Below are 224,581 nucleotides of genomic sequence, written 5' to 3'. Positions count from 1 at the left end.
AGGAATGCTTGTCGTTATTTGCTGTATGGCAGGGATAGCGGCGGCGGATGAAAAGAACATCCTGGTAACCAGCGGTAGCGATCGGGCCACCCCGATTGCGGTTGTACCGTTTGGCTGGCAGGGCGGCAGCGTGCTGCCGGACGATATGGCGGAAATCATTGGTAATGACCTGCGCAACTCGGGTTACTACGCGCCAATTCCGAAACAGAACATGATCAGCCAGCCGACCCAAGGCAGCGAAGTGATCTACCGTGACTGGAAAGCCCTGGGCGCCCAGTACCTGATGGTAGGTAGCATCGTTCCAGCAGGCGGTCGCTTGCAGGTGCAATACGCTCTGTTCAACGTGGCCACCGAGCAGCAAGTGCTGACCGGTAGCGTGTCGGGCAGCGTTGACCAACTGCGGGACATGGCGCACTACATTGCCGACCAGTCGTTCGAGAAACTGGTGGGTATCAAGGGTGCGTTCTCTACCCGCATGTTGTACGTGACGGCTGAGCGTTTCTCGGTGAACAACACCCGCTACACCCTGCAACGTTCGGACTACGACGGTGCCCGGGCAGTGACCCTGTTGCAATCGCGCGAGCCGATCCTGTCGCCGCGTTTTGCGCCAGATGGCAAGCGTATTGCCTACGTGTCGTTTGAGCAGAAGCGTCCGCGCATCTTCGTCCAGCACATCGACACCGGTCGCCGTGAGCAGATCACCAACTTTGAAGGCCTGAACGGTGCCCCAGCCTGGTCGCCGGATGGCAATCGCCTGGCATTCGTACTGTCCAAGGACGGTAACCCGGATATCTACGTGATGAACCTCGGTTCGCGCCAGATCACCCGTGTCACTTCCGGCCCTGGTATCAACACCGAGCCGTTCTGGGGCAAGGATGGTTCGACCATCTACTTCACGTCAGACCGTGGCGGCAAACCGCAGATCTACAAGAGCAGCGTTGGCGGTGGTGGTGCGGAGCGTGTGACCTTTATTGGTAACTACAACGCCAATCCGAAGCTTTCGGCGGATGAAAAGACCCTGGTAATGATCCATCGCCAGGATGGTTTCACTAATTTCAAGGTGGCGGCCCAGGATTTGCAGCGCGGAAGCGTAAAAATCCTCACAGATAGCACTCTTGATGAGTCGCCTACTGTTGCGCCCAACGGCACCATGGTAATCTACGCCACCCGCCAGCAGGGCCGGGGAGTCTTGATGCTCGTGTCCATTAATGGACGCGTAAGGCTCCCGCTTCCTACCGCACAAGGCGAAGTCAGAGAACCGTCCTGGTCCCCTTACCTGAACTGACGCGGCGCTACAAAAAGAAGTACTTAACACACTGGGGTTCATTAGGAGTTTCACGATGGAAATGCTGAAGTTTGGTAAGTTTGCTGCTCTGGCTCTGGCTCTGTCCGTAGCCGTTGGTTGCTCGTCTAAAGGCGGCGACAATGCCGGTGAAGGCGCAGCTGTTGATCCAAACGCTGGTTACGGCGCCAACACTGGTGCAGTTGACGGCTCCCTGAGCGAAGAAGCTGCTCTGCGCGCGATCACCACTTTCTACTTCGAATACGACAGTTCGGACCTGAAGCCAGAAGCCATGCGCGCTCTGGACGTTCACGCGAAAGACCTGAAAGGTAACGGCGCTCGCGTTGTTCTGGAAGGCAACACCGACGAACGTGGTACTCGTGAGTACAACATGGCACTGGGCGAGCGTCGTGCGAAAGCCGTTCAGCGCTACCTGGTACTGCAAGGTGTTTCCCCAGCTCAGCTGGAACTGGTTTCCTACGGTGAAGAGCGTCCAGTTGCTACCGGCAACGACGAGCAATCCTGGGCTCAAAACCGTCGCGTCGAACTGCGTAAGTAATTCGTCATGCGAACGTGCCGTCGTGTTGTAACCGTATTGGCTCTCAGCCTTGCACCGCTTGCGGTGTGGGCTGCGGTTCCCGTGGAAGATAGCAACTCTGGCTATAACAATAGTGGGAGCAGCTATCCACCTGCAGGTTATGGCACGAACGGCGCCTATGCGGGGGGAGCGGCCACGGCCGCTCCTTCGGCACAGGGCGAACTGTTCAACCAACTGCAACGCATGCAGGATCAATTGGCGCAGCAACAAGGCACCATTGAAGTTCTGCAAAATGAAGTGCGTCAGCTCAAGCAGGAAGGCCTGGAGCGTTACCAGGATCTTGACCGACGTATAGGAGCCGGCGCTACACCAGCCGCTACTCCTGATAATTCTTCTGCCGGTGGCGCCGCAAGCGCCGCCGGTGGTGCAGCCGCAGGCGCCACTCAGGCCCCTGCCGCCAGCAGCGAACCGGCTGATCCGGCGAAGGAAAAGCTGTATTACGACGCAGCCTTCGACCTGATCAAGGCCAAGGATTTCGACAAGGCCAGCAAGGCGTTCACCGCTTTCCTGGGTCGTTATCCAAACAGCCAGTACGCGGGTAATGCCCAGTATTGGTTGGGTGAGGTCAACCTGGCCAAGGGTGATTTGCAGGGTGCAGGCCAGGCGTTTGCCAAGGTCAGCCAGCTTTACCCCAAGCACGCCAAGGTGCCTGATTCGCTTTACAAACTGGCTGATGTAGAGCGCCGCCTGGGTCATACCGACAAGGTCAAAGGCATTCTTCAGCAGGTAGTGGCCCAATATCCAGGTACCTCTGCCGCCCAGTTGGCTCAGCGTGATTTGCAACGCTTGTAAGCATTGCTGTCCCGCTTGGAAGAAACCCGCGCCTGTCGCGGGTTTTTTCGTTAGAATCCACGCCCTTTTATGAAATACGCTTTCTGGGGTTCACGCTTTGCCGGGATCCCATGAAGTGCCTGACGGAGGCGGACAGCCTGTTTAGCTGTTACGCCCGTGGCGACTATGCAAGACACATTACGCATCACCGAAGTTTTTTACTCGTTACAGGGTGAAACGCGCACTGCCGGCCTGCCCACAGTATTTGTGCGCCTCACCGGCTGCCCGTTGCGCTGCCAGTACTGTGACAGCGCCTACGCCTTCAGCGGCGGCACCATTCGTACCCTCGACGATATCCTGGAGCAGGTTGCAGGCTTCCGGCCGCGTTACGTCTGTGTGACGGGCGGCGAGCCCCTGGCCCAGCCCAATGCCATTCCTTTGCTCAGGCAGTTGTGTGACGCCGGTTACGAGGTGTCGCTGGAAACCAGTGGCGCCCTGGATATTTCCGCGGTCGATCCGCGCGTCAGCCGCGTGGTTGACTTGAAGACCCCGGACTCCAAAGAAGCGCATCGCAACCGTTATGAGAATATCGAGCTGCTGACCGCCAACGACCAGATCAAGTTTGTCATTTGCTCGCGGGACGACTATGACTGGGCCAATTCCAAGCTGATCCAGTACGGCCTGGACCGACGCGCCGGCGAGGTGCTGTTCTCTCCAAGCCACCATGACTTGAACGCTCGCGACCTCGCAGATTGGGTGGTCGCGGACAATCTGCCGGTGCGCCTGCAATTGCAGCTGCATAAATACCTTTGGAACGACGAGCCAGGACGCTGAAATGACTGAACAAACGACTGATCAAAAACGTGCCGTAATCCTGCTATCTGGCGGCCTCGACTCCGCGACCGTGGTGGCGATGGCGCGTGCCGAGGGCTATAGCTGCTACACCATGAGCTTCGACTATGGCCAGCGCTCCCATGCCGAGTTGCACGCCGCCGCCCGTGTCGCCCACGACCTCGGCGTGGTGGAGCACAAGGTGATCGGCTTGAACCTCAATGGCATTGGCGGCTCGGCCCTGACCGACAGCTCCATTGACGTGCCTGAGGCGCCCACTGAGGGCATCCCGGTCACCTACGTGCCGGCCCGTAACACCGTGTTCCTGTCGCTGGCCCTGGGCTGGGCAGAGGTGCTTAACGCCCGCGACATCTTTATCGGCGTCAACGCGGTGGATTACTCCGGCTACCCGGACTGTCGCCCAGAGTTCGTCGAGTCGTTCGAGCGCATGGCCAACCTGGCGACCAAGGCTGGCGTAGAAGGGCATGGCTTCCGTATCCAGGCGCCACTGCAAAACCTGAGCAAGGCGCAGATCGTCAAGGCGGGTGTAGGGCTTGGTGTCGACTACTCGCTGACTGTTTCCTGCTACCAGGCGGACAATGACGGTCGTGCTTGTAGGAAATGTGACAGCTGCCGCCTGCGCGCCGAAGGCTTCCAAGCGGCCGGAATTACTGACCCGACGCGTTATTTCTGATTTATTTAAAATAAGGTGTTGAATAATCCTTAGAAATCAGTATTATACGCGCCACCACACAGCGGGTCGTTAGCTCAGTTGGTAGAGCAGTTGGCTTTTAACCAATTGGTCGTAGGTTCGAATCCCACACGACCCACCATTTTTGGCGGTTTAGAAAATCCGGAAGGCCCACGCAAGTGAGGATTTCCGGGTTTTTTTTTGCCTGGGACAAAAGCGCGGGCTCGATGGCTCGCCTGAAGGGTGACACGACATTCGCATCGACTAGCAGCACCGTCTTCGACTGCGGATACAACACCCAAGCCATTATTTGTAGCTGTCGCCAGGTAAACCCAGCCGGGTCCGCTTTTTCAGAACAGTAGAGGTTATGCCAAGTAAGTAAACTGTGCAGTTGTACTTACTTGACAGGTGTGCAAGATCAGAATTGATGTCGCATTTTAATACCGCGTCACTAGACAACTAGCACGACGACGCCTTTAAAGTTCCATTACAGTTATTTATGGTTTTTACCTCCGCTGCGGGGCCATTGAAGGAGGTTATGAAATCTCCACCGTTGGCCATACGACAGCTTGCGGTAATCCAGCAAGCGCCCTCGGCGTTGAGTCGCACTACTTGAATGACGCCGGCGTTTCCCACCGGCACAGTGTCTCCCTTGCTGCAGGACTGATAGGCAGGGCTACTCTGCCAGGCATTTTTACATGTGTTGTTGTCTTCAGCATTGGCTGCTTGCATTTGAAGCAGAACTGCAAATGCTAGAAGAAATCCAATGATTGAGCTTTTCATTTTATGATTCCTCTAGATGTGCGTTTCCCCACATGAAACTATGCTCTGGGTTTTTGGGATGTGTCTACTGTCATAGTTGACAGGTTTCATGAGATGTTTGATGTTTTTTATAATTGTTATGAATAATGTTGGGTGACGTTATAAGTTCGTGGGAGGTGTTTGGGCTTGCTGATGTGAAACCCCGAGAGCCCCGCACCAGCGTTAGGCTCAAGGCTGCTCATGCCCATTCATCCACGGGCTGTAGTCCACCTGCACATACCCCATGGGCAGGCCCTTGGGGTAGTTGGCAAACCCCGGCATCTTTCGCAGGTCCAGCAGTTTGCACTGCGTGACAAGGCGTTGCTGCAACGCGCTATCTACCTTGAAGCCCTGTGAGCGGTACGGGCTCTGATTCAGGTTGACCATGCACTCATTCACTTTGCCTTGCGCATCGGCGATGAGGTGGAAGCTGGCGACGCCAATACTCTGGATGTCATGCCCGACAAACAGCTGTTCACGGAAAAAACGTATCTGCCTATACAGGTCGATTCGTGTTTTCTGCAGTTGTTGCTGTTCATCCGAAAGCCCCATCAGAGGGGTGAACACCATGGGCGCGACAATCACCTGGGTGTCCTTGGCGTTGGCGAAGACCTTGGGCGAGACCTCGGGAAAGAGGGTGGTCCAGCACAGTTCAGTCACCAGTTTGGCCAGCTTGGCCTGGCGCAGGTTGTTCTGGCCCTCGTTGGGCAGCAGGGTCCCGCGTTTGGCCGAACAGTCCACGACGTGGTTCTGCGCGTCGACGGTCATGATCATGTTCATCACCCCCGTCAGCTCGTTTTCATTGGCGGCCAGGGCGTAGCTGCGCAGTATCGTGGTGAAGGTATGGATGAATTTTTCGTCCTTTTGTTGCACCTGTGCCGCCGCCGAGGCCGCCGCCTGCTCTGGCGTTTGGCTCTGGCAACCGGCCAGTGACAGCAGGCTCGCACCGAACAAGGCCAGTAGCCAGCGGGAGGGAGAAGGCGCGTTGAATTCCATTTCTTGGGGGCTCATATACAAATAGACACGGGAAGAGGTAGACGGGAACTATTCTCACCCATCAAACGGTAAAGTGCGATTCGAAATAATTCGACTCTGGCACTGTGCCCTTTGGTTGTAACGGCTGATGTTGCACGGATTTGATCTACAGATTCTATTTGTCTATATTTGAATCTGTAGATTCATTCTGAGGTGGCAACTATGAGCCTAGCCCTGCAAGCACAGCCGTTTACCCGGGAGCAATGTGTCGCCGGACTCCGGGCGGCCGTGAGCATCCTGGAAAAATGGCAGGCCAGCAGCGACCAGGCCTGCCGCATCCTGCGTATTTCGCGCAGCACTTACACCCGCGCCCGGCAGTGCGAGGCCGCGTGGTCCGTGAGCCTGGATTCCGATCAGATGCAGCGCATCAGCTTTGTGCTGAACATCCATGCCACGCTGCGCATGGTGTTCGATAACCCCGAGAATGTGTACGGCTTCCCTGCAATGGCCAACCACAACAGCTTCTTCAACGGGCGCTCACCCCTGGAGATCATGGCCCAGGGCGACATGATCTCCCTGTACGAAACCTTCCGCCGTATCGATGTGCTGCGCGGTGCGCAATGGTGACGGTGAGCCAGTTGGGCGATTTGCCCAGCGGGCCGTTGCAGGCCTATCGCCTGGTCAATTCCAAATTCCCGCCGATTGCGTTGTTTGACGATGTGGCGGACGCCGACGAATTTGAGGCGCTTTATCAGATCCAGGCCCTGACCAACCCGCGGCTGGGCAATGAGCTCGGTCGTATCGAGCTGATACCCCGTAGGGAAATCCCCTTCGGGATTGTGGGATGCTCCTACGCGATTGCGCCGTTCACCCACGTCAATCCGGCCGGATCGCGTTTCAGCGCTGGGGATTTTGGCGTGCTGTACCTGGCGGCCACCATCGAAACGGCGCTGGCAGAGGTGCGTCATCACCAGAACCAGTATTGGTCCGGGGTCCACGGCCTTAACTATGAGCGCTTTGTCTTTCGCGGGTTGTCGTGCAGCTTTGCTGGTGACTCGATGAAGGATGCGGCGTCGGTGCCGATGAGCGATCCGATCTACGACCCTGACGACTACAGCCACGCCCAGCGCTTGGGCGGCGCGCTGAAGAAGGCCGGTTGTCCCGGCCTGCGTTACCTGTCGGTGCGCTCAGAAGGCGATCACTGCTGGGCGTTGCTGACGCCCAGGCCGGTGTCGTCGATTGTCCAGGCCGCCCATTACGAGATGGTCTGGAATGGGCAGATCACCAGTGTCAGCAAAATCAGCGAAGCCTGACGCTGGCGGGTCAGAGCTGCCCGCGCACCAGGATTGACTCATCGATCTGCGCAATCGACGTAACCCCGGTCAGGGTCATGGCCACGCGCATTTCCTTGGCAAAGATCTCCAGCAAATTCTCTACACCGCGCTGGCCATCAGCGGCCAAAGCGTAGGCAGGCGCTCGTCCCAGCAATACGCCCCGGGCGCCGAGGGCGAGCATGCGCACCACGTCCAGCCCCGAACGCACCCCGGAGTCCACCAGCACCGTAAGGTCGCTGCCCACTGCCTGGGCGATCTCGGGCAGGGCCTTGGCGGTGGACAGCACGCCATCGAGCTGGCGACCGCCGTGGTTGGACACGACGATGCCGTCGGCACCGAAGCTCACCGCATCCTTGGCGTCCTGTGGGTCGAGGATGCCCTTGATGATCATCGGGCCTTTCCAGAATTCGCGGATCCACTCCAGGTCTTTCCAACTGATGGAGGGGTCGAAGTTGGTGGCCAGCCAGCCGATGTAGTCTTCAAGGTGGGTCGGCTTGCCGAGGTATTTGGAGATGTTGCCCAGGTCGTGCGGGCGTCCCATCAGCCCCACATCAAACGCCCAGGCCGGTTTGGTCACTGCCTGCAACATGCGTCGCTGGGCGGCGTACGGGCCGGACATGCCGGAGTGGGCATCGCGGTAGCGGGCGCCGGGGGTGGGCATGTCGACGGTGAACACCAGGGTTTTCACCCCGGCGGCTTGCGCACGCTCCAGGGCGTTTTTCATGAAGCCACGGTCTTTCAACACATACAGTTGAAACCAGATCGACTGCGCAGTCTGCGACGCTACTTCCTCGATAGGGCACACAGACACGGTCGACAGGCAAAAAGGAATGCCTTTATTGGCCGCCGCATTGGCCACCTGCACTTCTCCGCGCCGGGCAAACATGCCGGTCAGGCCCACCGGGCTCATGACCACCGGCATCGCCAGCGGTTGGTCGAACAGGGTGGTTTCCAGGCTCAGGCTCTCGACGTTGCGCAGGACGCGCTGGCGCAGGCTGATGTCTGCCAGGTCCGAACTGTTGGCCTTGAGGGTGTGCTCGGCGTACGCGCCACCGTCAATGTAGTCGAACAGGAAACGCGGCAGTTTGCGACGTGCGGCTTCGCGGTAATCCGATGCAGACGAAATGATCATGAACAGTGAGGCCCCGGAATAAAGAAAACGGTGGGTGGAGGATAGTCAAAGGCTTTTCATGGTAAAAACAACTTTTCCAACTTCATTCAAGTCGCAAATGGAATAGTCATGAATCTGCGAACGCTGCGAGCCTTTGTCGAAGTGGTGCGCCAAGGCAGTTTCTCACAAGCGGCCGAGATGGTTTCGCTCACGCAATCGAGTGTCAGCAAAGCGGTCAAGACCCTGGAAGAGGAGTTAGGCACGCCTTTGTTCAGCCGCATCGGCCATAAGAACGAACTGACAGCCGCCGGTGAAATTGCCTACCGTCGCGCCCTGGTGTTGCTTGCCGAGCGCAGTGACCTGGTGGCCGAGATCAATGACCTGCTGGGGCTCAAGCGCGGCGTGCTGCGCATTGGCTTGCCGCCGGTGGGCAGTGGTGAACTGTTTGCGGCGATGTTTGCGGTGTACCGCCAGCGTTATCCGCAGATCGAGATCGAGCTGATCGAGCATGGCAGCAAGAAGCTGGCCGAGTGCCTGCAAGCGGGGGAGGTGGATGTAGCCGCGCTACTGGTGCCGGTGGAGGGCGAGTTTGAGTATCAGGACGTGCGCGTCGAGCCATTGATGGTGGTCCTGCCCAGCAGCCATCCATTGGCCGGGCGCGACAGTGTGGATTTTTCCGACTTGTCCGACTCGCCGTTCATACTGTTCGAAGCCGGATTTGCCCTGAACCGCATCATCCTTTCCGCCTGCGAGCGGCGGGGCGTATCGCCGAAGGTTTCGGTGCGCAGCGCCCAGATCGACTTTATCGTCGACCTGGTCGGCGCGGGCCTGGGAGTCGCCTTCCTGCCGCGCATGCTGGCCTACAAGCACCTGCATGCCGGCATTGCCCTGATATCCCTGGATGAGCCCCAGACCGACTGGCATATCGCCCTGACCTGGCGGCGTAATGCTCATTTGCCGCCTGCAGCGCGGGCCTGGCTGGACCTGGCGACCGAGATGGGTAACGTTCCCGCGCGCTAGCACAGCCTGCTTCAGAAGTTGTACTTGAGGCTGGTCATGAAGTTGCGCGGCGCGCCATACACCCCTTCTGAGTACACCCGGGCGTAGTACTCGCGGTCAAAGACGTTGTTGAGGTTGACCGTGGCACTGAGGTTTTTCGAGATATCGTAGCGGGCCATCAGGTTGGCGATGGCATAGCTGCCCTGGTGGTAATAGTGCAAGTCCTCGCCGGTCTTGGTCTGCCAGTTCACGCCACCGCCAACAGTGACTTTGTCGAGCATGCCTGGCAGGCGATAGGAGGTGAAGGTCTTGAGCATATGGCGCGGCAGCGCGGTGACGATGCGCTTGTCATCGGCATCGGTGGTGACGCTGTAGGCATAGCCGGCCGACGCCTGCCAGCCTTCGCCCAGCTCGCCGTTCATTTCCAGTTCGACGCCTTGGGTCTTGGCGCTTTGTTCGATGCGATAGGCCTGGGTGTCGGACTGCCACACCGCCAGGTTGTCTTGCTCAAGCCGAAATAGCGCCAGGCTGGCGTTCAGTTGCTCATCGTAGAAACTGCCCTTGATCCCGACTTCATAACCCTTGCCCTCCAGGGGTGGCAGCGCGCCGCGGTTGATGTCGCGCACGTAGGAGGCTTGCGGGTTGAAGATCTTGGTGTAGCTGGCATACAGCGACCAGTTGTGGTCCAGGTCGTAGACCACCCCGGTGTACGGAATGAACACGCCGGTTTCCCGTTCCTTGACCGAACTGGTTCCGGCGCCATACAGCAGGGTGTTGGTATCGCGCTTCCAGTCGGTCAGCCGCCCGCCGAGGATCAGGCTCAAGTCGTCGGTCAGGTGTAGGCGCGACGTGAGGTAGGCGGCGTATTGTTTCTCGCGGATGCTGCCTTTACCCACCACTGGCGTAGCGGGCTTGGGCGAGTCACCGTTCCAGGTGCGGTAGTCCGGCACCTTGAAGCCGTAGTCCCACAGCCAGTCGTTGTAGTTGGGGGTGTGTTCCTCGTAATCGGTGGCAGTGATGCCGGTGATCAGCTCATGTTCGCGACCGAACGCGGAAAACGGCCCGGTGAAGTAGGCGTCGAGGCTGTCCTGGCGCGGCGTGCCTGACCAGCGCACCGGCAACAACGAGGCGCCGGAGCCGGTGGCCTGGTCGAGACTGCCGATGGTGAACGAAAAGAACTCGTCGAACTTGTTCTCGGTGTGACCGTATTCGATCTTGCCGCTCCAGCCGTTATCGAACTGGTGTTCGATGGAAGTGAAGTAGTTGGTCTGGTCATGGTCGTTATACGACCAGTTCGGCGCACTGTTGAGGGAGCGCTTCATGTGGGTTTTCTGGCCATCGCTGAACAGCGTCTGGTAGCCGCCGCGCAGGGGCGCATCCACCTGGGTCTTCTGGTAGCTGAAGCCGGCAGTCAGCAGGGTGGCGTCGCTGAGGTCGAACTCGGTGATGCCGTAGATCAGTTGTGAATCCTGCTTGAAGCGATCGACCCAGGCCTGCTCGGTCTTGTAGTCCAGCACCAGGCGCCCGCGGATGTTGCCGGTCTCGGTCAGTGGCCCGGAGACATCGACACCGGTGCCATAGCGGTCCCAGCTACCGGCTTCGGCGGTGATGCTTGCCTGGGCTTGGGCCGTGGGGCGTTTGCGAATCAGGTTGATGGTCGCCGAGGGGTTGCCCATGCCGCTGATCAGGCCAGTGGCGCCGCGCACGATTTCCACACGGTCGTACATGGCCGTGCTCTGGGTGTAGTTGTCCATGCGGGTCGAGGTGGGGACGCCGTCGATCTCGAAGTTCTGGATCTGGAAACCACGGGACCAGTAGCTGTCATTCTCGGTCCCCAGGCCGGCGCGGGTCACGGCGATCCCGGGGCTGGCTTCAAGTACATCGGTGAGGTTGTTGAGTTTCTGATCGTCCAGGCGTTGGCGGGTGATCACCGTGACCGACTGTGGGGTTTCTTTCTGGGTCAGGTTGAGCCGCGTAGAACTGCTGGAGGAGTAGGCGGTGTAGGAGCCATTACCTTCACTGGTGGACCCCGGCGCCTTGCCGGAAATGGTGGTACTACTCAACTCCAGGGCGGAGGAGGAGGTTGGGGCCGCCTGTAACTGATAACGACCTTCGCCTACGGGCACGGCGATCAGGCCGGTGTCGGCCAGCAGCAATTGCAATGCCTGGTCGACGGAAAATGTACCGTTGATGGCCTGGCTGGTTTTGCCGTTGGTAAGGCTGGCATCTCCCGCAAGGTAAATCCCGGCCTGGGCCGAGAGCAGGTTCAGTTGGCTGGCCAGTGGCCCGGCGGCAATCTGGTAATGCTGGTCTTCGGCCCAGGCGGCAGGGCTGAGGCTGCTCAGGGTGATAGCCACCGAATAGGCCAATACGTGCAGCGGGGAATGGGGGCGTAGTGACATCTTGGGATCCTTTTGGGGGTGGCATCAAGCCATCGTCACTAGCTAAATCGAATGAGAATGAAAATCAGGAAGTGCCGGTATAAAAATATCTAGCGCGGCTTCACGGTGGTCCAGCCAGGGAACGTCTGCTCCATGCGAATCGGCAATACGCCTTCAAGCATGGCCAGGACCTGATCGGTATCGTGCAACGGGAACGTGCCCATGACTCGCAGGTGTGCGAGGCCAGGGTCGAGCCCCAGGTGCCCGCGACGGTAGTCGGCCAGCTCCTCGATAAACTGTGGCAAGGGCATGTCTTGCGCCAGCAGGATCCCTTTGCTCCATGACTCGCGCCCGGGTTGCGCAGGCTCGGGAGGCGTGGTGCCGTGGCTGTCGAATGACAGCCCTTCGCCGGCCTTGGCCACGCGGGTGTGATGGCTTGCGGCGCAACGAACCTGCACCGCCCCCTCATAGACATTGAGCTGGGTCCGCGCAGCCCGTTCGCGCACACTGAACCTGGTACCCAGGGGGGACAGGCTGCCCTGGGCGGTGTGCACGATAAACGGGCGCGGGTCGCTTCCGGTCACGATCAGGACTTCACCTTCGTACAAGCGCAGGCTGCGTTGTGAGGTGCTTAGCGCAACATCCAGCGCGGTGGCGCTGTTGAGCCAGATACGCGAGCCGTCGGCCAGGGTCCGTTCGAGGATTTCCCCGGTGCTTGTGCGATAACCTGCCTGCCAGGCCAGGAGCTGTTCGGTCAGTGCCGCGTGGCGCCAGGCAAGTCCACCCAGCAACAGCCCGCCGCTGATGACCGACAGGGTGCGCAGGACTTGGCGTCGCGAAGTGGGGGTGTGATGCAGGGCCTGCAATGTGCGGCTGGCCGTCTCTCTGTCGTCCTGCAACGGGGCGAAGCGCTGGCTGACCCGTTCCACATAGCGCCAGGCCTGGCGATGGCTGTCACTGCGGTCGAGCCATTGCTGCCAGGCGTGCTGCTGCGCCAGGTTGTGCGGCTCGCTGCTCAGACGGGCGAACCAGTCAGCGGCTTCCTGCAGGGTTTGATGGTCAGGTGTGGGGGCCGGCATCGATCAGCTCAATGCCTCGTCCAGTTCCGCTTCCAGCAACAGGCACTGGAACATGGCCTGGGACATGTAATGGGTGACGGTGCGGGCGCTGACGCCCAATTGATCGGCGATGGCCTGGTAACTCAGGCCTTGCAGTTGCGCGAGCATAAAGGCCTGGGCGACGTTGCGCGGCAGGCGCTCGAGCATTGCCTGCACCTGCTGCAGGGCCTCCAGCACCATGGCCCGGTGTTCTTCCGACGGCATGCAGTGTTCGGGGCGGCTGGCCAATACCTCCAGCCAGGCCCGCTCGACCCGCTGGCGCCGCCAGAAGTCTACGCACACATGTCGGGAAATCGCACTCAGATACGCCCGTGCGTGCCCCTCGCTATTGAAGGCTCTGGGTTTGACCAGCAGCCGCACGAACACATCGTGGGCCAACTCGGCGGCGTCGCTGGTATTGCCCAGTTTCTTGTGCAGCCAGGCGCGCACCCAGCCGTGGTGCTCTTGATAGAGCCAGCCGACATCGGAAGGATCAGGAGATTGAGGCATGCCGCGAGCGCACTCCGTCATCAGGTTAAGCGCCTGGATGAGCTAATGGTAATTATTCTCAATACTACCCTTTGTCGAGGTTTCTTCACAACTGGCGCAAGTGGGTCTTTTCCATGGCACCGCCAATCCCAGATTAGGCTTTTGAATCCAATCGATATTCTGTAGCCTTGCGCAGCTTCACTTTAACCCGTGCTTGATGAACACAATCACTTCGTCCGGCGGCGCCCGAAGGGCTCCAGAGCCGGTGGTACACTCGACTTTCGCGCAACTGCGCCTGCAGGTCTTGCGAACATGACGCAAATTTCCGAACGCCTTCTGGTCCAAGCCCACCTCGATGCCAAGCAACCCAAGGTGCTCAGTGCCGAGCAAGAGGCAAGCTTACGTTCTGCCATTGCTGCCGAGCTAAAGGCTCAAGACGCGGTGCTGGTGGCGCACTTTTACTGCGACCCGGTGATTCAGGCCCTGGCCGAAGAAACCGGCGGTTGTGTTTCCGACTCCCTGGAGATGGCCCGCTTCGGCGCCGCCCACCCGGCCAAGACCGTGCTGGTCGCCGGCGTGCGCTTCATGGGCGAGACGGCGAAAATCCTCACCCCTGAAAAACGCATCCTGATGCCCACCCTGGAAGCTACATGCTCCCTGGACCTTGGCTGCCCGGTGGAAGAGTTCTCGGCGTTCTGCGACCAGCATCCGGAGCGCACCGTGGTGGTGTATGCCAACACGTCGGCGGCGGTCAAGGCCCGGGCCGACTGGGTGGTAACGTCCAGCTGTGCCTTGGAAATCGTCGAAAGCCTGATGGATAACGGCGAGACCATTATCTGGGGCCCGGACAAGCACCTGGGCACCTATATCCAGCGCCAGACCGGTGCCGACATGCTGCTGTGGGACGGTGCCTGCATCGTCCACGAAGAGTTCAAGTCCAAGCAGTTGGAAGACATGAAGGCGCTGTACCCGGATGCCGCGATCCTGGTGCACCCGGAGTCACCGACCTCGGTCATCGAGTTGGCCGACGCCGTGGGGTCCACCAGCCAGTTGATCGCGGCGGCGCAGCGCTTGCCGAACAAGACGTTTATCGTCGCCACCGACCGTGGCATCTTCTACAAGATGCAGCAGCTGTGCCCGGACAAGGTGTTTGTCGAAGCGCCAACCGCCGGTAACGGCGCGGCGTGCCGCAGTTGCGCGCACTGCCCGTGGATGGCGATGAATACCCTGGAGCGCACGTTGCAATGCCTGCGTGAAGGCAGCAACGAGATCTTTGTCGAACCCTCGTTGATCCCCCATGCCGTGCGCCCGCTCAAGCGCATGCTGGACTTTACCCAGGCGGCACGCCTGAAGCTGGCGGGCAACGCCTGATCCACGGTTGGTGCAGTAAAAAATGTGGGAGCGGGCTTGTCGGGTCGCCGCATCGCCGCGATAGCGGTGGATCAGTCTGCACATGTAGTGACTGACACACCGTTATCGCGGGCAAGCCCGCTCCCACATTTGGATCTCATTGGCCTGGGGCTATTTCTTTTTCTTCGGGATCCGCACCAGCTGCGTGTCGGAATAGATGTCATGCCAAGCCCGCTGTTTCTTGTCCACCAGCGACCAGATAAACCCCAGCCCTGCGCATAACCACGATGCAATCGACACCACAAAACGCAACAGCGCCTGCCACAGGCTGATGCGCGAGCCGTCCGCGTTCTGCACGCGTACGCCCCACACTTGCATACCCAACGTCTGCCCGGAATGGGTCCAGAACTTGGCAAAGAAACCAAACAGTACAAAAAACAGAATCGTCGACAGCAGCGGATCACCGTCCAGCGCGCCGGATTCCGAGAGCGTGCGCATTTTTGCTTCACCCACAAAGGCGATCCACACCAGCTTATAGAGGAAGGCAGTGACGATCAGCAGGGCGGTACATAACAGGAAGTCATAGAACATCGCTGCCAGACGACGGCCCAGGCCAACGGCGGGGAATTCGCCTTGGGGGCTCAGCAGGTGTTTCGACATGGCTCGGCTCTCTGGAGGAAAAAAGCCATTTTACGGACAAACGCACATAAAAAAGCCTCTGATGTCACCACCAGAGGCTTTTTGTCGCAGTAAGGATCAGCCTTCTGCTTGTACTTCGTCAGCCTGCATGCCTTTTTGGCCCTGCACAGCGATGAAGGTCACTTTCTGGCCTTCTTTCAGGCTCTTGAAGCCGTTGCCTTGGATAGCGCGGAAATGCACGAACAGGTCCGCACCGCTTTCTGGAGTGATAAAACCAAACCCTTTCTCGTCGTTAAACCACTTGACGGTACCGCTCTGACGTTCAGCCATTTTCTTATTTCCTTGACGCTAAAAATTAATGACAGCCCCTTTCACCTGAAAGAGTACTGGGCTGGGTTGCAGGAAAGTAAGAGACGTCGAACGGGTTGTAGCGAACTTTGGCTACTGCCCAGGTCCAGGTTCCAAGCGACCCATGCAAACACAGTGAGCAAACTCTACGACAACTAAGACGGAAAAAACAAGCCCTCTGCAAGTCGCGTATTTACTCGCCTTCATGACACTTCAGCCAACTATTGTCGGGCTGTGTTATTCGATAGCGTGGATCACTTGTTATAGGTTAATCGACATAACATTGACTATCGTCAGTGCACTGTTTTATGGCGGTTGCGTTACAGATTAGTGCAAATGAACACAACCGCGTTACTTATAGGAACAGTCAATCAGCCTCGGTAGTAACGTTGTGGCACGAATGGCATTTTACTTACACGAAGTGGCACCTTTTTCCCACGCACCAGCGCTGAGACTTCGCAATCCAGCGCGGTAAAGGCCGTGTCGAGGTAGCCCATGGCGAGCGGGCCGCCGAGGCTGGGGCCAAAGCCGCCGCTGCACACGCTGCCGATTACGGTGCCGTGTTCGTCGACAATTTCTGCACCTTCACGCACCGGCGTACGTTCCTGGGGCAGCAGGCCGACGCGCTTGCGGCTGACGCCGGTCTGCTGCTGAGTGAAGATCCGGTCTGCGCCCGGGAAACCGCCGGCACGCGCGCCGTCGGCACGACGCACCTTGGAAATCGCCCACAGCAGGCTGGCCTCAATCGGCGTGGTCTCGGTGTTCATATCGTGGCCATACAGGCACAGGCCGGCTTCCAGGCGCAGGGAGTCGCGGGCGCCCAGGCCAATGGCTTCAACTTCGGCTTCGGCCAGCAGGCTGCGGGCCAGGCTCTCGGCGTTGGCCGCAGGTACCGAGATTTCAAAGCCGTCTTCGCCGGTATAGCCGGAACGGCTGACGTAGCACTCCACCCCCAGCAGGCGCAGGGGCGCAAATTGCATAAAGGTCATCTTGGTCACTTCCGGTGCCAGGCGCGCCAGCACCTTGACTGCCGCCGGGCCTTGCAGGGCCAGCAGGGCGCGTTCTTCAAACAGCGGCTCGATCTGGCATTGCTCGCCCAGATGCTGACGCAGGTGCGCCAGGTCCTGATCCTTGCAGGCGGCGTTGACCACCAGAAACAGCTCGTCGTTACCCAGATTGGCGACCATCAGGTCATCGAGGATGCCGCCCTGATCGTTGGTGAACATGGCGTAGCGCTGCATGCCCACGGGCAGATCGATGATATCCACCGGCACCAGGGTTTCCAGGGCCTTGGCGGCGTTGGCGCCGGTCAGGCGGATCTGGCCCATGTGCGACACATCGAACAGCCCGGCCTGCTCACGGGTGTGCTGGTGTTCTTTCATCACGCCAAGGGGGTATTGCACCGGCATGTCATAGCCGGCGAACGGCACCATGCGCGCGCCCAGTTCAAGATGCAGGGCGTGCAGCGGGGTTTTCAACAGGGTTTGGGTGGACATATTCAGCTCCTGAAAAACGTGCTGGCGCATTTATAAGCATCAGCACTCGATAATGTTGACTGCCAAACCGCCACGGGCGGTTTCCTTGTATTTGCTTTTCATATCGGCGCCGGTCTGGCGCATGGTGCGGATCACCTTGTCGAGGGACACGAAGTGCTGCCCGTCGCCGCGCAAGGCCATGCGCACCGCATTGATCGCCTTCACCGAGCCCATGGCGTTGCGCTCGATGCAGGGCACCTGCACCAAACCGCCAATCGGGTCGCAGGTCAGGCCGAGGTTGTGCTCCATGCCGATTTCAGCGGCGTTTTCCACCTGGGAAACCGTGCCGCCCAGCACTTCGCACAAGGCCCCGGCGGCCATGGAACAGGCCACGCCCACTTCGCCCTGGCAGCCGACCTCAGCCCCGGAGATCGAGGCGTTTTCTTTGTAGAGGATGCCGATGGCCGCGGCGGTGAGCAGGAAGCGCACCACGCCGTCTTCATTGGCACCGGGAATAAAGCGCATGTAGTAATGCAATACCGCCGGCACGATCCCGGCGGCACCGTTGGTGGGCGCCGTGACCACGCGCCCGCCGTTGGCGTTTTCTTCATTGACCGCCAGGGCATACAGGTTGACCCAATCCAGCACCGACAGCGGGTCGCGCAGCGCCGATTCCGGGTTCTTGCACAGTTGGCGATGCAGCGCGGCCGCACGGCGCTTGACCTTCAAGCCCCCGGGCAGGATCCCTTCATTGCGACAGCCGGCGGCCACGCAGTCCTGCATGACCTGCCAGATCTTCAGCAGGCCGCTGCGGGTCTCGGCTTCCGGGCGCCAGGCGCTTTCGTTGGTCAGCATCACCTGGCTGATGGACAGCCCATACGTGGTGCAATGGCCGAGCAAATCCTTGGCGTGCTTGAAGGGGAAGGTCAGGGGCGTGGCATCTTCGACGATCCGGTCGGCGCCGGCGGCGTCTTCATCCACCACAAAACCGCCGCCCACCGAGTAGTACTCGCGGCTGCGAATCTGGATGCCGGCGGCGTCAAACGCACGAAAGATCATGCCGTTGGGGTGATAGGCGAGGGGTTTGCGAATCATCGCCAGGTGTTCTTTCTCGTTGAACGCAATGCTGTGTTCACCGAGCAGGTTCAAGCGACCGTCGCTGCGCATCTGTGCCAGGCGTGCGGCCACGGTTTCAGTGTTCACGGTGTCCGGGTGTTCGCCTTCCAGGCCCAGCAACACGGCCTTGTCGCTGCCGTGGCCTTTGCCGGTGGCACCCAGAGATCCGTAGAGCTCCACCTTGATGCTGGCGGTGGCGCCCAGCAGGTTATCGCGCTTGAGGCCCTCAACGAAGCGGGCGGCGGCACGCATCGGGCCGACGGTGTGAGAGCTTGAGGGGCCGATGCCAATCTTGAACAGGTCGAACACGCTTAAAGACATGAGTTGTTCTCCGGTTTCTTATTATTGGGCGCAGATTTTCGGTTGTACCCGATCCCTGTGGGAGCCGGGCTTGTCGGGTCGCCGCATCGCCGCGATAGCGGTGGGTCAGGCAACATTTCTGTTACTGATACACCGCTATCGCGGCGATGCGGCGACCCGACAAGCCAGCTCCCACATTGACCGCGTTCTACCGCTCAGGTTACGCGTAGCTCTCGATCGAGGGGCACGCACACACCAGGTTGCGATCGCCAAACACGTTGTCGACCCGGCCCACCGGCGGCCAGTACTTGCCTTCGATCAGCGACGCTACCGGATACACCGCTTGTTCGCGGCTGTACGGATGGCTCCATTCACCGACGATTTCAGCTGCCGTGTGCGGAGCGTTTTTCAGCGGGTTGTCGTCCTTGTCCAACGTGCCGTTTTCCACTGCGCGGATCTCTTCGCGGATGGCGATCATGGCGTCGCAAAAGCGGTCCAGTTCTTCCTTGGATTCGCTTTCGGTCGGCTCGATCATCAAGGTGCCAGCCACCGGGAACGACATGGTCGGCGCATGGAACCCAAAGTCGATCAGGCGCTTGGCCACGTCATCCACGCTGATGCCACTGCTGTCCTTGAGTGGGCGCAGGTCCAGGATGCATTCGTGGGCCACCAGGCCGTTGCTGCCGGTGTACAGCACCGGGTAGTGCTCTTCCAGGCGACGGGAAATGTAGTTGGCGTTGAGGATCGCCAACTGCGAAGCGCGCTTGAGGCCCGCGCCGCCCATCATGCTGATGTACATCCAGGTGATCGGCAGGATGCTCGCGCTGCCGAACGGTGCTGCACACACCGCACCTTCCTTGCGCTGCATGGCCGCGTGGCCGGGCAGGAATGGCGTGAGGTGCGACTTGACGCCAATCGGGCCCACACCCGGGCCGCCACCGCCATGGGGGATGCAGAAGGTCTTGTGCAGGTTCAGGTGCGACACGTCGCCGCCGAACTTGCCCGGGGCACACAGGCCGACCATGGCGTTCATGTTGGCGCCGTCGATATACACCTGGCCGCCGTTGTCATGGATGATCCCGCAGATTTCGCGGATGCCTTCCTCGAACACGCCGTGGGTCGACGGGTAGGTGATCATCAGTGCGGCGAGGTGTTCGCGGTGCTCGATGGCCTTGGCGCGCAGGTCTTCGATGTCCACGTTGCCCCGGGCGTCGCAGGCGGTGACGACCACACGCATGCCGGCCATGTTGGCGGTGGCCGGGTTGGTGCCGTGGGCCGACGAAGGAATCAGGCAGATATCGCGACGTTCATCGCCACGGCTCTGGTGATAGGCACGGATGGCCAAGAGGCCTGCGTACTCGCCTTGGGAGCCGGCGTTCGGTTGCAAGGAGATCGCGTCGTAACCGGTGGCCGCGCAAAGCATGGCTTCCAGTTCGCTGGTCAGTTGCAGGTAGCCGGCGCTTTGCTCGGCCGGGGCGAACGGGTGCAGGGCGCCGAACTCGGCCCAGGTCACCGGGATCATTTCACTGGCGGCGTTGAGCTTCATGGTGCACGAGCCTAGCGGGATCATGGTGCGATCCAGCGCCAGGTCCTTGTCGGCCAGCTTGCGCAGGTAGCGCATCAGCTCGGTTTCCGAGTGATAACGGTTGAACACCGGATGGCTGAGGATCGGCGACTGGCGCAGCAGTGCGGCAGGCAGGGTGCTGTCGACGCTGGCTGCAAGGGCGGCGAAGTCCGGCAGGGCTTTGCCGCCTGCGAACACGCTCCACAGGGTTTCGATATCGGCCTGGGTGGTGGTTTCGTCCACCGACAGGCCCAGGCGTGCCGCGTCCACGACGCGCAGGTTGATGCGCTGGGCACGGGCCTGGTCGTGCAGGGCTGCAGTGTTGGTGCCGGTGACCAGGGTCAGGGTGTCGAAGAAGGTCTCTTGTTCAACCTTGAGGCCCAGCGCGGTCAAGCCATTGGCGAGGATCGCGGCCAGGTGATGAATGCGCGTGGCGATCTGCACCAGGCCTTTGGGGCCGTGGTACACCGCGTACATGCTGGCGATGTTGGCCAGCAGTACCTGGGCGGTGCAGATGTTACTGGTGGCCTTCTCGCGGCGGATATGTTGCTCGCGGGTCTGCATGGCCAGGCGCAGGGCCGGCTTGCCGAAACGGTCTACGGACACACCGACCAGACGCCCCGGCATATCGCGCTTGAATGCGTCCTTGGTGGAGAAGTAAGCGGCGTGCGGGCCACCAAAGCCCAGCGGCACGCCGAAGCGTTGCGCACTGCCGATGGCCACGTCGGCACCGAACTCACCCGGTGGGGTCAGCAGGGTCAGGGCCAGCAGGTCGGCGGCCACGGCCACCAGGGCGTTGGCGGCGTGGAAGCGTTCGGTCAGTTCGCGGTAGTCGAACACGTCACCGTTGCTGGCCGGGTATTGCAGCAGCGCGCCGAAGAACGGGCTGACGTCGGTCAGTTCACGCTCATCGCCCACCACCACGTCGATGCCCAGCGGCTCGGCACGGGTGCGCAGCACGTCGAGGGTCTGTGGGTGGCTGTGCACCGAAGCGAAGAACGCGTTGCTGCCCTTGTTCTTGCTCAGGCGCTTGCAGAAGGTCATGGCTTCGGCGGCAGCGGTGGCTTCGTCGAGCAGGGAGGCGTTGGCGATCGGCAGGCCGGTGAGGTCGCTGATCAGGGTCTGGAAGTTCAGCAGCGCTTCCAGGCGACCCTGGGAAATCTCCGGCTGGTACGGCGTGTAGGCGGTGTACCAGGCCGGGTTTTCCAGGAGGTTGCGCAGGATCGGCGACGGTGTGTGGCAGTTGTAGTAGCCCTGGCCGATGTAAGTCTTGAACAGTTGGTTCTTGGCGGCGATGGCCTTGATCGAGGCCAGGGCATCGGCTTCGCTCAGGCCATCGCTAAGGCCGAGCACGGCGGTGCCCTTGATGCTTTCCGGGATCACGCTGGCGCTCAGGGCTTCGAGGGAATCAAAGCCCAGGGTCGCGAGCATCTGCTGCTCGTCATCCTGGCGCGGGCCGATATGGCGGGCGATAAACTCGTTGGCGGTGCTCAAATTAACGGTCATGGCGCGCTCCTCAAGCTTGGGCGTTGGCTTTGATCAGGCGGTCGTATGCGTCCTGATCCAACAACTTAGCTACCGCAGTGGCATCAGCCGGTTTAAAGCGGAAGAACCAGCCTTCGCCCATCGGGTCTTCGTTGACCAACTCCGGGCTGTCGCTGAGCTTGTCGTTCACTTCCAGCACTTCGCCGGTCAGGGGCATGTACACGCCGCTGGCAGCCTTGACCGACTCCACGGTAGAGGCTTCGGCACCCTGGTCGTAGGCCTTCAGCTCAGGCAATTGCACGTACACCACATCGCCCAGGGCGTTTTGCGCGAACGCGGTAATACCCACGGTGACGCTGCCGTCGGCTTCGGCGCGCAGCCATTCGTGATCTTCAGTAAAACGCAATTCGCTCATGGAAACTCCTCAGGGCCAGAATCGTCTGGTGGACGGGATTAGAATGGGAAAGTCCTTAGCAAAAACGCGGCCAATATAATTTTATTGTTAGAAATCAGATGGTTGTGATGAATCTAAAAACATTTGCTCAACCGTCATGTAGCGAATTCGCTACAGATCGACGGCGGAAAAAAAGCCTATCTGGATCAAAGCCTTGCGTAGCGAAGGCCGATCAGTGGTGTATTGAAAACGTTCCGGTGTAGCGTTTTCGCTACGATAAGTTCCCCCGTGGCTGGACGCCAGGAGACTTATGCAGCGCACAGTGCAGTAGAGAGCGGCGTATTTTTTGCCCTTCCCGACGATCAGGACGCGCAGCATGAGCAATTCAATTGAGGCCAATCAGGGCATTTCACAACTACAGGCTTCCCGCGACTCTCTCGCGCACCTGTTCGCCCAGCGCCCGACATTGGCGCAAGTGGCCGAGTCGATGATCCAGGAATGGATCAACGACCAATTCAGTGACAGCGGTTTGCAGGCCGGCAGCACCTGGATCGGTTCAAGGCAGCCGTCCCAGGCCAGTGGCATCAGCTATGCCCAGCTCAGCACCTTGAGCGACGCCCTGATCCGGCGCTGCATGAGCCGCGACGTGCCAAGTTATGTGCCAGGTCAGCATTGCGTGCTGGTCAGCTCGATAACCCAGGGCCTTGTCCCGTTCATTGGCGCTGTTTCGGTCAATGATGTCGCGATCATGCTCAACACCCTGGCGCCCGAATTGCCCGATGGTTTTAACGCGAGGCTGTTGGCCTATTGGAACGCCCATGTTCCAGGCGATACAGCTTTGAGTCGTTGGGGGGCGGTCGCCAAGCAACTGCGCAAGTGCCTGCTCAGCGCCCGGCAGAACCCGCCGCTGACGAAGGAGCAAGGCCAAAAGCTCCTGGGCCTGGGCGACGGGCCGCAAGAACTCTGGGGGTACCAGGCGGATCGCCAGGCGCTGGGCGGGGTCCACGTGCTGCGGATTTATCAAGTGTATGCGGGGCAGGATGGGCTGCCGGGCGAATGGCTGCCGCTATTGGTCTTGCAGCGCGAGGTGGCGCAGCACCAGGTCAACCTGGTCTATGTGCCGGCGATGAGCGTGCTCAAGCTCAGTACGTTGGATGAGTTGGGCAACCTGCTGCCACGCTACATGAGCCACTACAGCCCCGGCCTGCTTGTCAGATGGGGGCTCCGGGAGCCCCAGGGCGATGTCTTCGATGCGCAGGCCCAGGCCTTGCTGGAGCGCCAGTTCAGGGCGCTGAAGCGGGTCGACTGGTCGGCATTGCCCGATGTCGACAGCTACAAGCGCCTGCTGCACAAGCTCACTGCGCCCGAGGTCTGGTTCGAGGCCGATTATGTCCAGCCGCCCCACGAAGAGCAGTTGCCAGTGTGGTTGCAGGCGGCCAGCAGCGCTGATCGGCACACTTACGGCCAATGGCTGGAGCGCCTGGCGCACCTGCACAAGCGTACGGGTGGCGCGTCGTTCCTCGATGGCCTGGACCCGATTGACGTGTTTGCGCGCAAAGCGCTGCAACGCCAGATGCGCCTGGATTACCCGCAACATGCGGCAATCAACCCGGATGATTACCTGCTGACGTTTGAACGCACCCAGGGTGCAACGGTGGGCTGGACGCAACGCAGCACCAGGACCTTGACCTCCTGGGCCCTGGAAAACCCCTTCGCCACCCCCTACGCCAGTGTGCAGATCAGCCACCAGGCCGGGCCAGGCGTTGTGCCCGCCAGGTGGATGCAGCCGGCGTACCTGAAAAAACTCATCGAAACGGTCGATGTGGGCCTGCACTACCCGGCGCTGCTCAAGCAGGCGTTGCTGGTGGACCCGCTAGAGTCGGCACGGCGCCGGCGCCTGTTTGTCGAGCAGATGGCGCTCCAGTTGCCCCTGCGGGCCCTTGAAAACAGCCTGCGTCGGCGCAACGGGTTTACCCCGGCAGGCGCAGCGGTGGTACTCGCACTGCTGCAGGACGATCCGCTGCAGCGCACAGTCGGCAACCAAGTCATCGTCGCCCGGCCCCTGGCGTTCCTGACCCATGCCGGTGGCGCCGTGCACAAGGCCCGCAACCTGTTTGTGCTCGGTGCGCGGGATAACGGTGAATTGCCCCATATCCTGTATCGGCCCGATCAGGCCGAGGCGGCCCTGCAACAGTTTGCCAGCCGCCAGGCGCTGCTCGACGAGATCGCGCGCCCCGGCAGTGATTTGCAGGCGCTAGTGCTTGAGCGTCTGCCTGACAAGAGCCGGGCGTTGTTCGGCAATGGTGGATTTCTCAGCCCTCATGTGCAGCGTTTTCTACAGGGGGACGAGTACGCCGTGCCGGCCCCCTCCAGCCCGGCGTTGCTCAGTGACGAGTGCGTGCCGGGGGTGTTCCTGGAGGCGGTTTTCGATGACAACGCCAAGAGCCTGTGGCAGGCCGCCGAACAGCGCGCAACCTCGGTCGAGGCGCTGCGCTGGACGCTGTTCAAGAACAACCTATGGCAGATATTCAATGCCCTGCTGCCAATGCTCAGAGGGTCGGTGGCGGTGGCGGGGTGGTTGGCCCAGGTGTATGGCAGTTTTCGTGCGGTGTTGGCGTTGCCGGCCGGGGCCAGCCAGGAAGAATCGGCCACTACCCTGGCCGAATTGCTCGGCAGCCTCGCAGGTTTGCTACTGAGCCCGGTCGTCAGCCTTGATCAACGCTTACGGCTGAGCGAGTTCCGGTCGGCGCCCATCCAGACCTCCACGGCCCATGTTCAGCAAACGCTGTCGGCCTCTGCCTGGCAGCGTTCGCGGGCGGATGTGACGGGTATGGATTTGTCCTGGGCCAACTCGCGGCTGCGTCTCGACGCGGCGCAGCAGGCACAACTGGCAACCTTTCGCTGGTCGCCCGGGCGCCGCGAGCAGTGGCCGGCGACCCCTGCGATCAACTCGCCGGACAGTCCCGTACGGGGCCGAGTCGCGGTGCTGCGCGCCGACGCAACCGTCAGCCATGAAGACTACATGCTGCTGGACAGCAAGCTGTATGGGGTCAGGCAGGTTGAGGGGCGCTGGCGCATCATCGACCTACGAGCCCCCCAGCGCGTCGGCCCCTGGCTGCGCAAGGATGCACACGGGGTGTGGAACGTCGACCTGGGCCTGCAATTGCTCGGCGGCCATCCAAAGCTGTCGGCGGCCGCCCGACGCGCCAATATCCAGCGCCAGAACCAGATGTTTGAGCACCATTATCAGGAGACCACGGCGCGCCTGCTTGAGGCTGAAAGTGCCGTGGCAGCCAGCGAAGAGCACTTTAAAGAGGCACACGAGGGCAGCCCGGAAAAACTCTTTGATCAGTCCCTGCAGGACCTGCGCAACCATTACCTGGGCGACCTGGAGAAACTCAGCCGGGCGCAGTTCGACAAGCTGGACGCGTTACTTGCAAAAAACGCCAACAAACCCGTGGAGCGCTTCGAACCGGAGAGGATCCTGCAACTGGAAGATCTAGTCGAAAACCTGCGGGTGCGCATGGCAGTGCTGGTCACCAACCGCGCCACCGAGGTGCTGCCTGCCGAGCGCCGTAGCCAGTTGCATGAGCAACTGGACCATGAAGATGTGGCCGTGGTTCAGGCAGCCCACCACTCGCTCGTTCAGGCTACGCAGACGATCATTGGCTACAACGAAAAGCTGATCGATTTGAGCATCCTGGAACGCAACAACTATGCCCGGCTGACCGAGGTGCCAGGGTATGAATCACGCGCTGATGCGTTGCAGCCCTCGACGCTGGGCACGCCGCTGGACTGGAAGTCCGTACAACTGAAGGCATTGGGTGGGGTGATCCTGCGCCGGCCGCCGCTGCCGGAGGAGTATGACGATTTCATCCGCATCGGGACCCTGATCGACGAGACGATCCAATCGGTGCAGTCGCAAAAAACCTTGCAAGACGCCAGCTCACTGAGTGTGCAGCAGCGCATCGACGGGTATGAGGCGATTCTGTTCGAGTACGACACCACCCAGGCCTCCCTGCGCGACTTTGGTGATATGGCTTCTGACCTGCTGTATGAGGGCAGCGTCGAACGCTTGCACAAAATGCTCAACGCCATGGAACACGAAGCCCGCGGCTCCCTGGCGACGTTGCTGCGCGAGCGCGAACAGGCCCCCGCGTCCAGGCCCAGGCCTGCGGTGGGTAGCGGCAAGCGCCTGATCCGTGACCGCAAGAGCCGGTACCTGGTGGGCCAGGTGCGTGCGCGTACGCCGGAGTTGAACGAGGACATTGTCGATGTTATCAACCCGGTTGACCAAAGCGTGGTGGCGAGCTTTCGCCAGACCCCTGGCCTGGATGAGTTTGAGTCGATCACCGAGGCCAGCGCCCCGCCTGCGCGCGCGGTGCGCTCCCTGGAGCGGCTCAAGGACGATGGGCGCAAGCTGCTGGACAGGCAGGCGACCGTGCTGGAGCAGGCCCGCAACGAGGCGCGTATTTCCAGCCTGCCCGCCAGCGTCGAGGCCCGGCTGTTGCGGCATGCCGGCAAAATCAGCGCGGTGGCCGACAAGATCCGCAAAGCCCTGGAGCAAGAGAAAACCGCTGCTGCCGCACAGCCTCTGCTCAAGGAGCTGGGGCAGGCCGCCAGCCGCCTGGTGGAGCATGGCCGGTTGATCCGGATCGAAATGGTCAAGCGCCTGGCGCCGGATGAAGAGGGGATTGCCTACCTCAAGAGTCAGAATGAGGTGCAGATCCTACCGATAGAGGGGCGCATTGCGCTCAAGCGCGAGCATGACTTTTTGCAGGAGTATGTGGTCAAGGACAAGGCGGGCAGGGTGTTGGCTTACGCCCATTTTCACTACCGCACTCCCGGGGCGGCCAATGCGGATTTCACTGCCGGCCATCTCAAGCGCCCGGAACAACGCTTTATGAGTTTTAGAGGCCTGGCCGACAAGACCGACAGCGACGTGATCGCCATCTACTATTCACGCCTGAGCGCGGCCATGGCCCAGCAGCTGTTTTTCAGCGCGACCGGGGCGGTGATCCAGCGTGGGCGCCGGGTTTTTTGGTGATCATGGCTTACCGGGGATGCCGTACTTGCGCAATCGATGGGCGATAGCGGTGTGAGACGTCTGTAGGCGGTTGGCCAACTGGCGTGTCGAGGGATAGGTGGTATAGAGCTTTTCCAGGAGGCTGCGCTCAAAGTCCTCCACTGCCTGTTCCAGGCTGTCCACTTCGCCGTCGCTCTGGCGGGCGACCGAGGTGCCGGCGATATCCAGGTCGCCAATGTCCACCAGGTTGCTTTCGCAAATGGCGGCGGCGCGGAAGATCACGTTCTGCAACTGGCGCACGTTACCCGGCCAGCGGTTGCCCAGCAGCGCCGGGTAAGTGCCCGGCGCCAGGCGGCAGACCGGGCGCTGGATCTGCGCGCAGGCCTGCTGCATGAAGTAGCGGGCCAGCAGCAGGATGTCCTGGCCGCGTTCGCGCAGGGGCGGCACTTCCACATTCAGCACATTGAGGCGGTAGAACAGGTCTTCGCGGAAGGTGCCTTCGCTGACCATTTTCTCCAGGTCGCGGTGGGTGGCGCTGAGGATGCGCACATTGACCTTGACCTCGCGGTCGCCGCCGACCCGGCGAAAGCTGCCGTCATTGAGAAAACGCAGGAGCTTGGCCTGCAAGTACGGCGACATCTCGCCAATCTCGTCGAGAAATACCGTGCCCTGGTTGGCCAGCTCCATCAGCCCCGGCTTGCCGCCGCGCTGGGCGCCGGTAAAGGCGCCGGGGGCGTAGCCGAACAGCTCGCTCTCGGCGAGGTTTTCCGGGAGTGCCGCGCAGTTCAGCGCCAGGAACGGTGAGCTGTGGCGCGCACTGATGGCATGGCAGGCGCGGGCCACCAGCTCTTTGCCGGTGCCGGTCTCGCCCTGGATCAACAGCGGGGCGTCGAGGGCCGCCACTCGTTGCGCACGGGTCTTGAGGGTGCGGATCGCCGGCGACTCGCCCAAAAGTGCGTCGAAACCTTCGGCATGGTCATGGTGCAGCGCCGAAAGTCGCTCGCCGATACGGTTGGGTTGGTACAACGTCAGCAGCGCGCCGGCATCGGTGATCGGTGTGGCGTCCAGCAGCAAGGTCTGGCCGTTGACGCTGATCTCGCGCAGGGGCAGGCGAAAGCCATGTTCGAGCAAGGCTTCCAGCAGCGCCGGATCCTCAAACAGCTCGGCGATGCTTTCGCCAGCCGGTTCGCGACCATACAGGGCGATCAGCGCCGGGTTGGCCAGCAGCACCTTGCCGGCACTGTCCAGGGCCAGGACCGGGTCGGTCATGGCCGCCAGCAGGGCGTCGAGTTGCAGGTGACGGCGCTGGCCGGGGAGGATATCCACCACCGTCACCGCCTGTACGCCCTGCACGCTGAACAGCGCATCGCGCAACTCTTCCAGCACCTCCACGCTCAGGGTCGGCGCGTCGATGTAGACGTTGGGCGGGATCATCTCCACCGCATCCAGGTTGAGATTGCGCCCACCGAGCAAGGCCAGGACTTCCTGGGTGATGCCGACGCGGTCGATGAAGCTGACGTGGATACGCATGGGGTGGATGTTGATTCTGCAATGCGGAGGGTGGCCAGTATGCCTGAGCGGGGGTGGAGATCAAAAATGTGGGAGCTGGCTTGCCTGCGATAGCATCATCGAGGGGTGACTGACACACCGAGGTGCCTGCATCGCAGGCAAGCCAGCTCCCACACAAGCCAGCTCCCACATTTGAGCTGTTTTGGTTATTCCAGGTGTTCAGGCTTGATCGGGTCGCCCGGTTTTACATCCAGTTGGTGGCGCACATCCTCGAACATCAGGTCGTACTGTTTATGCATGCCACCGTTGAGCACCGCGGTTTTCGGCATGCCGTATTTCTGCGCGATGTTCATGGCATGGCGGGCAAAGTCGTAGGCCTGGTCCTTGGGCAGGAAGAATTCTTCCTTGAGGTCCTTGCCCTGCACGGAGCCGTGCATTTTGAAGAGCATTCCCTTGCCTTCCTTCGGGTCCTGGCTGACTTCATAGTCGATGCACAGGTCGTAGCTGTGATCCTGGGCATTCAACGCGTGGCGTTCGATATGCAAGTGACCGGGTTCAAAGATGGCCATAGGCGTCTCTCCTTAACAAGGCATTGGAGAAGGGCGGCTGCAACAACCGCCCTGGTGTAGTTATAGGTAGGTGATGCCAGGTTTTGCCGTGCTGATACGGGTGCCGGCGGTGCCCTGGACGATGGCTTCGATGTCCGAGAGTGAACCGATCACTGCGGTTTTGCCAGTGTTGCGGGCGAACTCGCAGGCGGCCTGGACCTTGGGCCCCATGGAGCCGGCGGCGAAGCCAAGTTTTTCCATGTCGTCGGGGTGCGCCTGGCCGATGGCCTTTTGCGTCGGCTTGCCGAAGTCGATAAACGCCGCGTTGACGTCGGTGGCGATCACCAGCAGGTCGGCTTCCAGTTGCTGGGCCAGCAGCGAGGAGCACAGGTCTTTATCGATCACAGCTTCGATACCCTTGAGCTTGCCGTTCTCGTCATACATGGTCGGGATGCCGCCGCCACCTGCGCAGATCACGATGCTGCTTTTTTCCAGCAGCCACTTGATCGGGCGGATTTCAAAGATGCGTTTGGGCCGTGGGCTGGCCACTACCCGGCGATATTTATCGCCATCGGGGGCAATCGCCCAGCCTTTTTCGGCGGCCAGTTTTTCCGCTTCGGCCTTGGAGTAGACCGGGCCGATCGGCTTGGTCGGGTTCTGGAAAGCCGGGTCGTTGGCGTCCACTTCAACCTGGGTCAGCAGGGTGGCGAAAGGCACCTCAAAGTCCAGCAGGTTGCCCAGTTCCTGTTCGATGATGTAGCCGATCATGCCTTCGGTTTCGGCACCCAGCACGTCCAGCGGGTAGGGCGAAACCTGGGTGTAGGCGGCGGCTTGCAGCGACAGCAGGCCGACTTGTGGCCCATTGCCGTGGGCGATCACCAGCTCATTGCCCGGATGAATCTTGGCAATCTGCTCGGTGGCGATCCGGATATTGGCGCGTTGGTTGTCCGCTGTCATGGGTTCACCACGGCGGAGCAGGGCGTTACCGCCCAGTGCAACGACGATACGCATAATGCAATCCTTCTAAAGTTCGGCCTTGTGAACACCGGAGCAAGTGTGGGAGCGGGCTTTATGTGGGAGCTGGCTTGCCTGCGATGGCCTCACCTCGCTATGTCTGGCAGACCGAGGTGACTGCATCGCGGGCAAGCCCGGCTCCCACATAAAACCCGCTCCCACATTGCCCGTGCTACATCAGTGGGAGCGGTGTTGGGTTACAGGTCCGCCAGCGTCGAAACCAGGATCGCCTTGATGGTGTGCATGCGGTTTTCCGCTTGCTCGAAGGCGATGCAGGCCGGGGACTCGAACACGTCGTCGGTCACTTCGATGCCGTTGGCCAGGTGCGGATACTGTTCGGCAATCTGTTTGCCGACCTTGGTATCGCTGTTATGGAACGCCGGCAGGCAGTGCATGAACTTGGTGCGTGGGTTGCCGGTGGCTTTCATCAATTGGGCATTGACCTGGTACGGCAGCAGTTGCTCGATACGCTCGGCCCAGGCTTCCACAGGCTCGCCCATGGAGACCCAGACGTCGGTGTGGATAAAGTCCACGCCCTTGACCGCGGCTTTCGGGTCTTCGGTGAGGGTGATGCGTGCACCGCTTTCTTCTGCGTATTTTTTGCAGCGACCCACCAGGTCATCGTGGGGCCACAGGGCCTTTGGTGCGCAGATGCGTACGTCCATGCCCAGCTTGGCGCCGACCAGCAGCAGCGAGTTGCCCATGTTGTTGCGGGCGTCGCCCAGGTAGGCGTAGCTGATGTCGTGGATCGGCTTGTCAGCGTGTTCACGCATGGTCAACACGTCGGCGATCATCTGGGTTGGGTGGTACTCATCGGTCAGGCCGTTGAACACCGGGACCCCGGCGAACTTCGCCAGTTCTTCGACGATTTCCTGCTTGAAGCCACGGTATTCAATGGCGTCGTACATGCGCCCGAGTACGCGGGCGGTGTCTTTCATGCTTTCTTTGTGGCCGATCTGCGACGAGTTCGGGTCGATGTAGGTAACGTTGGCGCCCTGGTCATAGGCCGCGACTTCGAAGGCACATCGGGTGCGGGTCGAGGTTTTCTCGAAGATCAGCGCGATGTTGTTGCCCTTGAGGTGCTGCTGCTCGGTGCCGGTGTACTTGGCGCGCTTGAGGTCGCGGGACAGGTCCAGCAGGTACCGCAGTTCGCGCGGGGTGTGGTGTTCCAGGCTCAGCAGGTTACGGTTGTGGATGTTGAACGCCATGATGATTCTCCTTGGATTCGGTAATCGGCCCGTGCGGCATCGGGTGGATGCCGCCGGGGAGATGGTCGTTTAGTAGTCGATAGGGTCGCGAATGATCGGGCAGGTCATGCAGTGGCCGCCGCCACGGCCCCGGCCCAGTTCGCCGGCGCTGATGGTGATGACTTCCACACCGGCCTTGCGCAGCAGGGTGTTGGTGTAGGTGTTGCGGTCGTAACCGATCACCACGCCAGGTTCCACGGCCACCACGTTGTTGCCGTCGTCCCACTGTTCGCGTTCGGCGGCGAAGCTGTTGCCGCCGGTTTCCACCACACGCAGGGCCTTGAGGCCAAGGGCTGCGGCCACGGTGTCGAGGAAGTTGGTTTTCTCGCGGTGGATGTCGATGCCGTGGGGCTTGCTCTCGTCAGGGCGCAGGGTGAAGGCGACGATCTGGTTCACTACTTCGGGGAAGATGGTTACCAGGTCGCGGTCGCAGAAGCTGAACACGGTGTCCAGGTGCATCGCGGCGCGGGACTTGGGCAGGCCGGCAACGATGACTTTTTCCACGGCCTTGTTCTTGAACAGGTTGCGCGCCAGTTGGCCGATGGCCTGGTGGGAGGAGCGCTCGCCCATGCCGATCAACACCACGCCGTTGCCAATTGGCATTACGTCGCCGCCTTCCAGGGTGGCTGCACCGTGCTCCTGGTCAGGGTCGCCGTACCAGATCTGGAAGTCGGCGTTGGTGAACTCTGGGTGGAACTTGTAGATGGCGGTGGTCAGCAGGGTTTCCTGGCGTCGCGCCGGCCAGTACATCGGGTTGAGCGTCACGCCACCGTAGATCCAGCAGGTGGTGTCGCGGGTGAACTGGGTGTTGGGCAGCGGTGGCAGGATAAAGCTTGAGTGGCCGAGGAAGTCGCGGAACATCTCGATGGTCTTGCCACCGAAGCTGCTTGGCAGGTCATCGGCGGATACACCACCGATCAGGAACTCGGCGATCTTGCGCGGCTCCAGGCTTTTGAGCCACGAGCCGACTTCATCGACCAGGCCCAGGCCAACCGTGTTGGCGGTGATCTTGCGCTCCAGGATCCAGTCCAGCGCTTCGGGGATGGCGACAATCTCGGTCAACAGGTTGTGCATTTCCAGCACATCGATATCGCGCTCGCGCATCTTGGTAACGAAGTCGAAATGGTCGCGCTTGGCCTGGGCCACCCAGAGCACGTCATCGAAGAGCAGTTCGTCGCAATTGTTGGGGGTCAGCCGCTGATGGGCCAGACCTGGGGAACACACCATGACTTTGCGCAGTTTGCCGGCTTCGGAATGTACGCCGTACTTAACTTTTTCCGTGGTCATTACAGATCCTCCAGTGAACAAAAAGATTCAGGTGTTACAGGGTCAGGAAGCCGTCGTAGAGCCCATAGGCCGCCACCAGGGCGCCAATGACCACTGCGGCGAAAATCAGCTTCTCGACGTTGGTGAAAATCGGTTTGCCCAGTTCACGCTTGGCCTTGGCGAACAGGATCGCGCCGGGGGCGTAGAGCAGGGCGGAGAGCAGCAGGTATTTGGTGCCACCGGCATACAGCAGCCAGACCGCGTAGATCAGGGCAATGGAGCCGATGAACAGGTCTTTCTTGCGCTCGGCCAGGGCCGCCTCGTAGGTCTCGCCGCGTACCGCCAGCAACAGCGCGTAGGCTGCCGACCACAGGTAGGGCACCAGGATCATCGAGGTGGCGAGATAGATCAGCGACAGGTAGGTACTGGCGGAAAACAGCGTGATCACCAGGAAGATCTGGACCATGGCGTTGGTCAGCCACAGGGCGTTGACCGGCACATGGTTGGCGTTTTCCTTACGCAGGAACTCCGGCATGGTGTGGTCTTTGGCGGCGGCGAACATGATCTCTGCACACAGCAGCACCCACGACAGCAGCGCGCCCAGCAACGAGATGATCAAGCCGACGCTGATCAACACCGCGCCCCAATGGCCGACCACATGCTCCAGCACGGCCGCCATCGACGGGTTCTGCAGCTTGGCCAGTTCCGGTTGGGTCATGATCCCCAGGGACAGCACGTTCACCAGCATCAGGAACAGCAGCACGGTGATAAAGCCGATGACGGTGGCCTTGCCCACGTCCGAACGTTTTTCGGCACGGGACGAGAAGATGCTCGCGCCTTCGATACCGATAAATACCCAGACGGTGACCAGCATCATGTTGCGCACCTGGTTCATCACACTGCCCAGGTCGGGGTTTTTCACGCCCCAGATGTCAGCGGTGAAGATGTCCAGCTTGAACGCGAACAGGGCGATCAACACAAACAGCACCAGCGGCACGACCTTGGCGACCGTGGTCACCAGGTTGATGAATGCGGCTTCCTTGATCCCGCGCAGTACCAGAAAGTGCACGGCCCACAACAACACCGACGCGCCAATCACCGCTGCCGGGGTGTTGCCTTCGCCGAAGATGGGGAAGAAGTAACCGAGGGTGCTGAACAACAGCACGAAGTAGCCGACGTTGCCCAGCCAGGCACTGATCCAGTAGCCCCAGGCGGAGGAGAAACCCATGTAGTCACCAAAACCGGCCTTGGCGTAGGCGTACACGCCGCCGTCCAGGTCAGGTTTACGGTTGGCCAGGGTCTGGAATACAAAGGCCAGGGTCAACATACCTACGGCAGTGATAACCCAACCAATCAATACCGCACCGACATCGGCGCTGGCGGCCATGTTTTGCGGCAACGAGAAGATCCCGCCGCCAATCATTGAGCCCACAACTAGAGCAACAAGGGCGCCTAATCGAAGTTTTCCGGGGGATTCAGACATTGCGTGACTCCAATGCAGGAGAAGAGAGACCACAGAATAAAACTGTGCGCTATTCAAACAGCTGACTCAGATCACTTCATTGGCACATTCCATTGTGAATTAAAGACTTATGAATAAATGCAGCGGGCGTATAATTGCTCGGATAAGCACGTCCCAGAGCTTTTATCCGTTCGGGTTAATGCTATATGCCTAAGGCGTGGATGTTTGAAGCTAGCCCGTTTTCGCAGATGTGCAAACTTTTTCAAGAGGCTTTGTCAGATACCCCTCATGGATAAAAGACAAGTGGTATTTAAATTCTAAATTTGCCTAAACTCGACTAACTGAAATGTCATTAAGTTATGAGGCGAGCAGTTTTATTCGCTATAGCTAATAAACGTTGCATGTTTTCGATAAATTAGCCGAGTGCACAGTTGTTAGCTCGATGACGGTTTCATCTGCAGGAGTTTCTATGTCGCAACCGGCACAAAAGCTGCGCCTCAGCGCCTTGGTGGCGTTGGTAGTGGGCTCAATGATTGGCGGCGGGATCTTCTCGTTACCGCAGAACATGGCCGCGCGGGCCGAGGTGGGAGCGATCCTGATCGGTTGGGGCATCACCGCCATTGGCATGCTGACCCTGGCCTTTGTGTTCCAGACCCTGGCCAACCGCAAGCCCAACCTGGATTCGGGTGTGTATGCCTACGCCAAGGCCGGTTTTGGCGACTACATGGGGTTCTCGTCGGCCTGGGGCTATTGGATCAGTGCCTGGATGGGCAACGTCGGTTACTTCGTGCTGCTGTTCAGCACCCTGGGCTATTTTTTCCCGGTGTTTGGCCAGGGTAATACGCCGGTGGCGATCGGCTGCGCGTCGCTGCTGCTGTGGGCCGTGCATTTTCTGGTGATGCGCGGGATCAAGGAGGCCGCGTTTATCAACCAGGTCACCACCGTGGCCAAGATCGTGCCGCTGCTGATGTTTATCGTGATCGCCGCCGTGGCGTTCAAGGCGGATATTTTCACCCGGGATATCTGGGGCCTGGGCAACCCGCAATTTGGTGGGGTGATGGACCAGGTGCGCAACATGATGCTGGTCACCGTGTTTGTGTTTATCGGCATCGAAGGCGCCAGCGTGTACTCGGCGCGCGCGGAAAAACGCTCGGACGTGGGCCGCGCCACGGTGATCGGGTTTGTCGGGGTCTTGGCCCTGCTGGTGCTGGTCAACGTGCTGTCTTTGGGGATCATGAGCCAACCGGAGTTGGCCAACCTGCAGAACCCGTCCTTGGCGGGCGTGCTGGAACATATCGTCGGGCCCTGGGGCGCGATGTTGATCAGCATCGGCCTGGCGGTGTCGCTGCTCGGCGCGTTGCTGTCATGGGCCTTGCTGTGCGCCGAGATTCTCTACGCCACTGCCCATGACAAGACCATGCCGGCCTTCCTGAAAAAGGAAAACGCCAACCGGGTGCCGGTCAATGCGTTGTGGCTGACCAATGTGATGATCCAGTTGTTCCTGGTGATCACGCTGTTTTCGGCCAGCACCTACACCACGCTGATCTACCTGGCGTCGTCGATGATCCTCGTGCCGTATTTATGGTCGGCGGCCTATGCCGTGCTGCTGTGCGGGCGCGGGGAAACCTACGAGGGAGCCCATGGCCAGCGGCTCAAGGACCTGCTGGTGGGGGTGATTGCGCTGGGGTATGCGGTGTGGCTGCTGTATGCCGGCGGCTTGAAATACCTGCTGCTGTCGGCGCTGTTGTATGCCCCAGGGGTGATCCTGTTCGCCCAGGCCAAGCGCGAGCAGGGCCAGCCTTTGTTTACGTTGCTGGAAAAAGGAATTTTCAGTTGCGTGATCGCCGGGGCGAGCCTGGCGGCGTATGGGTTGTACAGCGGGGTGCTGACCTTGTGAAATTGTTGTGCCTGGTGGACCTCATCGCGGGCAAGCCCGCTCCCACATTTGACCGAGTTGTTTGAACTGCACACGATCAACTGTGGGAGCGGGCTTGTCGGGTCGCCGCATCGCCGCGATGACCCTTTCAAGGTCACCACTGTGCCCGATGCGCGCCCAATTCCCCAGCCGGCAAATCCCATTGCAGCGGAGTCCCGGTAAGACTGACCGGCGCCAGCAAACGATGGGCCGGCCCCCAGGCCGTCTGCTCTACCAGCAGTCCCTGATCACCCGGTTCTTCTTCACGCAACGCTGGCTGTTTGTCTTGTCCCGCCTCGATCAACAGCTTCGCCGTACGCGCCAGCGACAGCCGTGCCGAACCCCCATGCCCACTGCTCAAGCGCTCGGCCAAGGCCTGTATCGCACTGGCCGCCATCAGGTAGCCGGTGGCATGGTCCAGCGCCTGCACCGGCAGCGGCACCGGTTTATCTGCCTGTTTGTACAGCATGCCGGCGTGGGCGATGCCGCTGCTCATCTGCACCAGGCTGTCGAAGCCCCGGCGATTGCGCCATGGGCCGCTCCAGCCGTAGGCGTTGAGGCTGACGTCGATCAGGCCGGGGCTAATCTGCTGCAAGGCGCTCGCGTTGTAACCCAGTTGCTCCAGCGCATCTGCCCGATAACCGTGGAACAGAATGTCGGCATCCTTGAGTAAGCTTTCGAACAATTGCCGGTCGCTGGGGTGTTTAAGGTCAAGGCGCGCGCAGCGCTTGCCCAGGGTCATCTCCGGCACGACCCCGGGTTCGTTCCAGTCGGGGGCGTCGATGCGCAAGACGTTGGCGCCAAGGCCGGCGAGAAAACGACTGGCCACGGGGCCGGCCAACACGCGGGTCAGGTCCAGTACCTTGACCCCCGCCAGCGGGCGCGCCACGTTGCCGAGCCAGCGGGTTTTGCCGGCCGTGTCGAAGCGTTTTCGCGCCAGCAACGGTTCCTGATTGACCGCCAACCCCTGGGGATGGGCTTGCCACTCCTGCCAGGTGCGCATCTGTGCGGCGCAGCCGGCCTCGTCGACAATCGCCTGCTCAAGCTCGGCAGCGCTCCATGGGGCGACCTTGAGCGTCATCGCCGCCCGGTCCGCGACCTGTCCCAACACACGCTCGGCAGCCGCGCGGTGGTGAGGGGCGTTGGTGTGCAGGCGAATCCAGCCGTCGGCGCAGGCGTAGTCGCCGGCAATCGGGTCCCACAACGGCGGCACGCTCCAGCCCTGTGGGCGCAGGGAACTGGAGAACCAGAATGAGGCCAGGCGCCGGTCCACGCTGACCAGGGGCAGGCGCCCGGTCTGTTGTTCCAGCAACCGGGCTACGGCCTGGACGGCGGCACCCATGCTGGCGCAAGCCAACTCGGTGACGGCGAAGGCTGAGGGCAAGGCGCCGGCCTCGGCGGTCGCCAGCGGTGTGGGCGGCAGATCGAGTGCACGCTGGATCGAGGTGAGCAGATCAGTCATCAAAGGCCCTCCATAAGAGAAGGGCCATCATAGAAGATCTTCAGGGGTGGGCTGCAATCCCCGGTTGCAAGGGCAAGTCCAGGGTGGCGATAAAACCGCCGTCGGGATGATTGGCCAGGGTCAGGCTGCCGCCATGACGCTCGGCTGCCCGGCGGGCGATGGCCAGGCCCAGGCCATGCCCCTGGGCGGTTTGCCCGGGGGCGCGGTAAAACGGCTCGCCCAGCTTTTGCAGGTGCTCGGCATCCACGCCCGGGCCATGGTCGCGCACACTGATCACAATGCGTTCGCCTTCACGCTGGGCGCGCATTTCAATTGGCTGGCTGGGCGGGGTGAAGCGCAGGGCATTGCGCAACAGGTTGTCCAGTGCCCGCTCGATCATATGTGGCCAGCCCTTGAGTGTCAGCGCCGGGTCGGCGTGAAGCTGTACTTCCTGGTCCGGGGCGCCGAGTTGGGCGTCCTTTTGCAGGGTCCTGAGCAGGGTATTGAGGTCGATGTCTTCGGCGCTGGCGTTGTCGGCATCCACCCGCGCCAGGACCAGGATTTCGCTGATCAACGCTTCCAGGCGATCACATTCCAGGGTCAGGCGTGGCCAGAGTTTTTCCCGCGCCTCGGGGGTGGCCCGTTCGGCCAGGGCCAGGGCGATCCGCAGGCGGGCCAGTGGCGAGCGCAGTTCGTGGGACACATCGCGCAGCAATTGCCGCTGGCTGCCGATCAGGCTTTGCAGGCGTGCGCCCATGCGATTGAAGTCGGTGGCCAGCACGCCAAATTCATCGCGCCGGTCGGCCAGGCGCGCCAGGCTGTTTTGCTGGTATGTGGCCTGGCCCAGATCATGTACCGCTCCGCGCAGGCGGCTGAGGGGGCGGGTGATCGACAGGGTCACCAGCAGGCTGAACAGGGTCAGCACCACCAATGCAATCGCCAGGGCACTCAAGGGCCAGAGCAGGCTGCTGCGGTGCCAGGCATCCAGCTCCGGCAGGGCAATGCGGTAGATCAGCAGGTAGGTGTCGCCGGTTTTTTCGCTGGTGTACTCGGCTGTCAGGCGGCGCCAGGGCAGCCGGCCTTCGTGGCTCTCATGCTGTCGCGCTTCGAAGGCGGCGGCACGGCGCGGGAAGGTGCCACGCACCACCGGGTCGCCGCTCTCGTTGAGCACTTGTACATCGACGTGGTACTGGCGCTTGCGCTGTTGCAACAAGTCCTGGGCGGCGTCCTCGCCTTGGGTTTCGTAACGCTGGGTCCATTCTTCGGCCAGGTTATTGAGGCCGGGATGGCGGCTGAGAATCCAGGCGTCCTGGTTGAGCATATGCCCAAGCAGGATCGACAGCCCGGCAACCAGGGCGATGGCCAGCCAGAAACTGGCAAGGATGCGCCAGAAGAGTGAACGCACAGGAAACCCTCAAACAGGAAAAGCCCAGCGGCACGGGCCACTGGGCTGGGAGGTTGCTAACGCATTATTGCGCTTTTTGCGGTTGTTGCGCTTTCCAGGCCTGGAATTGCTGCCACTCGGCTTGGCGTTCGGCGCGTTTCTTCGCCATTTCGTCGAACTTCTTCTGCTGGTCAGGCTTGAGCAGGGCGCGGATATCCGCCTGGGTTTTCTGCTTGGCGGCGGCCATTTCGTCGTTCATGGCTTTCTGCTCAGCAGCCGGGAGTTTGTCCAGGTACTTCTTGACCAGTTGCTGGCGGCCTTCGCGTTGTTCGCCCATCAGCTTGCCGATCTGCTGGCGCTGTTCGCGGGTCAGGTCGAGCTGGCTGAAAGGGCCGCCTTTGCCGCGCATGCCGTGTTCACCGCCGTGGCCCGGGCCACCCATCATGTGGCCTGCAGGGCCGCCCATCGGGCCTTGGCCTTCTGGCATGGCCATGGCGACGGTAGGCAGGGCTGCGGCGAACATCAGAGCGATAAGGGTCTTGCGCATGGTGTTTCTCCTTGTCTCGGTTCCGGTGATTCCGGATGTGAGTAGATTACGAAGATCAAGGTCAGCGGCGGTCAGGGGAGGGTAAAGCTTGGGTAAAGACAGATTGGGCGGGCACTTACAAAACAGGTAGGAGCCGGCTTGCCGGCGATGGCGTCCGTTGGATCAGCGTATGACTCAAGGGCCTCATCGCCGGCAAGCCGGTTCCTACAGGGGATTTCAGGGGGTGTAGTAGTAGCCACGGCTGCGCAGTGCGACGATCCGCGGGCGGCCGTCGGCATGCGGGCCGATTTTCTTGCGCAGGTTGCTCACGTGCATGTCCAGGCTGCGGTCATACAGGGTCAGCTTGCGGCCCAGGGCGATCTGCGCCAGTTCCTGCTTGTCCAGGGGCTCGCCCGGCTGGCGCAGCAAGGCTTCCAGCAGGCGGCTTTCGGACAGGGTGAGGGTCAGTTCCTGACTGTCGATGATCACCACGCCACGCACCGGGCTGAAGCACAGGTCGCCCAGTTCCAGTTGGGTCGACACCGCCGTCGGGTGGCTGCGGCGCAATACGGCCCGCAGGCGGGCGGTCAGTTCGCGGGGGTCGCAGGGTTTGGCCAGGTAGTCATCGGCGCCCAGTTCCAGGCCGAGGATCCGGTCCAGGGGCTCGCCCCGGGCCGAAAGCATCAGTACCGGCAATTCAGGGTGGTCGGCGCGCAATTGCTTGAGCAACTCCAGGCCGCTGCCATCGGGCAGCATCACGTCCAGCACCACGGCCGCCGGCGCGGCGTCGGCCAGGGCTTTGCGCGCACTCACGCCGTCATGGCAAGCACGCACCTGGAAACCTTCCTGGCTCAACCAACTGGTCAGCAGCTCACAGAGCTCCTGGTCATCATCTATCAGTAACAGCTCGCTCATGACTCACTCAATTTAGCCATTGTCGACGGCGCCGATGCCCGCCACTGGCGAAGATACCGCACAGCAGGGCAACCAGCGCAACTCCTGCGCCAATCACGAACCATTGCTGCTGGTCGGTGAGCCAACGTGGCAGGGCGCCACCTTGCGCGTCCTTGAGTTGCTGGGCCAGGCGCTGATTGTCCTGGCGCAGCCGGCTCAGTTGCGCACTTTCGCGGGCGGCATCGGCAGTTTGCAATTGTTTGCTCAGTTCTTCGCGCAGGCGTTCGCTTTCTTTCAAGCGTTGCTGCAACTCGGTGATCTGGCTGCCGGCACTCAAGGACAGGGGCGTGGAACTGCCGGTGTTCGAGGTTTCTTCAGCCTGGGCCGTAGCCCCGATCGTTAACACTGCCAACAGACACAACTGACGTAAGCGCATCGGAACTCCTGATTCCACACGAATATTCAGAACGTTGTCGGCAGGTTACCGAGAATAATGAGCGATTAGACGTTTGCCGAACCCAATAGGTTCGGCGTCACCTGAATCAAGGCAGGACTTGCTTGAAGGGTTTGATCACGACATCGGCATAGGCGCCGGCTGCAACATACGGGTCGGCCTTGGCCCAGGCCTGGGCATCGGCCAGGGAGGCGAACTCGGCGATGATCAGGCTGCCGGTGAAGCCGGCATCTCCCGGATCATTGCTGTCGACGGCCGGGTGTGGGCCGGCGAGCACCAAGCGCCCTTCGGCCTGTAGCGCCTTGAGGCGTTCCACGTGGGCCGGGCGCACGGACAGGCGTTTTTCCAGGGAGTTGGCGACGTCGGTGGCAATGATGGCGTAGAGCATGTCAGTCCTCGGTTTTTGGCGTGGTAGGGGCGGTGTCATGCAGGTGGCGCGACAGGTAGATACCCTGGCCGATCAGGAACAGGACGGTCATGCCCAGGCTGCCGAACACCTTGAAGTCGACCCAATAGTTCTGGAAGGTAAAGGCCACGAACAGGTTGGCGGCGCCGCAGAACAGGAAAAATACGATCCAGGCCACGTTCAAGCGTGTCCAGACCGGCTCCGGCAGGGTCAGCGCATGGCCCATGATTCGCTTGATCAGCAGGCGATCACCGATGAAGTGGCTGCCGATAAAGACCAGGGCGAACAGCCAGTTGACCACCGGGGCTTTCCATTTAAGGAAGGTTTCGCTGTGGAAGGCCAGGGTCAGGCCGCCAAATACCAGGCAGGCGATGAGGGTCAGCCATTGGCTTTTTTCGAGTTTGCGCTGGGAGATGAAGATGGCGCCGTAGACCACCACAGAGCTGACGATCAGGACGGCAGTGGCGCTGTAGATCCCCCCGAACGACAGCTCATGACCGGCGATATCGATGACCCTGGGGTCGAGTTTGGTAACGATGAAGAACAGCAACAGCGGGATGAAGTCGATGAATTGTTTCACAGTAAGAGCCAGAAGCTGGATGTGGCGGCATAATAACAAACATCCTTGGTAGCGTAAGCGCCAGCTGACTTGAGGTTACAGACTCCCGTGAATGTTGATTTGCACTGCCACAGCACGGCCTCCGACGGCGCCCTGGCGCCCGCGGTACTGGTTGCGCGTGCGTTTGAAAAAGGCGTGCGAGTCCTGTCGTTGACCGACCACGACACCCTTGAAGGCCTGGACGAGGCGCGTATTGCCGCCACGGCGCTGGGCATGCAACTGGTCAATGGCGTCGAGCTGTCCTGCACCTGGGGCGGCGCAACCATTCATGTGTTGGGCTACGGTTTTGATGTCACGGCCCCGCCGCTGGTGGAGGCTATCGCCCGGTTGCACGATGGCCGCTGGCTGCGGTCCGAAGAAATAAGCCGCAAACTGGCGCTCAAGGGTATGCCCAATGCCCTTGAGGGCGCCCGTGCCATCCAGCAGGCGCTGGGTGACAGCGGCAACGCGCCGGCCCGCCCGCATTTTGCCGACTGGATGGTGCGCGAGGGTTACGTCAAGGATCGCGCCGAAGCGTTCCGCAAATGGCTGGGCGCCGGCAAGCTGGGGGACGTCAAGCTGCATTGGCCGACCCTCGAAGACACTGTGGCGACCCTGCGCGCCTCCGGGGCCTGGGTCAGCCTGGCGCACCCCTGGCATTACGATTTTACCCGCAGCAAGCGTCGCAAGCTGATAGGCGACTATATTCAAGCGGGTGGCCACGCCATCGAAGTGGTCAATGGGCATCAACCCGCCGAACAGGTTGGCAGCCTGGCGATTCTTGCCCGTGAATTTGGTCTGCTGGTCAGTGCCGGCAGTGATTTCCATGGCCCAGGCGGCTGGTCGGAGATCGGCGAATACCGCCCGGTCCCGGAAGACTTGCCGCTCCTGTGGGGGCGATTCAAGCATGACCCCATTACCGCCACTGTCTGAACAGGTAGAGAACGTGAGTCAATTTTTCCAGATTCATCCGGAAAATCCGCAAGCGCGGCTGATCAAACAGGCCGTGGAGATCATTCGCGCCGGTGGCGTGGTGATCTACCCCACGGACTCCTCCTACGCCATTGGTTGCCAGATCGGCGACAAGAATGCGGTGGAGCGCGTAAGACGCCTGCGCGACCTGGATAAAAACCACAACTTCGCGCTGATCTGCAGCGACCTGTCGCAGCTGGGGCTGTTCGCCAAGGTCGATACCGGCACCTTCCGCCTGCTCAAGGCCCATACGCCAGGGCCCTATACCTTTATTCTCAATGCCACCCGCGAGGTGCCGCGCCTGCTGCTGCACCCGAAGAAACGCACCATCGGCCTGCGGGTGCCGGAGCACCCCATCGCCCTGGCGCTGCTGGCCGAGCTGGGTGAGCCGCTGATGAGCGTGTCGCTGATCATGCCCGGCGAGACTGAACCGTTGGAAGACCCCTACGAAATGCGACAACTCCTGGAAAAACAGGTGGACCTGATCATCGACGGCGGCTTCGGCGGTGGCAAGGCGTCCACCGTGATCAACCTGGCCGACGGCGAGCCAGAGGTGATCCGGGTAGGCTGTGGCGACCCGGCACCGTTCATGGTCGAGGCCTGAATGTCGGCCGTGGAAACCGTCGACAGCCAGGCCGGTGCCCAGCAGGAACTGCCATTTGCCATGGTCTACGGCCAGGCCGTCATGGAAATGCCCCTGGACCTGTACATCCCGCCGGATGCCCTGGAAGTCTTCCTTGAGGCCTTCGAAGGCCCGCTTGACTTGCTGCTGTACCTGATCCGCAAACAGAACATCAATATCCTCGACATCCCGGTGGCGGAAATCACCCGCCAGTACATGGGTTATGTCGAGTTGATGCAGTCGGTGCGCCTGGAGTTGGCCGCCGAGTACCTGGTGATGGCTGCGATGCTGGCGGAGATCAAGTCGCGCATGCTGCTGCCGCGCTCCGAGACGATCGAAGCGGAAGAGGACGACCCCCGCGCCGAACTGATCCGCCGCCTGCAGGAGTACGAGCGCTTCAAGGCTGCCGCCGAAGGCATCGACGGCTTGAGCCGCGTGGGCCGTGACGTGGTGGTGCCCAAGCTCGATGCGCCGGAGGCCCGGGCGCGTAAATTGTTGCCAGATGTGAGCCTGGAAGAACTGCTGATGTCCATGGCCGAGGTGCTGCGCCGTGGCGATATGTTTGAAAGCCACCAGGTCAGCCGCGAAGCCTTGTCCACCCGCGAGCGCATGAGCGATGTGCTGGAGCGCCTGAAGGGCGGCGGGTTTGTGCCGTTTGTCGAGCTGTTTACCGCCGAAGAGGGGCGCCTGGGCGTGGTCGTGACCTTTATGGCGGTCCTCGAGCTGGTCAAGGAGTCCTTGGTCGAGCTGGTGCAGAATGAGCCTTTTGCGGCTATCCACGTGCGGGCGCGAGCCGAATAACGAGCTGAATTGATGAATCTGACTGAACCTCGCGAACTGGCACCGCTGTTGGAAGCCTTCCTCCTGGCCTCGGGCAAGCCGCAATCGCTGGAGCGCCTGTTTGAACTGTTTGAAGAAGCCGAGCGCCCGGAACCGCCGGTGTTCAAGAAGGCCCTGGAAATCCTGCGTAAATCCTGTGACGGCCGCGCTTTTGAGCTGAGGGAAGTGGCCTCGGGCTATCGCTTGCAGATCCGTGAGAAATTTTCGCCGTGGGTCGGGCGCCTGTGGGAAGAGCGCCCGCAACGTTATTCCCGGGCGATGCTGGAGACCATGGCGCTGATTGCCTATCGCCAGCCCATCACCCGTGGCGAGATCGAGGATGTGCGCGGTGTGGCGGTCAACAGCCATATCGTCAAGACGCTGCTGGAGCGCGAGTGGATCCGCATCGTCGGCTACCGCGACGTACCCGGCAAACCGGCGATGTTTGCTACCACCAAGGTGTTTCTCGACCACTTCAACCTGAAAAACCTCGACGACCTGCCGCCACTGGCCGAGCTGCGCGAGATCGAGGCCGAACCGGTGCTCGACTTCGACGATGCCCCGGTGCCGCCCGGTTTGCAGGAACTGGCCGATGCCAGCGCCGAACCGGAGGAGCCGAAGGACGAGACCAGTTTCCATACCTTGCTGCTGGAGCTGGACGATATGGAGCAGGGGATCAAGACCGACTTTTATGACTTGCTGCGTGATGGGGCGGGCGAAACGCCGATGAACGTTGAAACGGCGCCTGCGGTCGAACCTGAGCCTGAGGAAGACATCCTGGGTGTGGCGGCCGCCCGCGAAAAACTGCTGGCTGCCGTTGCCGCCCTGGAACAACCCGAATTGAGCGAAGAAGAAGCCGAAGCCCGGGCACTGGCCGAAGCCATCGAAAACGAACGCCGCGAATTCGAAGACTGACCCGGTCTGCCCCCCCACATTGATGTGTTGTGTAGCCAAACTCGTGCTGCAAACGAGATCCCCTGTAGGAGCTGGCTTGCCTGCGATGGCGGTGTGTCAGCCAGCCTATCCGGTGCTGACCCAGCGCCATCGCAGGCAAGCCAGCTCCTACAGAAAAGCCCTGTGCCGTGAGGTAGTGATGAGCTCCACCAAAGACCCCTGCATCAGCCTCTGCAAATTCAGCGACGACATCTGCGTCGGCTGCGGGCGCAGCAAGCGTGAGATCCGGGCCTGGAAGAAGCTCGACAAAGTCGACAAGCGCGCGGTGCTGGCCGAAGCCGAGCTACGGCTGATCGCCCTGGGCGCCACCGGTCGGCGGAAAAGCAAATGAGCCGGCCCATATCGACTAGTCTCTGATGCGCAATGCGCGCCATGAGCGTATGATTCGCGACCCTTTGGCGATGCGTTCGCCCAAGACCCCAGTTTCAATACCTTCAGGCCACGCCTGAATCGACACACCGGGAGGTGCTTAAGATGAAAGACCAAGACCAGAACGACAGCCAGGAAATCGGCCCAGCCGGCGAGAAACTGCAAAAAGTCCTCGCCCGTATCGGCGTTGGCTCGCGCCGCGACGTAGAAGCCTGGATCACCCAGAAGCGCATCAAGGTCAATGGCGTTGAAGCCACCCTGGGCCAGCGCGTCGATCTGCATGACGCAATCACCATTGATGGCAAGGTCATCAAGCGTGAAGAGGCCGCCGAATCGGTGCGCCGCGTGATCATGTACAACAAGCCCGACGGCGAGATCTGCACCCGTGACGACCCGGAAGGCCGTCCAACCGTGTTCGACAAGATGCCCAAGCCCAAAGAAGGCCGTTGGATCAACATCGGTCGCCTGGACATCAACACCACCGGCCTGCTGATGTTCACCACCGACGGTGAGCTGGCCAACCGTCTGATGCACCCGTCCTACGAGATGGACCGCGAATACGCGGTGCGTGTACGGGGTGAAGTCGATGACGAGATGATCGAACGCCTCAAGGCTGGCGTGGTGCTGGAAGACGGCCCGGCCAAGTTCACCGACATCAAGCAGGCGCCAGGTGGCGAAGGTTTCAACCACTGGTACCACTGCGTGGTGATGGAAGGGCGTAACCGTGAAGTACGGCGCCTGTGGGAATCCCAGGGCCTGGTGGTCAGCCGCCTGAAGCGCGTGCGTTTCGGCCCGGTGTTCCTCAATTCGGACCTGCCGATGGGGCGTTGGCGCGAAATGAGCCAGTACGAAGTCGACATCCTCAGTGCTGAAGTCGGCCTGACCCCTGTGGCCATGCCGCAGATGAACGCCAAGAGCAAAGACAAGCTGGAGCGCATGCAGCGTAAATCGTCGCGCCCTGTGGCACGTACCGAGCGCGTTGCCCGTACTTTGCGCCCGGCGCTGGATGCACCGGCCACTGGCGGTCGTATTTCCCGTCAGCCGCAGATCGAGGGCGATCGTCGTCCGTCGGCTCCGGCCCGTCAGGATGGCGAGCGTGCACCGCGTACTCCGCGTCCGGCCGGTCGTGGCGAGGCGCCAACGGGCGGTCGCAGCAACCGTGGCGATACCGGCCGTGGTGCTCCGCAGACCGATCGTCCAGCCGAAGGTGCCAAGCGCCCAGCCAAGCCCGCGCCGAAAAAGCGCCCAGGGCTCAAACTGGTAGCTGATGAGCCGTCGGGCAAGCGCCGCGGTGCGCCGGCAGGCTCCGGCCAGCGCCCGGGTTTTGGGCGTAAGAAGCCCTAAGAGCAGCAGCAAGTTTTAAGCTTCAAGCTGTAAGAAAAAGCGCCAACCTGCGGGTTGGCGTTTTTTTTTGCACGCGGTGTGGCGAGCGGGCTTGCCCTAATGCCAGTCAGTTAAGCGCAGCCCCCCTGTAGGAGCGGGCTTGCCCGCGAAAGCAGTGGGTCAGTCAACATCAATGTTTGCTGGGCCGACGTCTTCGCGAGCAAGCCCGCTCCCACACGTGATCTGTGGTGGTGCCAACATTCTCTGCCCCAGTGAGATCCCCTGTGGGAGCGGGCTTGCTCGCGAAAGCAGTGGGTCAGTCAACATCAATGTTTGCTGGGCCGATGTCTTCGCGGCGATGCGGCGATCCGACAAGCCCGCTCGCCACGTGGGAGTCGGTGGAGCGTCATAAATAGCTTCCGGTCTGTAACGATTGTTTTACGGGATGGATGGGCCTAGGCGGGGCGTGCCCTCGATGGGCTTTTTCTGTAAAGAAAATCTTACGGCTGGCCAACAATCTCCCCCACAACCCTCCCTAACGGATCGAGCGGTGTACAATGCGCCGCGTTTTACTGTGACCCCCCTTGCGTATCCACGCAAAAGGCCTTCAAGGCTAGCTGCCTTGTTAACTCCGCCTGGCCATAAGCCGGACGGGTTCGATTTCGTCACAGATAAAAACAAACAGGTGACGCATGACCGTTAGAAAGACGCTGAACTCCTGGTGCCTGCGCTGGGGTTTGATCGGCGCTGCTTGAGTCGGTTTCAAAGCAGCATCGTGTATTGAACATCATCAAACCTTGCGTGAGACCCTTTTCATGAGTGAACCCAACTCGCATTCAGGCGAACTGAAGCGCGGCCTGAAAAATCGTCATATTCAATTGATCGCCCTCGGTGGCGCGATCGGTACCGGCCTGTTCCTGGGCTCGGCGGGGGTGCTGAAGTCAGCCGGTCCGTCGATGATCCTTGGTTATGCCATCTGCGGTTTCATTGCCTTTATGATCATGCGCCAGCTGGGCGAAATGATCGTCGAAGAGCCAGTGGCCGGCTCCTTCAGCCATTTTGCCCACAAGTATTGGGGCGGTTTCGCAGGCTTTCTGTCGGGCTGGAACTGCTGGATCCTCTACATTCTGGTGGGCATGTCCGAGCTGACCGCCGTCGGCAAGTACGTGCACTACTGGTGGCCGGAGATTCCGACCTGGGTCTCGGCGGCGGCGTTTTTCGTGCTGATCAATGTGATCAACCTGGCCAACGTCAAGGTGTTTGGCGAGGCCGAGTTCTGGTTTGCGATTATCAAGGTAGTGGCGATTGTCGGCATGATCGCCCTGGGCAGCTACCTGCTGGTCAGCGGTACCGGCGGGCCCCAGGCGTCGGTGAGCAACCTGTGGGAGCACGGCGGATTCTTCCCCCATGGCGTTGGCGGCCTGGTGATGGCCATGGCGATCATCATGTTCTCGTTTGGCGGCCTGGAGATGCTCGGCTTTACCGCCGCGGAAGCGGACCAGCCACGCACCGTGATCCCCAAGGCGATCAATCAGGTGATCTACCGCATCCTGATCTTCTACATCGGCGCCCTGGTGGTGCTGTTGTCGCTGACGCCGTGGGACAGCCTGCTGGTGACCTTGAACGCTTCCGGCGATGCCTACAGCGGCAGCCCGTTCGTGCAGGTGTTCTCGATGCTGGGCAGCAATACTGCCGCGCATATCCTCAACTTTGTGGTACTGACGGCGGCGCTGTCGGTGTACAACAGCGGCACTTACTGCAACAGCCGCATGCTGCTGGGCATGGCCGAGCAGGGCGACGCCCCGGCGGCGCTGGCGAAGATCGACAAGCGCGGCGTGCCGGTGCGTTCGATCCTGGCCTCGGCGGCTGTCACCCTGGTGGCGGTGTTGATGAACTACTGGATCCCGCAGCACGCCCTGGAACTGCTGATGTCCCTGGTGGTGGCCACGTTGGTGATCAACTGGGCGATGATCAGCTTCTCGCACTTCAAGTTCCGCCAGCACATGGACCGCACCGCTCAGGTGCCTTTGTTCAAGGCGCTGTGGTACCCCTACGGTAACTATGTGTGCCTGGCGTTCGTGGTGTTTATCCTGGGAGTCATGCTGCTGATTCCGGGGATCCAGGTCTCGGTGTACGCGATTCCGGTCTGGGTGGCCTTTATGTGGGTGTGCTACGTGCTCAAGAACAAGCGCAAGGCGCTGGCCGACTTGAGTGCTGTATCCTCGCTGAACAACTAGCCCACCCTGTAGGAGCCGGCAAGCCGGCTCCTACAGGTGTCAACGGACCCGCTTTCCATGTTGGTGATCTCCAGTAACGTGCACCTGCCCGATGCCGAAATCGAGTTGACGGCCATCCGCGCCCAGGGCGCAGGCGGGCAGAACGTCAATAAGGTCTCCAGCGCCGTGCACTTGCGCTTTGATATCGGCGCGTCCTCGTTGCCGCCGTTCTACAAGGAACGCTTGCTGGCGCTGCGCGACAGCCGTATTACCAGCGACGGCGTGCTGATCCTCAAGGCCCAGCAGTACCGGACCCAGGAACAGAACCGCGCCGACGCCCTGGAACGCCTGGTGGAGTTGATCCTCAGCGCGACCAAGGTCGAAAAAAAACGCCGCCCGACCAAGCCCACCCTGGGCTCGAAAAAACGGCGCCTGGAATCCAAGACCAAGCGCGGCAGCATCAAGGCCGGGCGCGGCAAGGTAGATTTCTAGCCGGCGTTACGTTCGTCGCGGTATTTGGGGGCCTGGCGATACAGGTACAGGCTCAGCAGCAGCCCGGCGCAGGCCGCCAGCGCGGCAAACAAGAAGATCGAGGCAAAGCCGAAACCCGCCGCAATCGCCCCTGCCAGTGGCCCGGTGATCCCCAGTGACAAATCGATAAACAACGAATAGGCACCCACCGCCGCGCCACGGCTGGAGGCGGGCACCAGGTTGACTGCTTCAACTCCCAGCGCCGGAAACACCAGGGAAAACCCGAAGCCGCTCAAGGCCGCGCCCGCCAGGGCCAGCTCGGCATTCGGCGCTAGCCACAACAGCAACAGGCCAAGGGTTTCCACCGACAGGCAGGCAATCGCCACGCGAAACCCGCCGATCCGGTTGATCAAGTTACCGAACAGCAAGCGCGCGCCGATAAAACTGGCGCCGAACAGGCTCAGGCACAGCACCGCGTTATCCCAGTTCTGGGTCGCGTAATACAGGGTGATAAACGTGGCGATGGTGCCAAAGCCGATGGAGCCCAGGGCCAGCCCGCAGCCGTGGGGCAGCACGCGGCCGAGCACATGCATGAATGGCAGGCGTTCGCCCACCACGATGGGCGCCGCGACTTTGGGCCAGGCCAGCAACAGGCCCAGTACTGCCAGGGCAATGATGCTTGCGCCCATGCTCCACAGCCCGAACTGGCGGACTAGCAGCACCCCCAAAGGTGCGCCAATCGCCAGGGCGCCGTAGCTGGCGATACCGTTCCAGGAGATGACCTTGGCGGTATTCGTCGCGCCGACCCGGCCGATGCCCCAGCCAATGGAGCCCGATCCCACCAGGCTTTCGGCACTGCCCAGCACCAGCCGGCCAATCAGCAGGCTGGCCAGGCTCAGGGCCGGCAGATGGGTCAGGGCGGCGGATGCCAGCATGAACACCCCACTCAAGCCGCAGCCGGCCAGGCCGTACATCACCGCGCGCTTGCTGCCGCGGTTGTCGATGATACGCCCGGCGTAGGGCCGGCTCAGCAGGGTGGCCAGGTACTGCACACTGATCACCAGGCCCGCGATCACGGCGCCAAAGCCCAGGTCGCTATGGACATAGCCCGGCAATACGGCCAGGGGAATGCCGATGTTCAGGTAGCCGATAAAGGTGAACAGCACGATGGAAACGACTTGCAGCGTGACCGCCATGGGGCGCTGGGTATCTGGCATGGGAAGGGTCCACTGTCGCGGCAGGAAAAGATAGGCTGCTTATGATACCGATGCTTTGCGCTGTACAGGGCATAAAACCTTTGGCGGCTGCATGACTGCGATCGCCGGCAAGTGGCTCCTACAGGGGGGCGGGGTTGAGCATGCGCGTGGTGACCAGCGCGGCCAGGGCGTTTTCCTGGGTGCCGAAGCGCTTGAGCAGCAGCGCCTGCTTTTCCGGGCTGAGGCGGCTCCACACATCGACCATTTGCAGGGCGGCGCCGAGTATCGCTTCATCGGGGGAATGCTTGGGAGTGTCGGGCATGTGGCGTGTCTCTTGATTCAGGCGGTGTGGAAAGCGCGCAGTGTCACGCTTTCCACACGGTCTGGGTACTGCGGTCAGTCGTCGCTATCGCTGTCGACCGGTGTTGCCTGTGCCGGTACTGGCTTGTCGCTGCCGGCCTGTTGCGGGGTTGGCTGCTCGGTCTCGTGCAGGCTTGGGAAGGGGAGATTGGGAATCTCGTGCATCGTCGTCGCTCCTCGCAAGGTCTGTTGTGGAATTGCAGATGTGCCGCGCTTTTCACAAAGCCTGGGCAGGATACAGCACTGCAAATGACAAAAAGACTTTTATCTCGGCAAATCCACGAACCATTTGCGCCAACACGCAAGTGACAAGAGGTCACACGCTGGCCTGGCGCTCCATGGCGGCCTTGTAGATCGAAGTCTTGGGCTGGGCGAAGACCCGCGCCAGCATTGGTTCGAAAAAGCTCAGGGGCAGGGTGGCATAGGCCGGGTCGAACGCGGCCGCGTCATAGCGGGCACAGAACTCAATGGTTTGCTCGTACTGCGGGTGTTCGCCAAATTGCTCGCGCAGGTGGCGATCCATGCCCAGGTGATGAAAAAAGTAGTAGCCCTGGAAAATCCCGTGCTTTTCCACCATCCACAGGTTCTGTGGGCTGACGAACGGTTTGAGGATAGCGGCGGCAATGTCCGGGTGATTGTAGGAGCCCAGGGTATCGCCGATGTCGTGGAGCAGCGCGCAGACCACATATTCTTCGTCGCGGCCATCGACCCAGGCGCGGCTGGCGGTTTGCAGGGAATGGGTCAGGCGGTCCACCGGGAAACCACCGAAGTCACCTTCCAGCAGCCGCAGGTGCGCGAGGATGCGCCCCGGCAATTGGCGGGCGTAGGCACTGAAGTCGGCGGCGATGATCGCCCAGTCTTCCTGGGTGCCGTCCTGCATATGGGTAAAGCGGGCCTGCTGGCTCATCGGCGGGTCTCTTATTGTTTGGGTAGGTTAGAACGGCACCTTGCCCAGGATCATGTCGCGATACATCACGAAATCTCCCAGCAGGCTGTAGAACGGATGCTGGAAAGTGGCCGGGCGGTTCTTTTCAAAGAAGAAGTGCCCGACCCAGGCAAAGCTGTAGCCGGCCACCGGCAGTACCCACAGCAGCCACCAGGCGCCTTTGCCGATGGCGAGCGCGAGAATAAAAATCACCAGGCTGGTACCGATAAAATGCAGGCGCCGGCAGGTGCTGTTGCCGTGTTCGCTCAGGTAATACGGATAGAACTCGGCGAAGCTATTGAATTGTCTGACATTTTCCACGTTGGCCGGCCCTCTGGTTTTTGTTGTGCCCGACGGATGTTCGGCGGGGAGTTTATTTGAGTCTAGAGTCATCACAGGCAAGGGCCAGTGACAATAGACGCCACTTTAGTATCCTTGGGTTCCTGGCTGCGGTTTCAGCCGTCCCTTCATAGAAAGCGCGCAAGAAAACGCCATGAACGAACGAACGACTTCTGCAAGTTGGGCGATGGGGATTGTCAAGGCGCTGGAGCTCGAGGGCCTGGATTGCCGCGCCCTGTTCAAACAGCTGGGCCTGGATTACCGCGCCCTGGACGACCCCGACGCGCGGTTCCCCCAGGACTCCATGACCCGGCTCTGGCAGCGGGCGGTGGAGGTGTCGGGCAATCCGGCCATCGGCCTGAACATGGGCAAGGTGGTGCGCCCGGCGTCGTTCCATGTGGCCGGTTACGCCTTGATGTCCAGCAGCACCCTGGCTGAAGGCTTTACCCGGCTGGTGCGCTACCAGCGGATCATTGCCGAAAGCGCCGACCTGAGTTTCCGTCTGTTGCCCGAAGGCTATGCCTTGATCCTCACGGTACACGGCGACCACCTGCCGCCCACCCGGCAAAGCGCCGAGGCCTCGCTGGCCTGCGCGCTGGCGTTATGTGGCTGGCTGACCGGGCGCACGTTGCAGCCGCGCAAAGTGCTGGTGCAAGGCGCTCAGCCTGCCGACCTGGAACCCTATAGACAGGCCTTTCATGCACCGCTGGTGTTCAACGCACCGTATGACGCGCTGATCTTCGAGCGGGCGGACATGGAAGCGCCGCTGCCCACTGCCAATGAAGCGATGGCGCTGTTGCACGATCGGTTTGCCGGGGAATACCTGGCCAGGTTTTCCGAGAGCCGCGTGACCCACAAGGCCCGCCAGGTGCTATGCCGGCTGCTGCCCCAGGGCGAACCCAAGCGTGAGGTGGTGGCGCAGACCTTGCACCTGTCCCAGCGCACTTTGCAGCGGCGTTTGCAGGAGGAGGGCACCAGCTTCCAGACCCTGCTCGACGACACCCGCCGCGAGTTGGCCGAGCAGTACCTGGCGCAGCCGAGCATGACCCTGCTGGAAATCGCTTACCTGCTGGGGTTTGCCGACCCGAGTAACTTCTTCCGCGCGTTTCGCCGCTGGTTCGATGCCACGCCCGGCGAATACCGGGCGCGGCTACTGGAAACTTCAGCGAATGTCAGTGCCGCCAGAACGCTGGCATACACAGCACAAACACCGTAATGATTTCCAGCCGGCCGAGCAGCATGCCCAGGGACAGGATCCACTTGGCGGCGTCCGGCAGGGTCGCGAAGTTGCCGGCCGGGCCGATGGTCTCGCCCAGCCCCGGGCCCACGCCGGAGACGGTACTGGCGGCGCCGGTCAAGGCAGTCATCCAGTCCACGCCCAGCAGCGACAGGGCCAGGGCGATCATGCAGATGGTGATGGCAAAGAAGAACGAGAAGGTCAGGATCGACCGCACGATTTCTTCGTCCAGGCGGTGGCCGTTGTATTTCTGCTTGATCACCGCCCTTGGGTGAATCAGTTGGTTCAAGTTGGCCTTGAGCAGGATATAGGCGACCTGGAAGCGGAAAATCTTGATCCCGCCGGCGGTGGAGCCCGAGCAACCGCCGACAAAGCCCAGATAGAAGAACAGCATCAGTGAGAAATTGCCCCACAGGCTGTAGTCGCCGAGGGCAAAGCCGGTGGTGGTCACCACGGACGTGACGTTCAGCGCCACATGGCGCAGCGCATCCAGCCAGTGCAGGTCGGTGGTCCACCAGTACCAGGTGCCGAGCACGACCCAGGTCACCAGCAGCATCCCGAGCAGGCCCTGTACCTGCTGGTCCTTGATCAGCGCCTTGCGGTTGCCGCGCAAGGTGGCGACATACAAGGCAAACGGCAGGCTGCCCATGATCATCACGACGACCGCCACCCAATGCACGGCAGGTTGTTTCCAGTGCGCCAACGACTCGTCGGACGTCGAGAAACCGCCCGTGGAAATGGCTGACATCGCATGGTTGATCGCGTCGAACAGGCCCATGCCGGCCCACCAGAAGCCCAGGCTGCCGAGGATGGTGATACCGACATAGGCCGCCACGATCAGCCGCGCCACCATATGCGAGCGCGGCATGACCTTCTCGGAGCGGTCCGAGGATTCAGTCTGGAACAGGCGCATGCCACCGATGCGCAGCAGCGGCAGGATCGCCACCGCCATGCCGATAAAGCCGATGCCGCCAAGCCAGTGCAGCATCGAGCGCCACATCAGAATGCCCGGCGACATGGTGTCCAGGCCACTGAGTACGGTGGCGCCAGTGGCGGTGATGCCGGACATGCTTTCAAAGAACGAGTCGGTGTAGCTGATGTGCTGGGTCAGCAAAAACGGCAGCGCGGCAAAGATACACACCACCACCCAACTGCTGACGGTCAGCAGGTACATGTCTCGGGGGCGCAGTTGCACCTGTTCCGGGCGCCCGGGGATCACCAGCGCCAGGCCGGCGATAAAGGTGATCATGCTTGCCCAGAGAAAGGACGGCAGGTCGCTGGTGCGGTCGAAAAACACCAGGGTCGCCATGGGCACGACCATGGCGACCGCGAGGGTAATCAGGAAGATGCCGATGATGAAACCAATGATCCGCAGGGTCGGCATTGCCATGAATTGCGCTCGGGTGACGGTTGGAGGCGCCATTCTACCTGCGGTGCAGGGCTTGTAAACCGGGGGCTGCAAAGGGCGGCGGATCTGATGTAGGACTTGGCTTAACAGGGGCGCTGGCTTGTGTGGGAGCTGGCTTGCCTGCGATAGCGGTGGGTCAGTCACCGCCATCGCAGGCAAGCCAGCTCCTACAGGGAAGAGGGCGACTGCAAACGATGAATACAAAAAAGGCGACCCGAAGGCCGCCTCATTCAAACCGCGCGGATCAGAACTCGTGATCAGCGTTGTCCGGGTTCAGGTCGCCGATGCCCAGTTTGCCAGCAGCTTGCTCGATAGAGCCGGTCTGCTTGACCAGGGCCGCGATGGCGTCGCGCACGATCTGGTTGCCCGCGGTGTTGCCGGCGGCGATCAACTGGTCGTAGTGCTCACCCTTGTTGGCGTGGTCGACAATGACCTGGATCTTCGCTTCGGTAGCCGCCAGGTCAGCCTTGAGGGCTTCATCGGCAGCCGGGTCGACCTTGGCCACCAGGGATGACAGGCTGGCGCCGGTCAGCTTGGTGCCGTCGGTGCGGGTGTACTCGCCCAGGTAGACGTTGCGGATGCCCTTGGCGTCGTAGAAGTGCGAGTAGTGCGTGTTGTCGCTGAAGCAGTCGTGCTCGTCTTCCGGCGAGTTGGCTTCCAGGGACACTTTCATGCGCTCGCCCGCCAGTTCACCCAGGGACAGGCTGCCCATGCCGAACAGCATCTTGCGCAGGCCGTCGGTGCCAGGCTCTGCTTCCAGGGTGGCGCGGTAGTTGTCTTCGACGTTGGGTTTCCAGTTGCCGACCATTTCTTCAAGGTCGCTGACCAGCAGTTGAGTCACGGCGCGCAGGTAAGTGCGGCGACGCTCGTTATGCCCACCGGTGGCGCCGTCGCCTTGCAGGTAGTCCGACGCTGGACGGTTGCCGGCGCCAGGGCCGGTGCCGTTCAGGTCCTGGCCCCAGAGCAGGAATTCGATGGCGTGGTAGCCAGTGGCGACGTTGGCTTCGGAACCGCCCAGCTCATTGAGGCTGGCAAGTTTCTCCGCAGTGATTTCCTTGACGTCGATCTTGTCTTCGCCGACCTGGATCTCGGTGTTGGCGATGATGTTGGCGGTGGCGCCTGGGTTGCCGAGAGCGTGTTCGTAGGATTTGTCGACATAGTCGATCAGGCCTTCGTCCAGCGGCCAGGCGTTCACCTGGCCTTCCCAATCGTCAATGATGGTGTTGCCGAAGCGGAACACTTCGCTCTGCAGGTACGGTACGCGCGCGGCGATCCAGGCGGTACGGGCGGCCTTCAGGGTTTCGTCGTTGGGGTTGGCAAGGAAGGTGTCGATGGCGGTCTGCAGGGTTTTAGCAGTGGACTCGGAGTCGCTGTATACCGCGAATACGATGTCTGCGTAGTGCGCGACGACCGCCTTGGCGGCAGCCTCGTCAACCTGGCCGGCGGTAGCGGCAGCCGTTGGAGCGGGAGTGCTGGCAGCTGGCGTTGGCGCCTGGGGAGCGGCGGCCTTGTCTTTACCCTCGCCGCAGCCGGCGAGAGAAATGGCGATGGCCAGCAGACTGGCGGTGGCCAGGGGCATACGAATCATGGCGAACATCCTGCTTCGGTAGTTGATCGGGGCGCAGTGCGGCGCGCAAAACTGCGACATAATGCGAAAGATTTGCATTTTCTGTAAAGAGTTAACGCAGTAAAAATTTAACATTCCAGCGCCAGCCGCCCAAGGCCGTGCCTTGGGTGGCCATCATGGCTTTACAGGATGGCAGCGTTATTGCGCTCGGCCTGTTTGAGATAGGCCGCCAACTCACGGGCGGGCAGGGGCTTGCTGTAGTGATAGCCCTGACCTTCGTGGCAGCCTTCGCTGATGATGTAGGCTTCCTGCTCGGGCGTCTCCACGCCTTCGGCGATGACTTGCATGCCCAGGCTTTTGCCCAGTTGGATGATTGCCCGCACGATGGTGGCATCGTCGTCGTCATCCAGCAGGTCCTGGACAAAGCTCTTGTCGATTTTGATTTTGTCCAGCGGCAGGCTTTTCAGGTAGCTCAGTGACGAGTAGCCGGTGCCGAAGTCGTCGATGGCAATCAGCGCGCCGGAGCGGCGCAGGCTCAGCAAGTGCTGGGCGGCGGTGCTGATGTCTTCCATCAGGCCGGTCTCGGTCACTTCCAGCTCCAGGCTGCGCGGCGGCAGGCGGTAGATCTGCAACAGGTTGTTGACCACCCGTGGCAGTTCGGCGTGGTGCAGTTGCACCGTGGACAGGTTGACCGCCATGCGCAGCTCGCTGAAGCCCAGGTCATGCCACTCGCGCAATTGCCGGCAGGCCTGGTCCAGCACCCATTCGCCAATGGGGATGATGGTGCCGTTCTGTTCCGCCAGCGGGATAAACAGGTCCGGTGGCACCAGCCCGTGTTCCGGGTGTTGCCAACGAATCAGCGCCTCGACCCCGACCACACGATGGTCGACATAGCTGATCTGCGGTTGGTACACCAGGTGAAACTGGTCGCGGCCCAGGGCTTCACGCAGGTCTTTTTCCAGTTCGCGGCGGCGGCGCATCTCGCTGTCGACACTGGCGATATAGAACTGGTAGCGGTTGCGCGAGCGGCTCTTGGCCAGGGTCATGGTCTGCTCGGCTTTTTGCAGCAGCTTCTCGGTGCTGTCGCCGTCTTCGGGAAACAAGGTGATACCGATGGTGGCGCGCAGGCGGATCTGTTCGTGGTCGAGGGCGAACTCGGCTTCCAGGTCATCGAGAATGCTTTGTGCCAGCTCGGCGGCTTCGTAGGGTTGCTCGATATCGGCCTGGACCAGGGCGAACTGGTCGCCACCCAGGCGGGCGAGGGCGCCGAGGCGACCACTGTGGGCGCGCAGGCGGTCGGCCAGGGCCAGCAGCAATTGGTCGCCGGCCTGGTAGGTGTACTGCTCATTGACACTTTTGAAGTCATCCAGCCCCACGCACAATACCGCGACCCGGCGTTGCCGGCGTCCGGCGTCGATCAGGATCTTGTCCAGTTGCTCCTGCAGCTTCTGGCGGTTGGGCAAGCCCGTGAGGAAGTCGTACTGGGCCATGCGCAGCAGGCTGTTTTCTGCTTCGTGGCGCAGGTGGGTGTTGCGTTCGATGGACGCCAGCAACTGGTTGGCGGTATTGATCCACAGCCCCAGTTCGTTTTTTTCGTGGCCCTTGAGCTGGGGGATCTTGTGCTCGCTGGGGCGGTCGGGGTTGATCGAACTGAGGTGGCTGATGATCCGCGACAGGGGCTTGGTCAGCAGCCAGTGATAGACCAGATACAACACCAGGCCCATGGCCAGGGCGCGCAGCACCCCGGAGATAAAAATGATCACCGAATTGACGATGAAGCCCTGGCCATAGGTGGCCGTGTCGAGGGTGATGCTCAGGTCGCCGTAATATTCGCTATAGGGCCCGCGCCCCACCAATGGGGTGGTGAAGGTGCGCTCCTGGCCAAGAATCACATCCGTCAGCCAGCGGCTGGGGGAGTGCTGCAAATCCCGGCTCTTTTCGGCGAGCATGGGCTCGTTGGGATGGCCAATGGAGGCCATGCGCACTGCATCATCCTGAAACAGGCCTTCGATGACCTGCATGCCCATCTCACGATCCAGGCTGTAGACGGCCTGGGTCGAGGGGTCGCGAAACATGTCGAGGATGCGCTGGGCATCGCCGGCCACGGCCTGGCGCGTCTTGTAGGCATCAAAGACGATCTGCGCCACGCTCAGTGCTACGCCCACAATCAGTGCCGACAAGAGCACCACCCGGAGCAACTTCACCGACAAGCTGTTTTTGAGTTCCAGCTTCAAAGGGTCATTCCTTGTTCCATGCGGGTAGCCTCAATATGCCATGAGTATTGGCAATCCCGAGATGGCAGTCAAAGGGACAATGCGCTGGGTAGCGTCTGGAGCCTAGTCGATGAAGGGCGGGAAGGCGGCGGGCGGATCTTGTCCGCCGCCCTTTTGCACTGCTGGTGGGAGCGCAGGCGTGTGCTTTTTTACCTGCACCGAGAGCTGCTCGGTAGCTTTACCGATTAGTAAGTAATGCTCACATTGGTTTTTACATGGACATCTTCGGCGACTTTTCCGGAATCCTTCTCCTCGTTTTCACCTGATCCGCCCTTCAACATTTTCGCCGCTGTTTCCGCCATCGCTCCCACGAGTTGCCCAATCCCCGGCAAGGCTGCCGAGGCTGCGCCCATCATCCCGCTTATTAATCCACCCATAGCTGACACTCCTTAGATAGATGAGGAAGTTATTTCTCCCACGGGCTCTGTGGTCGATTCCTGTCGTTGGGTTCCGCTGCTGGAGTGCCATGATTTTCAACCGGGCACAAAAAAGCCCGGCAATCGCCGGGCTTTTTTTTACTGCAAGGATTGCTTAGGCAGTGAAGGTCTTGCCTTCGAACTGCTCAGCCACGAACTTCCAGTTGACCAGGTTCCAGAACGCTTCCACATACTTTGGACGCACGTTGCGGTAGTCGATGTAGTAGGCGTGTTCCCAGACGTCGCAGGTCAGCAGCGGGGTGTCGCCGCTGGTCAGCGGGTTGCCGGCGCCGATGGTGCTGGCCAGGGCCAGGGAACCGTCAGCCTTTTTCACCAGCCAGCCCCAACCGGAACCGAAGGTGCCGACGGAAGTCTTGGTGAACTCTTCCTTGAACTTGTCGAACGAACCGAAAGCGGCGTTGATCGCTTCAGCCAATGCGCCAGTCGGTTGACCGCCGGCGTTTGGCGCCAGGCAGTTCCAGTAGAAGGTGTGGTTCCAGACTTGGGCTGCGTTGTTGAAGATGCCACCCGAAGAGGACTTGACGATCTCTTCCAGGGTCTTGCCTTCGAACTCGGTGCCAGGCACCAGGTTGTTCAGGTTCACGACATAGGTGTTGTGGTGCTTGTCGTGGTGAAACTCCAGGGTTTCCTTGGAGATGTGCGGCTGCAGGGCATCGTGTGCGTACGGCAGCGGCGGCAATTCGAAAGCCATGATAATTCTCCTAATCAGGTCAGTTGCGGTGAGCGCAAGGCCGATCACGGGCGGCCAAACAAGCGCCGGGGAGTTTGTACTCTTTGCGGCGCAGGGTCTGGATCATAGCACCGGGGGTGCGGCAAAACCACGCAACAACTGTGTGGAATAGAGGTTCCAGAGCGTTTTGGAATATTCCTCAGGCACTGATCAATTGATAGGCCACGCTGAACATCATCACCGCTACCAACAGATCCAGCAGGCGCCAGGTCGCCGGGCGCGCCAGCCACGGGGCCAGCCATGCGGCGCCGAGGGCCAGGGCGGAAAACCACAGCAACGAAGCGCTGGCGGCGCCTGCGACATAAGCGCCCGGCTCGGTTTGCTGGGCGCCGAGGGAGCCGATCAGCAAGACGGTGTCCAGGTACACATGGGGGTTGAGCAGGGTCACGGCCAGGGCGCTGAGCATCACCGCGCGCAGTGAGCGCACCTTCTGCCCTTCGCCTTGGCCCAGGCTTTGCCGCGAACAGGCGCGGCGCAAGGCCAGGGCGCCGTACCACAGGAGGAACGCCGCGCCGCCCCAACGGGCAATCGCCAGCAGCACAGGGTTATGTGCCAGCACCGTCGCCAGGCCAAATACCCCGGCGGCCACCAGCAGCGCATCACACACCACGCACAAGGCCGCAACCGGCAGGTGGTGTTCGCGACGCAGGCTCTGGGCCAGCACAAATGCGTTTTGCGTACCGATCGCCATGATCAGCCCGAGGGCTACCAGCAGGCCGTTAACATAACTCTGCCACATAGGATTTACTCCGCGCCCGCCGCCAGTTGTTGCAACACATCCATTGCCTGCTGCGCATCGCTGCGCCCGACAAACAGGTGATCGTGGTAATAGCCGGCGACCACATTGCAACTGATCCCGGCACGTCCCAGGGCGCTGGCGAAGGCGGCGGTCAGGCCCACGGCTTCCAGGGCCGAATGCACGTTCAAGGTGATCCACGCCGCCACATACTCAAAGGCCAGGCCGGCCTGTTCGGCTTGTTGGCGCTCGACAATCACCGTCAAGCCTTCCTGTTCGCGAAAGCTGCCGATCACTTCGCAGGCGGGCAGGCGGTTATCGGCCAGGGTGCAGAACACGTAGTCGCCGGCATTGAGCTGTGGGCTCATGCTGCGCAGCAGGGTTGCCAGGGCGGTTTCGCCAGCCATTGGGAGATCCTTGAAAGAAAGTAAACACGCGATGCTGGTCATTCTCCGGTGTGGCGCTGTATAAGAAAAACCAATATTGCTCATCGCTCATTAGGAAAACTGATGTTCGACTACAAATTGCTGTCGGCCCTCGCGGCGGTGGTGGAACAGGCCGGTTTCGAGCGCGGTGCCCAGGTACTCGGGGTGTCGCAATCGGCCATCTCCCAGCGCATCAAATTGCTCGAAGCGCGCATCGGCCAGCCGGTACTGGTGCGCGCGACGCCGCCAACCCCCACGGAAATCGGCCGGCGCCTGCTCAATCATGTACAGCAGGTGCGCCTGCTGGAGCGCGACCTGCAAAGCCAAGTGCCAGCCCTGGATGAAGAGGGCATGCCTGAACGCCTGCGGATTGCCATCAACGCCGACAGCCTGGCGACGTGGTGGGCGCAGGCGGTGGGCGACTTTTGCGCCGAGCAACATTTGTTGCTGGACCTGGTGGTTGAAGACCAGACCGTCGGCCTCAAGCGCATGCGCGCCGGCGAAGTGGCGGCCTGCGTCTGCGCCAGTGAGCGCCCGGTGGCCGGGGCCCGCAGCCTGTTGCTGGGGGCCATGCGCTATCGGGCGTTGGCCAGTCCGGCGTTTATCTCCCGGCACTTTCCAGGCGGCGTGCGCGCCGATCAGTTGGCGCGTACGCCGGCGCTGGTGTTTGGCCCGGATGATTTCCTACAACATCGCTACCTCGCATCCCTAGGTGTGGATGGAGGTTTCGAACACCATTTATGCCCGTCGTCCGAAGGTTTTATCCGCCTGACCGAAGCCGGCCTGGGCTGGGGGCTGGTGCCGGAATTGCAGGTGCGCGAGCAATTGCAAAGGGGCGTACTGGTGGAGTTATTGCCAGATAAACCCATCGATGTGCCGTTGTACTGGCATCATTGGCGCAGTGGTGGGCAATTGCTCGGCTTGTTGACCGAGCATCTGGCGCGGGCAACTGGCCAATTGCTGGTGCCGTTGGAGTGACTGTCGGCGTCAACGCAACTGCGATGAAAAATGAAAGAACACGGGGTAACACATGAAAATTCTGGTCACCGGCGCAAGCGGCTTCATTGGCGGGCGCTTTGCGCGTTTTGCCCTGGAGCAGGGCCTGGACGTGCGGGTCAACGGGCGGCGGGCCGAGGGTGTCGAGCATCTGGTACGGCGCGGCGCCGAGTTTATCCAGGGTGATCTGAATGATCCGGACCTGGTACGCAACCTGTGCCGCGACGTCGAGGCCGTGGTGCATTGCGCCGGCGCCGTGGGGTTGTGGGGGCGTTACCAGGATTTCCATCAGGGCAATGTGCAGGTCACCGAAAACGTGGTCGAGGCTTGCCTCAAGCAACGGGTCGGGCGCCTGGTGCACCTGTCGTCGCCGTCGATCTATTTCGATGGTCGCGATCACTTGGGCCTGACCGAGGAGCAAGTGCCCAAGCGCTTCAAGCACCCGTATGCGGCTACCAAGTACCTGGCCGAGCAGAAAGTCTTCGGCGCCCAGGAGTTCGGCCTGGAAGTGCTGGCCCTGCGCCCGCGCTTTGTGACCGGTGCTGGTGATATGAGCATCTTCCCGCGCCTGTTGAAAATGCAGCGCAAGAACCGCCTGGCCATCGTCGGCGACGGCCTGAACAAGGTCGACTTCACCAGCGTGCACAACCTCAACGAGGCGCTGCTCAGCAGCCTGCTGGCCACCGGATCGGCGCTGGGCAAGGCCTATAACATCAGCAATGGCACGCCGGTGCCGGTGTGGGACGTAGTCAACTACGTGATGCGCCAGATGGAAATGCCCCAGGTCACGCGTTACCGTTCCTACGGTTTGTCCTACAGCATTGCGGCGCTCAATGAAGCCTGTTGCGCGATGTGGCCGGGGCGCCCGGAACCGTCGCTGTCACGCCTGGGGATGCAGGTGATGAACAAGGATTTCACCCTCGATATCAGCCGCGCACAGCACTATCTCGACTATCAGCCCAAGGTCAGCCTGTGGACGGCCCTCGATGAGTTTTGCCATTGGTGGAAGGTCCAGGATCCGGGCACCAAGTAGCCTGGGCAACACCGCGAAGCGTTTTTTCGCTGGCCGTTCGACCAAGGCGATGGGCCTGGGGTTTATACTCCCGCCGTTTTTATGTAGTTATTTCAAGGTTGATTCATGCGTAACGATACTAAAGACGACTTTGACAACGTGCCGAGCCTGCGGGCCGACGTTGGCGACGACGATGATTTTGTGCCCACAGCGGCCACCGCCATCCGCTCGCGCCCGGCGCCGGTGGTCAAGGTCAAGAGCGCCAGCACCGGGCCGTTGTGGGCCCTGGTCGGCGCGCTGCTGTTCGCCTTTGCCGGCCTGGCCTGGTGGAGTTTCCAGCAGATTTCCCTGATGGGGCAGCAACTGGTAGCGACCCAGGAAAGCTTTGCGCGCATCAGTGAAGAAGCTGCCGGCCGCTTGCAGGACATTTCCGGCAAGGTGGTGGCCAGCGAGGCCAACGTCAATACCGGCAGTGAAGCACTCAAGCTGCAGATCAAGCAGTTGGAAAGCCAATTGCTGGAACAGGGCAAGCAACAGTTGGGCGTGGCGGGCCAGGCCACCGACCTGGACAAGCGCCTGGCGCAGATGAGTGCCAGCACCACCGAACTGACCACCGCCAATACCCAGTTGCAGGCCCAGGTCCTGGGTCTGGTCACTGAGTTGACCACCCTCAAGGCCGCCCAGGCCGAAACCGCCAAGTTGAATGCCGAAGTCAAGGAACTGGGCACGGAGGTGGCAGCCTTGAAGAAGCAGGGCAATCCGGCCACGGCCATTGCGCGCCTGGAGCAGGACCTGCTGGTGATCAAGAGCGAGCTGGACAACCGCGCCGCCACCGAAGGGCCGTCGAACAAAGAGTTCGACGTGTTCCGTATCCAGACCACCCGCAACATCACGACCTTGCAGACCCAGATGCAGAACCTGCAGCGTGAAGTGAGCGCGCCGGCCAAGGTCACGCCCCTGGGCCAGTGACGCCATTGTGATTGTTGGAGCCGGCTTGCCGGCTCCTGCCAATGTCACCATTCGGTGACATTTTCTCGCCCTTTCGTTACCTGCCCCTTCCTGACCCTTGTTTAGACTGCGGTTATCCCACAAAAACAAAAAGGGCCACCCATGACCATGCAACCACTGCCTGCCAGCAGTTGGCTGAACGCACCTGCCCATCACGCCTGGCTTGCCGCCGAAGGCCAGCGTCTGCTGGGCTTTGCCAAGGCCTCGCGGCTGCCTGAAGGCTTCGGCAACCTCGACGACCACGGTCGCCTGCCCGCCGATGCCTGCGCCGAAACCATGAACACCGCCCGCATGACCCACAGCTTCGCCATGGCCCACGCCCAAGGGTTGCCGGGCTATGCCGAGCTGGTGGCGCACGGTGTGGCCAGCCTCGGCGGCGCGTTGCGGGATGCCGAGCATGGCGGCTGGTTTGCCGTCGCCGGCGCGCGTGACGGCAATACGGGCAAGGCCGCCTACCTGCATGCCTTTGTCGCCCTGGCCGCCAGTTCCGCAGTGGTCGCGGGTGCCCCAGGGGCGCAAGCCCTGCTGACGGATGCGATCCAGATCATCGACCAGCATTTCTGGAGTGACGAGGAGGGCGCAATGCTCGAGTCCTTCGCCCAGGACTGGAGCGGCGAAGAAGCCTATCGTGGCGCCAACAGTAATATGCACGCCACCGAAGCCTTTCTTGCCCTGGCCGATGTCACCGGCGATACGTGCTGGCTGGGGCGGGCGCTGCGCATCGTCGAACGAGTGATCCGTCAGCACGCCGGCGCCAATGAGTTTATGGTGATCGAGCACTTCGACCGCCATTGGCAACCTCTGCACAGCTACAACCAAGACAACCCGGCCGATGGCTTTCGCCCCTACGGCATCACCCCCGGCCATGGCTTTGAATGGGCGCGCCTGGTGCTGCACCTGGAGGCCGCCCGCCAGCAGGCGGGGCTGGTCACGCCCGAGTGGTTGCTGGAAGCTGCCAGGGGCTTGTTCGCCAGCGCCTGTGAATACGGCTGGGCGGTGGATGGGGCCCCGGGCCTGGTCTACACCCTGGACTGGCACTACCGCCCGGTGGTGCGTGAGCGCCTGCATTGGACCCACGCCGAAGCCAGCGCGGCGGCTCAGGCCCTGCTCAAGCGCACCGGCGAGTGGCATTACGAGGTCTGGTACCGGCGGTTCTGGGAGTTCTGTGAAACCCACCTGATCGACCGGGTCCAGGGCAGTTGGCACCACGAACTCGACCCGCAAAACCTGCCCGCCAGCAAGATCTGGGGCGGCAAGCCGGACCTGTACCATGCCTGGCAGGCCGTATTGCTGCCGGGCCTGGCGTTATCGCCAAGCATGGCCAGTGCGCTGGGGGCCGGTTGCTATGTCACCAAGTGGTGACATTTGCCCGTCCCTTTGTTACGTGCCTGGCAAAAATCCCTGTTTAGAATCCTATGCAGCGCAAGCTCCAGACTTGCATGCATAACAACAAGAAAAAGGTACTCAGATGAACGCGATTAATCGCCTCGCCGTTGCTATTTCCATTGCCTCGTTGTTTCCCCTCAGTGCATTTGCCGCCGACTCGAAAGGGACGGTTGAAGTTGTGCATTGGTGGACCTCGGGCGGTGAGAAGGCGGCGGTGGATGTCCTGAAGGCCCAAGTTGAGAAAGACGGTTTTACCTGGAAAGACGGGGCCGTTGCAGGTGGCGGTGGCGCCACTGCGATGACCGTGCTGAAAAGCCGCGCGGTCGCCGGCAACCCGCCAGGCGTAGCCCAGATCAAGGGCCCCGACATCCAGGAATGGGCGTCCACCGGGCTGCTCGACACCGATGTCTTGAAGGACGTGGCCAAGGCCGAGAAGTGGGACGATCTGCTCGACAAGAAAGTCTCCGACACGGTGAAGTACGAAGGTGATTACGTCGCCGTGCCGGTGAATATCCACCGCGTCAACTGGCTGTGGATCAACCCGGAAGTCTTCAAGAAAGCCGGCATCAGCAAAAACCCTACGACCCTCGAAGAATTCTACGCCGCCGGCGACAAGCTCAAGGCCGCAGGCTTCATCCCGCTCGCCCATGGTGGCCAGCCGTGGCAGGACAGCACGGTATTTGAAGCCGTAGTGCTCTCGGTGATGGGCGTGGATGGCTACAAGAAAGCCCTGGTCGACCTCGACAACGCGACCCTGACCGGCCCCGACATGGTCAAGGCGCTGACCGAGCTGAAAAAAGTCGCCACCTATATGGATGCCGACGGCAAGGGCCAGGACTGGAACCTGGAAGCCGCCAAAGTCATCAACGGCAAGGCCGGCATGCAGATCATGGGTGACTGGGCCAAGAGCGAATGGACCGCTGCCAAGAAAGTCGCCGGCAAGGACTACGAGTGCGTAGCCTTCCCGGGCACCGACAAGGCCTTCACCTACAACATCGACTCCCTGGCGGTGTTCAAGCAGAAAGATGCCGGCACCTCGGCCGGTCAGCAGGACATCGCCAAGGTGGTGCTGGGCGAGAACTTCCAGAAGGTCTTCAGCATCAACAAAGGCTCGATCCCGGTGCGCAACGACATGCTCGGCGATATGGCCAAGTACGGCTTCGACAGCTGCGCCCAGACGGCGGCCAAGGACTTCCTGGTGGATGCCAAGTCCGGTGGCTTGCAGCCGAGCATGGCGCACAACATGGCGACCACGCTGGCGGTACAGGGTGCGTTCTTTGATGTGGTGACCAACTTCATCAACGACCCGAAAGCCGACCCGGCCGACACCGCCAAGAAACTTGGCGCAGCGGTCAAGTCTGCCAAGTAACCCCTGGGTGGGAATCGGTTTCAGTGTGGGAGCGGGCTTGCCCGCGATGCAGGCGCCTCGGTGTAGCAGTGACACCCAGGTGATGCCATCGCAGGCAAGCCAGCGCCCACATGAAGCCGGCCCCCACAAGGTTATCCGTTAGCCCCTTACTCCCTGCCCTGGATTTCCCCATGAGTTCTGTTGCTGTGTTCAGCAAGGCCTCGCCGTTCGATGCATTGCAGCGCTGGCTCCCCAAACTGGTGCTGGCCCCGAGCATGTTCATCGTCCTGGTGGGCTTCTATGGCTACATCCTGTGGACGTTCGTACTGTCGTTCACCAACTCCACCTTCCTGCCCACCTATAAATGGGTGGGCCTTGCGCAATACGCGCGGTTGTTCGACAACGACCGCTGGTGGGTGGCGAGCAAAAACCTGGCGCTGTTCGGCGGCATGTTTATCGGCATCACCCTGGTGATCGGCGTGTTGCTGGCGGTATTTCTCGACCAGCGCATCCGTCGCGAAGGTTTTATCCGCACCATCTACCTGTACCCGATGGCGCTCTCGATGATCGTCACCGGTACCGCCTGGAAATGGCTGCTCAACCCCGGCATGGGCCTGGACAAACTGCTGCGCGACTGGGGCTGGGAAGGCTTTCGCCTGGACTGGCTGATCGATCCGGATCGCGTGGTGTATTGCCTGGTGATTGCGGCGGTATGGCAAGCCTCGGGTTTTATCATGGCGATGTTCCTCGCCGGCCTGCGTGGGGTTGATCAATCGATCATCCGTGCCGCGCAGATCGACGGCGCCAGCCTGCCGCGCATCTACTGGAGCGTGGTGCTGCCCAGCCTGCGCCCGGTGTTCTTCAGCGCGGTAATGATCCTCGCGCACATTGCCATCAAGAGCTTCGACCTGGTGGCCGCGATGACGGCCGGCGGCCCTGGCTACTCGTCCGACCTGCCGGCGATGTTCATGTACTCCTTCACCTTCAGCCGCGGCCAGATGGGCATGGGCTCGGCCAGTGCGATCCTGATGCTCGGCGCGATCCTTGCGATCATCGTGCCTTACCTGTACTCCGAGCTGAGGACCAAGCGCCATGACTAGTCTCGCCAAACCTTCCATCAGCTTCAGCCGCCTGGCGATCCATGGGGTGCTGATCCTGGCCGTGGTGCTGTACCTGGTGCCGCTGGTGGTGATGCTGCTGACCAGCTTCAAGACCCCGGAAGACATCAGCACCGGCAACCTGCTGAGCTGGCCGACGGTGATTACCGGGATTGGCTGGGTCAAGGCCTGGGCCACGGTGAACGGGTACTTCTGGAACTCGTTCATGATCACCATCCCCGCGGTGCTGATCTCCACCACCATCGGCGCATTGAACGGCTACGTGCTGTCGATGTGGCGTTTTCGCGGTTCGCAGTTGTTCTTCGGGCTGTTGTTGTTCGGCTGCTTCCTGCCGTTCCAGACCGTCTTGCTGCCGGCCTCGTTCACCCTCGGCAAGATGGGCCTGGCCAGCACCACCACTGGCCTGGTGTTTGTGCACGTGGTCTACGGCCTGGCGTTTACCACGCTGTTCTTCCGTAACTACTACGTGAGCATTCCGGATGCGCTGGTCAAGGCTGCGCGCCTGGATGGCGCGGGATTTTTCACCATCTTCCGTCGGATCATCCTGCCGATGTCGACGCCGATCATCATGGTCTGCCTGATCTGGCAGTTCACCCAGATCTGGAACGACTTCCTGTTTGGCGTGGTGTTCTCCAGTGGTGATTCGCAGCCCATCACGGTGGCGCTGAACAACCTGGTCAATACCAGCACCGGGGCCAAGGAATATAACGTTGATATGGCGGCGGCGATGATCGCCGGGCTGCCGACCCTGCTGGTCTATGTGGTCGCAGGCAAGTATTTCGTGCGCGGCCTCACGGCTGGCGCGGTCAAGGGGTAATCATGGCTACGCTCGAACTTCGCAACGTAAACAAGACCTATGGTGCCGGCCTGCCGGACACCTTGAAGAACATCGAACTGTCGATCAAGGACGGTGAGTTCCTGATCCTCGTCGGGCCTTCGGGCTGCGGCAAGTCCACCTTGATGAACTGCATCGCCGGCCTGGAAAACATCAGCGGCGGCGCGATCATGATCGGTGACCAGGACGTCAGCGGCATGAGCCCCAAGGACCGGGACATCGCCATGGTGTTCCAGTCCTACGCGCTGTACCCGACCATGAGCGTGCGCGAGAACATCGAATTCGGCCTGAAGATCCGCAAGATGAGCCAGGCGGCCATCGACGAGGAAGTGGCGCGGGTGGCCAAGTTGCTGCAGATCGAACACCTGCTCAATCGCAAGCCGGGCCAGCTCTCTGGTGGCCAGCAACAGCGCGTGGCCATGGGCCGGGCGCTGGCGCGGCGGCCGAAGATCTACCTGTTCGACGAGCCGCTGTCCAACCTCGACGCCAAGCTGCGGGTCGAGATGCGCACCGAAATGAAACTGATGCACCAACGCCTGAAAACCACCACGGTCTATGTGACCCACGACCAGATCGAAGCCATGACCCTGGGCGACAAAGTGGCGGTGATGAAGGACGGCATCATCCAGCAGTTCGGCACGCCCAAAGACATCTACAACGATCCGGCCAACCTGTTTGTGGCGAGCTTTATCGGCTCGCCGCCGATGAACTTCATCCCCCTGCGCCTGCAACGCAAGGAAGGCCGCCTGCTGGCCCTGCTCGACAGCGGCCAGGCGCGTTGCGAGTTGCCATTGGGCATGAACGACGCGGGTCTTGAAGACCGCGACGTGATCCTTGGCCTGCGCCCGGAGCAAATTGTCCTGGCCAGCGGCGAGGGCAATGGCCTGCCGAGCATTCGCGCTGAAGTCCAGGTGACCGAGCCGACCGGCCCGGACACCCTGGTGTTCGTGCAGCTCAATGACACCAAGGTCTGCTGCCGCCTGGCGCCGGACGTAGCGCCGCAAGTGGGCGAGAGCCTGACCTTGCAGTTCGATCCGGCCAAGGTGCTGCTGTTCGACGCCAAGACCGGCGAACGCCTGGGCACCGCAGCTATGCAGCCGGCACAGCAGCATGCCGACAACGTGACCCAATTCAAGGGCCGCTGAAAATCAAAATGTGGGAGCAGGCTTGCCCGCGATACAGGCGACTCGGACTTGCAGATACACCGCGGTGATGCCATCGCGAGCAAGCCCGCTCCCACACATTCGATGTGGATGTTTCGGAAATAGCTGTAAACCGCGTTAGATAAAAACAGTTAATAACAATAAAGACGAGGATGTAGGGATGAAAAAGCAACATAACAACACTCGCTTGATCTGCCAGTTGTCAGCAGTGGCAGCGCTGGTTTTGTCTGCCAATGCGATGGCAGACGAAGCGTTCAGTGCCGATTCCAAGTGGATGACCGGCGATTGGGGCGGCGAGCGGACCAAGCTGATCGAGCAGGGTATCGACATCAAGGCCGACTACGTTGGGGAAGCGGGCTACAACGCCCACGGCGGCTACAACGATGACAAGACCGGTCGTTATGCTGACCAGTTCGGCCTCGGCGTAGCGCTGGACCTGCAAAAGCTCTGGGGCTGGGACAACACCCAGGCCAAGATCCAGATGACCAGCCGTAACGGCCGCAACATCTCCAATGACCGTATTGGCGACCCACGTGCAAGCACCCTGAGTTCGTCTCAAGAAGTGTACGGCCGTGGCCATATGGTGCGCCTGACCCAGTTCTGGATTCAGCACCAGATGTTCGACAACAAGCTGGATGTGAAACTCGGTTATTTCGGTGAGGGCGAAGACTTCAATACCTTCCCGTGCGACTTCCAGAACCTGTCGTTCTGTGGTTCCCAAGTGGGTAACTACGTCAACACCTGGTACAACTGGCCGGTCAGCCAGGCCGCGATCCGCGTGAAGTACAACATCACGCCAGAGCTGTATGCGCAGATCGGTGCGTACAACCAGAACCCCTCGCAGCTGGAACACGGCAACGGCTTCAAGCTCAGCGGCAGTGGCACCAAAGGTACAGTGATCCCGGTGGAGTTGGTCTGGTCGCCGAAGGTCAACAACCTGCCGGGCGAATACCGTGTGGGTTACTACAAGAGCGCCGCCGATGCTCCCGATGTACGTGAAGACGTCAACGGCGACAATGCGGCCACCACTGGCGCAGACTACCGTACCCGCAGCAGCAAAAAGGGCTACTGGTTCGTTGCGCAACAGCAACTCACCACCCATAACGGCGACGCATCCCGCGGCCTGAACATTGCGGCCAACGCCACCTTCCACGACAAGGAAACCAACACGGTCGATAACTATCAGTCGATCATGCTGGTGTACAAGGGCCCATTCGATGCGCGTCCAAAAGATGACGTGGGCATTGGCGCTGCGCGCCTGCATGTCAACGATGACGTGCGCAAGAACGCCGAGTTGTTGAACGAAGCTGGCGGGTTCACCGATTACAGCCAGGTAGGTTATGCGCCACTGCGCAGCACCGAGTACAACTACGAAATCAACTACGGCTTCCACGTGACCAACTGGTTGACCGTGCGTCCCAACCTGCAATACGTCACCCACCCAGGTGGCGTGGATAAAGTCGACAACGCCTTGGTCGCCGGTCTGAAAATTCAGTCGGTGTTCTAACACGGTTGCGATAAGCTCCTTCTCTCTGTGCGCATTTGCGGGTAGCCATGGCTATCCGCTTTTTTTTGGGTTGGTGCGCATAACTCATGTGGGAGCTGGCAAGCCAGCTTCCACAGGTTCACCCAAGAGGTGAGCGATAGTGATCTACAGGACCGTGGCACATGCATGAGCATCCGCTGCAACGCTTTTTCAAATCCCTGCGCGAGCAGCCGGTATTCGCCTGGGAGCGCTTCCAGATGCGCGACGTGCTGGTGATCGATCATCCGCGGTGCCAGGCGGTGTTCAGCCGTCAGGGGGCGCAGTTGCTGCACTTCCAACCCGCAGGCCAGAAGCCATGGCTGTGGTGCGCGGCAAAGTGGCCGCAAGTCGGGGCGATCCGTGGCGGTGTGCCGGTGTGCTGGCCTTGGTATGGCCGCCATCCCAGCGAAAACGCCTGGCCGTCCCATGGTTGGGCACGCTTGATTGACTGGAAACTGCTGGACAGCAGCACCGACGACGACGGCGTGCGCCTGCACTGGCAATTGCAACTGTGCGATTGGCAGGTGGACCTGCATGCGCACCTGGGCGAAAGCCTGGAGCTGCGCCTGAGCACCGAGCACCAGGACGAGCTGCCGTGCCAATTGAGCCATGCGTTGCATGCTTATTGGCGGATCGGCAACGTTGGCGAGGTAGCGCTGTCTGGACTCGACGGGGCACAGGGTTACGACCAGTTGAGTCGCCAGGTTTGCCAGCAGGAAGGTGAGCTGCGCGTCGATGGCGGCTGCCAGCGGGTGTTCCAGCATGAGGGCGAATTGCAGCTCAAGGACCACGCCTGGCAGCGCGAACTGTGCATCGACACTGGCGACAGTGCCGACACGGTGGTCTGGCATCCGGGCAGCCGGCCGTTGCTGGGGGTGAGCTTTAACGAGGCGGCGGGGTTTGTGTGTGTCGAGTCGGCCATGGCCGGGGCCAGCCTGGCGCCGGGGGAGAGGGCGCATTTGAGTTTGCAGGCCCGGGCGGGGGTTTAGCGGCGTTACTGATGCCGTCTTCGCGAGCAAGCCCGCTCCCACAGGTTGACCGAGTCCACCCTTGGAATACGGTCAGCCTGTGGGAGCGGGCTTGCTCGCGATAGGGCCGGTATGGCTGGAAGAAATTCCTACCTAGTTGAATTCATCGCCAACCGGATACCGGCTGTCATTCAAGCTTTCCTTGATCTTGCGCAGATGGGGCTGGAAATCCACGCCACGGCGCAAGGTCATGCCGGTGGCCAGCACATCCAGCACCGTCAACTGAATGATCCGCGAGGTCATCGGCATATAGATGTCGGTGTCTTCCGGCAACGGGATGTTCAGGCTCACCGTACTGGCCTTGGCCAGTGGCGAGTTCTCGGCAGTCACGCCGAGCACCGAGGCGCCGTTTTCCCGGGCGATGCGCGCCACTTCCACCAGCTCGCGGGTGCGGCCGGTGTAGGAAATGATCACGAACAATTCGCCGGTATGCGCCACCGAAGCAATCATCCGTTGCATCAGCACATCCGCATGGGCCGTCACCGACAGGTTGAAACGGAAGAACTTGTGCAGGGCATCCATGGCCACCGGTGCCGAGGCACCGAGGCCGAAGAAGTGGATCTGCCGCGCCTGGATCAGCAGGTCCACGGCCTTGCTGATCAGGTTCGGGTCCAGGGCCTGGCAGGCGCTGTCCAATGAGGCAATGGCGCTGCCAAAAATCTTCTGCGTGTAGGCCTCGGGGTTATCATCAGCCTCCACTGCACGGCTGACATAGGCGGCGCCACTGGCCAGGCTTTGCGCCAGCTGCAGTTTCAGTTCAGGGTAGCCGCTGACGCCGAACGAACGGCAGAAACGGTTGACCGTCGGTTCACTGACCGAGGCGGCTTGGGCGAGGGCGGCGATCGAGAAGCGGGTCGCCTGCTGTGGGTTGAGCAGGATGACCTCGGCGACTTTTTTCTCGGCCTTGTTCAATTCTTCGAGGCGGTTCCGGATCTGTTCCAGAAGATTTCGCACGCGGTCCATTCAGTCTTTCCTTCGGGCGACGATGCAAGTAAGGGCCAGTAAAAGGTCGACGAGCGGCCCTTGGCGGTGGCCTATCCTACTGAGGGTAGTTGAACACCACCACTCGCAATGCGTATTTTGGGAAAATGTTGTGGTTATTACTACATTTTTCCTTGAGTGATGCCTTGAAAAAAGGTATTTGTAGCTTAACTTGATAAAAGAACAAACATCATGCCTTCGATAACCGTGGAACCCTGCACCTTTGCCCTGTTTGGCGCCTTGGGTGATCTGGCGCTGCGCAAGTTATTTCCTGCCCTCTACCAACTCGATGGCGCCGGCCTCTTGCACGCCGACACCCGCATCCTGGCCCTGGCCCGCGAAGCCGGTTCCGAGCAGCAGCACCTGGACCACATCGAGCACGAACTGCGCAAATACGTCGGCCAAGAGCTGGATGAAGCGGTGGCCACGCGCTTCCTGGCGCGCCTGGCGTATGTGCACGTCGATTTCATGAATGCCGATGACTACGTGGCCCTGGCCGCCAAGGCCGGCACCGAACAACGCCTGATCGCCTACTTCGCCACCCCGGCGGCGGTGTATGGCGCGATCTGCGAGAACCTGTCCAAGGTCGGCCTGGCGGAAAATACCCGCGTGGTCCTGGAAAAGCCCATCGGCTCGGACCTGGAATCCTCGCGCAAGGTCAACGACGCCGTGGCGCAGTTTTTCCCGGAAAACCGCACCTACCGCATCGACCACTACCTGGGCAAAGAGACGGTTCAAAACCTGATCGCCCTGCGTTTTGCCAACAGCCTGTTTGAAACCCAGTGGAACCAGCACTACATCTCCCACGTGGAAATCACTGTGGCCGAGCAAGTGGGGATCGAAGGCCGCTGGGGTTATTTCGACAAGGCCGGGCAACTGCGGGACATGATCCAGAATCATTTGTTGCAACTGCTCTGCCTGATCGCCATGGACCCGCCGGCCGACTTGTCCGCCGACAGCATCCGCGACGAGAAGGTCAAGGTGCTCAAGGCCCTGGCGCCGATCAGCCCGGAAGGCCTGACCACCCAGGTGGTACGCGGCCAGTACATCGCTGGCTACAGCGCCGGCAAGCCGGTGCCGGGTTACCTGGAAGAAGAGAACTCCAACACCCAGAGCGACACCGAGACCTTCGTTGCCCTGCGTGCCGATATCCGCAACTGGCGTTGGGCCGGGGTGCCGTTCTACCTGCGTACCGGCAAGCGCATGCCGCAAAAACTGTCGCAGATCGTCATCCACTTCAAGGAACCGTCCCACTATATCTTCGCCCCCGAGCAGCGCCTGCAGATCAGCAACAAGCTGATCATCCGCCTGCAACCGGACGAAGGGATTTCCTTGCGCGTGATGACCAAGGAGCAGGGCCTGGACAAGGGCATGCAACTGCGCAGCGGGCCACTGCAACTGAATTTTTCCGACACCTACCGTAGCACGCGGATTCCCGATGCCTACGAGCGGTTGTTGCTGGAAGTGATGCGCGGCAATCAGAACCTGTTTGTGCGTAAAGATGAAATCGAAGCCGCGTGGAAGTGGTGTGACCAGTTGATCGCCGGGTGGAAAAAGTCCGGTGATGCACCCAAGCCGTACGCGGCGGGTTCCTGGGGGCCGATGAGCTCCATTGCACTGATCACGCGGGATGGGAGGTCGTGGTATGGCGATATCTGATTTGCAACTGCCTCAGGGCGTAACACCCCATGAGTACCGCACGCCGGTACTGCTGGCCGAAGGCTTGGCCAATGACGTGGCCGAACAACTGCGCGCGGCCATCAGCGCCCGTGGCGCAGCCACCCTGGTGGTGTCCGGTGGCCGCAGCCCGGTGGCGTTTTTCCAGAATCTGGCCAAGCAGGGCCTGGACTGGTCCAAGGTGACTATCACCCTGGCCGACGAGCGCTGGGTGCCGGTGGAACATGCCGACAGCAACGCCGGCCTGCTGAAGAAACATCTGCTGCAAGGGCCGGCGGCCAAGGCCAGATTTTTGAGCCTCTACAGTGCCGCGGCGAACCTGGACGGCGCCGCCGAACAAGCCGATCGCCTGCTGGCCGAACTGCCGGCGATCGATGTGCTGGTGCTGGGCATGGGCGATGACGGGCACACCGCGTCGTTGTTCCCCAACAGCCCGAACCTGGCCCAAGCGCTGCAGCCCGATGGCACGCGCCGGTGCTGGCCGATGCTGGCGCCGAGCGTGCCCCATCAGCGCCTGACCATGAGTCGTGCGCTGTTGGCCAGTGCCCGCTACACAGTGTTGTCGATTGCCGGCGACTCGAAACTCCACACCCTGAGCGAAGCGCTGGCCGGCGACGATGTTGCCGGCATGCCGATTCGCGCGTTTTTGCAACCTACTCTAGAGATTTACTGGTGCCCATGAGCCAAGGATCAGCCGCTATGAAAAGCCCTCACCCGACCGTGTCCATGGCGGATAAAGTTGCCCTGATCGACAGCCTCTGCGCCAAGGCGCGGATCCTGCCGGTGATCACCATTGCCCGCGAACAGGACATTCTACCCCTGGCCGATGCCCTGGCGGCGGGTGGCTTGACCGCGCTGGAAGTGACCCTGCGTTCGCAGTTCGGGCTCAAGGCCATCCAGGTCCTGCGTGAGCAGCGTCCGGAGTTGGTGACGGGCGCGGGCACGGTGCTCGATCGCACCATGCTGGCGGCGGCCGAGGCGGCGGGCTCGCAGTTTATCGTCACCCCCGGCATTACCCGCGACCTGCTTGAAGCCAGTGTCGACAGCCCGATCCCGCTGCTGCCTGGCATCAGCAATGCCTCCGGCATCATGGAAGGCTATGGCCTGGGTTATCGCCGCTTCAAGCTGTTCCCGGCGGAAGTCAGCGGCGGCGTAGCGGCCATCAAGGCCCTGGGCGGCCCGTTTGGCGAAGTGAAATTCTGCCCCACTGGCGGCGTTGGCCCGGCCAACATCAAACACTACATGGCGTTGAAAAACGTGATGTGTGTGGGCGGTAGCTGGATGCTTGATCCAGAGTGGATCAAGAACGGCGACTGGGCGCGCATCCAGGAAGTCACCGCCCAGGCGCTGGCGCTGCTGGATTGATCTGATTTACTGAATCGTTGTTGCTGTGCTTCACGGCATGTTTGCGGCGCACTTGGTCGGTGCGCCGCTTTTTTTTGCCTATAGAAAAGCGAAATATCACCGTAACCCAAATGGGGGTGGCTTGTGTGGGAACTGGCTTGCCTGCGATGGCCATAGGTATCTACACAACTCTCTTCTCGGTTTGTGTACATATCCATTGCTGCGGTAACGGCCACTTAGGGTTCCGCCCTTACGGCGGCTCACTTTGGAGAAGCGCCAAAGTAAGCAAAACGCTCTTGCCCCACCACTCGGTGCCTCGCCTAGGCTCGGCATGCCCGCAGTCAGGCATTGCTCCGTGGGCCCGCCGCGATCGGCCATTCATGGCCGTGTCGCGGCTACCCCGGCATCCATGCCGGGGTGCCCACTGCGCAATACCTGCCTGCGGCCATCGTGGTTTGACGGGGCGCCTAAGATCAAAAACAGAGCAACAGCAAAACCAGAGCGCGAAGCTGCATTCCCCTGTAGGAGCTGGCTTGCCTGCGATGACGCCCGAAAGAACACATCAGAGTATCTGGTATTCATTCGTCATCGTTAACGACCATCGCAGGCAAGCCAGCTCCCACATTTTAATCAGTGTTCAGCTCGGTAATCGCATTGACCAGCACGCCGATGTCCGCCGCCGACGTCACCAACCCCGGCGTCACCCGTATGCAGGTACCAAACGCCGCGCCACTGCGCAGGGTGGTAAACAGGTTGTGCTCAGCTAGCAATCGATCCGCCATCACTTGCTGATCGCGCCCGCTGAATTTGAACGCGGTAATCGCGCAATACAACCGTGGATCATCCGGGGTCACTACCTCGATCCCCGGCAATGGCCGCACCTGGCTCACCCACAGGTCACGCAGGTAACTCAACCGCGCGCCCTTGGCCTGCGCACCGCCCAGGGCCCGATGTTCTTCGAACACCAGCGGCAAGGTCATCAGCGCCGGAAAGTTCGGTGTGCTGTAGGGCGTACGGGCGCGCACATCGGTTGCCGGGTAATGGAACTCGCCCATGTCTGGATCAATTTCCGCCAGACGCCCAGGGGCTATATACACAAAGCCCAGGGTCAGCGGTGCACCGATCCACTTGTGCAGGTTGAAGCCGGCGAACGAGATGCCCAGCCGGTCCAGGTCGAAGTCGATCAGGCCCAACGCGTGGGCGCCATCGAGGATGATCTCGACGCCATACTCCCGTGCCGCGTGGGCGATGGCCTCGACCGGCATCACCAGGCCGGTACGGTGGGTGACATAGGTCAGGGCCATCAGTTTCAGGCATGGGTAACGGCTGAAAGTGTCGCGATAGGTCTGCACCAGGCTGTCGAAACTGGCCGGGTGGGCGTGGGACACTTCGATCACCTCCACCCCACGGTAGCCGGCGAGCCAGCGCATGGCGCCCTTGACCGTGTCGTATTCCAGGTCGCTGATCAGCACCTGGTCACCCGGTTGCAGGCGGTTGTAGTTGCGGATCAGCGACTGCAGGGCTTCGGTGGCATTGCGGGTGAAGGCGACGGCTTCTGGATCGACGTTGATCAACTCGGCCAACTGCCGGCGAATCTCGACATCTTGCCCTTGCTCGAAGCGCTGGCGCACATGCACCGAGTTGCTGCGATTGATAAACGCCACGTGCTCCTGATACTGGGCCAGCACCGCGCGGCTCATGCGGGCGAAGTAGCCGTTTTCCAGATTGATGGGGCCGGGTTCCAGCTCATAGCGCTGGGCAATGGCCTGCCAGTAGGCCTCGTCGCGGGTGTGGGGCATGGTCAGGCTCGATTAGTGGCGTGGGGCGGGTTTGCCATGTTTGGCGCGCAACGGTTCCAGCAGTTCGGCCAGGCCGTTGTGGTCGATTTCCTGCATCAACGCCAGCAGGCCGCCCAACTCGCCGTGGGGGAATCCTTCGCGGGCAAACCAGTTCAGGTAAGGGCCGGGCAGGTCAGCAATGATCGTGCCTTTGTACTTGCCGAATGGCATTTGGCGGGTGATCAGCAGTTCGAGTTTTTCGGGGTTCATACGGGCTTCAGGCAATCAGGAGGGTGCCTTGGAAAATACAGGCATTCTGCATGAAGGCCAAATGACAGATCATGCAAATAAAGCGGATACAGATTTGCTTGGTATTTATAAGTTATTGAAAATAAAAGATTAAATATTAATTCAAGACCTGGCACGGGCGCTGCAACTACCCCAATACGTTTCTAAACCCGCGAAGGAATTGAAAAATGACTGACATCAACAAAGAATCGATCTCCGTACTCAATGACCTGATCGAAACCAGTAAAGACGGCCAGGAAGGCTTCAAGACCTGCGCAGAAGACATCAAGCATCCAGAGCTCAAGGCGCTGTTCACCAAGCGTTCCGCAGACTGCGCGACGGCGGCTGCCGAACTGCAAACGGCCGTGCGCGCCTTGGGTGGTGACCCGGAAGATTCCGGCAGCGTTGCCGGTGCACTGCACCGCGGTTGGGTGGACGTGAAGTCGCTGGTGACAGGCAAGGACGAAGAGGCCGTGCTCAACGAAGCCGAGCGCGGTGAAGACCACGCATTGAAGGCTTATAAAGAGGCCATCGAGAAAATCAACAAGCACAACCTGGTGGGTATTCGTGACCTGGTTGAGCGTCAGTACCACGGTGCACAGCGCAATCACGACCAGGTCAAAGCCCTGCGTAACCAGGCTCGCGCCCAGTCCTGAACCGCGGTGCAGTAACAAATGTGGGAGCTGGCTTGCCTGCGATAGCGGTTGATCAGTCGATGTATGTATCGACTGAAATGACGCCATCGCGGGCAAGCCCGCTCCCACATTTTTATTTCACATTCCTGGTCAGCCGATGCTGATCGCCGGCAACTCGGTCAAGGTCACAACCTGCTGTTTGCGTGGCGCGAGGATCTCGGCTTCGCCATCCACCACCAACTCATCACGCTGGTTGAACACCTGAGTGGCAATCCGCACGCGGAACTTGGGCAGCTTCTCGAGGATTTCCAGACGTACGGTCAGGGTGTCGCCGATTTTCACTGGCTTCTGGAAGCTCATCTGCTGGCCGATATAGATAGTGCCCGGCCCAGGCAACTCACAGGCGACTGCCGCGCTGATCAAGGCGCCGCTGAACATGCCGTGGGCGATACGCTCCTTGAACATGGTCGCCTTGGCGAATTCGGCATCCAGGTGTACCGGGTTATGGTCGCCGGACATTGCCGCGAACAGCTGGATATCGCGCTCTTCCACGGTTTTGCTGTAGGTGGCTTTCTGGCCAACTTCGAGGGCGTCGTACGGAGTGTTGGTAACCTGGGTCATCTAATCGTGCATCCTGTGGCTAATCGATAATCTTAATTCGTTGATTTTAAACGAAAATATTTGTGCCTTCACTCGCAGCGCGCAGGCCTTCGATGGTCCACGGCCTGTGCCATCCATGCCAGCACATCGGCGGTGACCGCATCACGGTTGGTTTCATTGAAGAGTTCGTGGCGTGCTTGCGGGTAAATGTTCACTTGCAGGTTCTGGCAGCCTGCCTGCCGCAGCGCGTTAGCCAGACGGGTGAGACGCTTGCCCTCACTGACCGGATCACATTCGCCGCCCATCACCAGAATCGGCAGGCCCGGATCAATCTGTTTGAGATTGGACGCTTTGCTGATTTGCTGCAAGCCGCCGAGCAGGTCGATCCACAGCTGGTTGGTGCAGCGAAAGCCGCACAGGGGGTCGTTGACGTACTTGTCCACCTCGTCCGGGTCGCGGCTCAGCCAGTCGAATGCCGTGCGGTTAGGCTTGAAGGCCTTGTTGAATGAGCCAAACGATAGAAACTCGATCAACGCGCTACGGCCCCGCAGGCCCTGGCGCAGGCGTTCGGCGCGGGCGATCAGTTGGGCGGCGCGGTACAGGGCCACCGGCTGGAAATTCGAGCCACTGAGAATCGCCCCATGCAGGCTGGCGCTGTGATGCAGCAAATAGGCTTGGGCGATGTAGCTGCCCATGCTGTGGCCCAGCAGGATGATCGGCACACCGGGGGCCTGCTGGCCGATGTGCTGGTTGAGCGCGGCCAGGTCACCTACCACTTTGTTCCAGCCATCGCGTTCGGCGAACAGGCCCAGGGTGCCTTCATCGGCCGTACGGCCGTGGCCGCGCTGGTCTGGGGCATACACACCGTAGCCTGCGTCACACAGGGCCTGGGCCAGGCGCCCATAGCGGCCGCTGTGCTCGGCCATGCCATGGGCCAACATCACCAGCGCCGTGGGCGGCCCGTCCGGTAGCCATTGGTTGACGTACAGGCGGCTGCGGTCGTTCGCGGTCAGCCAGAAAGTGGTGTGGTTCATGGCGCTTCCTTTGCTCAGGGTCGTTGCAGTGTATAGCTCATCCGGGGGCGGGCGTCTGATCACCCTTGGCCTCAGGGGCAAGATTCATACAATCAATGACACGTTTTAGTGTATTTGCCTGTTTGGCCATAGCTGCTAACGTCCCCGAAGCTCCGCTTCCCATAAACAGCCGGAAGCGGTCGGGCACACTCGGGTAAGAGGACAAGAATAATGCAACCTGATTTCTGGAATGACAAACGCGCGGCCGGTGTGCCCAACGAGCTTGACCTGTCGGCGTACAAGTCAGTAATCGAAGTCTTCGAGCGTTCCTGCAAGGCCTTTGCCGACCGTCCGGCATTCAGCAACATGGGGATCACCCTGACCTACGCCGACCTGGAGCGCCAGAGCGCGGCGTTCGCCGGCTACCTGCAGCACCACACCGATCTCAAGCCGGGCGACCGCATCGCGGTGCAGATGCCCAACGTCCTGCATTATCCGATTGCCGTGTTCGGCGCCTTGCGCGCCGGGCTGGTGGTGGTCAACACCAACCCGCTGTACACCCCGCGGGAAATGCGCCATCAGTTCAAGGACGCGGGCATTCGTGGGCTGGTCTACCTCAACCTGTTCGGCTCCAGGGTCCAGGAAGTGGCGGCCGACACCGAGATCGAATACCTGATCGAAGCAAAAATGGGCGACTTCATGCCTGCCGCCAAGGGTTGGCTGATCAACACCGTGGTCGACAAGGTGAAGAAAATGGTCCCGGCCTACAGCCTGCCTCGGGCGGTGTCGTTCAAGCGCGCCTTGCGCATGGGCGCGGGCCTGGCCGTGACCCGTCATCCGATGACTCTCGATGACATCGCCGTGCTGCAATACACCGGCGGCACCACCGGCCTGGCCAAGGGCGCGATGCTCACCCACGGCAACCTGGTGGCGAATATGCAGCAGGTGCGGGCGTGCATGTCCCAGTTGCGTGAAGACGGGCATCCGCTGGTCAAGGAAGGGCAGGAGGTGATGATTGCGCCGCTGCCGCTGTACCACATCTATGCCTTCACCGCGAACTGCATGTGCATGATGGTCACCGGCAACCACAACGTGCTGATCACCAATCCACGGGACATCGGCGGCTTTATCAAGGAACTGAAGAAGTGGCGGTTCACTGGGCTGCTGGGGCTCAACACGCTGTTTGTCGCGCTGATGGAACACCCGGACTTCAAGACCCTGGACTTCTCCCACCTGAAGATCACCAACTCCGGCGGCACCGCCCTGGTCAAGGCCACGGCCGAGCGCTGGAAGCAGATCACCGGTTGTTCCATCGGCGAAGGCTACGGCCTGACCGAAACGTCGCCGGTGGCCAGCACCAACCCCTACGGTGATCAATCGCGCCTGGGCACCGTGGGTATTCCGGTGCCGGGCACGGCGATGAAGGTCATCGATGACGCCAGCGAGGAGTTGCCGCTGGGTGAGCGGGGCGAGCTGTGCATCAAGGGCCCGCAGGTCATGAAGGGCTACTGGCAGCAACCGGCGGCCACCGCCGAGACCCTGGACGCCGAAGGCTGGCTCAAGACTGGCGATATTGCGGTGATCGACCCGGACGGGTTTGTGCGCATTGTCGATCGCAAGAAGGACCTGATCATTGTCTCGGGCTTCAATGTGTACCCCAACGAGATCGAGGATGTGGTGATGGCCCACCCCAACGTCGCCAACTGCGCAGTGATCGGCGTGCCGGACGAGCGTACCGGCGAGGCGGTGAAACTGTTCGTGGTGGCGCGGGCCCAGGGCGTCAGCCTTGAGGAGCTGAAGACCTACTGCAAGGCCAACTTCACCGGCTACAAAGTGCCCAAGTACATTGTGTTGCGGGACTCGCTGCCGATGACACCGGTGGGAAAAATCCTACGGCGCGAGCTTCGCGACATCGCCTGATCTCAATTGAAATACGATTCAAATGTGGGAGCTGGCTTGCCTGCGATGGCGGTGTATCAGTCGAAGGATGCGTCGACTGACCCGCCGCCATCGCAGGCAAGCCAGCTCCCACATTTACTGCGTACGCCCTTAAAGTAGAGCTGTTCCGTGGCTTATAGAATTTTTGCTCTAAAAGTGACTACTGGATATTCTTGAGTCATGTTTATGACTGTAGGACCTTCTTTTGGCTCTAGGCGGCCCTTTGCAAAGCTGCTACTCTCGGCGCGCTTTGTGACCTCTCGGCCTGCTTGAAACAGCCAGAATCACCTAAAAACACACACAAATAATAATCGCATCAAATGCGGTGAATGAATTCGCGTCGCTGAGGAGTGGGCTTCCATGATCGAAGACTTTTGGAAGGATAAGTACCCCGCCGGGATTGCTGCAGACATCAATCCAGACGAGTATCAAAATATTCAGGCGGTACTGAAACAGTCCTGCCAGCGCTTCGCCAACAAACCGGCTTTCAGCAACCTGGGCAAGACAATCACCTACGGTGAGCTGTACGAATTGTCCGGTGCCTTTGCCGCGTACCTGCAACAGCATACCGACTTGCAGCCCGGTGATCGAATCGCCGTGCAACTGCCCAACCTCTTGCAATACCCGGTCGCCGTGTTCGGTGCCATCCGTGCCGGCCTGATCGTGGTCAACACCAACCCGCTGTACACCGCGCGGGAAATGGAACACCAGTTCAACGACTCCGGGGCCAAGGCCCTGATCTGCCTGGCCAACATGGCGCACCTGGCAGAAAAGGTCGTGCCCAAGACTGGCGTCAAGCACGTGATCGTCACCGAAGTGGCTGACCTGTTGCCGCCGCTCAAGCGGCTGCTGATCAACAGCGTCATCAAGTACGTGAAGAAAATGGTCCCGGCCTATCACTTGCCCCAGGCGATCAAGTTCAACGACGTCCTGGCCAAGGGCCATGGCCAACCTGTCACCGACGCCAGCCCTGCCAGCGAAGACGTGGCCGTGCTGCAATACACCGGTGGCACCACCGGCGTAGCCAAGGGCGCGATGCTGACCCATCGCAACCTGGTAGCCAACATGCTGCAATGCAAGGCGCTGATGGGCTCCAACCTCAATGAAGGTTGCGAAATCCTGATCACGCCGCTGCCGCTTTACCATATCTATGCCTTCACCTTTCATTGCATGGCGATGATGCTGATCGGCAACCACAACATCCTGATCAGCAACCCGCGCGACCTGCCGGCGATGGTCAAGGAGTTGTCGAAGTGGAAGTTCAGCGGTTTTGTCGGCCTGAACACCTTGTTCGTGGCCCTGTGCAACAACGAAGGCTTTCGCAAGCTGGATTTCTCTGCGCTCAAGGTCACCCTGTCGGGCGGCATGGCCCTGCAACTGGCGGCCGCCGAGCGTTGGAAAGCCGTGACCGGCTGCAATATCTGCGAAGGCTACGGCATGACCGAAACCAGCCCGGTGGCCACGGTCAACCCAATCCAGAATATCCAGATCGGCACCATTGGCATCCCGGTGCCTTCGACCCTGTGCAAAGTCATCTCGGATGAGGGCGTCGAGTTGCCCCTGGGTGAAATCGGCGAACTATGCGTCAAGGGCCCGCAAGTGATGAAGGGCTATTGGCAGCGTGAAGACGCCACCGCCGAAGTACTCGACAGCGAAGGCTGGTTGAAAACCGGTGATATCGCGATCATCCAGCCAGACGGCTACATGCGCATCGTCGACCGCAAGAAAGACATGATTCTGGTCTCCGGCTTCAACGTCTACCCCAACGAGCTGGAGGACGTGCTGGCAAGCCTGCCAGGCGTACTGCAATGCGCGGCCATTGGTGTACCGGACGAAAAGTCGGGCGAGCACATCAAGCTGTTCATCGTGGTCAAACCGGGCGCGACCCTGACCAAGGAGCAGGTGATGGAGCACATGCGCGCCAACGTCACCGGCTACAAAGTGCCCAAGGCTGTCGAGTTCCGCGAGGCACTGCCGACCACCAATGTGGGCAAGATCCTGCGTCGCGAGTTGCGTGATGAAGAGCTCAAGAAGCTTGGCCTGAAGAAGTAAACAAAAAGCCCCGCGCATGCGGGGCTTTTTATTGGGCGCTGAGTCTCGACTGACCCACCGCTATCGCCGCGATGCGGCGACCCGACAAGCCATTTTTCCTGGGCCACACTCAAAACTCCTGTACAGCACAACCCCCTGTGGGGGCTGCGCTTAACTGACTGGCATTAGGGCTTGCCCGCGATGGCGTCATGTCAGCCCGCACATTTGTGATCGGGTATTTACAGGGCGAACTGCGCGAAGCTCACGCCAGCGCCTGCCGGGCGTACATCTTTCAGGAACGAATCCTTGTCCGCGCTCAGCTCCAGGGTAATCTCCGGCTTGCGCTTGCCCGCGTTGCGCACCACCAACCCTTCAAGCTTTTCACGCAGGTACACGGTCGGTACTTTCAGGTGCAGCAACTGGTCGGTCTCGGCGTTGTGCATCAACAAATGAATCCACTCGTATTGGCCGATGGCGATGCGTGCCACTGGCAGGTCGAACCACCAGATGTTGCGCTTGCGGTCCAGGTCGGTGAAGTGGCAGTTGTTGACGCCGAGCACGGCACCGCCCAGTTCCAGGTTTCTGCGGGCGATGGCCTGTGATTTATTGAGTTTCATAACCTTCCTACGGGATCTGTTATTCAGCGGTTGAGCCTGAATCTGCCGGGCATTCTCGGGGGTTGGCCGCAAAACATAAAGCCAAACCTGTGCTGGGTGATGAAATGCCTTACGCAAATAATTGAAACTCTGCGCAGAGGCCCAGGGTCAACCCTTACGTAATGACCAAAACCCTTGATTGTTCTTACGGAGAAATACCATGGGCAGCACTGCGGATAAGGCAAAAGGTTTAGCAAACGAAGCCATCGGCAACATCAAGCAAGGTGTCGGCAAAGCCACTGACAACACCAAGCTTGAGGCCGAAGGCAAGATCCAAGAGAAGAAGGGCGAAGCCCAGCAAGCGGTCGGCAAGGTCAAGGACGCGGTAAAGAATACCGTCGACAAAGCCTGATTCCAGCGTTTGCACCATGCAGCATAACGGCCATCCACGGATGGCCGTTTTTGTGTCACACCCGATGTTTAAAGTTTCGAAATTGTTTCAAGGTCGCCAAATAGGCTACCTTGATGTAGAAAACGGCCCCTGAGTCGCCCACGAACTCAACCTTTTGCGGCGAAAGGAGACGCTATGATTTTTCCGGTATTAAAAGATCTGCCGCTGCACCGCGTATTGATGCGCACCGTCACAGAGTTCATCGACGACGAGATGCCTACCTACGCCTCGGCACTGGCCTACCAGATGCTGTTTTCGCTGTTCCCCTTCCTGCTGTTCCTGATTGCCCTGATCGGTTTCCTGCATCTGCCGGACTTCTTCAGCTGGTTGCGCCTGCAGTCGGAACTGGTGTTGCCGCCCCAGGCCCTGGAGCAGGTCAACCCGGTGATCGACCAGTTGCAGCAATCCAAGGGTGGGCTGCTGTCGGTGGGTATCGTCATTGCGCTGTGGACCGCCTCGGCGGGCGTGCGCCTGATGATGAGTGCGATGAACGCCGCCTACGACGTGGTGGAAGGCCGGCCGATCTGGAAACGTTTCCCGCTGTCGATTCTCTACACCGTGGGCATCGCTGGCATGTTGCTGGCGGCCGCCGCGTTGATGGTCCTGGGGCCGCAAGTGATGGAATGGCTGGCCGGGCAGATCGGCATGCAGGAATTCGTCGTGACCCTGTGGACCATCTTGCGCTGGCCGTTGATCGTGATCCTGCTGATGTTCGCCGTGGCCTTGATGTACTACGTGATGCCGGACGTGAAGCAGAAATTTCGCTTTATCACGCCAGGCTCGGTGCTGGCGGTGGTGGTCTGGATCGTGGCTTCACTGGGCTTTGGCTATTACGTCAAGACCTTCGCCGACTACAACGCCATGTACGGCAGCATCGGCGCGATCATCGTCCTACTGTTGTACTTCTATATTTCCGCCGCCGTGTTGCTGCTGGGCGCGGAGATGAACGCAGTGATCGAGCATATGTCTGCCGAAGGCAAGGACCCCGGTGAGAAGGATTTTGGCGAGCATCACCCCGATGAAAAACAGCATGTCTCGGGCCTTGGCCGGGACCATTCGATTCCCAAGCCCACCACTGATGAAACCTGACCGATGATTCGTGAAATCCTGAAAATGGGCGATGAGCGCCTGCTGCGTATCGCGCCACCGGTGCCACCGGAAATGTTCGACAGCCCCGAGCTGTGGCAGTTGATCGATGACATGTTCCAGACCATGGAGCACGTGGGCGGCGTCGGCTTGGCCGCGCCGCAGATCGGTGTCGACCTGCAACTGGTGATTTTCGGCTTCGAGAGCAGCGAGCGCTACCCGGATGCGCCGGCGGTGCCCCAGACCATCCTGATCAACCCGCTGATTACCCCGCTGAGCCCGGTGCTGGAGGAGGGCTATGAAGGCTGCCTGTCAGTACCTGGGTTGCGCGGTGCGGTGGATCGCTACCAGCAGATTCGCTACGAGGGGTTTGATCCCAAGGGCGAGCCGATTGTGCGGATTGCCGACGGTTTCCACGCACGGGTGGTGCAGCATGAGTGCGACCACCTGATTGGCCGCCTGTACCCCTCGCGGATTACAGACTTCAGCAAATTCGGGTTTATCGAGGTGATGTTCCCGGAGCTGGATCCCGCCGCCGACGCTTAACCCTGGCGGCACAGGCCCATGGCAATCATCGGCTTGTTGCGTTTATAGCGCACCAGGCGCTCGGCCAACGACTGTGGCAACACGGTCTGCTGGCTGAAGCCCTGGGCGGCATAAAATTCTTCCAGGTCGGGGTGGCACAGTAACCACACGGTGCCTTCAACAGGCGCGATGGCTTTGGCGATCAGCCGCGCTGCCAGCCCTTGCCCGCGCAATGTCGGATCGACAAACAGCCCGGTCAGCCACTGGCCGCCGACCACAGGGCTCAGGCACAGCCCGGCGACAATCTCGCTATTGCGCGCCACCCACAACTGGCCGCCCTTGAGGGCTTTCATCGAGGAATTGTGGCTGCGGTAGAACTTGTTCAGCAGCGGCCACAGGGGCTCTGCCAGTAGATCAATGTGCAACTCGGGCATGGTAGTTCGACAGGCGTGATCAAGGGCCGGGGATTATAAGTCGGGCAAAGCGCCTTCTGTTGGGCAATAGGTGTTATACCCCTTGTTACTTCCTCTGTTAGTGGAGCATGCATCATGGCCAAAGGTATGGATTCAAAGAAAGCCGCGAAGAAGAAACCGGCAAAGACCGCCGATGAAAAACGCGCGGACAAAAAAGCCAAGAAAACCGAGACAGGCCTGTTCGGTCACTGAGTGCCTGACTATAGGAGCGAGCGTGCTCGCTCCTATACGGTATCGATACACACTGACATCCCCCCGCACGTCCCCCTCCAATACCTGTTCATCAATACTGGCTGATTACTGGCCTTGCATAGCGCCAAGCCCTGTCTATGCTCACCCATAACCACTTATGTCGCTTGCCATATGAAGCGTTTTGGGTGGCCGATTGCATAGTGATTGATGAGCACTATACAAACCGTGAATAGATGAGTGCGTATGTCAAAGCGCCGGGAAAAAAGGAGCATCAGGTTAAATGGATTTACGTGTGTCGGTTAAAGCGGACCCCTGAGGGGGTCATCAAGAAAAGGATGCCTTGCAGCGAGCGTTGCCCCATGGACTCTCCGATTGGCCATCATTTATCTATCGCCTGACACTTGTCCTGTCTCTGGACGGATGCGTTTGCCTGTTTTGTGGAAAGTTGTACTGGGTCAAATCCAAGAACTAACCGTCATTCAAAGACAGCGCTGAAGGTGATCCGATCATGTTTAACCTCCACCACAAATCCGACCTGCTGGAAATCGAGCGTTTTTCCTGTGCGCTGACCCAGGCCCAAGCCAAGCTCGCGGCCATCAGTCGTTCGATGGCGATGATCGAGTTCGATCGCGACGGCGTGGTACTGGATGCCAACGAAAACTTCTGTAGGACCATGGGCTACAGCGCCGAGGAAGTACGCGGCAAACACCATCGAATCTTCTGTGAAGAGTCCTACTACCGCAGCGACGCCTACGCCAAGTTGTGGCGCGACCTGGCCCAGGGCGAGCCCATCAGCGGCACGTTCATGCGCTTGACCAAGAGCGGTCAGGAAGTGTGGCTGGAGGCCAGCTACATGCCAGTGTTCGGCCCGGATAAACAGGTGCAGAGCGTGATCAAGGTGGCGTCGGATATTTCCGAGCGGATCCACCGTGAACATGAAAACCAAAGCCTGATCGACGCCATCGGCCGTTCCATGGCCGTCATTGAGTTCACGCCCCAGGGGCAGATCCTCAATGCCAACCAGAATTTCCTGAAGACGGTGCAGTATTCCCTCGGCGAAATCGTTGGCCAGCACCACAGCATGTTTTGCCATCGCGCGGAGGTGGAGTCGCCGGCTTACAAAGCATTCTGGGCCTCCCTCAACCGCGGCGAATTCCACTCCCACCGTTTTGAACGGCGCAACAAGCAGGGTCAGACACTTTTTCTGGAAGCCTCCTACAACCCAATCTTTGATACCAACGGCCGCCTGTACAAAGTAGTGAAGTTCGCCAGTGACATCACCGAACAGGTCACCACCTTGCGTAACGCTGCCGACTCGGCCCACGCCACTTCGGTACAGAACGACGCCTGCGCCCGCAAGGGTTCGCAAGTGGTGCAGCAGACGGTGCAGATCATCGAAGAAATCTCCCGTGACCTGAATGAAGCGGCGTTGAGCATCGATGCGGTGAGCAAGCAGTCGGACATTATCGGCACCATCGTGCAGACCATTCGCGGGATTGCCGATCAAACCAACCTGTTGGCACTCAACGCGGCGATTGAAGCCGCCCGCGCGGGTGAGCACGGCCGTGGTTTTGCAGTGGTGGCGGACGAGGTGCGCAGCCTGGCGGCGCGTACCAGCCAGGCGACGATCGAGATTGTCGATGTGGTGCGCAAAAACCACGATTTGTCCCTGAGCGCGGTATCGAGCATGCAGTCGAGCCTGAGCCGTACCGGGCTGGGGGTGGAGTTGGCCAATGAAGCGGGGCAGGTGATCCTGGAGATCCAGGAAGGCTCGCGGCATGTGGTGGATGCCATCGGTCAGTTCAACTCCACCCTGCAACTGCAATAGCCCCCCAACGGAGCCGGCTTGCCGGCTCCTACACGGGTCAGATCGCCGCCAGGGTATCTTTCACGGCCTTGATCTGCGGGTCGGCAGTCTTCTCGGCAAACTGCTGCGCCGCCTGCATTTTCAGGCGCTCAGTCACTTCCAGGGCAATGGCATTCTGCTGTTCGATAGGCATCGCTTTCACTTCTTCTTCGGTCAGGCCCTTTTCCTTGAGGATCTGATCGCGAATGCGCTCGGCCGGCGTCTTGGTCATGTACTCATTGAATTCTGTGCGAGCCTGGGTATTGGCTGAGGTGGCCGGCGTGGCGCTGGTCGGCGGCGTTGCTTGCAGTTGCAGGCGGGTCTTGGCAAACGCAGCATCCACATTGCTGGCCGTGGTGTCGGTAGCCTTTTGCGTGGCTTGCACCTGGGTTGCGGCAACGGCGTTCTGCACGTTCTGCATCACGCCGCTGTACAGCGCGCTGGCGGCGGCGTTGGCCGGGTCCAGGTCGGGGCGTTTGGACTGTTGGATCACGGACGAGACTTGGGTATTGACCAACATGATCGGGCACCTGTGGTTTTGAACGGTCCATAGGGTTTAGCAATTAGCGTGCCGGGACCTAAAACCCCTGTGTTCATTGGCTGTGAGGGCAGTCTTTAGGCTGCAAGCGGGTTGCCGACGGCCAATGTTTGCCGTCGGCGGCCATTGCCTTCAGTAGGTGATGGGAATCTCGAAGACCTGGAAGGCATCGTCCTGCGGCTGATACCCAAGAACCCGTGTGGTCTCGCTCAAGTCCAGGCGCTTGAAGCGGTTATTGGAAATGCCATGGGCGATCAGGTGCTTGACCCCCTCGGCCTCCACCGAGCGTTGCAACAACTGCACGGCATCCCGAGGGCTGAGCCAGGCGCTGAGGTCGCGGGCGTTGTTCAGGTCGTGGGTTTGGACAAATTCAAACGCGCCAATGCGTAACGCGATGGTGGAGAGTGGGGTTTTGGCTGCGTAATAGCCGCACAGCGCTTCGCCGTAGCATTTGCTCACGCCATACAGGTTGGCCGGCAGCACCGGCATGCCTGGGGTGATTTGCCGATCCACCGGGTAGCCTTCGATGGTCTGGGCGCTGCTGGCGAAGACCAGGCGCTTGACGTTGGCGGCCACAGCCGCTTCGAACAGATAGGTGGTGGCGAGGATATTGTTGGGGAGCAGTTCGTCGAAGGTGGCGCTGGCGTGGGGAATGCCCGACAGGTGCACAACCACGTCGATGCCGTCGAGCAGCGCGGTGAGGGCCGTTTTGTCACTCAAGTCGGCCTGCACGAAGCGATGGCCGTCGAGGGCGAAGCCCGGTGCGACGCGGTCGGTGAGGGTAAAGCGGTAGCGATCTTTCGACGCTTCGAAAAATGTCTTGCCGATCCTGCCGCAGGCGCCGGTGAGCAGTACGTTGAGTCCTTTCATCGTGTAATCCTTAGTTGTGACCGTCGAGGGCAAAGGCCTGGAAACCTGGGCGCTGGCTGAGCAGGGCGTAGTACGCATCGACAGCCGGGTAGGACGGGTGCTCCATGGGCGTCATCCGCCAGCGGTGCACCGACAGGCCGATCAGGATATCGGCGAGGCTGAAGGTGTCGCCAGCCACATAGGCGCCGGTTTTGCTCAGTTGCTGCTCCAGCAACCCCATCTTGTCGTTCCAACCGCGCACACCGCCAGCAATGCGCTGCGGCTCCTGGAAGTCCGGGTTCTGGCGCACCAGGGCGTGGAAGGCATAGCCCCAGGACGGGTTGAGTTCGGTGGCTTGCCAGTCCATCCATTGCTCGACCCTGGCGCGAGGCGCGGGGGCGGCGGGCAGCAGGTCTTGACGCTGGTGCAGGCCCACCAGGTAGCGGCAGATGGTATTGGACTCCCACAGCACGCCGTTGTCGTCGATGATCACCGGGATCTGGGCGTTGGGGTTCAGGGCGAGGAAGGCGGGTGATTGGGTGGGGGTGAAGCCGATGCCCCAGTCTTCGCGCTCGTAGGGGATGTTCAGTTCCTGGCAGGTCCACAGGACTTTTCGTACGTTGATGGACGAAGTGCGACCCAAGATTTTCAGCGCATGTCCCATGGTGCTTCCCTGGCAGGTGTGAGTTGGCGTTGGCCAATTTAGCAGGGGCCAAGTGGGCACGGTAAAAAAATGTGGGAGCTGGCTTGCCTGCGATGGCGGTGTGCCAGTCATTATCTTGGGTGGCTGACACACCGCCATCGCAGGCAAGCCCGCTCCCACCTTTTTGATCGCGTCTGGGCTTTTAGTTGTGCGGTGTTTGCTGGTCCATCAGTGTGCTCATCAGCAACACGCCCAACTCGCTCAACTGATGAATCGCCAGGGTCCTGTCACGGTCTTTGCCGGTCAGGTCTTCGGACAGGTCCAGCAGCAACGTGGTAACGGAGGAAAAGGTTTCATAGCTGTTGGCAATCAGGCTTTCGCTGCTGGCGCCGGAAGTGACGGTGAACAGGGTGGAAGGTTCGGGCGCCGGGGCGGTCGGGGGATTGAGGTAGTGATCAATAGCGCGGTGGGCGGCCTGGTTGAGTTTTGCGTCGTGAAGCGGGGGGTTGGGAGTAACTTTGAACATCGTTATGACCTTTGGCTGGGCCACCACCGGGTCGCTACTAAACGAAAGGGTGGCGGCTGTACGCAGGTTAGTAGACCGGTAAAGTCATACAAAAAACCGGCGCGCCACGAGGGCGCCCTGCGCACAGCCACCATCAAGCACAGGCGGTAAGCCTGATAGATGAAGCTCATGCTCATTTGTATGACTGCTCAGGCTACTAAACCCGATCACCGAGAAGTTCAGCGACCGGGCCACCTTAGAGAGCCCCACCCAGGCGCACAAGCCGGCGGATTCTGACGCAACCGTAGGTAACGGAGCAAGGCGCTGCCAAAGAGTCAGTCTATTCCTACAGCTGGCGCCTAGGTGCTCTCGCGCACCTTCAACTCAAACCCCATATCCACCACCGGCCGGGCGATCTTGTTGCCGGCCATCACCGTCAGCAAATGCTCTGCCGCGCGTCGGCCAATGGCTTCGCGTGGGGTGCTGATGCTGCTCAGGCGCGGCACCATGAAGCTGGAGGCGGGCAGGTCGTTGAAGCCCAGCACCGCCACCTGCTGTGGCACTTTGATCCCGTGGCGCAGGGCTTCGAGCAGGGCGCCCTGGGCCAGGTCGTCGTTGCCGAAGAAGATCGCGTCCACGTCCGGGTGGCTGGCCAACAGTTGCAGGAACAACTCGCCACCCAGGCCCACCGACGAGGGGCGCGGGGTCAGCAGTTCGAGGGCCGGGTCATACAGGCCGGCCTGTTGCAGGCCACGACGGAAACCCTCACCGCGCAGCAGTGTGCGCTGGTCCAGTTGCGCGCCGACATAGGCCAGGCGTTTGCGGCCCCGGGAGATCAGGTGCGCCGCAGCGGTTTCACCGGCACTGATCTGCGAGAAACCGACGCAGTTGAGGCCGGCCGTCGGGTCCAGGTCCATCATGTACACGCAGGGCACATTGCTCGACTCCACCATGCGCCGGGCGCTTTCGGTGCGGTCAAAGCCGGTCAGCAGCAGGCCCCGAGGCTGGTAGGCCATGTAGTTGCGCAACAGGTTTTCTTCTTCGTCCCGGGAATAGTGGGTGTTGCCGATCAGGACTTCGAAGCCCTTGGGCCGCAGCACCTGGTGGATGGCTTCCAGGGTTTCGATAAACAGCAGGTTGGACAGCGAGGGCACCAGCACCACTACCGACTGGCTGCGGGCCGAGGCCAGGGCGCGGGCGGCGGGGTTGACCACGTAGTTCAGCTCGGCGGCGGCTTTCTGTACTTTTTCCACCAGTTCGGTGGCCACGGTACTGATCCCGCGCAGGGCCCGGGAGGCGGTAATCGGGCTGACACCCGCCAGGCGGGCAACTTCGTTAAGGGTAGGGCGACCCGTCGTGCGGGTATTTTTATCGTTCTTGGAGGTCATCAGGCGGCTTGCCAAACAAAAATCGAGGCACTAAGGTAGCGCTGTCTCCAAAGGCCTGCAAATACTTGCGCAAAGGGTTGCCTGATCCTTGCGCAAACAGTTGGAGAGGATGCACGCGTCACTCCATAAAAATGACAATTAGGCGCGGGAAAAGCCTGTTTTTGCACTAGCCTTAGGGCGTGCAAAGGTAGCGCTATCTGCGTCCTGAGGTGTTTCATGAGTCAACCTGTTACCGCCCTGGTCATCATGGGTGTTTCCGGCTGTGGCAAGTCCAGTGTCAGCGAGGCCCTGTGCCTGTTGAACGGCGCCACCGCCATTGAAGGCGACAGCTTTCACCCGGCTGCCAACATCGAAAAGATGAGCGCAGGCCATCCTCTCAACGACGACGACCGTGCCGGCTGGCTCGATATCCTCTGCGATGAGCTGCGCCGTGCGCTCAAGGCCGGCGAGCATCCGGTGCTGACCTGTTCGGCGCTGAAGAAAAAATACCGCGATCACCTGCGCGAAGCCGCGCCGGGCCTGGGCTTTGTCTTCCTCGAACTGACCCGCGAGGTGGCCGCCGACCGTGTGTCCCATCGCCCCGGCCATTTCATGCCGGCCAGCCTGATCGACAGCCAGTTCGCCACCCTCGAATCGCCCATTGGCGAGCCGCTGACCCTGGCCCTCAATGCCAGTGAAGACAGCATCGACGCGTTGGCCGCGCAGACCCACGCGTGGTGGCTGACCCACGGCTTTGAACCTTCCCGATGATTTTTTGGCTGAAAGATAGCGCTATCCGACGGCACGAAACTCAACACCCGCTTTAATAACAACAACAAACAGGAGACGACCCCCATGTTTGGCATGTCCCACGAGTCTTACCTGCTGCTCGATGCAGTGGTCACCATCATCGGGTTGATCGTGTTGATCACCCGGTTCAAGGTTCACCCCTTTATCGCCCTGATCATCGCCTCAGGTTTTCTGGGCCTGACCTCGGGCATGCCCGTGGACAAGATCATCAAGGCCTTCCAGGACGGTTTCGGCGGCGTGCTCGGGTTTGTCGGGATAATTCTGGCGCTGGGTACGATGCTCGGCAAGATGATGGCCGAATCCGGCGGTGCCGATCAGATCGCCCAAACCCTGATCCGCGCCTTCGGTAAGGACAAGGTGCAGTGGGCAATGATGTTCGCCGCCTTCCTGGTGGGCATCCCGCTGTTCTTCGAGATCGGCTTTGTGTTGCTGATCCCGCTGGTGTTTATCGTTGCGCGGCGCACCGGTGTGTCGCTGATCAAGATCGGCATCCCGTTGCTCGCCGGCCTCTCGGCGGTGCACGGCCTGGTGCCGCCGCACCCGGGGCCGTTGCTGGCCATTGGCGTGTTTGGCGCGGATATCGGCAAGACCATCCTTTACGGCCTGATCGTCGCCTTGCCCACCGCCATCATCGCCGGGCCGATCTTCGGTACGTTCATTGCCAAGTACATCCCCGGCAACCCGTCCCAGGAACTGGTGGACCAACTGGCCCGTGAGTCCGACGGGAAAAACCTGCCGAGCTTCAGCATCACCCTGATCACCGTGCTGCTGCCGGTATTCCTGATGCTGCTCAAAACCTTCGCCGACATCGCCCTGCCAGACGGGCACATCGTGCGTAACTGGATGGACATGATCGGCCACCCGATCAGCGCCTTGCTCCTGGCGTTGCTGCTGTCGCTGTACACCTTTGGCCATCGCCAGGGCATCCATTCCAAACAGATCCTCAAGCTGCTGGATGCCAGCCTTGCGCCGACCGCCGCGATCATCCTGATCATCGGTGCCGGTGGCGGTTTCAAGCAGATGCTGGTGACCAGCGGCGTAGGTGATGTGATCGGCCATATGGCGGTGACAGCGCAGATCAACCCGATCCTGCTGGCCTGGCTGGTGGCGGCGGTGATTCGGATTGCCACGGGCTCGGCGACCGTTGCCACCATTACTGGCGCAGGCATTGTGGTGCCGGTGGTGGGGATGGTGCCGGGGGTCAACCTGGAGTTGCTGGTGCTGGCGACGGGGGCGGGGTCGTTGATTCTGTCGCACGTCAACGATGCAGGGTTCTGGCTGGTCAAGCAGTACTTCAACATGACCGTGGCCGAGACGTTCAAGACCTGGACGGCCATGGAGACCATCCTGTCCATCGTGGCGCTGGGCTTTATCATGCTGCTGTCGTTGGTGGTTTAAACCTTCACTGACATCACTGTAGGAGCCGGCTTGCCGGCGATAGCATCACCTCGGTATGCCTGGCACCCCGAGGTGTGTGCATCGCCGGCAAGCCAGCTCCTACATTGACCGTTGGATCGGGTTAGGCATCAGGCTTTAGTGACCAGCCCATCAGCCCGGAACATGGCGCGGATCCCGCGCACCGCCTGGCGAATGCGGTCCTGGTTCTCGATCAGCGCAAAGCGCACATGGTCATCGCCATACTCGCCAAAGCCGATCCCCGGCGACACACACACCTTGGCTTCGAGTAGCAACTTCTTGGCAAATTCCAGCGAACCCATGGCGGCATACGCCTCGGGGATTTTCGCCCAGACGTACATCGACGCCTTCGGGTTCTCCACCATCCAGCCCAGCTCATGCAGGCCCTTGACCAGCACGTTGCGGCGCTGGCGGTACTGCTCGGCAATGTCCTTCACACATTGCTGGTCGCCTTCCAGCGCGGCAATCGCCGCCACTTGCAGCGGGGTGAAGGTGCCGTAGTCGTGGTAACTCTTGATGCGCGCCAGGGCGTTGACCAGTTCTGCGTTGCCCACCATAAAGCCAATGCGCCAGCCGGCCATGTTGTAGCTCTTGGACAGGGTGAAAAACTCCACCGCAATGTCCTTGGCGCCCGGCACCTGCATGATCGACGGGGCTTTCCAGCCGTCGTAGACGATATCGGCGTAGGCCAGGTCGTGGATCACCAGCACGTCGTACTGCTTGGCCAGGGCGATCACCCGCTCGAAGAAGTCCAGCTCCACGCACTGCGCGGTCGGGTTGGACGGAAAACCCAGGATCATCATTTTCGGCTTGGGGATCGAACCGCGAATCGCCCGTTCCAGCTCGGCAAAGAAGTCCACGCCGGGAATCAGCGGCACCGAACGCACCTGGGCGCCGGCGATCACCGCACCGTAGATATGAATCGGGTAGCTGGGGTTGGGCACCAGCACGGTATCGCCCTGGTCCAGGGTGGCCAGCATCAGGTGCGCCAGGCCTTCCTTGGAGCCGATGGTCACGATAGCCTCGGTTTCCGGGTCGATATCCACCTCATAGCGGTCCTTGTACCAGCGCGAAATAGCGCGGCGCAGGCGCGGGATGCCTTTGGAGGTGGAGTAGCCGTGGGTGTCTTCACGCTGGGCGACGGTCACCAGTTTTTCCACGATATGCGGTGGGGTCGGGCCGTCGGGGTTACCCATGCTCAAGTCGATGATGTCTTCGCCGCGCCGACGCGCAGCCATCTTCAGCTCGGCAGTGATATTGAAAACATAAGGGGGGAGTCGATCTATGCGCGCAAAGCGGCGCGGCGAACCTTGGTCTGCCATTGTTGCCTCGGAATACGTAAGCGCCCGGAACCGTCCGAGCGACGTCGGCCACTGCGGTGGCCTGCGGGGCAGACAATACGGGCGATGACAGCCGTTTGTCCAGATGGCGTAGGAAATTTTTCGGTCTGGAGTATGAAGCGAGTATGCCCCTATACTCGGTATGGTTTTGGTCACTCACCCATGGAGATTGTGCAGATGAACCAACAGGCAACGCTACCCCTGGAACCCCGCATGGAAGAGGGCAAGGCCATGGTGATCGCCGGGGTCGGCGGCCATTACGGCAAGGCTACCCTGGGGGACATTCCGAAGTTGTGGGAGCTGTTCGACACGTGCATCAAGGACATCAAGAAGTGCATTGGCGGCGTGACCTACGGCGTTTGCTACAACGCCACGCAAGAAGAATTCGATTACATCGCCGGCGTCGAAGTACCGGCCAAGCATGATGTGCCGGGCAACTTTGTATCCATTGAAGTGCCGGCCAATCGTTATGCCGTCTTCGCGCACTACGGGCCGGTGTATGCGCTGTCGCAGACCTATGAGCGGATCATGTTCGAGTGGTTGCCGACGTCGGGCTACAAGGTCGCCGGGCCGGATTTTGAGCGTTACAGCGCCGATTTCGATGTGGTTAAGGGCACCGGTACTGTGGAAATCTGGCTGCCTGTCGAAAAGTCCGCATAACCTGTACATCGCCTGATCCACCGCCATCGCAGGCAAGCCAGCTCCCACATTTGTATCGGGGTGTACTCAAAACCTGGTACCGCGCAATTACCTGTGGGAGCGGGCTTGCCCGCGATGGCGATCTCAGGGGCGCCCGAGCCGGCCAGGGCCTCAATACAACGTGGCCTTGACCCGCTCCGGCATCTCCCGATCATAGGCCTCGGCATCAAACTGCCCATCATTCAGACGCTTGTGGATGGCCCCCGCTGACGGCAGCGTTGAACGCTCTACATGCTTGTCCGGGTTCCAGCAATCGGAGCGCACAAAGGCCTTCGAACAGTGGAAATACGCCGCTTCTACCTGCACCACAATCACCGAGCGTGCCGGCTTGCCATTGACCGCAAAGCTTTGCAGCAACTCAGGCTCGATGGAAATCTGCGCCCGCCCGTTGACCCGCAGGGTCTCGCCGATCCCCGGAATGATAAACAGCAGGGCAATCCGTGGATCCACAATCAGGTTACGCAGGGTATCGAGGCGGTTGTTGCCCGGCCGATCCGGGATCGCCAGCGTGCGTTCATCGATGATCCGCACAAACCCCGGCACATCGCCCCGAGGCGAGCCGTCGAGGCCATCGGCGCCTGAAGAGCTGACAATCACCAGCGGCGAGGCGTTGACCATCGCCTGGTAATCCTCATTGAGAAACGCGATTTCCTTGCGCAGGGCACGCTCGTGGGGCAGGCCGTAGAGGGTTTCGAGTTGGTCCAGGGTGGTTAGCATGGGAGTCTCCTTGCCGGTAATCAAAACAGTAGCGCCAACCGCCGCTCATAACCCACCCGCCCTTTATACGCTTCGCCCCGGTCTACCCAGCCCTGCTGCAAATACAAGCCCAGTGCCGCCACATTGTCGCTGTCCACCGACAACTCCAAGGCGCTGATCTGCGGCCAGGCCAGGCGGGCGGCGGCGGGTAGGGCTTGTAGGCAGGCCTTGCCGAAGCCTCGGCCCTGTTGGTGGCGGTCGACTTGCAAGGCATGCAGTGTGGCGCTGTGTGCGTCGGCCCAATGGGGCAGGCAGGGCGGGCGCTTGAGCAGCAGGAAGGCCACGGGAACGTCGTCGGCCAGCAGGGCGAAGCCCTTGATGCCGGGGCTTGGGTTGACTTGCAGGCTGTTCAGCGCGCAGTAGATATCACCGCTAAAGGCCAGTTGCTCGGGGTGGACTTCGAGGCTGGCGAGTTGCTGTTGCTGGGTAGCAGTCAGCGTCTCATAGGGCGCGAGGCGGGTTTCCATCGAGCAGATATCCGAAGTCCTACAGGGAAGTCGCAAATTCTAGCGGCTTTATCCTTGGCGAAATTATTTTTTGTAGGCTTGTCGATTGGCAGTCGGCCCATTCGACTAAGGGTGTCTTCCGTGATTTTCCACCCCGAGGAGCATCGCCATGAGCAACCCAATCAACACCCTGATCGAGCAATGGAAACACGCGGTGGTCGCCAAGGATGTCGAGCAGATTGTCAGCTTTTACGCCGACGATATCGTCGCGTTCGACGCCGTCAATGCCCTGCAGTTCAAAGGCAAGGCGGCCTACCGCGCCCATTGGCAGGCCTGCATGGAGTTTTGCCCAGGCCCAGGGGTTTTTGACTTCCATGAGCTGCATATCGTCGCCGCCGATAACAGCGCCTTCGCCCACTGGCTCGCGCACTGTGGTGGCTCTGGGCCAGATGGCGTGCTGAAAACCTGCTGGATGCGCGTCACCGCCGGTTATCAACGTATCGACGGCCAATGGAAGGTGGTGCATGAGCACTGGTCTGCGCCTTTCGATATGGAAACCGGCGCCGGTCTGTTCGACCTGAAACCTTGAGCGCTGCCAACTATAGTCAGTAGTCCGAAAACGGAGAACGCCATGAAATACCTGTGCCTGGTCTACAGCGCCGAAGCCTTGCTGCACAGCCTGCCCGATAGCCCCAAGGACCCGGAATGCCACGCCTATGCCGAGGCGGTCCACGGCAGTGGCCGCATGCTCGCGGCCGAGGCCCTGGAGCCGGTGAGCACGGCCACCACTGTGCGCATGCGCAACGGCAAGTTATCGATCACCGATGGGCCGTTTGCCGAAACCAAGGAGCAGCTTGCCGGCTTCTATCTGATTGAAGCCCGGGACTTGAATGAGGCGCTGCAGGTGGCCGGCGGCATTCCGGCGGCACGGGTCGGCAGTGTGGAAGTACGTCCCGTGCGTGATTTGAATCTCTGAACCCAACAATCACAAGACTCAGGAGGTTTATCCATGAACACTCAACCCGCTGCATTCGAACTGTCCATCAGCCGCATGATCGACGCCCCGCCGAGCCGGGTGTTCCGTGCCTGGACCGAGCCTGCGTTGTTGCAGCAATGGTGGGGCCCACACGGCATGACCACGCCGGAGTGCGAAATGAACCTGTGGGTCGGTGGTCTGTTTCGCACCCTGATGCGCGCGCCCGACGGCAGCGAGTATCCGACCCAGGGCGTGTTCCTGGAGATCGACGCGCCGCGCCGCCTGGTGTTTACCGATGCGTTCCTGCCCGGCTGGATCCCATCGGGCAAGCCGTTCATGAGCGCCGAAGTGACCTTCGAGGACGTTGCCGGCAAGACCCGCTACACCGCGCGCGCCATGCATTGGACTGAAGCCGACAAACAGGCCCACGAAGCCATGGGCTTTCACCAGGGGTGGGGCGAGAGCCTGGACCGGCTGGTGGCGCTGGTGACCCAGGGCATGCCCGATTGACCGTCAAGGCCCGGGTCGAGGCGGTCTACCGCAGTGACTCGCGGCGCGTCCTGGCGACCTTGATTCGCCTGCTGGGGGATTTCGATCTCGCCGAAGAAGCCTTGCACGAGGCGTTCTTCGTCGCGGTCGAGCGCTGGCAGCAGGATGGCGTGCCCGACAACCCTGGGGCGTGGCTGGTGTCGACCGGGCGCTTCAAGGCCATCGACCGCTTGCGCCGCCAGGCCCGTTTCACCCCGTTGCTGCAGGAGCAGGCCGATGCGCTGGAAGCGGCTGACTGGAGTGCCGAAGACGTGGAAGACGACCGCCTGCGCCTGATCTTCACCTGCTGCCATCCGGCGCTGGCGGCCGATGCGCAGGTGCCGCTTACCCTGCGTGAGATTTGTGACCTCAGCACCGAGGAAATTGCCCGAGCCTTCCTGGTCACGCCGGCCACCATTGCCCAACGCATCGTGCGCGCCAAGGGCAAGATCCGCGAGGCGAAAATCCCCTACCAAGTTCCAGGGCTGGCGGAGTTGCCTGAGCGCCTGGACAGCGTACTGCGCGTGATCTACCTGGTATTCAACGAGGGTTATTCGGCGTCCATGGGCGCCGACCTGACCCGTGACGACTTGACCCGCGAGGCCATACGCCTGGGCCACCTGCTCCTGGAGTTGCTGCCGGAGCCGGAAGTCATGGGCCTGCTGGCGTTGATGCTGCTCCATGAGTCCCGGCGCCCAGCCCGGTTATCGCCCGCTGCTGAGTTGGTGCTGCTGGATGAACAGGACCGGACGTTGTGGGATGCCGCGTTGATTGCCCAAGGCTGCGCGTTGGTGGAGCAGGCCCTGGCCACCCGGCGTTTTGGCCCTTACGGCCTGCAAGCAGCAATTGCCGCGGTGCACGCCGAGGCGCCGAGTGCGGCGCAGACCGATTGGCCACAGATTATTGGCCTGTATGACGTGCTGCTGAGGATGCTGCCGTCCCCGGTGATCGAGCTCAACCGCGCCGCCGCCGTGGCCATGCGCGATGGGCCATTGGCGGGGTTGCAACAGGTCGAGGGGATCCTGGCGCGCGGCGAGTTGCTGGATTACCACCTGGCGCATTCAGCGCGTGGCGAGTTCTGCCGGCAATTGGGGCGGATGAAAGAGGCGCGCCAGGCGTATGAAAAAGCCCTGTGCCTGACCCAGCAAATGCCAGAAAAACGCTTCATCGAACGACGCCTGGCAACCTGCACCGATAGGCCTGTGTAGGCGCCGGCGGAGGTTATTCGAGCATCTTTTCCAGCAACCAACTCCCCGCCGGGCCCGGCGGGTGTTGCCGCGACCACAACGCATCCACCGCCACCGAGCGCGGCCAGCCGCGAGCCTTGAGCTCCACCAGTTGGCCATTGGCAAAGCGCTCCACCAACCAGCTCGGCAAGGGGGCCCAGCCAAAACCGAGGATGGCCATTTCCATCAGCATCAAAAAGCTGGGGGCGGACCAGACTCGGCCGGTCAGCCGGTTTTCATTGGGGTTGATGATGCTTGCCAGGCGCAGCTCCCGGTGCTGTTGCAGGGTTTGCTGGTCGATGCCATCGAGGCTGGCCAGTGCGTGCCGCGGGGACACAAACAGCGCAAGTTGTGCGCGCTCCTCGATGGTGGCATGGGTCAGGTCTGGCGGGTAGACCTCCTGCGCCTCGATAAACGCCAACTGCGCGCGCCCGCTTTGCACCAGGGCGATAAGGTCTTCGCATTCGGCAATCAACCACTCCAGCTCCAGGTCCGGATAGCGCTGCTCCAGGGCACCGAGCAGCGTTTCAAAGCGCCCCGACTGATAGGTATCAGACATGGCAATACTGAGCTTGGGCTCCAGCCCCTGGGACAACTGGCTGGCGGCAAGCTCCAGGCGACTGCTGGCCTCCAGCACCTGCTCGGCCCGTTGCAGCAGAACGTGCCCGGCCGGGGTCAGGCTGGGCTTGCGGCTGCTGCGGTCGAATAGCACCACGTCCAGATCAATTTCCAGGCTGGCCACTGCGGCGCTGACTGTCGACTGGCTCTTGCCCAGCTTGCGCGCCGCCGCCGAAAACGAGCCTTGGGTCGCCGCCTGCACAAACGCTTGCAACACTTCATGAGAAGCCATGATCTATCGCCTTGATCGATGGTTATTGATTATGAAGTATCGTTTCAGGGCGCGATGATGGCAACCCAAGACATTCACAGAGCAACACCTATGAACACCACCAAGTCCATCACCGAACGTGTTTTCCAGGCCCTTGGCTTCGAAGGCCTGGCCTTGCTGATCTGTACCCCGTTGCTGGTCTGGATCACCGGTCGCCCAGCCCTGGAAATGGGCGCGGTGACCCTGGCCATCAGCCTGTTGGCGTTGACGTGGAACATGATCTTCAACAGCGTGTTCGACCGCCTCAAGGTGCGCCTGCAACTGGCCAATAGCGTCAAGACCCGGATCATGCACGCCCTGCTGTTCGAGGGTGGGCTGATTCTGTTTGCCGTACCGCTGATTGCCGCGTGGCTCAATATCAGCCTGATGCAGGCGTTTATCCTGGATATCGGCGTGCTGCTGTTCTTCCTGCCGTACACCTATGTGTACCACTGGGGCTACGACGTGCTGCGGGAAAAGTTCCTGCAGCAACGTGCGCCAGAGCAAGTGTGAGGGTCAGACGAACATCCCGCCCGACGCCTCGATACGCTGCCCATTGATCCATTTGCTGCCATCGGCCAGCAAGGTGGAGATCGCCCCGCCAATGTCGTCCGGCAAGCCGACCCGACCCAGGGCCGTGTTGCTGGCGACAAAGGCATTGATGCCGGCGTTGTCGCGTACCGCGCCGCCACCGAAGTCGGTCTCAATGGCGCCGGGGGCGAGGGTGTTGACGCTGATCCCCCGTGCGCCCAACTCCTTGGCCTGGTAACGGGTCAGCACTTCCACCGCGCCTTTCATTGAGGCGTAGGCGGCATAACCGGGCAGGCTGAAGCGGGCCAGGCCGCTGGAGATATTGATGATACGCCCGCCATCGACGAGCAGCGTCAGGAGCTTCTGGGTCAGGAAGAACGGGCCTTTGAGGTGGATCGCGACCATTTGATCGAACTGCGCTTCGGTGGTCTCGACAAAGCTGGCATGGGTGCCGATCCCGGCGTTGTTGATCAGGAAATCGAAATGCGCCTGGGCGAAATGCGCTTGCAGGACCTCGCCGAGCTGGCTGACAAACCCGTCGAACGTGGCGCTCTGGCTTACATCCAGTTGCAACATGGCGGCGCGGCCGCCGAGCTGTTCAATTTCTGCCACCACCGCCTGGGCCTCAGCGGCCTTGCTGTAGTAGGTGCCGACAATGTCGATGCCTTGCGCGGCCAGATGCAGGGCGGTGCTTTTGCCCAAGCCACGGCTGGCGCCGGTGATCAATGCGATTTTACGGGTCATGGTGCAGTCCTCGGAGCGGGTGGGTAATGGTGGAATGAGTGTATTTGTCCGGGTATTGCGTGATAAACAGAGTGAATCCGGAATCACTGGTCGGATCAGTCGAACAATCACGAGGCGCCACCATGAACAAGCTGGACCTGTTGCGCACCTTTGTGCGGGTCACCGAACTGTCGAGTTTCACCCAGGCCGGCGACAGCCTGGGGCTACCGCGCTCGACGGTGTCCGAGCAGGTGCGCGCCCTCGAAGACCTGTTGGGCACGCGCCTGTTGCAGCGCACCACGCGCAAGGTGCAGGCGACCCAGGACGGGCGCGTGCTGTATGAGCGCAGCAAGGACCTGCTGGCCCATATGGAAGAGCTGGAGGGGTTGTTTCGCCAGGACGAGGCGCAATTGACCGGGCGGATCCGTATCGACATGCCCAATGTGATGGCACGTAAGGTGATCCTGCCGCACCTGCCGGAGTTTATGGACCGGCACCCCTTGATCGAGCTGCAAATCAGCAGCTCCGACCGCCAGGTCGACCTGCTGGCCGAAGGTTTTGATTGTGTGTTGCGCGTGGGCGTACAACCAGACCAGTCCGTGGTGGCGCGCCTGTTGTGCAGCATGCCGATGATCAACTGCGTAAGCCCCGGTTACCTGCAACGCTATGGCGAACCCAAGACCCTGGCCGATCTGGCCGCCCATCAACTGGTGCATTACGTGCGGCCGCTGGGTGCGCGCTCCGCGGGTTTTGAATATGTGCAGGGCAACAAGGTGCAACGTATTGCCATGGCCGGGCGGGTCACGGTCAGCAGCACGGATGCGTACCAGTCGGCATGCCTCGCCGGTTTCGGGATCATTCAGGTACCGGGGCTGGGCATCCGCGAATTGCTCGAAAAGGGCGACTTGGTGGCGGTGCTCCCCGACTATCCCGCGCCTGCGCTGGATGTATCGATGCTGTATGCCGGCCAGCGCCACTTGCCGCTACGGGTACGGGTGCTGATGGACTGGTTGTCGGCCACCTTGAAGGCCCAGCTTTAACGGCGTGTCGATAGTTGCTGGGGGGCGAGGAAGGCATCGTGGAAGTAGTCGCGAAACGCCTGCATCGCCGGAGTAAAGGTGCGCTCGCGGTGCCAGGCCAGGCCGACGCTCATGGGCGCGACCTTGTCAGTCACGCTCAAGGTCTCGATGCGTTTGCCTTCCAGGGACCAGGGGCGGTGGACCAGGTCGGACAGAATCGCCACGCCACTGCCATTGGCTACCATACTGCGCACCGCCTCTACCGAGCTGGTGCGCAGCCGCACCTTGGGCGTCTGCCCGGCCTGCTCCCAATAACGCATGGCACTTTGCTCGGCCTCGTCCACAGTCAGCAGGATATAGGGTTCCTGCGCCACATCCGCCAGGCTCACCGCACGCCGTTCACACAGCGGGTGGTGGCTGGGCAGCCACAGGCGGCGTTCGGAATTGAACAGGATTTGCGAGACGATATCCGGGTGGGTGAGGTTGGCGGTGAGCACCACGGCCATCTCGAACTGGCCATCTAGCAGCCCCTGTTCGATGGCCTGGCGCTCCTGCTCGAAGACTTCGATGGTCACGTCCGGGTGCCAATGCTCCAGGCGTTGCAAGTGGTGCGGCAGGAAGTAACCCAACACCGTGTAACTGGCCGCGACCCGCAGCACGCCGCTGGCGCGCAAGTCTGGCAGCGGGCTGCTGAGGGCATCGTCGACACTGCGCATAATCACGTAGGCGCGGTTGAGAAAATGCCGGCCGGCGTCGGTCAGGTTCATGCCCTGGGCCGAGCGTACAAACAGCTGGGCGCCGAGCATGGCTTCCAGCTCCTTGATCGCGGTGGTCACTGCCGACTGGGAGATATTCAGGTGAATCGCCGCCTGGGAAATCTGGCCGATTTCGGCGGTGGCGACAAAGTAGCGAACCTGGCGCAGCGTAAGCGACATGGGGATTTCTCTTGGGGGTATCTGATTTTCCGAAGATACCCTATCTGATAATAGATCTTCCCAAGGGGTCAAGGGCCAGCCTATTTTCCTTGGCACGAACCCTTGCGGAGCAGCCCCGATGCAGACAGTGGATTTCAACTCGGACATGGGCGAAAGCTTTGGCCCCTGGACCATCGGCGACGGTGTGGACAATGAGCTGATGGCGTTTATCAGCTCCGCCAACGTCGCCACCGGCTTTCATGCCGGCGACCCCGGCACCATGCGCCGCACCATCGAGCGCGCCAAGCAGTTGGGCGTGGCCATCGGCGCGCACCCGGGCTTTCGCGACCTGGTGGGGTTCGGCCGCCGCCACATCAACGCCCCGGCCCAGGAACTGGTGGACGACATGCTCTACCAACTGGGCGCCCTGCGCGAATTGGCGCGGGTGCAGGGCGTGACCTTGCAGCACATCAAGCCCCATGGCGCGCTGTACATGCACCTGGCCCGGGACGAAGAAGCGGCCCGCCTGCTGGTGGAAAACCTGCAACGCCTGGAGCCTGAATTGCTCCTGTATTGCATGCCCGGCTCGGTGATCTGGCGCATTGCCAAGGAACTGGGGCAGCCGGTAGTACGCGAGTTTTATGCCGACCGTGAGTACGATCTGTCCGGCTCCATCGTGTTTACCCGCAACGTGCGCGCCCTGGACCCGGCGACAGTGGCGGCCCGTGTGCTGCGGGCCTGCCAGACGGGGCTGGTGCGCACCGTCGAGGGCGAAGACCTGTTTATCGAATTCGATTCCATCTGCCTGCACAGCGATACGCCGGGCGCCCTGGACCTGGTGGAGGCGACCCGCAGGGCCCTGGACCAGGCGGGGATCGTGGTGCGCACACCCGTCTGAACCGCAGCCCCTGCATGATTTTTGCCTGCCTTTCTACAATGATTCCAAGAGGAACAGACATGGCTGAAACATCCCCGATTCGCTACAGCTTTGGCGCCGATGAGCATTTGTTCGCCGAGGTCAGCGAAAGCATGTCCCTGGAGGCGTTCTTCAAGGGCATGGCCGTCACCCGTGCGGTGCAGCGCCTGGAGCTGCCCGGCGTGCTGGATATCTGCCTGGCCAACGCCTCGTTCCAGATCCGCTTCGACCCGGACCTGATCGCCCCCCAGGTGCTGCTCGATGCGGTGCAAAGCGCCGAGGCCCAGGCCGTGGCCGAGCGCACCTTGCACACGCGGATCATCGAGATTCCGGTGCTGTACAACGACCCCTGGACCCATGAAACCCTGATGCGTTTTCGCGACCGACACCAGGACCCGACGGGCACTGACCTTGAGTACGCGGCGCGGATCAATGGCCTGGCGGATGTCGAGGCGTTTATCGCAGCCCACAGTGGCGCGCCGTGGTTTGTGTCGATGGTCGGCTTTGTGGCGGGCCTGCCGTTCATGTTCCAGATGGTCGAGCGCGAACGCCAGTTGCAGGTGCCCAAATACCTGCGCCCACGCACCGACACGCCAAAGCTGACCCTCGGCCATGGCGGCTGTTTCGGCTGTATCTACTCAGTGCGCGGCGCGGGGGGTTACCAGATGTTTGGCGTGACCCCGGCGCCGATCTACGACCCGGCCCAGCAGTTGGCCTATCTCAAGGAACACATGGTGTTCTTCCGCCCCGGCGATATCGTGCAGTTCAAGCCCATCGACCGGGATGCCTACGACCTGGCGGTGGCCGAGGTGGAGGCCGGGCGTTTCGATTTGCGCATTCGCCCGGTGGAATTTTCCCTGGACGCTTTTTTTGCCGACCCGGTCGGCTACCCGAAAACCCTGCAGGAGGCGCTCGTATGATCAAGGTGCTCAAGCCCGGCCTGGCCACCTCCGTGCAAGACCTGGGACGCGAAGGGTGTTACCACTTGGGGATCCCGCCGTCCGGCGCCCTGGATCAGTACGCCTTGAGTGCGGCCAACCATCTGGTGGGCAATTCGGCGGGGGCGGCGGGGTTGGAATGCACACTGATTGGCCCGCAGCTGGAGTTCCAACAGGACGCCCTGGTGGCACTCAGTGGCGCGCTGATGTCTGCGCGCCTGGACGATGAAGTGGTGCACCAGGACACTGCGTTCCAGGTGCGCGCCGGGCAGGTGCTGCGCTTTGAGTTTCCCGTGGCCGGGGCGCGCACCTACCTGGCGGTGGCCGGGGGGATCGACGTGCCGCTGGTGTTGGGCAGCCGCTCCACTTACACCCTCGGTGCGCTGGGCGGTTTCCACGGGCGGCGCTTGCAGGAGGGCGATCTGTTGCCCATCGGCGCGAGCAGTGGCGAGGGGCGAGCGGGTAACAGCTTGCCGATGGCCTTGCGCCGTTCGGTGGGCGGCGATGTGACATTGCGCGTGGTGCCGGGCTTGTACTACGAGCGCCTGACGCCCGCAGCCAAAAGCAGCTTTTTCGCCGAGCCCTGGACCGTGGGTTCCGAGGCCGACCGGATTGGCTACCGCTTCAAGGGTGGCAGTGCCTTGAGCTTCCAGCCACGGGAGCAGCCATTTGGCGCGGGCTCCGATCCATCGAACATCGTCGACAGTTGCTACCCCATCGGCTCGATCCAGGTCCCGGCTGGCCTGGAGCCGATCGTGCTGCACCGCGATGCGGTATCAGGCGGCGGCTACGCGATGATCGGCACGGTGATCAGCGCCGACCTGGACCTGATCGGGCAGATGCAGCCCAACCAGCGAGCGGGGTTTGTCGCAGTGACGCTGGAGGAGGCGCTGGAGGCGCGGCGGGTGTACAAGAAGCGGCTCAAAGCGATGGCCGGCTTATTCGCGGGCTAAGCCATCACACAAAAAAATGTGCGAGCGGGCTTGCCCGCGATAGCGGTGTATCAGTCAAGTATTTCTAACCTGATCCACTGTCATCGCGGGCAAGCCCGCTCCCACATTTTGCTGTGTGGTGATTCAGAAGGCACGGTGATCAGCGCCGACCTGGACCTGATCGGGCAGATGCAGCCCAACCAGCGAGCGGGGTTTGTCGCGGTGACGCTGGAGGCGCGGCGGGTGTACAAGAAGCGGCTCAAGGCGATGGCCGGCTTATTCGCGGGCTAAGCCATCACACAAAAAAAGTGGGAGCGGGCTTGCCCGCGATAGCGGTGTGTCAGTCAAGTATTTCTAACCTGATCCACTGCCATCGCGGGCAAGCCCGCTCCCACATTTTGCTGTGTGTTGATTCAGAAGGCACGGTGATCAGCGCCGACCTGGACCTGATCGGGCAGATGCAGCCCAACCAGCGAGCGGGGTTTGTCGCGGTGACGCTGGAGGAGGCGCTGGAGGCGCGGCGGGTGTACAAGAAGCGGCTCAAGGTGATGGCCGGCTTGTTCGCAGGCTAAGCCATCACACAAAAAAATGTGGGAGCGGGCTTGCCCGCGATAGCGGTGTATCAGTCAAGTATTTCTAACCTGATCCACTGCCATCGCGGGCAAGCCCGCTCCCACATTTTGCTGTGTGGTGATTCAGAAGATTTGGGTAAACAGCCAATACAGACTGCCCGACAGTACAATCGCCGCCGGCAACGTCAGCACCCAGGCCATCAGCAAATTGCGGATGGTCTTCATCTGCAAGCCGCCGCCATTGGCCACCATGGTCCCGGCCACACCCGAGGACAGCACATGGGTGGTGGATACCGGCAAGCCAAACATATCGGCAGCGCCAATCGTCAGCATGGCCACGGTTTCGGCCGAGGCGCCCTGGGCGTAAGTCAGGTGGGTCTTGCCGATTTTCTCGCCGACGGTCACCACGATGCGCTTCCAGCCGACCATGGTGCCCAGGCCCAGGGCGATGGCCACGGCGATCTTCACCCACAGCGGGATAAAGCGTGTGGCGTTGTCGATCTGTTGCTTGAACAGTTGCAGCTTACCCTGGGTGTCGGCATCGAAATGACCGACCTTGCCCTTGTCCATCAGGCGAATGGTTTCGCTGGTCAGGTACATGTCGTTACGCACGTTGCCCATCGCCTCGGCCGGTACCTTGGCCAGGGAGCCGTAGCCTTTGACTTGCTCACCGATATGCCCGGTCAGGGCGGCGAGGGCGGGGATCAGCTCGGGCGTGACGTCCTTGGTGCGCACATAGGTCGACAGAATCGGCCGTGGATCGGCTGGCGCCGCTTGTGGTGCGCTCTTGACCAGCGCTTGCTGGGTGACTTCTGCCACAGCGGCAAATTGCAGGGATTGATCGGCCGGCATGGTGCGGTTCAAGGCGTAGGCCATGGGCAACGTGCCCACCAGGATCAGCATGATCAGGCCCATGCCTTTCTGGCCATCGTTGGAACCGTGGGCGAAGGACACGCCGGTGCAGGTCACGATGAGCATGCCGCGAATCCACCACGGCGGCGGGGTGTTGCCCTTGGGCGCCTTATACAGCGCGCGGTTTTTCACAAAGGCCCGCAGTGCCAGCAACAGCAGGGCGGCAAAGCCGAAGCCGATCAGCGGTGACAGCAGCAGGGCATAGCCGATCTTGATCGCCTGGGCCCAATCCACGCCGCTGGTGCCGTCACGGCCATGCATCAGGGCATTGGCCACGCCCACGCCGATGATCGACCCGATCAGCGTATGGGAAGACGACGCCGGCAGGCCCAGCCACCAGGTGCCGAGGTTCCACAGGATCGCGGCGATCAGCAGGGCAAAGATCATCGCAAAACCGGCGGAAGAACCGACCTGCAAAATCAACTCCACCGGCAGCAGGGCAATGATGGCAAAGGCCACCGCGCCACTGGATAGCAGCACCCCGAGGAAATTGAAGAACCCCGACCAGACCACGGCGAATTGCGGCGGCAGCGAGTTGGTGTAGATCACGGTCGCCACGGCGTTGGCGGTGTCATGGAAACCGTTGACGAATTCGAACCCCAGGGCAATCAACAAGGCCACGCCCAGCAGCAGGAATGGGGTCCAGGTGGTGACCACCGTTCCCAGTTCGTGCATGTCGTGCATCAGGCTGTAGGCGGTGAACAACAGGCCCATGGCGAGCACTGCGAAGAACATGATCACCGTGAACAGGCCGGGTTTCTTGTCCAATTGCGGTTTTGCGTCAGTGGCGCCAGCCTGGGGCGAGGCAGTCAGGGAAGGGGTGGCCATGCCGGAGCATCCAGTGTGGGGAGGATGTTTCCCATGATCGTTGCAGAATGTTACAGAGATGCTGCGTCAGGTCAGTGTTTGGTGGATTGAGATAACCGCCGGTCCACAAATTCTGGGTAGGCGTCGGTTCAGTAATCCTGGCGCTTGCGAAATGCCCATCTGCCGGCAATCAAGGTGAACGTCGCCACCAACGCCACCAGGATCCAGAACCCCTCGGGGTCCTGGGATAGCGGCACACCTCCGACGTTCATGCCAAAAAAACCGGCAATGATATTGATCGGCAGCGCCAGTACCGTCACCACCGTCAAGGTGAACAGCGTGCGGTTGCTTTGTTCGTTGAGGTTGGCGGCGATTTCTTCTTGCAACAACTTGATCCGTTCGCCCAGGGCCGTGAGGTCGTTGATGATCAGGGCGAACTCTTCGGTGGATTTGCGCAGCTCCTTCACGTCCTCCTTTTGCAGCCACTGCGGCGGGCGGTTGAGCAGGCGCAGCAGCGAGCCCGGCTCCAGGGCCAGCAGGCGTTGCAGGCGCACCAGCACCCGGCGCATGGCCCCCAGTTCGGCGCGGTTGGTGGACAGTCGCGAGGACAGCAACTGGTCTTCGATCTGGTCGACGCTGAGGCTGGTCTTGCGCACGATCTGCGTCAGCACCTCGCCTTGGTCACGCAGCAGATGCACCAGCAACTCCAGGGGCGAGCGGAAGTGTTCACCGGCCTTTACCGATGAGCGCAGCTTGTCCACCGAGTGCAGCGGTTGCAGGCGCGCACTGATCAGCAGGCGGCTGCGAGCGCAGACCCACAAGGTGGAAATGTCCGATGACATCATGCTGCTGAAGTTGAACACCACGTCGTTGACCACCGCCAGCAAGGCCGAGTCCACATGTTCGATACGGGTGGAGCGCGAGCCCTCGTGCAAGGCCTCGAAGAACTCCGGCGGCAACTCCAGGTGCGCCTGCATCCAGCGCTGGCAGGCGGCGTGGGCCAGGTTCAGGTGCAGCCACAGGAATTCATCGGGGTCGGCCGGGGCGTGCAAGGCCTTGAGCACGGTTGCCGAGTCGATCTGCTCGGCTTTCTCGCCGGGCCGAAAGCGGAAACCGTAAAGCAGGCCAAACAGGTCGGAGTCCTGGTGGCCGTGGTCGATGCTGTGGTTCATGGGGGCTCGCAGAGGCAGGCGATGGGCGCGCGTTGCGCAATCATTGCAAGGGGATTTGACAGTTTTGTGTCAGCTACGGGTCGCTCCCGCCCGACCGCTCATCCACTGGGCTCAAGAAGCGTCTGGCCCGGCCGATTCAAGGCGCAAGCATGCCATTGGATTGGCTGTGCGTTGGTTGACAGGGATGTTGCGGTGCAGGTCCCCATTTCCCTGTTTCGAGGCTTTTCCCCGATGAGTTTTTTGCGAAAGTCCTTGAGAGCACAGATCCTGTCGTTGCTCGGTGGCAGCTTGTTGGCAATGCTATTGATTGCCTTGGCGTGTTTTCATTTTCTCTCCAGCGGTGTGCAGAGTTATCGCAGTTTGCTGGAGGGGCCGTTGCAGACCTCACAGCTGATCGATGAGGCCAACGTGCAATTCAAGGTCCAGGTCCAGGAATGGAAAAACGTCCTGCTGCGTGGCAAACAGCCCCAGGACATGGACAAGTACTGGGGGCAATTCCAGGATCGGCAACGGGAAGTGCAGGGCATCCTCGCGCGCCTGGTGGCCAACACCGAGGGCGATCCAGGCTTGAGCCGTCGCCTGGACACCTTGCGCCAGGAGCACCAGTTGCTGGGCGTGGCTTACCAGAAGGGGCGTGATGCGTACGTGGCCGCCGGTGCCGATGCGGCGGCCGGCGATAACGCGGTCAAGGGCGTGGACCGCGCGGTGAGCGAACAGATGAGCGCGCTGGTCACGCAACTGCATGAGCAGGGCAAGTTGCAGTCGCTGGCAATCAGCGCCTATGCCGAACGTACCGTGATGCTGGGCTTGGCGGTGATGGTGCTGTCTGGGGTGCTGATCGGTCTGTTCAGCCTGTGGTTGATCAACCGCAACCTGATTTTGCCGATCCGGGGCCTGATCGACTATGTAGCCCAATTGAGCCATGGCCGGTTTGCCGAGCGCGTTGCCAGCCAGCGCCAGGATGAGCTGGGCCATTTGGCCCAGGCCGCCAACACGTTGCGCGATTTTCTCGCCGAAACCTTCGGCCGCCTGCAGCGCAGTGCCAAGGACCTGGTGAGCGCCAGTGGCGAGCTGAATTCGATTGCCGGGCAGATGGCGACGGGCACCCAGGACCAGTTCAGCCGGACCGACCAGGTGGCGACGGCGATGACCGAAATGTCCGCCACCGCCCAGGAAGTCGCGCGCCACGCGGCCAGTGCCTCGCGAGCGGCGGACGAGGCCGATCACTCGGCCCGTGAAGGCGGCCAGGTGATGCAAGTGACCATTGCCACCATCGGCCAGATGCGCAACGAGATCCTCAACACCGGTGGCATCATCCGCCGCCTGGAAGCCGACAGCGTGCGCATCGGCACGGTGCTGGAAGTGATTCGCGGCATCGCCGAACAAACCAACCTGCTGGCCCTCAATGCGGCAATCGAGGCGGCGCGAGCGGGCGAAGCCGGGCGTGGCTTTGCGGTGGTGGCCGATGAAGTGCGCAGCCTGGCGCAACGCACGGCGGCGTCGATCATCGAGATCAACCAGATTATCCAGGCGGTGCAGACGGGGGCGGTGGACGCCGCCGAGGCGATCATCAGCGGCCAGTCATGCAGTGACGAGAGTGTCGAAAAGGTCACCCAGGCCGGGGCGATGCTCAGTCATATCACCCAGGCGGTGGAGGCGATCCGCGACATGAACCGGCAGATCGCCACGGCGGCCGAGGAGCAAACCTCGGTGGCCGAGGATATCTCGCGCAACATCACGCAAATCACCACGGTGGCCACTGCCAACCTGGACAACGTGCAGCGCACCGAAGCCGCCAGTCATAACCTGCGGGGCTTGTCGGCCGAGCTCAATGAAGTGACCGCGCGCCTGAGTGCCTGACCAGACACAACTGCGCCGCCCGAAGGCGGCGCGTTGTGTGGCTGGGGCAACTTAAGTGTCTTGTTTGTTTTCCAGCACTTCGCCGGTCTTGGCGTCGAGCTTCACATCCCACTTCTTGCCAGTGGTGTCGGTCAGGTCAACTTCGTAGACCAGGCGCCCGGCTTTGTTATCCAGCTCAGTGTCGTTGATGGTGGCGCCGGCATGTTTGGCCAGGGCGGCGGCGTTCAGTTGTTCAAATGGCTTCACGGCGCCTGATTGCAGCAGGCTTGGAATCTGGTCCGGGCGAACATCGGCCTGGGCCAGGCCGGCGGTCAGGGTCAGGGCGGCAGCGGCGAACAGAGCGGTCAGGTTTTTCATGATGGAGTCCTTTGGGGTGAGCTGTTTAAGTGGGATCAGATTACCTCGCGCAACTTAATTCACCCTTAATTGTGTAGGACGTTTGCGTTGTTTGTTCAATCGCCCCGTGCCGGGAGATTTCATGCTGGTGTCTCACCCACGGGAGACACTTATGAAACAGATATTGGCTTGGCTATACGCCCCCTTGTTCTGGGCAGGGTTTATTGGCGTGGGGCTCTGGTTGGTCACCCTAGGCGCCTCGCAGTGGCTGCTGGCGGTGTTTGCGCTGGCCATCGGCGTGTCGTTTATCGCCGAACTGTGCTTGCCCTACGAGCCCCAGTGGAACCGCAGCCTGGGCGACCGACGCCGGGATGTCCTCCACGCGCTGGTCAATGAAAGCCTGAACGCCCTGGGCTTGCTGGCATTGCCGCTGCTCACGGCATGGCTGGCCATCGAGGGCGCCTGGCCGCGCGCCTGGCCGCTGTGGGCGCAATTGCTGTTGGCGATCATCATTGCCGACGCGGGCATCACCCTGATGCATTACGCCAGCCACCGCATCGCCGCACTCTGGCGTTTGCATGCGGTGCATCACAGCGTGCAGCGGCTCTATGGGTTCAATGGCTTGATGAAGCATCCCTTGCACCAGATGCTCGAGGCCGCGGCGGGTTTGCTGCCGCTGATCCTGCTGGGCATTCCAGTGGAGGTGGCGATGCTGCTGGCGTTGGCCATTGCGATCCAGTTGCTGCTACAGCATTCCAATGTCGATATGCGCCTGGGGCCGCTGCGCTGGGTGTTTGCCTGGGCGCCGGTGCATCGCTTTCACCATATGAAATACGGGCGTGCGGGGGATGTGAATTTCGGTTTGTTTTTCAACCTGTGGGACTGGCTGCTGGGGACTGCGTTTTACACCGAGGATTATCGAATGGGCGAGGGCGACCTGGGGATTGGCAGCCGGCCGGACTATCCGCTGGATTACGTCGAGCAGTTGCGTGAGCCCTTCAGCCCCGCGCGATTGAGCAAGGAACCCCCGGTACCCACCGCACTACGGTAGGAGGTGTACTTGAAGATGGCGCAATGAGGCCCCGGCGGTCACGCCAAACAGCTGCTTCATGGTCCGCGAGAAGTGCGCCGAGTCGGCAAACCCAGCGCCGTGGGCCGCTTGGGTCAGGGTGTCGCCGTTCAGGGCCAGGTCCAGTGCCAGGCGCAGGCGGCGCCACATCACCAGGCGCCGTACCGGCACGCCGAGCTGGCTGACGAACAGGCGCTCCAACTGGCTCAACGACAGGTGCGCCGCCTGTGCCAATGATTGCGCCGAGACCTTGCCGCTCAACTGTTGATCGAGGGTGTGCAGGGCGCGTTGCACGCGCTCATCGTCTGCCTGGCGACGTGGCAGCTGGCGCAATGTCTGCGCAAGGCGCTCATGGGAAAAATCGGCGGTATCCAGGGCGTGTTGCAACGACTCGCGATCAAATGCACCGGGCTCCACATAGGCCATCAACACCGTGCCAGGGGCATGGACGATGGCATGGGGCTGGCGAGAGGGGATGAACAGGCGATACGCCGTTTGCAGCTGCCCATCAAGGCTGACCGTGATGGGGCTATGCGCGCACAGGATAAATTGATGGGCATAATGGGCGTGGGGCGCCGTGCGCCCCGTCTCACCGAGGATCAGGCCGTAATCCGGCCCCAGCCACAGTTGGCCTGACCACTCGCTCACTCAGTAACCGTTGTCCTGCAGCAGGTCCTGCACGCTCGACGACGGCCAGCGCTTGTAGAACTTCAGCAGTTCGGCGGCGCGGTTGGTGAAGATGCCATCGACCCCGGCGCTCATGACCTTCTCGAAATCCACCGGCTCGTCGACGGTATAGACGTGCACCAGCAGGCCCTTGTCGTGGGTCAGTTGGTTCATCTCGGGCTTGACCAGGTCCGAATAGCTCTGGTCGCCCAGGGCCGTCAGTTGTGCAGACGGGCCAGTGCCAATCGCACCGAGGCTCTTGGCTTCATCGACCCACTTCTCGAACTCGGCAGCGTCCTTGGGTTCCTGCTTGGCATAGTAGGCCGCCTTGGTTGGCTCGCCGGACTCGGCGAAGGTCACCTTGGACTTGGGCTCGATGCTGCCTTCACCCACCCACAACAGCAGGATTTTCGGGGTGTTGGGCATTTCTTTCTGCAGTTCCTTGAGGCTGGCCGTCTCGAAGGTTTGCAGCACTACGCGGCCCTTGCCCTGGCCGACGCCGGTGTTGCTCTTGCCCAGCTTGGAACCCACGGAACTCAGCCAGCCCTTATCCAGCAGTTTGTCCTTCAGATCGGCTTCGATCCCCGGAAACTGCTTGGGCTCCTTGGTTTCGATGTACAGGCCGGGTTTGTGCTGGGGGTTGCCTTCGGCGATCTTGATGATTTCGTCCAGGCTGAGGATTTTCAACCCGACGAAGCCCGGGCGCGCACGCTCCGGGTAGGCGGTGTTGAACCAACTGCCGGCATCCAGGGTTTGCAGCTCTTTCCAGGTGAATTCGTTGGCCGGGCTGTCCTTGCGCTCCGGGAACTTGGTGGCCACGTCGGTGGTGCGTTGCAGGTTGTTGTCGTGCAGGGCAAACAGCACGCCATCCTTGCTGCGCTGCAGATCCAGTTCCAGGTAGTCGGCACCCAGGTCGCGCGCGACCTTGTAGGCGGCAGCGGTGGACTCCGGCGCATCGAAGGACGCGCCCCGGTGGGCGATCACGGCTGGGTGGGGGATGCCGTCCTTGGTCGCCAGTTCAACCGGGCTGATGGGGCTTGCAGCCTGTGCGTGGCCAAGGCCCATCATCAGAGCGAGCAGCAGGGCACTCTTGGTAAACGTAGCAGGCATGTGCGAGGTCCTTTCGTGGAGGTAGCTTCAAGAAGGGTTCCTTTTTAACAATTGCATGCAAATCGCGCTATCACCAAACCGACATTAACGTGCGCATGCGCTATTTTTCTCAGCTTTTGTGCCGTGCTATGCAGTATTCTTGGCCCGAGTTTCCCCGCCAGAGGGAACCCCATTGCCTTATTTCGCCGCCTCGCGTGTAAACCATCGTTCACTTCCCCTATGGGATTTTTCAGTGAGGTTTAGCATGCGCATCACATCGGAACTCATCTGCCAGGCCGCCGACCAACTCAACGGCTTTGTCGGCCTGAACCGCAAGACCGGCCAGTACATCGTACGTTTCAGCGAAGACTCGTTCGGCATGGACGTCGCCGACGACGGCATCATCCCCACCAGCGAGTTCGTCTGGCAGCCGGCGGCCGACCAGGCCATGACCCTGTCCCGCGAGCACATCCAACTGCTGCTGGACCAGAACATCGATGATCGCATCAACATCACTGAGCCGTTGCGCGTGTATATGCGCCGGGTCGAGATCCCGCAGATCAGCGCGGTGCGCAGCCTGGTGGGTTGATCACCATCACGCAAATCCCGTAGGCGTTGGGGCCGGCGCTCACGGGTTACGACACCGCCTTGTGGTTGCTGACGCGCCCGGACTGTCGGGCGCTGCTTTCAGTGGTGACGTTGTTCGACGAGCTGGGCCGGCACCTGAGCCATCCCTCGTAAGCGCCTACAACCCCACCCGCTCATTGGCAAACATACTCACCGCCCGCACGGCATCGCTGGCGCCTTCGCGAATCTGCAGGATCACCGTGCCGGCCTGGTTGGCCAGGCCCACGCCCTGGGCTGCGCGGTCGCGGGTGTTGTCCATGCTGTCGATGGCCTGGCGGGTCTCGCTCTGGATCATCTCGATCATGCTCGAGATCTCCGCCGTGGAGCCGCTGGTGCGTGCGGCCAGTTGTCGGACTTCATCGGCGACCACCGCAAATCCGCGGCCCTGGTCACCCGCGCGGGCGGCCTCAATGGCTGCATTCAAGGCCAGTAAGTTGGTCTGGTCGGCAATCGCGCGAATGGTGTTGACGATGGCGGTGATCTGCTGCGAGCGCTCGCCCAACTTGGCGATCAGTCTGGATGAGCTTTCAATGTCGGCGGCAATGTCATGGATGCCGCTGGCGGTCTGCTGAATCACCTCGGCGCCTTTTTCGGCGATGTCCCGGGTCTGTAGGGAGATGTGATAGGCCTGGGTTGCGCTCTGGGCATCTGCGGCGTGTTTTTCCACCATCGCGGTGACGTCGGAGGCGAACTTCACAATCTTGCACAGGCGCCCGCTGGCGTCGTACACCGGGTTGTAGTTGGCTTCCAGCCACAGCGTCTGGCCGGAGCGGGTGATGCGCTCGAACTGGCCGCTGAACAACTCACCCTGGTTCAGCCGGCGCCAGAAGTCCGTGTATTCCTGGCTGTTGGCCAGCTCCGGCTTGCAGAACAGGCGATGATGCTTGCCCTGGATTTCTGCCAGGTTGTAGCCCAGGCGCTGGAGGAAGTTCTGGTTGGCGGTAAGGATGGTGCCGTCGAGGTTGAACTCGATCACGGCCATGGCCCGGTCAATCGCCTCGAGCTTGGCATTGGCTTCGCTTTCGGCCTGCATCCTGGCGCTTACGTCCAAGGCATATTTGATGATTTTCACCACTCGGCCGGCCTGGTCGCGTACCGGGTTGTAGCTGGCCTCCAGCCACACCGAATGACCGTCGGCGGCGACGCGCTCGAAGGTGCCCGATTGGAACTGGCCATTGCGCAGTTGCGTCCACAACTGGCTGTAGTCGGCGCTGCGGGCAAACGCCGGGGTGCAGAACAGGCGATGGGACTGGCCGACGACTTGATCCTCGCGGTAGCCCATGGTCTTGAGGAAGTTGTCATTGGCGCGCAACACGCTGCCTTGTAGATCGAACTCGATCACGGCCATGGAGCGCTCGATGGCATCGAGCAGGCCAGCTTGTTGGCTGACAGTTTCTTGTAGGGTAGTGATGGTTTTTTTGTGGGCGGTAAATAGCATGGTTGCGTGCTCAGTGATGCAACGTGCGTGGATGTATCCATGGGTGCGCTTTCGCGCCGTGTAGCCCCAGGCCCACGGCAGACGTGCTTATTGCCGGCTTCCGTTATACCGGCAGACAGTACAGCTGGGAGCTCTGAGTCATGGGCATCAAAGGAAGTTCTATTCAGGCAGAGCGGGCGACCAGTGATTCGGCAACCGTCACCCGGTTGCGCCCGGTGCCTTTGGCGGCGTACAGCGCCTGGTCTGCGGCATTGAGCCACATATGCGCCTGGGTGAATTGCACCTGGTAGGCCGCCAGGCCAATGCTCAGGCTGACCCGCAGTTCCGGAACCTGCGGGTCGCGGTAGCGGCTGAACATTTCCCGCAGGCGCTCCATCACATAACTGGCCTGCTCCAGCGGCACGTCCGGGAGAATCACGCAGAACTCGTCGCCACCGTAGCGGCCCGCCAGGTCATTTTCCCGCACGTTGCGCTGCAATTCCTTACTCAGTTGTCGCAGCACGCGGTCACCGACGATATGGCCATAGGCGTCATTGATCTGCTTGAAATGGTCGATATCGATCAACGCGATGGTGGCCTGGGACTGTTGCTGCTGGCACTTGTGGAACTTCAGTTGCAGCAGGTCTTTCCAGGAACCGTGATTGAGCAGGCCGGTGAGGCTGTCGGTACGACTCAGGGCGCTCAGGGCACGTTTGTGTTCCGAGAGCTTGATGGCCAGGCGATAGCTGGCCATGCCGATGGCGACGGGGTAAAGGATCAACATCGGTAGGCACGAATACACCTGGATCAGGCCGACATTGGGGTTGAACGAGGGGCCGAATACCAGCCAGGCCAGCGCGACGCCCACCAGTTGCGCGAGCATGCCCTGGATCATCAACTGTTTGCCGCCCGCAGCGACGTTATGCATGGTCATCATCGCGAGGATGGTCACTGCGGTCAGCGGTGTGAATTGCGTGGCTGCGGCCCAGAACCCACCGGACAGTGAGTCATAGAGCAGGTTGCGGCGCTCAGCCTGGTAGGGAAATGCCGAATGGCTCGACAGTTGGTACGCCAGGTGCGGCCAGATAAATGCGTTGAACAGCCACAGCGCCCAGATCCATCCGGGCATGGCCAGCGGGTACAGGGCGGCCAGCACGCAAATGCTGCCAACGCCCAGCCCGATAATGCGCGGCCGATAAATGCGCCGGGCAAACGACAGCCCTTTGCCTCGAAGGTTTTCCATAGATCCCTGCGTCAGATTTTTCTTTTTTTAAGTGGCGAAGGCGTAGGTTATTCAAAGGCCATTTACGCCAGATGACAGGCGATTATTGTCAGTTATTTACGTGGGAATAATCAGTGTCCTTCCGGGCCATTTGCGTGGAGATCCAGAGGGATTACGGTAAAAACGACTTCTGAGTGTCGTATTGGCGACACAAGGGCTTATCGGGGAAGGGGAGCAATCTCGTAGCCGGCCAGGAACAGGTCCATTGCCGACTCGATCACGTTGGCCTGGGTGGCCAAGTCCAGGGTGGGCTGGCCGAGGGTGATTTGCGGCCAAAAGGCGAACGCCTTGAGCAGGCTTTGCACCTGATGGGCGGCAAAGCATGGGTCAACGGGTTTGAGACGCCCGTCTTCCTGGGCGGCACGCACCCACAAAGTAAACCCTTCTTCGCGCTCGCTCAGGCGATTGACGATGTCCTGGGTGCGTTCAGGAGAGTGGATGGTCGCAGCAATCGCTACCCGGGCCAGGTCGAGGAAGTTGGCGTCCGACATCATTTTCATCTTCGCTTCCAACAACACTCGCAACTGGTCGCGCAGGGGTTGTTGGCTGCTGTAGCTGACATCCAGTTGCGCGACGCTGCTGGCCCACAGTTTGTGCAGGATTTCGGTAAACAACTCCTCCTTGCTGGGGAAGTGGTTGTACACCGTGCGCTTGGAGACGCGGGCCGTGGCCGCAATCTTGTCCATGCTGGTGACCTCGAAACCGTTGTCGCGAAACTCGGCAATGGCTGCCGCCACAATGGCTTCGCGTTTACGGTCGGTGAGGCGTTGGGGTGCAGTCATGGGGCTATTCGGCTCTGGGAAGAAAATTACACTCGGTAGTTTACTTGGTACGGGTTTTGTTGCAATCTTGAAACTACACTGTGCAGTGTAGTTGTTGATCTGCATCAGCAGAACGTACCGGAGTCACTTTGTAATGGCCACGATCTCTAACCGTCTCGACACCCCCTCTGCCGCGCTCAAGCCATCCGAGCAGCAGCAAGGCCACTTCAACAATCATGCGCCGGTCAACCGTGCGGGCTTTGGCAAAACCCTGCAGATTTTCTGGAAGATGCTCTTTCACAAGCCCCGCAGTACGCGGCCCGTGGGGGAGATTCCGGTGCAGCGCCTGACGCGTGAACAATTGCAGAGTGCCCCGGACCACAGTGTCTACCGCCTGGGACATTCCACCGTCCTGCTGAAAATGCGTGGCAAGTTCTGGCTGACCGATCCGGTGTTCGCCCAGCGTGCCTCGCCTTTCAGTTGGGCCGGCCCCAAGCGCTTTCATCAGCCACCCATCAGCCTTGAAGAACTGCCGCCGATTGAGGCGGTGATCCTGTCGCACAACCATTACGACCACCTGGACCGCCAGGCGGTGGTGCAGTTAGCGGCCAAGACCCGCTATTTTCTAGCGCCGCTGGGCGTCGGCGACACCTTGATCAAATGGGGTGTAGCGCCCGATAAGGTGCGGCAACTGGATTGGTGGCAGGGCACCGAGGTGGACGGTATCCGTTTTGTCGCAACCCCGGCCCAGCACTTTTCCGGGCGTGGGCTGTTTGATGGCAACCAGACGCTGTGGGCCTCGTGGGTGATGATTGATGGCGCCCGGCGTATCTTTTTCAGTGGCGACACCGGCTACTTCGATGGCTTCAAGCGCATTGGCGAGCAATACGGGCCATTTGACCTGACGCTGATGGAAACGGGAGCTTACAACGTCGATTGGCCCCATGTGCACATGCAGCCCGAACAAACCTTGCAGGCCCATATCGACCTGAAGGGGCGCTGGTTGCTGCCGATCCACAATGGCACTTTTGATCTGGCATTCCATGCCTGGCATGAGCCATTCGACCGCATCATGGCCCTGGCCTGGGAGCGCAATGTGTCGATTACCACGCCAGCAATGGGTCAGGCTTTCACGCTGGCGGCACCTGAGCGCGGGCATGCCTGGTGGCTGGACGTCGAGGCCCAGGTGACACAACCGCTGGCGAGTTGAAGGTGTTTGCAACGTTCTGTCTGTAAAAGGGCTTTTCAACGTATTTCTGCCATGAGAACCGACCGGAAAAGGATGGGATGATCTCGGGGAATTCATTTCCTGGGAGTGGGCCTTGATGGAGGACAAATGTAGGAAAATCCTGGCGCCAGGTGCTGCCTGTTCAGGGGGGCTACCTTTGCTGCTCAACATCCTTAACGCAGTGCCTTGCGCGCCGATAGCCCCCGCTGGGTCGACGGACAATGGGGCAACACCTCGGGGTGGCATTGAGTTCCAGCCTGCCGCAGCACCTGTTGTCCAGGGCCCCAGGTTCGATGTCCCGGGGCCGATGATGAAGACTGTGCGTGATCCGTCGTTATCGCTCATAGCCCTGAGCGGCGTCGACCCTGCGGGCCCGGTCATGGTGGCAGTCCCGCCAGTCATGGAAAACAATGCAGCGAAATCTGCTCCTGTCCTGGCCGATTGGCGTATCGGTTTTGCCGACCAATACCTGCGCAACGGTGTGCGTGAAACGGTGGAGCACTCCAGCGGATTTCTCCAAGCCTTGGAGGTGTTAAAGGATGCCGGTGCCGAAGTGGTGCCAGTGCAGGCGCAGTTACCGGATGCCGCTGCGTATTTCTCCCTGGCGTCCAGCAACCAGATCGATGAGCGGGTGAGCGAACATCGCCTCGACGCGCTGGTGTCCGATGGCCAAAGCCCAGCTTTTCACGGCTTCTGCAAAACCGGATACCCAGGCGTATGCCAACTATTCAACGACGATCTCAACGGCACCAAGGTCGTGCTCTGGTTCTATGGTGCCCGCTGGGCGCGGGACTCGCTGTCGGCCTTGGTACGGATCTATCAACAGGCGATGCAGGCACGCGCCGGCATGTACGCGAGGTGAACCCGCTGCGCGGTCAGCGGGCCTATGCGCCGTTGGGATGAGGCGTATTCGACGATGTCGAGCCCAGCAGCCGTGCGATAAGGCTACGGCGACCAGGTTCGGCATCAGCCTGTGGTGTTGGGGAGCGACGCCCGCTCATGCCCCACCCCGGCGCAAACCCCGGGAAAAACACCAGGCCTTCGTGCTCAAGGCGAAATGCCAGGGCGATGCGGATGGCGTCATCCACCTCTTGATGGCTTTCAAAGCGCTGGACAGCGTCCACCCCAACCCCGGCGTGCCGGGCCAGGTCTTCCCGGCTCCAGCCCAGCAGCGCGCGGGCCTGCACGCTGTGCCGTGGGGTGAACTGATGAAGGACGATTTGTTGATCTACGGTGGTGCTCACTGCCAGAGAGGACATGGGGGTTCTCCAGGAATCCAACGGGGGAGAACAAACTATACTGTGTTTTTGTACAGTTGTTTTGACCGTTCATCAACTCGATCATTTCCTGGATAGCTGGCCCGCGATTGGTGGACGCCTCAATTCATTTCTCCACCAGCCCCGGCGCCTCGCGGATCAGCAGGTGGTCAAGGTTCTGGATATCGGCGCTGAACACCCCGAATGTCTGCTCGGGGGTTTTCTTGCTCGGTACCTGTTTCAACTCCGGCGTCACCCCATAGAAGAAGCAATACAGCGGGCGTTCACTGTCTACAGCGGCCTTGATCTGCTCCAGGAACGCCTTGCGCTTGCGGTAGTTCTCGATCAGCTTTTTGTTCAGGTACACGTTGACGGAGTAGGGCTTCTTGTCGAGCCACACCTTTTTTTCGAAGTCGATGCGAAAGCTGCTGGTGTAGTCCTTGATCGCCTTGATCCGGCCCCAATAGATCAAGCCCTTGTTGTCTTGCAGGTATTCGATTTTCTTGAAAAACGCCCAATAGCTCGCGGTCTGCTCGCCGATCTTCAGCGGCATGCCCTTGAGCTTTTCCTTGTCGTCGATGTTGGACACGTAGCATTCGACCGGGTGGGCAAAGACGCTGGTCTTGTCTGGTGTGGTTTCGCTGGCACTGTGGGAAGTATTGGAGATTTCCGAAGGTGCTTTCGCCAGATCCTGTGGGAGAGTGTCTGTGGCGCCGCGGATGGCTGCCTTGCGTTCATACTGACGCCGAGTCAGTACAAACTCCGACGGGAAGTTCTCCTCGCGCCCATCCTCGGCTTCTCCTGGCACTGTCTTGTGACTGGCATAGCGGCAGCCGTCGATATGCCGGGTCCTGGGCAGGTTTTTGAAATGCGGCGTGCGCAGGTAATTGACGTTCTTTGCATTGAACGTACCCAGCACATTGCCCGTTGCAAACGCCGCACGGCAATCATCGTTGGGGCACAGGAAACTGTCCTTGCCGGAATCGAAGGCGGCGGTTTCGTCGAAGTTCAGGTCGCGCACGTCATAGATCGACAGCTTTTCGTCCAGGCTCAGGCAATAGGCTGTGTCGAATTTCATCGGGGCGGGTCCGTGGGAAGATTCGCTATTAATAGCGGGGTTGTGCGGGTAGCACAAATGTCCGCTATCAGGGCGCAGCCCTTTCAACGCGTCTGAAAGGGCTGGTTCCAAGCGGCTTATGGCTTCGACTTGCCTCGACGCTTGGCCGAATGAAAATGCCGCCAATGCGCATCCTGCGCCGCCGCCAGCAACTCGCGATCCCCGCGCGTGTCGCCCCAGGCCCTGAGCCGATACTCACCCAGGTCGCCATACACAGCTTCAAGCCGCAGCACCTTGTTCTCACAACGGCAGTTGTTACCTGTGAGGCGCCCACTCAACACCCCATCGACCACCTCAAGCTCGGTCCCGATCAGCTTGATCCCCAGGCGATCGGCAAAAGGTTGCAACACGATTGCAGGCGAAGCCGAACACAATGTCACTTCGGCGCCGGAGCCGATCTCATCGGCCACCGACTGCAAACCGGCAGGGCGCATTAGCTTGTTCCAGTAGGTCTTGCAGTATTCCTCGGCTTTCTGTTGCACCCAGGCTTTCTCAACGCCGGTCATAAAGGTGCGAATCAACTGCGCCTTGAGCTCATCCCGGCTCATTCGGCGCAGCAGAAAGCGCAAGCCCGGCAGCGCCAGCTTGAGCATCCGGCGATTGAATTCCTGCTTGCCGAAAGCAAACTTGAGAAACGGTACAAAACTGTCGTGGCGGGTCAGGGTGCCGTCGAAGTCGAACACTGAAAGTACCTTGGCGCCCACTGGGCCGGCTTCTAGCATGTCTGGGTTCACGGGGTGGCCTCGGTCCTATCTACTATTTTTTTGGAATGCATAAGCTGTGACCGCAGGAGTCTACTCCGGTATCAATCTGCTGATTCTTGAGTAAAACCCCGCAGTGAAATCATCCCGGTCACTCGACCGGTGATAACGCTGATGGCAATTGGGGCATAAGGCTACAGCATTGGAGATGCGATCCGAACCCTTACGGGCCAGGTGTTTGAGGTGATGTACTTCAAGAAATGGCAAGCCGGCTCCCATAAAAAAAGCCCTGGGTACGACCCCAGGGCTTTTTTCACGTCGCAACTATGAGCCGATCAATCCCAGCTCAACGCCCCACCGGTCTGATACTCGATCACCCGGGTCTCAAAGAAGTTCTTCTCTTTCTTCAAGTCCATGATCTCGCTCATCCACGGGAACGGGTTGGTGGTGCCTGGGTATTCTTCCTTCAAGCCGATCTGCGACAGACGACGGTTGGCGATGAACTTGAGGTAGTCCTCCATCATCGCCGCGTTCATGCCCAACACGCCGCGCGGCATGGTGTCGCGAGCGTATTCGATTTCCAACTGAGTCCCTTGCAGGATCATCTGGGTCGCTTCTTCCTTCATCTCGGCATCCCACAGGTGTGGGTTTTCGATTTTGATCTGGTTGATCACGTCGATGCCGAAGTTCAGGTGCATCGACTCATCGCGCAGGATGTACTGGAACTGCTCGGCCACGCCGGTCATTTTGTTGCGTCGGCCCATGGACAGGATCTGGGTGAAGCCGCAGTAAAAGAAGATGCCTTCCAGCACGCAGTAGTAGGCGACCAGGTTGCGCAGCAGCTCTTTGTCGGTGTCGACGGTGCCGGTCTCGAATTTCGGATCGGAGATCGAACGCGTGTATTTCAGGCCCCAGGCGGCTTTTTTAGCGACCGACGGGATCTCGTGGTACATGTTGAAGATCTCGCCTTCATCCATGGCCAGCGATTCGATGCAGTACTGATAGGCGTGGGTGTGGATCGCCTCTTCGAAGGCCTGGCGCAGGATGTACTGGCGGCACTCCGGGTTGGTGATCAGGCGGTACACGGCCAGCACCAGGTTGTTGGCGACCAGGGAATCGGCGGTGGAGAAGAAGCCCAGGTTGCGCATGACGATGCGACGTTCGTCGTCGGTCAGGCCTTCGGGGTTTTTCCACAGGGCGATGTCGGCGGTCATGTTGACCTCTTGCGGCATCCAGTGGTTGGCGCAGCCGTCGAGGTACTTCTGCCAGGCCCAGTCGTACTTGAAGGGCACGAGTTGGTTGAGGTCGGCGCGGCAGTTGATCATGCGTTTTTCGTCAACGGCGACACGGGCGGAGGCGCCTTCCAACTCGGCGAGGCCTTCGGCGACGTCGAGTTTGTCCAGGGCGGCCTTGGCGCGCACGATGGCGGCGGAGTCATTGGCGGTGACGGCGCGGGCCTCGATGGCGGCGGCGGCACCGGCACCGTCGAGGCGGTCCATGTTGGCTTCGGTGGCGTGGCCGGCGTTGGCGCCTTTAGCGGCTACTTCGCCTTCTTCTTCTTTGTCGAATTCGTCCCAGCTCAGCATGACGTGTCGTCTCCTGCGTGAGGGCCAATGGTGCCCGTGTGAAACCGGATGGTTGGGTGTTCACACGGCCCAGGGGCCGCGGTGGATCTTTAAGGAATCGTTTGTTGCAACAGCTAGCGCAGGCATTAAACGGAATAGGGCTACGGGTGCTCTGCATGAGGTCTGAGGGGCGGAGCGACTGTGTCTTACTCCTGCGGGGCCTCAGGTCTGGCTCGTTACCCCATGTAAAGGGATATTACAGGCCCGATTTACCCGCGCATTATAGGGAAAAATTTGCCTTTGTGTTGCGGCGGATGGTCTCGGTGGGCCGCCAAATTGACGGTGTTTGCGGCCAGAGTGCGGGTTTGCAAGGGTTTGCCAGCTGCGGATTTTTTTGACGGGCGGTAGGCGGTGCTTTTAATGCGCCAGCCGCAGGTAGATTTGGCATCGCAGTTCTTGCGCCCCTTGGCGCAAGAACTGGCCGCAGGGCCTTACTGTGCCGCCGCCTGAATGCTCGCAAACATCTGTTTCCCGGCCTTGGCCGGATCCGCGTTTTTATCGCTCATAAAGTGGCTGACCACATCAAACACCGCCCCCTGCACTGCCTAGGAAGTCGACATGTTGAACGCCATGCTCGGGGCCAGGGTGCCGGCTTTTTCGGCTTCGGCGAAATCCTTGGCGGAGGCCTGGGCGCAACTGTCGAACTGGCTCATGTCCAGGCCCGTGATCACCGGGATGGAGCCTTTGTTCTGATTGAATACCGTTTGAAATTGTGGCTCCAGGGCGATCTTGGCCAGGTCGTCGCGCGCGGCATTGTTGCCCGGTGTGTCATTTTTGCTGGAGAGCTTGAACATCGCCAGGGAGTCGATGGTGTAGCTATAGATGCCTTGGGAGCCCGGGAAGGGCGCGCATTCATAATCGAGACCGGCCTTCTTGCCGGCGGCGCTCCATTCGCTCTTGGCCCAGTCGCCCATGATCTGCATGCCGGCCTGGCCCTTGATGACCTTGGCGGTCTCCATGTTCCAGTCCTGGCCCGTGCCGTCGGGGTCCATGTAGGTCTTGAGTTTGCGCAGTGCTATAAACACTTCGGTCATTTTCGGGCCGGTGAAGGTGGCTTCGTCGTGATCGATAAAGGCTTTCTTGAAGCCATCCGCGCCGAGGATGCTCAGCACCAGGCCTTCAAATACCGTGGTGTCCTGCCAGGGTTGGCCGCCGTGGGCGAGCGCAATAAAACCGGCGGCCTTGAGTTTGTCACCGGCGGCATACAGTTCTTCGAGGGTTTTCGGTACGTGGGACACGCCGGCCTGCTTGAGTACCGTGGGGTTGGTCCAGAGCCAGTTGATACGGTGGATATTCAGCGGCACGGCGACATAGTGGCCATCATATTTCATCAGTTGGGCAATGCTCTGGGGCAACAGCTTGTCCCAGTGATTGGCCTTGGCCACGTCGTCGATACTGGTCAGCAAGCCCAAATTGCCCCATTCCTGGATATCCGGGCCCTTGATCTGAGCGGCGGAGGGCGGGTTGCCGGACACGGCGCGAGTCTTGAGCACCGTCATGGCCGCTGCGCCCCCGCCACCGGCTACGGCGCTGTTTTGCCAGGTATAGCCGTCTTTTTCGATCAGTTGCTTGAGCACGTCCGCAGACTTGGCTTCTCCGCCCGAGGTCCAGTAGTGCACGACTTCCACGCTGCCCTTGCTCTGGGCCCCATGGGCGCTGACTGTGCAAAGGCTGGCGAGGGAGATGGCAACGGCAAGGCGATTGACGATTTTCATAGGGAGTGGCCCTTTTTTGTTTTTGTGGTGAGAGGAGGGTACTTATTCCAGCCCCAGCCCTTTGCGGCCGAGGGCGTTCAGTTGCGAGGTCATGAAGCGGTCGCTCCAGTGCTTTTCGTAGTCTTCGCGGGGGAAGTCATCCGGCGAGGCGCCTTGTTCGAAGGCCCGTAAAACATCCCTGGCATAACGCAGATTTTTCGGACACATGGGGGCGGCTGGTACGTACATCACATTGCCCCAGCCCTGCTGGTTTTCGACGGGGGCGACGCTATGGACTACATCGCAGTGCCACCACACCGAATCGCCAGCCTGCACGTCCGGAATCGGTGACATGCCCTGGACCAGCAGCGGGTGCCACTTCTCCAGGATCGGCAGCACCTTGCCTGGCGCAACGCCACACAGCTCATCCTCGGGCACGTCATCGAGCAGCGGGCGCAGCAGCAGGTAGGCCATGGCCTTGGGGATCGGCAAGGTATGCAGCACGCCCTGGTCGGCATTCATGTCGCACAGCGCGGTCCAACCCTGGAAGGTGCGAAAGGCCGAGCATTTGGTACCTGGGTAGGCATATTCATCGACTTCGGTACGATGGGCGGCGTCCCACGGGTCGTAGGATTTGAAGTCATTGCAGTAAATCTTCTCGAACACCTTCAGGTAGGCCGGGTGCAGCCAGCGCTCCAGCGCCCCGGAGTCGGTGTGCGGGCCCAGGCCTTTGGACGTGGTGCCGGGCGGGCGCCGCCGTACGCGGTCCGGGTACAGGGCGTTGGTGTCGGGGTCGAACCACTGCTGGCCGTGGGAGTCGATGGTCCACAGGCGGTTCAAGAACGATTGGGCGCAGCCCATGCGCTCATGCTGGCGCAGTTGCATCTGGGCCTTGGACCAGTAGATCGGGAAGATTTCCGGGCGCGAGGCTTCCAGGTTGCCGAAGAAGTTGTCGGCAGGGCCCCGGTAAACCGCGTCGAACTGGTTGTGGTCCAGGTAGTCCAGCAGGCTCTTGTCCCACTCCAGCACCTGCTGCCTGGGAAAGTGGTTGCGGATCACCAGGCAGCCTCGGCGCTTGATCAGCGCGCGTTGTTGTTCTGTGACCTGGCCGTTGGCGAGGGTGGCAAAGTCCAGTTCGGGCCAGGCCGAGCCGGTCAGGGCTTGCTGGGCCTTGATCGCGGCGATTTCCGTGGCGATAAAGGCGCTGACTTCGGCAAACAGCGCGGGCACGTCGCCGATCTGTGCGCGCAGTGCCTTTTTCATGGCGACGATGCTGCGTTTGTAGTCGTCAGGTAGCTCGGCACTTGCGAAGGATGGGGAATTGTTCATGGGGTGGCCTGCATTTTTATTATTCATGCAGGTATGGAATCACTCCGGACGGCCTGGACGGCAGCCTCATTTGGCGCGTTGAGCAATACGATTGTGGCGTTTGATCATGCGCCTACAGAAGAATCGGCTTAGCCGTGCCTGGCTGGAAGTGATGCCCATGCTGACCACGGAAGTCTGAAGGCGTCATGCCCTTTTGCGCCTTGAACTGTCGGTTGAACAGGGCCTGGGACGCGTACCCGACCTGTTCGGCGATGGTGCTGACGGCCAGGTTGCCTTGCATCAACAGGGCGCAGGCGTGTCCGACGCGCAGCCGCACGATGTAGTCCAATGCTGTGCAGCGTGTGTGTTTGCGGAACATGCGGTGGAAGGCGGAAACGCTGACGCAGGCCATTTGTGCCAGCTCAGGGATGCTCAGGGGTTGCGCATAGTGGCCGTGCAGGTAGTCCAGGACCCGGCGGATGCGCGCATCTTCAATGATGTGAGGGGTTTGTTGCACGGCGATGCGCCGCGCCGCGACATCCCGTGACAGGGTATTGAGTACCGTCAGCAGGGAAATCAGGCGCTGGGAGGCGTCTTGCTCGACCATCGCCTCGATCACCGGGCGCAGGGCGCGCGAGGTGGCGTCGCTGAAACTCAGTGCATGCCGCGCGGCCGCCAGCAGGGCGCGGGTCGAGGCCATTTCCGGAAACAATTTGACCAGTGAATCGGCCCAGGCTTCAGAAAACCAGATGACCAGGGCGATGTGCGGTTGGGTCGGGTCGATAGTCTCGGCCGACGACCAGCTATGGGGAACATTCGGGCCCACCAGCACCAGGTCGCCATCATCGTAGCGTGCCACATCGTTGCTGATGTAACGGTGCCCACGACTGTTGAGGGTGAGGGTCAGCTCGTACTCAGGGTGGTGATGCCACTCAAACGGGATCGCCTGTGGCAGGCGCCTGTTGAGCAGGGTCCAGGAGGTGTTGGCCTCGGTGGGGATTTTCTCGAAACTGGCTCTCATGAACCCATCCTGCTGTGCAGAGGGAATAGCAACGCCACAATCGTAGCATTCGGTTCAAGCGAGAAGGGGAAGGTGCCGTGAACAAGTCTCTTTGCCGCAAGAACGATTCCTTGCGGCGAACATTGCCAGGTTAGGTTCTAACTAACTAAGTTATTAACCGTTAGAGCAACCGTTACCCATGACTTTGTAATTAAGAATATGACGCTGGCCTTGGTGATCTTCATATTCCATGCGTGCTGGAACAACTTCGCAGACATTCGGAATGGAACTCATGGACACCACCTTGGCAATATCCAGATCAGTGGCGTAGGTGTATTCCTCAACAATAGCGGTGTGCTGGCTGGCTACGTCAGTCGGGATCTCGTCGGCCAGGGCGGCGGTGGCGCACAAGCTGGCAAGGGCCATAACTAATAAAGCTTTCATTTCCAATTTACCTTTTTACAGTCGAAGGGGGTCACGGGGCCCTTGTGAGGCCACGTGTGTAACTTAAGTAGAGAGTTCGGATTAACGTGCCTTCGTGGGGGCTGCAACTTGGTTAATCACAGTGCCTTGTTGGCGAGGTTGATTTTAGGCGCCTGGGTTGCATTCATATACCCGTACTTTTGATAAACACTTTTGGTGGTTTTCGTAACAATCCACGACAGAGGTTTTTTCCGGTAGCGCAAAACGCGCTACAGGCCCCGGACCAGAGCGGTGCACGCACATATCAGGGCAATTTGTAGGGGCTTGTTACTACCATCGTCGAATGGTTCTATAGGCCTGCCCCGGCTACAACAGGGCCATACAACAACAACTATAGTCACCGAGGTAAGAAAGATGAGTGCGGCTTCCCTGTACCCCGTTCGCCCCGAAGTAGCAGCCAACACGCTGACTGACGAGGCGACCTACAAGGCCATGTACCAGCAGTCGGTGGTCAACCCCGACGGCTTCTGGCGCGAGCAAGCCAAGCGTCTTGACTGGATCAAGCCTTTCACCACGGTCAAGCAGACCTCGTTCGACGACCACCATGTCGATATCAAGTGGTTTGCTGACGGCACCCTCAACGTTTCCTACAACTGCCTGGACCGTCACCTCGCCGAGCGCGGCGACCAGGCGGCGATCATCTGGGAGGGCGACGATCCTTCCGAAAGCCGCACCATCACCTACCGCGAGCTGCACGAACAAGTCTGCAAGTTCGCCAACGCCCTGCGCGGCCAGGATGTGCACCGCGGTGACGTGGTGACCATCTATATGCCGATGATCCCTGAAGCTGTGGTCGCCATGCTGGCTTGTACCCGCATCGGCGCGATCCACTCGGTGGTGTTCGGCGGTTTCTCCCCTGAAGCCCTGGCCGGTCGCATCATCGACTGCAAATCCAAGGTGGTGATTACCGCCGACGAAGGCATTCGTGCCGGCAAGAAGGTACCGCTCAAGGCCAACGTCGACGACGCGCTGACCAACCCGGAAACCAGCAGCATCCAGAAAGTCATCGTGTGCAAGCGCACCAATGGCCAGATCAAGTGGAACCAGCATCGCGACATCTGGTACGAAGACCTGATGAAAGTGGCGGGCACGGTCTGCGCGCCAAAAGAGATGGGCGCCGAAGAAGCGCTGTTCATCCTTTACACCTCCGGTTCCACCGGCAAGCCCAAGGGCGTGCAGCACACCACCGGCGGCTACCTGTTGTACGCCGCCCTGACCCACGAGCGCGTGTTCGACTACCGCCCGGGCGAAGTCTACTGGTGCACCGCCGACGTCGGCTGGGTCACTGGCCACACCTACATCGTCTATGGTCCGCTGGCCAATGGCGCGACCACACTGCTGTTCGAAGGCGTGCCGAACTACCCGGATATCACGCGGGTCGGGAAAATCGTCGACAAGCACAAGGTCAATATCCTCTACACCGCGCCGACCGCGATCCGCGCGATGATGGCTTCCGGCACCGCCGCCTGCGAAGGTATCGATGGCAGCAGCTTGCGCCTGTTGGGTTCGGTGGGTGAGCCGATTAACCCGGAAGCGTGGGACTGGTACTACAAGAACGTCGGCCAATCCCGTTGCCCGATTGTCGACACCTGGTGGCAGACCGAAACTGGCGCGACCCTGATGAGCCCGTTGCCGGGCGCTCACGCGCTCAAGCCGGGGTCGGCGGCACGTCCGTTCTTTGGCGTGGTGCCAGCGTTGGTGGACAACCTGGGCAACATCATCGAGGGCGCTGCCGAAGGCAACCTGGTGATCCTCGATTCGTGGCCGGGCCAGGCGCGTACCCTGTACGGCGACCATGACCGTTTTGTCGACACTTACTTCAAGACCTTCCGTGGCATGTACTTCACCGGCGACGGCGCGCGTCGCGATGAAGACGGCTACTGGTGGATCACCGGTCGCGTGGATGACGTGCTCAACGTTTCCGGGCACCGCATGGGCACCGCCGAGATCGAAAGCGCCATGGTCGCCCACCCCAAAGTCACCGAGGCGGCCGTGGTCGGCGTGCCTCACGACATCAAGGGCCAGGGCATCTATGTGTATGTCACCTTGAAAAACGGTGAGGAGCCGACCGAAGCGCTGCGCCTGGAACTGAAGAACTGGGTGCGCAAGGAGATCGGCCCGATTGCATCGCCGGACGTGATCCAGTGGGCACCAGGCTTGCCTAAGACCCGGTCGGGGAAAATCATGCGCCGTATCCTGCGCAAAATTGCCACGGCCGAGTATGACGGGCTGGGGGATATCTCCACCCTGGCTGATCCAAGTGTGGTGCAGCATCTGATCGATACCCACAAGACCATGAACGTCGCGTAAGCGGGTTTATGGGACCAAGCCCCATCCGGTGTAGGCCGGATGGGGCTTTTTTGTGGGGCCTCACTATGAAATACCATCAATGTAGGAGCCGGCTTGCCGGCGATAACGGTGGGTCAGTCAGCCCATTTGATACAGGCCCACTGCTATCGCTGGCAAGCCAGCTCCTACATTGGATGGTGGGGGATGACAGACCGTCCTCAGCACCAAGCCAATAAATATCGGTTTATCTAGTAGGACGTTTCTGAATGTTACCCAGTGGTGCAAATGTGTAACCTTGCGCCCAAACATGAGGCAAAGTGCTACATCCACGCCCCGAAAACGCCCGTTTTAGACACCCTGAAAAATTAGATCAAACGCTACACTTGCCGGAATAGAAGGGTTTGCGAATAATAGGCCCGCAATTTGCAGCGATAATAGGTTTAATATCTTTTGCCTCTGCATAAAAATCAGGGGTTGTCAATGGGTTGGGGTCGCTTTCTCGGTGCTTCTGTAAATTGTTGTCGCATTGAGGAAATATCGGCTTCCGGCCTGTCGTTAGAATGCCGATCACTCGCTCGTCGTCGCCGTGTTGAACTGGTGTAGGACGCAGCACCGCTATTCGGTTTCACTCAGTCGCATCGTGGGCCATGGCTCATACTGCTGTTTTTGTCCTATACCGATGGAGTCCCAAGATGAAGAAACTCGTGCTGTTGGGCGCCCTGGCGCTGTCCGTGCTGTCCATGCAGGCCTTCGCTGAAGAGAAACCGCTGAAAATTGGTATCGAAGCAGCCTACCCTCCGTTTGCCTCGAAGGCGCCGGACGGCAGCATCGTCGGTTTTGACTACGACATCGGCAACGCCCTGTGCGAAGAGATGAAGGTCAAGTGCACCTGGGTCGAGCAAGAATTCGATGGCCTGATCCCGGCGCTCAAAGTGCGCAAGATCGACGCAATCCTGTCGTCCATGTCCATCACTGACGACCGCAAGAAGTCCGTGGATTTCACCAACCGCTACTACCTGACCCCGGCACGCCTGGTGATGAAGGACAGCGTTACCGTCAGCGACAGCCTGGTTGAGCTCAAGGACAAGAAGATCGGCGTACAGCGCGGTTCGATCCATGACCGTTTCGCCAAGGAAGTCCTGGCGCCTAAAGGTGCGACCATCGTTCCCTACAGCACCCAGAACGAGATCTACCTGGATGTGGCGGCCGGTCGCCTTGATGGCACCGTGGCTGATGCGACCCTGCTTGAAGACGGTTTCCTGAAGACCGACTCAGGCAAAGGCTACGCGTTCGTAGGCCCTGCGTTCACCGACGCCAAATACTTCGGCGATGGTATTGGTATCGCGGTACGTAAAGGCGACAAGGCCAACCTGGACCGCATCAACGCAGCCATCGCCGCGATCCGCGCCAATGGCAAGTACAAAGAAATCGAGAAAAAGTATTTCAACTTCGATATTTACGGCGCTGACGCCAAGTAAACCTTCGCAGTTGTCTGTCCAGAATGGCGCAAGCACCAGGGTCTCTGAAGTTTGCGCCATTTTTTCATCCGCCTTTTCGAGGACCTGAATCATGTTGAAAGGCTACGGGGCCGTTATCCTCGATGGCGCATGGTTGACGCTTCAGCTCGCCTTGTCGTCCATGGCCTTGGCCATTGTTCTGGGTCTGATTGGGGTCGCATTGCGCCTGTCGCCGGTACGCTGGCTGGCTTGGCTGGGTGACCTGTACTCCACGGTGATCCGCGGGATCCCCGACCTGGTGCTGATCCTGCTGATTTTCTACGGCGGCCAGGACCTGCTCAACCGCGTCGCGCCGCTACTGGGCTACGACGACTATATTGACTTGAACCCCTTGGCCGCCGGTATCGGCACCCTGGGTTTCATCTTTGGCGCCTACCTGTCGGAAACTTTCCGCGGTGCGTTCATGGCCATCCCCAAGGGCCAGGCCGAAGCGGGCATGGCCTATGGCATGAGCCCGTTCCAGGTGTTTTTCCGGGTGATGGTGCCGCAGATGATCCGGCTGGCAATCCCCGGCTTTACCAACAACTGGCTGGTACTGACCAAGGCCACCGCGCTGATTTCGGTGGTGGGCCTGCAAGACATGATGTTCAAGGCCAAGCAGGCGGCAGATGCCACCCGCGAACCTTTTACCTTCTTCCTCGCGGTGGCGGCGATGTACCTGGTGATCACCAGCGTCTCGTTGCTGGCCCTGCGTTATCTTGAGAAGCGCTACTCGGTAGGCGTAAAGGCGGCTGATCTATGATCTTCGACTACAACGTCATCTGGGAGGCCATGCCGCTGTACCTTGGCGGCTTGCTGACCACCCTGAAATTGCTGTTGATCTCGCTGTTCTTCGGCCTGCTTGCCGCCGTGCCCCTGGGCCTGATGCGAGTGTCCAAACAACCGCTGGTCAATGGCGCGGCCTGGCTCTACACCTATGTGATCCGCGGTACGCCGATGCTGGTGCAGCTGTTTTTGATCTACTACGGCCTGGCCCAGTTCGAAGCGGTGCGCGAGAGTTTCCTCTGGCCGTGGCTGTCCAGCGCGACCTTCTGTGCGTGCCTGGCCTTTGCCATCAACACTAGCGCCTACACCGCCGAGATCATCGCCGGTAGCCTCAAGGCCACGCCCCATGGCGAGATCGAAGCGGCCAAGGCCATGGGCATGTCGCGCTACAAGCTCTACCGCCGCATCCTGCTGCCCTCGGCCCTGCGCCGGGCGCTGCCGCAGTACAGCAACGAAGTGATCATGATGTTGCAGACCACCAGCCTGGCCTCCATCGTCACCCTGATCGACATCACCGGTGCCGCGCGCACGGTGAACGCCCAGTACTACCTGCCGTTCGAAGCCTACATCACCGCTGGCCTGTTCTATCTGTGCCTGACGTTCATCCTGGTGCGCCTGTTCAAGCTGGCCGAGCGCCGCTGGTTGAGCTACCTGGCTCCCCGGAAGCACTGATATGGAACGCATCGAGCACGTACTGCCCTGGGGGCACCTGGGTTGCGAGCGCCAGTTGACGGTGTTCCGTTTCGGCCATGGCGAGCGCAAGGCGTATATCCAGGCCAGCCTGCACGCCGATGAGTTGCCGGGGATGCGCGCGGCCTGGGAGCTGAAAAAGCGCCTGGCCGAACTCGAAGCGCAGGGCGCCCTCAACGGTGTGATCGAGCTGGTGCCGGTGGCCAACCCGATGGGCCTGGGTCAGCTGCTGCAAGGCAGCCACCAGGGGCGTTTCGAGGTCGGCACCGGGAAGAACTTCAACCGTGATTTCGTCGAGTTGAGCGAGCCGGTTGCTGCCTTGCTGGAAGGCAGGCTGGGAGATGATCCCCACGCCAATGTGCGCATGATCCGCCAGGCAATGAGCGATGCGCTCAATGCACTGCCCGAGCCGAGCAGTCAGTTGCAAGGTATGCAGCGGGTTTTGCTGAGCCATGCCTGTACTGCCGATGTGGTCCTCGACCTGCACTGCGACGCTGAAGCCGCGCTGCACATGTACGCGCTGCCCCAGCACTGGCCGCAGTGGCGTTCGTTGTCGGCGCATTTGAATGTGAAGGTCGGCCTGTTGGCGGAAGATTCCGGCGGCAGCTCGTTCGATGAGGCCTGCTCGTTGCCGTGGCTGCGTTTGTCACGGGCGTTCCCCGAGGCGCAGATCCCCCTGGCATGCCTGGCGACGACCCTGGAGCTGGGCGGTCAGGCCGATACCGGTCGGGATGAGGCGATCTTCCACGCCGAAGGTATCCTCGCGTTCCTCGCCGAACAGGGCCTGATCAAGGGAGAGTGGCCGGCGCCGCAACACGAGCCGTGCGAAGGCGTGCCCTTCGAAGGCACTGAATTGCTGTTCGCGCCCCACGCCGGGGTGATCAGTTACTTGCGTAAAGCCGGTGACTGGGTGGAAGCCGGCGAGCCGATTTTTGAAGTGATTGATCCTTTGGCCGACCGCGTCAGCATTGTTTGCGCGGGCACGTCAGGGGTGTTGTTTGCCGTTGAACGGCTGCGTTATGCCCAAGCGGGTTTCTGGCTGGCCAAGGTGGCGGGGCGCGAAGCGCTGCGTCACGGGCGCTTGCTCAACGACTGACCAACTGTTTTTGTGAGAACCGACCGCATGTACAAACTTGAAGTCCAAGACCTGCATAAACGCTATGGCAGTCATGAAGTGCTCAAAGGCGTGTCCCTGGCCGCCGCGGCCGGTGATGTGATCAGCATCATCGGTTCCAGTGGCTCGGGCAAAAGCACCTTTTTGCGCTGCATCAACCTGCTGGAGCAGCCTCACGCCGGCAAGATCCTGCTCAATAACGAAGAGCTGAAGCTGGTGGCCAACAAAGACGGCGCGATGAAAGCCGCCGACCCCAAGCAGTTGCAGCGTATGCGTTCGCGTCTGTCGATGGTGTTCCAGCATTTCAACCTGTGGTCGCACATGACCGCGCTGGAAAACGTCATGGAAGCCCCGGTGCATGTGCTGGGCATGTCGAAAAAAGACGCCCGTGAAAAGGCCGAGCACTACCTGGCCAAAGTCGGCGTGGCTCATCGCAAGGATGCCTTCCCCGGCCATATGTCCGGTGGCGAGCAGCAGCGCGTGGCGATTGCCCGGGCGCTGGCGATGGAGCCTGAGGTGATGCTGTTTGACGAGCCGACCTCGGCCCTTGACCCGGAGCTGGTCGGCGAAGTGTTGAAGGTCATGCAGGACCTGGCCCTGGAAGGCCGGACGATGGTGGTAGTGACCCACGAAATGGGCTTTGCCCGTGAAGTGTCCAACCAGTTGGTGTTCCTGCACAAAGGCATTGTCGAAGAGCGCGGCAACCCGCGTGAAGTGCTGGTCAACCCGCAGTCCGAGCGGTTGCAGCAGTTCTTGTCCGGTAGCTTGAAGTAAACAAGGCTGCGTTTATGCACTGAAATAGTGCATGCTTCGCAGCCTTGAGGTTGGCCTCGATTCCTTGTAGGAGCCGGCTTGCCGGCGATAGCGGTAAGCCAGTCCCACCGCTATCGCCGGCAAGCCAGCTCCCACATTAGATCTCTGTTTGTTTTGAGATTTGTGTTGGTTTACGGGCTAGCATTGGCCCTTGTCTTCATTACCGTTTTCGTTTCGGATAGCCCTCCATGACAGCCCATCGCATTGGTTTCCTGATTTGGCCCAGCACTAAAGCCCTGACGCTTGCGCTGGCTGAGGAGGCCTTGCGTGTGGCCCAGCGGGTGCATCCAGACGTGGTCTACGAGGTGTCATTCCTGCAGGCCGAGCCGCCGGTCGAGGGTGACTGGAAGCTGCCCGGCGAACCCTGGGCCGGCAAGCTGGAAGGCTTTCAGAAGCTGTTCCTGCTGGCCGACGAGCCGCCCACCGTGATCGCGTCCCAGTTGGGCACCGCACTCAAGCAACTGGTGCGTGCCGGCTGCGTGATCGGCGGCTTGTCGGCGGGCGTGTATCCGTTGGCGCAACTGGGTTTGCTCGACGGCTATCGCGCCGCCGTGCACTGGCGCTGGCAGGATGACTTTGCCGAGCGTTTCCCCAAGGTCATCGCCACCAGCCATTTGTTCGACTGGGACCGTGATCGCCTGACCGCCTGCGGTGGCATGTCGGTGCTCGACCTGCTGCTGGCGGTGTTGGCCCGTGATCACGGTGCCGAACTGGCCGGTGCGGTCTCCGAAGAATTGGTGGTAGAGCGCATCCGCGAAGGTGGCGAACGCCAGCGCATTCCATTGCAGAACCGCCTGGGGTCCAGCCATCCGAAGCTGACCCAGGCAGTGTTGCTGATGGAAGCCAATATCGAAGAGCCGCTGACCACCGACGAAATCGCCCAGCATGTGTGCGTGTCGCGACGACAACTGGAGCGCATCTTCAAGCAGTACCTCAACCGCGTTCCCAGCCAGTACTACCTGGAGCTGCGCCTGAACAAGGCGCGCCAGATGCTGATGCAAACCAGCAAATCGATCATCCAGATCGGCCTGTCCTGCGGCTTCTCCTCGGGGCCGCACTTTTCCAGCGCCTACCGCAACTTCTTCGGCGCCACCCCCCGTGAAGATCGCAACCAGCGGCGCAGCAGCAGCCCGTTCGAGTTGTCGTCGGTGCCATCCGAGCGCGGCTGAGCAGGGCCTTGCCCTGCGGATGCAGCTGAGCAAAATTCCCACGGCACTGCCGCAACCGCCTGTCTTCTGTTTAAACTGCGCCATTGCGAAGCTATTTGTCGCATTGGCGTAAACCCGCGTAAAACGGGGGTTGGCGCTATAAGAAGTTGTCGCTTGGCGGCAAGGCCGCGCTGAAAACTGTCCTTACAATCCCTGCATCGCCCGCCAGTTCCAGGCAGGCGTTCCTCTTCAGGAGACTCCGATGTCCGTTGAGCAAGCCCCGGTGCAACGTGCCGATTTCGACCAGGTCATGGTGCCCAACTATGCCCCTGCCGCCTTTATCCCTGTGCGTGGCGAAGGTTCCCGCGTGTGGGACCAGTCGGGTCGCGAGCTGATCGATTTTGCCGGCGGCATCGCAGTGAACGTGCTGGGCCATGCCCACCCGGCGCTGGTCGGTGCACTGACCGCCCAGGCCAACAAGCTGTGGCACGTCTCCAACGTCTTCACCAACGAGCCGGCCCTGCGCCTGGCCCATAAGCTGATCGACGCCACCTTTGCCGAGCGTGTGTTCTTCTGCAACTCGGGCGCCGAAGCCAACGAGGCCGCCTTCAAGCTGGCCCGTCGCGTGGCGTTCGACCGTTTCGGCAGCGAGAAATACGAGATCATCGCCGCCCTGAACAGCTTCCACGGCCGCACTCTGTTTACGGTCAACGTCGGTGGCCAGTCGAAGTACTCCGATGGTTTCGGTCCTAAAATCACCGGCATCACCCACGTTCCTTATAACGACCTGGACGCGCTGAAAGCCGCGGTGTCGGACAAGACCTGCGCCGTGGTGCTGGAACCGATCCAGGGCGAAGGCGGCGTGTTGCCGGCTGAGCTTGCGTACCTGCAAGGTGCCCGCGACCTGTGTGACGCCAACAACGCGCTGCTGGTGTTCGACGAAGTGCAGACTGGCATGGGCCGCAGCGGCCATCTGTTTGCCTACCAGCACTACGGCGTGGTACCCGACATCCTCACCAGCGCCAAGAGCCTGGGCGGCGGCTTCCCGATTGCCGCGATGCTGACGCGCGAAGACCTGGCCAAGCACCTGGTGGTCGGCACCCACGGCACCACCTACGGCGGCAACCCGCTGGCATGCGCGGTGGCCGAAGCGGTGATCGACGTGATCAACACCCCCCAGGTGCTGGCCGGCGTCAATGCCAAGCACGAGCTGTTCAAGGCCCGCCTGGAGCAGATCGGCCAGCAATACGGGATCTTCACTCAAGTACGTGGCATGGGCCTGCTGCTCGGTTGCGTATTGAGCGACGCGTTCAAGGGCAAGGCCAAGGACGTGTTCAACGCGGCCGAGAAAGAAAACCTGATGATCCTGCAGGCCGGCCCGGACGTGGTGCGTTTTGCGCCAAGCCTGGTGGTGGAAGAGGCGGACATCAATGAAGGCCTGGACCGCTTTGAACGTGCTGTAAAAACGCTGACGCAAGCCTGATAGATACACATTTATCTAACGAACCGGATCAAATGTGGGAGCGGGCTTGCCCGCGATAGCGATCTGTCAGTCGACGTTGTTGTGACTGGCCCACCGCAATCGCGGGCAAGCCCGCTCCCACATTGGAACCTGGGTGATTCCAGGTTCAGTGTCCGGCATTTTTTTATGAAGTTTTCGAGTTAAGGAGTGACACCATGCTGGTGATGCGCCCCGCGCAAATGGCTGATCTGGGCGAGGTACAGCGTCTGGCTGCGGACAGCCCGATTGGTGTCACCTCCCTGCCGGATGACGTTGAACGCCTGAGCGACAAAATCGCCGCCAGCGAAGCGTCCTTCGCCGCCGAAGTGAGTTTCAACGGTGAAGAAAGCTATTTCTTTGTCCTCGAAGACACCGTCGCCGGCAAGCTGGTGGGCTGTTCGGCCATCGTTGCCTCGGCCGGTTATTCCGAGCCGTTCTACAGCTTTCGCAACGAGACCTTCGTCCACGCGTCCCGCGAACTGAAGATCCACAACAAGATTCACGTCCTGTCCCAGTGCCACGACCTGACCGGCAACAGCTTGCTGACCAGCTTCTACGTGGTGCCGGAGCTGGTGGGTTCGGCCTGGTCGGAGCTCAACTCCCGTGGCCGCCTGCTGTTTGTCGCAAGCCACCCCGAGCGCTTTGCCGACTCGGTGGTGACCGAGATTGTCGGCTACAGCGACGAGAACGGTGATTCGCCGTTCTGGGACGCCATCGGCCGCAACTTCTTCGACCTCAACTACGCCGCCGCCGAGCGCCTGTGCGGGTTGAAGAGCCGCACCTTCCTCGCCGAGCTGATGCCCCACTACCCGATTTACGTGCCGCTGTTGCCCGACGAAGCCCAGGAAGCCATGGGCCAGGTGCACCCGCGTGCGCAGATCACCTTCGACATCCTGATGCGCGAAGGTTTTGAAACCGATCATTACATCGACATCTTCGACGGTGGCCCGACCCTGCATGCGCGGGTCTCGGGCATCCGTTCGATCGCCCAGAGCCGCGTGGTGCCGGTGAAGATCGGCGAGATGGTCAAGGGCGTCGGCCGCCAGTACCTGGTGAGCAACGCGCAGTTGCAGGATTACCGCGCAGTGATGCTGGAACTGGACTACGCGCCGGGCAAGCCGGTGACCCTGGACCTGGAAGCGGCCGAAGCCCTGGGCGTCGGCGAAGGCGCCAGCGTGCGCCTGGTAGCGGTTTAAAAAGCAGAGTTTCGCGGGTGGCTGCAAAGCGGCCCGTCTGAGGAGATAGCATGATCGTTCGTCCCGTACGCAGCAGCGATTTACCGGCCCTGATTGATCTGGCGCGCAGCACCGGCACCGGCCTTACCACCTTGCCGGCCAATGAAGAGCGCCTGACCCACCGGGTTGGCTGGGCTGAAAAGACCTTTCGCGGCGAAGCCGGGCGTGGTGATGCCGACTACCTGTTCGTGCTGGAAAACGACGAAGGCCGGGTGGTGGGGATTTCCGCCATCGCTGGCGCCGTCGGCCTGCGTGAGCCGTGGTACAACTTCCGGGTCGGCCTGACGGTCAGCGCCTCCCAGGAGCTGAACATCTATCGCGAGATTCCTACGCTGTTCCTGGCCAACGACCTGACGGGCAACTCCGAGCTGTGCTCGTTGTTCCTGCATGCCGATTACCGCAACGGCCTCAACGGCCGCATGCTGGCCAAGGCACGGATGCTGTTCATTGCTGAATTCCCGCAGCTGTTTGGCAACAAGATCATTGCCGAGATGCGCGGGGTGTCCAACGACGCCGGGCGTTCGCCGTTCTGGGAAAGCCTGGGCCGGCACTTCTTCAAGATGGAGTTCAGCCAGGCCGACTACCTCACCGGCGTGGGCAACAAGGCGTTTATTGCCGAACTGATGCCCAAGTTCCCGCTGTACACCTGCTTTTTGTCCGAGGACGCGCGCAACGTGATCGGCAAGGTCCATCCCGACACCGAGCCGGCCTTGAGCATGCTCAAGAGCGAAGGCTTCAGCTACCAGGGCTATGTCGATATCTTCGACGCGGGCCCTGCGGTGGAGTGTGAGACCAGCAAGATCCGCGCGGTGCGTGACAGCCAGGCGCTGGTGCTGGCCATCGGCACGCCGGGGGACGACGCCACGCCGTTCCTGATGCATAACCGTAAACGTGAAGAGTGCCGCATCACCGCCGCACCGGCGCGCCTGGCTGCGGGCACCCTGGTGGTCGATCCGCTGACCGCCAAGCGCCTGCAACTGGTGGCCGGTGATCAAGTGCGTGCCGTACCGTTGTCTGCTGCCCGGGAGTCGAAATAATGAATTCGTTGCATATCGCAGGGAGCTGGCTGGCTGGCCAGGGTGAACGCTTTGAGTCGCTGAACCCGGTGACCCAGCAGGTGATCTGGGCCGGCAATGGCGCCAGTGTCGAGCAGGTCGAGTCCGCCGTGCAGGCTGCGCGCCAGGCATTCCCTGCCTGGGCCAAGCGCCCCCTGGAAGAGCGCATCAGCGTGCTGGAAACCTTTGCCGCCACCTTGAAGAGCCGCGCCGATGAAATCGCCCGCTGCATTGGCGAAGAAACCGGCAAGCCGCTGTGGGAGTCGGCCACCGAAGTTACCAGCATGGCCAACAAAATCGCGATCTCGGTGCAGAGCTACCGCGAACGTACCGGCGAGAAGAGCGGCCCCCTGGGCGACGCCACGGCGGTGTTGCGCCACAAGCCTCACGGCGTGGTCGCAGTGTTCGGTCCTTACAACTTCCCCGGCCACTTGCCCAACGGGCATATCGTCCCGGCCTTGCTCGCGGGCAATACCGTGTTGTTCAAGCCGAGCGAGCTGACCCCTAAAGTGGCCGAGCTGACGGTACAGTGCTGGATCGAAGCCGGCCTGCCGGCGGGCGTGTTGAACCTGCTGCAAGGCGCGCGGGAGACCGGGATCGCCCTGGCCTCCAATCCAGGTATCGACGGCCTGTTCTTCACCGGTTCCAGCCGCACCGGCAATCACCTGCACCAGCAGTTCGCCGGGCGCCCGGACAAGATCCTCGCGCTGGAAATGGGCGGCAACAACCCGCTGGTGGTGGACCAGGTGGCCGATGTGGATGCAGCGGTCTACACCATCATCCAGTCGGCCTTTATTTCTGCCGGCCAGCGCTGCACCTGTGCCCGGCGGCTGCTGGTGCCGGAAGGCACCTGGGGCGACGCACTGCTGGCGCGCCTGGTTGCCGTCAGTGCGACCATTGCCGTGGGGGCCTTCGACCAACAACCTCCGCCATTCATGGGCTCGGTGATTTCCCTGGGCGCGGCCAAGGCCTTGATGGCGGCCCAGGAACTGATGCTGGCCAACGGCGCCGTGGCGCTGCTGGAAATGACCCAGCCCCAGGCGCAGGCGGCCTTGCTGACACCTGGCATCATCGACGTGACCGCCGTGACCGAGCGCGAGGACGAAGAGCTGTTCGGCCCGTTGCTGCAAGTGGTTCGCTACACGGATTTCGAAGCGGCGATCAGTGAAGCCAACAACACTCAATACGGTTTGGCCGCAGGGTTGCTGTCGGACTCCGAGGCGCGCTACCAGCAGTTCTGGCTGCAAAGCCGTGCGGGTATCGTCAACTGGAACAAACAGCTGACCGGCGCGGCGAGCACCGCGCCATTTGGTGGGGTAGGGGCGTCGGGCAATCATCGCGCCAGTGCCTATTACGCGGCAGATTACTGCGCGTACCCGGTGGCATCCCTGGAGACACCGAGCCTGGTCTTGCCAGCCGCGCTGACGCCGGGTGTAACGCTGAACTAAATGTGGGAGCGGGCTTGTGTGGGAGCTGGCTTGCCTGCGATGCGGGCACCTCGGTCTTTCAGCCAGACCGAGGGGATGCCATCGCAGGCAAGCCAGCTCCTACACAAGCCAGCACCTGCAGTTGATCGGGTTTGCAAAGACAGGTTTGTGGTGTGTTGAAGACCTTTGATGCCTATAAAAACAGATGTTCGTGGAGCCTCGCCGATGAAATCCTGTGAAGTCAATTTTGACGGTCTCGTGGGGCCGACCCATAACTACGGCGGTTTGTCCTACGGCAACGTCGCGTCCCAGAGCAACAGCCAGCAATCTTCCAACCCCAGGGAAGCGGCGCTGCAGGGCCTGGCGAAAATGAAAGCCCTGATGGACATGGGCTTTGTGCAAGGTGTGCTTGCTCCCCAGGAACGTCCGGATGTCGCCGCGCTGCGCAGCCTTGGCTTTGCCGGCACAGACGCCCAGGTGATCCAGCAGGCGGCCAAGCACGCCATGCCGTTGCTGGTGGCCAGTTGTTCGGCCTCGAGCATGTGGGTGGCCAACGCCGCGACGGTCAGCCCGAGCGCCGACACGTTTGACGGCCGCGTGCATTTCACCGCCGCCAACCTCAACTGCAAATACCACCGCAGCATCGAACACCCGACCACCAGCCGCGTGCTGGGGGCGATGTTTGCCGATCAGCAGCACTTCGCCCACCACGCCGCGTTGCCGGCCGTGGCGCAGTTCGGTGACGAAGGCGCCGCCAACCACACCCGCTTCTGCCGCGAATATGGCGAGGCGGGCGTGGAGTTTTTCGTGTTCGGCCGCAGTGCGTTCGACACCCGCTACCCAGCGCCGCAAAAGTACCCGGCGCGCCAGACCCTCGAAGCGTCCCAGGCGGTTGCGCGTTTGCATGGCCTGCAGGATGACGGTGTGGTCTACGGCCAGCAGAACCCGGCCGTGATCGATGCCGGGGTGTTCCACAACGACGTGATCGCAGTGGGTAACGGTGAGGTGTTGTTCTATCACGAGGATGCGTTCCTCAATACCGAGCAGATGCTCGCTGAACTGCAGGCCAAGCTGGGCAAGCTCGGCGGCAATTTCCAGGCAATCTGCGTACCCCGCGCCCTGGTCAGCGTCGAAGACGCCGTGCGCTCCTACCTGTTCAACAGCCAGTTGCTGAGCCGCGCCGACGGTTCGATGCTGCTGATCGTGCCCGAGGAGTGCCGCAACAACGAGCGTGTCTGGCACTACCTGCAAAGCCTGACCAGTGCCGGTGGGCCGGTCGGCGAAGTGAAAGTCTTCGACCTCAAGCAAAGCATGCAGAATGGCGGCGGCCCGGCCTGCCTGCGTTTGCGCGTGGCGTTGAAGGAGGCTGAACTGGCGGCGGTCAATCCAGGGGTTATCATGACTGCACCGCTGTACGAAACGTTGACCCAATGGGTCGGCAAGCACTACCGCGACAGCCTGCGTGAAACCGATCTGGCTGACCCGCAGTTGCTGCTCGAATGTCGCACGGCATTGGATGAACTGACGCAAATCCTTAAACTGGGCTCGGTTTATCCTTTCCAGATCAATTAAAGCCACACGGCTGAGACTTATTTATGACCACCGATACCCTGAAGCTGATCCTTGAAGACACCGACGGCACCCAGCTGGAAACCTCTTGCACCCGCCTGGCCGTGGTGTGGCAGGGCAAGGAAATCTGGATCCAGCACGATGGCCGTGGCCAACTGCTGATCGGCGTGGACGTGGAAGAAGGCGACGCCGAGTACGCCAACCTGCTGATGCGCCCGCTGGCCACCAACCTGATGAGCCTGCAACTGGAAATGGAACCGGCCGACGTTGAAGGTGATGACGACGATCACGTCCACGGCCCAGGCTGCAACCACTAAGGAAGCTGCTCTATGCTCGCCCTCGGCAAACTGCTTGAACTGACCCTCGCCGGTCGTGAACCGGCGCAAAAAATTCAACTGACTGTCGACGGCGTGCAAATGCGCTGGCTCAGTGAGGGCGCACTCGAGGTGCGGCCTCCTGAGGCACGGGACAACGGCGCCGATGTGCTGCTGTCATCCGGCATCCATGGCAACGAAACCGCGCCGATCGAATTGGCCGACCGCCTGTTGCATGGCATCGCCCGCGGGGAGATCAAGCCCCGTACCCGTATTCTGTTCCTGTTCGGCAACCCCGAGGCCATGCGTCGCGGCGAGCGTTACCTCGAGCAGGACGTCAACCGGCTGTTCAACGGCCGCCACGAACAAAGCATCGGCCCCGAAGCCATGCGCGCCGCCGAGCTTGAGCAGTTGGCCCGCACCTTCTTCAGCGTGCCCGGCCGTTCGCGCCTGCACTACGACCTGCACACGGCGATTCGCGGTTCGAAGATCGAGCAGTTTGCCCTGTACCCCTTCAAGGAAGGGCGCCAACACTCCCGCACCGAACTGGCCCGCTTGCGCGCGGCCGGCATGGAAGCGGTGCTGTTGCAGAACAAGACCTCCATCACTTTCACCGCGTTTACCTACGAGCAACTGGGCGCCGAGTCGTTCACCCTGGAACTGGGCAAGGCCCGTCCATTCGGGCAGAACCAGGGGGTGGATGTATCGCGCCTGGAAACCCGCCTCAAGCAAATCATCGAAGGCAACGAGCCGGCCGCCGAGGGCCTGGACGGCCTGAAGTTGTTCAGCGTGGCCCGGGAAATCATCAAGCACAGTGACGCCTTCACCCTGCATTTGCCGGCGGATGTGGAGAACTTTTCGGAACTGGAGAAGGGCTACCTGCTGGCCGAGGACATCGCCAAGACCCGCTGGGTGATCGAGGAGGAGGGCGCGCGCATTATCTTCCCCAACCCGAAGGTCAAGAATGGCTTGCGGGCGGGCATCCTGATTGTGCCGACCACAGATGTTGGCCTGGCCTGAACCTTGGGTTCAGCGCGGTCAACTGTAGGAGCTGGCTTGCCTGCGATAGCATCAACTCGGTCTGTCAGTTACCTCGAGGCGATGCTATCGCAGGCAAGCCAGCTCCCACCCAGACCCAGTTTTTACACTGGGTTGGGTAGGGTTGCTTAGACTGCTAAGGCACGCGGCTCATTGCGGCGAATCGCGCGGATCTTGTGCAGGGTATCGGCGCAGGTCTGCGCAGCTTCCTTGCCCTTGTGCACAAAGTGCTCAAAGAAGAAGTTGTGGTGCTCGCTGCCCGCGTGGAAGTGATGCGGCGTCAGGGACACCGAGAACACTGGCACTTCGGTTTCCAACTGCACCTGCATCAGGCCGCTGACTACCGATTGTGCGACGAACTCGTGGCGATAGATCCCACCGTCCACCACCAGGGCGGCGGCGACGATGCCGGCGTAGCGGCCGGACTTGGCCAGTAGCTTGGCGTGCAGGGGCATTTCAAAGGCGCCGCCGACTTCAAAGAAATCGATGTCCGACTCTTGGTAGCCCTGGACGAGCATTTCGGCGAGGAAGCCTTTACGGCTCTGATCAACAATATCTTTGTGCCAGCAAGCCTGGATAAACGCGACGCGCTCACCGTGGTGGTTTTTGCTCTTGCTGTCGATTGCGGTGGGTTGCATGTTCTGACTCCTGTTTATGAAAAAAACAGGGCGTTATGAATCGAATGGGATTTAAGGGTACGAGCAGCTGTGTCATGCAGGCATGAAATCAGCACACGGCCCTTAGGCGCCAATCCCGTTCTCTCTTCATCCGGACTATGACCGTCGGCCCCGGGATCACACCGGGTCTGCTGACCTTGCCGCCGTCCTGCGTGAGCAGTTCGAGGCGCCAAGCGCTCGCGGGCTATGCGCATTGCGCGCAATTACCGCCGGTGGGGAATTGCACCCCGCCCTGAGAACGTTGCCGCCAGAACCCTGGCGGCGGAGAGTTTTTACCATACATTTCGAAAAACTGCATAGGGTGCTTGTTAATATCGACTATCGACAGGTTTGCCAATCAGCCTTGTAGGCGGTTGATATCTGTGGGCGATGCCCGCAGTAATCGGTTACAACAGGTCATTCCCCACTCGCAGAGGCCCACTTGATGTCCGTTATTGATCTTCGTAGTGACACCGTGACCCAACCCACGCCGGGCATGCGCGATGCCATGGCCAGCGCACCGAGCGGCGATGATGTCTACGGTGAAGACCCCAGCGTCAACCTGCTGGAAGCCGAACTGGCCAAGCGCCTGGGCTTTGCCGCCGCGCTGTTCGTGCCGACCGGCACCATGAGCAACCTGTTGGCACTGATGGCCCACTGCGAGCGGGGCGAGGAATACATCGTCGGGCAACAGGCCCACACCTACAAATATGAGGGCGGCGGCGCGGCGGTGCTGGGTTCGATCCAGCCGCAGCCCCTGGAAGTCCAGGCGGACGGTTCGCTGGACCTGGCCCAGGTCGCAGAAGCGATCAAGCCGGATGACTTCCACTTCGCCCGCACCCGGCTGTTGGCGTTGGAAAACACCATGCAAGGCAAAGTGTTGCCCCTGAGCTACCTGGCCGCTGCACGCGCATTTACCCGCGAACATGGCCTGGCCCTGCACCTGGACGGCGCGCGCCTGTACAACGCGGCGGTCAAGCTGGGGGTGGATGCGCGGGAGATTGCCGGGCATTTCGATTCGGTCTCGGTGTGCCTGTCCAAGGGCCTTGGCGCGCCGGTTGGCTCGGTGCTGTGCGGCTCCAGTGCGTTGATCGCCAAGGCCCGTCGTTTGCGCAAGATGGTCGGTGGCGGTATGCGCCAGGCGGGTTCTTTGGCGGCGGCGGGGCTGTACGCCCTGGACCATCAGGTAGCGCGCCTGGCCGAAGACCACGCCAATGCCCAGTGGCTCGGCGATGAGCTGCGCAAGGCCGGCTATAGCGTGGAGCCGGTGCAGACCAATATGGTCTACGTGCAGATCGGCGAGCAGGCCCAGGCGCTGAAGGCCTTTGCCGAAGCGCGTGGGATCACGTTGAGTGCCGCCCCGCGCTTGCGCATGGTCACGCACCTGGACGTCAGCCGGGCACAGATGGAGCAAGTGCTGGCGACATTTGTCGAGTTTTCCCGGAAATGACAGTGCAGGCCGTCTAATTGACTGTTTCTATCGTATAAACACGCTGTACCACGGGCAAAGGGCCGATATAATGCGGCCCTTTGCCGTCGCTCCGTCTGATGACGTTTAGCACTGGCCTTTGGCCGCAGCCTCCGTGGAAGAACCTAATGAAAAGCGCAGAAATCCGTGAAGCCTTCCTTCGCTTCTTCGAAGAGCAAGGTCACACCCGTGTCTCCTCCAGCTCCTTGATCCCAGGCAATGACCCAACCCTGCTGTTCACCAACGCGGGGATGAACCAGTTCAAGGACTGCTTCCTGGGCCAGGAAAAACGCGCCTACACCCGCGCCACCAGCAGCCAGAAGTGCGTGCGCGCCGGCGGCAAGAACAGCGACCTGGAGAACGTCGGCTACACCGCCCGTCACCACACCTTTTTCGAAATGCTCGGCAACTTCAGCTTTGGCGATTATTTCAAGCAAGACGCGATCAACTTCGCCTGGACCTTCCTCACTGGCGTGCTGAAGCTGCCGAAGGAAAAACTCTGGGTCACCGTCTACGCCACCGATGACGAAGCCTACGACATCTGGACCCAGCAGATCGGTGTGCCGGTCGAGCGCATGATCCGCATCGGCGACAACAAGGGCGCGCCTTACGCCTCCGACAACTTCTGGACCATGGGCGATACCGGCCCGTGCGGCCCGTGCACCGAGATTTTCTACGATCATGGCGCCGACATCTGGGGTGGCCCGCCGGGTTCGCCGGAAGAAGACGGTGACCGTTACATCGAGATCTGGAACAACGTGTTCATGCAGTTCAACCGCACCGCCGATGGCGTGTTGCATCCGCTGCCTGCGCCGTCGGTAGATACGGGTATGGGCCTGGAGCGGATCAGCGCGGTGATGCAGCACGTTCACTCCAACTACGAAATCGACCTGTTCAAGAACCTGCTGAGCGCGTCGGCCGCGGCCATTGGCTGCGCCAACGACAACCAGTCTTCGCTCAAAGTGGTATCGGACCATATCCGTTCCTGCGGCTTCCTGATTGCCGACGGCGTGCTGCCCTCCAACGAAGGCCGTGGCTACGTGCTGCGCCGCATCATCCGTCGCGCCTGCCGCCACGGTAACAAGTTGGGCGCCACGGGTAGCTTCTTCTACAAAATCGTTGCCGCGCTGGTGGCCGAGATGGGCGAAGCCTTTCCGGAACTCAAGCAGCAGCAAGCCAACATCGAGCGCGTGCTCAAGGCTGAAGAAGAGCAGTTCTCCAAGACCCTGGAGCACGGCCTGAAGATCCTGGAACAGGACCTGGCTGAGCTCAAAGGCACCGTGGTGCCCGGTGATGTGGTGTTCAAGCTATATGACACCTATGGCTTCCCGATGGACCTGACGGCCGACATCGCCCGCGAGCGTGAACTGACGGTCGATGAGGTTGGTTTCGAGCGTGAGATGGAAGCCCAGCGTGTACGCGCGCGTTCCGCAAGCTCTTTTGGCCTGGATTACAACACCTTGGTCAAGGTTGACGTGGCGACCGAGTTCACGGGTTATCAGGCCACCGTCGGCTCGGCCAAGATCGTGGCTATTTATAAAGATGGCCAGTCGGTCGATGTCTTGAGCGAAGGCGAAGAGGCGGTCGTGGTGCTCGATCAGACGCCGTTCTACGCCGAATCTGGCGGCCAGGTCGGTGACTGTGGTTTCTTGCGCTCGACATCCGGTCGTTTCGACGTGCGCGACACCACCAAGACCGGCGGTGCTTTCCTGCATCACGGTGTGTTGGTGCTGGGTAACCTGACGGTCGGCGCTCCGGTAGAGACTCAGGTTGATGCTGATGTGCGGCATGCAACCGCCTTGAACCACTCGGCTACCCACTTGCTGCACGCGGCGCTGCGCCAGGTATTGGGCGAGCACGTCCAGCAGAAGGGGTCGTTGGTCGACAGTCAGCGCCTGCGCTTTGACTTCAGCCATTTTGAAGCGATCAAGCCTGAGCAATTGAAGGCATTGGAAGACATCGTCAACGCCGAAATTCGCAAGAACACTGCGGTAGAAACTGAAGAAACCGATATTGAAACCGCCAAGAAAAAAGGCGCCATGGCGCTGTTCGGCGAGAAATACGGCGACAACGTACGCGTGCTGAGCATGGGCGGCAGCTTCTCCGTGGAACTGTGCGGCGGTATCCATGCCAAGCGCACCGGTGACATCGGCCTGCTGAAAATCATCAGCGAAGGCGGCGTGGCTTCCGGTGTACGGCGTATCGAGGCGGTGACCGGCACTGCGGCCCTGGCCTACCTCAATGCGGCCGAAGAACAACTCAAGGAAGCGGCGACCCTGGTCAAGGGCAGCCGTGACAACCTGATCGACAAGCTCTCTGCCGTACTGGAGCGCAACCGCCAGCTGGAAAAACAGCTGGAGCAGTTGCAAGCCAAGGCGGCCAGCGCAGCGGGTGACGACCTGTCAGCCTCGGCACTGGACATCAAGGGCGTGAAGGTTCTGGCCGCGCGCCTGGACGGTCAGGACGGCAAGGCGCTGTTGGCCTTGGTCGATCAGTTGAAGAACAAGCTCGGCCGCGCAGTGATCCTGCTCGGCAGTGTCCATGAGGAAAAGGTCGTACTGGTTGCCGGTGTAACCAAGGACCTGACTGGCCAACTCAAGGCTGGTGATTTGATGAAACAAGCCGCTGCGGCAGTGGGCGGGAAGGGCGGTGGTCGTCCGGACATGGCGCAAGGCGGTGGTGTAGACGCTGGTGCCCTGGACGCGGCCCTGGCCCTGACCGTGCCATTTGTCGAGGCCGGTATTTAAGGCGCTGTTAATGAGTCCATGGTCTAGTCATGGGCTCGCTTAGCTGCTGGAAGATTTGTTTATTGGGCGCCCCTTTACGGGCTGAGGCGGCTTAGAAATGGCTTTGATCGTACAGAAATTTGGAGGCACCTCGGTCGGCTCTGTCGAACGAATCGAGCAGGTCGCCGACAAGGTTAAGAAATTCCGCGATGCCGGCGACGACCTGGTGGTGGTGCTGTCGGCCATGAGCGGCGAGACCAATCGCCTGATCGACCTGGCCAAGCAAATCAGTGGTGATCAGGCTCCGCTGGCGCGTGAGCTGGATGTGATCGTGTCCACCGGTGAGCAGGTGACCATTGCTTTGTTGGCCATGGCGCTGAACAAGCGTGGCGTGCCGGCGGTGTCCTACACTGGCACCCAGGTACGGATCCTCACGGACAGCGCGCACACCAAGGCGCGCATCCTGCAGATCGACGACCAGAAGATTCGTGGTGACTTGAAGGCCGGTCGCGTGGTGGTTGTCGCCGGTTTCCAGGGCGTTGACGAGCACGGCAATATCACGACCCTGGGCCGTGGCGGTTCCGACACCACCGGCGTGGCGCTGGCGGCAGCCCTGAAGGCTGACGAATGCCAGATCTACACCGATGTGGACGGCGTCTACACCACTGACCCACGCGTAGTGTCCGTGGCCCAGCGCCTGGACAAGATCACCTTCGAAGAGATGCTGGAAATGGCCAGCCTCGGGTCCAAGGTGTTGCAGATCCGTGCGGTGGAGTTTGCCGGCAAGTACAACGTACCGCTGCGCGTATTGCACAGCTTTAAAGAGGGTCCGGGCACCCTCATTACTATTGATGAAGAGGAATCCATGGAACAGCCGATCATTTCCGGCATCGCCTTTAACCGCGATGAAGCCAAGCTGACCATCCGTGGCGTGCCAGACACCCCGGGCGTGGCCTTCAAGATCCTTGGGCCGATCAGTGCGGCGAACATTGAAGTCGACATGATCGTGCAGAACGTCGCGCACGATAACACCACCGACTTCACCTTCACCGTGCACCGCAACGAGTACGATGCGGCCGAGCGTATCCTGCAGAACACTGCCCAGGAAATCGGGGCGCGTGAAGTGGTCGGCGACACCAAGATCGCCAAGGTGTCGATCGTTGGTGTGGGCATGCGCTCCCATGCGGGCGTTGCCAGCCGCATGTTCGAGTCCCTGGCCAAGGAAACCATCAATATCCAGATGATCTCCACATCGGAGATCAAGGTGTCGGTGGTGATTGAAGAGAAGTACCTGGAGCTGGCTGTGCGTGCACTGCACACCGCTTTCGAACTGGACGCGCCGGCCCGACAGGGCGAGTAACGCGTTGCCAGGAAGGCGCGGTTGATCCGCGCCTTTCTTTTTTGCCGGGTGATGGCCCAGGCCTGTTCTTTTGCCCGTGCTCGACAATACTTAGGCATGCAGGGCCATGGCCGATGGGTTATAGGCCCAAGGCCCTTTTTTGCAGACTGTTGTTCCCGAAATGAAATGCGTGAGGAGAAAGGTATGCTGATTCTGACTCGTCGATGCGCAGAAAGCCTGATTATTGGTGATGGCGAAATCACCGTGACCGTGCTCGGCGTCAAAGGCAATCAAGTGCGGATTGGGGTCAATGCCCCCAAAGAGGTGGCCGTCCACCGTGAGGAAATCTACCTGCGGATCAAGAAAGAGAAGGACGACGAACCAAGCCATTAATTTTTATCGTTTTTTATGTTTGCAAACGGGGATGAAGCTGGTTAATATACGCCCCGTGTTGCGGAGAGCTGGCCGAGTGGCCGAAGGCGCTCCCCTGCTAAGGGAGTACACCTCAAAAGGGTGTCGGGGGTTCGAATCCCCCGTTCTCCGCCATTATTTGCTTAGTACGTTGCAATCTGGTTTTTTCGCTAAGTTGTTGAAATTAAACGAAAAAATAGCTTTACATAGAGATTGAACGGCCTATAATGCGCGGCAACAAATGCACTCGTAGCTCAGCTGGATAGAGTACTCGGCTACGAACCGAGCGGTCACAGGTTCGAATCCTGTCGAGTGCACCATTTAAGAGTTAGTTGCAGCAATGCAGGTAACTTGGCTCCAACCAGTTGTGATCTGGTATAAAACCACAATCTGCACTCGTAGCTCAGCTGGATAGAGTACTCGGCTACGAACCGAGCGGTCACAGGTTCGAATCCTGTCGAGTGCACCATACAAACAAAAAGCCCGCCTAGTGCGGGCTTTTTGCCGTCTGGGGTTTTTACTTTCCTGGCGGCCTGCGTAGGAATAGTCTCGGCCACGCAGGTTTTTCTCTCGCCCATGTGTTTTCTTTTCTATGGCTGTCGTCGCAGTTTCATACGTGTGGCCAACACTCAGCTTTGTTGTGCAAGCGCTTGTTCTTTCCAGTTTTTTAACGTTTAAAGCGGGCGCACGGTGTATCATTGCGCCCGTCAGCCCCGCCGGGGCTTGTGGAATACCTCCATGGACTTACCCAGTAGTTACTCAGTACCCCGTTTTACCAATCATGAATTGACTGATTGATCCTTCCGGCGTGCCCCGCTGCTGGGAGTGGAGTTCGCCTATGACCGAAGTAGAAGTAAAGAAAACACAAGAAAGCCTGCAGGATCGTCTGGCTCAAGTCGTCGAGCTGCTGCAGCGCCAGCGTGTGGTCGAAGATCTGACCCATCGCCAGGAAGGTCCTCATCAAGACCGGGTCGAGAACCTGGTCCATCGGCAGAATCTCGTCGAATTGCAGCGCAAGCTCGATGACCTGCACTCTGCCGACGTCGCCTACATCCTTGAAGCCCTGCCGCTGGACGATCGTCTGACGCTTTGGCAGTTGGTCAAGGCTGATCGCGATGGCGATATCCTCCTTGAAGTATCCGACTCGGTGCGTGAAACCCTGATCGCCGACATGGACGATCACGAGCTCCTGGCTGCGGCCAAGGAGATGGACGCCGACGAACTGGCCGACCTCGCCCCTGAGCTGCCCCGTGATGTTGTCCATGAGCTGATGGAGACCCTCGACGGTCAGCAGCGTGAGCGCGTGCGCTCCGCGTTGTCCTATGACGAGGAGCAAGTCGGCGCATTGATGGACTTCGAGATGGTGACTATCCGTGAGGATGTCAGCCTGGAAGTGGTCTTGCGCTACCTGCGGCGCCTCAAGGAACTGCCGGGGCACACCGACAAGCTGTTTGTGGTCGACTACGAGGGCATCCTCAAGGGCGTGCTGCCGATCAAGCGCCTGCTGGTCAACGACCCGGACAAACAAGTGGCCGAGGTCATGGCCAGCGATCCGGTGAGCTTTCATCCCGATGAAGACGCCTACGATGCCGCCCAGGCATTCGAGCGTTATGACTTGATTTCGGCCCCGGTGGTCGACAAGAACGGCAAGCTGATCGGCCGTTTGACCATCGATGAGATGGTCGACCTGATCCGTGAGGAAAGCGAAAACGAAGTCCTCAACATGGCGGGTCTGCGTGAAGAGGAAGATATTTTTGCGTCAGTCTGGCGATCCCTGAGCAACCGTTGGGCGTGGCTGGCGGTCAACCTGATTACTGCGTTCATTGCCTCGCGGGTGATCGGCCTGTTTGAAGGCTCTATCGAGAAGCTGGTGGCGTTGGCGGCGCTGATGCCGATCGTGGCCGGTATTGGTGGTAACTCGGGTAACCAGACCATCACCATGATCGTGCGGGCGATGGCCCTGGACCAGGTGAGCACGGGTAATACCTCGCGCCTGATGCGCAAGGAATTGGCGGTGGGCCTGATCAATGGCCTGGTGTGGGGGGGGGTTATTGGGGTGGTGGCCTATCTGCTGTATGGCAGTTGGTCCCTGGGCGTGGTCATGACTGCGGCCATGACCCTCAACCTGCTACTGGCGGCCTTGATGGGGGTGTTGATCCCCATGACCCTCGCGCGCCTTGGGCGCGATCCGGCGATGGGCGCCAGTGTGATGATCACGGCCATGACTGACAGCGGTGGCTTCTTCATCTTCCTGGGCTTGGCGACGATCTTCCTGCTTTGAACCCAATAGGGGCCGGCAAGCCGGCTCCTGCATCCAAAGTAAAAAAACCACGCAAAAAAAAGCCAGCGCAAGGCTGGCTTCAGCTTTCAGTTGCCGGTTATTCGGCTTCTGCGGCTGCCTCAACGTCATGGGCAATCAGCGACACAAGCGCATTTTGCTGACGGTGGGACAGTTGGCGAAACCGCTGTAGCAGCTCGCGTTCGTGCAGTGACAGCTCCGGGCTGTCCATACGCATGCTCAGCTCATCACCCAGAGCGCCTTCCTGAATAAGGCTTTGCTCCATGCGCGCGATGATTTCAGAGTTCATGCTGCGGTGATGATTGCGAGCCACCTCGGCAATGCGTTCCCGCATTCCGTCTGGCAGACGTACGACGAACTTGTCAGCCGTACGGCTGGAATAAATTGCCTGTTTCAATGGGCGCATATATTTAACCGGTTAGTTCAGGGGAGCGGTTTTTGGAATTGGCCGCAACATGTGTGTTAGGACAAGGTTTGCGGACAAATGTTCAACCTGAATTGCAAAGAGGCCGCATCATGCCTCAGATTTGCCGGTTCCTTGGCGTCAATTCTGTGACAAATATTGAACTGACTACAGGCTTTATGCCAGTACTCATTATCAAATTTGCGGACTGGTTAGAAAACTTTTCTGCGCAGTATTCGCAGCGCAGGCTCTCGATGCCCGAGGGTCTTGCGGCGCACATCCTATAGCAATGTGGCCTTTTGCCCTTATTTTTAAGACTAGTGGCAAATGGCCGATTTGCGCGCCCAGGCGACATAAGGTCGGGCGACAGGTGAGGTGAGGAGGGCGGGGGTGAATCGGTTGTTCAGCGCAGAACCGGGTCGAACTTGAAGCGACGCCCGACAATTGCGGCAATCACCCACGCGCTGGCGAACACGGCGCAGGCGCCTAGGGAAAGGGTGTGCCAATCATTCGACGTGGCGCTGAGCCCCATGACGCCGGTGATGAGGGTCAGAATGAAAAACAGCCAGGTGGTCTTGGTCATGATCGGCTCGCTTAGAAAATCCAGTGCTCAGAAGTGCCGGCGGCCTGCGCGCCTTGTGCCAACTGAACAGAGGGTTGCCCATTGGCTGTCATCACTGCCAGTTGCGCGCGTTGCTGGGTCTGGTGGCTGCCTGTGTGGCTGATCTGCGCTGCATCGCTATCGCCACTGGTCTGGAACTGGAACATCACCAGTACCGCCAGGGCCAGGGCATTCAGAAGCAGGAGGGTGCTGTTCATGGGTGTTTCCCCGTGTTCATGTGCAGGACAGATTGTTAAGGGTAAAGAGTGCAGTCATCGTGCCAGCTGCTATTTTGATAAAAATCCTTAAAAAACAGTATGTTAGATTGATCTCAAAAGTATGGCTCGTTGCAAGATGCAATGATGGCCTTTCGTGCTAGTGCATTTTGCACGATGGGTCTTGGCAGCCCTGTAGGCAGGAGGTGGGCGCGTTAACGGCTTACGCCTAAAAAGCTTGCGGACGACATGACAAAACTCACCTTGGCCGTTAACATGCACGCCGTCTGTCGCGACGCCATTTGGCCTTGCGCCTGTCATAAGTCCCAGTAGCTCAATTGGATAGAGCATCCCCCTCCTAAGGGGAAGGTTGGCCGTTCGAACCGGCCCTGGGACACCATTTGCAGTCTCGCCTCCACCCTGGCCGAGACGCTGAAAAACCCCGATCAGATTTTGCTGGCGGGGTTTTTTTATGGGCGGCTGTTTTCTTGGCCGCTTGGCCAGTGCCTTTGGGTTGGCTGGCGAGATATATTGTTAAAACCTTGTACCTCGCCCCCGGTCTGGATGCGTCTGACACGTAGCTGAACAGCGAAGGAACTGTTGGGTGCCAAGTTCATCGAAGGCTGCATGCTTCGGTGATCCCGAGGTTGTGCCGCTTGCTGGATCAAAATGCCCCTGGGTGCCTGTGTAGTTGGGTGCCTGGGCTTAACGACGCTTCGCCCTCAGGCTAGTGCGAATTGCCTGACACCCACTGCAAGGAGCCGCTCGGAACGCCGATGCGCCAGATCTGGAAATCTTTTCGAGCCCTTTATTTCGCCTCCTTGATGATGCTGATCGGCTCCGGCCTGCTCAGTACTTACCTGGCCTTGCGCCTGGCGGCGGATAACGTCGACAGCCTATGGGTCGGTGCGCTGATGGCGGCCAACTATTTTGGCCTGGTGCTGGGTGGCAAGATCGGGCATCGCCTGATCGCCCGCGTTGGTCATATCCGGGCCTATGCCACCTGTGCCGGGATTGTCGGTGCGGCGGTGCTGGGCCATGGCCTGGTGGACTGGCTGCCGGCCTGGATCGTGCTACGGATAATCGTCGGCCTCGGCATGATGTGCCAGTACATGGTGATCGAGAGCTGGCTCAACGAGCAGGCGGATGCCAAGCAGCGTGGCGTGGTGTTCAGCGGCTATATGATCGCGTCGTACCTGGGCCTGGTGCTGGGCCAGCTGATTCTGGTCATGCACCCCCAATTGGGGCTTGAGTTGCTGATGCTGGTGGCGCTGTGTTTTGCCCTGTGCCTGGTGCCGGTCGCCATGACCCGGCGTATTCACCCCGCGCCCTTGCATCCGGCGCCGATGGAGCCGCGCTTCTTTATCAAGCGCGTGCCGCAGTCTTTGAGTACGGTGTTGGGGGCGGGCCTGATCGTCGGCTCCTTCTATGGCCTGGCGCCGCTGTACGCGGCCCAACAGGGCTTGAGCACCGAGCAGGTCGGCCTGTTCATGGGTAGCTGCATTTTTGCCGGCCTGTTGGTGCAGTGGCCGCTGGGCTGGCTGTCCGATCGCTATGACCGCGCCTTGTTGATTCGCTGTTTCGCCCTGTGCCTGGCGGTGGCGGCATTGCCGCTGGCGATCATGACCCAGGTGCCGCTGGAAGTGCTGTTTATTGCCGGGTTCCTGTGCTCGTTGGTGCAGTTCTGCCTCTATCCGCTGGCCGTGGCATTTTCCAATGACCATGTCGAAGGTGATCGCCGAGTGTCGCTCACCGCGATGTTGCTGGTGACCTACGGGGTGGGCGCGAGTATCGGGCCGTTGCTGGCCGGCGTGGTGATGAAGCTGTTTGGCAACCAGATGCTCTATGCCTTCTTCAGCCTGTGCGCATTGATCCTGGTCTGGCGTATTCGCCCCAAGGCTGTGACTAACCTGCATCAGGTGGACGACGCGCCGTTGCACCACGTGGCCATGCCCGACAGCATGTCCAGTTCGCCATTGGTGGCAGCCCTCGACCCGCGTGTGGATGAGCAGGTGGTCCAGGACCAGATGCAAACCGCCGCGCCAGAGCCTGCGCCCGACGCAGAGCCGGAGATGGAGCCGCAGCCCGAGCCCGAGCCGCCGGAGCATCCTGACCCGGATGAACACCCGCATGACCTGAGCCGGGCCCGTCCCTGAAACAAAAAACGGGCAGTTCCCAAAGGAGCTGCCCGTTTTTTTGTGCCTGTGGTTTGGCGCTTACATGTCGTCGTCTTTATCGAACCGTCGCGCCTCGCGCTGCAGTTGGTAGACAAACCGCTCAACCTGGCGCTGCACCAGGCCGCTCATGTTGTGAAAGCGCACACCGGCAAAGGTGGTGTTGATCCTTTCTTCGAAGTGCAGGTAGCGCAGCTCCACCGCCGTGGTCATGCTGCCGAAGGGCAGGGCGGCGATAAAGCGGTCGTACACCTGGCCCAGTTGCAGGCGCTCGGAGATATCACCTTCAAAACGCAGCTTGCAGCCGGTGGCGGAGATATCCAGCAGCTTGCCACTGATAGGTGCCTTGAGTTTCTCGCCACCCAGTTCGATATTCACCAGTTGCGCCAGTTTCAATGCCGCGCGAAAGGCATTGCGGCGCTGATGGTAGACCACTTCTTCTGGCAGGCTGCCTTTATAGATGCGGTGGCCGTCCTTTGCGCCGATGGTCAGCGGGCCATTGCTGTCCCAGGCCACGCGCACGCCTTCGTGAAAGCCTTCGATACGAAATGCTTCGCCATTCTCCAGATAGCGTTCACCTTCGGGCGGGATCATTTCGTCCAGGCTCAGGGTCTTGCTGTCCTTGTCGACATCCACCAGGTAGCTTTGGAAGCGCTGGTTGCGTTCGTGGAAGGTGATGATCAGCGGGTCGTGGCTCTCTTGCAGCAGCCGCAGGGTGCTGGCAATTTCCAGAGGGGTGGTGAGGACCTTGGGGGGCTGCGGAGCATCTTCCGCGCTAAGGGTGTTGAACACGGTTCTTCCATCTCCAGACAAAATACGACTACACGCAAGAACCGGCATTTTGCCAGCATGTGGCACGCCTTGATAGGGCGCGCAATAAACCGGCGTCAGGCTTGGCTGAGGGTGCTGGGCTTGACCAGCCGTGAGGTGGAGCCCTGGGCGTTATACAGTGCTGGAGGTTCGCCGCCATGGAGGATGCGCAGCTGGTTGGCGGTGGTGGCTTGCTGCAGTTGGATCGACTGGCCATTGAGCACATTGGCTTGCTGGCAGTTGATCAACAACTCATTGAGCGCTGCGCTCTGGGCCAGCAACTGGTCGCCGACCGACGAGTGGCTGGCCAACTGCTCCAGGCCGCTGTGATCAGCGGGCAGGCCCAGGCTGAGCAGGATCTGGCTGCGTTTCTGGCCGTGTTGTTCAAGCAGGATGATCAACGATTGCTTGCGTGCCAGGATATCTTCCAGCAGGCGCATATCGCGGCCGCACAGGGCTACGAATTCGTCTTGAAGCAGCTCCAGTAGGTGTTGCGCGGGAGCCAGGTCTTCAGTGATCAGGTGCAGCAGATTTTCGTCGTGCATGGCTGGCCTTGGGTTTTAAGCGTCCAAAAGCCTGGCGCAGGCCTTGGCCTAGCGCTCGGCTTTGATGATTTTGCCGGCTAAACGGTCGTTGTCGATCTGATAGCTGCCATCGGCAATCGCCTGTTTCAACTCGGCCACGCGGGCTTTATTGACAACTGGCTGATCGCGCAGCGAGTCCGTGATCTTCTGCAACTGTTGAGCCTCGTTGCTCAAATGCACCGATTCGCCACTTTGGGTCGAAGCGGTTTGTTCTGTCTTGGCGGGCAGTGCCGGGGCCTTGGCTTCAACGCTGTCCTTGGCCGCGTTGGTACGCGTGCCGCCGGGCGTTGCCTGGGCGCTGTTCAATCGGCTGAAATCAATGACCATGTTAAAAAACCTCTGGGTATTTGGACGCTTGCCATGTTTTCGGCCATACCCGGACAAACTTTAGGCTCGATCGACAATAAACCTGTGTACAGCGTGATCTCGGCACAGTGTAGGAAAAGCCAGCGTCCCACGCCAGTGATCTATAGCGCGACCTCCACCTGGCCAGGCGCTGTTACCCGGGCCTTGATCACGCGCTTGGAGTTGAGGTTCTTCACGCGAATCTGTTCGCTCATCCCGCCATTGGCCAGGGCTTCTCCCGGCATTTTCACGTTCAGGCCGCCACTGCTGGCGGATATCACCACCTGGTCACCTTTGCGCACCACTTCTGCCTGTTCCAGGTGAACCAGGGTGATGACCTGGTCGGTTACCATTGGTCGGGTCAGTTTCTGCCCGACCGCCTGGTCCACGGAGGTGAGGTAGCCCTGGCTGATCTGGCTGATGTCTCGCTCGCGCAGGGCCACGTCTTCAAAGCCGATGATGCCGGTACGCTTGAGCGGGCGAGTAACGGTCACTACGTCACGAAACAACCGGACCTGGGCCGGCACGAACACGGTCCAGGGCGAACTGCCGTCGCAGCGCACGCGCACGGTCACGCGACCAATGGGCTGGGCTGGGCTTTCCAGGGAGCCTGTCAATTCCTTGTCGCACATGGGCATGCGCAAACGCGGGTCCAGTTGGTTGACCTGGATTTCATAACGGCCCGGTGTCTGGGTGCTCGCCAGATAATCTTCTACAGTGAACTCAAGAAAGCCTTGAGTGACGCCGATAAGCAGATCAGGCAAGGTGACGTTGTCGGCGTGGGCCTGGTGGCCTGCGCCCAAGGCAAGCAACGCCATCCAGGCGCAGAGTAATCTGCGGTACTGTGGCGAGCGAAGGCGTCGGGAAACTGTCGTTTTGATGTCCATGGCCAATAAAAAGCAAAGCGCGTGCCGTTTCGTGTTGGGGGCGCGTCGTACCCGTAAGTTTTGTAGCGTAGGAGTCTGGGCATGGCGGGTGTAATGGATTCAGTGAACCAGCGCACACAGCTGGTAGGGCAGAATCGCCTGGAGTTGTTGCTGTTTCGACTCGATGGCAAGCAGCTATATGGCATCAACGTCTTCAAGGTGCGGGAGGTGCTGCAATGCCCCAAGCTCACCATAATGCCCAAGTCCAACCCGGTGGTGTGTGGCGTGGCCAACATCCGTGGCTCGACGATTCCGATTCTTGACCTGGCGATGGCCACCGGTTCTGCCGGTTTGCAGGATCGCGAGAACCCGTTTGTGATCATCACCGAGTACAACACCAAGACCCAGGGTTTCCTGGTGCGCTCGGTGGAACGTATCGTCAACATGAACTGGGAAGAGATCCATCCACCACCCAAGGGCACCGGGCGCGACCACTACCTCACGGCAGTGACGCGGGTCGATAACCAGTTGGTGGAAATCATCGACGTGGAGAAGATCCTCGCGGAAGTGGCGCCGACGTCGGAGCATATTTCGGTGGGTGTGGTGGATGAGCAGACCCAGCAGAAGGCCGTGTCCCTGCGGGTGTTGACGGTGGATGACTCGTCGGTGGCGCGCAAGCAGGTGTCCCGGTGCCTGCAGACCGTCGGTGTCGAAGTGGTGGCGCTCAATGACGGCCGCCAGGCGCTGGACTACCTGCGCAAGCTGGTGGATGAAGGCAAGAAGCCGGAAGAAGAATTCCTGATGATGATTTCCGACATCGAGATGCCGGAAATGGACGGCTACACCCTCACGGCCGAGATACGCAACGACCCACGCATGCAAAAATTGCATATCATCCTGCATACTTCATTGTCCGGTGTATTCAACCAGGCAATGGTCAAGAAGGTCGGTGCCGATGACTTCCTGGCCAAATTCCGTCCTGATGACCTGGCATCCCGGGTCGTTGAACGGATCAAATCTGCAGATCACGGCTAGGGGCTTTCTCCCTGGCGGTCACACGAGTTAAGAGGCGGTTTCATTGTCTACGGGTAATTTGGATTTCGAACAGTTCCGGGTCTTCCTGGAAAAAGCCTGTGGCATATTGCTCGGTGAAAACAAGCAATACCTGGTATCAAGCCGTCTCAACAAATTGATGGAGCAGCAGGGCATCAAGTCCCTGGGCGAGTTGGTACAGCGCATCCAGGGCCAACCGCGCAGCGGGCTCAAGGAGATGGTGGTCGATGCCATGACTACCAACGAAACCCTGTGGTTTCGTGACACCTACCCCTTCGAGGTGCTCAAGAACAAGGTATTGCCCGAGGCCATCAAGGCTAGCCCTGGCCAGCGCTTGCGCATCTGGTCGGCGGCGTGTTCGTCTGGGCAGGAACCCTATTCGCTGTCGATGTCCATCGATGAGTTCGAACGGACCAACATGGGCCAGTTGAAGGCCGGGGTGCAAATTGTTGCCACTGACCTGTCCGGCACCATGCTGACCAACTGCAAGACCGGCGAATATGACAGCCTGGCCCTGGGCCGCGGCCTGTCCCCGGAGCGCCTGCAGCGTTACTTCGACCCCAAGGGCGCCGGGCGCTGGGCGGTCAAGGCGCCGATCAAGAGCCGGGTGGAGTTCCGCTCGTTCAACCTGCTGGACAGCTACGCCAGCCTTGGCAAGTTCGACATCGTGTTTTGCCGCAACGTCTTGATCTACTTCTCGGCTGAAGTGAAGAAGGACATCCTGCTGCGCATCCACGGTACGCTCAAGCGTGGCGGCTATTTGTTCCTCGGCGCGTCCGAGGCGCTGAACGGTTTGCCGGATCATTACCAGATGGTGCAGTGCAGCCCAGGCATTATCTACCAGGCCAAGTGATGGCTTGAGCCGAGCCGACGCAAAAGGGAGCCCCCAGGGGCTCCTTTTTTTTGTCCGGCGATCCTGGGGCGTGCCCTGCTGGAACTGATGTTTCCTTCCTCACCACCCAGCATTGGGTGGGCAAATTCAGCCCGCCCAATACGAAAAGTCGTGTTTGCGACGGTGGGATTGACTCTTCGTCGCGCTCACCAGAAGGAGGGTGTATGGGAAACGTTTCATCAGGGTACGGTCCGCAAGGCGCACGGTTTGCATTCGATTCTTCAGTTGAACAGCGGCGTATCGATGACCCCTTGGCGGGAAGAGGGCAGGCAGGTTCAAGGCCTGTATTTGGCGCCCATGGCCCCAGGCCGCCGGGTATGAATTTTGTCTCGGGTAATCCCAGGGCTTCGAGCCAGCCTTTCAATTATGGCGCTTATCCATCCGGCGGTAATTCTGCCCTGGCTCACAACAATTTTTTTCCTTCCAATAGCGCGACGCCGGGGAGAAAAACCGCGGATATTTTTGGCGGTTTTTTCCAGAGTGAAAACGGCAACTGCGCCACTATTTCAGCCATCAAGGCCTCAATGCAGCGTTTTGGCCAGAAACCGACCGATATCTTCAAGGACGTGAAGAAAACCGCCAATGGCTACCATGTCACCATGCGGGATGGGAAAACCGTGGATTTGACCCGGCAGGAACTGCAACAGGCCACCCAGCACGCCGGGCTCAAAGGAAGTGATCCCGCGATGATCAAGGACGCCAGCTTTATATACGCCGTCAGTGCCAAGCGGGCGCAGAACGAAAACCACGAAGGATCAGGGCACAGCTATGCCAAGGCCTTGGACTCTCTTAAAAACGGTGAGTACACCAAGGATGTGTTTGTCCGGTTGGGCCTGAAGGATCATGTCAGGCAGGGGACTTTGCGCGACTTGCAAAGTGGCATGGTGGGTACGATAGACAAGGATGTGGGCGGTGCCGGTACCGCGCACTCGATGGCGGTAATTGGGGGAATGGAGGAGCGCTGGGGCAAAGTGGGACAGCGAGCCACAGCGGGCAAGATTTCCGATGGCAGGGGGCACGAATGGAAAGAGAACGTATTGGTTCTGACTTGATGGCACTCCTCCAGGCCACCTCCGCAGGAACCGGCAATCCGGCTCCTGCCGCTTTCTTTAAACGGCAATGCCCATTGCCGCTTTCCTGACGTTTCGCGGAAAAGCGTTGCCGCTTTTGCGCCATTGCCGCCGGCAATGCCTGCCTAACCCCTTGATTTATTGGGGTTGATAAACCTGGCATGGGGCTTGCTATAACCCTGTTACGAAAAGCAGGTCAGCCCCTAAAGGTTTCCGCCATGAGCATCAGCTTCGATAAAGCGCTCGGTATCCACGAACAAGCCCTGGGCTTCCGCGCCCAGCGTGCCGAAGTCCTGGCTAACAACATCGCCAACGCCGATACCCCGAACTACAAGGCTCGGGACCTGGACTTTGCCGCCGTGCTCGCCGCACAGAGCGACAAGACCAAGAACGGCTCCTTCGCCTTGAACATGACCAATAACCGTCATATCGAAGCCCAGGGCCTGAGCAGTGGCGATGAGTCGCTGATGTATCGCACGCCGATGCAGCCGTCGATCGACCAGAACACCGTCGATGCGCAGCTGGAGCAATCGAACTACGCCGAGAACTCGGTGAACTTCCAGGCCAGCTTCACCCTGCTCAACAGCAAATTCAAAGGGCTGATGTCAGCCCTGCGCGGAGAGTAAGCCATGTCTCTATCCAGTGTTTTCAATATTGCCGGTAGTGGCATGAGCGCCCAGACCACGCGTCTGAACACGGTCGCCAGTAACATTGCCAACGCCGAGACAGTGTCGTCGAGCATCGACCAGACCTACCGCGCCCGGCACCCGGTGTTCGCCACCATGTTTCAGGCCGGTCAGAACGGCGGCAGCGATTCGTTGTTCCAGAGCCAGGATGCTGCCGGCCAGGGCGTCCAGGTGCTGGGGGTGGTCGAAGACCAGAGCAACCTCGAAGCGCGCTACGAGCCCAATCATCCTGCCGCGAACGAAAAGGGCTACGTGTACTACCCCAACGTCAACGTGGTCGAGGAAATGGCTGACATGATTTCCGCCAGTCGCTCGTTCCAGACCAACGCGGAAATGATGAACACCGCCAAAGCCATGATGCAGAAGGTCCTGACCCTCGGTCAGTGATAAGGGGCGCTAAAGCATGTCTGTCACTAACGATGTGTCGAATCAGTCGACGATCCAGAGTCTGTTCGACTCCAAGGTCAAGGATGCCAAGTCCAGCCAGGGCAACCTGGCCGACACGGCCAAGGCGGCCTCGGGCAACCAGTCCCTGGGCAAGGATGCGTTTCTGCAACTGCTGGTTACCCAGCTCAAGAACCAGAACCCGCTGTCGCCCCAGGACAACGGCGCGTTCGTCGCGCAACTGGCGCAGTTCAGCAGCCTGGAAGGCATCAACACCCTGAACGACTCGGTGAACACCATCACCGGCAACTACAAGTCGTCGCAGGCACTGCAAGCCTCGTCGCTGGTCGGGCGTTCGGTGATTATCGAAACCAACAAGGCCATGGTCGACACCAGCAAGAGCTTCACCGGCTCGGTCGCCGTGGGTTCGTCGGTGGGCAACGTCACCGTCAAGGTCACCGACAAGGACGGCAAGCTGGTCAAGACCATCGATCTGGGCGCCCAGAGCGCCGGCAAGTCGGACTTTATCTGGGACGGCAAGAACGAGGCGGGCGAGCAGTTGGATTCCGGCACCTACACCTTCGCGGCCAGCACCAAGAATGACGCTGGTGATTCGGTTGCCCTGAAAACCTCGCTGCCGGCCACGGTCACCAGCGTGACCTTGAGCCAGACTGGCGGCGAAATGCTGCTCAATCTTTCTGGCGGCATGGGCAGCATCAAGCTGTCGCAAATTCAGACTATCGGTACATAGAGCCGGCTAGATACGGCAAGAGGAGAGAAACATGTCTTTTAATATCGGCCTTAGCGGCCTCTATGCGGCCAACAAACAACTGGACGTGACCGGCAACAACATCGCCAACGTCGCGACCACTGGCTTCAAGTCGTCCCGCGCAGAGTTCGGCGACATTTATGCGGCGTCCCGCTTGGGCACTGGCAATAAAACCATCGGCACGGGCGTTAACCTGGCGGCGGTCTCCCAACAATTCACCCAGGGTGAAGTCAACGGCAGCGGTGGCGTGTTGGACATGGGTATCCAGGGCGGCGGCTTCTTCGTGCAGAAGGGCAGCGACGGCTCGCTGGAGTACACCCGTAATGGCTCGTTCCAGGCGAACAAGGACGGCTACATCACCAACAACACCGGCACCTCGCGCCTGCAGGGCTACGCTGCCGATGAAGATGGCAAAATCTCCAAGAGCGGCCTGACCGACCTGCGGATCAACCTGTCCAACTTGCCGCCCAAAGCGTCGACCAAGGTTGATTCCAGCAGCAACCTGAACTCCTCCAAGCCGGTGATCGACCAGACGACCAGCCCGTTTGATCCGACTGAAGCGAGCACGTTTACCGAGCAGTACGGCACCACGTTGTATGACACTCAAGGCAATGCCCATGAGATGGTGCAGTACATGGTGAAAACCGGCTCCAATACCTGGAAGTCCTACACCCTGATCGACGGACGCAATCCTGACGGTACGCCGGTCAAGGGCACAGGTGCGGTTGCGCCGGTGGCCTCCACGGTGACATTTGATACATCAGGCACGCTCAAGGGGATCGTCACTCCGCCAAGCACCGTATCCAACACCACCCTGACCATCAGCAACTGGAAGCCGGGCGTCATGGACAATGGCGTGTGGAACCCTGACAACGGGGCTGCTGCCAACCCGGGCGGTATTGCGATCAACATGTCTGATATCACTCAGTACAACTCGGCCAGCTACCGCAACCCGCCGATCACTGATGGCTATGCCACCGGCGAAATCACCGGGCTGAAAATCGACGGCAGCGGTGTGCTGTTCGCCACCTTCAGCAACCAGCAGAGCAAGGCCATCGGCCAGATCTCCCTGGCCAGCTTCAATAATGAGCAAGGCCTGCAGCCCGCAGGTGGCACCACCTGGAAAGAAACCTTCGCCTCGGGCCAGCCTGGCTACGATGCACCAGAAGCCGGGACCCTGGGCTCGATCGTGGCCAACTCCCTGGAGAACTCCAACGTCAACCTGACCAATGAGCTGGTGGACCTGATCAAGGCCCAGAGCAACTACCAGGCGAACGCCAAGACCATCTCCACCCAGAGCACCATCATGCAGACCATCATTCAGATGACCTGATGCGCTAGTGCTGCACAAGAAGCCCCTCCTAGGAGGGGCTTTTTTGTGGGCGTAGGAAAACCCAGCGCAGAGCATCAGGTAACGCGTTGAAATGCATGGGAAGGAACACTCCGCTCCTGCTTCGCCACTGATGGGGCCAGAGCCCTGTTGGCTCACCAATCTTGGGAGGGCGGAGCATGGAGAGTCTAGGGTGGTCTGCACCAGGTACGGGGCGCGTGATGTTCACACCGGCTGCGGCACCGACGGTGTTGCCTGCCGTTGGGCCTGCTGGCGAAGCGTCGACGGTCAAGACGTTGCTCAGCCAACTGTTCGATGCCGAGCAAGCCGGCAAGACCCAGACGGTGCAGGATCTGCGCGACAAGTTGAATGATCTGCGCCAGAAAATGGGTGACGAAAAATTCAAGGAGGCGCTAAACAAGCTGGGCGAGAGCGCGGATAGCAAGTTTCTCGAGTTTCTCAAGCGGATGCTGGACGAATGGTTTCCCAGTGATGACGTAGCGCCACCCAGCCCGCCATCGCCAAGAGGTGGCGGTGGCGGCGGCGGTAGAGTGAACCCTGCGGGGTTTGGCCCTGCCGAAAAAATGTCCGATAAGCCTTATACCAACGGGAGGAATTATTTCAACTACAAGCCTGATAACAGCAACCCCGGTCAAAAGCCGGGAACCGGTAAAGAATCGGGCAATATCTGGAGTGGTTTCAAGCAAGGGCCTGACGGCAATTGTGTGACGGTTTCCGCAATAAAGGCCGCCATGATGCGGTATGGCAAGGAGCCTACGGATGTGTTCAAGGAGGTTAAAGGGGCGGGCGATGGCTATGACGTGACGATGCGCGATGGATACAAGGTTCATTTTTCCAAGGAAGAATTCAAGGAGGCCGCAAAGGAGGCCCGATTCGAGGGAGATGATCCTTCGATGATAACGTCCGCCAACTTCATATTTGCCGCGAGCGCCAAGCGGGCCCAGATGGAAAACAACGATGGTAAGGCTGCGCGCAGTTTCAAGGATGCCATCAAGACCCTTAACGATGGAGAGTATTCGCGAGAGGGTTTGGACCGCATAGGGCTCAAGGGGCTTTACAGGCAGGCGACCGATGCCGACTTGAGGAACAGCAAGGTCGGGACGGTGGAGTACGGCGGCCATTCGATGGCGGTGATTGACGGCCGCATTGAGCTGTGGGGGCAGCGAGGCGGTGTGCCTGCATCGGGTATAGCCACCGTGTTGATCTAGTCTCGTACGAGGGTTTTTCCGGGCAAAAGAAAGCCCCCGATACACTTTGGGTGTATCGGGGGCTTTTCAGCCTTGGAGGGTTAGCCCCAGGGCGGGCTCAGCTTATTGGCAAGCTTCGCAATCCGGCTCGTCAATCGCGCAGGCCTTTGGCACTGGCGCCGGACCGGCTGGAGCAGCCAGCACCGAATCATCACCGTGGTTGCCGCTGGATACAGCGTTCAGCTTACCGGTGTTGATGGTCGACTTCTCGGTGCTGGTCGCGGCCAGGGCACGGAGGTAGTAGGTGGTTTTCAGGCCACGGTACCAAGCCATGCGGTAGGTCACGTCGAGCTTCTTGCCCGAAGCACCGGCGATGTACAGGTTCAGGGACTGGGCCTGGTCGATCCACTTCTGACGACGGCTGGCGGCGTCAACGATCCACTTGGTGTCCACTTCGAAGGCCGTCGCGTAGAGCTCCTTGAGTTCTTGCGGGATGCGCTCGATCTGCTGCACCGAACCGTCGTAGTACTTCAGGTCGTTGATCATGACCGAGTCCCACAGGCCGCGTGCTTTCAGGTCGCGGACCAGGTACGGGTTGATCACGGTGAATTCGCCCGACAGGTTCGATTTCACATACAGGTTCTGGTAGGTCGGTTCGATCGACTGCGACACGCCAGTGATGTTGGCGATGGTCGCGGTCGGTGCGATGGCCATGATGTTGGAGTTACGAATACCTTTCTGCACACGGGCACGTACCGGCGCCCAGTCCAGGGATTCGTTGAGGTCAACGTCGATGTACTTCTGGCCACGCTGCTCGATCAGGATCTGTTGCGAGTCCAGCGGCAGGATGCCCTTGGACCACAGCGAACCCTGGAACGTCTCGTAGGCGCCGCGCTCGTCGGCCAGGTCGCAGGAAGCCTGGATCGCGTAGTAGCTGACCGCTTCCATGGACTTGTCGGCGAATTCGACCGCAGCGTCCGAACCGTAGGGAATGTGCTGCAGGTACAAAGCATCCTGGAAGCCCATGATCCCCAGGCCGACCGGACGGTGCTTGAAGTTGGAATTCTGCGCCTGTGGCACCGAGTAGTAGTTGATGTCGATAACGTTATCGAGCATGCGTACGGCGGTGTTGACGGTGCGTTCCAACTTGGCGGTGTCCAGCTTGCCGCCCACGATGTGGTTCGGCAGGTTGATCGAGCCCAGGTTGCAAACGGCGATCTCGTCCTTGTTGGTGTTCAAGGTGATCTCGGTGCACAGGTTCGAGCTGTGGACCACGCCCACGTGCTGCTGTGGGCTGCGCAGGTTGCACGGGTCTTTGAAGGTCAACCATGGGTGGCCGGTTTCGAACAGCATCGACAGCATCTTGCGCCACAGGTCTTTGGCCTGGATGGTCTTGAACAGCTTGATCTTGCCTGGGTACTGGGACAGGGCTTCGTAGTACTCGTAACGCTCTTCGAAAGCCTTGCCGGTCAGGTCGTGCAGGTCAGGCACTTCGGATGGCGAGAACAGGGTCCACGGGCCGTCATCGAAGACACGCTTCATGAACAGGTCAGGGATCCAGTTGGCGGTGTTCATGTCGTGGGTACGACGACGGTCATCACCGGTGTTCTTGCGCAGCTCGATGAACTCTTCAATGTCCATGTGCCAGGTTTCCAGGTAGGCACAGACAGCGCCTTTGCGCTTGCCACCCTGGTTCACCGCTACAGCGGTGTCGTTCACGACTTTGAGGAACGGTACAACGCCCTGGGACTTGCCGTTGGTGCCCTTGATGTACGAACCCAGTGCACGCACCGGAGTCCAGTCATTGCCCAGGCCGCCGGCGAATTTGGACAGCATGGCGTTGTCGTGGATCGCGTGGTAGATGCCCGACAGGTCATCCGGCACGGTGGTCAGGTAGCAGCTCGACAGCTGTGGACGCAGGGTGCCGGCGTTGAACAGGGTCGGGGTCGACGACATGTAGTCGAAGGACGACAACAGGTTGTAGAACTCGATGGCACGGTCTTCTTTGTTCTTCTCTTCGATCGCCAGGCCCATGGCCACGCGCATGAAGAACACCTGCGGCAGTTCGAAGCGGATCCCGTCCTTGTGGATGAAGTAACGGTCATACAGGGTTTGCAGGCCCAGGTAGGTGAACTGTTGGTCACGCTCGTGGTTGATGGCCTTGCCGAGTTTTTCCAGGTCGAAGGTGGCCAGGATCGGGTTCAGCAATTCGAATTCGATACCCTTGGCGATGTAGGCAGGCAGGGCCTTGGCATACAGGTCGGCCATTTCGTGGTGGGTAGCGCTCTCGGCGACTTTCAGGAAACCCAGGCCTTCGGCACGCAGGGTGTCCATCAACAGGCGGGCGGTGACGAACGAGTAGTTCGGCTCACGCTCAACCAGGGTACGGGCGGTCATCACCAGGGCGGTGTTGACGTCGGTCAGGGCCACGCCGTCGTACAGGTTCTTCAGGGTTTCACGCTGGATCAGGTCGCCGTCGACTTCTTCAAGGCCTTCGCAGGCTTCGGTGATGATGGTGTTCAGGCGGCCCAGGTCCAGGGGCGCGAACGAACCATCAGCCAGGGTGATGCGGATCGACGGGTGAGCTTGCACGGCTTCGGCGGACGGTGCGTGTACGGCACGTTCCTTGGCACGCGAATCACGGTAGATCACGTAGTCGCGGGCCACTTTCTGCTCGCCGGCACGCATCAGGGCCAGTTCGACCTGGTCCTGGATTTCTTCGATGTGAATGGTGCCGCCCGAGGGCATGCGACGCTTGAAGGTCGCGGTGACTTGTTCGGTCAGGCGGGCAACGGTGTCGTGGATACGCGACGAAGCGGCAGCGGTGCCGCCTTCAACTGCAAGAAACGCTTTGGTGATGGCGACGGTGATTTTGTCATCGGTGTAAGGAACGACAGTGCCGTTACGCTTGATCACGCGCAATTGGCCGGGCGCGGTGGCGGACAGATCCATATTCGAATCAGCGCCCTGCGGCACGGAGCCTTGCGGGTTCTCGCGAGTTGTGTCGGTTTGCATGGGGGGTTGTCTCCACATTCTATATTTATTTGGGCACCATCACGGTGCCCACCGTTCCGTCCTGAAGCACTTACAACAGGCCTTGGCCTGGCATAACAACCTCGGGACAGGAGGAAGGGAGCTGTTCGCGCCGCTTCCATGCCGAAGTCTTCGGCGCCGAGCCTTGGGCTCTTTGCCGTATTCCTGAGTGGGTGTGGTTTGTATTGCAACACCCGTACCGCTTTCTCCCCTTCGGGCTTGAAAACAGCAGCCATCCGCGTGCGCGGTTTGGGCTTTCGAAAAAGGTTTAAGTTCCACCAAACAGGAGCAAGAAAGCACTTGAGTTTCTTGTCTGATTTGTGTTTGGTCTTTTCGCTTGAAACCCTACATGTAGGGTTTTTTTGGCAACGAGGTACAAGATAATGCGTTTTGGGGGGCTTAGCAACGCACTACCTGTGGATAACGCTGTGGGTAAAATGTGTATGAAAGGTAGAACCACCGTGTAGGCCGCAGTACTGCTGCATCGCACCGTTTGTCACCGAATATTCCAAGCTGAAAACACCCGGTTGGATTTTTGCGGGCGCGAACCCTATCACAAAAAAACGCGATCACCGAATGCATTTCCTGGCTTGTGTTTGAGGGTTGGGCCATGGCTACAATCGGCCTTTTATTCCTACACGGTTATGCCCGTTGTGCATGACAAATTAGGTATGGCTGGCGAAGATCCAAATGTGGGAGCGGGCTTGCCCGCGATAGCAGTGTGTCAGGCAACATATCTACTACTGATCCACCGTTGTCGCGGGCAAGCCCACTCCCACATTTGGACCTGCGCAGTCCGGACAAATCCCTTATAAAAACGAGGACCACCCGTGGAGCAAGAAGCCTGGCAGGTACTGATTGTCGAGGATGACCAGCGTCTGGCTGAGTTGACCCGTGACTACCTGGAAAGCAACGGCCTGCGGGTCGCCATAGAGGGCAACGGCGCCCTGGCGGTGGCGCGGATCATTGCCGAGCAGCCGGACCTGGTGATCCTCGACCTGATGCTGCCCGGCGAAGACGGCCTGAGCATCTGCCGCAAGGTGCGCGAGCGCTACGACGGGGTGATCCTGATGCTCACCGCGCGTACCGACGACATGGACCAGGTCCTGGGCCTGGACATGGGCGCCGATGACTATGTATGCAAACCCGTGCGCCCGCGCCTGCTGCTGGCGCGGATCCAGGCCTTGCTGCGGCGCAGCGAAAGCGCCGAGCCCGCCGCCGCGGAGAAACAGCGGCGCCTGCAATTCGGCCCGTTGGTGGTGGACAACGCCTTGCGCGAAGCCTGGCTGCACGACGACGGCATCGAGCTGACCAGCGCCGAATTCGACCTGTTGTGGCTATTGGTGGCCAATGCCGGGCGCATCCTGTCCCGGGAAGAGATCTTCACCGCCCTGCGCGGGATCGGCTACGACGGCCAGGACCGCTCCATTGACGTACGCATCTCGCGGATCCGCCCGAAAATCGGCGACGACCCGATCCACCCGCGGCTGATCAAGACCATTCGCAGCAAAGGCTACCTGTTCGTCCCCGAAGCTTGCGCCGATATGCTGTCGTGAACTCGATCTTCCTGCGCATCTATGGCGGCATGTGTGCGGCGCTGATCCTGGTGGCCCTGCTCGGCGTCCTGGCCCTGCATCTGCTCAATGAGGTGCGCAGCGGCCAGTACCGCGAGCGCCTGGCCCACGGCACGTTTGCCCTGATGGGCGACAACCTGCAACCCATGAGCAGCATCGAGCGCCAGCGCGCCCTGGCAGTGTGGGAGCGTTTGTTGGGGATTCCCTTGCAATTGCAGGCGGTGGCGGATGCCCGCCTGGACCTGAGCCAGCGCAATCGCCTGCAGCGGGGCCAGGTCCTGGTGGAGCAGACCGGGCCCCATGCGGCCCGGGTGTTGCGCCTGGTCAGTGAAAAAGAGCAACTGCTGCTCACCGGCGAAGTGCAGCAGATCAGCGAGCAACTGGCCCGGGCCACCATTTATTTGCTGGCCGACGAACTCGTGCGGTTTCCGGTGGCCGAGCAGCCGCAACGGTTGGCAGACCTGAAGGAGGCCAAGGGTTTCGGCTTTGAAATGCACCTGCTGAAACCGAACGAGGCCGACATGGACGAGGACCAGCGGCGGCGCGTGGCTGAAGGCGACACGGTGATGGCCCTGGGCAAGGGCGGCGACTCGATCCGCGTGTTTGCCGGCATGGTCGGCACCCCGTGGGTCCTGGAAATCGGTCCGCTGTACCAGATGAACCCTTACCCGGCGCAATGGCTGGTGCTGATCGCCTTGATCGGCCTGACCCTGATCGGCCTGATCGTGTATTTGCTGGTGCGCCAGCTGGAACGCCGCCTGCGCGGGCTGGAAGCGGCCGCCACGCGCATCGCCAAAGGCAACCTGGAAGCCCGGGTGCCGGCGCGCGGTGCCGACTCGGTAGGGCGCCTGGCATCGGCCTTCAACGGCATGGCCGAGCACTTGCAGCGCCTGCTGGCGATCCAGCGCGAACTGGTGCGCGCGGTGTCCCACGAACTGCGCACGCCGGTGGCGCGCCTGCGTTTTGGCCTGGAGATGATCGGCGAAGCCGCCACCCCCGAAGCCCGGCGTAAATATATGGAAGGCATGGACAGCGATATCCAGGACCTCGACGGCCTGGTGGACGAGATGCTGACCTATGCCCGCCTGGAGCAGGGGTCGCCGGCCTTGAGTTTCCAGCGGGTCGACCTGAGTGCCTTGCTCGACCAGGTGATCGGCGAGTTGGCGCCCCTGCGGCCGGGGATCGACGTGGCGCGGGGGGTGTGCCTGTCATCGGCGCACCTGGACGCGGCCTGGGTCGATGCCGAGCCGCGCTATCTGCACCGCGCCCTGCAAAACCTGGTGAGCAATGCCATGCGCCATGCCCAGTCGCGGGTGCTGATCAGCTACCAGGTGGGCCAGGTGCGTTGCCGTATCGATGTCGAAGACGATGGCCCGGGGGTTCCGGAAAGTGCCTGGGAACGGATCTTTACCCCCTTCCTGCGCCTGGATGACAGCCGCACCCGGGCCTCGGGCGGGCATGGCCTGGGCTTGTCGATTGTGCGGCGGATTATCTACTGGCACGGTGGGCGGGCGTTGATCAGCAAGAGCAACAACCTGGGTGGCGCGTGTTTCAGCCTGAGTTGGCCTCGGGATCAGGACAAACCTTGAGACCGACATCCCAGGCAAGCCCCACATTTTGATGGGTGAACACCGTCAAATGTGGGAGCGGGCTTGCCCGCGATAGCTATCTATCAGGCGCCGATAGCCACCACACTCAACAACTGCCCCTCATGCACCACAAACTGCGCCTCCAACTCCTTGCCATAACACCACTCACTGGACAACTCCGTCAGCAACCGCAGGCGCAGCGAGCCTGTCTCAGACCACTCCAGCACCTCGGCATGCTCAAAATAGAAGCGCTTGTGCACAATCGGGTAGAGCGCCTTGAACAGGCTCTCCTTGGCCGAAAACGTCAGGGTCACGCACTGCGCAATCTGCTCCCGTGGCCCGGCGGCCATGCGTTGCATCTCATCGGCGGTCAGGATTTCCCCGGCCAGGCGCTTGGCTCGTTCCAGGGGCAGCAGGTTTTCCAGGTCCATGCCCAGCCCGCGCCATTGCGCCTTGTGCCCGACGATAGCCGCTGCATGCCCCGTGCTATGGGTGATCGAGCCGCTGATATGAGCGGGCCAGACCGGCGCGCGGTCCTCACCGATGGCGGGGATGCAGTCCAGGCCTTCGAGCCGTTGCAAGGCACTGCGGGCGCACAGCCGTCCGGCCAGAAACTCCGCCTGCCGCTTGGCCACCGAACGCTGGATACTGGCCGGTGGCGGCACGGCGCAGCGCTGGAAGTCACCGGCCTCGAGCAGTTTGGGTTCGAAACGGGTGCTCAGGAACACCGTGCCGGGCAAGGCGACGGGCAGCGGCCAATGATCATCAAGTGGGGTGCAGCAGGCGGGTATCAGGTTCATGGCGGCTATTCTGCACGGGGCGGCACACACCTGGGTAGCCCGCCGGTTCAGACTGTGTTCAGTTCAACGGCCGTAAACTGCACAAGCATACCTTCAGGGCCGCTATGATGTTTCCCTGCGGGACAGTGGATTGGCCTTGGAGAGCGTTATGAAATTGCTGGTTGTCGAAGATGAGGCGTTGTTGCGCCATCACCTGTTGACCCGTCTTGGCGACAGCGGCCACGTGGTCGAAGCCGTGGCCAACGCCGAAGAGGCGCTGTACCAGACCGGGCAATTCAATCACGACCTGGCGATCATCGACCTGGGCCTGCCCGGCATGGGCGGCCTGGACCTGATCCGCCAACTGCGGGCCCAGGCCAAGACCTTCCCGATCCTGATCCTGACCGCGCGTGGCAACTGGCAGGACAAGGTCGAAGGCCTGGCCGCCGGGGCCGACGACTATGTGGTCAAGCCCTTCCAGTTCGAGGAACTGGAGGCACGGATGAACGCACTGCTGCGCCGCTCCAGCGGTTTTACCCAATCGACCATCGTCGCCGGCCCGCTGCTGCTGGACCTCAACCGCAAGCAGGCGTCCCTCGACGAACAGCCCCTGGCGCTGACGGCCTATGAGTACCGGATCCTCGAATACCTGATGCGTCATCACCAGCAAGTGGTGGCCAAGGACCGGTTGATGGAACAACTCTATCCCGATGACGACGAGCGCGACCCGAACGTGATCGAGGTGCTGGTCGGCCGTCTGCGTCGCAAGCTCGAAGGCCCGGCCGGGTTCAAGCCCATCGATACCGTGCGCGGCCTGGGCTACCTGTTTAACGAGCGCTGCCGTTGATCCGTTCGCTCCGTGTGCGCCTGATGCTGGCGGCCACCACCCTGGCCGTGTTGTTCATGCTGGCGCTGTTGCCGGCGATGCAGGGCGCGTTCAGCCTGGCGTTGCAGGATTCCATCGAGCAGCGCCTGGCGTCGGATGTGACCACACTGATCTCTGCCGCGCGGGTTGATAACAACCGCTTGCTGATGCCGGCGCAGTTGCCGGACGAGCGCTTCAACCTGACCGACAGCCGCCTGCTGGGCTACATCTATGACCGCGAAGGCCACCTGGTCTGGCGTTCGCGGGCGACCCGCGAAGAAAACATCAACTACCGCCCGCGCTACGACGGGCGCGGCAATGAGTTTGCGAAGATTCGCGAGGCCAACGGCCAGGAATTCTTCGTGTATGACGTCGAGGTCAAGCTACTGGGGGGCAAGAGCGCGGCGTTCAGTATCGTCGCCCTGCAACCGGTGCGCGAATACCAGGTGACCCTGGAAGGCCTGCGGGAAAACCTCTACCTGGGCTTCGGCGCCGCCTTGCTGGTGCTGTTGAGCCTGCTGTGGATCGGCCTGACCTGGGGCTTGCAGGCCTTGCGCCGGCTGAGTCAGGAGTTGGATGAAATCGAAGGCGGCACCCGCGAAAGCCTCAGTGAGCAACACCCACGGGAGCTGCTGCGCCTGACCGGCTCCCTCAACCGCTTGCTGCACAGCGAGCGCGAGCAGCGCACCCGTTACCGTGACTCCTTGGACGACCTGGCCCACAGCCTGAAAACCCCGCTGGCGGTGTTGCAGGGCGTGAGTGAAGACATGGCCCAGCGCCCCCAGGACCTTGAGCAGGCGAGGGTCCTGCAGTCGCAGATCGAGCGCATGAGCCAGCAGATCAGCTACCAGTTGCAGCGCGCCAGCCTGCGCAAAAGCGGCCTGGTGCGCCACCAGGTGCGCTTGCGGCCGGTGCTGCAAAGCCTGTGTGACACCCTGGACAAGGTCTACCGCGACAAACGCGTGCGGGTGTCTTTCGCGTTGCCGGAGCAATGCGACGTGCCCATCGAGCAGGGCGCCTTGCTGGAATTGCTCGGCAACCTGCTGGAAAACGCCTACCGCCTGTGCCTGAGCGAAGTGCGCGTGACCCTGGATGAAGGTGCCGATGGCGTGCGCTTGTGCATCGAAGACGACGGCCCCGGCGTGCCTCCCGACCAGCGTGCGCGGATCCTGCAGCGCGGCGAGCGTCTGGATCGCCAGCATCCGGGGCAGGGGATCGGGTTGGCGGTGGTCAAGGATATTATTGAGAGCTACGGCGCGCGGTTGACCCTGGGGGATTCGCCTTTAGGAGGCGCGGCGTTCAGGATTCATTTCCCGGCGCTGTGATCTTTGTTGATTCGCCGGGCGCATCGCAGGCAAGCCAGCTCCCACATTTAATTGTGTTTACACATCAAAATGTGGGAGCTGGCTTGCCTGCGATGGGGCCCGACCTCAACTCTCCTGCGCCCGATAAGCCCCCGGCGTCACCCCCGTCCACTTCTTGAACGCCCGATGAAACGCCGACGGCTCGGAAAACCCCAACTGCTCGGCAATCTCCTGCAACGACAGATCCGCCCGCCCCAGATGAAAAATCGCAATATCGCGGCGCAATTCGTCCTTGAGTGCCTGGAAGCTGGTGCCTTCGTCACGCAAATGCCGGCGCAGGGTCTGGGGGCTGATGTGCAGGTGCTGCGCCACGGCCTCCAGGTCTGGCCAGGGCGTGCGGTCGCGGCTCAGCAGGCGGCGTAACTGGCTGCGCAGGCTGTCGCCTTCGTCTGGCCGGGACAGCAGGTCGGCGGGTGAGCGTTCGAGGAAGAGCTTGAGGGTGCGCTCATCCTGTAGCAGAGGCAGGTTCAGGTAGCGGCAGTGGAACAGCAGGCTGCTGCTGGACGCGCTGAACACCAGAGGGCAGGGGAACAGCAGGTCGTATTCGCTGGCATGGGCCGGCATCGGGTAGCTGAAGGTTGCCTGCTCCAGGCGGATACGCTGGCCAATCAGCCAACTGCCGAGGCGATGCCAGATCACCAGCAGGCTTTCGCTCAAGAAATGATCCGGGTCCCACAGTTGCGAGTCATCCAGGCTCAGGCGCGCCATATCGCCTTCACGGCTCAGGCGCCAGCGTGGCCCCTGGGGGAACAGGCTGTAGAACAGCAGCCCACGCTCCAGGGCCTTCTCCAGGGTGCGGCAGTGAATCAGTGCGTGGCACATCATGGCAAAGGTGCCGCGCTTGCTCGGCCCATCGGCGAAGCCCAGGTATTCGTCATCCAGGGCCAGCCACAACCGCTGCAACAGTTGCGTGAACTGCTCCGGCGCGATGCGCGCGCGGGGTTCTGCCAGCAGTTCCGGGGTAATCCCCAGTTGCAGCAACAGCGTCGAGCAGTCGTAGCCGGCCCGGCGCGCGCCGCCCAGGGCGGCGCGGGCGTAATGACTGGCGATGGTGCGTTCGCGCATGCAGGGGCCTCGTCCATTGAGTGGCCGATGGTAGCCATCGTGCTGTGGGTGGACAAGGCGGATATCCGCCAAATTGTAGGACGAGATCGGATCGCTGGGCGGATATCCGCCACCTGTCGTCATCTGCAAAACCACCGCTGATAGCCATCAACCCCCATGTTTTGCGGGCTCCAGGGCTTTTGAGGAAAGTGGCACGCCGTTTGCGATAGGGATTACAGATCTGCCAGCCAGCAGCTCGCCAAAACAAATCCCTCCAGTGCAGGAGGGTTCGCAATTCAAGTGTCGTGGGCAATGGCGGATATTTGCCCCACGGGACTCTTGAGGAAACTTTGCAATGACGACTCGTCAGCCGTTCTACAAAACCCTGTATTTCCAGGTAATCGTTGCCATCGTTATCGGTATCCTGCTCGGTCACTTCTACCCGCAGACCGGTGTGGCCCTCAAGCCATTGGGTGACGGCTTTATCAAGCTGATCAAAATGGTCATCGCCCCGATCATCTTCTGTACCGTGGTCAGCGGCATCGCCGGCATGCAGAACATGAAGTCGGTGGGCAAGACCGGCGGCTACGCGCTGCTGTACTTCGAAATCGTCTCCACCATCGCCCTGCTGATCGGCCTGGTCGTGGTCAACGTAGTGCAGCCAGGCGCTGGCATGCACATCGACGTTGCGACCCTGGACGCTTCGAAAGTCGCGGCCTACGTCACTGCCGGTAAAGACCAGAGCATCGTCGGCTTTATCCTCAACGTGATCCCCAACACCATCGTCGGCGCCTTCGCCAACGGCGATATCCTGCAAGTGCTGATGTTCTCGGTGATCTTCGGTTTCGCCCTGCACCGCCTGGGTGCCTACGGCAAGCCGGTGCTGGACTTCATCGATCGCTTCGCCCACGTGATGTTCAACATCATCAACATGATCATGAAGCTTGCGCCGATCGGTGCCCTGGGCGCCATGGCGTTCACCATCGGTGCCTACGGTGTCGGCTCGCTGGTGCAACTGGGCCAGTTGATGATCTGCTTCTACATCACCTGCGTGCTGTTCGTGCTGGTGGTCCTGGGTGGCATCTGCCGCGCCCACGGCTTCAGCGTCCTGAAACTGGTGCGCTACATCCGTGAAGAGCTGCTGATCGTCCTCGGTACTTCCTCCTCCGAGTCCGCACTGCCGCGCATGCTGATCAAGATGGAACGCCTGGGTGCCAAGAAGTCGGTTGTAGGCCTGGTGATCCCGACGGGCTACTCCTTCAACCTCGACGGTACTTCGATCTACCTGACCATGGCTGCCGTGTTCATCGCCCAGGCGACTGACACCCACATGGACATCACCCACCAGATCACCCTGCTGCTGGTGCTGTTGCTGTCCTCCAAAGGCGCTGCGGGCGTGACCGGTAGTGGCTTTATCGTCCTGGCCGCAACCCTGTCGGCGGTTGGCCACCTGCCGGTTGCCGGCCTGGCGCTGATCCTCGGTATCGACCGCTTCATGTCCGAGGCCCGTGCCCTGACCAACCTGGTCGGTAACGCCGTGGCGACCATCGTCGTCGCCAAGTGGGTCAAGGAACTGGACACCGACAAGCTGCAAAGCGAGCTGGATTCCGGCGGTACCGGTATCTCCGAAACCCGCGAACTGGATGACCTGGGCGTGGCCGAAGGCCCGGCACCAGCGATCAAGTAAACGCTGGCGCAGTCCTGAAAAACCCATCTTCGGATGGGTTTTTTTATGGGCGCACGAGCACAACGGTCACTGTCGATGATGCTTACGGTAATTGCCGCTGTTGCCCAAGGCTGACTACTCTGTGCCCCATCGAACTGGAATCGGAGCTCCCATGTCAGGCCCCTTGGCGTCCCTTAAAGTGCTGGATTTCTCGACCTTGCTGCCGGGGCCTTTTGCCTCGCTGCTGTTGGCGGACATGGGCGCCGAGGTGCTGCGCATCGAATCCCCCACGCGCATGGACCTGCTGCGGGTGTTGCCGCCCCACGACCGTGGCGTGTCGGCCAGTCATGCCTACCTCAACCGCAACAAGCGCAGCCTGGCCCTGGACCTCAAGCAGCCCGAGGCGCTGGAGATCGTGCGGCAATTGGTGGCGGAGTACGACATTGTGCTGGAGCAATTTCGCCCCGGAGTCATGGAGCGTCTGGGCTTGGGGTATGAGGCGTTGAAGGCGCTCAACCCGAAGCTGATCTATGTGTCCATCACCGGCTATGGCCAGACAGGCCCCTACAAGGACCGCGCCGGCCATGACATCAACTACCTGGCCCTGTCTGGCGTCGCCAGCTACACCGGGCGCCAGGACAGCGGCCCAGTGCCCCTGGGCGTGCAATTGGCGGATGTGGGCGGCGGCTCGTTGCATGCCGTGGTCGGCCTGCTGGCGGCAGTGATTGCGCGCCAGCACAGCGGGCTGGGCCAGTACCTGGACGTGAGCATGACCGACTGCGCCTTCAGCCTCAACGCCATGGCCGGCGCGGCCTACCTGGCCTGTGGCGTGGAGCCTGGGCGCGAAGACCAGATACTCAATGGCGGCAGCTTCTACGATTACTACCGCTCGCGGGACGGGCGCTGGCTGTCGGTGGGTAGCCTGGAGCCGGGGTTTATGCAGCAACTGTGTGGCGCGCTGGGGCGCCCGGAATTGGCGGCCCAGGGCCTGTCACCCAAGCCCGAGCAGCAGAAGGCACTCAAGCAGGCATTGCAGATTGAGTTTGAGCGACACAGTTTTGAAGAACTGTGTGCGTTGTTTGCCGGGGTCGATGCTTGCGTGGAGCCGGTGCTCAGCCTTGGCGAAGCCCTGGAGCATCCGCAGTTGCAGGCTCGGGAGCTGGTGAGCCTGGTGCCCCGCGGGGATGGCTCGTTCCAGGCTCAGATGGCATGCCCGCTGAAGTTTTCCGAGGGCGTGCCGCAGCCGAGGCATATTGGCGCTGCGGTGGGGGCGCACAGTGATCAGGTGCTGGGGGAATTGGGTTTGAGCACTCAGCGGATCGCCGAGCTGCGGGGTGCCAGGGTGGTGGGGTAGTGGCTGTTCGGGCCCCTTCGCGGGCAAGCCCGCTCCCACATTCTGAATGTATTCACAAATCAAAATGTGGGAGCGGGCTTGCCCGCGAAGGGGCCCGAACAGGCCCCCAAAAACCTCACTCCACCCGCGTCTCCCCAGTAAACACCAACGTCTCCCGACAGCGCCGGCACAAATACCGCCGGCCCTGGTTCACCAGCCCATGGCGCTGGGCCGAGAACGGGAAGTCACTGTCGGCACACGGGCACCGGTAGATATAACGAGTCACCCGCCGGCGCTGAATCTCATAGGTATGGCAGCGATCAGGCGGCAATTCGTAGACCCCGCGCATGATCAGTTGCCATTCCTCGCCATGGGGCTGGATGCGCTCGCCAAACAACTGGTGGGCGATCAAATGCGCCACTTCGTGGGCCACCGTCTGTTTGAGGAAGTGTTGGCTGTTTTCTCGGTACAACTGGGGGTTGAAGCGCAGCAGGTTCTCGTGCAAATGCGCGACACCGGCTTTCTGCCCACGCAGCTTGAGGCTGACCTGGGGGCGTTTGAAACTTCGTTTGAAAAAGGATTCGGCTTGTAGGAAACAATCTTCGACGCGGGTATTGAGTTGCTCGGGCATGCTGTACATATCTCCAGAGACGCCCAGTATGCCGCATCCACGGGTGTTTCCGAATCTGTCAGGCGCCGAATGGTCATGCATAACGCACAAAGCCACCTTGCGGTGGCTGTTCCTGCGCTGGTAAGACGGCTAGTTGGTGTAGATCGGCCCCACGCCCAGGCCCCAGACAATCACGGTAAACGCCATGATCGCCACCAGTACCACCAGGCCTACGGCCAGTACCGAGCTGGAAAACAGGAAGCCTTCGTCCGGGTCGATGCTCATGAAGGTCGGCAATCCCACATACAGCAGGTACACCGTGTAGCAGATGGCGGCCGTGCCCACGACCATGCCCAGCCACATATGCGGATACAGCGCCGCCAGCCCGCCGATAAACAGTGGCGTCGCGGTATAGGTGGCGAACGCGACGCAGCGCGCCATGCTCGGATTGGCGTCGTAGGTGCGCGCCATCCAGTGAATGAAGGCGCCCATCACCGCAACGCCGCCGAGCATCGCCAGGTACGACATGATAGTCATCCACAATGCACTTTCCTGGGTCAGCATGACCGGGGAGCGATTGCCGATGACCCAGCCGACCTGGGTGGTGCCGATAAAGGCTGATACGGCGGGGATCGCCGCAAGAATCAGCGTGTGAGTGAGGTACATGTGGCCGATGCTTTCTTCTTTATCGCCACGAATTTCCCGCCATTCCTGGTCGGGATGGGTGAAAAGCCCCACGACGTGATGGATCATGCCAGTCACTCCTGTCGTTATTACCATCGCCCCCCAAGCGGAGCGCCCGCCGGCCAAGTGGCCTGAAAGGTCTGGATACATGTGCGACCTTATGTCGCAGTATAGGAAGTCATGACCGGAAAAAGTGTGGGGCTTTAGAGCAAATTGCGCTGTAAACACTGGGCTTAATCGCGCCTGGGTCTGTGACGTGGAATGCAGTCCCCTGTGGGAGCTGGCTTGCCTGCGATGGCGGTGGGTCAGTTGCCAGAAACAGTGGCTGGACTGCCGCTATCGCGGGCAAGCCCGCTCCCACAGGGGATCTCACTGGGGCAGAGAATTTTGGCCCCACCACAGATCAAGTGTAGGAGCTGGCTTGCCTGCGATGGCGGTGGGCCAGTTGCCAGAAACAGTGGCTAGACTGCCGCTATCGCGGGCAAGCCCGCTCCCACAGGGGATCTCACTGAGGCAGAGAATTTTGGCCCCACCACAGATCAAGTGTAGGAGCTGGCTTGCCTGCGATGGCGGTGGGTCAGTTACCAGAAACAGTGGCTGGACTGCCGCTATCGGGAGCAAGCCCGTCCCACATTGGAACTCGGTGCTCCATACCGCTAAAATGCCCGGCTTTTCGTCACACACCTTTTTCGCGGATCCAAGCGCCATGGGCACCCTTACCGTCAATCAGAACAAACTGCAAAAACGCCTGCGGCGCCTGGCCGGTGAGGCTGTCGCTGACTTCAACATGATCGAGGAGGGCGACAAGGTCATGGTCTGCCTGTCCGGCGGCAAGGACAGCTACACCATGCTGGACGTGCTGATGCACCTGCAGAAGGTCGCGCCGATCAAGTTCGACATCGTTGCCGTCAACATGGACCAGAAGCAGCCCGGGTTCCCCGAGGACGTGCTGCCGGCCTACCTCAAGACCCTGGGCATCGAGTACCACATCGTCGAGAAAGACACCTATTCGGTGGTCAAGGAACTGATCCCGGAAGGCAAGACCACCTGCTCGCTGTGCTCGCGCCTGCGCCGTGGCACCCTGTACACCTTTGCCGATGAAATTGGCGCAACCAAGATGGCCCTGGGTCATCACCGCGACGACATCGTCGAGACGTTCTTTCTCAACATGTTCTTCAACGGCTCCCTCAAGGCCATGCCGCCCAAGCTGCGCGCCGACGACGGCCGCAACGTGGTGATCCGCCCGCTGGCGTATTGCAACGAGAAGGACATCCAGGCCTACTCCGACTTCAAGCAATTCCCGATCATCCCCTGCAACCTCTGTGGCTCCCAGGAGAACCTGCAGCGCCAGGTGGTCAAGGACATGCTCCAGGAGTGGGAGCGCAAGACGCCGGGGCGCACCGAAAGCATCTTCCGCAGCTTGCAGAACGTGATCCCGTCGCAACTGGCCGACCGCAACCTGTTCGACTTCACCAGCCTGCGCATCGACGAGACCGCCGCTTCGCGCTTCGTCAACATTGTGAACCTCTGAGTCTTTTCCAGGCTCTGACAGACGGCGCTCATAGGCGCCGTTTTCATTTCAACCCGTAGGAGAGGGCATGCGCGATTACAAATGGCTGCACGAATACTGTCTGAACCGCTTTGGTTCGGCGGCCGAGCTCGAAGCCCACCTGCCTGTGCCCAAGACGCCGGCGCAATTGCGCCAGATCAGCGATGACCGCTACCTGTCGACCCTGTCGCTGCGGGTGTTTCGCGCCGGGCTCAAGCACAGTGTAGTGGACGCCAAGTGGCCGGCGTTCGAGCAAGTGTTCTTCGGCTTCGATCCCGAGAAAGTCGTGTTGATGGGCGCCGAGCACCTTGAGCGGCTGATGCAGGACACGCGGATCATCCGCCACCTGGGCAAGCTCAAGAGCGTGCCGCGCAATGCGCAGATGATCCTCGATGTCGAGCAGGAGAAGGGCAGCTTCGCGGCGTTGATCGCCGACTGGCCGGTGACCGATATCGTCGGCTTGTGGAAATACCTGAGCAAGCACGGCCACCAGTTGGGCGGGCTGTCGGCGCCGCGCTTTTTGCGCATGGTGGGCAAGGACACGTTTGTGCCGAGCTACGACGTAGTCGCGGCGCTGAATGCGCAGGAGATTGTCGACAAGGCCCCCACCAGCCTGCGGGACCTGGCGACGGTGCAGGCGGCGTTCAACCAATGGCACGCCGAGAGCGGGCGGCCGATGTGCCAGTTGTCGATGATGCTGGCGTTTACCGTCAACCATTGAGACCGCGGTGCTGCCATCGCAGGCAAGTCGAATCGTCGCACCACCGTAGCTCCCACATTTGGAATGCATTCCCCTGTGGGAGCTGGCTTGCCTGCGATGGGGGCCTGACTGGCCCCACATACCCCTCAGGCTGGCTGACCTTCCCCCGCCAACCGCCGATTCAACTGGAACCGCCAGCGCACATACAGCAGCGCCGTGCAGAACACCGCCAGGCTCGCCAGCATCTCCAGCACGCCAAACCACTGGCGGTTCGGGTCATAGGCCGCCAGGGCGCCCTTGATGAAATACAGATTCACCACAAAGCACATCCACGAATGCCCGCGCGCACTGCCCATGAGCATACCCGGCGCGAGGATCAGCAACGGCACCAGTTCGATCAGCAAGATCACCCAGGGCCGCGCGCCATGCAGGTCGGCGACCAGCAGGTAGTACACGCAGAGCAACCCCACCAGGCCCAGGAACGCCAGCAGGCTCAAGGCCCGTGCCACTTTGACCCGGGGTTCCAGCCAGGCCTGGGCCGGCAGGACTTTAGGCTTCTTGGCCACGGCCACTCTCCAGTTTCGCCGCAGTTTTCGCCAGGCGCAGCCCCAGGGCGCGGCACAACGCGATTTCATGGGGGTCCAGGGCGCGTTTGCCGTCAGCGCCGGAATGGTGGCTGGCGCCGTAGGGCGTACCGCCGCCCTGGGTGTCGAGCAAGGCCTGTTCGCTGTAGGGCAGGCCGGTGATCAGCATGCCGTGGTGCAGCAACGGCAGCAGCATGGACATCAAGGTGGTTTCCTGGCCGCCGTGCAGGCTGGCGGTCGAGGTGAAGACCCCGGCTGGCTTGCCGACGAGGGCGCCGGTCAGCCACAGGTTGCTGGTGCCGTCGAGAAAGTACTTCAGCGGCGCGGCCATGTTGCCAAAACGCGTCGGGCTGCCCAGGGCCAGGCCCGCGCAGTTCTTCAGGTCGTCGAGGCTGGCGTAGAGTGCGCCTTCGGCGGGGATGCTCGGGGCGACGGCCTCGCATTCGCTGGAAATCGCCGGCACAGTGCGCAGGCGTGCTTCCAGGCCGCCTTGCTCGATGCCCCGGGCAATTTGCCGGGCCATTTCGCTGACCGAGCCGTTGCGGCTGTAATACAACACCAGGATGTAGGGCGCGCTCACGGCAGAAGCTCCAGGACGTTTTCCGGCGGACGGCCAATCACGGCCTTGTCGGCGGTGGCCAGGATCGGCCGTTCCATCAACTTGGGATGGGCGGCGATGGCGGCAATCAACTGCGCCTCGCTGAGGCTGGCGTCGGCCAGGTTGAGGGTCTTGTATTCGTCTTCGCCGGTGCGCAGCAATTGCCGGGCGCCGATCCCCAGCTTGCCGAGCAGGGCTTCAAGCTGCGCGGCGTCCAGCGGTGTTTCCAGGTAACGCACCACGTTGGGCGTGAGGCCACGGGCTTGCAGCAGTTCGAGCGCACCGCGGGATTTCGAGCAGCGCGGGTTGTGATAAAGCGTCAGATCGGTCATGTGCGGGTCGCATCTTGCGTAAGGTGGCGGGTATTCTACCCGCGCTGTGGCGTGTCCTTAAACCGTAAGAGGCGATCGGCCGCAGCCCACGTTCATTTTTGCTAAGGATTACCCCATGACACGGCGACTGATAGGCGCACTGGCAGTTATCACCACACTCCTGCTCAGCGGCTGCGGCAATGATTATGGCGTTGACCAATACGGCCAGAAAGTCGCGTCCGAGCGCGTCGACAAACAATGGTTGGTGATCAATTACTGGGCCGAATGGTGTGGCCCGTGCCGCATCGAGATCCCCGAACTCAACGCCCTGGCCGAGCAACTCAAGGGCCAGCCGGTCAGCGTGTTCGGCGTCAACTTCGACAATGTGCAGGGCGAAGAGCTCAAGAGCGCCAGCGAGAAGCTGGGCATCAAGTTCACCGTACTGGCGCAGAACCCCGAGGCGATTTTTGATATCCCGCGCAGCGAAGCGTTGCCGGTGACCTACATCATCGATGACAAGGGCAAGGTGCGGGCACAGATGTTGGGCGAGCAGACGGCGGCGGGGGTATTGGCCAAACTCAAGGAGCTGCGCGGCTAAACCCCTTGTAGGAGCCGGCAAGCCGGCTCCTGCTGGGTGGTCAGCCTTCTTCCAGCCACAAGCGCAGTGGCTTGCCTTCGGCAGGCCAGAAACGGGTCTGCTCGATGGGCGAGATGTCCCAGCGTTGCACGGTTTGCAGGGCCTTGAAGAAGCGCTGCTCCTGCTCCATCAGGGCTTCGGCACACAGCTTGCGGGTGCTGCCGATCTTGCCAAAGCTGAGTTTGTCACCGTCCAGGCTGTAGGGTGCGAACCAGTGGTTGCAGCCGCCATTGCCATAGGCCCGGCCATCGGCTCCGAGGGTCACGGTCAGGTGGGCGTAGTCCATCAGGGGCCGTTCGCCGATCCATTCGACGATATAGCTGTGATCCTGCTTGAGCTTGACCTCATCGCTGGCACAGCCGGCAAGGCCTGCGCCCAGCGCTGCGACCATCAGCAGGCTCTTCATGGCGCGGCCTGCTGGCATTTCGGGCAACGGTGCTTGTCGCCGACGGTGGCCCAGCCCAACTCGGCAATGCGCGCAGTGGCGGCCGGTTGCAGCGGTTCCTTGGTAAGTTTGGTTTCTACCGAGAACTCAAACTCCAGCACGGCGTCGCAGCTGTCGCAATTGACCTTCCAGGTGTGAATCTCCAGTTCGCCGAACTTCGGCCCCTGCGCCATGGCCACCCATTGCCCGGCCGGGCGGATGGAGTAGCGCGCATCGCCTTCGACGGTCAGGCGCATCGACAGGGTCTTGCTGCCGCGCAAGGTGACGATCAGCACATCGCCATGCTTGATCGAGCCACCATTGCCGGTGACTTGGTAACGACCCGGCACCAGGGCGCGGCATTCGATCAGGGTGTGTTGTGGGCTCAGCAAACTGAAGCGGAAATCGTGTTCGGCCATGGATCCTCCAAATAGGCGCGGCATCCTATCACGCTCGTCTGTTTACCATGCGCGCGGTATGTGACCGTTGATCATCCGTGCACCAGGTTTTGTGGCTGGTGGTTGGCCCAGGCCTGGATATTGGCCAGGGTGGTCCCGGCAATCGCCGCCAGCGCCTCGCGCGTGAGGAATGCCTGGTGCGCGGTGATGATCACGTTGGGGAAAGTCAGCAGGCGCGCCAGTACATCGTCCTGCAAGGGCAGGTCCGAGCGGTCCTCAAAAAACAGCTGGGCTTCTTCTTCGTACACATCCAGGCCTAGGTAGCCCAATTGCCCGTCCTTGAGCGCCTCGATCAGCGCCGGGGTATCCACCAGGCCACCACGCCCGGTATTGATCAACATCGCCCCCGGCTGCATATGGGCCAGGGATTGCGCATTGATCAGGTGCTTGCTGTCGGCGGTCAGCGGGCAGTGCAGGCTGATGATCTGCGCCTCGGCCAGCAGTTGGGGCAGGCTGACATAGCACGCGCCAAGGGCTTCGACCTGCGGATTGGGATAGGGGTCGTACGCCAGCAAGGTGCAGCCAAAGCCAGCCATGATCTTGGCAAAGGTCGCACCGATCTGCCCGGTGCCCACCACGCCCACGGTCTTGCCCACGAGGTCGAAGCCGGTCAGGCCGTGCAGGCTGAAGTCGCCGTCGCGGGTGCGGTTGTAGGCGCGGTGCAGGCGGCGGTTGAGGGCCAGCACCAGGGCCACGGCATGTTCGGCCACCGCGTGGGGTGAGTACGCCGGTACGCGCACGATGGTCAGGCCCAGGCGCTTGGCGGCGGCCAGGTCTACATGGTTGTAGCCGGCCGAGCGCAGGGCGATCAGCCGCGTGCCGCCGGCGGCCAGGTGTTCGAGCACCGGGGTGCTGAGGTCGTCGTTGATAAACGCACAGACCACTTCGTGCTTGTCGGCCAGGGCCACGGTGTCGAGGTTCAGGCGCGCCGGTTGGAATTGCAGCTCCATGCCTGCGGGCAAGGGTTGGGCGAGAAAGCTGTCGCGGTCGTAGGTCTGGCTGCTGAAGAGGATGATGCGCATCAAAAGGCTCCCTGCAAAATAGCGTGTGGTGACACAAATCCTGTAGGCCCCGGCGTACCGGCGCCTACAGGAGATGTTGCCCGTGATTGGCGTTGGGCGTGTTGCTCTGCATCAGGCGTTGACGCGGGCCTCGCTGGCCAGGCGGGCGATGGCCAGGTCCAGCTCATCGAGCGCGGCCATGGCCTTGGCGTCATCCTGCTTGAGCAGGGTTTCGGCGCGTTGGCAGGCTGCACGCAATTGCGGCACGCCGCAGTAGCGGGTGGCGCCGTGCAGGCGGTGGACCCGTTCGATCAGCGCGTTATTGTCGTTGGCTTCGCGGGCAACGCAGACCGCCTCACGGTCGGCCTCCAGGGACGCCAGCAGCATGGCCAGCATATCGGCGGCCAAGTCAGCCTTGCCGGCCGCCAGGCGCAGGCCTTCCTCATGGTCGAGTACCGGCAGTTGCGCGGCGGGGCCGTGGCCTTCGACGGCGCGTTCCGGGCCCTGGTTGCGCAGGGCCAGGCCGGTCCATTTGAGCACCACCTGGGCCAGTTGCCGTTCGCTGATGGGTTTGGTCAGGTAGTCATCCATGCCGCTTTGCAGCAGGGCGCGCTTTTCATTGGCCATGGCATGGGCTGTCAGCGCGACGATAGGCAGCGGCGTGCCGTGGCGCTCGCTTTCCCACTGGCGAATCGCCTCGGTACTCTGGCGGCCGTCCATACCGGGCATCTGCACGTCCATCAGCACCAGGTCGAAGGCTTCTTTTTTCACCGCCTCGATGGCGGTATAGCCGCTTTCTACGGCCTGCACCTTGGCGCCCATGTCTTCGAGCAGGGTTTGTACCAGCAACAGGTTGGCCGGGTTGTCGTCGACACACAGTACCCGTGGCGCGCGGCTGGACAGCGGCTCGCCCGGTTCGCTGCGCAACGGCCGCGGGCTGATCAGGTCGGACAGTGCCCGGCGCAATTTGCGGGTGCAGGCCGGCTTGGCCTGCAACTGACTATTGGGGTTGGGCACCGACAGGTTGAAGAGCATCTGCTCGGTGGTCGGGCACAACACCAGCACTTTGCAGCCCAGGTGTTCGAGGTCCCACAGGTGTTGGTTGAGGCGCTCCGGCGGAATGTCGTTGGCGGTGATGCCCAGTACGGCCAGGTCAATCGCCTGCTCGGTCTGGTGTGCGCTGGTAATGCCGTTGGTCAGGTTCTCCAGGCTGTTGAACGGCGTGACCTCCAGGCCGCAGTCTTCCAACTGGTGTTGCAGGGCCTGGCGCGCCAGTTCGTGATTCTCCAGCACCGCCACGCGCCGGCCCAGCAGCGGCGGGGCGGGCAGGTCTTCGATATCGTCGCGGGTCTTGGGCAGGTTGAGGCTGATCCAGAACTCCGAACCCTGGCCCGGCGTGCTGTCGACGCCGATTTCACCGCCCATCTGCTCGATCAGGCGCTTGGAGATCACCAGGCCCAACCCAGTGCCACCGGGTTGGCGCGACAGCGAGTTATCGGCCTGGCTGAAGGCCTGGAACAGGGCGCGCACATCCTGGTTCGACAGGCCGATGCCGGTGTCCTGCACGCTGATGCGCAGTTGCACGCTGTCTTCCTGTTCGTCTTCGAGCATGGCGCGGGCGACGATGGTGCCTTCGCGGGTGAACTTGATGGCGTTGCTGACCAGGTTGGTGAGGATCTGCTTGAGACGCAGCGGGTCGCCCACCAGCGATAGCGGCGTATCGCGGTAGACCAGGCTCACCAGCTCCAGCTGTTTGGCGTGGGCGGCCGGGGCGAGGATGGTCAGGGTGTCTTGCAGCAGGTCGCGCAGGTTGAACGGGATATTGTCGAGCACCAGCTTGCCGGCTTCGATTTTCGAGAAGTCGAGAATTTCGTTGATGATGCCCAGCAGGTTGTCGGCGGACTTTTCGATGGTGCCCAGGTAATCCAGCTGGCGGGGCGACAGCTCGCTTTTCTGCAACAGGTGGGTGAAACCGAGGATGCCATTGAGCGGCGTGCGGATTTCATGGCTCATGTTGGCCAGGAACTCCGACTTGATGCGGCTGGCCTCCAGGGCTTCCTTGCGGGCCAGGTCCAGCTCGATGTTCTGGATCTCGATGGTTTCCAGGTTCTGGCGCACGTCTTCGGTGGCCTGGTCGATGCTGTGTTGCAGTTCTTCCTGGGCATTTTGCAGGGTTTCGGCCATGCGGTTGATGCCGGACGCCAACTGATCCAGCTCCTGGCTGCCCAGGGGCGGCAAGCGGGTTTCCAGGTTGCCATCCTTGAGCTGCGCCACCGCTTGTTTGATCTGGCCGATGGGCGAGTTGATCGTGCGGCTGATGCGCAAGGCCAGGGCGGCGGTGCAGATCAGGCCGATGGCGATCAACATCAGGCTGGCGAACAGGCTGCGATAGCCGCGCAGCAGCATGCCGTTATGGGATAGTTCCAGCTCGACCCAGCCCAGCAGGCGATCGGCTTCGTCGGGGATCAGCTCGCCAGCGAGGTTGCGATGACGGCCGAACACGGGCAGCAGGTAGCGGGTGGCGTCATTGCCTGTGCGTTGCAACAGGTGCGAGCTGTTGCCGATGGGCGGTTGGTTGAGCATGGTCGGGCCGGCATGGGCCAGGGGCGTGCGGTCGGGCGCCAGGAAGGACACGGCCCGTACATCGACTTGTTCCAGGGACTGGGTGGCGATGCGTTCCAGCAGATCGGTGTTCTTGTTGCCCAATGCCGGTGCCACCAGCGGCGCCAGCTGTTCGGCGATCATCTCGCCGCGATTGAGCAATTGGGTTTGCAGGTCCGAGAGCTGCATCCAGGTGAAATAACCGCCCAAAAGCAATGCCATCAGGCTGGTAGGCAACAAGGTCAGCAACAGTACGCGGCCTTTTATCCCCATTCTTCTTAGCACGCCACTCTCCTGCTACCACACTGATGTCGAGATTCTACGCAGGCATCCGGCCTGCGCCACCTGCGCAGTGTAGCCATATGAGGGGCTTGGAATCTTGCAAAAGATGCTTGAGGGGGCAAGGCGCTGGCTTGTCGGGTTGCTGCATCGCTGCGCTGGCGCCAGCAAGGCCCCTTGGCTACTACCGATTACGCTGCTGGCGTTTTTTCCACTGATGACCCACCCACCACCGCCAGTACACCATGGTCAGGCAGTACGCCAGCGCGCCCAATACCAGGCCCATCACCACCGAGCCCAGCAGGAACGGCTGCCACATAGTCGACAGTTGCCCGCTGATCCATTCCCAGGTCAGTTCATCGGGCAGGGTGCGCGGCGGGATGTTCATCAGCCAGGTGCCGGTCATATAGGTGCAGAAAAACACCACGGGCATGGTAATCGGGTTGGTCAGCCACACCAGGCTCACGGCGATGGGCATATTGCCGCGCACGGAGATGGCGAGGACGGCGGCCAACAGCATCTGCAAGGGAATGGGAATGAATGCGGCAAACAGACCGACAGCCATGGCCCGGGCAACCGAGTGCCGATTGAGGTGCCACAGGTTGGGGTCATGGAGCAGCGTGCCGAGAAAGCGTAAGGACTTGTGTTCCCGAATGCTGGTCGGATCGGGCATGTACCGTTTGAATAAGCGCCGTGGCATAAGGGGTCCAGGTCAGTTCGAGGGGCAAGTATGCCCGTATTCTACGAACGGGAAATTCAGACTTTGTGACAAAAAATCATAGTTCGCCTTGAACCACTCGGCTAACACTCGATGGGTCACTTTAAAGGAATGATCCATGCGCACAGGGATGTTTGCGCTGGCGTTGGGGCTGCTGGCGTTGCGCCTGCTGCCTGCCTTGCCGCCGGTCGGTTGGTTGCTGGTCATGTTGGTGGTGGCGTTGATGCTGCTGCCGTTTCGTACTTATCCGCTGGCGCTTTTCCTGTTGGGCCTGGCGTGGGCTTGTTTCAGCGCGCAACGGGCTCTCGACGACCGGCTCATCCCCGCGCTGGACGGCCAGACCCGCTGGCTCGAGGGGCGCGTCAGTGGGCTACCGCAGCAGGCCAATGGCCTGGTGCGCTTCGAGCTGAGCGACAGCCGGTCACGCCGGGACCGGCTGCCCCAGCGCATCCGGCTGAGTTGGCAGGGAGGCCCGCCAGTGCGCAGCGGGGAGCGCTGGCGTTTGGCTGTCACTCTCAAACGCCCGTCCGGCCTGCTGAATTTCCATGGTTTCGACCAGGAGGCCTGGCTATTGGCCCAGCGTGTGGGGGCGACCGGGTCGGTCAAGGATGGCCAGCGCCTGGCGCCTGCCCGACATGCCTGGCGCGATGGGATCCGCCAGCAGTTATTGGCGGTGGATGCCCAGGGACGCGCAGCCGGGCTGGCCGCCTTGGTACTGGGCGACGGCTCCGGTTTGGCCGCCGAGGATTGGCGCATCTTGCAGGACACCGGCACCGTGCATCTGTTGGTCATCTCTGGCCAACATATCGGCCTGTTGTCGGGGCTGATCTATGCGCTGGTGGCCGGCCTGGCCCGTTACGGTTGCTGGCCCAGGCGTTTGCCCTGGCTACCCTGGGCCTGTGGCTTGGCATTCGCCGCGGCGCTGGCCTATGGCGTGCTCGCCGGTTTTGCCGTGCCGGTGCAGCGGGCCTGTGTGATGGTAGGGCTGGTGTTGCTGTGGCGCCTGCGGTTTCGCCATCTGGGGATCTGGTGGCCCCTGCTGCTGGCACTCAATGCAGTATTGATCCTTGAACCCTTGGCCAGCCTGCAACCGGGTTTCTGGTTGTCATTTGCCGCCGTGGCCGTGTTGCTGCTGGCCTTCAGCGGCCGCCTGGGGCCCTGGCGGGCGTGGCAGGCCTGGAGCCGTGCCCAGTGGCTGATCGCTATCGGGCTGTTTCCGCTGCTATTGATACTCGGCTTGCCGATCAGCTTGAGTGCGCCGCTGGCCAATCTGTTTGCCGTGCCGTGGATCAGCCTGCTGGTGCTGCCGTTGGCGCTGGCGGGCACGTTGTTGCTGGCAGTGCCGTGGCTGGGCAGTGGCCTGCTGTGGTTGGCGGGTGGCGCGCTGGATTGGCTGTTCAGCGCCCTGACCTTGCTGGCCGGGCACATACCGGCGTGGCTGCCGGCCGAGGTGCCCGTGGGCTACTGGTTGCTCAGTGTGCTGGGCGCCGTGCTGTTATTGATGCCCAAGGGCATTCCCTTTCGCCTGCTGGGGTGGCCTTTGTTGCTGCTGGCGGTGTTCCCGCCCCGTGAGTCGATCCCGTTGGGCCAGGTGGCGGTGGAGCAACTGGATGTCGGCCAGGGCTTGTCGATCGTGTTGCGCACCCGCAACCACGTGCTGTTGTATGACGCCGGGCCACGGGTGGGGGATTTCGATCTCGGTGAGCGCGTGGTTCTGCCGGCTCTGCGCAAGCTGGGGGTTGGCCAGGTGGACTTGATGCTGCTCAGCCATGCCGACGCCGATCATGCCGGTGGCGCTGCGGCGATCGCGCGCGGGTTGCCGGTCAAGCGCGTGGTGGGCGGGGAAACCCAGGGCCTGCCGGCATTTCTCGATACCCAGGCCTGTGTCAGCGGTGAGCAATGGGAGTGGGACGGCGTGGCGTTTGAGCTGTGGCAATGGGCGGATGCCAGCAATGGCAATGCGAAGTCGTGCGTGCTGCAGGTCCAGGCCAATGGCGAACGGTTGCTGCTGACCGGCGATATCGACCGCGAGGCCGAGCGCGCCTTGTTGGCCACACCCCTGGCGGTCGCCACGGATTGGTTGCAAGTGCCCCATCATGGCAGCCGCAGTTCTTCGTCATGGCCGTTTGTCCAGCAATTGGCCCCCAAGGCGGTGCTGATCTCTCGGGGGCGCGGCAATAGCTTTGGCCATCCGCACCCGCAAGTGCTGGCACGCTACCAGCATTTTCACAGCGCCATTTATGACAGCGCCGAGCAGGGCGCCGTGCGTCTGCGCCTGGGGGCTTTCGAGGCGCCGATCATGGCACGCAGCCAGCGTCGTTTCTGGCGTGCGCCTGTCACTGACAGTTACCAAAGGCCGGTACCTGCGACATGATGGCTGTCGGCAGGCAGGTCCTTCCTCGTCAGCCTGTATGCTAAAGTGGCGCACTTTTTCGAGGGGACATTCACTGTGTGGGAATTGGTCAAATCCGGCGGCTGGATGATGTTGCCGATCATTCTGAGCTCCATCGCCGCACTCGGCATTGTTGCCGAACGCCTGTGGACCCTGCGCGCCAGCCGTGTAACCCCTGATCATCTGCTGGGGCAGGTCTGGCGCTGGATCAAGGACAAGCAACTGGACAAGGAAAAGCTCAAGGAACTGCGGGCCAATTCCCCCCTGGGCGAGATCCTCGCCGCTGGCCTGGCTAACTCCAAGCACGGTCGCGAGATCATGAAGGAGTGCATTGAAGAAGCCGCCGCCCGGGTGATCCACGAGCTGGAGCGCTATATCAATGCCCTGGGCACCATCGCCGCAATGGCGCCGTTGCTCGGCCTGCTCGGCACGGTGCTGGGCATGATCGATATCTTCAGTGCCTTTACCGGTTCGGGCATGACCACCAACGCCTCGGTATTGGCCGGGGGCATTTCCAAGGCCTTGATCACCACGGCGGCGGGCCTGATGGTGGGTATCCCGGCGGTGTTTTTCCACCGTTTCCTGCAACGGCGCATTGATGAACTGGTGGTGGGCATGGAGCAGGAAGCGATCAAGCTGGTGGAAGTGGTCCAGGGCGACCGCGATGTCGACCTGGTCGAGGGCAAAGCGTGAAATTTCGCCGCAAGCCCCGGGAAACCGTCGATATCAACCTGGCCTCGTTGATCGATGTGGTGTTTATCCTGCTGCTGTTTTTTGTCGTCACCACCACCTTTACCCGGGAAACCCAACTGCGGGTCGAGCTACCGGAAGCCGTCAGCGGCTCGCCGGCCGAAGACCAGCAGCTCAAGCAACTGGAGATCACCATCAGCGCCGAAGGGGTGTTTTCGGTGAACAACCAGTTGCTTGAGAAAAACGACGTGGCCAGCGTGATGGATGCGCTGCAGAAGGAGTCCGGCGGTGATACACAAATGCCGCTGTCCATCAGCGCCGATGGCAAGACCCCACACCAGGCCGTGATCACCGCGATGGATGCTGCCGGCAAGCTCGGTTTCAGCCATTTGCGCATGACCACCGTCGAGGCGGCGGGGCAGCCCTGATGGCCTTGTCCGATCGTTTGCTCCAGGCCTGGTATGACGGCCACCCGGCGCTCAAGCTCCTGCAACCTCTGGAGGCACTCTATCGCCGGGTGGTCAGGCGCAAGCGCGAGCGGTTCCTGGCGGGCGAGGGCACGATCTATCAAGCGCCGGTGCCCATCGTGGTAGTCGGCAATATCACCGTGGGTGGCACGGGCAAGACGCCGTTGATCCTGTGGTTGATCGAGCATTGCCAGCGCAGTGGCCTGCGGGTCGGCGTGGTCAGCCGTGGCTACGGGGCCAAGCCTGCGCAGTTGCCATGGCGGGTGCAGGCTAGCGACAGCGCTCAAGTGGCCGGCGACGAGCCGTTGTTGATCGTGCAGCGCAGCGGCGTCCCGCTGATGATCGACCCCGATCGCAGCCGTGCGGTGCAAGCCCTGTTGGCCAGCGAGACCCTGGACCTGATCCTCTCCGACGATGGCCTGCAGCATTACCGCCTGGCCCGTGACCTGGAACTGGTGCTGATCGACAACGCCCGTGGCCTGGGCAATCGCCGCTGCCTGCCTGCCGGGCCGTTGCGCGAGCCGGTCGAGCGCCTGCACAGCGTCGATGCCCTGCTCTATAACGGCGCCGGGGCTGATCGTGAGGACGGCTTTGCTTTCCGTCTGCTGCCGACCACGCTGGTCAACCTGCTGACCGGCGAGCGCCGGCCGCTGGACCATTTTCCCGTGGGGCAGCAGGTGCATGCGGTCGCCGGTATCGGCAACCCGCAACGTTTCTTCAATACCCTTGAAACGCTACACTGGCGGCCGATACCCCATGCGTTTGCCGACCATGCGCCCTACAGCGCCGAGGTCCTGAATTTTACGCCGTCACTGCCGCTGGTCATGACTGAAAAGGACGCGGTGAAGTGCCGCGCCTTTGCCCAGGCACACTGGTGGTACCTTGCAGTTGATGCGGCACCGTCACCGGCGTTTATCGCCTGGTTTGACACGCAACTGATGCGTCTGCTGCCCGCTCGACTTTTGCCTTAAAACGCTTTTATCCAGGAAACCCCCATGGACACCAAACTGCTCGATATCCTCGCTTGCCCGATCTGCAAAGGCCCGCTCAAGCTCAGCGCCGACAAGACCGAGCTGATCAGCAAAGGCGCTGGCCTGGCATACCCGATCCGCGATGGCATCCCGGTGATGCTGGAAAGCGAAGCCCGCACCTTGACCACCGACGAGCGCCTGGATAAATGACCACTGCCTTCACTGTTGTCATCCCCGCGCGCTATGCCTCTACCCGCCTGCCCGGCAAGCCGCTGCAGATGATCGGCGCCAAGCCGATGATCCAGCTGGTCTGGGAGCAGGCCTGCAAAAGCAGCGCCCAGCGCGTGGTGGTGGCCACTGACGACCTGCGGATCATCGAGGCCTGCAAGGGGTTTGGCGCCGAAGCAGTGCTGACCCGTGAAGACCACAACTCCGGCACCGACCGCCTGGCCGAAGTCGCCACGCACCTGGGCCTGGCGCCGGACGCCATCGTGGTCAACGTGCAGGGTGACGAACCGCTGATCCCGCCGTGTGTCATCGACCAGGTCGCCGCCAACCTGGCCGCCCATGCCGAAGCGCGCATGGCGACCCTGGCCGAACCTATCGAAGACATCCAGACCCTGCTCAACCCGAACGTGGTCAAGGTGGTCAGCGACATCAATGGCCTGGCCCTGACCTTCAGCCGTTCGACCCTGCCCTGGGCGCGCGATGAGTTCGCCAAGCAGCGTGACGTATTACCGGCTGGCGTACCTTATCGTCGCCATATCGGCATTTACGCCTACCGCGCGGGCTTCCTGCATGACTTCGTCAGCTGGGGCCCGTGCTGGCTGGAAAACACCGAGGCACTGGAACAACTGCGAGCCCTGTGGCACGGCGTGCGCATTCATGTCGATGATGCGCTGCAAGCCCCGCCAGCCGGCGTCGATACGCAGGAAGATCTTGAGCGTGTGCGTCGGTTGCTGGGGGCGTGATGGAAGTCCTGTTTGTCTGCCTGGGCAATATCTGCCGCTCGCCCACCGCCGAAGGCGTGCTGCGCCACAAACTGCGGGCCGCCGGGCTGGCGGACCGGGTTGAGGTGGCCTCTGCCGGTACCGGTGAATGGCATATCGGCAAGGCGCCGGACAAGCGCAGCCAGCAAGCAGCGCTGCGCCGTGGCTACGACTTGTCGGCCCAGCGTGCGCAGCAAGTGTCGCGTGCCGACTTTGCGCGCTACGACCTGATCCTGGCCATGGACCAGAGTAACCTGCGCAATCTCAAGGCTATGCAGCCGGCCCAAGGCAAGGCGGAGCTGGATCTGTTCCTGCGCCGCTACGACTCGGCGGTGGATGAAGTGCCGGATCCGTATTACGACGGCGAACAGGGTTTCGAGCAGGTCCTGGACCTGATCGAGGCCGCGTGCGACTTGCTGGTGATCGAGTTGAAGGGGCGGTTATGAGTCTGGATGTGCAGCCCCAGGTTTCCCTGAAGGCCTTCAACAGTTTTGGCATCGATGTGCGTGCGCAGTTGTTCGCCGAGGCCCATAGCGACGCCGATGTGCGCGAGGCCCTGGCCTATGCGGCCGCGCAAAAGTTGCCATTGCTGGTGATCGGTGGCGGCAGCAACCTGCTGCTGACCCAGGATATCCCGGCGCTGGTATTGCGCATGGCGACCCAGGGTATCCGCGTCCTGCACGAGGACGCCCAGCAGTTTGTGGTGGAAGCCGAGGCGGGTGAGGCCTGGCATCCTTTTGTGCTGTGGACCCTTGAGCAAGGGTTGTCTGGCCTGGAAAACCTCAGCCTGATCCCCGGCACTGTCGGCGCCGCGCCGATGCAGAACATCGGCGCCTACGGTGTCGAGATCAAGGATGTGTTCGCCGGCCTGACCGCCCTCGACCGCCAGACCGGCGAGTTGCGCGATTTCAGCCTGGCAGAATGCAACTTCGCCTACCGCGACAGCCTGTTCAAGCACGAAGTGGGGCGCTGGTTGATCCTGCGGGTGCGCTTTGCCTTGAGCCGCGTCGCGCACCTGAAGCTCGGCTATGGCCCGGTGCAACAACGCCTGGCCGAGCAGGGCATTACCCAGGCGACCCCCAGCGATGTCAGCCGGGCCATTTGCAGCATTCGCAGTGAAAAACTGCCCGACCCTGCGGTCCTGGGCAACGCTGGCAGTTTCTTCAAGAACCCCTTGGTGCCCCAGGTGCTGGCGGCGCAATTAAAGCTGCAATATCCCGATCTGGTGGCTTATCCCCAGGCTGATGGCCAAGTGAAACTGGCGGCTGGCTGGTTGATTGAAAAGGCCGGCTGGAAAGGCTTTCGCGACGGTGATGCCGGCGTGCATCGCTTGCAGGCGCTGGTGCTGGTCAATTATGGCGCGGCCACCGGGCTGGATATTGCCAGCCTGGCCCAGCGCATCCAGAGCGATATCGCCGAGCGCTTCAAGGTCGAGTTGGAAATGGAGCCCAATCGTTATTGAGCTACGCTTCTAGCCTGTTGAACCAAGCCCTGCATTGCAGGGCTTTTTTGTTAATGCTGGGTTAACTTAGCAGGCTAACGATGCCTGTTTATTGTTCGATAGACGCTGTTTATCAAAGGCCCGGTGAAGACCTGTCTTCACAAGAGAGCCCGATTAGCCTGAGCCATCTGCGTGAACCGACTCCGCTCCTTTGAAAGCGGCAGATAGCTCGACCCCATAATCCAATCACTATGCGGGCGTGCCCATGATTACTCTCAAACTCAACGGTCAAGATCATCCGCTGGATGTCACCGAGGACATGCCCCTGCTGTGGGCGATCCGCGACGTGGCGGGTTACAACGGCACCAAGTTCGGTTGCGGCATGGGCCTGTGCGGTGCCTGCACCATTCATATCGAAGGCTCGCCGGCGCGCAGTTGCATCACACCCATCGGCTCGGTCAAAGGGCAGAACGTCAGCACTATCGACAACCTGCATAACGACCCGATTGGCCAGGTGGTGCAGCAGGCGTGGCTGGACACCGCAGTGGCGCAATGCGGTTACTGCCAGGGCGGGCAGATCATGTCGGCCACGGCCTTGCTCAAAACCAACCCCAACCCCAGCGATGCGCAGATTGAAGAGGCGATGGTCGGCAATATCTGCCGTTGCGGCACCTATAACCGCATCAAGACGGCGATCCGCCAGGCCGCGACCCACTTGCAGGAGGCCAAGGCATGAGCCAGTTGCCGAGCAATTTCGCCCTGAACAACCTCAGTCGCCGTGGGTTCCTCAAGGGGGTCGGCGCGACCGGGGCGCTGGTGGTGGCTGCCAGTTGGGGCTTGCCCCAGGCCTTTGCCGCCGAGGCCAAGCAATACGGCGGGGCCGCGATGCCCCATGGGGTGGTCGATGATCCCAAGGTCTATGTCAGCATCGCCACCGACGGCACCGTCACCGTGATTTGCAACCGCTCGGAAATGGGCCAGGGCGTGCGCACCAGCCTGACCATGGTGGTGGCCGATGAACTGGAGGCCGATTGGGCGCTGGTGAAGGTTGCGCAGGCGCCGGGCGATGAAGCGCGTTTTGGCAACCAGGATACCGACGGTTCGCGCAGCATGCGCCATTGGTTCGAGCCGATGCGCCGGTGCGGCGCCGCCGTGCGAACCATGCTGGAACAGGCCGCTGCCGAGCAGTGGCAAGTCCCGCTGGGCGAATGCCGGGCGCAGTTGCATAAAGTGATTCACCAGCCCAGCGGCCGCGAACTGGGCTATGGCGCCCTGGCCGCAGCCGCCGGTGCGCTGGCGGTGCCGGCGCGCGACAGCCTGCGGCTCAAGCAACCCTCGGAATTTCGCTATATCGGCAAGGAAGCCACCAAGGCCATCGACGGTGCCGATATCGTCAACGGCCGGGCGGTGTACGGCGCCGACGTGCATTTTGACGGAATGCTGTTCGCGACCATTGCGCGGCCCAAGGTGTATGGCGGCAAGGTCAAGTCGTTCGATGCCAGCGCGGCGTTGAAAGTCCCCGGGGTGATCAAGGTCCTGCAAATCGAAAGCCGGCCCTTGCCCTCGGAGTTCCAGCCATTGGGCGGCGTGGCGGTGGTGGCCAGCAACACCTGGGCGGCGATCAAGGGGCGCGAAGCGTTGCAGATTGTCTGGGAGGACGGCACCAATGCCGGCTACAACTCCATCGATTATCGCAAGACCCTGGAAGCGGCGGCCCTCAAGCCCGGCAAAGTGGTGCGCAATACCGGCAGCATCGACCAGGCCCTGAGCGATGCCGACAGCACCCTCGAAGCCGCGTATTACTTGCCACACCTGGCGCAGTCGCCGATGGAGCCGATGGTTGCCGTGGCCCGCTATCAAGACGGGCAATGCGAGGCCTGGGCCCCGAGCCAGGCGCCACAGGTCACCCGCGAACGGGTGGCCGAGCGCCTTGGCCTGCCGTTCGATAACGTCACGATCCACGTCACCCTGTTGGGCGGCGGTTTCGGGCGCAAGTCGAAACCGGACTTCATCATCGAAGCTGCGGTGCTGGCCAAGGAGTTTCCCGGCAAGGCTGTGCGCGTGCAGTGGACACGCGAAGACGATATCCATAACTCCTACTTCCATACCGTCTCCGCCGAGTACCTCAAGGCCGGCCTGAACAAGGACGGCATGCCTGCCGCCTGGCTGCACCGCACCGTGGCACCCAGCATCACCGCGTTGTTTGCGCCAGGCATGAACCACGAGGCGGCGTTCGAGCTGGGCATGGGTTTTACCAACATGGCCTATGCCATTCCCAATGTGCGCCTGGAAAACCCCGAGGCTGCTGCCCACACCCGTGTGGGTTGGTACCGTTCGGTGTCGAACATCCCCCACGGGTTTGCCATTCAGAGTTTTGTCGATGAACTGGCGCACAAGGCCGGCCAGGATCCGCTGAAATATCAACTCAAGCTGCTGGGCCCGGATCGTCAGATCGATCCGCGAACCTTGAGCGAAGAATGGAACTACGGCGAGTCCCCCGAGCGTTATCCGATTGATACCGCGCGCATGCGTGGCGTGCTGGAAACCGCGGCCAAGGCTGCCGGCTGGGGCCGTGCGCTGCCCAAGGGGCGTGGCTTGGGGCTGGCGGTGCACTACAGCTTCGTGACCTATGTGGCGGCGGTGATCGAGGTCGAGGTCAAGGATGATGGCACACTGATTGTGCACAAGGCCGACATCGCCGTGGATTGCGGCCCGCAGATCAACCCGGAGCGCATCCGCTCGCAGTTCGAGGGCGCGTGCGTCATGGGCTTGGGCAATGCGGTCCTGGGGGAAATCAGCTTTAAGGATGGCAAGGTCCAGCAGGACAACTTCCATATGTATGAAGTGGCGCGCATGTCCCTGGCGCCCCGGGAAATCGCCATACATTTGGTCACTCCAACAGGTGAGGTGCCCTTGGGCGGTGTCGGTGAACCGGGTGTGCCGCCGATTGCGCCGGCGCTGTGCAATGCGATATTTGCCGCCACTGGCAAGCGTATCCGCAACTTGCCTGTGCGATATCAGCTACAGGGCTGGCAGCAGGAGGCGAAGGCCTGATGGACAGCGTGGATCTGAATGTCCTGCGCAGCGTGCTCGAATGGCGCCGCGCCGGGCAGCGGGTGGTGCTGTACAGCGTGGTCCAGACCTGGGGCAGCGCGCCACGGCCGCCGGGGGCGATGCTGGCCCTGCGCGGCGACGGGGTGGTGATCGGCTCGGTGTCCGGTGGCTGCATCGAGGATGATCTGATCGCCCGGCTGCATGATGGCCGCTTGCCTGATGACGGGCCGCCGGTGCAACTGGTGACCTATGGCGTCACCCGCGATGAAGCGGCGCGCTTTGGCCTGCCATGCGGCGGCACCTTGCGCCTGACGGAGGAGCGGGTGGGTGATCCTGCGTGGGTCGCCGAGTTGCTGGCGCGTTGTGAGGCTCATGAAATAGTGGCCCGGGAGTTGGACTTGGCGACGGGCACCGTGCGTTTGAGCGCGGCGAGCAAGTACGACATTGTCAGTTTTGACGGTGGACGCTTGCGGGCTATCTATGGCCCGCGCTGGCGCCTGTTGTTGATCGGTGCAGGCCAGTTGTCGCGCTATGTGGCGGAAATCGCGCGGCTGTTGGATTTTGAAGTACTGATCTGCGACCCACGCACGGAGTTCGTGCATGGCTGGGAAGAACAACACGGGCGCTTTGTGCCGGGAATGCCCGATGAGGCGGTGCTCAATATCCAGACGGACGAGCGCACGGCCATTGTGGCCCTGACCCACGATCCGCGCCTGGATGATATGGCGCTGTTGACCGCGCTCAATTCCCGGGCGTTCTACATCGGTGCCCTGGGGTCACGGGCCAATAGCCGTAAGCGTCGCGAGAACCTGGCCGTGCTGGGGCTGGGAGCCGAGGCGATTGCGCGGCTGCATGGTCCGATCGGTCTTGATATTGGCAGTCATACGCCGGCAGAGATTGCCTTGTCGTTGATGGCGCACATCGTCGCGATCAAGAACGGCGTAGAGCTGTTGCAAGCGAAACCCGTGCGGGAGGCGGTCAGTTGACGAGCGCCATCACCGCCATTGTCCTGGCGGCGGGGCAGGGCAGTCGGTTCCGCGCGTTAAGCGGTCAGGACAAACTGCTGGCGCCTTGTGTGGGGCGTGATGGGGTGACGCGGCCGGTCTTGGAGCAGGTGCTGGTCAATTTGCCCGCCAGTGTCACCCGGCGTTGGGTGGTCACATCGCCGGAGCGCAGCGAGGTTGTACGCCTGGCGCGCCATTATGGGTGCGAAGTGCTGCTCCTGGATTCGGCGGGCATGGGCGACAGTATTGCGGCAGCGGTGGCCGCCAGTGGCCCCGCGACGGGTTGGCTGGTGGTGTTGGGGGATATGCCGTTTATCCAGGCGGCGAGTATTGAGCGGGTGATAGAGCGGGTGGAGGGGGTCAGTGTGCCGGTGCATGCTGGCCGGCAAGGCCATCCTGTTGCGTTTGGCCAGGCACTGGGGCCGGTGTTGATGGGGTTGACCGGGGATTGTGGGGCCAAGGCGCTGTTTGCCCAGGCTGAGGTGCGGGAAGTGCGGGTGGATGATCCTGGGGTGTTATGGGATGTGGATGTGCCGCAATCACTGGAATTCAGGTAGGGGCTGGAAGAGCTGCTCGGGGTGTCAGGTATTTATCCGTCATCGTTAACGACCATCGCAGGCAAGCCAGCTCCCACGTGTCGCATAAAAAAGCCCCGCCTGAGTGATCAGGCGGGGCTTTTTAGTTGCCGTTGGAATCAGGCGAGGGGTTTAGGCTCGTGCTCTTCTTCCAGGGCTTTGGGGTTGTGCTCTACCACTTCTTCAACGGAACGCAGGTTCTCGTCGATGGTTGGGGCAGTGTGCTCAACTTCTGCTTCGATGGCCGGTGCTTGCGCAACCGCTTCGACTACGGCCGGGGCCGCTGCCGCTGCTTCTTCGGCTTCTTTCTGCAGACGCTCGGCTTCACGCTTGCGACGACGCACTTCACGTGGGTCGTTAGGCGCACGGCCGTTTTCGGTGAGGGCGCTGGCAGGGGCTTCAACCATTGGGGCGGCCACTTCGGCAACCACTGGGGTTTCCACGACCACCGGAGCAGGCTCGGCAATCACAACCGGTTCTGCAACCACCGCAGGTTCGGCGATAACCACTTCAGCAGCCGGTGCTGGAGCTTCTTCTACCGGTGCCGGGGCAGGGGCTTCGGTGACGACGGCTGGCTCGGCAGTCCACTGGAAGGCGGTCTGTTCTTCGCGAACTTCACGCACTTGCGGGGTTGCTTCAGCGGCTGGCGCTTCAACAACTGCTTCAACCACAGGCTGTGGCTCAACCACGATTGCGGGTGCAGCCACGACTTCGGCTTCAGGCTGGGCTTCACGAACCGGTGCAACTTCCACTTCTACAGCCGCTGGTGCTTCAACCACGGTGGTGGCTTCGACAACCGGTGCTTCAACTGCGGCAGTTTCCTGCACGGCAGCGGTGGCACGTTCGGCCTGCTGGTTGGCTTCGGCTTCGGCAGGTGCGCTGATGACCGAGCTGGCAACCGCAGCGGTAACGGCCAGGCCAGCAGCCAGTTCGGTGCTGGTGGGTTCGTTGTTGGCGTTGTCTTCGCTGGCTTCGCCGGTCTCTTCCGAGCCTTCGATCACATTGCCGTTGGCGTCACGTTGACGCTCACGACGGTTGCTGCGGCGACGCTGGCCACGGGAGCGGCGGCGTGGACGATCGCCTTCGGCGTTGTCCTGGCCATCTTCCTGTGGCTGTTCGTCATTGTTCAGCAGTTCTTCTTCGCTGGCTGCGGCAGCCTGCTCGGCACGTGGTTGACGCTCTTCACGCGGAGGGCGTGGGGCGCGCTCTTCACGGGGTTGGCGGGCCGGGCGTTCTTCAGTCGCGACATCAGTTGCTACGGCGGCAACAGCTGGGGCAGCGTCCAACGGTTCACGCAGTTCACGTACACGTTCTTCACGCTCGCCACGTGGCTTGCGATCTTCACGTGGGGCGCGAGGGGCACGCGGTGCGCGTTCTTCACGTGGCGCACGCTCTTCGCGCGGAGCACGTTCTTCACGGGCTACGGCTGGGGTTTCTTCACGGGCTTCGCGCGGCTGGCGCTCTTCACGGGGTGCGCGCTCTTCACGCGGTGCACGTTCTTCGCGAGGCTTGCGCTCTTCGTCGCGGCGACCGTTGCGGTTACGGCTCTGCTGGCGACCGTTGCGACGCTCTTCGTTGCGTGCAGGGCGTTCAGCGGCTGGCTTCTCGACCACGGCAGGAGCTACCGGCTCTTCCTTGGTGGCGAACAGGCTGACCAGCGACTTCACCAGGCCCTTGAACAGGCTTGGCTCCGGCAGGACGGCAGGCGCGGCCACCGGGGCAGCGGCTTCAGTCGGCACCGGTGCGTTGGCACGGGCCGGCGCGGTCTTGACGGCGGCTTCCTGGCGAACCAGGGTGCGGGTCGCGGCGGCTGGCTGGACTTCTTCGACTTCGGCAGCGGCAGCGGCGATTTCGTAGCTGGACTGGCCGCTGTGGGCTTCCGGGCTGTCGTCACGCAGGCGCTGGACTTCGAAGTGCGGCGTCTCGAGGTGATCGTTCGGCAGGATGACGATACGGGCACGGGTGCGCAGTTCGATCTTGGTAATCGAGTTGCGTTTTTCGTTGAGCAGGAAGGCTGCAACCGGGATCGGCACTTGCGCGCGGACTTCGGCGGTGCGGTCTTTCAGGGCTTCTTCTTCGATCAGGCGCAGGATCGCCAGGGACAGCGATTCAACGTCACGGATGATGCCGGTGCCGTTGCAACGCGGGCAGACGATGCCGCTGCTTTCGCCCAGGGATGGACGCAGGCGCTGACGGGACATTTCCAGCAGGCCGAAGCGCGAGATGCGGCCAACTTGTACGCGGGCACGGTCGGCTTCCAGGCATTCGCGGACTTTTTCTTCCACGGCGCGCTGGTTCTTGGCTGGGGTCATGTCGATGAAGTCGATCACGATCAGGCCGCCGATATCACGCAGGCGCAGTTGGCGAGCGATTTCTTCGGCTGCTTCCAGGTTGGTCTGCAGGGCGGTTTCTTCGATGTCGCTGCCTTTGGTGGCGCGCGCCGAGTTGATGTCGATGGACACCAGGGCTTCGGTCGGATCGATCACGATGGAGCCGCCGGAAGGCAGTTCGACCACGCGCTGGAAGGCGGTTTCGATCTGGCTTTCGATCTGGAAACGGTTGAACAGCGGAACGCTGTCTTCGTACAGCTTGATCTTGCTGGCGTACTGCGGCATCACCTGGCGGATGAAGGTCAGGGCTTCGTCCTGGGCTTCAACGCTGTCGATCAGTACTTCGCCGATGTCCTGGCGCAGGTAGTCGCGGATGGCGCGGATGATCACGTTGCTTTCCTGATAGATCAGGAATGGCGCGGAGCGGTCCAGGGACGCTTCTTTAATAGCGGTCCACAGTTGCAGCAGGTAATCGAGGTCCCACTGCATTTCTTCGCTGCTGCGGCCAAGGCCGGCAGTGCGCACGATCAGGCCCATGTCGGCCGGGGCGATCAGGCCGTTCAGCGCTTCACGCAGTTCGTTGCGCTCTTCGCCTTCGATGCGACGGGAGATGCCGCCAGCACGCGGGTTGTTCGGCATCAGGACCAGGTAACGGCCAGCCAGGCTGATGAAGGTGGTCAGGGCTGCGCCCTTGTTGCCACGTTCTTCTTTTTCGACCTGGACGATGACTTCCTGGCCTTCGCTCAGGACGTCCTTGATGTTCACGCGGCCTTCAGGGGCTTTCTTGAAGTACTCGCGGGAGATTTCTTTGAGGGGCAGGAAGCCATGGCGCTCAGAGCCAAAATCGACAAAGGCAGCCTCAAGGCTTGGCTCGATACGAGTAATCCGGCCTTTATAGATGTTGGCCTTCTTCTGCTCGCGTGCACCGGACTCGATGTCCAGGTCGTAGAGGCGTTGGCCATCTACCAGTGCAACACGCAACTCTTCGGGTTGAGTTGCGTTAATCAGCATTCTTTTCATGTTGTACCGTCGGTTTCCGGGCTGCCGGAAACGGCGTTCGGCACACACGACTTCTCACGGTCGGTGTCAGGTGCGTCAAGAGTGGTTGGCCACTCCAGTGTCCAGCAATACTGGCCAATTGGGCTGGTATCGCGACTTACGCGTCCTGCTTGCTGTGGTGACTTAATAAGCACTCAGTCAGGAGGAGGAATCAACCGGCGACTGTGGACGAGATGAAGCGTCTAAATATAAGCCTAGTGCTACACAGTCCGACGGTTGTGCATCTCCACCCTACACGTATCCCTGATAATTCGGGTGCTGCCGCGCGCAGAATCCGCAGCGGGTTGGCATTTACCGTGTTCTCCAATGGGGAGTTCACGCTCATGGCTAATAACAGGCGTTGTTTCCGAAGCATTCGCCGTGGTCTGGTACAAGACTGACTGCACTTTGTGAACTGGCCGTAAATATCGGCGCAAGAGGCGAGTAATCACTCTGCTTCCTGCACTCGCTTCAGGCCTCATGTCACCTGCGCTTGTTACAATCTTGAGCCTTCCAGTATGGCAAGAGCCCCGTAGGACGGCCTCGCGTCCTGATGAATTGCGATGGTCAGGGGCGGCAGTTTGCCGCGAGTCCTCTGTCCAGGCCGCTTTTGGCGGCGTTCGCGACTATAGCAGCAATGATTAAGTGCTTCAATTCCATAAAAAATTGTTATCATTCCCGACATGACGACTACCACCCCCCCGACCCCCAGCGTCCAGCTGCTTGAGGTCTCGCCGGAATATGCCGGCCAACGCATCGACAATTTTCTTCTGGCCAGGCTCAAGGGCGTGCCCAAGACCTTGATTTATCGCATTTTGCGCAAAGGCGAAGTGCGGGTGAACAAGGGCCGGATCAAGCCTGAGTACAAGCTGCAGGCGGGCGATATCGTCCGCGTGCCGCCTGTTCGCGTGCCTGAGCGCGACGAGCCCGTGCCGCTGGCCCAGGGCCTGTTGCAGCGCCTTGAGGCGTCGATTGTCTTCGAGGACAACAAGCTGATCGTGATCAACAAGCCGTGCGGCATTGCGGTGCACGGCGGCAGCGGCCTGAATTTCGGGGTGATCGAAGCCTTTCGTCAGTTGCGTCCGGATGCCAAGGAGCTGGAGCTGGTCCATCGCCTGGATCGCGACACCTCCGGCCTGTTGATGATCGCCAAGAAGCGCAGCATGTTGCGCCACCTGCATACCGCCCTGCGCGGCGATGGCGTGGACAAGCGTTATATGGCGCTGGTCCGCGGCAATTGGGCGTCCTCGATCAAGAGCGTGCGGGCGCCGTTGCAGAAGAGCAACCTGCGCTCCGGCGAGCGCATGGTCGAGGTGGACGAGGAGGGCAAGGAGGCGCTGACCCTGTTCAAGGTGCTGCGGCGCTTCGGTGATTTCGCGACCATGGTCGAGGCCAAGCCGGTGACCGGGCGCACCCACCAGATCCGCGTGCATACCTTGCATGCGGGCCACTGCATTGCTGGCGATACCAAGTACGGCGACGAAGGGTTCTCCAAGGAGATTCGTGACCTTGGCGGCAAACGCCTGTTCCTGCATGCCTACATGCTGACGGTGCCGTTGCCCGATGGTGGCGAATTGAAGTTGCAGGCGCCTGTGGACGAGATGTGGGCCAAGACCGTGGAGCGCCTGAGTGTCGCGCCCTGACTACAAGCTGCTGATCTTTGACTGGGATGGCACCCTGTGCGATTCCATTGGTCGGATTGTCGAGTCCATGCACATGGCCTCGACCCGTTCCGGCTTTGAGCTGTGCAGTGACCTGGCGGTCAAGGGCATCATCGGCCTGGGCTTGCCCGAAGCCATTCGCACCTTGTATCCGCAGATCGCTGACAGTGAGCTGGTGGCGTTTCGCGAGCATTACGCCGATCACTACATTGCCCTGGAAGCCGAGCCGTCACCCTTGTTTGAAGGGGTAGTGCAGTCCCTGGCGGCATTTCGTGAGCAGGGCTATCACCTGGCGGTGGCTACCGGCAAGGCCCGGCGCGGCCTGGATCGGGTGCTCAAGGCCAATGGCTGGGAAGATTATTTTGATATCACCCGCGCCGCCGATGAAACCGCAAGCAAGCCTCACCCATTGATGTTGGAGCAGATCATGGCCCATTGCGGCGTGTCTGCCCGTGAGTCGTTGATGGTGGGCGATGCTTCGTTCGACCTGCTGATGGCGCGCAATGCCGGCATGGACAGCGTTGCTGTCAGCTATGGCGCACAGTCCCCCGAAGCCTTGCAGGCTTACGAGCCGCGACTGACGATTGACCGGTTTTCGCAATTGCACGCCTGGCTCAACCAGGCCCGTTAAGTTTTTGCTGGGGTAGATGGCATGACCGATGAGTGGAAAGCACCGACCAAGGCCGGTGCCGACAATGGCGATGATAAAAGCTGGAAACTGCTGGAAAAAACCCTGCTGGCGGGCGTCCAGGAGCAGCGTCGCGCCCGGCGCTGGGGGATCTTCTTCAAGCTCCTGACCTTTACCTACCTGATTGGCATGCTGGTGTTGTTCAGCCCTTTGGTGGATATGGAAAAAAGCGCCGCCCGCAGTGGTAGCTACACCGCGCTGATCGAGGTGCGTGGGGTGATTGCCGACAAGGAGTCCGCCAGTGCCGACAATATCGTCAGCAGCCTGCGCACGGCCTTCGAGGATCCCAAGGTCAAGGGTGTGGTGCTACGCATCAACAGTCCGGGTGGCAGTCCGGTGCAGTCGGGCTATGTCTATGACGAGATCCGTCGCCTGCGCGCGCTGCATCCAGAGACCAAACTGTACGCGGTCATCTCTGATCTGGGCGCCTCGGGTGCCTATTACATTGCCAGCGCCGCCGACCAGATCTACGCCGACAAGGCCAGCCTGGTGGGCTCTATTGGCGTGACGGCGGCCGGCTACGGGTTTGTCGGGGCCATGGAGAAGCTGGGGGTTGAGCGGCGTACCTACACCTCGGGCGAGCACAAGTCTTTCCTTGATCCGTTCCAGCCGCAAAAGGCTGATGAAACCCAGTTTTGGCAGAGCGTGCTCGATACCACGCATCGCCAGTTCATTGCCAGCGTCAAGCAGGGGCGCGGTGAGCGGCTCAAGGATAAAGAGCATCCGGAGTTGTTCTCCGGCCTGATCTGGTCCGGTGAGCAGGCGTTGCCGCTGGGCTTGATCGATGGCCTGGGCAGTGCCAGTTCGGTGGCGCGGGATGTGATCGGCGAGAAGGAGCTGGTGGACTTTACCGTCCAGGAGTCGCCGTTCGATCGCTTCTCCAAGCGACTGGGTGCCAGTGTGGCGGAGAAATTGGCGCTGTATATGGGCTTCCAGGGGCCGACCTTACGCTGAGCTCGCGATTGGCGTAGCCCAAAATGTGGGAGCGGGCTTGCCCGCGATTGCGGTGGGTCAGCCAGCCAATGGGTTGCTGACAGGCCGTCATCGCGGGCAAGCCCGCTCCCACATTGGGTTTTGTGGTGCTTTCAGGGGATCTGCACGCCTTCGGCCAGCAGCATGTCCACCAGGCGAATCAGCGGCAGGCCGACAAGGCTTGTCGCATCCGGCCCTTCGGTGCTTTGAAACAAGCTCACCCCTAAACCTTCGGCCTTGAAGCTGCCAGCGCAGTCGTAGGGTTGCTCGATCCGCAGGTAGCGTTCGATCTGTGCCGGGTCCAACTGGCGCATCGTGACGGTGAAGGGGATGCAGTCCACCTGGCAATGCCCGGTGTCGCTATTGAGCAGCGCCAGGCCGGTCAGGAAGCTGACCTGCCGGCCGCTGGCCGCCAGTAATTGCTCGCGGGCCTTTTCAAAGGTGTGGGGCTTGCCGATGATCTGGCCATCCAGCGCTGCGACCTGGTCCGAGCCGATGATCAGATGCCCAGGGTGGCTGCCGGCGAGGGCGCGGGCTTTCTGCTCGGCCAGGCGCTTGACCAGGTCGGCTGCTGGCTCGTTGGCGTGATGGCTTTCGTCGATATCCGGCGAGCTGCAGATGAACGGCAGATGCAGGCGGTTCAGCAGTTCCCGGCGATAAACCGAGCTGGAAGCGAGTAATAAAGGCAACATGTGGCTCTCCTCAAGGCAGTCGCGGATTCTAGCGAGCGGACAGTCTGGCGCACAGGGCTGAATTTCCTTTGACATGGGCGGGTGCATCCCTATAATGCTGCGCCTATGTTGAATGACCCGATTCCACCTCACGTTGACCCGCGCAAATTGGCTGATCGTGGCACCACCCTCCAAGGTGAAGTGTTGCTGGCCGATTTGGAGAGACTCTGCGACCCGCTTTCCGACAATGTCGGTACGGTGCAGGCTAAATTCGTTTTTGAGCGAGATGAACGTAAATCTGTGGTAATCCACAGCTTTATCGACACCGAGGTCAAAATGGTTTGCCAGCGTTGTCTTGAGCTGGTCACCCTGCCGATCCACAGCGAATGCAGTTATGCTGTGGTGAAAGAGGGTGCGAATACCCAGTCGTTGCCGAAAGGTTATGACGTGCTGGAACTGGGCGAAGATCCTTTGGATCTGCATGCACTGATCGAGGAGGAGCTTCTGCTCGCCTTGCCCATTGTGCCTGCTCATCATCCGGAAGAATGCCAGCAGCCGGCGGGGCTCGATGACGAGTCCGAACCGAGCGAGGACGAGGTAACGCGGTCCAACCCGTTCAGTGTATTGGCGCAGTTAAAGCGTGACCCAAACGTTTAGGAGTTAATCAATTATGGCTGTTCAGCAGAACAAAAAATCCCGCTCTGCCCGTGACATGCGTCGTTCGCACGATGCCCTGACGGCAAGCACTCTGTCTGTAGAAAAAACCACCGGTGAAATTCACCTGCGTCACCACGTATCGCCAGAAGGCGTATACCGTGGCCGTAAAGTGATCGACAAGGGCGCTGACGAGTAATCACTTGTCTGCTCAAGTCATCGCGATTGACGCAATGGGCGGGGACTTCGGTCCCCGCAGCATTGTCCAGGCATGCATTGCCAGCCTGTCTGCTACGCCCTCGCTGCACCTGACCCTCGTCGGTCAACCTTCCCTACTTGAAGAACTGATTGCCAGCCATGCGGCTGTGGATCGCGCGCGCCTGACGATAACGCCGGCCAGCGAAACCATCGGCATGGATGAAAAGCCGGCCCAGGCCCTGCGTGGCAAGCCTGACTCCTCCATGCGCGTGGCCCTTGAGCTGCTGCGCGATGGCAAGGTCCAGGCCTGTGTCAGCGCTGGCAATACCGGGGCCTTGATGGCGTTGTCGCGGCATGTGCTGAAAACCCTGCCGGGCATTGATCGGCCGGCGATGGTCGCGGCGATCCCGACGCAGCGTGGCTATTGCCAGTTGCTGGACCTGGGGGCGAATGTCGATTGCAGCGCCGAGCACCTGCTGCACTTTGCCCTGATGGGTTCGGTCGCGGCCGAGGCGCTGGGTGTGGTGCGGCCAAGGGTGGCCTTGCTGAACATCGGCACCGAGGACATCAAGGGTAACCAGCAGGTCAAGTTGGCCGCCAGCCTGTTGCAACAGGCGCGGGGCTTGAACTACATCGGGTTCGTCGAAGGCGATGGGTTATATCGTGGCGAGGCCGATGTGGTGGTTTGTGACGGGTTTGTCGGAAATATCCTGCTTAAGTCCAGCGAAGGCCTGGCTACGATGATTGCTGCGCGGATCGAGGCGTTGTTCAAGCGCAACCTGGCTTCGCGGCTGGTGGGCGCCCTGGCGCTGCCGTTGATGCGGCGCCTGCAGGCGGACCTGGCCCCGGCGCGGCATAATGGCGCAAGCTTCCTCGGGTTACAGGGGATTGTGGTAAAAAGCCACGGTTCGGCGGGGGTCCAGGGTTTTCAGAGTGCCATTGCGCGTGCGCTGATCGAGATCCAGGAGAACCTTCCGCAGCGCTTGCATGGCCGTCTTGAGGATCTGTTGCCTTAGGCGAATCGGGCCGGGAATGCTTAAATGTGACCGGCCGGTTCAATTGACCATCCAATCTGTCAGTTTCTTGCGCTCCCAGTTGTGGGGCGTCAATTCACCGACGACCAGATCATTAGGGGCTTGTTACATGTCTACATCCCTCGCATTCGTCTTTCCAGGGCAGGGTTCGCAGTCCCTCGGCATGTTGGCCGAGCTGGGCGCGCAATACCCGCTAGTCCTGGAGACATTCAAGGAAGCGTCTGCTGCCTTGGGCTACGACCTTTGGGCATTGACCCAGGACGGGCCGGAAGAACTGCTCAATCAAACCGATAAAACCCAGCCGGCCATCCTGACGGCTTCCGTCGCGCTGTGGCGCGTTTGGCTGGCCGAAGGCGGCGCACGTCCGGCTTTTGTTGCCGGTCATAGCCTGGGCGAATACAGCGCCCTGGTCGCGGCAGGCAGCCTGACCCTCGCTGAGGCGGTCAAGCTGGTAGAGCGCCGTGGCCAACTGATGCAAGAAGCGGTTCCAGCCGGGCAGGGCGGCATGGCCGCGATCCTGGGCCTGGACGACGTCGTGGTGATCGAAGCCTGCGCCGAAGCGGCCCAGGGCGAAGTGGTCAGCGCGGTGAATTTCAATTCCCCAGGCCAGGTAGTGATCGCCGGTGCCAAGGCTGCGGTTGAGCGTGCCATCGAAGGCTGCAAGGCCCGTGGCGCCAAGCGTGCGTTGCCACTGCCGGTCAGCGTGCCGTCCCATTGCGAGTTGATGCGCCCGGCGGCCGAGCGTTTTGCCGAGTCCATCGCAGCCATCAACTGGCAGGCACCGCAGATCCCGTTGGTGCAAAACGTCAGCGCCGACGTGGCGCCGGACCTGGAAACCCTCAAGCGCGACCTGCTGGAGCAACTGTACAAGCCGGTACGCTGGGTTGAATCAGTCCAGACCCTGGCCGCCAAGGGCGCTACCCAACTAGTTGAGTGTGGTCCGGGTAAAGTCCTGGCCGGCCTCAACAAGCGCTGCGCCGAGGGCGTGTCGACGTCCAACCTCAATACCCCGGATGGCTTCGCCGCCGCCCGCGCCGCACTGGCCTGAACTAAGGAGAAGCCTGCATGAGTCTGCAAGGTAAAGTTGCACTGGTTACCGGCGCAAGCCGTGGCATTGGCCAGGCGATTGCCCTGGAACTGGGCCGTCAGGGCGCGGTAGTGATCGGAACTGCCACGTCCGCCTCGGGCGCCGAGCGTATCGCCGCGACCCTCAAGGAAAACGGCGTGCAGGGTACCGGCCTGGAGCTCAACGTGACCAGTGATGAGTCCGTGGCTGCTGTTTTGGCCCAGATCACTGCACAGTTCGGAACACCGGCCATTCTGGTGAACAACGCCGGAATTACCCGCGACAACCTGATGATGCGCATGAAAGACGACGAGTGGTACGACGTGGTCGATACCAACCTGAACAGTCTGTTTCGCCTGTCCAAGGGTGTTTTGCGCGGTATGACCAAGGCGCGCTGGGGCCGAATTATCAATATTGGCTCCGTAGTGGGTGCCATGGGCAACGCAGGCCAAGTAAACTACGCCTCTGCCAAGGCCGGCCTGGAAGGTTTCAGCCGTGCCCTGGCGCGTGAAGTCGGCTCGCGGTCGATTACGGTCAACTCGGTGGCTCCAGGGTTTATCGATACCGATATGACCCGCGAATTGCCTGAAGCGCAACGTGATGCGTTGCTGACGCAAATTCCGCTGGGCCGTCTGGGCCAGGCCCAAGAGATCGCCAATGTGGTCTCTTTCCTGGCATCTGACGGTGCGGCATACGTGACTGGGGCTACAATCCCGGTGAACGGCGGGATGTACATGAGTTAAATTGTGACGGATCGCTTCAAAAAAATGTCATACGAGCTGTCTAAAATCCGTTATAAAGCTGCAATCTATTTATAGACAGGTGGTCGGTAGGGTACGAGGGTGAAGCTTTCAGTTGAAAAGCTGAAAAGCCTTTCTATACACTTACCCACTGGCCAGCTGCCTGAATTTGTCCATTAGGAGTGAAAACAAGGTATGAGCACCATCGAAGAGCGCGTCAAGAAAATCGTTGCCGAGCAACTGGGCGTTAAAGAAGACGAAGTGAAAAACACTTCTTCCTTCGTTGAAGACCTGGGTGCCGACTCCCTTGACACCGTTGAGCTGGTGATGGCTCTGGAAGAGGAATTCGAGACCGAAATCCCGGACGAAGAAGCTGAAAAAATCACTACTGTTCAAGCTGCTATCGACTACGTTACTAGCCACCAGGCGTAATAGTTTGTAATCGTCGCTTGCTGTCATGGAAAAACCGCACTGCTATAACGGCGTGCGGTTTTTTCTTTAGCTCTGATGAAAAATGAGCTTTGAAACAAAGTGTCGTCATTAGAAAAAGGAGAGTGCTGTGTCGCGTAGACGCGTCGTAGTCACCGGTATGGGTATGTTGTCGCCACTGGGTACGGATGTGCCGAGCAGTTGGCAGGGCATTCTGGCTGGCCACAGTGGTATCGGTCTGATTGAGCATACGGACCTTTCTGCCTATTCCACCCGTTTTGGCGGCTCGGTAAAGGGCTTCAATGTCGAGGAATATCTCTCGATCAAGGAATCCCGCAAACTCGACCTGTTCATTCAATACGGCCTGGCAGCCGGTTTTCAGGCAGTGCGTAATGCTGGCCTGGAAGTCACCGATGCCAACCGTGAACGCATCGGCGTGGCCATGGGTTCGGGTATTGGCGGTCTGACCAATATCGAAGAAACCAGCCGCACGCTGCACGACTCCGGCCCTCGTCGAATCTCACCGTTCTTCGTCCCGGGCTCGATCATCAATATGATTTCCGGCTTCCTGTCCATCCATCTGGGTGCCCAGGGGCCTAACTACGCCATTTCCACAGCGTGCACCACGGGCACTCACTGCATCGGCATGGCGGCGCGCAATATCGCCTATGACGAGGCTGACGTGATGATCGCAGGTGGTGCCGAAATGGCCGCCTGCGGCCTGGGCATGGGCGGCTTCGGCGCGTCCCGTGCGCTGTCGACGCGCAATGACGAGCCGACCCGTGCCAGCCGTCCGTGGGACAAGGGCCGTGATGGCTTTGTACTGTCCGACGGTGCCGGTGCCCTGGTCCTCGAAGAGTTGGAGCACGCCAAGGCCCGTGGCGCGACGATCTACGCCGAGCTGATCGGTTTTGGCATGAGTGGCGATGCGTACCACATGACCTCGCCACCCGCCGATGGCGCGGGCGCTGCGCGTTGCATCAGCAATGCCCTGCGCGATGCGAAGATCAACGTCGACCAGGTACAGTACATCAACGCCCACGGCACCTCGACGCCAACTGGCGACCTGGCGGAAGCCCAGGCCATCAGGTCGGTGTTCGGCGAGCACGCCTACAAGCTGGCGGTCAGCTCCACCAAGTCCATGACCGGTCACCTGCTGGGTGCGGCTGGCGCGGTTGAAGCGATTTTCAGTGTGCTGGCGATCAAGGACCAGGTCGCGCCGCCGACCATCAACCTTGATGAGCCGGATGAAGGCTGCGACCTGAACTTCGTGCCTCACGAGCCGCAGAAAATGCCGATCGACGTGGTGCTGTCCAACTCGTTCGGTTTTGGTGGTACCAACGGTTCCCTGGTGTTCCGCCGGTTCGCCGAGTGATGCACTGCTGGGTCGACGGTCAGCCAGCGGACGCAGTGTCGCTGAAAGATCGCGGCCTGGCCTACGGCGATGGTTTGTTTGAAACCATCGCGGTCAAGGCCGGGCAGCCCGTGCTGCTGGATCGTCACCTGCAACGCCTCGACGAGGGCTGCAGGCGCCTGGCGCTTGCGGTGACCCCGGATCTGATCCGCAGCGAGGTGCTGGCTTACGCGGCAGCCCTCGGTGACGGCGTTCTCAAGTTGATCCTCACCCGTGGCGATAGCCTGCGCGGTTATGGCATCAATGCAGGCGCCCCAGCGCGGCGTATCCTGCAAGGCAGCCCGCCTGTCGCCTATCCCCAGGCTCATGGTTCATCCGGCATACGCCTGTTTCCCTGTGCCACCCGTTTGTCCGAGCAACCCTTGCTCGCAGGTCTCAAGCACCTCAATCGTCTCGAACAGGTCCTGGCCCGCGCCGAGTGGCAAGATGCCGATCACGCGGAAGGATTGATGCTGGATATGTCCGGGCGCGTCATCGAAGGTGTGTTCAGCAACCTGTTCCTGGTGCATGCCGGCCAACTGCTGACGGCCGACCTGAGCCGCTGTGGCGTGGCCGGCGTCATGCGTGCCGAGTTGCTGGCCAGTGCCGAGGCGCTGGGCATTGTCACCACGGTTGCCGATATCAGCCTTGCGCAACTGCAACAGGCTGATGAAGTGTTCGTCTGCAACAGCGTGTATGGCATTTGGCCGGTGCTTGGATGTGGGCCAATGAGCTGGTCGGCCGGGCCACTCACCCGTAAACTGCAGGGCATTGTTCGCGCGCTATTGGGTGTTTGATTTGATACGTAAAATTGTATTGCTGCTGGAGATCGGCCTGGTCCTGGCGGGTTTGCTCCTGGGCTTTTCGGCCTGGAAGCTGGACTCGGCCTTGAAGCAGCCGCTGAATCTGTCCCAGGAGCAATTGCTGGATGTAGCCGCTGGCGCGACCCCTACGGGTACTTTCAATCGCCTGGAAAACGACGGCGTGCTTGAGGATGCCTTCTGGCTACGCCTCTACTGGCGCTTCAATCTTGATGGCCAGCCCCTGCACAGTGGCGAGTACCGCATGACGCCCGGCCTGACGGCCCAGGGCCTGATCGGCCTGTGGCAGCGCGGCGACGTGGTGCAGTACAGCCTGACCCTGGTGGAAGGCTGGAACTTCCGCCAGGTGCGCAGTGCCTTGGCCAAGCATGAAAAAATCGAACAGACCCTGGCGGGCTTGAGTGACACTGAGGTGATGGAAAAAATCGGCCATCCCGACGAATTCCCCGAAGGGCGGTTCTTCCCCGACACCTACCGTTTTGTGCGCGGCATGACCGATGTCGAGTTCCTGAAGAAAGCCTACAACCGCCTGGACGAGGTGCTGGCCCAGGAATGGCAGCGACGCGCCCCGGACGCGCCCTATACCGATCCCTACCAGGCGCTGATCATGGCGTCGCTGGTCGAGAAGGAAACCGGTGTGCCCGAGGAGCGTGGGCAGATTGCCGGGGTGTTTGTGCGGCGCCTGAAGATCGGCATGCTGCTGCAAACCGACCCCACCGTGATCTACGGCATGGGCGAGCGCTATAACGGCAAATTGACGCGCGCGCACCTCAAGGAAGCCACGCCCTATAACACCTACATGATCAGCGGCCTGCCGCCGACGCCAATTGCCATGGTCGGCCGCGAGGCGATCCATGCCGCGTTGAATCCGGTGCCGGGCAGCAGCCTGTATTTCGTGGCCCGAGGCGATGGCAGCCATGTTTTTTCCGACAGCCTGGATGCCCATAATGCCGCCGTGCGCGAGTACCAACTCAAGCGTCGCGCCGATTATCGCTCCAGCCCTGCGCCGGCTGCACCCGCGACCGTTGAGCCTGCCGCGCCCGACGCTGCGCCCACGCAAAGCCCGCAATGACTCTGACTAAGGACTGCCTGTGACTGGCTTGTTTATTACCCTGGAAGGCCCGGAAGGCGCCGGCAAGAGTACCAACCGTGAATACCTGGCCGAACGCTTGCGGGCCGAAGGGATCGAGGTGCTGCTGACCCGCGAGCCTGGCGGCACGCCCCTGGCGGAAAAAATCCGCGAGGTGCTGCTGGCCACTGGCGACGAGGTCATGAACCCCGACACCGAGCTGTTGCTGGTGTTTGCCGCACGTGCCCAGCACCTGGCCGAGGTGATCCGCCCGGCCCTGGCCCGTGGCGCGGTGGTGATCTGCGACCGTTTCACCGACTCCACCTACGCCTATCAGGGCGCTGGCCGCGGCCTGTCCCTGGAACGCATCGCGACCCTGGAGACCTTCGTCCAGGGTGACCTGCGCCCGCACTTGACCCTGGTTTTCGACCTGCCGGTAGACGTCGGCCTGGCCCGGGCCAGTGCCCGTGGGCGCCTGGACCGTTTCGAGCTGGAAGGCCGGGGGTTTTTCGAGGCGGTACGCGCGGCTTACCTGCAGCGTGCCCAAGCTGCGCCGTCGCGCTACTGCCTGCTGGATGCCGCGCAGCCGCTGGAGCAGGTGCAGCAGGCCATCGATGCGCTGCTACCCAAACTGTTGGAGCTTTACCGTGGCTGAAGCCTATCCGTGGCAGGACAGCCTGTGGCAGCAATTGGCCGGGCGCGCCCAGCACGCCCATGCCTATTTGCTCCATGGGCCGGCAGGCATCGGCAAGCGCGCCCTGGCCGAGCGCTTGATGGCACGCTTGCTGTGCCAGAATCCGGCTGGGCTGGAGGCGTGCGGGCACTGCAAGTCATGCCTGCTGCTCAAGGCCGGCAGCCATCCGGACAACTACGTGCTGGAACCGGAGGAGGCCGACAAGGCGATCAAGGTCGACCAGGTGCGCGACTTGGTGAGCTTCGTGGTACAGACCGCGCAGATGGGCGGGCGCAAGGTGGTGCTGATCGAGCCGGTGGAGTCGATGAACATCAACGCCGCCAACGCCTTGCTCAAGAGCCTTGAGGAACCTTCCGGCGATACGGTGCTGCTGCTGGTCAGCCACCAATCCAGCCGCCTGCTGCCGACTATCCGCAGTCGTTGCGTGCAGCAGGCCTGCCCGTTGCCGAGCGAGGCCATGAGCTTGCAGTGGCTGGGCCAGGCCTTGCCCGAGTGCAGCGAGCAGGAGCGGGTCGAGTTGCTGACCCTGGCGGCCGGCTCGCCCCTGGCTGCGGTCAGCTTGCAGGCCCAGGGCGTGCGCGAGCAGCGCGCGCTGGTGGTCGACGGGGTGAAGAAGCTGCTCAAGCAAGAGCATTCCGCCACGCAACTGGCCGAAGGCTGGAAAGATGTGCCGCTGTTGTTGTTGTTTGACTGGTTTTGCGACTGGTCCAGCCTGATCCTGCGCTATCAACTGACCCAGGACGAAAACGGCCTGGGCCTGATGGACATGCGCAAGGTCGTGCAATACCTGGCGCAGAAGAGCGCCCAAGACAAGGTGTTGAACATTCAGGACTGGATCCTCGCCCAGCGCCAGAAAGTCCTGGGCAAGGCCAACCTGAACCGCGTGCTGTTGCTTGAGGCCCTGCTGGTGCAGTGGGTCGGGTTGCTCGGCCGACGTTGATATTCTCGGGGTCGACGGATGTTTCGTCGGCCAGACACTTCCTGTGACGCAAGTTGTAACTTCTTATGCTCGTAGATTCCCATTGCCACCTTGATCGCCTCGACCTCGCCGCCCACAACGGCTCCCTGGATGCTGCCCTCGAGGCTGCGCGCCAGCGTGGGGTCGGGCACTTCCTGTGTATCGGTGTCAGCGCCGAGAACGCCGCCGACGTCAAGGCCCTGGCCGAGCGCTATGCCGATGTAGATTGCTCGGTGGGCATCCATCCTCTGGATCTCAAGCCTGGCGAAGCCCCGGCCCTGGAGTGGCTGCTGGACGAACTCAATCACCCGCGAGTGGTGGCCATCGGCGAGACAGGCCTGGATTACCACTACGAGCCGGAGGCCGCCGACCTGCAGCAGGCCTCGTTCCGCCTGCACCTGCAAGCGGCGCAGCAGACCGGCAAGCCTGTGATCGTGCATACCCGTGGCGCCCGCGCCGACACCCTGGCCCTGCTGCGCGAAGCGGCGCTGCCCCAGGCGGGTGTGTTGCACTGTTTTACTGAAGATTGGGAGATGGCCAAGGCGGCCCTGGACCTGGGGTTCTATATTTCCCTGTCGGGCATCGTCACCTTCCGCAACGCCGAGGCCCTGCGTGATGTGGCGCGCCAGGTGCCCGCCGACCGTCTGCTGGTGGAGACCGACTCGCCATACCTGGCGCCGATCCCTCATCGCGGCAAGCCGAACCTGCCGGAATATGTGCGGGATGTGGCGGATTACCTGGCGATGTTGCGCGGCGAGTCGGTGGAGCGTTTTGCCGAGCAGACCACCGAGAACTTCAAGCGTCTGTTCCCCCTGGCGCACGTTCGCTGAATTGCAGGCAAAAAAAACCCGGGTTCTGGGGGGTGAATCCGGGTTAAGACCATTAGGAGTAAACAAGGGTACGCGGTCCGTTGGTACCCATATCGGTGTTTCACTTGGGGGAGATGTCACACCGACAGATGAAGTATTGATCAGTATCCCGTGCAGTCCAGCCGCATCTGATCGTTTTTTAAACAGATTTGGAATACGTGCGCTTCGCTTGAGTTCTCATTGAGCGGCAATACATTGCGCGAATCGACGTTTAATTTCTGACCCGCATCGCCTGATTCGTTGGCGCGCTGTAAGTTTAGTGTATGGGTTGTTCATATAGACGTTGCCCAACGACCGTTCAGTCGGGATAATCCCTCGCACCGGGTAAAACGTTCCGTCATCGGGGCATCGAACCCTTCCAATACTGACCTCTGCAGACCTCTTTCTATGCACAAAGAACCCCGTAAGGTCCGTGAGTTTCGCCGCCGTGAGCAGGAAATTCTCGACACCGCGCTCAAATTGTTCCTCGAACAGGGTGAAGACAGCGTCACCGTCGAGATGATTGCGGATGCCGTGGGTATCGGCAAAGGCACCATCTATAAACACTTCAAGTCCAAGGCCGAGATCTACTTGCGCCTGATGCTCGACTACGAGCGCGATTTGAACGAGTTGCTGCACTCGGCCGACGTCGACAAGGATAAGGAAGCGCTGTC

213 protein-coding genes, 5 tRNA genes, 10 pseudogenes and 1 riboswitch (1 of these 229 only partly in view) are annotated in these 224,581 nt (G+C 61.0%); of the genes and pseudogenes, 133 read left to right on the top strand and 95 right to left on the bottom strand.

The annotated features are described in order from the left end of the window. Positions 1-4 precede the first annotated feature (4 nt). The 6 genes from tolB (at position 5) to ACSSVH_RS19855 (ending at position 4,315) form a co-directional block, all read left to right on the top strand. Positions 5-1,285: a Tol-Pal system beta propeller repeat protein TolB gene (gene tolB, locus ACSSVH_RS19880; RefSeq protein WP_169851059.1), complete on the top strand. Its 1,281-nt coding sequence runs from the start codon at positions 5-7 to the stop codon at positions 1,283-1,285. A gap of 55 nt (positions 1,286-1,340) precedes the next feature. Continuing rightward, entirely contained in the window at positions 1,341-1,841 is a 501-nt protein-coding gene (pal, locus tag ACSSVH_RS19875) for a peptidoglycan-associated lipoprotein Pal (RefSeq protein WP_029300299.1), read from the top strand. A gap of 6 nt (positions 1,842-1,847) precedes the next feature. Next, positions 1,848-2,672, top strand: a complete 825-nt coding sequence (gene ybgF / locus ACSSVH_RS19870) for a tol-pal system protein YbgF (protein ID WP_169954667.1) — start codon at positions 1,848-1,850, stop codon at positions 2,670-2,672. A gap of 165 nt (positions 2,673-2,837) precedes the next feature. After that, positions 2,838-3,485 (top strand): 7-carboxy-7-deazaguanine synthase QueE, encoded by a 648-nt coding sequence (gene queE, locus ACSSVH_RS19865; RefSeq protein WP_170056852.1) that lies wholly within the window; start codon positions 2,838-2,840, stop codon positions 3,483-3,485. Between the two features lies 1 nt (position 3,486). Further along, on the top strand, positions 3,487-4,176 hold the full coding sequence (gene queC, locus ACSSVH_RS19860; RefSeq protein ID WP_170056853.1) for a 7-cyano-7-deazaguanine synthase QueC: 690 nt from the start codon (positions 3,487-3,489) through the stop codon (positions 4,174-4,176). 63 nt (positions 4,177-4,239) lie between these two features. Next, a tRNA-Lys gene (locus tag ACSSVH_RS19855) sits at positions 4,240-4,315 on the top strand. Between the two features lie 848 nt (positions 4,316-5,163). Here ACSSVH_RS19855 and ACSSVH_RS19850 read toward each other — a convergent pair. Further along, positions 5,164-5,970 carry a hypothetical protein gene (locus tag ACSSVH_RS19850; RefSeq protein ID WP_492633633.1) on the bottom strand — a complete coding sequence of 269 codons (807 nt, stop codon included), beginning with the start codon at positions 5,968-5,970 and terminating at the stop codon, positions 5,164-5,166. Between the two features lie 201 nt (positions 5,971-6,171). Between ACSSVH_RS19850 and ACSSVH_RS19845 the strand changes: the two genes are divergently transcribed. Next, on the top strand, positions 6,172-6,576 hold the full coding sequence (locus ACSSVH_RS19845) for an antitoxin Xre-like helix-turn-helix domain-containing protein (RefSeq protein ID WP_492633632.1): 405 nt from the start codon (positions 6,172-6,174) through the stop codon (positions 6,574-6,576). Further along, positions 6,570-7,262: an RES family NAD+ phosphorylase gene (locus ACSSVH_RS19840; RefSeq protein ID WP_170056856.1), complete on the top strand. Its 693-nt coding sequence runs from the start codon at positions 6,570-6,572 to the stop codon at positions 7,260-7,262. Before ACSSVH_RS19845 ends, ACSSVH_RS19840 begins: the two co-directional genes overlap by 7 nt. A gap of 10 nt (positions 7,263-7,272) precedes the next feature. Here the strand turns inward: ACSSVH_RS19840 and lldD are convergent, their stop codons facing one another. Next, complete coding sequence (gene lldD, locus ACSSVH_RS19835; RefSeq protein ID WP_170056857.1) at positions 7,273-8,415, bottom strand: FMN-dependent L-lactate dehydrogenase LldD; 1,143 nt, start codon at positions 8,413-8,415, stop codon at positions 7,273-7,275. A 108-nt stretch (positions 8,416-8,523) separates the two neighbouring features. Between lldD and ACSSVH_RS19830 the strand changes: the two genes are divergently transcribed. Next, a complete protein-coding gene (locus tag ACSSVH_RS19830) occupies positions 8,524-9,414 on the top strand; it encodes a LysR family transcriptional regulator (RefSeq protein ID WP_169954675.1) in 891 nt (296 codons plus the stop codon). An 11-nt stretch (positions 9,415-9,425) separates the two neighbouring features. Here the strand turns inward: ACSSVH_RS19830 and ACSSVH_RS19825 are convergent, their stop codons facing one another. The 3 genes from ACSSVH_RS19825 to ACSSVH_RS19815 form a co-directional block, all read right to left on the bottom strand. Next, positions 9,426-11,795: a TonB-dependent siderophore receptor gene (locus ACSSVH_RS19825; RefSeq protein WP_492633631.1), complete on the bottom strand. Its 2,370-nt coding sequence runs from the start codon at positions 11,793-11,795 to the stop codon at positions 9,426-9,428. An 89-nt stretch (positions 11,796-11,884) separates the two neighbouring features. After that, positions 11,885-12,853, bottom strand: a complete 969-nt coding sequence (locus tag ACSSVH_RS19820) for a FecR domain-containing protein (RefSeq protein ID WP_172311935.1) — start codon at positions 12,851-12,853, stop codon at positions 11,885-11,887. A 3-nt stretch (positions 12,854-12,856) separates the two neighbouring features. Then, positions 12,857-13,381, bottom strand: coding sequence for a sigma-70 family RNA polymerase sigma factor (locus ACSSVH_RS19815; protein WP_170041902.1), 525 nt, complete (start codon positions 13,379-13,381; stop codon positions 12,857-12,859). Positions 13,382-13,672: 291 nt separating this feature from the next. Between ACSSVH_RS19815 and nadA the strand changes: the two genes are divergently transcribed. Then, positions 13,673-14,731 (top strand): quinolinate synthase NadA, encoded by a 1,059-nt coding sequence (nadA, locus tag ACSSVH_RS19810; protein WP_029300280.1) that lies wholly within the window; start codon positions 13,673-13,675, stop codon positions 14,729-14,731. 150 nt (positions 14,732-14,881) lie between these two features. Here nadA and ACSSVH_RS19805 read toward each other — a convergent pair whose 3' ends face one another. The 6 genes from ACSSVH_RS19805 to gcvH form a co-directional block, all read right to left on the bottom strand. Next, positions 14,882-15,370: an RDD family protein gene (locus ACSSVH_RS19805; RefSeq protein WP_029300279.1), complete on the bottom strand. Its 489-nt coding sequence runs from the start codon at positions 15,368-15,370 to the stop codon at positions 14,882-14,884. Between the two features lie 96 nt (positions 15,371-15,466). Beyond that, positions 15,467-15,679: a cold-shock protein gene (locus ACSSVH_RS19800; protein WP_004887993.1), complete on the bottom strand. Its 213-nt coding sequence runs from the start codon at positions 15,677-15,679 to the stop codon at positions 15,467-15,469. 389 nt (positions 15,680-16,068) lie between these two features. Then, positions 16,069-17,193 (bottom strand): glycine cleavage system aminomethyltransferase GcvT, encoded by a 1,125-nt coding sequence (gcvT, locus tag ACSSVH_RS19795; RefSeq protein ID WP_170041903.1) that lies wholly within the window; start codon positions 17,191-17,193, stop codon positions 16,069-16,071. A gap of 39 nt (positions 17,194-17,232) precedes the next feature. Next, complete coding sequence (locus ACSSVH_RS19790; protein WP_169954680.1) at positions 17,233-18,609, bottom strand: L-serine ammonia-lyase; 1,377 nt, start codon at positions 18,607-18,609, stop codon at positions 17,233-17,235. Between the two features lie 199 nt (positions 18,610-18,808). Beyond that, complete coding sequence (gcvP, locus tag ACSSVH_RS19785) at positions 18,809-21,658, bottom strand: aminomethyl-transferring glycine dehydrogenase (protein ID WP_492633630.1); 2,850 nt, start codon at positions 21,656-21,658, stop codon at positions 18,809-18,811. A 10-nt stretch (positions 21,659-21,668) separates the two neighbouring features. After that, positions 21,669-22,052, bottom strand: a complete 384-nt coding sequence (gcvH, locus tag ACSSVH_RS19780) for a glycine cleavage system protein GcvH (protein ID WP_169954682.1) — start codon at positions 22,050-22,052, stop codon at positions 21,669-21,671. 355 nt (positions 22,053-22,407) lie between these two features. Between gcvH and ACSSVH_RS19775 the strand changes: the two genes are divergently transcribed. After that, positions 22,408-27,078, top strand: a complete 4,671-nt coding sequence (locus tag ACSSVH_RS19775; RefSeq protein WP_492633629.1) for a hypothetical protein — start codon at positions 22,408-22,410, stop codon at positions 27,076-27,078. On the opposite strand, the gene gcsR is transcribed toward ACSSVH_RS19775, so the two are convergent. The 6 genes from gcsR to arcD (ACSSVH_RS19745) all read right to left on the bottom strand — a co-directional run bounded on the left by gcsR (position 27,079) and on the right by arcD (ACSSVH_RS19745) (position 34,124). Further along, positions 27,079-28,587, bottom strand: a complete 1,509-nt coding sequence (gcsR, locus tag ACSSVH_RS19770) for a transcriptional regulator GcsR (RefSeq protein ID WP_169954684.1) — start codon at positions 28,585-28,587, stop codon at positions 27,079-27,081. Positions 28,588-28,772: 185 nt separating this feature from the next. Continuing rightward, complete coding sequence (locus tag ACSSVH_RS19765) at positions 28,773-29,135, bottom strand: DUF5064 family protein (protein WP_169954685.1); 363 nt, start codon at positions 29,133-29,135, stop codon at positions 28,773-28,775. A gap of 60 nt (positions 29,136-29,195) precedes the next feature. After that, positions 29,196-30,125 (bottom strand): carbamate kinase, encoded by a 930-nt coding sequence (arcC, locus tag ACSSVH_RS19760; RefSeq protein WP_170041908.1) that lies wholly within the window; start codon positions 30,123-30,125, stop codon positions 29,196-29,198. 200 nt (positions 30,126-30,325) lie between these two features. Then, positions 30,326-31,336 (bottom strand): ornithine carbamoyltransferase, encoded by a 1,011-nt coding sequence (locus tag ACSSVH_RS19755; RefSeq protein WP_038442811.1) that lies wholly within the window; start codon positions 31,334-31,336, stop codon positions 30,326-30,328. A 69-nt stretch (positions 31,337-31,405) separates the two neighbouring features. Continuing rightward, the gene (arcA, locus tag ACSSVH_RS19750; protein ID WP_169954687.1) at positions 31,406-32,662 is read right to left on the bottom strand and encodes an arginine deiminase; all 1,257 of its coding nucleotides are present in this window, start codon (positions 32,660-32,662) and stop codon (positions 31,406-31,408) included. A 34-nt stretch (positions 32,663-32,696) separates the two neighbouring features. After that, complete coding sequence (gene arcD, locus ACSSVH_RS19745) at positions 32,697-34,124, bottom strand: arginine-ornithine antiporter (RefSeq protein WP_169954688.1); 1,428 nt, start codon at positions 34,122-34,124, stop codon at positions 32,697-32,699. 448 nt (positions 34,125-34,572) lie between these two features. Between arcD (ACSSVH_RS19745) and arcD (ACSSVH_RS19740) the strand changes: the two genes are divergently transcribed. Next, positions 34,573-36,000, top strand: a complete 1,428-nt coding sequence (arcD, locus tag ACSSVH_RS19740) for an arginine-ornithine antiporter (RefSeq protein WP_170056863.1) — start codon at positions 34,573-34,575, stop codon at positions 35,998-36,000. A gap of 133 nt (positions 36,001-36,133) precedes the next feature. Here arcD (ACSSVH_RS19740) and ACSSVH_RS19735 read toward each other — a convergent pair whose 3' ends face one another. The 7 genes from ACSSVH_RS19735 to ACSSVH_RS19705 form a co-directional block, all read right to left on the bottom strand. Next, positions 36,134-37,480, bottom strand: a complete 1,347-nt coding sequence (locus tag ACSSVH_RS19735; protein WP_492633628.1) for a CoA transferase — start codon at positions 37,478-37,480, stop codon at positions 36,134-36,136. A gap of 40 nt (positions 37,481-37,520) precedes the next feature. Then, positions 37,521-38,864, bottom strand: a complete 1,344-nt coding sequence (locus tag ACSSVH_RS19730) for a sensor histidine kinase (RefSeq protein WP_492633627.1) — start codon at positions 38,862-38,864, stop codon at positions 37,521-37,523. 64 nt (positions 38,865-38,928) lie between these two features. Continuing rightward, positions 38,929-39,390: an LTXXQ domain protein gene (locus tag ACSSVH_RS19725; RefSeq protein ID WP_169954692.1), complete on the bottom strand. Its 462-nt coding sequence runs from the start codon at positions 39,388-39,390 to the stop codon at positions 38,929-38,931. 216 nt (positions 39,391-39,606) lie between these two features. Continuing rightward, positions 39,607-40,284, bottom strand: a complete 678-nt coding sequence (locus ACSSVH_RS19720; RefSeq protein ID WP_169954693.1) for a response regulator transcription factor — start codon at positions 40,282-40,284, stop codon at positions 39,607-39,609. A gap of 7 nt (positions 40,285-40,291) precedes the next feature. Then, the gene (locus ACSSVH_RS19715) at positions 40,292-40,699 is read right to left on the bottom strand and encodes an SH3 domain-containing protein (protein ID WP_169954694.1); all 408 of its coding nucleotides are present in this window, start codon (positions 40,697-40,699) and stop codon (positions 40,292-40,294) included. A 106-nt stretch (positions 40,700-40,805) separates the two neighbouring features. Further along, the gene (locus ACSSVH_RS19710; RefSeq protein WP_169954695.1) at positions 40,806-41,105 is read right to left on the bottom strand and encodes a YciI family protein; all 300 of its coding nucleotides are present in this window, start codon (positions 41,103-41,105) and stop codon (positions 40,806-40,808) included. 1 nt (position 41,106) lies between these two features. Next, complete coding sequence (locus ACSSVH_RS19705) at positions 41,107-41,703, bottom strand: septation protein A (protein WP_169954696.1); 597 nt, start codon at positions 41,701-41,703, stop codon at positions 41,107-41,109. Positions 41,704-41,790: 87 nt separating this feature from the next. Between ACSSVH_RS19705 and ACSSVH_RS19700 the strand changes: the two genes are divergently transcribed. The 8 genes from ACSSVH_RS19700 (at position 41,791) to arfB (ending at position 49,488) form a co-directional block, all read left to right on the top strand. Continuing rightward, complete coding sequence (locus tag ACSSVH_RS19700) at positions 41,791-42,654, top strand: PHP domain-containing protein (protein ID WP_169954697.1); 864 nt, start codon at positions 41,791-41,793, stop codon at positions 42,652-42,654. Between the two features lie 13 nt (positions 42,655-42,667). Beyond that, positions 42,668-43,297 (top strand): L-threonylcarbamoyladenylate synthase, encoded by a 630-nt coding sequence (locus tag ACSSVH_RS19695; protein ID WP_169954698.1) that lies wholly within the window; start codon positions 42,668-42,670, stop codon positions 43,295-43,297. Next, the gene (locus ACSSVH_RS19690; RefSeq protein WP_492633626.1) at positions 43,298-44,116 is read left to right on the top strand and encodes a segregation and condensation protein A; all 819 of its coding nucleotides are present in this window, start codon (positions 43,298-43,300) and stop codon (positions 44,114-44,116) included. It begins immediately after the preceding gene. A gap of 12 nt (positions 44,117-44,128) precedes the next feature. Continuing rightward, on the top strand, positions 44,129-45,049 hold the full coding sequence (gene scpB, locus ACSSVH_RS19685; protein ID WP_492633625.1) for an SMC-Scp complex subunit ScpB: 921 nt from the start codon (positions 44,129-44,131) through the stop codon (positions 45,047-45,049). 178 nt (positions 45,050-45,227) lie between these two features. After that, positions 45,228-45,419 (top strand): DUF1289 domain-containing protein, encoded by a 192-nt coding sequence (locus tag ACSSVH_RS19680; RefSeq protein ID WP_057439987.1) that lies wholly within the window; start codon positions 45,228-45,230, stop codon positions 45,417-45,419. A 143-nt stretch (positions 45,420-45,562) separates the two neighbouring features. Further along, on the top strand, positions 45,563-46,801 hold the full coding sequence (rluB, locus tag ACSSVH_RS19675; protein ID WP_057960500.1) for a 23S rRNA pseudouridine(2605) synthase RluB: 1,239 nt from the start codon (positions 45,563-45,565) through the stop codon (positions 46,799-46,801). Between the two features lie 794 nt (positions 46,802-47,595). After that, positions 47,596-49,017, top strand: a complete 1,422-nt coding sequence (locus tag ACSSVH_RS19670) for an amino acid permease (protein WP_169955369.1) — start codon at positions 47,596-47,598, stop codon at positions 49,015-49,017. Between the two features lie 57 nt (positions 49,018-49,074). Next, complete coding sequence (gene arfB / locus ACSSVH_RS19665) at positions 49,075-49,488, top strand: alternative ribosome rescue aminoacyl-tRNA hydrolase ArfB (protein WP_057439984.1); 414 nt, start codon at positions 49,075-49,077, stop codon at positions 49,486-49,488. Here the strand turns inward: arfB and ACSSVH_RS19660 are convergent. From ACSSVH_RS19660 to ACSSVH_RS19640, 5 genes are all read right to left on the bottom strand, one after another. Next, positions 49,485-50,684 carry an MFS transporter gene (locus ACSSVH_RS19660; protein ID WP_169955368.1) on the bottom strand — a complete coding sequence of 400 codons (1,200 nt, stop codon included), beginning with the start codon at positions 50,682-50,684 and terminating at the stop codon, positions 49,485-49,487. The two genes, arfB and ACSSVH_RS19660, sit on opposite strands and share 4 nt — an antisense overlap. A 118-nt stretch (positions 50,685-50,802) precedes the next feature. Further along, positions 50,803-50,985, bottom strand: coding sequence for a hypothetical protein (locus ACSSVH_RS19655; RefSeq protein WP_169955367.1), 183 nt, complete (start codon positions 50,983-50,985; stop codon positions 50,803-50,805). 74 nt (positions 50,986-51,059) lie between these two features. Then, the gene (locus tag ACSSVH_RS19650; protein ID WP_262376940.1) at positions 51,060-51,188 is read right to left on the bottom strand and encodes a hypothetical protein; all 129 of its coding nucleotides are present in this window, start codon (positions 51,186-51,188) and stop codon (positions 51,060-51,062) included. Between the two features lie 151 nt (positions 51,189-51,339). Then, entirely contained in the window at positions 51,340-51,930 is a 591-nt protein-coding gene (locus ACSSVH_RS19645) for an HD domain-containing protein (RefSeq protein ID WP_170041912.1), read from the bottom strand. A gap of 27 nt (positions 51,931-51,957) precedes the next feature. Further along, positions 51,958-52,269 carry an Mpo1-like protein gene (locus tag ACSSVH_RS19640; protein WP_170041913.1) on the bottom strand — a complete coding sequence of 104 codons (312 nt, stop codon included), beginning with the start codon at positions 52,267-52,269 and terminating at the stop codon, positions 51,958-51,960. Positions 52,270-52,441: 172 nt separating this feature from the next. Between ACSSVH_RS19640 and ACSSVH_RS19635 the strand changes: the two genes are divergently transcribed. Then, positions 52,442-53,503: an AraC family transcriptional regulator gene (locus tag ACSSVH_RS19635; RefSeq protein ID WP_169955364.1), complete on the top strand. Its 1,062-nt coding sequence runs from the start codon at positions 52,442-52,444 to the stop codon at positions 53,501-53,503. Here ACSSVH_RS19635 and ACSSVH_RS19630 read toward each other — a convergent pair. The 7 genes from ACSSVH_RS19630 to ACSSVH_RS19600 all read right to left on the bottom strand — a co-directional run bounded on the left by ACSSVH_RS19630 (position 53,460) and on the right by ACSSVH_RS19600 (position 61,082). Continuing rightward, the gene (locus ACSSVH_RS19630) at positions 53,460-54,914 is read right to left on the bottom strand and encodes a TrkH family potassium uptake protein (RefSeq protein WP_169955363.1); all 1,455 of its coding nucleotides are present in this window, start codon (positions 54,912-54,914) and stop codon (positions 53,460-53,462) included. The genes ACSSVH_RS19635 and ACSSVH_RS19630 overlap by 44 nt on opposite strands. A gap of 262 nt (positions 54,915-55,176) precedes the next feature. Then, entirely contained in the window at positions 55,177-56,520 is a 1,344-nt protein-coding gene (locus ACSSVH_RS19625; RefSeq protein ID WP_169955362.1) for an imelysin family protein, read from the bottom strand. 161 nt (positions 56,521-56,681) lie between these two features. After that, positions 56,682-58,733 (bottom strand): putative bifunctional diguanylate cyclase/phosphodiesterase, encoded by a 2,052-nt coding sequence (locus tag ACSSVH_RS19620; RefSeq protein WP_169955361.1) that lies wholly within the window; start codon positions 58,731-58,733, stop codon positions 56,682-56,684. Between the two features lie 224 nt (positions 58,734-58,957). Beyond that, on the bottom strand, positions 58,958-59,149 hold the full coding sequence (locus tag ACSSVH_RS19615) for a hypothetical protein (protein ID WP_169955360.1): 192 nt from the start codon (positions 59,147-59,149) through the stop codon (positions 58,958-58,960). Positions 59,150-59,303: 154 nt separating this feature from the next. Beyond that, the gene (locus ACSSVH_RS19610; RefSeq protein WP_017125974.1) at positions 59,304-59,900 is read right to left on the bottom strand and encodes a superoxide dismutase; all 597 of its coding nucleotides are present in this window, start codon (positions 59,898-59,900) and stop codon (positions 59,304-59,306) included. 178 nt (positions 59,901-60,078) lie between these two features. Continuing rightward, positions 60,079-60,678 (bottom strand): LysE/ArgO family amino acid transporter, encoded by a 600-nt coding sequence (locus tag ACSSVH_RS19605; protein ID WP_169955359.1) that lies wholly within the window; start codon positions 60,676-60,678, stop codon positions 60,079-60,081. A 5-nt stretch (positions 60,679-60,683) separates the two neighbouring features. Further along, a complete protein-coding gene (locus ACSSVH_RS19600) occupies positions 60,684-61,082 on the bottom strand; it encodes an ACT domain-containing protein (protein ID WP_169955358.1) in 399 nt (132 codons plus the stop codon). Between the two features lie 102 nt (positions 61,083-61,184). Between ACSSVH_RS19600 and ACSSVH_RS19595 the strand changes: the two genes are divergently transcribed. The 10 genes from ACSSVH_RS19595 to ACSSVH_RS19550 all read left to right on the top strand — a co-directional run bounded on the left by ACSSVH_RS19595 (position 61,185) and on the right by ACSSVH_RS19550 (position 72,480). Beyond that, positions 61,185-62,078: a LysR family transcriptional regulator ArgP gene (locus ACSSVH_RS19595; protein ID WP_170041915.1), complete on the top strand. Its 894-nt coding sequence runs from the start codon at positions 61,185-61,187 to the stop codon at positions 62,076-62,078. 52 nt (positions 62,079-62,130) lie between these two features. Next, positions 62,131-63,129, top strand: coding sequence for an NAD-dependent epimerase/dehydratase family protein (locus tag ACSSVH_RS19590; protein ID WP_169955356.1), 999 nt, complete (start codon positions 62,131-62,133; stop codon positions 63,127-63,129). 105 nt (positions 63,130-63,234) lie between these two features. Then, the gene (locus ACSSVH_RS19585; protein ID WP_169955355.1) at positions 63,235-64,077 is read left to right on the top strand and encodes an ATPase; all 843 of its coding nucleotides are present in this window, start codon (positions 63,235-63,237) and stop codon (positions 64,075-64,077) included. A gap of 141 nt (positions 64,078-64,218) precedes the next feature. Then, a complete protein-coding gene (locus ACSSVH_RS19580) occupies positions 64,219-65,478 on the top strand; it encodes a D-mannose isomerase (protein WP_492633624.1) in 1,260 nt (419 codons plus the stop codon). 106 nt (positions 65,479-65,584) lie between these two features. Continuing rightward, the gene (locus tag ACSSVH_RS19575) at positions 65,585-66,871 is read left to right on the top strand and encodes an ABC transporter substrate-binding protein (RefSeq protein ID WP_169955353.1); all 1,287 of its coding nucleotides are present in this window, start codon (positions 65,585-65,587) and stop codon (positions 66,869-66,871) included. Between the two features lie 170 nt (positions 66,872-67,041). Beyond that, positions 67,042-67,950 carry a carbohydrate ABC transporter permease gene (locus ACSSVH_RS19570; RefSeq protein ID WP_029296391.1) on the top strand — a complete coding sequence of 303 codons (909 nt, stop codon included), beginning with the start codon at positions 67,042-67,044 and terminating at the stop codon, positions 67,948-67,950. After that, positions 67,943-68,785 carry a carbohydrate ABC transporter permease gene (locus tag ACSSVH_RS19565; protein ID WP_169955352.1) on the top strand — a complete coding sequence of 281 codons (843 nt, stop codon included), beginning with the start codon at positions 67,943-67,945 and terminating at the stop codon, positions 68,783-68,785. Before ACSSVH_RS19570 ends, ACSSVH_RS19565 begins: the two co-directional genes overlap by 8 nt. Positions 68,786-68,787: 2 nt before the next feature. Continuing rightward, on the top strand, positions 68,788-69,948 hold the full coding sequence (locus ACSSVH_RS19560; RefSeq protein WP_169955351.1) for an ABC transporter ATP-binding protein: 1,161 nt from the start codon (positions 68,788-68,790) through the stop codon (positions 69,946-69,948). 178 nt (positions 69,949-70,126) lie between these two features. Further along, on the top strand, positions 70,127-71,473 hold the full coding sequence (locus ACSSVH_RS19555) for a carbohydrate porin (RefSeq protein WP_170041918.1): 1,347 nt from the start codon (positions 70,127-70,129) through the stop codon (positions 71,471-71,473). A gap of 161 nt (positions 71,474-71,634) precedes the next feature. Next, entirely contained in the window at positions 71,635-72,480 is an 846-nt protein-coding gene (locus ACSSVH_RS19550) for a D-hexose-6-phosphate mutarotase (RefSeq protein ID WP_170041919.1), read from the top strand. Positions 72,481-72,612: 132 nt separating this feature from the next. Here the strand turns inward: ACSSVH_RS19550 and ACSSVH_RS19545 are convergent, their stop codons facing one another. Beyond that, positions 72,613-73,473 carry a MurR/RpiR family transcriptional regulator gene (locus ACSSVH_RS19545; RefSeq protein WP_169851198.1) on the bottom strand — a complete coding sequence of 287 codons (861 nt, stop codon included), beginning with the start codon at positions 73,471-73,473 and terminating at the stop codon, positions 72,613-72,615. 219 nt (positions 73,474-73,692) lie between these two features. On the opposite strand from ACSSVH_RS19545, the gene zwf reads away from it, so the two are divergent. The 4 genes and pseudogenes from zwf to ACSSVH_RS19525 all read left to right on the top strand — a co-directional run. Beyond that, positions 73,693-75,159, top strand: a complete 1,467-nt coding sequence (gene zwf / locus ACSSVH_RS19540) for a glucose-6-phosphate dehydrogenase (RefSeq protein ID WP_170041920.1) — start codon at positions 73,693-73,695, stop codon at positions 75,157-75,159. Next, positions 75,146-75,859: a 6-phosphogluconolactonase gene (pgl, locus tag ACSSVH_RS19535; protein WP_169955347.1), complete on the top strand. Its 714-nt coding sequence runs from the start codon at positions 75,146-75,148 to the stop codon at positions 75,857-75,859. The genes zwf and pgl overlap by 14 nt, the downstream gene beginning before the upstream one ends. Before the next feature lie 17 nt (positions 75,860-75,876). Continuing rightward, positions 75,877-76,542, top strand: a complete 666-nt coding sequence (locus ACSSVH_RS19530) for a bifunctional 4-hydroxy-2-oxoglutarate aldolase/2-dehydro-3-deoxy-phosphogluconate aldolase (protein ID WP_169955346.1) — start codon at positions 75,877-75,879, stop codon at positions 76,540-76,542. 348 nt (positions 76,543-76,890) lie between these two features. Then, a pseudogene (locus ACSSVH_RS19525) lies at positions 76,891-77,014 on the top strand (nucleoid-structuring protein H-NS); the annotation flags it as partial. A 133-nt stretch (positions 77,015-77,147) separates the two neighbouring features. Here the strand turns inward: ACSSVH_RS19525 and ACSSVH_RS19520 are convergent. Both ACSSVH_RS19520 and ACSSVH_RS19515 read right to left on the bottom strand, forming a co-directional pair. After that, positions 77,148-78,320 carry an aminotransferase class V-fold PLP-dependent enzyme gene (locus ACSSVH_RS19520; RefSeq protein WP_492633623.1) on the bottom strand — a complete coding sequence of 391 codons (1,173 nt, stop codon included), beginning with the start codon at positions 78,318-78,320 and terminating at the stop codon, positions 77,148-77,150. A gap of 12 nt (positions 78,321-78,332) precedes the next feature. After that, positions 78,333-78,569 (bottom strand): DUF3820 family protein, encoded by a 237-nt coding sequence (locus ACSSVH_RS19515; RefSeq protein WP_170056874.1) that lies wholly within the window; start codon positions 78,567-78,569, stop codon positions 78,333-78,335. A gap of 206 nt (positions 78,570-78,775) precedes the next feature. On the opposite strand from ACSSVH_RS19515, the gene ACSSVH_RS19510 reads away from it, so the two are divergent. Continuing rightward, positions 78,776-79,243 carry a ferritin-like domain-containing protein gene (locus ACSSVH_RS19510; RefSeq protein WP_029296433.1) on the top strand — a complete coding sequence of 156 codons (468 nt, stop codon included), beginning with the start codon at positions 78,776-78,778 and terminating at the stop codon, positions 79,241-79,243. A gap of 129 nt (positions 79,244-79,372) precedes the next feature. On the opposite strand, the gene ACSSVH_RS19505 is transcribed toward ACSSVH_RS19510, so the two are convergent. Then, the gene (locus tag ACSSVH_RS19505; RefSeq protein WP_169955344.1) at positions 79,373-79,843 is read right to left on the bottom strand and encodes a MaoC family dehydratase; all 471 of its coding nucleotides are present in this window, start codon (positions 79,841-79,843) and stop codon (positions 79,373-79,375) included. A 68-nt stretch (positions 79,844-79,911) separates the two neighbouring features. After that, on the bottom strand, positions 79,912-80,856 hold the full coding sequence (locus tag ACSSVH_RS19500) for an alpha/beta hydrolase (RefSeq protein WP_169955343.1): 945 nt from the start codon (positions 80,854-80,856) through the stop codon (positions 79,912-79,914). A 210-nt stretch (positions 80,857-81,066) separates the two neighbouring features. Here ACSSVH_RS19500 and fadD2 point away from each other — a divergent pair, with 210 nt between their 5' ends. Further along, positions 81,067-82,755, top strand: a complete 1,689-nt coding sequence (gene fadD2, locus ACSSVH_RS19495) for a long-chain-fatty-acid--CoA ligase FadD2 (protein ID WP_492633622.1) — start codon at positions 81,067-81,069, stop codon at positions 82,753-82,755. A gap of 378 nt (positions 82,756-83,133) precedes the next feature. Next, a complete protein-coding gene (gene fadD1 / locus ACSSVH_RS19490) occupies positions 83,134-84,825 on the top strand; it encodes a long-chain-fatty-acid--CoA ligase FadD1 (RefSeq protein WP_170041926.1) in 1,692 nt (563 codons plus the stop codon). 218 nt (positions 84,826-85,043) lie between these two features. Here fadD1 and ACSSVH_RS19485 read toward each other — a convergent pair whose 3' ends face one another. Further along, the gene (locus ACSSVH_RS19485) at positions 85,044-85,421 is read right to left on the bottom strand and encodes a hypothetical protein (protein ID WP_057439943.1); all 378 of its coding nucleotides are present in this window, start codon (positions 85,419-85,421) and stop codon (positions 85,044-85,046) included. 199 nt (positions 85,422-85,620) lie between these two features. Here ACSSVH_RS19485 and ACSSVH_RS19480 point away from each other — a divergent pair, with 199 nt between their 5' ends. The 3 genes from ACSSVH_RS19480 to def all read left to right on the top strand — a co-directional run bounded on the left by ACSSVH_RS19480 (position 85,621) and on the right by def (position 87,483). Next, positions 85,621-85,812, top strand: a complete 192-nt coding sequence (locus ACSSVH_RS19480) for a CsbD family protein (protein ID WP_170041927.1) — start codon at positions 85,621-85,623, stop codon at positions 85,810-85,812. Between the two features lie 174 nt (positions 85,813-85,986). Further along, a complete protein-coding gene (locus tag ACSSVH_RS19475; RefSeq protein WP_029296445.1) occupies positions 85,987-86,940 on the top strand; it encodes a YihY/virulence factor BrkB family protein in 954 nt (317 codons plus the stop codon). Between the two features lie 3 nt (positions 86,941-86,943). Continuing rightward, positions 86,944-87,483 (top strand): peptide deformylase, encoded by a 540-nt coding sequence (gene def, locus ACSSVH_RS19470; protein ID WP_029296447.1) that lies wholly within the window; start codon positions 86,944-86,946, stop codon positions 87,481-87,483. On the opposite strand, the gene ACSSVH_RS19465 is transcribed toward def, so the two are convergent. Next, the gene (locus ACSSVH_RS19465; RefSeq protein ID WP_169955339.1) at positions 87,480-87,896 is read right to left on the bottom strand and encodes a GNAT family N-acetyltransferase; all 417 of its coding nucleotides are present in this window, start codon (positions 87,894-87,896) and stop codon (positions 87,480-87,482) included. The two genes, def and ACSSVH_RS19465, sit on opposite strands and share 4 nt — an antisense overlap. A gap of 739 nt (positions 87,897-88,635) precedes the next feature. On the opposite strand from ACSSVH_RS19465, the pseudogene ACSSVH_RS19460 reads away from it, so the two are divergent. Beyond that, positions 88,636-89,412 (top strand): annotated as a pseudogene (locus tag ACSSVH_RS19460) (PAS domain-containing protein); the annotation flags it as partial. Next, a complete protein-coding gene (locus ACSSVH_RS19455) occupies positions 89,386-89,955 on the top strand; it encodes a methyl-accepting chemotaxis protein (protein WP_407073433.1) in 570 nt (189 codons plus the stop codon). The pseudogene ACSSVH_RS19460 and the gene ACSSVH_RS19455, both read left to right, overlap by 27 nt. A gap of 37 nt (positions 89,956-89,992) precedes the next feature. Here ACSSVH_RS19455 and ACSSVH_RS19450 read toward each other — a convergent pair whose 3' ends face one another. From ACSSVH_RS19450 to gntR, 5 genes are all read right to left on the bottom strand, one after another. Beyond that, positions 89,993-90,493, bottom strand: coding sequence for a hypothetical protein (locus ACSSVH_RS19450; protein WP_169955337.1), 501 nt, complete (start codon positions 90,491-90,493; stop codon positions 89,993-89,995). Between the two features lie 150 nt (positions 90,494-90,643). After that, complete coding sequence (locus ACSSVH_RS19445; RefSeq protein ID WP_492633621.1) at positions 90,644-91,381, bottom strand: NAD-dependent epimerase/dehydratase family protein; 738 nt, start codon at positions 91,379-91,381, stop codon at positions 90,644-90,646. 10 nt (positions 91,382-91,391) lie between these two features. Further along, a complete protein-coding gene (locus tag ACSSVH_RS19440) occupies positions 91,392-92,024 on the bottom strand; it encodes a glutathione S-transferase family protein (RefSeq protein ID WP_492633620.1) in 633 nt (210 codons plus the stop codon). A gap of 181 nt (positions 92,025-92,205) precedes the next feature. Then, the gene (locus ACSSVH_RS19435; protein WP_170041930.1) at positions 92,206-92,529 is read right to left on the bottom strand and encodes a DUF6124 family protein; all 324 of its coding nucleotides are present in this window, start codon (positions 92,527-92,529) and stop codon (positions 92,206-92,208) included. Between the two features lie 338 nt (positions 92,530-92,867). Next, positions 92,868-93,899, bottom strand: a complete 1,032-nt coding sequence (gene gntR, locus ACSSVH_RS19430; protein WP_169955372.1) for an HTH-type transcriptional regulator GntR — start codon at positions 93,897-93,899, stop codon at positions 92,868-92,870. 213 nt (positions 93,900-94,112) lie between these two features. On the opposite strand from gntR, the gene ACSSVH_RS19425 reads away from it, so the two are divergent. Both ACSSVH_RS19425 and ACSSVH_RS19420 read left to right on the top strand, forming a co-directional pair. After that, positions 94,113-94,646, top strand: coding sequence for a gluconokinase (locus tag ACSSVH_RS19425; RefSeq protein WP_170041931.1), 534 nt, complete (start codon positions 94,113-94,115; stop codon positions 94,644-94,646). Positions 94,647-94,730: 84 nt separating this feature from the next. Beyond that, on the top strand, positions 94,731-96,083 hold the full coding sequence (locus tag ACSSVH_RS19420) for a GntP family permease (RefSeq protein WP_169955332.1): 1,353 nt from the start codon (positions 94,731-94,733) through the stop codon (positions 96,081-96,083). A gap of 128 nt (positions 96,084-96,211) precedes the next feature. Here the strand turns inward: ACSSVH_RS19420 and alaC are convergent, their stop codons facing one another. Next, positions 96,212-97,423: an alanine transaminase gene (gene alaC, locus ACSSVH_RS19415; RefSeq protein ID WP_029296464.1), complete on the bottom strand. Its 1,212-nt coding sequence runs from the start codon at positions 97,421-97,423 to the stop codon at positions 96,212-96,214. 195 nt (positions 97,424-97,618) lie between these two features. Here alaC and ACSSVH_RS19410 point away from each other — a divergent pair, with 195 nt between their 5' ends. After that, positions 97,619-98,101, top strand: coding sequence for a GyrI-like domain-containing protein (locus ACSSVH_RS19410; RefSeq protein WP_492633619.1), 483 nt, complete (start codon positions 97,619-97,621; stop codon positions 98,099-98,101). A gap of 150 nt (positions 98,102-98,251) precedes the next feature. Here ACSSVH_RS19410 and ACSSVH_RS19405 read toward each other — a convergent pair whose 3' ends face one another. Both ACSSVH_RS19405 and ACSSVH_RS19400 read right to left on the bottom strand, forming a co-directional pair. Continuing rightward, positions 98,252-98,857, bottom strand: coding sequence for a pyridoxamine 5'-phosphate oxidase family protein (locus ACSSVH_RS19405; RefSeq protein WP_170041933.1), 606 nt, complete (start codon positions 98,855-98,857; stop codon positions 98,252-98,254). Between the two features lie 20 nt (positions 98,858-98,877). Further along, on the bottom strand, positions 98,878-99,363 hold the full coding sequence (locus ACSSVH_RS19400; RefSeq protein WP_492633618.1) for a GNAT family N-acetyltransferase: 486 nt from the start codon (positions 99,361-99,363) through the stop codon (positions 98,878-98,880). 148 nt (positions 99,364-99,511) lie between these two features. Between ACSSVH_RS19400 and ACSSVH_RS19395 the strand changes: the two genes are divergently transcribed. From ACSSVH_RS19395 to ACSSVH_RS19380, 4 genes are read left to right on the top strand one after another with little or no spacing between them, the layout of a single operon-like run. Beyond that, positions 99,512-99,931, top strand: coding sequence for a YybH family protein (locus ACSSVH_RS19395; RefSeq protein WP_170056880.1), 420 nt, complete (start codon positions 99,512-99,514; stop codon positions 99,929-99,931). Between the two features lie 42 nt (positions 99,932-99,973). Beyond that, positions 99,974-100,318 (top strand): YciI family protein, encoded by a 345-nt coding sequence (locus ACSSVH_RS19390; protein WP_169955326.1) that lies wholly within the window; start codon positions 99,974-99,976, stop codon positions 100,316-100,318. Between the two features lie 33 nt (positions 100,319-100,351). Further along, entirely contained in the window at positions 100,352-100,828 is a 477-nt protein-coding gene (locus ACSSVH_RS19385; protein WP_169955325.1) for an SRPBCC family protein, read from the top strand. Then, positions 100,825-102,054: an RNA polymerase sigma factor gene (locus ACSSVH_RS19380; protein WP_432754520.1), complete on the top strand. Its 1,230-nt coding sequence runs from the start codon at positions 100,825-100,827 to the stop codon at positions 102,052-102,054. Before ACSSVH_RS19385 ends, ACSSVH_RS19380 begins: the two co-directional genes overlap by 4 nt. A 13-nt stretch (positions 102,055-102,067) precedes the next feature. Here ACSSVH_RS19380 and ACSSVH_RS19375 read toward each other — a convergent pair whose 3' ends face one another. After that, the gene (locus tag ACSSVH_RS19375) at positions 102,068-102,922 is read right to left on the bottom strand and encodes a LysR family transcriptional regulator (RefSeq protein ID WP_492633617.1); all 855 of its coding nucleotides are present in this window, start codon (positions 102,920-102,922) and stop codon (positions 102,068-102,070) included. Positions 102,923-103,012: 90 nt separating this feature from the next. On the opposite strand from ACSSVH_RS19375, the gene ACSSVH_RS19370 reads away from it, so the two are divergent. Continuing rightward, positions 103,013-103,453, top strand: coding sequence for a multidrug/biocide efflux PACE transporter (locus ACSSVH_RS19370; protein WP_169955322.1), 441 nt, complete (start codon positions 103,013-103,015; stop codon positions 103,451-103,453). Positions 103,454-103,456: 3 nt separating this feature from the next. On the opposite strand, the gene ACSSVH_RS19365 is transcribed toward ACSSVH_RS19370, so the two are convergent. Further along, on the bottom strand, positions 103,457-104,215 hold the full coding sequence (locus ACSSVH_RS19365) for an SDR family NAD(P)-dependent oxidoreductase (RefSeq protein WP_492633616.1): 759 nt from the start codon (positions 104,213-104,215) through the stop codon (positions 103,457-103,459). Between the two features lie 122 nt (positions 104,216-104,337). On the opposite strand from ACSSVH_RS19365, the gene ACSSVH_RS19360 reads away from it, so the two are divergent. Then, positions 104,338-105,234, top strand: coding sequence for a LysR family transcriptional regulator (locus ACSSVH_RS19360; RefSeq protein ID WP_170056882.1), 897 nt, complete (start codon positions 104,338-104,340; stop codon positions 105,232-105,234). Here ACSSVH_RS19360 and ACSSVH_RS19355 read toward each other — a convergent pair. Beyond that, positions 105,231-106,148: a LysR family transcriptional regulator gene (locus ACSSVH_RS19355; RefSeq protein WP_492633615.1), complete on the bottom strand. Its 918-nt coding sequence runs from the start codon at positions 106,146-106,148 to the stop codon at positions 105,231-105,233. The genes ACSSVH_RS19360 and ACSSVH_RS19355 overlap by 4 nt on opposite strands. Before the next feature lie 118 nt (positions 106,149-106,266). Here ACSSVH_RS19355 and ACSSVH_RS19350 point away from each other — a divergent pair, with 118 nt between their 5' ends. The 5 genes and pseudogenes from ACSSVH_RS19350 to ACSSVH_RS19330 all read left to right on the top strand — a co-directional run. Then, positions 106,267-107,025 (top strand): 5-oxoprolinase subunit PxpA, encoded by a 759-nt coding sequence (locus ACSSVH_RS19350; RefSeq protein ID WP_169955318.1) that lies wholly within the window; start codon positions 106,267-106,269, stop codon positions 107,023-107,025. Positions 107,026-107,084: 59 nt separating this feature from the next. Further along, entirely contained in the window at positions 107,085-107,963 is an 879-nt protein-coding gene (locus tag ACSSVH_RS19345) for a 5-oxoprolinase subunit B family protein (RefSeq protein ID WP_169955317.1), read from the top strand. Continuing rightward, complete coding sequence (locus tag ACSSVH_RS19340) at positions 107,960-108,934, top strand: 5-oxoprolinase subunit C family protein (protein ID WP_492633614.1); 975 nt, start codon at positions 107,960-107,962, stop codon at positions 108,932-108,934. The genes ACSSVH_RS19345 and ACSSVH_RS19340 overlap by 4 nt, the downstream gene beginning before the upstream one ends. Before the next feature lie 129 nt (positions 108,935-109,063). Then, a pseudogene (locus ACSSVH_RS19335) lies at positions 109,064-109,204 on the top strand (allophanate hydrolase); the annotation flags it as partial. Between the two features lie 128 nt (positions 109,205-109,332). Beyond that, positions 109,333-109,485, top strand: a pseudogene (locus ACSSVH_RS19330) (allophanate hydrolase); the annotation flags it as partial. A gap of 123 nt (positions 109,486-109,608) precedes the next feature. On the opposite strand, the gene ACSSVH_RS19325 reads toward ACSSVH_RS19330, so the two are convergent. Together ACSSVH_RS19325 and ACSSVH_RS19320 are read right to left on the bottom strand one after the other, a co-directional pair. Then, positions 109,609-111,225 (bottom strand): inorganic phosphate transporter, encoded by a 1,617-nt coding sequence (locus ACSSVH_RS19325; RefSeq protein WP_170056885.1) that lies wholly within the window; start codon positions 111,223-111,225, stop codon positions 109,609-109,611. 128 nt (positions 111,226-111,353) lie between these two features. Beyond that, positions 111,354-112,376: a transporter gene (locus ACSSVH_RS19320; RefSeq protein ID WP_169955314.1), complete on the bottom strand. Its 1,023-nt coding sequence runs from the start codon at positions 112,374-112,376 to the stop codon at positions 111,354-111,356. Positions 112,377-112,397: 21 nt separating this feature from the next. Between ACSSVH_RS19320 and ACSSVH_RS19315 the strand changes: the two are divergent. Beyond that, positions 112,398-113,303: pseudogene (locus tag ACSSVH_RS19315) on the top strand (hypothetical protein); the annotation flags it as partial. Between the two features lie 165 nt (positions 113,304-113,468). Beyond that, on the top strand, positions 113,469-114,236 hold the full coding sequence (locus ACSSVH_RS19310) for a methyl-accepting chemotaxis protein (RefSeq protein WP_407073432.1): 768 nt from the start codon (positions 113,469-113,471) through the stop codon (positions 114,234-114,236). 51 nt (positions 114,237-114,287) lie between these two features. Here the strand turns inward: ACSSVH_RS19310 and ACSSVH_RS19305 are convergent, their stop codons facing one another. Continuing rightward, positions 114,288-114,593: a PepSY domain-containing protein gene (locus ACSSVH_RS19305; protein ID WP_492633613.1), complete on the bottom strand. Its 306-nt coding sequence runs from the start codon at positions 114,591-114,593 to the stop codon at positions 114,288-114,290. 151 nt (positions 114,594-114,744) lie between these two features. Between ACSSVH_RS19305 and ACSSVH_RS19300 the strand changes: the two genes are divergently transcribed. Further along, positions 114,745-115,623, top strand: coding sequence for a sterol desaturase family protein (locus tag ACSSVH_RS19300; protein WP_492633612.1), 879 nt, complete (start codon positions 114,745-114,747; stop codon positions 115,621-115,623). Here ACSSVH_RS19300 and ACSSVH_RS19295 read toward each other — a convergent pair. Beyond that, the gene (locus tag ACSSVH_RS19295) at positions 115,615-116,289 is read right to left on the bottom strand and encodes a helix-turn-helix domain-containing protein (RefSeq protein ID WP_170041942.1); all 675 of its coding nucleotides are present in this window, start codon (positions 116,287-116,289) and stop codon (positions 115,615-115,617) included. The two genes, ACSSVH_RS19300 and ACSSVH_RS19295, sit on opposite strands and share 9 nt — an antisense overlap. Beyond that, the gene (locus tag ACSSVH_RS19290) at positions 116,290-117,417 is read right to left on the bottom strand and encodes a glycerophosphodiester phosphodiesterase (protein ID WP_170056887.1); all 1,128 of its coding nucleotides are present in this window, start codon (positions 117,415-117,417) and stop codon (positions 116,290-116,292) included. It lies immediately after the preceding gene. Positions 117,418-117,661: 244 nt separating this feature from the next. Here ACSSVH_RS19290 and ACSSVH_RS19285 point away from each other — a divergent pair, with 244 nt between their 5' ends. Both ACSSVH_RS19285 and ACSSVH_RS19280 read left to right on the top strand, forming a co-directional pair. Then, entirely contained in the window at positions 117,662-117,985 is a 324-nt protein-coding gene (locus ACSSVH_RS19285) for a DUF2025 family protein (protein WP_076962912.1), read from the top strand. A 38-nt stretch (positions 117,986-118,023) separates the two neighbouring features. Continuing rightward, positions 118,024-118,137, top strand: a pseudogene (locus ACSSVH_RS19280) (LysR family transcriptional regulator); the annotation flags it as partial. 4 nt (positions 118,138-118,141) lie between these two features. On the opposite strand, the pseudogene ACSSVH_RS19275 reads toward ACSSVH_RS19280, so the two are convergent. From ACSSVH_RS19275 to ACSSVH_RS19260, 4 genes and pseudogenes are all read right to left on the bottom strand, one after another. Then, positions 118,142-118,579, bottom strand: a pseudogene (locus ACSSVH_RS19275) (methyl-accepting chemotaxis protein); the annotation flags it as partial. A gap of 117 nt (positions 118,580-118,696) precedes the next feature. Continuing rightward, positions 118,697-119,461: pseudogene (locus ACSSVH_RS19270) on the bottom strand (PAS domain-containing protein); the annotation flags it as partial. Positions 119,462-119,624: 163 nt separating this feature from the next. Then, positions 119,625-120,683, bottom strand: a complete 1,059-nt coding sequence (locus ACSSVH_RS19265; RefSeq protein ID WP_169955308.1) for a diguanylate cyclase — start codon at positions 120,681-120,683, stop codon at positions 119,625-119,627. Positions 120,684-120,880: 197 nt separating this feature from the next. After that, positions 120,881-121,504 (bottom strand): TetR/AcrR family transcriptional regulator, encoded by a 624-nt coding sequence (locus ACSSVH_RS19260; RefSeq protein ID WP_492633611.1) that lies wholly within the window; start codon positions 121,502-121,504, stop codon positions 120,881-120,883. A gap of 133 nt (positions 121,505-121,637) precedes the next feature. Here ACSSVH_RS19260 and ACSSVH_RS19255 point away from each other — a divergent pair, with 133 nt between their 5' ends. Next, positions 121,638-122,693 (top strand): MBL fold metallo-hydrolase, encoded by a 1,056-nt coding sequence (locus ACSSVH_RS19255; protein WP_170041944.1) that lies wholly within the window; start codon positions 121,638-121,640, stop codon positions 122,691-122,693. A 328-nt stretch (positions 122,694-123,021) separates the two neighbouring features. Continuing rightward, entirely contained in the window at positions 123,022-123,573 is a 552-nt protein-coding gene (locus tag ACSSVH_RS19250; RefSeq protein WP_463671604.1) for a hypothetical protein, read from the top strand. Positions 123,574-123,595: 22 nt separating this feature from the next. Here the strand turns inward: ACSSVH_RS19250 and ACSSVH_RS19245 are convergent, their stop codons facing one another. From ACSSVH_RS19245 to ACSSVH_RS19205, 9 genes and pseudogenes are all read right to left on the bottom strand, one after another. Next, the gene (locus ACSSVH_RS19245; protein WP_170041945.1) at positions 123,596-123,970 is read right to left on the bottom strand and encodes a helix-turn-helix domain-containing protein; all 375 of its coding nucleotides are present in this window, start codon (positions 123,968-123,970) and stop codon (positions 123,596-123,598) included. 124 nt (positions 123,971-124,094) lie between these two features. After that, entirely contained in the window at positions 124,095-125,045 is a 951-nt protein-coding gene (locus tag ACSSVH_RS19240) for a hypothetical protein (protein ID WP_492633610.1), read from the bottom strand. A gap of 116 nt (positions 125,046-125,161) precedes the next feature. Then, a complete protein-coding gene (locus ACSSVH_RS19235) occupies positions 125,162-125,806 on the bottom strand; it encodes an HAD-IB family hydrolase (RefSeq protein WP_169955303.1) in 645 nt (214 codons plus the stop codon). 72 nt (positions 125,807-125,878) lie between these two features. Further along, positions 125,879-126,055: pseudogene (locus tag ACSSVH_RS19230) on the bottom strand (HNH endonuclease); the annotation flags it as partial. Positions 126,056-126,120: 65 nt separating this feature from the next. After that, positions 126,121-127,371 (bottom strand): ribonucleotide-diphosphate reductase subunit beta, encoded by a 1,251-nt coding sequence (locus ACSSVH_RS19225; protein WP_170056891.1) that lies wholly within the window; start codon positions 127,369-127,371, stop codon positions 126,121-126,123. 470 nt (positions 127,372-127,841) lie between these two features. After that, positions 127,842-129,125 (bottom strand): annotated as a pseudogene (locus ACSSVH_RS19220) (ABC transporter substrate-binding protein). A 42-nt stretch (positions 129,126-129,167) separates the two neighbouring features. After that, the gene (locus tag ACSSVH_RS19215) at positions 129,168-130,433 is read right to left on the bottom strand and encodes a DUF1479 domain-containing protein (RefSeq protein ID WP_169955151.1); all 1,266 of its coding nucleotides are present in this window, start codon (positions 130,431-130,433) and stop codon (positions 129,168-129,170) included. Between the two features lie 112 nt (positions 130,434-130,545). Continuing rightward, positions 130,546-131,433: a helix-turn-helix domain-containing protein gene (locus ACSSVH_RS19210; protein WP_492633609.1), complete on the bottom strand. Its 888-nt coding sequence runs from the start codon at positions 131,431-131,433 to the stop codon at positions 130,546-130,548. Positions 131,434-131,586: 153 nt separating this feature from the next. Beyond that, on the bottom strand, positions 131,587-131,856 hold the full coding sequence (locus ACSSVH_RS19205; protein WP_170043792.1) for a DUF2790 domain-containing protein: 270 nt from the start codon (positions 131,854-131,856) through the stop codon (positions 131,587-131,589). Positions 131,857-132,249: 393 nt separating this feature from the next. Here ACSSVH_RS19205 and acs point away from each other — a divergent pair, with 393 nt between their 5' ends. The 14 genes from acs (at position 132,250) to astE (ending at position 148,352) form a co-directional block, all read left to right on the top strand. Further along, positions 132,250-134,205 (top strand): acetate--CoA ligase, encoded by a 1,956-nt coding sequence (acs, locus tag ACSSVH_RS19200; protein WP_169955154.1) that lies wholly within the window; start codon positions 132,250-132,252, stop codon positions 134,203-134,205. A 671-nt stretch (positions 134,206-134,876) separates the two neighbouring features. Next, positions 134,877-135,662: an ABC transporter substrate-binding protein gene (locus ACSSVH_RS19195; RefSeq protein ID WP_070994684.1), complete on the top strand. Its 786-nt coding sequence runs from the start codon at positions 134,877-134,879 to the stop codon at positions 135,660-135,662. Positions 135,663-135,753: 91 nt separating this feature from the next. Further along, positions 135,754-136,443, top strand: a complete 690-nt coding sequence (locus tag ACSSVH_RS19190) for an ABC transporter permease (RefSeq protein WP_029294434.1) — start codon at positions 135,754-135,756, stop codon at positions 136,441-136,443. After that, on the top strand, positions 136,440-137,138 hold the full coding sequence (locus tag ACSSVH_RS19185) for an ABC transporter permease (RefSeq protein WP_029294436.1): 699 nt from the start codon (positions 136,440-136,442) through the stop codon (positions 137,136-137,138). The genes ACSSVH_RS19190 and ACSSVH_RS19185 overlap by 4 nt, the downstream gene beginning before the upstream one ends. 1 nt (position 137,139) lies before the next feature. Next, entirely contained in the window at positions 137,140-138,252 is a 1,113-nt protein-coding gene (locus ACSSVH_RS19180) for a succinylglutamate desuccinylase/aspartoacylase family protein (RefSeq protein ID WP_172312954.1), read from the top strand. Between the two features lie 27 nt (positions 138,253-138,279). Then, positions 138,280-139,044 carry an ABC transporter ATP-binding protein gene (locus tag ACSSVH_RS19175; protein ID WP_029294441.1) on the top strand — a complete coding sequence of 255 codons (765 nt, stop codon included), beginning with the start codon at positions 138,280-138,282 and terminating at the stop codon, positions 139,042-139,044. Between the two features lie 227 nt (positions 139,045-139,271). Continuing rightward, a complete protein-coding gene (gene argR, locus ACSSVH_RS19170; protein WP_169955156.1) occupies positions 139,272-140,252 on the top strand; it encodes a transcriptional regulator ArgR in 981 nt (326 codons plus the stop codon). A gap of 241 nt (positions 140,253-140,493) precedes the next feature. After that, a complete protein-coding gene (locus ACSSVH_RS19165) occupies positions 140,494-141,714 on the top strand; it encodes an aspartate aminotransferase family protein (RefSeq protein WP_169955157.1) in 1,221 nt (406 codons plus the stop codon). Between the two features lie 194 nt (positions 141,715-141,908). Next, positions 141,909-142,928, top strand: a complete 1,020-nt coding sequence (aruF, locus tag ACSSVH_RS19160) for an arginine/ornithine succinyltransferase subunit alpha (protein WP_032861580.1) — start codon at positions 141,909-141,911, stop codon at positions 142,926-142,928. 50 nt (positions 142,929-142,978) lie between these two features. Beyond that, a complete protein-coding gene (astA, locus tag ACSSVH_RS19155; protein WP_169955158.1) occupies positions 142,979-144,004 on the top strand; it encodes an arginine N-succinyltransferase in 1,026 nt (341 codons plus the stop codon). Then, positions 144,004-145,470, top strand: a complete 1,467-nt coding sequence (gene astD, locus ACSSVH_RS19150; RefSeq protein ID WP_492633608.1) for a succinylglutamate-semialdehyde dehydrogenase — start codon at positions 144,004-144,006, stop codon at positions 145,468-145,470. The genes astA and astD overlap by 1 nt, the downstream gene beginning before the upstream one ends. A 204-nt stretch (positions 145,471-145,674) precedes the next feature. Further along, positions 145,675-147,021, top strand: coding sequence for an N-succinylarginine dihydrolase (gene astB, locus ACSSVH_RS19145; protein ID WP_172312950.1), 1,347 nt, complete (start codon positions 145,675-145,677; stop codon positions 147,019-147,021). Between the two features lie 23 nt (positions 147,022-147,044). After that, complete coding sequence (locus ACSSVH_RS19140) at positions 147,045-147,335, top strand: hypothetical protein (RefSeq protein ID WP_029294458.1); 291 nt, start codon at positions 147,045-147,047, stop codon at positions 147,333-147,335. A 12-nt stretch (positions 147,336-147,347) separates the two neighbouring features. Then, positions 147,348-148,352, top strand: a complete 1,005-nt coding sequence (astE, locus tag ACSSVH_RS19135) for a succinylglutamate desuccinylase (protein ID WP_170043789.1) — start codon at positions 147,348-147,350, stop codon at positions 148,350-148,352. 146 nt (positions 148,353-148,498) lie between these two features. Here astE and ACSSVH_RS19130 read toward each other — a convergent pair whose 3' ends face one another. After that, the gene (locus ACSSVH_RS19130; protein WP_169955161.1) at positions 148,499-149,008 is read right to left on the bottom strand and encodes a 6,7-dimethyl-8-ribityllumazine synthase; all 510 of its coding nucleotides are present in this window, start codon (positions 149,006-149,008) and stop codon (positions 148,499-148,501) included. Positions 149,009-149,121: 113 nt separating this feature from the next. Next, positions 149,122-149,291, bottom strand: a riboswitch (FMN riboswitch). A gap of 180 nt (positions 149,292-149,471) precedes the next feature. Between ACSSVH_RS19130 and ltaE the strand changes: the two genes are divergently transcribed. From ltaE to mgtE, 8 genes are all read left to right on the top strand, one after another. Further along, a complete protein-coding gene (gene ltaE, locus ACSSVH_RS19125; RefSeq protein ID WP_492633607.1) occupies positions 149,472-150,476 on the top strand; it encodes a low-specificity L-threonine aldolase in 1,005 nt (334 codons plus the stop codon). Between the two features lie 146 nt (positions 150,477-150,622). Continuing rightward, positions 150,623-153,241: an alanine--tRNA ligase gene (gene alaS / locus ACSSVH_RS19120; protein WP_169955163.1), complete on the top strand. Its 2,619-nt coding sequence runs from the start codon at positions 150,623-150,625 to the stop codon at positions 153,239-153,241. Between the two features lie 97 nt (positions 153,242-153,338). Then, positions 153,339-154,580 carry an aspartate kinase gene (locus ACSSVH_RS19115; RefSeq protein ID WP_038442619.1) on the top strand — a complete coding sequence of 414 codons (1,242 nt, stop codon included), beginning with the start codon at positions 153,339-153,341 and terminating at the stop codon, positions 154,578-154,580. 183 nt (positions 154,581-154,763) lie between these two features. Further along, entirely contained in the window at positions 154,764-154,952 is a 189-nt protein-coding gene (gene csrA, locus ACSSVH_RS19110; protein ID WP_003178872.1) for a carbon storage regulator CsrA, read from the top strand. A 62-nt stretch (positions 154,953-155,014) separates the two neighbouring features. After that, positions 155,015-155,105, top strand: a tRNA-Ser gene (locus tag ACSSVH_RS19105). Between the two features lie 108 nt (positions 155,106-155,213). Continuing rightward, positions 155,214-155,290, top strand: a tRNA-Arg gene (locus ACSSVH_RS19100). Positions 155,291-155,362: 72 nt separating this feature from the next. After that, positions 155,363-155,439: transfer RNA gene (locus tag ACSSVH_RS19095), tRNA-Arg, on the top strand. 369 nt (positions 155,440-155,808) lie between these two features. Beyond that, complete coding sequence (gene mgtE / locus ACSSVH_RS19090) at positions 155,809-157,251, top strand: magnesium transporter (protein ID WP_169955164.1); 1,443 nt, start codon at positions 155,809-155,811, stop codon at positions 157,249-157,251. A gap of 97 nt (positions 157,252-157,348) precedes the next feature. Here the strand turns inward: mgtE and ACSSVH_RS19085 are convergent, their stop codons facing one another. From ACSSVH_RS19085 to ACSSVH_RS19075, 3 genes are all read right to left on the bottom strand, one after another. Next, positions 157,349-157,675 carry an Arc family DNA-binding protein gene (locus ACSSVH_RS19085; RefSeq protein ID WP_029294475.1) on the bottom strand — a complete coding sequence of 109 codons (327 nt, stop codon included), beginning with the start codon at positions 157,673-157,675 and terminating at the stop codon, positions 157,349-157,351. Positions 157,676-158,075: 400 nt separating this feature from the next. Then, on the bottom strand, positions 158,076-158,255 hold the full coding sequence (locus ACSSVH_RS19080) for a PA3371 family protein (protein WP_169955165.1): 180 nt from the start codon (positions 158,253-158,255) through the stop codon (positions 158,076-158,078). Between the two features lie 11 nt (positions 158,256-158,266). Then, the gene (locus ACSSVH_RS19075) at positions 158,267-158,491 is read right to left on the bottom strand and encodes a hypothetical protein (protein ID WP_169955166.1); all 225 of its coding nucleotides are present in this window, start codon (positions 158,489-158,491) and stop codon (positions 158,267-158,269) included. A gap of 320 nt (positions 158,492-158,811) precedes the next feature. On the opposite strand from ACSSVH_RS19075, the gene ACSSVH_RS19070 reads away from it, so the two are divergent. Then, positions 158,812-158,888 (top strand) — tRNA-Arg (locus ACSSVH_RS19070). Positions 158,889-159,264: 376 nt separating this feature from the next. Then, positions 159,265-160,644 carry an MFS transporter gene (locus tag ACSSVH_RS19065; RefSeq protein ID WP_169955172.1) on the top strand — a complete coding sequence of 460 codons (1,380 nt, stop codon included), beginning with the start codon at positions 159,265-159,267 and terminating at the stop codon, positions 160,642-160,644. A gap of 60 nt (positions 160,645-160,704) precedes the next feature. Here the strand turns inward: ACSSVH_RS19065 and ACSSVH_RS19060 are convergent, their stop codons facing one another. The 4 genes from ACSSVH_RS19060 to flgA form a co-directional block, all read right to left on the bottom strand. Beyond that, on the bottom strand, positions 160,705-161,454 hold the full coding sequence (locus ACSSVH_RS19060; protein WP_169955173.1) for a flagellar regulator YcgR PilZN domain-containing protein: 750 nt from the start codon (positions 161,452-161,454) through the stop codon (positions 160,705-160,707). Between the two features lie 95 nt (positions 161,455-161,549). After that, entirely contained in the window at positions 161,550-162,017 is a 468-nt protein-coding gene (locus ACSSVH_RS19055; protein WP_170043774.1) for a flagella synthesis protein FlgN, read from the bottom strand. A 48-nt stretch (positions 162,018-162,065) separates the two neighbouring features. Further along, positions 162,066-162,383 carry a flagellar biosynthesis anti-sigma factor FlgM gene (gene flgM, locus ACSSVH_RS19050; protein ID WP_492633606.1) on the bottom strand — a complete coding sequence of 106 codons (318 nt, stop codon included), beginning with the start codon at positions 162,381-162,383 and terminating at the stop codon, positions 162,066-162,068. Between the two features lie 140 nt (positions 162,384-162,523). Next, on the bottom strand, positions 162,524-163,288 hold the full coding sequence (gene flgA / locus ACSSVH_RS19045; protein ID WP_169955175.1) for a flagellar basal body P-ring formation chaperone FlgA: 765 nt from the start codon (positions 163,286-163,288) through the stop codon (positions 162,524-162,526). An 81-nt stretch (positions 163,289-163,369) separates the two neighbouring features. On the opposite strand from flgA, the gene ACSSVH_RS19040 reads away from it, so the two are divergent. The 8 genes from ACSSVH_RS19040 (at position 163,370) to ACSSVH_RS19005 (ending at position 170,680) form a co-directional block, all read left to right on the top strand. Continuing rightward, complete coding sequence (locus ACSSVH_RS19040; protein WP_169955176.1) at positions 163,370-164,302, top strand: chemotaxis protein CheV; 933 nt, start codon at positions 163,370-163,372, stop codon at positions 164,300-164,302. 43 nt (positions 164,303-164,345) lie between these two features. Continuing rightward, positions 164,346-165,173 (top strand): protein-glutamate O-methyltransferase CheR, encoded by an 828-nt coding sequence (gene cheR, locus ACSSVH_RS19035; RefSeq protein WP_057439687.1) that lies wholly within the window; start codon positions 164,346-164,348, stop codon positions 165,171-165,173. 203 nt (positions 165,174-165,376) lie between these two features. Beyond that, positions 165,377-166,264, top strand: a complete 888-nt coding sequence (locus ACSSVH_RS19030) for a hypothetical protein (RefSeq protein WP_170056924.1) — start codon at positions 165,377-165,379, stop codon at positions 166,262-166,264. Between the two features lie 236 nt (positions 166,265-166,500). Beyond that, positions 166,501-166,908, top strand: coding sequence for a flagellar basal body rod protein FlgB (gene flgB / locus ACSSVH_RS19025; protein ID WP_057439685.1), 408 nt, complete (start codon positions 166,501-166,503; stop codon positions 166,906-166,908). Positions 166,909-166,911: 3 nt separating this feature from the next. Beyond that, positions 166,912-167,355: a flagellar basal body rod protein FlgC gene (flgC, locus tag ACSSVH_RS19020; protein WP_169955178.1), complete on the top strand. Its 444-nt coding sequence runs from the start codon at positions 166,912-166,914 to the stop codon at positions 167,353-167,355. Between the two features lie 16 nt (positions 167,356-167,371). Further along, positions 167,372-168,103 carry a flagellar hook assembly protein FlgD gene (flgD, locus tag ACSSVH_RS19015; RefSeq protein ID WP_170056925.1) on the top strand — a complete coding sequence of 244 codons (732 nt, stop codon included), beginning with the start codon at positions 167,372-167,374 and terminating at the stop codon, positions 168,101-168,103. Between the two features lie 31 nt (positions 168,104-168,134). Further along, entirely contained in the window at positions 168,135-169,454 is a 1,320-nt protein-coding gene (flgE, locus tag ACSSVH_RS19010) for a flagellar hook protein FlgE (RefSeq protein WP_169955180.1), read from the top strand. Between the two features lie 218 nt (positions 169,455-169,672). Further along, the gene (locus ACSSVH_RS19005) at positions 169,673-170,680 is read left to right on the top strand and encodes a hypothetical protein (RefSeq protein WP_492634726.1); all 1,008 of its coding nucleotides are present in this window, start codon (positions 169,673-169,675) and stop codon (positions 170,678-170,680) included. Positions 170,681-170,782: 102 nt separating this feature from the next. Here the strand turns inward: ACSSVH_RS19005 and ACSSVH_RS19000 are convergent, their stop codons facing one another. Then, complete coding sequence (locus ACSSVH_RS19000; protein WP_170043770.1) at positions 170,783-173,674, bottom strand: ribonucleoside-diphosphate reductase subunit alpha; 2,892 nt, start codon at positions 173,672-173,674, stop codon at positions 170,783-170,785. A gap of 848 nt (positions 173,675-174,522) precedes the next feature. Here ACSSVH_RS19000 and ACSSVH_RS18995 point away from each other — a divergent pair. Further along, positions 174,523-175,248, top strand: coding sequence for a response regulator (locus tag ACSSVH_RS18995; RefSeq protein WP_432754508.1), 726 nt, complete (start codon positions 174,523-174,525; stop codon positions 175,246-175,248). After that, a complete protein-coding gene (locus ACSSVH_RS18990; RefSeq protein ID WP_492633605.1) occupies positions 175,245-176,855 on the top strand; it encodes an ATP-binding protein in 1,611 nt (536 codons plus the stop codon). The genes ACSSVH_RS18995 and ACSSVH_RS18990 overlap by 4 nt, the downstream gene beginning before the upstream one ends. 83 nt (positions 176,856-176,938) lie before the next feature. On the opposite strand, the gene ACSSVH_RS18985 is transcribed toward ACSSVH_RS18990, so the two are convergent. Further along, entirely contained in the window at positions 176,939-177,655 is a 717-nt protein-coding gene (locus ACSSVH_RS18985) for a 4'-phosphopantetheinyl transferase family protein (protein WP_172312915.1), read from the bottom strand. Between the two features lie 148 nt (positions 177,656-177,803). On the opposite strand from ACSSVH_RS18985, the gene ACSSVH_RS18980 reads away from it, so the two are divergent. Together ACSSVH_RS18980 and ACSSVH_RS18975 are read left to right on the top strand one after the other, a co-directional pair. Then, positions 177,804-178,481 carry a response regulator transcription factor gene (locus tag ACSSVH_RS18980; protein WP_169955185.1) on the top strand — a complete coding sequence of 226 codons (678 nt, stop codon included), beginning with the start codon at positions 177,804-177,806 and terminating at the stop codon, positions 178,479-178,481. After that, positions 178,478-179,824 carry an ATP-binding protein gene (locus ACSSVH_RS18975; RefSeq protein ID WP_170043768.1) on the top strand — a complete coding sequence of 449 codons (1,347 nt, stop codon included), beginning with the start codon at positions 178,478-178,480 and terminating at the stop codon, positions 179,822-179,824. Before ACSSVH_RS18980 ends, ACSSVH_RS18975 begins: the two co-directional genes overlap by 4 nt. A 105-nt stretch (positions 179,825-179,929) precedes the next feature. On the opposite strand, the gene ACSSVH_RS18970 is transcribed toward ACSSVH_RS18975, so the two are convergent. After that, positions 179,930-180,928, bottom strand: a complete 999-nt coding sequence (locus ACSSVH_RS18970; protein ID WP_492633604.1) for an AraC family transcriptional regulator — start codon at positions 180,926-180,928, stop codon at positions 179,930-179,932. A gap of 334 nt (positions 180,929-181,262) precedes the next feature. Here ACSSVH_RS18970 and ACSSVH_RS18965 point away from each other — a divergent pair, with 334 nt between their 5' ends. Beyond that, positions 181,263-182,594, top strand: coding sequence for a dicarboxylate/amino acid:cation symporter (locus ACSSVH_RS18965; RefSeq protein WP_169955188.1), 1,332 nt, complete (start codon positions 181,263-181,265; stop codon positions 182,592-182,594). Positions 182,595-182,745: 151 nt separating this feature from the next. Then, positions 182,746-183,927 (top strand): CaiB/BaiF CoA transferase family protein, encoded by a 1,182-nt coding sequence (locus ACSSVH_RS18960; protein WP_492633603.1) that lies wholly within the window; start codon positions 182,746-182,748, stop codon positions 183,925-183,927. A 115-nt stretch (positions 183,928-184,042) separates the two neighbouring features. Here the strand turns inward: ACSSVH_RS18960 and ACSSVH_RS18955 are convergent, their stop codons facing one another. Continuing rightward, the gene (locus ACSSVH_RS18955) at positions 184,043-184,537 is read right to left on the bottom strand and encodes a SprT family zinc-dependent metalloprotease (protein WP_169955190.1); all 495 of its coding nucleotides are present in this window, start codon (positions 184,535-184,537) and stop codon (positions 184,043-184,045) included. A 129-nt stretch (positions 184,538-184,666) separates the two neighbouring features. Next, entirely contained in the window at positions 184,667-185,269 is a 603-nt protein-coding gene (locus tag ACSSVH_RS18950) for a Yip1 family protein (RefSeq protein ID WP_057439628.1), read from the bottom strand. 637 nt (positions 185,270-185,906) lie between these two features. Here ACSSVH_RS18950 and ttcA point away from each other — a divergent pair. Together ttcA and ACSSVH_RS18940 are read left to right on the top strand one after the other, a co-directional pair. Further along, positions 185,907-186,731, top strand: coding sequence for a tRNA 2-thiocytidine(32) synthetase TtcA (gene ttcA, locus ACSSVH_RS18945; RefSeq protein ID WP_029299748.1), 825 nt, complete (start codon positions 185,907-185,909; stop codon positions 186,729-186,731). 67 nt (positions 186,732-186,798) lie between these two features. Next, positions 186,799-187,470 (top strand): DNA-3-methyladenine glycosylase I, encoded by a 672-nt coding sequence (locus ACSSVH_RS18940; RefSeq protein ID WP_057960415.1) that lies wholly within the window; start codon positions 186,799-186,801, stop codon positions 187,468-187,470. Positions 187,471-187,595: 125 nt separating this feature from the next. Here the strand turns inward: ACSSVH_RS18940 and ACSSVH_RS18935 are convergent, their stop codons facing one another. The 3 genes from ACSSVH_RS18935 to arsC are packed head-to-tail and all read right to left on the bottom strand — an operon-like array spanning position 187,596 to position 188,963. Then, positions 187,596-188,015, bottom strand: a complete 420-nt coding sequence (locus ACSSVH_RS18935) for a DUF2069 domain-containing protein (RefSeq protein WP_038442506.1) — start codon at positions 188,013-188,015, stop codon at positions 187,596-187,598. Then, positions 187,999-188,613: an NAD(P)H:quinone oxidoreductase gene (gene wrbA / locus ACSSVH_RS18930; RefSeq protein ID WP_169955192.1), complete on the bottom strand. Its 615-nt coding sequence runs from the start codon at positions 188,611-188,613 to the stop codon at positions 187,999-188,001. The genes ACSSVH_RS18935 and wrbA overlap by 17 nt, the downstream gene beginning before the upstream one ends. Next, complete coding sequence (arsC, locus tag ACSSVH_RS18925) at positions 188,610-188,963, bottom strand: arsenate reductase (glutaredoxin) (protein ID WP_432754504.1); 354 nt, start codon at positions 188,961-188,963, stop codon at positions 188,610-188,612. The genes wrbA and arsC overlap by 4 nt, the downstream gene beginning before the upstream one ends. A 115-nt stretch (positions 188,964-189,078) precedes the next feature. On the opposite strand from arsC, the gene ACSSVH_RS18920 reads away from it, so the two are divergent. After that, the gene (locus ACSSVH_RS18920; RefSeq protein ID WP_057439622.1) at positions 189,079-189,540 is read left to right on the top strand and encodes a TlpA disulfide reductase family protein; all 462 of its coding nucleotides are present in this window, start codon (positions 189,079-189,081) and stop codon (positions 189,538-189,540) included. 40 nt (positions 189,541-189,580) lie between these two features. Here ACSSVH_RS18920 and ACSSVH_RS18915 read toward each other — a convergent pair whose 3' ends face one another. From ACSSVH_RS18915 to ACSSVH_RS18895, 5 genes are all read right to left on the bottom strand, one after another. Next, the gene (locus ACSSVH_RS18915; protein ID WP_169955194.1) at positions 189,581-189,985 is read right to left on the bottom strand and encodes an META domain-containing protein; all 405 of its coding nucleotides are present in this window, start codon (positions 189,983-189,985) and stop codon (positions 189,581-189,583) included. After that, positions 189,982-190,422 (bottom strand): hypothetical protein, encoded by a 441-nt coding sequence (locus ACSSVH_RS18910; protein WP_169955195.1) that lies wholly within the window; start codon positions 190,420-190,422, stop codon positions 189,982-189,984. Before ACSSVH_RS18910 ends, ACSSVH_RS18915 begins: the two co-directional genes overlap by 4 nt. 71 nt (positions 190,423-190,493) lie before the next feature. After that, entirely contained in the window at positions 190,494-191,483 is a 990-nt protein-coding gene (locus ACSSVH_RS18905; protein WP_492633602.1) for a 2-hydroxyacid dehydrogenase, read from the bottom strand. 111 nt (positions 191,484-191,594) lie between these two features. Continuing rightward, complete coding sequence (locus tag ACSSVH_RS18900; RefSeq protein ID WP_169955197.1) at positions 191,595-194,348, bottom strand: response regulator; 2,754 nt, start codon at positions 194,346-194,348, stop codon at positions 191,595-191,597. A gap of 178 nt (positions 194,349-194,526) precedes the next feature. Then, positions 194,527-195,042 carry a DUF2062 domain-containing protein gene (locus tag ACSSVH_RS18895; protein ID WP_169955198.1) on the bottom strand — a complete coding sequence of 172 codons (516 nt, stop codon included), beginning with the start codon at positions 195,040-195,042 and terminating at the stop codon, positions 194,527-194,529. A 136-nt stretch (positions 195,043-195,178) separates the two neighbouring features. Between ACSSVH_RS18895 and ACSSVH_RS18890 the strand changes: the two genes are divergently transcribed. The 12 genes from ACSSVH_RS18890 to ACSSVH_RS18835 all read left to right on the top strand — a co-directional run bounded on the left by ACSSVH_RS18890 (position 195,179) and on the right by ACSSVH_RS18835 (position 206,625). After that, the gene (locus tag ACSSVH_RS18890) at positions 195,179-197,434 is read left to right on the top strand and encodes a DNA internalization-related competence protein ComEC/Rec2 (protein ID WP_492633601.1); all 2,256 of its coding nucleotides are present in this window, start codon (positions 195,179-195,181) and stop codon (positions 197,432-197,434) included. A gap of 75 nt (positions 197,435-197,509) precedes the next feature. Further along, positions 197,510-198,145 carry a MotA/TolQ/ExbB proton channel family protein gene (locus ACSSVH_RS18885; protein WP_029299724.1) on the top strand — a complete coding sequence of 212 codons (636 nt, stop codon included), beginning with the start codon at positions 197,510-197,512 and terminating at the stop codon, positions 198,143-198,145. Then, positions 198,142-198,570, top strand: a complete 429-nt coding sequence (locus ACSSVH_RS18880; protein WP_029299722.1) for an ExbD/TolR family protein — start codon at positions 198,142-198,144, stop codon at positions 198,568-198,570. The genes ACSSVH_RS18885 and ACSSVH_RS18880 overlap by 4 nt, the downstream gene beginning before the upstream one ends. Beyond that, a complete protein-coding gene (gene lpxK, locus ACSSVH_RS18875) occupies positions 198,570-199,580 on the top strand; it encodes a tetraacyldisaccharide 4'-kinase (protein ID WP_172312911.1) in 1,011 nt (336 codons plus the stop codon). Before ACSSVH_RS18880 ends, lpxK begins: the two co-directional genes overlap by 1 nt. 24 nt (positions 199,581-199,604) lie before the next feature. Then, positions 199,605-199,790 (top strand): Trm112 family protein, encoded by a 186-nt coding sequence (locus ACSSVH_RS18870; RefSeq protein WP_003174668.1) that lies wholly within the window; start codon positions 199,605-199,607, stop codon positions 199,788-199,790. Further along, positions 199,787-200,551: a 3-deoxy-manno-octulosonate cytidylyltransferase gene (kdsB, locus tag ACSSVH_RS18865; protein WP_169955201.1), complete on the top strand. Its 765-nt coding sequence runs from the start codon at positions 199,787-199,789 to the stop codon at positions 200,549-200,551. The genes ACSSVH_RS18870 and kdsB overlap by 4 nt, the downstream gene beginning before the upstream one ends. Then, positions 200,551-201,015 carry a low molecular weight protein-tyrosine-phosphatase gene (locus tag ACSSVH_RS18860; RefSeq protein ID WP_154842658.1) on the top strand — a complete coding sequence of 155 codons (465 nt, stop codon included), beginning with the start codon at positions 200,551-200,553 and terminating at the stop codon, positions 201,013-201,015. The genes kdsB and ACSSVH_RS18860 overlap by 1 nt, the downstream gene beginning before the upstream one ends. Next, a complete protein-coding gene (murB, locus tag ACSSVH_RS18855; protein ID WP_492633600.1) occupies positions 201,012-202,031 on the top strand; it encodes a UDP-N-acetylmuramate dehydrogenase in 1,020 nt (339 codons plus the stop codon). Before ACSSVH_RS18860 ends, murB begins: the two co-directional genes overlap by 4 nt. Positions 202,032-202,275: 244 nt before the next feature. Beyond that, entirely contained in the window at positions 202,276-202,746 is a 471-nt protein-coding gene (locus ACSSVH_RS18850; protein ID WP_492633599.1) for a (2Fe-2S)-binding protein, read from the top strand. Then, complete coding sequence (locus ACSSVH_RS18845) at positions 202,743-205,064, top strand: xanthine dehydrogenase family protein molybdopterin-binding subunit (protein ID WP_492633598.1); 2,322 nt, start codon at positions 202,743-202,745, stop codon at positions 205,062-205,064. The genes ACSSVH_RS18850 and ACSSVH_RS18845 overlap by 4 nt, the downstream gene beginning before the upstream one ends. Then, positions 205,064-206,050, top strand: a complete 987-nt coding sequence (locus tag ACSSVH_RS18840; protein ID WP_172312905.1) for an XdhC family protein — start codon at positions 205,064-205,066, stop codon at positions 206,048-206,050. Before ACSSVH_RS18845 ends, ACSSVH_RS18840 begins: the two co-directional genes overlap by 1 nt. Then, positions 206,047-206,625: a nucleotidyltransferase family protein gene (locus ACSSVH_RS18835; RefSeq protein ID WP_432754499.1), complete on the top strand. Its 579-nt coding sequence runs from the start codon at positions 206,047-206,049 to the stop codon at positions 206,623-206,625. Before ACSSVH_RS18840 ends, ACSSVH_RS18835 begins: the two co-directional genes overlap by 4 nt. A 137-nt stretch (positions 206,626-206,762) precedes the next feature. Here ACSSVH_RS18835 and rne read toward each other — a convergent pair whose 3' ends face one another. Then, positions 206,763-209,993 (bottom strand): ribonuclease E, encoded by a 3,231-nt coding sequence (rne, locus tag ACSSVH_RS18830; protein ID WP_432754498.1) that lies wholly within the window; start codon positions 209,991-209,993, stop codon positions 206,763-206,765. 701 nt (positions 209,994-210,694) lie between these two features. On the opposite strand from rne, the gene rluC reads away from it, so the two are divergent. The 3 genes from rluC to ACSSVH_RS18815 are packed head-to-tail and all read left to right on the top strand — an operon-like array spanning position 210,695 to position 213,314. After that, positions 210,695-211,654 (top strand): 23S rRNA pseudouridine(955/2504/2580) synthase RluC, encoded by a 960-nt coding sequence (gene rluC / locus ACSSVH_RS18825; protein WP_005790558.1) that lies wholly within the window; start codon positions 210,695-210,697, stop codon positions 211,652-211,654. Next, positions 211,641-212,303, top strand: coding sequence for an HAD-IA family hydrolase (locus tag ACSSVH_RS18820; protein WP_170043759.1), 663 nt, complete (start codon positions 211,641-211,643; stop codon positions 212,301-212,303). The genes rluC and ACSSVH_RS18820 overlap by 14 nt, the downstream gene beginning before the upstream one ends. Before the next feature lie 21 nt (positions 212,304-212,324). Continuing rightward, positions 212,325-213,314, top strand: coding sequence for a S49 family peptidase (locus ACSSVH_RS18815; protein WP_169955208.1), 990 nt, complete (start codon positions 212,325-212,327; stop codon positions 213,312-213,314). A gap of 131 nt (positions 213,315-213,445) precedes the next feature. Here ACSSVH_RS18815 and ACSSVH_RS18810 read toward each other — a convergent pair whose 3' ends face one another. Beyond that, on the bottom strand, positions 213,446-214,024 hold the full coding sequence (locus ACSSVH_RS18810; protein WP_170043758.1) for a Maf family protein: 579 nt from the start codon (positions 214,022-214,024) through the stop codon (positions 213,446-213,448). A 105-nt stretch (positions 214,025-214,129) separates the two neighbouring features. Here ACSSVH_RS18810 and ACSSVH_RS18805 point away from each other — a divergent pair, with 105 nt between their 5' ends. The 13 genes from ACSSVH_RS18805 to ACSSVH_RS18745 all read left to right on the top strand — a co-directional run. Next, positions 214,130-214,660, top strand: a complete 531-nt coding sequence (locus ACSSVH_RS18805) for a YceD family protein (protein WP_029299696.1) — start codon at positions 214,130-214,132, stop codon at positions 214,658-214,660. A 13-nt stretch (positions 214,661-214,673) separates the two neighbouring features. Continuing rightward, entirely contained in the window at positions 214,674-214,856 is a 183-nt protein-coding gene (gene rpmF / locus ACSSVH_RS18800; RefSeq protein WP_008152339.1) for a 50S ribosomal protein L32, read from the top strand. A gap of 4 nt (positions 214,857-214,860) precedes the next feature. Further along, positions 214,861-215,871: a phosphate acyltransferase PlsX gene (gene plsX / locus ACSSVH_RS18795; RefSeq protein ID WP_169955210.1), complete on the top strand. Its 1,011-nt coding sequence runs from the start codon at positions 214,861-214,863 to the stop codon at positions 215,869-215,871. Positions 215,872-215,998: 127 nt separating this feature from the next. Then, positions 215,999-216,937: an ACP S-malonyltransferase gene (gene fabD / locus ACSSVH_RS18790; protein WP_432754497.1), complete on the top strand. Its 939-nt coding sequence runs from the start codon at positions 215,999-216,001 to the stop codon at positions 216,935-216,937. Between the two features lie 17 nt (positions 216,938-216,954). Further along, a complete protein-coding gene (fabG, locus tag ACSSVH_RS18785) occupies positions 216,955-217,698 on the top strand; it encodes a 3-oxoacyl-ACP reductase FabG (RefSeq protein ID WP_169955212.1) in 744 nt (247 codons plus the stop codon). Between the two features lie 192 nt (positions 217,699-217,890). Further along, on the top strand, positions 217,891-218,127 hold the full coding sequence (gene acpP, locus ACSSVH_RS18780) for an acyl carrier protein (RefSeq protein ID WP_076964148.1): 237 nt from the start codon (positions 217,891-217,893) through the stop codon (positions 218,125-218,127). A 127-nt stretch (positions 218,128-218,254) separates the two neighbouring features. Beyond that, positions 218,255-219,499 (top strand): beta-ketoacyl-ACP synthase II, encoded by a 1,245-nt coding sequence (gene fabF, locus ACSSVH_RS18775; RefSeq protein WP_169955213.1) that lies wholly within the window; start codon positions 218,255-218,257, stop codon positions 219,497-219,499. Next, positions 219,499-220,314 carry an aminodeoxychorismate lyase gene (pabC, locus tag ACSSVH_RS18770; protein WP_492634725.1) on the top strand — a complete coding sequence of 272 codons (816 nt, stop codon included), beginning with the start codon at positions 219,499-219,501 and terminating at the stop codon, positions 220,312-220,314. Before fabF ends, pabC begins: the two co-directional genes overlap by 1 nt. A gap of 1 nt (position 220,315) precedes the next feature. Continuing rightward, positions 220,316-221,410: an endolytic transglycosylase MltG gene (gene mltG, locus ACSSVH_RS18765; protein ID WP_172312901.1), complete on the top strand. Its 1,095-nt coding sequence runs from the start codon at positions 220,316-220,318 to the stop codon at positions 221,408-221,410. Between the two features lie 19 nt (positions 221,411-221,429). Further along, on the top strand, positions 221,430-222,062 hold the full coding sequence (gene tmk / locus ACSSVH_RS18760) for a dTMP kinase (protein WP_169955215.1): 633 nt from the start codon (positions 221,430-221,432) through the stop codon (positions 222,060-222,062). Next, positions 222,055-223,041: a DNA polymerase III subunit delta' gene (locus ACSSVH_RS18755; RefSeq protein WP_432754496.1), complete on the top strand. Its 987-nt coding sequence runs from the start codon at positions 222,055-222,057 to the stop codon at positions 223,039-223,041. Before tmk ends, ACSSVH_RS18755 begins: the two co-directional genes overlap by 8 nt. 65 nt (positions 223,042-223,106) lie before the next feature. Then, on the top strand, positions 223,107-223,889 hold the full coding sequence (locus tag ACSSVH_RS18750) for a TatD family hydrolase (RefSeq protein ID WP_169955217.1): 783 nt from the start codon (positions 223,107-223,109) through the stop codon (positions 223,887-223,889). A gap of 426 nt (positions 223,890-224,315) precedes the next feature. Next, positions 224,316-224,581, top strand: partial view of a TetR/AcrR family transcriptional regulator gene (locus tag ACSSVH_RS18745; protein ID WP_169955218.1) — the beginning only. 388 nt of this gene lie beyond the right edge of the window; only the first 266 of its 654 coding nucleotides appear in the window; it begins with the start codon at positions 224,316-224,318; its stop codon lies off the right edge, out of view.

This window comes from Pseudomonas sp. HC1(2025) (assembly GCF_058742075.1).
The sequence above is the reverse complement of the archived record's forward strand: the minus strand, read 5'-3'. Positions and strand labels throughout refer to the sequence as shown.

What these genes read in the sequence shown, in the direction of transcription:
- rne (WP_432754498.1), bottom strand. Translation starts at nt 209,993, where the DNA reads ATGAAAAGAATGCTGATTAACGCAACTCAACCCGAAGAGTTGCGTGTT.
- ACSSVH_RS19690 (WP_492633626.1), top strand. Translation starts at nt 43,298, where the DNA reads ATGTCGGCCGTGGAAACCGTCGACAGCCAGGCCGGTGCCCAGCAGGAA.
- ACSSVH_RS19630 (WP_169955363.1), bottom strand. Translation starts at nt 54,914, where the DNA reads ATGGCAATGCCGACCCTGCGGATCATTGGTTTCATCATCGGCATCTTC.
- ACSSVH_RS18895 (WP_169955198.1), bottom strand. Translation starts at nt 195,042, where the DNA reads ATGCCACGGCGCTTATTCAAACGGTACATGCCCGATCCGACCAGCATT.
- ACSSVH_RS18750 (WP_169955217.1), top strand. Translation starts at nt 223,107, where the DNA reads ATGCTCGTAGATTCCCATTGCCACCTTGATCGCCTCGACCTCGCCGCC.
- ACSSVH_RS18965 (WP_169955188.1), top strand. Translation starts at nt 181,263, where the DNA reads ATGACGACTCGTCAGCCGTTCTACAAAACCCTGTATTTCCAGGTAATC.
- ACSSVH_RS19165 (WP_169955157.1), top strand. Translation starts at nt 140,494, where the DNA reads ATGTCCGTTGAGCAAGCCCCGGTGCAACGTGCCGATTTCGACCAGGTC.
- ACSSVH_RS19300 (WP_492633612.1), top strand. Translation starts at nt 114,745, where the DNA reads ATGAAACAGATATTGGCTTGGCTATACGCCCCCTTGTTCTGGGCAGGG.
- ACSSVH_RS18920 (WP_057439622.1), top strand. Translation starts at nt 189,079, where the DNA reads ATGACACGGCGACTGATAGGCGCACTGGCAGTTATCACCACACTCCTG.
- acs (WP_169955154.1), top strand. Translation starts at nt 132,250, where the DNA reads ATGAGTGCGGCTTCCCTGTACCCCGTTCGCCCCGAAGTAGCAGCCAAC.
- scpB (WP_492633625.1), top strand. Translation starts at nt 44,129, where the DNA reads ATGAATCTGACTGAACCTCGCGAACTGGCACCGCTGTTGGAAGCCTTC.
- ACSSVH_RS19735 (WP_492633628.1), bottom strand. Translation starts at nt 37,480, where the DNA reads ATGACTGATCTGCTCACCTCGATCCAGCGTGCACTCGATCTGCCGCCC.
- ACSSVH_RS19240 (WP_492633610.1), bottom strand. Translation starts at nt 125,045, where the DNA reads ATGAAATTCGACACAGCCTATTGCCTGAGCCTGGACGAAAAGCTGTCG.
- ACSSVH_RS19600 (WP_169955358.1), bottom strand. Translation starts at nt 61,082, where the DNA reads ATGGCTGGCGAAACCGCCCTGGCAACCCTGCTGCGCAGCATGAGCCCA.
- flgM (WP_492633606.1), bottom strand. Translation starts at nt 162,383, where the DNA reads ATGGTCATTGATTTCAGCCGATTGAACAGCGCCCAGGCAACGCCCGGC.
- flgA (WP_169955175.1), bottom strand. Translation starts at nt 163,288, where the DNA reads ATGGACATCAAAACGACAGTTTCCCGACGCCTTCGCTCGCCACAGTAC.
- ACSSVH_RS19520 (WP_492633623.1), bottom strand. Translation starts at nt 78,320, where the DNA reads ATGCCCCACACCCGCGACGAGGCCTACTGGCAGGCCATTGCCCAGCGC.
- ACSSVH_RS19350 (WP_169955318.1), top strand. Translation starts at nt 106,267, where the DNA reads ATGCAGACAGTGGATTTCAACTCGGACATGGGCGAAAGCTTTGGCCCC.
- lpxK (WP_172312911.1), top strand. Translation starts at nt 198,570, where the DNA reads ATGGCCTTGTCCGATCGTTTGCTCCAGGCCTGGTATGACGGCCACCCG.
- ACSSVH_RS18805 (WP_029299696.1), top strand. Translation starts at nt 214,130, where the DNA reads ATGTTGAATGACCCGATTCCACCTCACGTTGACCCGCGCAAATTGGCT.
- ttcA (WP_029299748.1), top strand. Translation starts at nt 185,907, where the DNA reads ATGGGCACCCTTACCGTCAATCAGAACAAACTGCAAAAACGCCTGCGG.
- ACSSVH_RS19265 (WP_169955308.1), bottom strand. Translation starts at nt 120,683, where the DNA reads ATGGAAAACCTTCGAGGCAAAGGGCTGTCGTTTGCCCGGCGCATTTAT.
- alaC (WP_029296464.1), bottom strand. Translation starts at nt 97,423, where the DNA reads ATGGCAGACCAAGGTTCGCCGCGCCGCTTTGCGCGCATAGATCGACTC.
- flgB (WP_057439685.1), top strand. Translation starts at nt 166,501, where the DNA reads ATGAGCATCAGCTTCGATAAAGCGCTCGGTATCCACGAACAAGCCCTG.
- ACSSVH_RS19515 (WP_170056874.1), bottom strand. Translation starts at nt 78,569, where the DNA reads ATGAACCCCGAAAAACTCGAACTGCTGATCACCCGCCAAATGCCATTC.
- ACSSVH_RS18840 (WP_172312905.1), top strand. Translation starts at nt 205,064, where the DNA reads ATGGACAGCGTGGATCTGAATGTCCTGCGCAGCGTGCTCGAATGGCGC.
- ACSSVH_RS19575 (WP_169955353.1), top strand. Translation starts at nt 65,585, where the DNA reads ATGAACGCGATTAATCGCCTCGCCGTTGCTATTTCCATTGCCTCGTTG.
- flgD (WP_170056925.1), top strand. Translation starts at nt 167,372, where the DNA reads ATGTCTGTCACTAACGATGTGTCGAATCAGTCGACGATCCAGAGTCTG.
- ACSSVH_RS19800 (WP_004887993.1), bottom strand. Translation starts at nt 15,679, where the DNA reads ATGGCTGAACGTCAGAGCGGTACCGTCAAGTGGTTTAACGACGAGAAA.
- ACSSVH_RS19765 (WP_169954685.1), bottom strand. Translation starts at nt 29,135, where the DNA reads ATGGCCATCTTTGAACCCGGTCACTTGCATATCGAACGCCACGCGTTG.
- ACSSVH_RS19510 (WP_029296433.1), top strand. Translation starts at nt 78,776, where the DNA reads ATGACTGACATCAACAAAGAATCGATCTCCGTACTCAATGACCTGATC.
- ACSSVH_RS19405 (WP_170041933.1), bottom strand. Translation starts at nt 98,857, where the DNA reads ATGCTAACCACCCTGGACCAACTCGAAACCCTCTACGGCCTGCCCCAC.
- ACSSVH_RS19310 (WP_407073432.1), top strand. Translation starts at nt 113,469, where the DNA reads ATGGCGACGGGCACCCAGGACCAGTTCAGCCGGACCGACCAGGTGGCG.
- gcvP (WP_492633630.1), bottom strand. Translation starts at nt 21,658, where the DNA reads ATGACCGTTAATTTGAGCACCGCCAACGAGTTTATCGCCCGCCATATC.
- ACSSVH_RS19580 (WP_492633624.1), top strand. Translation starts at nt 64,219, where the DNA reads ATGACCATGCAACCACTGCCTGCCAGCAGTTGGCTGAACGCACCTGCC.
- ACSSVH_RS18890 (WP_492633601.1), top strand. Translation starts at nt 195,179, where the DNA reads ATGCGCACAGGGATGTTTGCGCTGGCGTTGGGGCTGCTGGCGTTGCGC.
- ACSSVH_RS19065 (WP_169955172.1), top strand. Translation starts at nt 159,265, where the DNA reads ATGCGCCAGATCTGGAAATCTTTTCGAGCCCTTTATTTCGCCTCCTTG.
- ACSSVH_RS19420 (WP_169955332.1), top strand. Translation starts at nt 94,731, where the DNA reads ATGTTTGGCATGTCCCACGAGTCTTACCTGCTGCTCGATGCAGTGGTC.
- ACSSVH_RS18955 (WP_169955190.1), bottom strand. Translation starts at nt 184,537, where the DNA reads ATGCCCGAGCAACTCAATACCCGCGTCGAAGATTGTTTCCTACAAGCC.
- ACSSVH_RS18915 (WP_169955194.1), bottom strand. Translation starts at nt 189,985, where the DNA reads ATGAAGAGCCTGCTGATGGTCGCAGCGCTGGGCGCAGGCCTTGCCGGC.
- ACSSVH_RS18940 (WP_057960415.1), top strand. Translation starts at nt 186,799, where the DNA reads ATGCGCGATTACAAATGGCTGCACGAATACTGTCTGAACCGCTTTGGT.
- ACSSVH_RS19505 (WP_169955344.1), bottom strand. Translation starts at nt 79,843, where the DNA reads ATGACCCAGGTTACCAACACTCCGTACGACGCCCTCGAAGTTGGCCAG.
- ACSSVH_RS19215 (WP_169955151.1), bottom strand. Translation starts at nt 130,433, where the DNA reads ATGAACAATTCCCCATCCTTCGCAAGTGCCGAGCTACCTGACGACTAC.
- ACSSVH_RS19590 (WP_169955356.1), top strand. Translation starts at nt 62,131, where the DNA reads ATGAAAATTCTGGTCACCGGCGCAAGCGGCTTCATTGGCGGGCGCTTT.
- ACSSVH_RS19445 (WP_492633621.1), bottom strand. Translation starts at nt 91,381, where the DNA reads ATGAAAGGACTCAACGTACTGCTCACCGGCGCCTGCGGCAGGATCGGC.
- alaS (WP_169955163.1), top strand. Translation starts at nt 150,623, where the DNA reads ATGAAAAGCGCAGAAATCCGTGAAGCCTTCCTTCGCTTCTTCGAAGAG.
- ACSSVH_RS19720 (WP_169954693.1), bottom strand. Translation starts at nt 40,284, where the DNA reads ATGAGCGAGCTGTTACTGATAGATGATGACCAGGAGCTCTGTGAGCTG.
- ACSSVH_RS19815 (WP_170041902.1), bottom strand. Translation starts at nt 13,381, where the DNA reads ATGCCTCAATCTCCTGATCCTTCCGATGTCGGCTGGCTCTATCAAGAG.
- ACSSVH_RS19645 (WP_170041912.1), bottom strand. Translation starts at nt 51,930, where the DNA reads ATGAGCCAGCAGGCCCGCTTTACCCATATGCAGGACGGCACCCAGGAA.
- ACSSVH_RS19075 (WP_169955166.1), bottom strand. Translation starts at nt 158,491, where the DNA reads ATGAACAGCACCCTCCTGCTTCTGAATGCCCTGGCCCTGGCGGTACTG.
- ACSSVH_RS19320 (WP_169955314.1), bottom strand. Translation starts at nt 112,376, where the DNA reads ATGAACCACAGCATCGACCACGGCCACCAGGACTCCGACCTGTTTGGC.
- ACSSVH_RS19175 (WP_029294441.1), top strand. Translation starts at nt 138,280, where the DNA reads ATGTACAAACTTGAAGTCCAAGACCTGCATAAACGCTATGGCAGTCAT.
- ACSSVH_RS19775 (WP_492633629.1), top strand. Translation starts at nt 22,408, where the DNA reads ATGAGCAATTCAATTGAGGCCAATCAGGGCATTTCACAACTACAGGCT.
- flgC (WP_169955178.1), top strand. Translation starts at nt 166,912, where the DNA reads ATGTCTCTATCCAGTGTTTTCAATATTGCCGGTAGTGGCATGAGCGCC.
- rpmF (WP_008152339.1), top strand. Translation starts at nt 214,674, where the DNA reads ATGGCTGTTCAGCAGAACAAAAAATCCCGCTCTGCCCGTGACATGCGT.
- ACSSVH_RS19650 (WP_262376940.1), bottom strand. Translation starts at nt 51,188, where the DNA reads ATGCACGAGATTCCCAATCTCCCCTTCCCAAGCCTGCACGAGACCGAG.
- ACSSVH_RS19340 (WP_492633614.1), top strand. Translation starts at nt 107,960, where the DNA reads ATGATCAAGGTGCTCAAGCCCGGCCTGGCCACCTCCGTGCAAGACCTG.
- ACSSVH_RS19825 (WP_492633631.1), bottom strand. Translation starts at nt 11,795, where the DNA reads ATGTCACTACGCCCCCATTCCCCGCTGCACGTATTGGCCTATTCGGTG.
- ACSSVH_RS19475 (WP_029296445.1), top strand. Translation starts at nt 85,987, where the DNA reads ATGATTTTTCCGGTATTAAAAGATCTGCCGCTGCACCGCGTATTGATG.
- ACSSVH_RS19625 (WP_169955362.1), bottom strand. Translation starts at nt 56,520, where the DNA reads ATGATTCGTATGCCCCTGGCCACCGCCAGTCTGCTGGCCATCGCCATT.
- ACSSVH_RS18815 (WP_169955208.1), top strand. Translation starts at nt 212,325, where the DNA reads ATGACCGATGAGTGGAAAGCACCGACCAAGGCCGGTGCCGACAATGGC.
- ACSSVH_RS19130 (WP_169955161.1), bottom strand. Translation starts at nt 149,008, where the DNA reads ATGCAACCCACCGCAATCGACAGCAAGAGCAAAAACCACCACGGTGAG.
- ACSSVH_RS19285 (WP_076962912.1), top strand. Translation starts at nt 117,662, where the DNA reads ATGCGCATCACATCGGAACTCATCTGCCAGGCCGCCGACCAACTCAAC.
- argR (WP_169955156.1), top strand. Translation starts at nt 139,272, where the DNA reads ATGACAGCCCATCGCATTGGTTTCCTGATTTGGCCCAGCACTAAAGCC.
- fabG (WP_169955212.1), top strand. Translation starts at nt 216,955, where the DNA reads ATGAGTCTGCAAGGTAAAGTTGCACTGGTTACCGGCGCAAGCCGTGGC.
- ACSSVH_RS19080 (WP_169955165.1), bottom strand. Translation starts at nt 158,255, where the DNA reads ATGACCAAGACCACCTGGCTGTTTTTCATTCTGACCCTCATCACCGGC.
- arcA (WP_169954687.1), bottom strand. Translation starts at nt 32,662, where the DNA reads ATGACCACGGAAAAAGTTAAGTACGGCGTACATTCCGAAGCCGGCAAA.
- ACSSVH_RS19325 (WP_170056885.1), bottom strand. Translation starts at nt 111,225, where the DNA reads ATGGCCACCCCTTCCCTGACTGCCTCGCCCCAGGCTGGCGCCACTGAC.
- ACSSVH_RS19560 (WP_169955351.1), top strand. Translation starts at nt 68,788, where the DNA reads ATGGCTACGCTCGAACTTCGCAACGTAAACAAGACCTATGGTGCCGGC.
- arcD (WP_169954688.1), bottom strand. Translation starts at nt 34,124, where the DNA reads ATGTCTGAATCCCCCGGAAAACTTCGATTAGGCGCCCTTGTTGCTCTA.
- ACSSVH_RS18810 (WP_170043758.1), bottom strand. Translation starts at nt 214,024, where the DNA reads ATGTTGCCTTTATTACTCGCTTCCAGCTCGGTTTATCGCCGGGAACTG.
- ACSSVH_RS19140 (WP_029294458.1), top strand. Translation starts at nt 147,045, where the DNA reads ATGACCACCGATACCCTGAAGCTGATCCTTGAAGACACCGACGGCACC.
- astD (WP_492633608.1), top strand. Translation starts at nt 144,004, where the DNA reads ATGAATTCGTTGCATATCGCAGGGAGCTGGCTGGCTGGCCAGGGTGAA.
- ACSSVH_RS18860 (WP_154842658.1), top strand. Translation starts at nt 200,551, where the DNA reads ATGGAAGTCCTGTTTGTCTGCCTGGGCAATATCTGCCGCTCGCCCACC.
- ACSSVH_RS19000 (WP_170043770.1), bottom strand. Translation starts at nt 173,674, where the DNA reads ATGCAAACCGACACAACTCGCGAGAACCCGCAAGGCTCCGTGCCGCAG.
- ACSSVH_RS19670 (WP_169955369.1), top strand. Translation starts at nt 47,596, where the DNA reads ATGAGTGAACCCAACTCGCATTCAGGCGAACTGAAGCGCGGCCTGAAA.
- ACSSVH_RS19725 (WP_169954692.1), bottom strand. Translation starts at nt 39,390, where the DNA reads ATGCGCAAGACCCTTATCGCTCTGATGTTCGCCGCAGCCCTGCCTACC.
- lldD (WP_170056857.1), bottom strand. Translation starts at nt 8,415, where the DNA reads ATGATCATTTCGTCTGCATCGGATTACCGCGAAGCCGCACGTCGCAAA.
- ACSSVH_RS19185 (WP_029294436.1), top strand. Translation starts at nt 136,440, where the DNA reads ATGATCTTCGACTACAACGTCATCTGGGAGGCCATGCCGCTGTACCTT.
- ACSSVH_RS19660 (WP_169955368.1), bottom strand. Translation starts at nt 50,684, where the DNA reads ATGCCAGATACCCAGCGCCCCATGGCGGTCACGCTGCAAGTCGTTTCC.
- ACSSVH_RS19245 (WP_170041945.1), bottom strand. Translation starts at nt 123,970, where the DNA reads ATGTCCTCTCTGGCAGTGAGCACCACCGTAGATCAACAAATCGTCCTT.
- ACSSVH_RS19205 (WP_170043792.1), bottom strand. Translation starts at nt 131,856, where the DNA reads ATGAAAGCTTTATTAGTTATGGCCCTTGCCAGCTTGTGCGCCACCGCC.
- ACSSVH_RS19485 (WP_057439943.1), bottom strand. Translation starts at nt 85,421, where the DNA reads ATGAAACTCAATAAATCACAGGCCATCGCCCGCAGAAACCTGGAACTG.
- ACSSVH_RS19085 (WP_029294475.1), bottom strand. Translation starts at nt 157,675, where the DNA reads ATGCGCCCATTGAAACAGGCAATTTATTCCAGCCGTACGGCTGACAAG.
- ACSSVH_RS19585 (WP_169955355.1), top strand. Translation starts at nt 63,235, where the DNA reads ATGCGTAACGATACTAAAGACGACTTTGACAACGTGCCGAGCCTGCGG.
- ACSSVH_RS18950 (WP_057439628.1), bottom strand. Translation starts at nt 185,269, where the DNA reads ATGATCCATCACGTCGTGGGGCTTTTCACCCATCCCGACCAGGAATGG.
- rluB (WP_057960500.1), top strand. Translation starts at nt 45,563, where the DNA reads ATGAAAGACCAAGACCAGAACGACAGCCAGGAAATCGGCCCAGCCGGC.
- ACSSVH_RS19715 (WP_169954694.1), bottom strand. Translation starts at nt 40,699, where the DNA reads ATGCGCTTACGTCAGTTGTGTCTGTTGGCAGTGTTAACGATCGGGGCT.
- ACSSVH_RS19115 (WP_038442619.1), top strand. Translation starts at nt 153,339, where the DNA reads ATGGCTTTGATCGTACAGAAATTTGGAGGCACCTCGGTCGGCTCTGTC.
- arsC (WP_432754504.1), bottom strand. Translation starts at nt 188,963, where the DNA reads ATGACCGATCTGACGCTTTATCACAACCCGCGCTGCTCGAAATCCCGC.
- queC (WP_170056853.1), top strand. Translation starts at nt 3,487, where the DNA reads ATGACTGAACAAACGACTGATCAAAAACGTGCCGTAATCCTGCTATCT.
- ACSSVH_RS19530 (WP_169955346.1), top strand. Translation starts at nt 75,877, where the DNA reads ATGAAAAGCCCTCACCCGACCGTGTCCATGGCGGATAAAGTTGCCCTG.
- ACSSVH_RS19410 (WP_492633619.1), top strand. Translation starts at nt 97,619, where the DNA reads ATGAACCAACAGGCAACGCTACCCCTGGAACCCCGCATGGAAGAGGGC.
- ACSSVH_RS19615 (WP_169955360.1), bottom strand. Translation starts at nt 59,149, where the DNA reads ATGGGTGGATTAATAAGCGGGATGATGGGCGCAGCCTCGGCAGCCTTG.
- ACSSVH_RS19845 (WP_492633632.1), top strand. Translation starts at nt 6,172, where the DNA reads ATGAGCCTAGCCCTGCAAGCACAGCCGTTTACCCGGGAGCAATGTGTC.
- mgtE (WP_169955164.1), top strand. Translation starts at nt 155,809, where the DNA reads ATGACCGAAGTAGAAGTAAAGAAAACACAAGAAAGCCTGCAGGATCGT.
- ACSSVH_RS19225 (WP_170056891.1), bottom strand. Translation starts at nt 127,371, where the DNA reads ATGCTGAGCTGGGACGAATTCGACAAAGAAGAAGAAGGCGAAGTAGCC.
- fadD2 (WP_492633622.1), top strand. Translation starts at nt 81,067, where the DNA reads ATGCAACCTGATTTCTGGAATGACAAACGCGCGGCCGGTGTGCCCAAC.
- ACSSVH_RS19440 (WP_492633620.1), bottom strand. Translation starts at nt 92,024, where the DNA reads ATGGGACATGCGCTGAAAATCTTGGGTCGCACTTCGTCCATCAACGTA.
- ACSSVH_RS19595 (WP_170041915.1), top strand. Translation starts at nt 61,185, where the DNA reads ATGTTCGACTACAAATTGCTGTCGGCCCTCGCGGCGGTGGTGGAACAG.
- ACSSVH_RS18960 (WP_492633603.1), top strand. Translation starts at nt 182,746, where the DNA reads ATGTCAGGCCCCTTGGCGTCCCTTAAAGTGCTGGATTTCTCGACCTTG.
- astA (WP_169955158.1), top strand. Translation starts at nt 142,979, where the DNA reads ATGATCGTTCGTCCCGTACGCAGCAGCGATTTACCGGCCCTGATTGAT.
- ACSSVH_RS19605 (WP_169955359.1), bottom strand. Translation starts at nt 60,678, where the DNA reads ATGTGGCAGAGTTATGTTAACGGCCTGCTGGTAGCCCTCGGGCTGATC.
- pabC (WP_492634725.1), top strand. Translation starts at nt 219,499, where the DNA reads ATGCACTGCTGGGTCGACGGTCAGCCAGCGGACGCAGTGTCGCTGAAA.
- csrA (WP_003178872.1), top strand. Translation starts at nt 154,764, where the DNA reads ATGCTGATTCTGACTCGTCGATGCGCAGAAAGCCTGATTATTGGTGAT.
- astE (WP_170043789.1), top strand. Translation starts at nt 147,348, where the DNA reads ATGCTCGCCCTCGGCAAACTGCTTGAACTGACCCTCGCCGGTCGTGAA.
- acpP (WP_076964148.1), top strand. Translation starts at nt 217,891, where the DNA reads ATGAGCACCATCGAAGAGCGCGTCAAGAAAATCGTTGCCGAGCAACTG.
- kdsB (WP_169955201.1), top strand. Translation starts at nt 199,787, where the DNA reads ATGACCACTGCCTTCACTGTTGTCATCCCCGCGCGCTATGCCTCTACC.
- rluC (WP_005790558.1), top strand. Translation starts at nt 210,695, where the DNA reads ATGACGACTACCACCCCCCCGACCCCCAGCGTCCAGCTGCTTGAGGTC.
- def (WP_029296447.1), top strand. Translation starts at nt 86,944, where the DNA reads ATGATTCGTGAAATCCTGAAAATGGGCGATGAGCGCCTGCTGCGTATC.
- ACSSVH_RS19345 (WP_169955317.1), top strand. Translation starts at nt 107,085, where the DNA reads ATGGCTGAAACATCCCCGATTCGCTACAGCTTTGGCGCCGATGAGCAT.
- ACSSVH_RS19555 (WP_170041918.1), top strand. Translation starts at nt 70,127, where the DNA reads ATGAAAAAGCAACATAACAACACTCGCTTGATCTGCCAGTTGTCAGCA.
- ACSSVH_RS19805 (WP_029300279.1), bottom strand. Translation starts at nt 15,370, where the DNA reads ATGTCGAAACACCTGCTGAGCCCCCAAGGCGAATTCCCCGCCGTTGGC.
- pgl (WP_169955347.1), top strand. Translation starts at nt 75,146, where the DNA reads ATGGCGATATCTGATTTGCAACTGCCTCAGGGCGTAACACCCCATGAG.
- ACSSVH_RS19375 (WP_492633617.1), bottom strand. Translation starts at nt 102,922, where the DNA reads ATGGCTTCTCATGAAGTGTTGCAAGCGTTTGTGCAGGCGGCGACCCAA.
- ACSSVH_RS19790 (WP_169954680.1), bottom strand. Translation starts at nt 18,609, where the DNA reads ATGTCTTTAAGCGTGTTCGACCTGTTCAAGATTGGCATCGGCCCCTCA.
- ACSSVH_RS19500 (WP_169955343.1), bottom strand. Translation starts at nt 80,856, where the DNA reads ATGAACCACACCACTTTCTGGCTGACCGCGAACGACCGCAGCCGCCTG.
- ACSSVH_RS18970 (WP_492633604.1), bottom strand. Translation starts at nt 180,928, where the DNA reads ATGCGCGAACGCACCATCGCCAGTCATTACGCCCGCGCCGCCCTGGGC.
- ACSSVH_RS19840 (WP_170056856.1), top strand. Translation starts at nt 6,570, where the DNA reads ATGGTGACGGTGAGCCAGTTGGGCGATTTGCCCAGCGGGCCGTTGCAG.
- ACSSVH_RS19435 (WP_170041930.1), bottom strand. Translation starts at nt 92,529, where the DNA reads ATGTTCAAAGTTACTCCCAACCCCCCGCTTCACGACGCAAAACTCAAC.
- ACSSVH_RS19480 (WP_170041927.1), top strand. Translation starts at nt 85,621, where the DNA reads ATGGGCAGCACTGCGGATAAGGCAAAAGGTTTAGCAAACGAAGCCATC.
- ACSSVH_RS19290 (WP_170056887.1), bottom strand. Translation starts at nt 117,417, where the DNA reads ATGCCTGCTACGTTTACCAAGAGTGCCCTGCTGCTCGCTCTGATGATG.
- ACSSVH_RS19830 (WP_169954675.1), top strand. Translation starts at nt 8,524, where the DNA reads ATGAATCTGCGAACGCTGCGAGCCTTTGTCGAAGTGGTGCGCCAAGGC.
- ACSSVH_RS18910 (WP_169955195.1), bottom strand. Translation starts at nt 190,422, where the DNA reads ATGGCCGAACACGATTTCCGCTTCAGTTTGCTGAGCCCACAACACACC.
- ACSSVH_RS19450 (WP_169955337.1), bottom strand. Translation starts at nt 90,493, where the DNA reads ATGTTGGTCAATACCCAAGTCTCGTCCGTGATCCAACAGTCCAAACGC.
- ACSSVH_RS19250 (WP_463671604.1), top strand. Translation starts at nt 123,022, where the DNA reads ATGAAGACTGTGCGTGATCCGTCGTTATCGCTCATAGCCCTGAGCGGC.
- gcvH (WP_169954682.1), bottom strand. Translation starts at nt 22,052, where the DNA reads ATGAGCGAATTGCGTTTTACTGAAGATCACGAATGGCTGCGCGCCGAA.
- ACSSVH_RS19570 (WP_029296391.1), top strand. Translation starts at nt 67,042, where the DNA reads ATGAGTTCTGTTGCTGTGTTCAGCAAGGCCTCGCCGTTCGATGCATTG.
- ACSSVH_RS19425 (WP_170041931.1), top strand. Translation starts at nt 94,113, where the DNA reads ATGAGTCAACCTGTTACCGCCCTGGTCATCATGGGTGTTTCCGGCTGT.
- ACSSVH_RS19655 (WP_169955367.1), bottom strand. Translation starts at nt 50,985, where the DNA reads ATGCCCGACACTCCCAAGCATTCCCCCGATGAAGCGATACTCGGCGCC.
- ACSSVH_RS19190 (WP_029294434.1), top strand. Translation starts at nt 135,754, where the DNA reads ATGTTGAAAGGCTACGGGGCCGTTATCCTCGATGGCGCATGGTTGACG.
- ACSSVH_RS19635 (WP_169955364.1), top strand. Translation starts at nt 52,442, where the DNA reads ATGAACGAACGAACGACTTCTGCAAGTTGGGCGATGGGGATTGTCAAG.
- queE (WP_170056852.1), top strand. Translation starts at nt 2,838, where the DNA reads ATGCAAGACACATTACGCATCACCGAAGTTTTTTACTCGTTACAGGGT.
- ACSSVH_RS19005 (WP_492634726.1), top strand. Translation starts at nt 169,673, where the DNA reads ATGTTCACACCGGCTGCGGCACCGACGGTGTTGCCTGCCGTTGGGCCT.
- murB (WP_492633600.1), top strand. Translation starts at nt 201,012, where the DNA reads ATGAGTCTGGATGTGCAGCCCCAGGTTTCCCTGAAGGCCTTCAACAGT.
- ACSSVH_RS19360 (WP_170056882.1), top strand. Translation starts at nt 104,338, where the DNA reads ATGAACAAGCTGGACCTGTTGCGCACCTTTGTGCGGGTCACCGAACTG.
- ACSSVH_RS19040 (WP_169955176.1), top strand. Translation starts at nt 163,370, where the DNA reads ATGGCGGGTGTAATGGATTCAGTGAACCAGCGCACACAGCTGGTAGGG.
- ACSSVH_RS19180 (WP_172312954.1), top strand. Translation starts at nt 137,140, where the DNA reads ATGGAACGCATCGAGCACGTACTGCCCTGGGGGCACCTGGGTTGCGAG.
- ACSSVH_RS19850 (WP_492633633.1), bottom strand. Translation starts at nt 5,970, where the DNA reads ATGGAATTCAACGCGCCTTCTCCCTCCCGCTGGCTACTGGCCTTGTTC.
- ACSSVH_RS19355 (WP_492633615.1), bottom strand. Translation starts at nt 106,148, where the DNA reads ATGTCGCTTACGCTGCGCCAGGTTCGCTACTTTGTCGCCACCGCCGAA.
- ACSSVH_RS19055 (WP_170043774.1), bottom strand. Translation starts at nt 162,017, where the DNA reads ATGCACGACGAAAATCTGCTGCACCTGATCACTGAAGACCTGGCTCCC.
- fabD (WP_432754497.1), top strand. Translation starts at nt 215,999, where the DNA reads ATGTCTACATCCCTCGCATTCGTCTTTCCAGGGCAGGGTTCGCAGTCC.
- ACSSVH_RS18850 (WP_492633599.1), top strand. Translation starts at nt 202,276, where the DNA reads ATGATTACTCTCAAACTCAACGGTCAAGATCATCCGCTGGATGTCACC.
- nadA (WP_029300280.1), top strand. Translation starts at nt 13,673, where the DNA reads ATGACGCAAATTTCCGAACGCCTTCTGGTCCAAGCCCACCTCGATGCC.
- ACSSVH_RS19610 (WP_017125974.1), bottom strand. Translation starts at nt 59,900, where the DNA reads ATGGCTTTCGAATTGCCGCCGCTGCCGTACGCACACGATGCCCTGCAG.
- ybgF (WP_169954667.1), top strand. Translation starts at nt 1,848, where the DNA reads ATGCGAACGTGCCGTCGTGTTGTAACCGTATTGGCTCTCAGCCTTGCA.
- gcvT (WP_170041903.1), bottom strand. Translation starts at nt 17,193, where the DNA reads ATGTCCACCCAAACCCTGTTGAAAACCCCGCTGCACGCCCTGCATCTT.
- gcsR (WP_169954684.1), bottom strand. Translation starts at nt 28,587, where the DNA reads ATGCGTATCCACGTCAGCTTCATCGACCGCGTCGGCATCACCCAGGAA.
- ACSSVH_RS18980 (WP_169955185.1), top strand. Translation starts at nt 177,804, where the DNA reads ATGAAATTGCTGGTTGTCGAAGATGAGGCGTTGTTGCGCCATCACCTG.
- ACSSVH_RS19305 (WP_492633613.1), bottom strand. Translation starts at nt 114,593, where the DNA reads ATGAAAAACCTGACCGCTCTGTTCGCCGCTGCCGCCCTGACCCTGACC.
- ACSSVH_RS19565 (WP_169955352.1), top strand. Translation starts at nt 67,943, where the DNA reads ATGACTAGTCTCGCCAAACCTTCCATCAGCTTCAGCCGCCTGGCGATC.
- ACSSVH_RS19400 (WP_492633618.1), bottom strand. Translation starts at nt 99,363, where the DNA reads ATGGAAACCCGCCTCGCGCCCTATGAGACGCTGACTGCTACCCAGCAA.
- ACSSVH_RS18845 (WP_492633598.1), top strand. Translation starts at nt 202,743, where the DNA reads ATGAGCCAGTTGCCGAGCAATTTCGCCCTGAACAACCTCAGTCGCCGT.
- ltaE (WP_492633607.1), top strand. Translation starts at nt 149,472, where the DNA reads ATGTCCGTTATTGATCTTCGTAGTGACACCGTGACCCAACCCACGCCG.
- ACSSVH_RS19030 (WP_170056924.1), top strand. Translation starts at nt 165,377, where the DNA reads ATGGGAAACGTTTCATCAGGGTACGGTCCGCAAGGCGCACGGTTTGCA.
- ACSSVH_RS18870 (WP_003174668.1), top strand. Translation starts at nt 199,605, where the DNA reads ATGGACACCAAACTGCTCGATATCCTCGCTTGCCCGATCTGCAAAGGC.
- ACSSVH_RS19210 (WP_492633609.1), bottom strand. Translation starts at nt 131,433, where the DNA reads ATGAGAGCCAGTTTCGAGAAAATCCCCACCGAGGCCAACACCTCCTGG.
- ACSSVH_RS19385 (WP_169955325.1), top strand. Translation starts at nt 100,352, where the DNA reads ATGAACACTCAACCCGCTGCATTCGAACTGTCCATCAGCCGCATGATC.
- ACSSVH_RS19260 (WP_492633611.1), bottom strand. Translation starts at nt 121,504, where the DNA reads ATGACTGCACCCCAACGCCTCACCGACCGTAAACGCGAAGCCATTGTG.
- ACSSVH_RS19755 (WP_038442811.1), bottom strand. Translation starts at nt 31,336, where the DNA reads ATGGCGTTCAACATCCACAACCGTAACCTGCTGAGCCTGGAACACCAC.
- ACSSVH_RS18985 (WP_172312915.1), bottom strand. Translation starts at nt 177,655, where the DNA reads ATGAACCTGATACCCGCCTGCTGCACCCCACTTGATGATCATTGGCCG.
- ACSSVH_RS19680 (WP_057439987.1), top strand. Translation starts at nt 45,228, where the DNA reads ATGAGCTCCACCAAAGACCCCTGCATCAGCCTCTGCAAATTCAGCGAC.
- ACSSVH_RS19820 (WP_172311935.1), bottom strand. Translation starts at nt 12,853, where the DNA reads ATGCCGGCCCCCACACCTGACCATCAAACCCTGCAGGAAGCCGCTGAC.
- ACSSVH_RS18905 (WP_492633602.1), bottom strand. Translation starts at nt 191,483, where the DNA reads ATGCGCATCATCCTCTTCAGCAGCCAGACCTACGACCGCGACAGCTTT.
- zwf (WP_170041920.1), top strand. Translation starts at nt 73,693, where the DNA reads ATGCCTTCGATAACCGTGGAACCCTGCACCTTTGCCCTGTTTGGCGCC.
- aruF (WP_032861580.1), top strand. Translation starts at nt 141,909, where the DNA reads ATGCTGGTGATGCGCCCCGCGCAAATGGCTGATCTGGGCGAGGTACAG.
- ACSSVH_RS19395 (WP_170056880.1), top strand. Translation starts at nt 99,512, where the DNA reads ATGAGCAACCCAATCAACACCCTGATCGAGCAATGGAAACACGCGGTG.
- pal (WP_029300299.1), top strand. Translation starts at nt 1,341, where the DNA reads ATGGAAATGCTGAAGTTTGGTAAGTTTGCTGCTCTGGCTCTGGCTCTG.
- ACSSVH_RS19550 (WP_170041919.1), top strand. Translation starts at nt 71,635, where the DNA reads ATGCATGAGCATCCGCTGCAACGCTTTTTCAAATCCCTGCGCGAGCAG.
- arfB (WP_057439984.1), top strand. Translation starts at nt 49,075, where the DNA reads ATGTTGGTGATCTCCAGTAACGTGCACCTGCCCGATGCCGAAATCGAG.
- arcC (WP_170041908.1), bottom strand. Translation starts at nt 30,125, where the DNA reads ATGCGTATCGTCGTTGCACTGGGCGGTAACGCCCTGCTCCGCCGTGGT.
- astB (WP_172312950.1), top strand. Translation starts at nt 145,675, where the DNA reads ATGAAATCCTGTGAAGTCAATTTTGACGGTCTCGTGGGGCCGACCCAT.
- ACSSVH_RS19370 (WP_169955322.1), top strand. Translation starts at nt 103,013, where the DNA reads ATGAACACCACCAAGTCCATCACCGAACGTGTTTTCCAGGCCCTTGGC.
- flgE (WP_169955180.1), top strand. Translation starts at nt 168,135, where the DNA reads ATGTCTTTTAATATCGGCCTTAGCGGCCTCTATGCGGCCAACAAACAA.
- ACSSVH_RS19195 (WP_070994684.1), top strand. Translation starts at nt 134,877, where the DNA reads ATGAAGAAACTCGTGCTGTTGGGCGCCCTGGCGCTGTCCGTGCTGTCC.
- arcD (WP_170056863.1), top strand. Translation starts at nt 34,573, where the DNA reads ATGTCGCAACCGGCACAAAAGCTGCGCCTCAGCGCCTTGGTGGCGTTG.
- ACSSVH_RS19235 (WP_169955303.1), bottom strand. Translation starts at nt 125,806, where the DNA reads ATGCTAGAAGCCGGCCCAGTGGGCGCCAAGGTACTTTCAGTGTTCGAC.
- ACSSVH_RS19365 (WP_492633616.1), bottom strand. Translation starts at nt 104,215, where the DNA reads ATGACCCGTAAAATCGCATTGATCACCGGCGCCAGCCGTGGCTTGGGC.
- ACSSVH_RS19710 (WP_169954695.1), bottom strand. Translation starts at nt 41,105, where the DNA reads ATGCTCTACGCCATCATTGCCACCGACGTCGCCAACTCCCTGGAAAAA.
- fadD1 (WP_170041926.1), top strand. Translation starts at nt 83,134, where the DNA reads ATGATCGAAGACTTTTGGAAGGATAAGTACCCCGCCGGGATTGCTGCA.
- ACSSVH_RS19465 (WP_169955339.1), bottom strand. Translation starts at nt 87,896, where the DNA reads ATGCCCGAGTTGCACATTGATCTACTGGCAGAGCCCCTGTGGCCGCTG.
- ACSSVH_RS19255 (WP_170041944.1), top strand. Translation starts at nt 121,638, where the DNA reads ATGGCCACGATCTCTAACCGTCTCGACACCCCCTCTGCCGCGCTCAAG.
- ACSSVH_RS19390 (WP_169955326.1), top strand. Translation starts at nt 99,974, where the DNA reads ATGAAATACCTGTGCCTGGTCTACAGCGCCGAAGCCTTGCTGCACAGC.
- tolB (WP_169851059.1), top strand. Translation starts at nt 5, where the DNA reads ATGCTTGTCGTTATTTGCTGTATGGCAGGGATAGCGGCGGCGGATGAA.